This window comes from Sphingobacterium sp. 40-24 (assembly GCF_001899705.1).
In the GTDB taxonomy this organism is placed as follows: Bacteria; Bacteroidota; Bacteroidia; order Sphingobacteriales; family Sphingobacteriaceae; genus Sphingobacterium; species Sphingobacterium multivorum.
This window is the reverse complement of record NZ_MKWH01000060.1, coordinates 115,343-316,787: the sequence shown is the minus strand read 5'-3', so window position 1 is coordinate 316,787 and position 201,445 is coordinate 115,343. Positions and strand designations below refer to the sequence as shown.

Here is a 201,445-nt window from a genome sequence, read left to right as displayed (position 1 = left end):
TGCGTACGCTTTACATAATTTGTGCCTTCTTTCATAACGATTCTTTTTATGTATCGCTATTTCAGGACGAGACATTAACATATTTTAAGAAGCGGATGAAAAGCAAATTATACTTTTCATCCGCTTTTTTTTATATATTGTGCAGATACTGGCACCTGTTATATCAATCAAGAAGATGATACGCAGCTGATCTGGTTAATTAAATTACAAAATAAGGTACTGAAAGTCACGCTAGTAAAAAATAAACAATGAAGAAAATATACAACCTACTTTGGATAGCATGCGCTCTGATGAGCTGTGCAAATGCACAGGACATAAACAGTAAATATGCCGATGAAATCACGGTAGAATCTACACAGAAGCATCTGCGCACTTTAGCTTCCGTCGATTTTGAAGGCCGGGGAACGGGTCAAAAAGGCGGACGTCTGGCAGCAGAATATATTGCCAATGAATTTAAAAAATATGGACTTAGTGCGCCTGTCAATGGATCCTATTTCCAACCCCTGCAACTAATTCGCAACAGCTTTAAAGTAAAACAGTTTAGTATTAACGATAGACCCTTTCAGCATGGTAAGGACATTTTCGTCATTGGCAACAACGAGAACAAATTCTTCGAAAGCAATGAAATCGTGTTTATTGGTTATGGCATAGATGATCCCAAGTATTCGGATATCTCGGGCTTGGATCTCCACAATAAGATCGTTATGTTGATCAACGAGAATGAGCCAACAGATGAGAAAGGAAATTCATGGATTAGCAGCAAGAAGACTGCTTCGGACTGGGCAACAACCCGAAATAAAAAAGTCAAAGAGATCCTTAAACACAATCCCAAAATGGTGTTAGCGATCAATAGTCAGCTGTCCCAACTTTTGGAGGATGCGGGAGACCGCGCCATTGAGGGCCGTTATAATTTGGCGGTGGACCAACCAGCGCCGGAAAAGTCGCCAATGATCCCTGTAGTCAACATTACAGACCATGCCGCAAATTATATACTAAACCTGGCGAGAACTAACCTTGCTACTGTTGTTGCAAAGATTAATCGTACGGGAAAACCTAATTCCTTCGTTATTTCAACAAATTTTAAAGCTGAGTTTGGCACCAATGCGGCTGCTTTAGCTGATCCAAACATTCTTGGCTATCTGGAAGGAACAGATAAAAAAGACGAAATCGTTGTGATCGGAGGCCACTACGACCACGATGGAATGGATTCCAAAGGCAATATCTTCTTTGGGGCCGATGACAATGCCTCGGGCACAACAGCCGTCCTTGAGTTGGCACGCGCTTTTTCGAAAGCTAAATCAACAGGAAATGGCCCACGTCGCAGCATTTTGTTCATCACCTATGCTGCAGAAGAAAAAGGTTTACTAGGTTCCAAATTCTATACAGAAAATCCGATATTTCCATTGAAAAACACCGTTGCATGCATCAATATCGATATGATCGGCCGTGTCGACGACAAGCATCTCAAAGGCAATCATGATTATATCCACGCTATCGGTTCAGATAAATTGAGCTCCGAGTTATATGAGATCAATAAAAATGAGAATGAAAAACATACGAAACTGGAGATTGACTATATGTATGACAATCCAAAGGATCCTATGCGTTTGTACTATAGATCCGATCATTATAACTTTGCCAAGAAAGGTATTCCTTCTGTCTTTTATTTTTCGGGCCTGCATCCGGACTACCACACGCCTGCAGATACCTATGACAAGATCGACTTTCCATTAATGGTAAAACGCGAAAAGCTCGCATTTTACACGGCATGGCAAATAGCCAATAGGGAAAATCGCCTGGTCATCGACAGTAATAAAGAGTAAGGTCAAATTATCGGCTTTATCAAGGATTATTTTGTACAATACAAAAAGCAAGTAAATGATTGTTTACTTGCTTTTTTTATGTACTAAAATGACCTTTAGCATAAACCTTTTATTCACAATTATTGTTATCTTTAATACAAAACAAGTATAATTTATGGCTTTTGTAGATTACTATAAAGTGCTTGGCATTGATAAAACAGCTTCTGCTGATGACATCAAAAAAGCATATCGAAAACTAGCCCGTAAATACCACCCTGATGTCAACCCCAATGACAATGAGGCCAAACAACGATTTCAGGAGATTAATGAGGCAAATGAAGTATTATCCGATCCCGAAAAGCGCAAAAAATATGACCAATACGGTGAACATTGGCAACATGGAGAGGGGTATGAAAAAGCGCAACAACAATACCGTCAGTCACAATCTAACGGAGGAAATCCATTCGGCGCTGGAGGAAATCCATTTGGTGGTGGCGGTTCCCATGAGTACACTGGAAACTTTGATGATGGGCAATTCTCTGATTTCTTCGAACAGATGTTTGGTAGCAGACGCGGAGGAGGCCGCCAAAGTACATTCCGCGGCCAGGACCTTAATGCGGAGCTCAGCTTAACCTTACAAGAAGCTTACACGACACATCAACAGACCTTCAATATCAATGGAAAAAGTATCCGCATCACGATTCATGCTGGCGTGGAGGATGGTCAGAAGATCAAACTGAAAGGTTATGGCGGAGAGGGCATCAACGGTGGTCCAAAAGGAGATCTCTATATCACCATCAACATCACACCTGATGCCCGTTTTAAACGTCAGGGGAATGACTTATACACAACACTTGATATAGACCTCTATACAGCTATTTTAGGCGGTGAAGCAACCTTAGATACATTCGGCGGCAAAGTTAAACTGAAGATTAAAGCCGAAAGTCAAAATGGTGCAAAAATGCGACTTAAAGGAAAAGGATTCCCCTTGTATCGCAAAGAAGGTGAATTTGGCGATCTGTATGTCACATTGAATATTCAAATGCCCAATAATCTGTCTGCCGAAGAAAAGGCCTTGTTCCAACAATTGAAGGATTTAAAACACTAATCTTATGGAAACGACACTCATTAAAGTCATCGACTTCTGCCAGTCCAGAAAGGTTGAAACAACATTCCTGCAAACCATGGAGGAATACGGACTCATACATATTGTCATTCAACAAGAAGAACAATATATTGATGAAGAAGAGCTCCAAAAATTGGAACGCTTTTCAAATCTCTACTATGATCTTGAAGTAAATCCTGCCGGAATTCAGGTTGCCAGTCACCTATTGGAGAAAGTTGAACAGCTCCAAAATGAAATTTCACATTTAAAGAATAAATTGAAAGCCCTGGATTATTGATCCAAGGCTTTCAATTTATTTCGTTAGAATTCGACATCCCGCTCTGTATTCACCTTGGTCTGCCAAACAATCTTGTCCTGCAATGTGGTATATAGAATTTCATAATCCCCTTTACAAGTCACAAAGGAACCATAAAAATCACCAGGCTTCATCACGCGGTAAACAACCAGTTTTCGTTCTCCGCCAACTTCACCATAAGCTTTCATTAACATGTAACCTGTTTTATTCACCTTTTCTTCCGGAATTTTATAATCTAAATGCGAACGGCTACTACCATCATCAGGACATAAAATCTCTGTGCGGCTCGGGGTAAATTTATAACGATCGCGATACATAGCAACATTAGACATCACTACATCCTTCGCCCACGCGATATCGGTAAAATCCTCCGGGAAAAGAAAGATCAGCGACACCATTTTCTCTTGCCAAAGGCGCCCGTTAAACGGAATTACAAAATGAAGCAGCTTTTGTCCCTTAAAAGTTGTAGTCGTATAAAAATATCGTCCCTCCTTATTTTGCTCCCGTTGAAAAGAACTTAAATCAAGTAGGTGATTTTTTTTCCCTTTTACATTTGGCGAGTTGTTGACTACAGCAAGCATGTCATACTGATATTTTCCTTCCAGATGTCCAGAAAACAAAACCTGATACGCGGTATCTGAATAGCGTAAATGGCGTAATACACGACGAAATCGATTGTCAACCTGCTTTGCATTAATCGGATTAGTCTTACCTTGCCAATTTTTATCCTCCATAATATCATCCCCGAGGAATACGGTAAGCTCTTTGTTAATATTAACAAAATACTCATCACCTTGTACAGCAAAACCGTTGGGAACCACTTTATAGGACTTACAGGAAGAAAGCATGGCCAAAACCACAATAAAATAGAAAATTTGAATGAATCTGCTCTGCATATTTATGATCTAATCTTTACTTCTTTAAATTTAAACGAATAGGCAATGTGTAAGCCACGCGTACCGGTTTACCGTTAACTAATCCCGGTTTCCATTTTTTCGCACCTTTTAGGAGCTCCAATGCCGCCTCTTTGGTTCCATAACCAAGATCTTTTTTCACATCAACATGGGATAAACTGCCATCCTTTTCGACAATAAAAGCCACTTCAACAATGCCTTTAACCTCCCGTTTAATTGCTGCTTCCGGAAAAACAAAATTATCGCCTACCCAGATCATAAAAGATCGCATTCCTCCAATAGGTGTTGGTTGCACCTCAACTTTATCAAAAGTTACTAAATCGGACTGAAAATCCAATGAAAGATTCCAGCGGTCGCTCTCATCTTCCGTCCTTATCGATTTTACTTCCTTGAGTTGTTTTTCCGTCTCTTCACCAGATTCAGCGCCCGGGAATGAATGAGATGACATCCGGACCTTTCTGCCCAATGTGTCAGTTTCCTCCCAATAGTACGTCGTTTTTCCGCCAACGGTAACGGGTAAGGAAAGCAGCGATCGAACGACTTTCCCATTGACGATTGCAGGTTTCCATTTCCCACTTGCTTTTACAGCATTTTCCACAGCGGATGCCAGGCCATAGCCCAAATCATTCTTAGCCTTTATATGGCTCAACTCACCATTTTTCTCCACGATGGCTGAGATGACAATTACCCCGATCACATTATTTTTGATTGCTTCATCACTCACGTGGATTCTACTGCCCAATCCCATGACATACTTTTTCATTCCTCCAACTGGAATAGCCATGATCTCAGGATCTTTGTAGACCTTACTGTCTTCATTTACCTGTCCATTTTTTAGCTCCTCAGACTGGCTCGGCAATGTCTGCTCATCAGTCACAGTTAAGCCATTAACGCTTTCTTCTACATCCGCTACCATAGCCTTGGCCCTACTCGTATTAAAGACCAACGTAGACCCCGCTACCACCAATAACATGGGCAGCACAATCACATATAACAAGCGTTGTCTTTGTACAGATTTATCTTTAAATAACATCGTGATGCGCTGCTTTAAAAAAGAATGATTGGAAAACTCATGTGAAAAAGCCAATTGATCTGTACGTAATGCATGAGCAACCAGCATTTCTGCATAAGCCACTTTATCGGTCGAGCAAATTTCATCTACAATATATTCGTGTTGAAACCTTATTTCCTTTTGAAAGAAATACACAACAGGATTGAACCAATTGAAAATTTTAAGTAGCTCAATCAACAGTAAATCATAGGAATGTCCCTGCTCAGCATGAACCTGCTCATGCCATGCAATATTCTTCTTGTTTTTAATCGATTTTCCAATCACAACCCGATTAAAAAAAGAAAAACTCAGGTACTCAGGAGAAGAACGCAATACCCGAACAAGTTGCCTGATCCGTATCGCCAGGAAAAAAAAGGCGATTCCCACTCCTATCCAATAGATCTTGGCAAGAATATCCAACAGAAAAAGAGTTTTTTTTTCGATCGGGCTCCCGATTTCGACATCCATATATGTTCCTAAGTCGACCTGTGGAATATGATTGGAAATCATTTCCGTCTTGGGTAATTCAATAAAAATACCCACAGGAGCTAATAAGGAAAATACAACCATTCCAATCAGATAGATCCGGTTCCATTGAAAAAAAGTAAGTTTTCTAAAAATCAGTTTGTAGAGCACAAAACTGATAATCAATGAAATATTGACAATCAATAAGTAAATCATAATCAAAAAGTTTATAAAAGGGTATTGGTTGTTATTTATTACGTTCGATGATCGATAAGATGTCATCAAGTTCTTTGATGTCCAGCCTATTCTCTTCCAAAAAATAAGAGAGCATACGCTTGGGCGAATTATCAAAATAATTCGTTAATAACTTTCCTGTGATACCTTTCTTATATTCCTCTTTTGAAATCTTTGGTAAATATTGATGACTTTTACCAAAAGATTCATGCCTTACAAAGCCCTTTGTTTCGAGAATACGAACGATGGTCGAGACCGTGTTATAGGCCGGTTTCGGCTCCGGAAGTCGATCAATAATTTCTTTGACAAAGCCACGGCCCATCTCCCAGAGCTCTTGCATAATCTGCTCCTCAGCTTTCGTTAACTCTTTAAAATCCTCCATAACTCCTCAGGAATAAAATAAATACCAAAATAATAAATCAATACACAAGTTATAACTAAAATCATAGTTTTACAACTAATAAATTAGTTTAAAATACAAAATACTGATAATTAAACAATTAATTTACAACAATACGTGATATTGTCATCTTTATTCGTCGAAATTCTTTTTCCTTGAGGCTTTCAATTGAGACTGCTGTTTCTTTCGATCCAGTCTTTTCAGCACACTCGAATACGGAGTTTTGGTTTTTTTACGGGGTTTTGCTGGCACAAGTGCGCCTTCCACTATACGCTTAAAGCGATCGATTGCGATTTCTTTATTACGGATCTGCGACCGATCGATATCGCACTCCAATTGCAGTATTCCTTCTTTATTGATACGGTTTGCCAACGCGCTGAAAATCATTGCTTTTTCTTCAACAGAAGCAGCTGTGGATAGCGCAACATCCCACTGCAACAATACTTTCGATGACACCTTGTTTACATGTTGTCCACCTGCTCCACCCGATCTGGAAAACTTAAACGTAAGTTCTCCTATTACTCCTTCTAAATTCATTTATTTTTAAATGCTTCTTCTATTTTTTCCATCTTTTTTAATAGAAAGCTCAATTTTTCCACTTGATCCCGTTGTACTTCGACAAGTTCTTGTTCTTTGCGGATAATGAGATGATCTATTTTCTCATGCAATTCCCTGATTTCGAGTTCAGCCTTTAAGTTGACCATATAGTCATTTCTTGCACGTTCACGATCCTTATCTTCTTGTCTGTTTTGACTCATCATAATAACTGGAGCTTGCAAAGCAGCTACGCAGGACAAAATCAGGTTCAGTAAAATAAAGGGATAAGGATCAAAGCCTTTATTATTTAACCAAAAGATATTGGCCGCAATCCAGACAATCAAAAATAAGACAAAGGAAATAATAAAGGTCCAGCTTCCGCCAAACTCAGCCACTTTATCGGCAACCCGGTCTCCTACGCTGACTGGCTCCATATTATCTCCATCCAAACTTGCGCTGATCACTTTATTTTCCTTAAAACTGTTGATGACCTGCTGATCCAATTGACTTAACTGTCCAGACTCATCTTTCAGAAATTCGGCGATATAAGTTTCTTTAAATCGTGTCAACTCACTTGCGGCGATATACTTGTCCTTACTAAAACCTGGATATTCCTTTTTTATCAGCTTAAAAATGGGTTGTCGGATTGAAGCCCCCAAAATACGTTGTTCCGAAGGAAATTGCTGTCCTGAAATATCACTTATAAAGTTATCCATATACCGATTTAATATCTATTTAAAGATAGTGCTTTTTAACCAATCAAAAAATTCACAAAACTATGGCAATTGGTTTTTGTTATTTTACGCATAAATAGACGAAATTTGCAACACAAAATTCAGGAATAAGCATCTTCAATTTACCTTGTTATCATAAAGTAAAATAAGAGGGCAATTGTCAAGCTAAAGAACTTCGTCGGTGCCACATGAATGAATAGCGTTTGTATGTAATGGACATTGCGAGTCTTGAACAACGACAATCAAAGTACTAACACGAGGTTCCCGGGAGCCTTTTAACAAAAAATAAACAGCGTTTATAACGGGATGCCGTTAAAATATGCGCTCAGACATAATTACGCAGATGAAAATAGGAATTGTTTGTTATCCCACCTTTGGTGGAAGTGGTGTAGTTGCAACCGAACTAGGAAAGGCCTTGGCCGCAAATGGACATGAGATTCATTTTATAACCTATCGACAACCTGCACGTCTGGATTTCTTTTCTGAAAACCTATACTATCATGAGGTAGCTGTTTCGCAGTATCCTCTTTTTGATTTTCTACCCTATGAATCTGCGTTAGCCAGCAAACTGGTTGATGTTGTTCGCTTCGAAAAGTTGGATTTGATCCACGTCCACTATGCCATTCCACATGCATCAGCGGCATTTATGGCCAAACAGATCTTACTCACTACCTACGGCATTAATATTCCTGTCGTGACGACTTTACACGGGACGGATATTACATTGGTTGGCAAAGACAAGAGTTTTAGTCCGGTCGTAACATTCTCCATCAATCAGTCCGATGGCGTAACCGCTGTATCACAGAATCTGAAAGATCAGACGCTTCAATATTTTGATATTACGCGCGATATCAAAGTGATTCCCAACTTTATTGACCTCGACAGATTTAGCAATAAAGATCGGTCACATTTCAAAAAAGCCATTGCCCCCGGCAATGAGCGTATATTGGTCCATACGTCCAACTTTAGAAAAGTCAAAAATACAGAAGATGTCATCCGTATTTTTAAGAAAGTACATGATGTTATCCCTTCCAAATTATTGATGGTAGGTGACGGCCCTGAGCGTCGAAATGCAGAAGAGCTATCCAGAGAACTTGATGTATGCAAGGACGTCCGTTTCTTGGGGAAACAGGATGCAGTGGAAGAAATACTGTCTGTATCAGATCTATTTCTGATGCCTTCAAGTTCGGAAAGTTTCGGTCTTGCGGCTTTAGAAGCCATGGCTTGTCAAGTTCCAGTTATCTCTTCCAATACTGGAGGGTTACCTGAGCTGAATGAAAACGGCGTCACTGGATTTCTCAGTGCTGTTGGTGATGTTGAAGATATGGCAAAGAATGCGATTTATATCTTGGAAGATGGAGAGCGCTTAGAAAAATTTAAGGAAGCGGCATTAAATCATGCGAAAAAATTCCAATTGTCCAATATTATGCCTTTATATGAACAGTATTACGGAGAAGTCATTAATCAAACAATAAAAGCACAATAAATATTATTTTAGGCTTAAGGGATAAAAAAAATATTTTATCTTTGACCTTTGGAAAATTTCCAAAAAAACAATTATGAAATACAAACGTATCTTATTAAAACTTAGCGGTGAATCCTTAATGGGTGACCAAAGCTACGGTATCGATATTAACCGTGTATCACAATACGCTAATGATATCAAAGAACTTCACGATCAAGGTCTAGAAATTGCAATTGTTATCGGTGGCGGTAATATATATCGTGGTCTAAGCGCCGAAAAATCAGGCATGGACCGTGTTCAAGCAGACTATATGGGCATGCTTGCCACAGTCATCAACAGCATGGCACTTCAAGATGCGCTTGAGAAAGTTGGGAAAAAGACACGTTTGCTTACTGCGATCAAAATGGAGCAAATCTGCGAACCATTTATTCGCAGAAGAGCTGTACGCCATTTGGAAAAAGGCCGTATTGTTATTTTCGGAGCTGGTACAGGAAACCCTTATTTCACAACGGATACCGCTGCATCTTTGCGTGCAATCGAAATCAATGCGGATGCCGTATTGAAAGGAACCCGTGTGGATGGTATTTACACCGCAGATCCTGAAAAAGATCCTACTGCAACAAAATTTGAAGAAATATCATTCACAGAGGTTTATGAGAAAGGATTAAATGTTATGGATATGACAGCCTTTACCCTTTGTCAAGAAAACAAATTACCGATCATCGTATTTGATATGAACAAACCAGGCAACTTATTGAAACTTGCTAATGGTGAACATGTCGGAACTGTGGTTAAATAATTTAAATCTGTAAAAAACGTAATCTTATATGAACGAACTAATTTCAATTGAATTGGACGATTGTAAAGACAAGATGTCCAAAGCAGTTGCTCACACCGAATCCGAATTAACTAAAATTCGTGCGGGTAAAGCTTCTCCATCGATGTTAGATGGAATTTCAGTAGACTATTATGGTAGCGCCACTCCACTTTCACAAGTGGCCAACATCAATACAACTGATGCACGGACTATTGTTATCCAACCTTGGGAAAAATCGCTCATCAACGCAATTGAAAAAGCTATCACTGACGCTAACCTAGGAATCAACCCACAGAATGACGGTATCGTTATTCGTCTGAATATTCCTCCTTTAACAGAAGAAAGAAGACGTGATTTGGTTAAGAAAGTAAAAGAAGAAACTGAAAGAGGCCGTATTGGTGTACGTAATATCCGTAAAGATGTCAACGAATCCATCAAAAAATTAAAAAATGACGGCGCTTCTGAAGATGAAATCAAAACTGCAGAAGGTGAAGTTCAAAAATTAACAGATGCATTCATTGTAAAAGTTGATAAATTGGCTGAACTGAAAGAAAAAGATATCATGACTGTTTAAGTTTTCCTACTTGAATAGAAAAAAGGTCTGAAAAATATTCAGACCTTTTTTATTGGTGTGAAGAACTCCGCACTCCTCCCCTAAAAAGAACTCTTCCCAACCTACAAGACATTGACCTTCCAAAAATTTTATGGGTTAAGATTCAGCATACACTTCAAAAATATTCCCTGTTGTACCATTGATTTCTGAACAAATAATTGTACATTGTACACTAACAAGTAATCAATTATATGATGAACAATTCTCGTCGTCAATTTTTAAAGCAAGCTGGAATAGGTCTTTCGGCAGCTTATCTGGTGCCCAACTTTATATCTTGTCAAAATAAAGCCGGTGCAATCAGCGACAATCCATTACAGAATATAGGCGTACAGCTGTATTCCATTCGCGATTTAATGGATAAAGATCCGAAAGGATCTTTGGAACAAATTGCCAAAATTGGGTATAAACATGTTGAGCTCTATGGGATAGACGCCACAGCCAAGCAGTTCTGGAAATTGCCTTACAAAGAGTTGAAGAAAATATTGGATGATAACGGTCTAAAAACACATTCAGGCCATTACGATATGTCCAAATACCTCAGTAAAGCGCATACCGACAAAGAAGATCTTGCGGCTTATTTTGATGCAGCAAAAGAACTTGGCCAAGAATATGTAATTGCTCCTGTGACACCGATGTTTGATCTGAATGCATTGAAAAAAGATGATTATCTCTATGCTGCCGAGCAATTGAATAAAGCTGGTGAACAGGCTAAAAAATTGGGTCTAAAAGTTGCCTACCACAACCATTTCTGGGAATTTAGGGATCTGGGCAATAATACGACCGGTGAAGAGGTGATGTTAGCATTCACTGAACCTGATTTGGTCGATTTTGAATTAGACCTTTTCTGGGCAGAAAAAGCGGGTAAAAACCCGATAGCCTTGTTTGAAAAATTCCCCAACCGTTTTAAACTATGGCATGTCAAAGATATGGATAAAACAAAATCCAATCCCATTGAATGGCCCAAAGATGGAAAATTGCCGATTGAGCAAATCTTCAATGACATCAAGTATACCGAAGTGGGGACCGGAAGCATCAACTTCCCTGAAATCGTCAAAGAAAAGAATAAAGCCGGACTTAAATATGCATTTGTCGAGCAAGACAATATCTATATGCCAGATAAGATCGAAAGTCTCAAAAAAAGTTACGATTATGTTCAGGCAAATCTTACAAAATAAAAAAAGGGAGCAATGCTCCCTTTTTTTATTTTGTAAGATTGTCAGCTTAGAATTCGGTATCTTCGACCTCTACTGCGGTCTCGATTACTTTTCTCGCCAACTCTTCTTTAAATTCGATAATATTCTTGCTGATTGTTTCATCATGTGTACCCAGAATCTGAGCTGCCAATATACCTGCATTCTTCGCCGCATTTAAAGCGACAGTTGCTACAGGAATACCATTGGGCATCTGAAGGATAGAAAGTACCGAGTCCCATCCATCAATGGAATTTGATGATTTTACAGGTACGCCTATTACAGGTAAATGTGTAATTGAAGCGACCATTCCGGGCAAATGCGCAGCACCACCCGCTCCAGCAATAATAACTTTCAAACCACGAAATGCTGCATTTTTGGCATAATCAAACATACGTTGTGGTGTACGATGTGCTGATACGATCGTTACCTCAAATTCCACCCCAAGGGTTTTGAGCACATCTATCGCATCCTGCATAACAGGAAGATCTGATTTGCTTCCCATGATAATGCCTACCTGGGCCTTATTATTGACTGACATAGTATTGTTTAAGCTTTAACTTTTAATATTTCTTGTACTTTTCTTGCATTGGAGATCGCTTTCTCCCGGTCATCATTGATAATACAAACATGGCCCATCTTACGGAATGGCTTCGTATATTTCTTTCCATATAAATGGATATATACGCCTTCCATTGCCAACACCTCTTCTACACCCTCGTATTTGGCCAATCCTTCATAGCCAGGTTCACCTAACAGGTTAATCATAACGGCGTTCGTTCTGCATCTGGTATCACCTAACGGTAGATTGAAGATAGCTCTTAAATGCTGTGCAAATTGCGACACATAATTACCCTCTATGGTCTGGTGACCACTATTATGCGGACGCGGAGCCAATTCATTGACCAGAATATCACCATTTTTCGTTAGGAACATCTCTACAGCCAATATACCCACGATCTGCAGATCATCGGCAATCTTTTTTGCTATAGCCTCTGCGCGTTGTTGGATCTCTACACCATACAAAGACGGCGAAATCAAAAATTCCACCAAGTTAGCCTGAGGATTAAATTCCATCTCTACCATTGGAAATGTAGACACCTCACCTTTATCATTCCGGGCAACAATGACCGCAATTTCTTTTTCAAAATCTACCCATTCTTCAATTAAGCTGGGTTCTTCGAAAGCATCTTGTATATCTTGTTGGTTAACAATCTTCTTTACCCCTTTCCCATCGTATCCATCCTTACGCAATTTCTGGATATAGGGTAAGTTTAACGAGGCATTCACTAAATTATCTTTATTGGATATCAATTGAAATGCCGAAGTGGGGATATCATTTTGTTTAAAAAATTGCTTTTGCAGACCTTTATCTTGAATCAGACGAATGATACGTGATTGTGGGTACACGATAACGCCCTCGCCTTCCAGTTTCTCTAAAGCATCTACATTCACCTTCTCAATCTCGATCGTGATCATGTCCAAATCCTTACCGAAATTATAGACCGTTTCAAAATCGCCCAATGAACCACATTCAAATTTATTGCACAACTTGCGACAAGGAGCATTCTTATCCGGGTCCAATACATGAACATTTACATTGTAATTAATGGCTTCCTGGATGAGCATTCTTCCCAGTTGACCACCGCCAAGAATACCCAATTGCAATTCACCATAAAAATCTTTTGCCATAATTGATTTAAAATCTTATAAAATTTATCTTTTAAGCTTTTGCGCTGAACAATTGCTCACCCAACAAGCTTTCTTTGTCTATCTTTTTTTGCAACTCAATAAAAGCACCAATTAATGCCTCGGGACGTGGCGGACAGCCCTGGACATAAACATCCACAGGGATCACTCGATCTACCCCTTTGACCACATGATAACCATGCTGCCAATATGGACCGCCACAGTTGGAGCAAGAGCCCATCGAGATAACATATTTAGGATCGGGCATCTGTTCATATAGTTTCTTGATACGATCGGCCATCTTAAAAGTAACCGTTCCAGCAATAATGATCACGTCGGATTGCCGTGGAGAAGGCCTTGGGAATACGCCCATCCGGTCTAAATCATACGTTGAAGCCATTGCCCCCATCATTTCAATGGCACAGCAAGCAATACCAAAGCTCATGGGCCACATTGAAGACAACCTTGCCCAATTCAGCAAATCATCTAATTTGGCAACAATAATACCATTATTCTGCAATTGACTATCTAAACTCATGCTTACTCAGGTTTTTTAAATCGAGGTTTAAAGGCTGGTTTCGGCGTCGACACGTGTTCATCTGTCGTCGTTTTGTGCGCGACAGCATCTTCTACAATCCGTGCATAATCACGCACCTGATACGTCCTACTATTCAGGCTTGCATAGGCACTATCCGGGATAGCCACAGGAACTTTAGGTAAGGACACATTCGGTTTAACCCATTCCAAATCGCCCTTTTTCCAGACAAAAACCAATCCTAAAATTAAAATGCCAATGAACATAGCCATTTCAATCATGGTAAACCACCCCCATCTTCCATCTGCCGCAATATATTCGGACTGTCCAAATACAGTGGCCCATGGAAAAATAAAAATAAGCTCTACATCAAAAAGTAAAAATACAAGGGCAATAACATAGAACCGTGGATTAAACTGAACCCAAGAAGAACCAATGGGATCCTCTCCACATTCGTAAGTACCAGATTTGATGGGATTATTCTTTTTCGGAGAGATTAAACGTGCTAGAAAAATGGTCGCACAGACTAACAGCGCCCCTATCAGCAGAATGATAAGGATTTTGCCGTATTCCGATAATTGCGCGGGGTCATCCATAATAATTACAAATTTAACAAATATTTCGTTTACTCGGGTGAGGAACTTGAAATTACGAATTATTTCTTTAAAAACAGTTCGAATTTTAAGGCACTAATGCCCCGTATCCGGTCTGCAAGCAGTCCCCAATTCATCTGGTGCAGCACTTAGCAGCAACCGAAACTTAATCGAAAGAGCAATGCCATGTTCAAAACCTTCATGACTTTGCAGACACCAACAGCAATGAAAGCGGACTGAAGGTTCTTTCTGGCCAATAAGATCAGACATTTTCAGAAAAAAAAGAGGGCATCGTATAAAACGATGCCCTTCTTATGATGTAACTATTCTCCAAAAATTACATTTTTCCTGGCATTTTGGGCATATTACGCATCAATTTAGCCGCCATCGCCGGATTAGACATCTGCTTCATGACTTTACGCATATCACCAAATTGTTTCAATAACTTATTCACTTCATTAATATCAGTACCTGATCCCTTCGCAATACGTAAACGACGTTTTTGATCAATGACATCTGGGTTTTCGCGTTCAAAAGGTGTCATGGAATCGATAATCGCTTCAATGGGTTTGAAAGCATTGTCATCGACTTCAATATCTTTCATTGCTTTCCCAACGCCAGGGATCATTCCCATGAGGTCTTTCATATTACCCATTTTCTTGATTTGTTGAATCTGGGATTTAAAATCGTTGAAATCGAATTTATTCTTACGGATTTTCTTTTGGAGCTCTGCGGCTTGCTTCTCGTCAAACTGTTGCTGTGCACGTTCCACTAAGGATACCACGTCACCCATACCCAAAATCCGAGAGGCCATACGATCAGGGTGGAATACATCCAATGCATCCATCTTTTCACCTGTACCAATAAACTTGATAGGCTTATTAACGACAGATTTAATCGATAAAGCTGCACCACCGCGTGTATCACCATCCAACTTAGTCAATACTACACCTGTAAAGTCCAGACGGTCGTTGAACGTCTTAGCTGTATTCACGGCATCCTGACCAGTCATTGAATCCACAACAAATAGGATTTCGTCTGGCTTTGTCGCCTCTTTAACTGCTGTAATCTCCACCATTAAAGGCTCATCGATGGCCAAACGACCGGCTGTATCGATGATTACGACATTATTTCCATTGCGTTTTGCTTCTTCCACACCGGCTTTGGCAATCGCAATAGGATCGTTAGATTCACGATTCACATACACTGGTACGCCCACTTGTTCGGCAAGCACTTCCAATTGATCGATCGCTGCAGGGCGGTAAACGTCACCAGCCACCAACAATGGTTTTTTATTCTTTTTATCTTTAAGGTACAAGGCCAACTTACCGGAGAAAGTTGTTTTACCAGCACCATTCAAACCCGCAATTAGAATGACTGTTGGATTTTTTCCAGTCTCAAGCTCCGTAACAGATCCGCCCATCAAAGCTGTCAACTCATCGTTCATGATCTTCGTCAACAATTGGCCTGGGGAAATACTTGTCAGTACATTTTCGCCTAAAGCTTTTTGTTTAACATCGTCGGTAAAAGTTTTGGCAGTTTTATAATTCACATCGGCATCCAACAACGCTTTGCGAATTTCTTTCATCGTTTCTGCAACGTTGATCTCGGTAATACTACCCTGTCCTTTTAATACTTTAAAGGCCCTATCTAACTTATCTTGAAGATTTGAAAACATAAAATCTGAATCTTATTCTATATAAACAGCAAAGTTAAAAAAATTGTCTATAGTAACCTCATTAACACCCCATAAAAAATGCGACTATGAAAAATAATCGCATTTTTGTAGGATAAAGTTACAATATCCGTATTTAATCACTTCTACGGCCACCGAATAAAATAGACGCATAATACAAAAGTGTTACCAACGCACTTAACGCCGCTACGACATAAGTCATCGCTGCCCATTTCAAAGCATCTTTCGCACCGTCATGTTCTTCGCCATTATAGGTTACACCAGCATGGTTTAACCATTCCAGTGCGCGGTTCGACGCATCAAACTCTACGGGCAAGGTGATAAAAGAAAACAGGGTCGTAATAGCCAAAGCCCCCACTCCAACAGCTAAAAGCCAGGGGTTACCCCCTTTGGAAAAAGCAAATAGCATAACACCCAGCATCAATACCCATGATGTCATTTTAGAGGCCACATTTACCATCGGAACCATTGCCGAACGGAATCCCAACCATTTATAGGCTTTGGCGTGCTGTACAGCATGACCACATTCGTGCGCCGCTACTGCTGCAGCTGCAACACTGCGGCCACTGTAAACTTCAGGACTTAAATTTACGGTTTTATCTGACGGATTATAGTGATCTCCCAAGCGATCTGGAATAGACACTACCTTTACATCATATATACCGTTATCATTTAACATTTTTTGCGCAATCTCAGCTCCAGACATCCCATTGCTCAAAGGCATTTCGGCGTATTTCTTAAATTTGTTTTTGAATCTTGTTTGGACAATCAGGCTTACCACCATTATTCCAATAAATAAAATCAAGTACATAGCTATTCAATCGTTTTATTTTATTATATGACTATCAAACCTTATTCCAATCGTCGAAAAAAGGCATATGCATGAATTTCTAAGATAAAAAAAGTCTTTGACCTGACAAAAAGAACAGGTTCTTCTGATCTCCACATGACATAATTGCCAGATCATTTGGGCAGATAACTCCATTTTCAGCTTCGTACAGTGAAACACCTGCGCTATTTAACAAGAATCCAAGATGTAGTCTCATCGGTGAGTATTGGAGATGCGTTTTATTTCAAGTTCGATCAGGGAGCTTATTATTGAAGCAAATGGCTTTTGAAAACACGATGCCCAACGGATTGTAGCCTTGCTATACTATTAAGACAAAGATGAGAAACTAAGACAAAAGACGAGAAACTACAAAAGCGTCGAGACTTCCTATGGCTCCAATTAGCAATGCAAATAAAAAGGGGCATTAAAAATGCCCCCTTTATTATAAATAGCCCATTTGCAGGGTAAGATCAGTACCTTCAATCATTTTACGTAAATTGCTCAATGCGTAGCGCATCCTCCCTAAAGCAGTATTGATACTTACTTCGGTTATCTCCGCAATATCTTTAAAACTCATATCACAAAAGTGACGCATAATAAGCACTTCTTTTTGATCGTCCGGAAGCTTTTGAATCATTTTTTTAAGGTCGACATCAACCTGCTGTTTGAGCATTTTTGACTCTGCGCTTTCATCACTAAATTCGAGCACCTCAAAAATATCAAACCCGTCGGCATTCACAATATTCGGAGCACGTTTTGCTTTTCTAAAAAAGTCAACGATCATATTGTGCGCTATACGTATAGCCCAAGGTAAAAATTTACCTTCTTCATTATATTTACCGGATTTTAAGGTGTTGATGATTTTTATGAAAGTCTCCTGGAAAATATCTTCAGCAAGATATTCATCTTTTACTTTCATATATATGGAAGTATATATTTTCGATTTATATCGATTCAACAATGCCTCTAGACCGGACTCTTGGCCACCGACATACATTTGGATCAACTCTTGATCGCTTTTACTTTTTAAAAGTCTCATACGTCACTTACTTTTTTAGCAGTTCGCAAATAAATTATCAGTTCTGTGTTAAAATGTAAATGTTTGCCGTATAAACTATCCTTTCTTATTGTAAAACAATCAATTAATCTAAAACCAAATTACCGTAAAATAAATGAGTAATCAAATTATTACAATTTATTTTAAGATTTTTTAACATTTAAAAATAAGTTATCTACCTCATAATTCCAAAATAAAGGTTCTTCGACCACAGTACGCCCCTTCAGACAAGATGGAATAACAACCTCGAACAGCTCCAAAATAACAAGTTTTAAAGTTATTACTTCATACGGACTTTATAGGGAGCTAATAGGGACCTTATAGGGACCTCATTCGGATGAATACCTATAAAATCCGTTTAAAGTCCGTATAAGATTGTTGTTAAGTTCGTCTAAAAAGTTAAGTTGATACGAGACTGTAACGGAACTATTCTTTCTAAAATAGCAGTAGAAAAAAAGACGGGATAAAAAAAGCGGAACCACCGCATCGGTAATTCCGCTTTTTCTATTCCTATGGAAAAAGTCTTATTTATACAATGGGAACTCAGCCATCATTGCTTTTACTTTACCATGGATCAAATCCAGTTGCGCATCATTAGATGCATTTTTCAATGCCTCATCGATCAATTCACCGATTTGAATAATTTCATTCTCTTTAATACCACGTGTAGTGATTGCAGCAGTACCAAAACGTACACCTGAAGTCACAAAAGGAGAACGTGTATCGAAAGGAACCATATTTTTATTTGTTGTGATACCCGCTTTACCCAATACAGCTTCGGCTTCTTTACCAGAAATATCTTTATTGCGTAGATCCACCAACATCAAGTGATTGTCTGTACCACCAGAGATGATCTTATAATCTCTTTCTACAAAGAATTGCGCCAATGCAGCTGCATTTTTCTTTACCTGAACGATATATTCCATATACTCATCGGATAAAGCCTCACCATAAGCGATTGCTTTAGCAGCGATTGTATGTTCTAAAGGACCACCTTGTGTACCTGGGAATACAGCTAAATCCAATAATTGTGTGATTGTACGGATTTCACCTTTAGGTGTTTTGATACCCCATGGATTTTCAAAATCTTTACCGACCATGATCATACCACCACGAGGGCCACGAAGCGTTTTGTGCGTCGTTGTTGTAACAATATGGCAATGTGGAAGTGGATCATTCAATAAACCACGCGCGATTAAACCTGCAGGGTGAGAAATATCTGCCATCACAATAGCACCAATTTCGTCTGCAACTTTACGGATGCGTGCGTAATCCCAATCACGAGAATAAGCAGAAGCACCACAGATAATCATCTTTGGTTTTTCACGAAGCGCTGTTTCTTCCAATTGCTCATAGTCAATTAAACCAGTGTCTTCTTTTACACCATAAAATAATGGTTGATAGATCTTACCCGATAAGTTCGCTGGCGAACCGTGTGTCAAGTGACCACCGTGAGATAAATCAAGACCTAAAATTTTGTCGCCAGGTTTGATTGTCGCCAAAAAAACAGCCGCATTTGCTTGAGCACCAGAGTGAGGCTGAACATTTACCCATTCTGCGCCAAATAATTGTTTTGCACGGTCAATTGCGATGGTTTCGATCTCATCCACAACTTCACAACCTCCATAGTAACGTTTTCCTGGGAGGCCTTCTGCATATTTATTTGTCAACACTGAACCAGCAGCTTCCATCACTTGTTTTGAAACAAAGTTCTCTGAAGCAATTAATTCAATACCTTCTTCTTGGCGTTTAAGCTCATCAGCTATTAAATTAAAAATGGCTTGATCTCTTTCCATTGTTTTTAAATGTTGTAAAGTAAATTTTGTAGTTTATTTTAATGCCTCAAAGATAGCATATTCCATAAAGAATATCGACAAAAAGCCATATTTTATTAAATGTTCTTAGAAAAACAGCCTTATTAATGCGAATTACCTAATTAGGTCGGGATCATTTTATGGTACTATCGGACAAAATAAGCGGACAAAGAATTGAATGTTTCGAAAATGTCAAAAAATCCAGGTCAAGCAATTTGCCGTTAAAAAAATGTATTTTTGTATTGGATTGGCTAAAACACTATTAAAATGAGTACAGAACATACAGCAGTTGCTCCTGTTTCTTTAACAGAGGGGGCAATCAAGGAACTAAATAAATTAAAGGATCAACAAGAAATCTCTGATGATTTTGGTTTACGTGTCGGTGTTGAAGGCGGCGGTTGTTCCGGTATGAGTTATATCTTGGGCTTTGACCAGAAAAAGGACGGCGATAACGAATACGAAATTCAAGGAATCCGCATCTTTATGAACAAAGCACATGGCCTATATCTTGCCGGAATGGAAATCGACTTCAAATCGGGACTCGATGCAAGGGGCTTCACATTTAATAACCCCAATGCAACAAGTACCTGCGGATGTGGAAGCAGTTTTTCAGCATAACTGAATTTCAGTACAAATGAAATAAGAAAGGGACTGCCATAGGTAGTCCCTTTGTCGTAGTAGACACCACACTCATTTTTTGTCGGTTGATCGAGGAAAGATTTCAAAAAGTTCGACCTCGATTTAATGAGATTAGTACAACAAAGCCCTCTTTCATTTTCCATCATAAATCACTAAATTAGCGACCTTTATAAAAGAAGCATACAACAGTCTGATGTACAAAGAATATAAGCAGTTAAATTTACCCGAGATAGGTAAAGAGATTTTGACCCGTTGGGAACAGGAAAAAATATTCGAAAAAAGTATCAATAATCGTCCTGAAAGCAAGACCTATACATTTTTTGAAGGTCCGCCTTCTGCAAATGGCATGCCGGGGATTCACCACGTGATGGCACGTACGATTAAGGATATTTTCTGTCGTTACAAGACTTTGAAAGGTTACCAAGTGAAAAGAAAAGGCGGCTGGGATACCCATGGCCTGCCCATTGAACTTGCTGTCGAAAAAGCTCTTGGAATCACAAAAGAGGATATCGGCAAAAAGATTACCGTAGAACAATATAATGACGCTTGTCGCAAGGAGGTAATGAAATATACCGATGTATGGAATGACCTAACCACCAAAATGGGGTATTGGGTTGACCTTGAACATCCTTATATTACTTACAAGAATGAATACATCGAAACTTTATGGTATTTATTGAAAGAACTTTACAAAAAAGGTCTTTTGTACAAGGGTTATACGATACAGCCTTACTCTCCGGCAGCAGGTACGGGATTGAGTTCACATGAACTTAACCAGCCCGGCACCTATAAAGATGTGAAAGATACCACTATCGTTGCAGAATTTAGACTGATCAAAAGTCAGCTTCATCCAGCTATAGAAAAATTAGTTGACGACGATGCGGAGGATGTTGCATTCATTGCCTGGACCACCACACCATGGACTTTACCATCCAACACAGCTCTGGTTGTAGGCAAGAAAATAAATTATGTGAAGATCCGAACGTTCAATAAATATACCGGTGCGCCTGTATCCGTCGTATTAGCGAAAGATCTGATCAGCAAACATTTTAAAGCAGAAGGCGAAAATGCATCCTTCCAAGACTATAAATTGGGCGACAAAGTAATTCCTTGGGAGCTTGCAGCAGAATTTGTGGGCGAAGAGCTTGTTGGCTTGCGTTATGAGCAATTGTTGCCTTATATCACCAGCGAGGATTTACAAGAAAATGCTTTCCGCGTTATTCCAGGCGACTTTGTTACGACCGAGGATGGTACGGGTATCGTCCATGCGGCCCCTACTTATGGTGCGGATGACTTTCGTGTCGCAAAAGAACATGGTGTACCGGGCATCTTGGTGAAAGATGAAAACGGAAAAGAGGTTCCTACTGTTGACCGTACGGGACGTTTTGTAAGTGAAATCACCGATTTTGCCGGAAGATTTGTCAAAGAGGAATATTACAGTGCAGAGGAACGTTCAAAAGAAGATTTCAAACCTACGGATGTATTGATCTCTATCAAACTAAAAGAGGACAACAAAGCTTTCGATGTCAAAAAATATGAGCACACCTATCCACACTGTTGGCGGACAGACAAACCTGTTCTTTACTATCCGCTAGACAGCTGGTTTATCCGCACCACAGCAGTGAAAGAAGATTTGGTTGCCTTAAATAAAACCATCAACTGGAAACCTGAAGCAACCGGTACTGGACGCTTTGGAAACTGGTTGGAAAACTTGGTAGACTGGAACCTTTCACGTTCACGTTATTGGGGAACTCCACTTCCTATCTGGCGCTCAGAAGACGAAAATGAAGAGGTTTGTATCGGTTCCTTACCTGAATTAAAGTCTTTATTGGAAGCTTCTTTGACCTCCGACATTCTGTCTGAGGATGAAAAAGCGAAAAATAAAGCTTACTTGGATAAATTCGATACCGAACAATTGGACCTTCACCGTCCCTATGTAGACGATATCGTCTTGGTTTCTGATGCCGGACAAAAGTTATTCCGCGAACCTGACTTGATCGACGTTTGGTTTGATTCGGGTGCCATGCCCTATGCACAATGGGGACTGGATCACGAAAAATTAGCCAAAGGGGAACAATTTCCTTTTAAAGCTGGATTCGATCATGCATACCCGGCAGACTTTATTGCTGAAGGGGTTGATCAAACACGGGGCTGGTTTTTCACCTTACATGCGATTTCTACGATGATGTACAAATCGGTTTCCTTCAAAAACGTCGTTTCCAATGGCCTGGTATTGGATAAAAATGGAAATAAGATGTCCAAACGCCTGGGCAACGGTGTGGATCCATTCTCGACGATCGATCAATACAGTGCCGATGCAACACGCTGGTACATGATCAGCAATGCCGCTCCATGGGACAACCTTAAATTCAATATGGAAGGGTTGGATGAAGTCCGTCGTAAATTCTTTGGTACTTTATATAATACCTATGCTTTTTTTGCATTGTATGCCAATATCGATAAGTTCTCCTATGCAGAATCCGATATTGCGTTGGAGAAACGTCCTGAAATTGATCGTTGGATTATCTCCTTGTTAAATTCGTTGACCAAGGAAGTAGACGAATACTTGGCGGATTACGAGCCTACAAAAGCAGCGCGTGCTATTCAAAACTTTGTTGATGAACATCTCAGCAACTGGTATGTCCGTCTTTGCCGTCGTCGCTTCTGGAAAGGAGATTATACAGAAGACAAAATTTCGGCCTATCAGACACTTTATACATGTCTTGATACGATTGCGAAATTGATGTCGCCAATATCACCTTTCTTCTCGGACAGGTTATTCCTGGATTTGAATGCAGCAACGAATAAGGAACAAGTTGAATCCGTTCACTTAGCGAATTTCCCGGTTTACAATGAAAGTTTAGTCGATAAAGATCTGGAAGAACGTATGGCGTTAGCGCAGGACATCTCGTCTTTGACACTTTCCTTGCGTAAGAAAACCTCCATCAACGTACGTCAACCATTAAACAAAATTTTGGTTCCGGTACTTGATAGTGCCTTCCAGGAAAAGGTAGAAAAAGTAAAAGATCTGATACTTTCGGAGACGAATATCAAAGATATCGAGTTTATTACGGACACCACCGGTATCATTAAGAAAAAAATAAAACCAAATTTTAAAGCTCTTGGCGCGAAAGTTGGTAAGGATATGAAGTTAGTTTCTTCGTCTATCCAATCGTTGACTATAGATCAAATAAATTCATTGGAATCAACAGGCGAATTGGCCCTAGCAGGCACGCCATATACGATTCTATTGAGCGATGTAGAAATTATAGCAGAAGACGTCGAGGGATGGCAGGTAGCGAACCTAGGTAAATTGACCGTAGCATTAGATGTACATATCACCGAAGAATTGAAAAAAGAAGGTTTGTCAAGAGAATTGATCAACCGCCTACAAAATCTAAGGAAGGATAAAGGATTTGAAGTAACTGATAGAATTAACGTAAAGTTAACAGCTGCTTCAGAAGTGGTCAATGCTGCCAACGAAAATTTATCGTATATTTGCACCGAAATTCTGGCCGATTCATTGGTATTTGAAGATTCACTAACTGAAGGAGAGACCATCGAGATCGATGGCAAAGAACTTAAGGCATTAATCCAAAAAAATTAAATTATGGCAAACAACAACGAGAAAACACGCTATAGCGATTCAGAATTACAAGAATTCAAAGATATTATCTTGGACAAGCTTAGAATAGCAAAAGAAGAGCTTTCCTCGTTGACCGCAACGCTAAATAACAGTAATGCAAATGGTACCGACGATACTGCTGGAACGTACAAGACATTGGAAGACGGTTCAGCTACTTTGGAAAAAGAGCAAACAAACCAATTGGCTGCTCGTCAAAAGAAATTTATCGACAACCTAGAAGCAGCGTTGGTGCGCATCGAGAACAAAACGTATGGTATCTGTAGAGAAACAGGGAAACTGATTCAAAAAGAACGTTTGAAAGCTGTTCCACATACAACGTTGAGCATCGAAGCGAAAAACAAACAATATTAATTTTAGGCATTAAATATATGGTCTTTGTTTAGGCAAAGACCATTTTTATAACACAATGAAGGGTTATACGAAACCGATCGCGCTTATTGTCGCGATACTTTTAATAGACCAATTGTCGAAGATCTGGGTTAAGTTATCCATGACAATCGGACAAAGCCACCATGTATTGGGCAAATTTTTCCAGATTCATTTTATTGAAAACAATGGAATGGCCTATGGGATGGAATTTGGCGGTGATTATGGAAAATTATTTTTGACGGTATTTCGTATTTTAGCCGTAGCGGGTATTGGATACGGCCTGCATTACATGATCAAAAATAAGTACAACCGGGGTTTCATCTTAAATGTTGCCTTAATTCTTGCCGGTGCACTTGGAAATATCATCGATTCTGCTTTTTACGGTGTCATCTTTAGTGAAAGCACCTGGTATGATAAAGCGAGTTTGTTTCCAGCAGGTGGTGGTTATTCTTCCTTCCTACACGGGAAAGTAGTCGATATGCTTTATTTCCCATTGATTCAAGGTAACTTCCCTTCTTGGGTGCCCTTTTGGGGCGGTGAAGAGTTTCTCTTTTTCCGACCTGTATTTAACATTGCAGACTCGGCGATTTCTGTTGGGGTGGTTTTAATCCTGTTATTTCAAAAACGGTATTTCAAAACCGAAAAAGAAGAAAAATCCAGCATACACAGCGAAATCGTTGAAGATTAACGAAATATTCCTTAAAAGCCTTGTTAATCGCAAGGCTTTTATTTTTTTTCATATAACCCAATACAACTTCTAAACTCTACTATTCGCATGAAAAACATTAGTCTACTTCTGACACTTTGCTGCCTACTAGGAATCCAAATAGCACAGGCGCAGCAGATCGAAGTTTCCAACTTAAAGAAACATATTTATTACCTCGCTGACGACAAAATGCAAGGACGAGGAACGGGCAGTAAGGAAGTCTTTAAAGCTGCAGATTATATTGAAAAGGAATTCAAAAAATACAAACTTGAGCCTAAAGGTGAAAAAGGCTACCGCCAATCCTTCAAAGCCAAAGTCTGGAAGGTAAAAGTTGCAGACAGCATTCGAAATGCAGATAATATCATTGGATTTCTTGACAATGGTGCCGACTTAACAGTTGTTATAGGCGCACATTACGATCATCTGGGAACAGGTCGTCAAGGAAGCTCAAAGGATTCTTTAGGAGTAGGCAAAATCCATAACGGAGCCGACGATAATGCCTCTGGTACTGCTGGTTTATTGGAGCTCGCACGTTACTTTAGCAGCAACAAGGAAAAAGAACCTTACAACCTATTATTTATCGCTTTCGGGGCAGAAGAATTGGGATTAATAGGTTCCAAATATTTTACGGAACACCCTACGCTCCCATTGGAGAAAATCACAGCCATGCTGAATATGGATATGATTGGCCGTTATAATCCCAGCAATGGCCTTGCTGTAATCGGCTATGGAACAAGTAGTCAATGGCCGGCTATATTCAAAGATGTTCAGGCCCCTATAAAATTTAATCTTAGTAAGGATGGTAATGGCGGATCTGACCAAACTTCATTCTACAAAAAGAATATACCGGTGTTGTTTTTCCATACTGGTGGACACCCAGACTACCATATGCCGACCGATGATGCCGATAAAATTGATTACAATGCTTTAAAATCCATTTTAGATCTAGAAAAAACAGTGGTTGAAAATATCATGAAACAATCCAGTAAAATGGACTTTATATGGACCAACTAAAACAAAAAAAGCGGATTTGTCTTTAACAGCAAGTGATAATCTAGCTTTTTATATGCTCAGATGCTATAACAGAGATTAGTCAACGAGTTTGTAGACATACACGAATAAACTAAACAGCGCACTTAAGTCCCTGCAAACGAGTCTTTATAAACGGGTGCTTGGATATCATTTAATTATTATTGATGAAAAAAATACTAGTGACAGGATCCAATGGATTCCTCGGCCAAAAAGTCGTTGATTTACTTGCAAAAAATGACCAATATGATGTTGTTGCCATTTCAAAGGGTCCAAATCGCAACCCGAATCAAGTGAATTATACTTTCTATCAAGTAGACCTATCGGATCGGGAAAAACTGACAGATTTTTTAGCTGCAAAAACTTTTGATGCAATTGTACATACAGCAGCCATGACAAGTGTGGAAGCTTGTGAAGCAGATCAAGCCGCATGTCAATCGCTTAACGTCGATCTTGTGGCCTATCTTGCCTCCTATTGTACTACACATCAGACCCAATTGGTCCACTTATCTACGGACTTTGTATTTGATGGCAAAAAAAATGCCCCTTATAATGAAACAGATCTTCCCAATCCACAAAGTGAATATGGGAAAAGTAAATATGCTTCCGAACAAGTGCTTGCACAATCGGGCTGTCATTATGCTATCCTTCGCACAATATTAGTCTATGGAATCAATGCTGACCCCAATCGTTCGAATCTCGTATTATGGGCCAAAAGTAAGTTGTCACAAAATGAACCTATAAAAGTAGTCAATGACCAATGGAGAATGCCTACCTTTGTGGATGATTTAGCTTATGCTTGCCAACTCGCTATTGACCGAGAAGCACAGGGAATATTTCATATTTCAGGAGCAGAGCTTATGTCAATCAATGAGGCTGTCTACAAAATTGCAGACTTCTGGCAACTAGACAAAGGATTGATTTCGGAGATCAGCGCTGCCAGCATTGGACAGGCAGAAAACAGGCCACGGCAGACAGGCTTTGATCTGACTAGATCTAACGCGGAATTGGGTTATGTGCCGACGTCATTTACGGATGCTTTGGCAATCATAGATCATCAATTCAAAACGTTTGGACGATAATGACAAAAAATGATATGATAGAGAAATTTGCGCGAGAGTCATACACAGAGATGAACGAATTGGTATTACCCAACGATACCAATACATTTGGAAATTTGATGGGTGGCCGTTTATTGTATTGGATGGATATCTGTTCGGCTATTGCTGCTCAAAAACACTGTAGCAATGTCGTCGTCACAGTATCTGTTGATAATGTATCTTTTAAGCGCTCCATTAAACTGGGTGAGGTCGTCACGATACAAGCTCAAGTAACACGTGCGTTTAATAGTTCTTTGGAAGTACGCATGGAAATTTTCGCTTCTAATTTACCGGAAGGCACCCGTGTAAAAACCAACGAAGCGTATTATACCTTTGTTGCTGTTGATGCGGATAACAACCCTAAAGCTGTGCCTGTATTAATTCCGGAAACAGAGTCAGAACACAAAGCATACGAAGATGCACTACAACGAAGAGAACTGCGTCTTATTCTCGCAGGGAAATTAAAGCCTGAAAATGCAAAAAAATTAAAAGCGCTGGTCAGTCTTTTTAGCCAAAAGAACTAATACTTGATGTTCATGACTTGCATACCGTGTAAATAATCAAAAAGGGAAAACGATCGTTTTCCCTTTTTGATTTATATCCCCATATACTGGGTTGATTTAGTTAAGATAGCTTACGCGTTGCCAAGCGCTAAAATCCGATCAAATTCTTCTGGCTTCAGCGGCATGACAGACAAACGTCCTTGTCTGACCAAAGCAATATCCTGCAACTGCTCATCAGCCTTAATGGCTTCCAACGTAACGGATTTCTTCAGCGTCTCAACAGGTGCCAGATCCACAACGACCCAACGCTCATCATCTGTTGTCGGATCTTGATAAAATTCCTTGACGACTTTCGCCACCCCCACAACTTCTTTTCCTTCATTGCTATGGTAGAACAGGACCAGATCCCCTTCTTTCATAGCTTTGATATTATTCCTAGCTTGATAATTACGAACGCCATCCCAAAATGTACGGCCATCTTTATTAAATTGTTCCCAGCTATATTTAAATGGTTCAGATTTTACTAAGAAGTATTGCATGGTCAAATTTCTGTTAAGCGTTAAAACTATTGTTGTGGCATTAAAACTTCCATTTTATCTGCAAAATGCGCACAGTAATCACGCAAGTCGCCAATAACTTTTTCCGCCATCGGATCACCGCCTGAAGAACGGATAAAAGAGTCGCCCAATGTTTGTAGCGTTTCATAGAAAAAACGTTTCATCTCATCGTAGGGCATATCTTTAGTCCAAAGGTCGATACGCATTGAATTTTTATAATGTGAATCCCATAGGGCTAAAAACATCGCTTTTGCAGGTAATTCCTCCGCATTATTTCCATCTGTAGAAGACCACATGATATTTTCAGGTACGTTGTTTTCATCTAACTCTACCTGTAATTTTATTTCAGCTTTTTTCATTTTAATATTATTGAGCTATTTATATTGAGCTATGTTTTTTGAAACAGGAACTATATTTGCCATCGATTCACAACCTAACTCTTCTTTATTTTTAATTTTACCTCTTACCCAAAGGTTACTTTGACAATTAAACTGGTGACACAAACGACGACCAAAAATGCCAACTGTAATAACCACATTTTTTTATTTGGCTTTACAAAGACCCTAAATACAATATCAATGACGGTCAATATCAACAACAATAGGATAAATGCGCCCCAAGTAAATAAGGCCTTTTCGTCATTGGGGTTTTCCATAACAAACCAGGCAACAAGGCATGCACTAGCGATATTTAGTGGTGTAAAGCGCACAATAAATTAACGTTTTTTAAAATTACGATTTGTTCCTCCCGATTTTCCGCCTGCAGACTTACTTTTACTTTTTGCTTTTGGTTTAAATCCGGAAGCTCGTTGTGCCTCCCGCACTTCTTTCTGTTTGATAACGTATTTTTTCTCGTGAAAAGCACCTTGAAAATCAGGATCATCTTTTCGCTTTTGATTATCAATCTCGCGCGCAATATCCTGTTTTTCATGAAAGGGTGTTTTCTCTATAAAGACATCCTCTGGGAGTGCATGGACAGGGATACTTTGTTTGATCAATTTTTCGATTTTGCGAACATAATATTTCTCGGCCTCATTACAGAACGTGATAGCATCCCCTTCATTGAAAGCTCGCCCAGTACGTCCAATGCGATGTACATAATCTTCTATCACAATAGGTACTTCAAAGTTGATCACATGGCTTACATTAGAAACGTCTAGTCCACGCGCCGCCACATCCGTTGCGACCAAAATACGAATATTCCCTTCCTTAAACGCATTGATGGAGTTGATACGTGTATTCTGACCTTTATTGGCATGAATAACACGAACCTCATCTTTACCATATTTACGTTCTAAAAAGTGAAAGACATTATCTGCTACCTGCTTTGTTTTACAGAAAACAATCAATCGACTAAACGCTTCATCATCTTTCAAGAGGTGTTGAAGTAAATTCAATTTTGTCTTTTGGTTTGGAACGACATATAGCGCCTGACTTACCGTCTTGGCTGGTGTAGCTTGTTCAGATACCTCAATAATGGTTGGAAACGCCAAGAAATCACCTGCAATTTTGCGAACAAGCTCACTCATTGTTGCTGAGAACAATAAGTTCTGACGTTTGCGTGGCACAATTTCAAGTACACGATGGATCTTACTAATAAAACCCATATCCATCATCTTATCGGCCTCATCCAAGACCAAAAATTTGAGTGATTTGACGACAATGTGCCCTTCCAGGTACAAGTCCAAAAATCGACCTGGTGTTGCAACGATAATATCCACTCCTTTTTCGAGTGCTTCTATTTGAGTTTTTGGTCCTAATCCACCATAAAGTACCACTGAACGCAAATCAAGATAAGTAGAAAACAGTTTAATATTTTCTTCGATCTGCATGGCCAATTCTCTCGTTGGTGTCAAAATCAACGCACGCGCATCATTTCCCTGAGCATATTTTAGCTTCATCAGCATCGGCAAAACGAATGCCGCTGTTTTTCCTGTTCCAGTCTGAGCGATTCCCATCACATCCTGCCCGGCCAATATTGGAGTAATTGCCTTTTCTTGGATCTCTGTCGGTTGTTGATACCCCGCCTCCGCTATCGCATTTAAGATCTGTTTATTGAATTTAAAATTTTCAAATGATTGCTGCATCTTGCAAAGATAAGGAAAAGAGTCCATTTGACTTTCCTTGACAACCAATACGGTACACATTTACTTTCAATTGACATAAAAATTGGTAAAAAGCATATTATAAAGTCTAATATTTTGGTTTTTAAGAGAATTAAAGCATTTTTGTACTGTATAAACAAACTTTTTATCAGGTTGATATGAAAAAATTATGGATGTGTTTGTTGTTCATCACAACAAGCTTTGCTGCATTTGCCGATGAGGGAATGTGGTTTTTAATGTATCTAAAGCGTCTGAATGAGTCAGATATGCAGAAAAAAGGACTTCGCTTAAGTGCCGAAGAAATCTACAGCATTAACCACTCGAGCTTAAAGGATGCAATCGTACAATTCAATGGTGGCTGTACCGCTGAGATCGTTTCTGATCAAGGATTGGTATTCACCAACCATCACTGTGGCTATGGTGCTATTGCAGAACTTTCTACACCAGAAAATGATCATTTAACAAATGGTTTTTGGGCCAAATCCAAAAATGAAGAGTTAAAACCTAAGTCTCTATCGGTTCGCTTTTTTGTGCGTATGGATGATGTTTCAAAACGAATCTTAGGTTTGGTCAACAACAAAATGTCTGAAGATGAACGTAAAAAGATCATTGCTGCTGAGACTGCTAAAATCCAAAAGGAAAATAGCGAAAATGGCAAGTATGTGGTTGAAGTAAAATCGTTCTATCAAGGCAATGAGTACTATTACTTTGTATACCAAGATTACAATGACGTTCGGTTGGTGGGCACGCCTCCAAATAGCATCGGTAAATTTGGTGGTGATACCGATAACTGGGAATGGCCCCGTCATACCGGAGATTTCTCGATTTTCCGCGTATATGCTGATAAAAATGGGAATCCCGCAGAGTATGCACAAGATAATGTTCCTTTGAAACCAAAACATTTCCTACCTGTCAGCTTAAAAGGTGTTCAAGAAGGAGATTTTGCAATGATCTTAGGATATCCAGGTCGCACCAATCGTTGGATGCCTTCTGGTGGCATCAACCAAAATGTTAAATTCGCTTATCCAGCTTGGGTAGAAGCTTCTAAAACAGGTATGGATGCCATGAAAAAATTCATGGACCAAGACCAGGCAGTCAAATTGAACTACGCTTCGAAATACTCTCAAGTAGCGAATTACTGGAAAAACCGTCAAGGAATGATTGACGCTTTGACATTACATAAAACGGCGGAAGCGAAAGCAAAAGACGAAGCTAAATTTGACAAATGGGCAAATAAAGCTGCTAACAAAGCAGAGTACGGTGATGTCATCAAAACAATCAACGAATTTTATGCTTCGACAAACGAGAAAGCTAGACATGACAATTATTTAATGGGCATGCTGCGTTCTAGCGCAATGGCAGCGTTACCGTATACAATCGGATCCGGTTTAGAAGTTTATGCTGCTGGAGATGAAGCAAGAAGAAATGCTATTCTTCCTCGTTTAAAGTCGGCCATCGATGCAGGTTATGAAAAAATGTATATGCCGCTTGAAGAGCAGGTATTGATTGACGAATTGAATCTTTACGCTAAAAAAGCAGGAAATATTGCACCATATATTGCAGAATTGGCGGCTAAAAACAATGGCGATTTTACGGCGTATGTCAAAGAATCTGTGAAGAACAGCATCTTCGCTTCAGCGGAACGTTTGAACAATTATCTGGCTACCCCTAACGCTGAAATCTTAGCCAATGATCCATTGTATAAACTTTCTTCGGCCCTACTTAACAGATACCGTCAAGTAGATCCTAGCTGGAAAGCACAAGACGACAAATTTGAAGGTGCTTATCGCAAATATGTTGCTGGTGTATTGGCTTCTAATCCAAAAGGTAAATTCTATCCGGATGCGAACAGTACTTTACGTTTAACTTACGGCTCGATCAAAGGCTTACCACAAGACCCGCGTAACGATGCTGACAAGAACTTTTACACGACGTTAAAAGGTACTATTGCAAAATACAAAAAGGGCGACGAGGAGTTTGATTTGCCACAGCGTTTGATGGATCTGTACAATAATAAGGACTATGGCCGCTATGCGGACAAAAAAGGACATTTACCAGTAAACTTCCTAAGTGACAATGACATAACAGGCGGAAACTCAGGTTCACCAGTGATAAATGGCAACGGTGAATTAATTGGCCTAGCTTTTGATGGTAACATTGAAGCAATGGCTGGTGATGTGATCTTCGACCATAAGCTACAACGTACAATTTCAGTTGATATCCGTTATGTATTATTTATCATCGATAAATTTGCAGGTGCAACTAACATTATTGACGAACTTAAGATTGTTGAATAGTTTTTTTTAAGCTTTTTCGATAAAAAAAAACGAAATTTATTTTCTATTTGATTCGTTTTTGTATATTTAAGGAGTGTTTAGGAAAAACCATAAAAACTAAAATTATAATTATAAAAAAATGGAAAACTACGTAAAATTAAAAGAGTTAGTAGCTTCTATCGAAGCTGATGCAGACAAGTTCTTCAACAATGGTAATTCTGCAGCTGGTACACGTGTACGTAAAGGATTACAAGAAATCAAAACCTTAGCACAAGAACTTCGTAACGAAGTTACTGCTAAGAAAAACGACGGAAAATAGTCTTTTTCGAAGTTAGACATAAAAAGGGCCTTTCACATGAAAGGCCTTTTTTGTTGGCTTTTACAGAAATGTACAGGCCATCACCAAATTGTAAATCTTAATACCCAGGTAATCACCGAAAGAGGCCTTCAGTTTGTCATAAACCTGCTGCCTGGTCAAGGGTTTATCTTTCTTTTTCAACAATGTTGCCGATGAAGGATTTACAGCGCCCAATTCCACCTTTGTCGCAAACATATTGTAATGTAGTTCTGGAACGGCCAAACCAAGGATCATCCCCGGTAATCCATTAAAGGCCGAAGGACCTCCTGAAACAGGGATTTGATCCGTATAAAAAGCAACGGCATAGATGGAATCCAGTACAAGTCCATTGGCCCTGCGGCAGGGATAACCTGCAATTTCACGGTACTCATTCGTAATTTTCCACTTGATCTTCAATGTCGAATCCGCCACGACAACCCTTTCCCCACCTAACTCAAAGACAGAATTAAAGGCTTTACTTTTCAGATTCTGATAGCCACTTATCCCCGACTCAAAAATTCCAGAGCGCATCAAGCCACTAACAACGTCCGAATACTCTTCAGCAATATGCTCATAGAGCACCTCATCATTGGAGAAGGTCAGTTTCTTTTTCAACACCTGATTTTCGGGAATCTGCCCCATCATTTCTTTGATGGAGTTTCGTGTATCCTCGTCTTTTGCATAAGTTGCATAGCGTTTGAGGAGGTTTTTAAGAAACACAGTCTTGTCATACGTAATTGTTCCTTGTGTAGGAAAATAAGCATATTGTCCAACAGCTGTAGCTCCCCAGAAAAAGAACAGCAATAGGACGAGTAAATTTTTGATATCTTTCATTTTATTTCGATTTTACGAGCATTTTATTTATTTCCCAAGTGAGCTTAACCATATAATATCTACTGATTGTATTGTATCGGCGTTCCGTCAGTAGTGTTCCATTTTGACTTCTGTCAAAACCCACATTCTGTTTGAAGAGGTCATTAACCATAAAGGTCAATTCGAGCTTTTCATCTTTTCGGAATTTTTTTGACAATGCAGGGCTCAGCACAAATCGTTCAAATTTTTTACTGTACACCGCCGTGGGTGCCTGATACGTATAGCTAAAATCTGCCCGCACAATAAATTTAGCCGGAAGAAAATACTTTAGGTTTCCTTCAGATGAAAACGTAAATCCCTTACTATCTTCCATTGCACCGATGGAATTGTCTTGTATAAGATATCCTGGAGACAATTCAATACCAAAGTCCAAGCCTTTGGTGGTCGATCGCTGTAGACTATAATTGATCGCATAACGCTGCACTTTGGCATTCGTCAAAACAGTATTGACATAGTTATAATTGTTGCTGAAAGATACCGATGGACCGCCACCATGTCTCAATTGAATTTTTTTCCATAATTTGCCGTAATACATTGGCCTGATGCTAATTTGATTATTGCTGTTATGATTCAAATTTCCCCAGACAAATGTCGTCTTGCCCAATGAATCAATCGTTGTATTTTGCACCAAAGCATTGTTGGTACGTGATGCACTCAAAAATATACCTATAAACTTATCTTCCAACACGGAATACGTTCTAAAGCTTAGATTCAAATTATTGGTGTAGGAGGGTTTCAAATTTTCATTACCTAGATATTCATTCAAAGGGTCCAAATTCGACCGGAGTGGCTGGATCTGATTCAAAGAAGGCAAACCATTGGTACCCTGATATTCCAGATTGATCGATTTATTTTTTTGTATTTCATAATTAACATTAGCCACCGGATTATAGACAAAAAAAGATCGTGAGAGTCTCGAATTTTCCATCCGGTTTAACTGTGACAGATTACTGTTTTCGAACTTATTCGAGACATTGATCACTAGCTTTTCCAGGGGTTTATAATTAATTGCGAAATTATAGGTGTTTTTTATCGTTTTATATAAGAAATCATTGCTATACAAACTATCTAGCCTATCAAAAGTACCGGTATGCTGATTTTTATCGAAAGATCTAACTGCGTTGTTATTTCTGTTGAGATTCAATCCATATTCAAAAGAAAGGATCATCTTTTTTGAAATCGGTTCGGAATAAGCGAATTCACCGCCCGTGGAAAAAGAGCTGTTTTTCACAAATTTCTTCTGGTCGAGAGTCGAATCTCTTTCAGCATTCCCTTCTTTGTAAAATTTGAGTTTAGAAAACAAATCTTGCTCACCATCCTGTTTATTACCTGATGTAAAATAGTTGAATGATAACGAACGGCCTTTCTTTTTAAAACGTCTTACATAGAGTGCTGAGGCATTATACTGTTCTGACTTAGAATCGTTCGTAAACTTCCGCATGTTATTGTTGATCTTTTGATCAAATTGATTTACAGTAGTTGATTGTGTCTCTGAAGAACTATTATCATGTCTTTTGTTTGCACCTGCCCAGACCGTTAAATCCGACATGGAATCGACCTTAAATTCATATTTCAAACCAATATTATGCTTTCTGTTCTCATTTGACGCCAATGTGCTGCTATTGCTAGTCAATATCGTGTCGCGTGCCGCATTGCGCGTAAACACACTGCGATCCAGATCAACATCAGATCGGATATGCTTATAGTCGATCCGCCAAGCATGTTTTTTGTTAGCGGTTTTATCCGAATATAAAAATCCTGTATTCAAGGATTTGGGAATACCTTCGCCATTAAAATTATCACCGCCATCGTAATCTCCCCCCATACTATTCACTTCATCATAGCTGAGACCGGTCTTCCCGGTATTGCTTGCAATCAAATAAGCCGAAGCTTTAAACGATTGATTAAAATAGTTCAAAAAGCCCTGTCCAGCGTAGAATTTATCGCTACCTCCACCGACATCAACTTTTCCGAATATTCCGCGTCTAGCTTCCTCTTTTAGTTTCACGTTGATTGTCTGTGTACGTTCACCGTCATCAATTCCTGTTTTCTCAGCCTTATCAGACTTCTTTTCATAAACCTGAATTTTATCAACCATATCAGAACGAATATTCCGGCTTACTAAAATGGGATCGTCACCAAAGAACTCTTCCCCGTCAACAAGCATTTTCTTCACTGTTTTTCCTTGGGCAGTAATTTTTCCAGAGGCATCGACGGTGATCCCAGGTAAGACTTTCAACAAATCTTCAACTTTGGCGTTCTTTTCCACTTTAAAACTTCCAGCATCATATTCCGTTGTGTCCCCCTTGATACTAATGGGCACCCGTCCCATTACAATGACTTCCTCCAGCAAGGTTGCGCTGCTGGTCATTCCAATAGATAGGTTATTGTAATGCTGCCCTGGCAAGATCTCCGCGTAATATTCACCATACTTCGGATAGGTTACAATGATAAAATATTGTCCCGTATCTGGTCGCTCAAGAGAGAACTTACCTTGTTCATCTGAACGGGTAAAATTGGTCAAAATAGAATCTTTGGCAGTTAACAACATAATGGTTGCATTATGCAGCTTAAGCTGATCCTTTACATCACTGATTTTTCCTTCAATTCGCGATTGAGCATGAACTATTCCGCAGAAACAGAATAAAATAAGTAAAAGTAGTTGCCCCACTCTTTTCATAATATGGTTTTGGATAGTATATAATTATATAAATAATAAAATTCGTGCACAAAACTAATATTTTGTTTCAGTTAATTTCAGTTTATCCCAAAAAAAATACAAGCAATAAAAAGGTATTAAAAAATAAAACAAACAATTGACTAACAATACAATACAAACTAAAAACCATAAAAAAAGCTCTTCTTTTGAAGAGCTTTTTTATCTAAACAGTTAGAAATATGCAACATATTGTATAAACAGCATGCTGTGATCTTTATAAATTGCCAAGTTCCATAATAAATTGAACAGTTTCTTTATTCATGTGTTGAGACAGCACACTTGTAATCTGATCTGTCATGGCCTTTCTTGTCATTCGTTTGACTTTGGTATTCTCGAATTTCTTTTTGTCCATCACTACGGTGTTGCTGAGTTCAACTTTTGTTGCAAAATAGGAAACGTGCTGACTAGGTACAACCAAGCCTAAAATCATTCCGGGGAGACCATTGATGGACTCTGGGCCACCACTGATCGGAATTTCATTGCAGTAATATCCAATGACATAAATGGAATCCGGTGTAATACCATTGGCTCTCCTGCAATTGTACCCAGCGATCTCACGGTATTCATCGGTGATTTTCCATTTGATACGCTTCATGGAATCCTGAACAATAATTTTTTCACCTACAATATCATTGTATCTCAAAAAAGATCGGTTGGACATATTTGAAAGTGTGGATGCATCAAAGTCTAGCGCAAGCATCATAATATACTGCTTAATCTCCGCATCCAGGCTCTCGTCTTTTACCGACTCAAACAAAGTCTCCGTGGTATTAAATTTCATAGACTTCTTTAACACGGCACTTTCTGGTAATCTCGGTATTATACGCTCAAAAAATTGTTTTGAGTTATCATCGGCTTTAGCGATGAATTTTTTACTTACGATATTCTTCATATACATCGTCTTATCGTAGGAAATAGTTCCCGATCGACCAAACAACGTATACTGTGCTTTAAGACCAAAGGCTGAACAACAGAAGAAGAGAAAAAAGATATATTTTAACATTGTATTTCGCTTAATATTTTATAAAAACATTTTTGTAAAATCCCATGATAGTTTAAGCATATAATATCTGCGTATCGTATCATATCGACGTTGCGTAAAGACAGAAGTCGATGCCGAACGACTAAAGCCCTTGTTTTGGTTAAGAACATCATTGATCATAAAATCCAACACCAACGATTCATTTTTCAAGAATTTCTTGCTTACACCCGGATGCAACAAAAACTGCTCAAACTTCTCATCAAAAGCTTTGGTGGCCGCCTCGTAGGAGTAGGTATAATTCGTGTAAACCTTAAATGTTTTGTTGAAGAAATACTCCACACTTCCGTTGGACGCGAATACGAAACCATTGCTATTGGTATTGCGTTCCAAACTTGATTTCATCAAACGATATTGTGGACTAAAGTTCAGGTCAAAATTTAAACCTGTCTTGGTATCTCTTTTAAAATTATACGTAAAATTAAAGTTCGTCGTATTTACTTTATTCAATTGGTGATTGAACATGTTATAGTTGTCACTCATATTCACATAAAACTGTGGCGAGTTGGACAAGCCAAGTTTTTTGCTCAACTTGAAATAAACTCCAGACCATACGTTCAGCGAAGTATTTGTCTTACCCTCAACGTTATTCCAAGTATATGTATTGATTCCTTTTAGTGTATCAATATTCTGTGTAATCGGGTTCTTTTCCGTAGAAATATTACCACCGACATAAACATAGTTTCCGGTCAATACACGGAACGAATTATAATTCAGATTCAATGAATTTCTAAACGAAGGTTTTAGGTTTTCATTTCCTAAATAACGATTAATCTGATCTGAATTATCCAAAACTGGCTGGATCTGGCTCATGGAAGGTAATTGATTTTTACCTGTATAGTTCATCCATAAACCTTTTGTCTTCGTAAAAGAATAACCAGCACTCACATTTGGATTATAGGTAAAATAACTTCTTGTAATCCCCTGACTTGTATAATTATTAAACTGCTTTAGTTTGTCATTATTAAAATTATTGGCTACAGTAAACTTAAACTTTTCAGTTGTGTGAACAATAGCGAGTTTATATCTACTGCTATTTCTATCAAAATCATAATTATTACTAAACTTTCGATCCAATTGATTATAATTTCCTTGCCCATCATCATTGAACGATTCCACGAGTGATGTATTGGTACTTCGTTCTATTCCAGTTCCCACAACAAGATTCCAAATTTTGGATAGGGGTTCGGTATAGGAAATTGAAGCGCTTAGCACATCACTTGTATTGTTACGTACCTTACTTTGATCTGTAGTTGAATCGGTTTTTAAGCTATAATTTCTCAGGTCGGAATTTAAATGTCCTGTACCTTTCATCTCATTTCTTTTCCACTGACCATCGAATGTAAAAGAACGTCCTTTTTTCTTGAATTTATGCGTAAAATAGGTACTCAAGTTGAACTCATTGATGTTATTTTTGACCGATTCGCGAGTACTCTCAGCAATCGTTGTATCCATGTTTTGGGCAAACTGATAGGCATCACGTTTGGTATATGACCAAAGATTCTTTCTTGACGCACCACCTCGTATGGTTAGTAGATTTAACGAATCTAATTTCAGGTCATATTTCAGGTTAGCACGATGTTGGTCATTTTCAGAATCTACATTTTTCAATGACCGGTTGTTAATTAAACCACTAGTAATCGTTTCATCATTTCCATCACTGTTCAATCTTCCATATTTATAGTTTATGTTGACCGTATGTTTATCCTTATCAAATTTGTCCGAGAAGTTAACCCCTGAATTTATGGCCCGAGGTACACCGACTACCCCTTCCCCTGAAAAAGGATCTGTAAAATTAGACCAGCTCATCGATCCGTCATCACCATAGGATACGCCTGAATCACCACCATACTTTTGTGCATCCTGCCAATTCATACTGGTTGTACCATTGTTACCAAAAAGCCCATAAACTGATATTTTTTGCGAACCCTTAAATTTGTTCAACATCAATTGACCCATATAGTAGTCGTCGGTTCCCCCTCCAAGAAGTGCTTTCCCGAACATACCGTTTTTGGAACCATCCTTCAGTTTGACATTGATGGTTTGCTCACGCTGACCATCATCCACTCCTGTTCGCTCGGCCTGTTCTGATTTTTTCTCGTAAACCTGAACTTTATCGACCATATCCGATCGGATATTTCGGGTCACCAGCGTCGGATCATCACCAAAAAACTCTTCTCCATCTACCAACACTTTTTTCACTGTTTTACCTTGCGCGGTAATCTTGCCAGATGCATCAACAGTGATTCCGGGTAAGGCTTTCAACAGGTCTTCAACCTTGGCATTTTTCTCAACTTTAAAACTGCCAGCGTCATATTCCGTGGTATCACCTTTAATTGTAATGGGAATACGTCCCGTAACAATGACTTCTTGTAATAATGTAGCTGTATTTGTTAGACCAATAGCCAATTTGGAGTAATCTACACCGGATTGAATCTCCGTATAAAAATCACCATACTTGGGGTAACTCACAATCAGTACGTAATTTCCTGTATCGGGCTTGGCTAAGGAAAATAGACCATTTTCATCAGATCGGGTGAAGCCCGTCAATATGGAATCTTTAGCGGTCAACAGCATCACTGTTGCATCTGATAACTTTAGTTGGTCCTTTACATCACTTATTTTCCCAGCAATCTTGGATTGACCTGAAACCAAACCAGGGATAGCAAAAATGAAAAATAAGAGCATTTGTAAAACTCTTTTCATAAAATTGTTGGATAGTAAATTAATATCAATATAACATTAGTAGATAAAACCAATGTTTTGTTACAGTAAATTTAATTTTATTTCTAAAAAAACTAATTTTGGCCCACGCCCCCACTATTTGAACGAAATAGGAAGTCCTTTGTACAAAAACTCAGGCCCTATACCTTTACTCAAAAAAAGATTTTTTGCTAGACTTGATAATGTCTTTTCTGTTGCATATTGATCAACCGCCACAACTGCAGACAAAAGAAGCATATCAATAGGGCAAAAGATATTTGACAAGCTATCGCACTATAATTTTTAAGATCCGTGGTTATATCTGCAACTTCAATTTTGGCCATCAGATAATTATTTAACAGGATTCCGCAAACAGTCCCAAGGAGAAAAAATGTAATCGCATACTTTTTATTTGACAGGGCTTTTTCTTTATCTTTCTCAAGCGCTACGATGCTGTCCATGATCCTTTGTTCAAAATCGTCGAATGGCATTTCTATTTTGCTCATTTGCATAACCTTTCTGAATTTTTCCTGCTGCTTATCCATAATACTCTGCTTTTTTAATTAACTGACTCAAGATGATCTGCATATTTTTACGGGCCCGGTGTAAGATCACTTTTGTATTTGCCAATGTCCAGCCCATAATTTCCTGGATTTCATCCATAGACTGTTCTTCTAAATAAAATAAACGTAATGCAACAGACTCCCGGGCGGGCAGGATAGTGAGTGCATCGTTGATCATTTCTTTTCTTTCATGCGCGATTATTTCATCCAATACAGAATCCTCATGCGATGTGTCATGGTGGGAAAGATCAAAATTGACCAGGTCCAGTTTCTTATGTCGAACGGCATTAAAAGCCACATGCACCACAATCCGGTAAAACCAGGTACTAAATTTAGATTTCCCTTTAAAGGAAGACAGCGATTGATAGCATTTTATAAATGCATCCTGAACGGCATCTTCTGCCAAATGCTCTTCCTTCACAATAGAAAGAGCGACAGAAAATGCCATATCCTTATACGTTTTTATAAAATAACGATAAGATTCCACATCACCTGACAGAACTTTTCGAATATAGATTTCATCCATTGGCGGGTTAAATATCGCGTTTTTTATCCAATCGGTTAGCAATTATCATCGCAACTCCTGCAGAAATAATCAAAATTGCTACGGCAAGTGAATCTGGCAAGTCTGTATTGATATAGTTATCCAAAATCCCGACAATGAACAGACCTACTCCGATACCAAGGACCAAAATTCCGGGTTTTTGCCAATCCAAAGACTCCTTTTTCCTACTTTCGCTAGGTAGGTGTACTGTGGCACTTCGATAACGCATAATAAAATAAACACACAAGGTAATACACGTAAATAATCCGACGCCCAAAACGGCTGCTACTGATTGCTTTTCCATAATTATTTGAATTAGTTTTTACATTAGTCACGGCTATTCCCGAAAAGGTTACAACAAATTGAGTTAAATGTGTCGATTTGTGTAAATTTGTTTCAAACACAAACAATATGCAAAACATTAAAGAATATGTAGAAGCAAACAAGCAACGTTTTTTAGATGAGTTGTTTGATTTATTGCGTTTACCATCAGTAAGTGCCGATCCTAAATTTAAAGGAGATGTGGAAAAAACTGCTGACTTTGTTGCTCAGAAATTGCGTGAAGCCGGAGCGGACAATGTAGAAGTCTGTCCTACCGCTGGTAATCCAATCGTTTATGGAGAAAAAATTATCGATCCGGCACTTCCTACAGTGTTGACATATGGTCACTACGATGTACAACCTGCTGATCCTTACGAGCTGTGGGATACCCCTCCTTTCGAACCGACGGTCCGTGATGGCAAAATTTATGCACGTGGTTCTGCCGACGATAAAGGTCAGTTTTATATGCATGTAAAAGCCTTCGAATACATGATTAAAAATGATGCTTTAGCATGTAACATCAAATTTATGATTGAGGGTGAAGAGGAAGTAGGCTCAGTCAATTTGGGCACGTTTGTTAAAGAAAATACAGAGAGACTGAAAGCAGATGTTATCGTTATTTCTGATACCTCGATGATCAGCATGGAGCAACCTTCTTTAGAAACTGGCTTACGCGGCCTTTCTTATGTTGAAGTTGAAGTTACGGGGCCTAATAGAGATTTACATTCCGGCGTATATGGTGGAGCAGTAGCCAATCCGGCGACGATATTAGCAAAACTGATTGCATCATTACATGACGAAAACAATCATATCGCTATCCCTGGATTTTATGATGATGTTGTCGAATTGACCGCCGAAGAACGCAAAGCATTAAATGAAGCACCTTTTGACATTGAAGAATACAAAACAGACCTGGGTATCCAAAATATCTGGGGAGAAAAAGGTTTCACAACATTAGAACGCACCGGTATTCGACCAACCTTGGAGGTAAATGGTATCTGGGGTGGTTATATCGGTGAAGGCGCCAAAACAGTACTTCCATCAAAAGCGAATGCGAAAATCTCCATGCGTCTTGTACCAAACCAAAACTCTCACCGTATTACGGAGCTTTTCAAAAAACATTTTGAATCTATTGCACCAGATTATGTGAAAGTTGAAGTAAAGCCCCATCATGGTGGTGAGCCTGTCGTGACACCGACCGACAGCATTGCTTACAAAGCAGCAGAGAGAGCGCTACATGAAACATTTGGTGTTCAACCGATCCCAACTCGGGGTGGCGGATCTATTCCAATCGTTGCTCTTTTTGAGGAAGTATTGGGTTTAAAAACAGTACTTCTAGGCTTCGGTTTGGATAGTGACAACCTGCACTCGCCAAATGAAAAATATGGTATTGAGAATTACCTAATGGGAATTTCAACAATACCTTTATTTCATAAATATTACGCGGAACTAAGCAAATAATTTAGTTTTTCATTAGATAAAGGGTTATTTTTAAATTTTAGAAATAACCCTTTATCGTTTTATGGATTTTGATTTTCGTTTAATTGTATTTTACACTGCTGCTCAGCACCTTAACTTCACCAAAACGGCCGCTGCCCTTTTCATCTCGCAACCAGCAGTAAGCAAAAACATCCAAGAACTAGAAAAGAAACTTGGCGTACCACTCTTCGAAAGAAAGGGTAACAATCTTAATTTAACCGATTCAGGTCAAATTCTCTATAAATATGCCCAACAGATTATTAATCTATACAATCAGGCGGGCCAAGAAATACAGGAATTGCAAGAAGGACGAAAAGGAAATCTGATGTTAGGAGCCAGCACAACCATATCCCAATATGTTTTACCCGCTCTACTTGCTGATTTTCTATCCCAATACCCCAACAACCGTATTCAGTCTTTTCAATCCAATAGCCGCAGTATTGAGGAACAGCTTATTGATAAAACATTGGATTTAGGTATCACGGAGGGGTCTACCGACAACCGGGCCCTGAAATACATTCCTTTTATGAAGGATGAACTGGTTCTTGTCACAAATAGCCAAAACCCACTATTAGATCAATTAAAAAATCCAGTATTATCCGATATCACACGCTTACCCTTGGTACTACGCGAGCAGGGATCGGGTACACGAACAATTATTGAGAACGCACTAAAAGATAACCGCATCAATCTATCCGAAGTACAGATAGAAATGATCTTACCTTCAACAGAGAGTATCAAAGGCTACCTTGCCCGTCGCAATAGCTTTGCTTTTTTGTCAATTCATACGGTGCAAAAAGAAGTGTTAAATAATTTATTGACCATTGTCGATATTCCACCACTGACAATAGAACGTTACTTCTATTTTACCCATTTATATGGAGGACTTGCCGGTACGCCCAACCAGTTTCTGCAATTCTGTCTACGGCAAAACTTCAAGTTATAACCAAATGTTATGTCTCATAAACAAACTTCGTTTTAATTCCAGGTTGGAGCCGCATAGATTTGTACAAATGAATTAGCGGAATGGATTATAAAAAACTTACAAATTACTTAAAGGCACTCAGCTGGATCATCGTCGCATTGGTCATTACTTGTACAACTTTATGTGTGTTTCCACTCAAACATGAGAATCGGAAAAACCGAGCAGATGCTATTGATATACACAACGACTCCCTTATTACACACGTTTCCCAATTTAAGGAAATCTCCTTCAAAGATAGCCCCGAAGGTGAAATGGCCAGTTATGGTGAAAAGCTAATTAAAAACACATACGATTATTTTTATGATGGTGAAGTCAAGATTGGAAACAAGCTGGCCTGTAGCAGCTGCCATCTTAATGGCGGCACAAAGGCTTTTGCTGCTCCTTACGTCGGGCTCACCAATGTCTTTCCAACCTATATTGGACGAGAAAATAAGATTGAATCACTTGAAGAGCGCATCAATGGTTGTTTTGAGCGGAGTATGAATGGTCGAGCTATTCCCGAAAACAGCAAGGAAATGAGGGCTATTGTCACCTATATCAAGAACATCAGCGTGAATACAGTTAATAAAGGTCGGTTGGCAGGCCAAGGATTTATAAAAATGGATATTCCCAACCGTGCGGCGGACCTGAAACATGGTCAAGTGGTCTTTGAGAACAAATGTGCCAGTTGTCATGGACGAGATGGACAGGGGCTGCCTCAAACAGCTGGCAAAGGATATCAATATCCACCCTTATGGGGTAAAGACAGCTACAATGATGGCGCGGGGATGGCACGATTGCTTACCGCGGCCCGTTTTATCAAAGCGAATATGCCTTTAGGCGCAACTTATGATGCACCTCAGTTGAAAGACGACGAAGCCTATGATGTGGCGGCGTATATCAATTCTTTCGATAGACCTCAAAAAACAGATAAGCAATTGGACTATCCTAATCTAAGCAAAAAGCCCAAAGATAGCCCCTATCCACCTTATGCCGATAACATTAGTATAGAACAACATAAACTCGGACCTTTTAATTTTTAAACATACATATCCCTATAAATCAATAATAAATATGAAAAAACAATTTACAATCGCTTGTATTTTATTAGCGATAATGACTATTCAAGCGAAAGCACAGGACAATAAATTGTTGCTCGATAACCATCAATACAGCGGTGCCGTTGCGAAGAAAAAAGCGTATAAAGCTATCTATCAACTGGACAGCAATGATCCAAAAACAATTGAAAAAGCAATTCGCAATATTAACAATGTCTTGAAGGACCCGCGATTAAAAGGACGTTTACAAATTGAACTGGTTGCATTTTCTGGCGGTACCGAAGCCTACCTAAAAAAGAACAGCCAATACGAGAAACCCTTGAAAGATCTCGTCGAGAAAGGCGTTATCGTAGCGCAATGCCTGAATACGTTGGAAGAGAAACATATTGCCAAAGAAGAGCTATTTGATTTTATAGGTTATGTTCCTAGCGGAAATGGTGAATTAATCTTACGCGCAAATGAAGGTTGGGTTATCGTTAAACCATAGTATAATGAGAAATTTTCTACTGCTTGGTCTAACAATAGCATTATTGGGTGTCCAGGAAATTAAGGCACAAGAACATCGTTTTGATCCGCCCTGGAATACTCCACCAGAATCGGCGCTAAATTTTACGGTACCTGGGATAGACAATATTCCAGATTTATATGGTGATATCGAGAATCCGCAGCTTACCGTTTTTTTCGCTGGCAATCAATTTATGGTCGTCGATGATCTACTCGCATCATTCAAACAAGAATACCCACAATACGAACGTATTTTTGTTGAAACACTGCCACCAGGCATTTTAGCCAAGCAGATTAAAGGCGGTTCAATTACGATAGGCAATCTACGCATTACGCATAAACCCGATATTTACACGGCGAGTAAACGGGCGATCAACGAAATGGCAGATTATTTTAGCCATACGCAGGTGTATTGCTATAACAATATCTGTTTGATGGTTCCAAAAGGAAATCCCGCTAATATCAGCACATTGAATGATCTAGGGAATGACAAAGTTCGTATCAGCATGCCTAATCCCCAATGGGAAGGAATTGGGGAGCAGATCAAAGCATCTTATAGAAAAGCCGGGGGCGAACAACTCGTCAAAAAAATCATGGAAGATAAGGTCAACGACGGCAGCACTTATCTGACTAAGATCCACCATCGCGAAAGCCCCATGCGTGTATTGTATGGACAGGCTGATGCGGCTCCAGTTTGGGCTTCTGAAGTCGTTTATCAAAAACTAATTGGCCATCCTGTCGAAGGGATTACCATTCCTGATGCGCAAAATACAACCGCAACTTACGTTGCTGCAAAATTGAAAAACGCACCGCATATGCAGGCTGCAGATGACTTTTTAAAATTCATGGACTCGCCAACAGCCAAGCGTATTTACAAGAAGTATGGTTTTACAGTAGACTAAAAAAGAAAATGGATAATTAATTATCCATTTTCTTTTTTTACTTTAGGTCAAAATTAGTTGACTTGTATGATCCTATTGCTCAAAAAACTCCATCGGTATTGGTATTTTATCAGCGTTCTACTTGTTTTTCTTCTGTTTTTCCCTTACATCTATTTTTTAGCACGACGTCCCGAAAAAAATTATGCTCGGATTGCCCGTATGCGACGCTGGGTATCAGTTGGTGGTTCGGCCTTAGCTGGTGTATTTTTTAAGGTGAGCTATGAATCAAAAATAGATTGGAACCGTTCCATGGTATTGTGTCCCAATCATACTTCGGTCTTGGATATAACAGCCCTCACCTACTTGTGCCCCGCTCCTTTTTCATTTATTGGAAAAGCTTCCCTGCTTAAAAACCCCGTTACACGCATTTTTTTCAAAACAATAGATATCCCGGTCACAAGAAGAAGTAAAGTATCTTCTTTCAAGGCTTTTCAACGTGCCAATGAACTCGTCCGAAGCGGAAGAAGTGTGGTTATCTTCCCAGAAGGAAAAATCGACGATGGTTTCCCCCCACAGATTCATGCATTTAAATCCGGAGCCTTTCGAATTGCTATTCAGAATGACGTTCCCACAGTACCAATTATTATTGAAAATGCCTGGGATATCTTTTTCGATGACGGCTCGAAAAGAGGATCTCGGCCGGGAATAGTTAAAATACATGTATTCAAGCCGATAGAGACTAAAGATTTTAACGATGATAATGCATCGGAACTAGAAAAAGTTGTATATGACAAAATGCATTCCTATTGGATTATGAAGAATAAATCGTATTTTCATAACCTAGAGAACCTCCAAAAAATATGTCAGGAAAGATCTTAATCGAAATCAAGGATATTGCCAGAGAGTACCAAATTGGTGCAGAAACAATTCATGCCTTAAGCTCCGTTACACTCAACATCAATAAAGGAGAATTTGTTGCCTTAATGGGGCCTTCAGGATCAGGCAAGTCCACATTAATGAACATTCTCGGTTGCTTGGATACCCCTAGCCGGGGAGAATATATCCTCAACGGGATTAATGTGAGTGACATGACTGACGATGAACTCGCCGAAGTAAGAAACAAAGAAATTGGTTTTGTCTTTCAAACGTTTAACCTATTACCAAAGAATACAGCACTTGAAAATGTTGCACTTCCCCTAATTTATGCGGGCTATAATAAAGTTAAACGTGAGGAAAAAGCTACTGCAGCATTGGAAAGTGTCGGCTTAGGACATCGTATGGATCATAGGCCGAACGAGCTCTCAGGAGGACAACGACAACGTGTGGCTGTTGCAAGAGCGTTGATCAACGATCCATCCATTATACTTGCCGATGAGCCAACAGGAAACCTTGATACCAAAACGTCTATTGAAATTATGGGTCTACTGGAAGAAATTCACTCCAAGGGCAATACCATTATCCTAGTGACTCATGAAGAGGATATCGCATTACATGCACACCGTATTGTACGCATGCGAGATGGCTTGATCGAAAATGATTATCCAAATCCTGATATTAAATCCGTGTCCCCAAGACTTAATGCGTTAAACGAAAAGGGAAGTGATTTTGAGAATATCTAAAAATATTATAACGTTAAAAATCAACTACTTACATTAAAACCACAAAAATAACACGTGATTTACTTGCTTAAGTTAAATTAAATCATAGTTTTGCGAAAATAGAGAACTTAAATTGTTTTTATATGTATTGGACATTAGAATTAGCTTCGCATCTAGAAGATGCACCATGGCCAGCAACAAAAGATGAATTAATCGATTACGCTATTCGTTCGGGTGCACCTGTTGAGGTGATTGAAAACTTACAATCTCTTGAGGACGATGGTGAGCCATATGAAAATATCGAAGAAATTTGGCCCGACTATCCAACAAAAGACGATTTCTTCTTCAATGAAGATGAATACTAAAAAATAAAAAACGCCTTTTTAATAAAGGCGTTTTTTATTGAAAACATCCCCCTCTTTTCGGAGACACCTCAGTATGGTGTATACCGATTAGCTCCCGAGTTTTTTTATTCCCTGGTTTTAATCCATTTAGATGAAGCTAAGTCTTACAGATATGAAGATAAAATTAAAGCTGTTGTTGTTTCTATTGATTAGCTGTATGGTCAGCCAAAGCTTATTTGCTCAGGAACAACAAACATCCAATGAATATATTGTTGTTTTAAAAAGGTTTGTCCAACGTTTACATGATCCTAGTCTAGCTACTGATATTATACTAAGTCAAGATCTAATCACATCAAAAAAACTAAACGAAGACCTGCAAGAATACTTATTGGCAAGCATCGATGAAATCAGGATAAATGTACAGAGCAAAAATATCAACCAACTGGAGTATCTTAGCTTTGCTCAAGCGGGAAGAAAAGAAACAAGTGATATCGATCTCGAAGGTATTGATCCACAACAAGTCTACTTTGTCAAATACCTCAAGCGTTTTGTATTTGCTGCCGTTATTCGTGATAGAAAAATAGCTTCTTTTACATTAGTCTCTAAAGGTAACAATAAGGCTCGTTTTGTATTCTATTAATTTTCATCTTGTTTTCATCGCCCCCATTTTATCAGATACCTGCTCTTATAACCCTTAAATATCACGCTCAGGCTTACATAAATGCGCGCTTATCAGGTTTTATTTTACAGTATATTTGTGAGCAATATTAAGCCAATGATGCTTTCTTAAAAATTTTTCAATAAAAACACTTGCATTTTATAATTCTATCAACCATATTTGTATTAATAAAAACAACAATGATAACAACTGTCTCAAATAAAGCTTGGTGGTGGCACAACGAATAACGTTGTGGCAAATTCCTATTGCATTATTTGATTAATACGTCAAGATATGATGGGCTTGCCTAAATAAGGTAAGCCCTTTTTTTATTTAAATTACCATGAAAGAAATTTTAGCGCATTTATTTGAATACAAGACATTTTCTCGGCAAGAGGCCTACGAGATTCTAACCAACATTGCCATGGGCAAATATGACAGCCACCAAATTGCGGCATTTATGACCGCTTATGGTATGCGCAGCATTCGCGTTGAAGAGCTTGGAGGGTTTAGGGATGCTATGTATGATTTATGTCTCAAACTGGATTTTGATGGTTATGATTTAATTGACCTTTGCGGTACAGGTGGGGATGGTAAAAATACCTTTAATATCTCGACAATAGCATCTTTTATCACAGCTGGGGCTGGTTACCATGTCGCAAAACACGGTAATATCGGGGTATCTTCGAGCTGTGGTTCTTCCAATGTCATGGAATATTTAGGCTATCAATTCAGCAACGATAAGGCTGAACTACAACGCCAGCTTGATGAAGCCAACATCTGTTTTCTCCATGCACCATTGTTTCACCCTGCAATGAAAACTGTTGCCCCGATACGTCGTGCATTGGGTGTTAAGACTTTCTTTAACATGTTAGGGCCATTGACAAATCCTTCCAATCCTAGATTTCAGTCTGTTGGTGTATTTAGTTTAGAATTGGCAAGACTGTATGGTTATTTATACCAAAACACCAACAAACAATATTCCATTATTCATGCTTTGGACGGTTATGACGAGATATCCATGACCGGTGATTTTAAGTTAATCAACAACCAAGGGGAAAATTACTACAACATGGAAGAGCTTGGTTTCACCCCAGTCTCAGCCCAGGAGCTGACAGGAGGTGAAACGATAGCGGATGCCGCCCACACATTCTTATCGATATTGAACAATCAGGGTACAGATGTGCAGAACAATGTTGTTTTGACCAATGCCGCATTTGCGATCAAGACCTTTAACCCCGAAAAATCTTTTGGCGACTGTTTTTATGAAGCAGAAGGTTCATTGATGGGAGGTAAAGCTTTACGAAGTTTCCAAAAACTAATCAAAAAATAAAATGGCGGTCAAAGTAAAAGTTTGTGGTATGAAATATCCCGACAATATAACCGCTGTAGCTTCCTTGGGCATCGATTATATGGGATTTATATTTTATGATCAATCCAAACGTTATGTTGGTCAAAGCTCCTCCGCATACATTAAGGAGCTTGACGGCCTAAGCAAAGTCGGCGTTTTCGTCAATGCTAGCCTCTCAGCAATTCTAGATAAAATAACTGAATTCCAACTAAATGTAATTCAATTGCATGGCGATGAATCTGTCGAATTCTGTCTTGAATTGAAAGAAAAATCAGGGGTTATCATCTTGAAAGCCTTCGGAGTTGATCAAAACTTTGACTGGATACAGCTTGATCCTTACGCTAAAGTTGTGGACTACTTTTTATTTGATACCAAAAGTAGTTCCTATGGTGGTACAGGAGTACAATTTGACTGGTCCCTATTGGACCAATACAAACTTACTACCCCCTATTTTCTCAGCGGTGGTTTAGATCCCGAAAATATCAAAACAGCGCTAGAAAGAAATGATCCACGACTATATGCCCTGGATTTAAATTCAAAATTTGAAGTAGAACCCGGCTTAAAAGATATTGCGCTATTAAGCCACAGTATAAATACAATTAAAAAATGAGTATATATCAAGTCAATGAAAAAGGATATTATGGTCCCTTTGGAGGAGCCTATATCCCTGAGATGCTCTATCCAAATGTGAAAGAGCTACGTGAAGAATATCTCAAAATTATCGAAGAAGAGAGCTTTCAGGAGGAATTTAACCAACTGCTCAGCGATTATGTCGGACGTCCTTCTCCATTATATCATGCCAAGCGTCTATCTGAAAAATATGGAACTACGATTTACTTAAAACGGGAGGATCTTAACCATACCGGAGCGCATAAAATCAACAATACCATTGGCCAAATTCTATTAGCGGAACGCCTGGGCAAAAAGCGCATCATTGCGGAGACAGGCGCAGGACAGCATGGCGTAGCCACAGCGACCGTCTGTGCACTCAAAGGTATACAATGTGCAGTGTACATGGGAGAAGTTGATATTCAACGTCAGGCTCCAAATGTAGCACGGATGAAAATGATGGGTGCCGAAGTTATTCCGGCAACATCAGGGTCCAAAACGCTAAAGGATGCTACCAATGAAGCTTTGCGAGATTGGATCAACAATCCTGTCGACACCCATTATATCATTGGGTCTGTTGTGGGACCACATCCTTATCCCGATATGGTTGCTCGCTTTCAGTCTATTATTTCTGCCGAAACGAAAAAACAGCTCTTGACAAAAACAGGAAGAGAAAATCCAGATATTGTATTGGCCTGTGTCGGTGGAGGCTCCAATGCGGCAGGTATGTTCTATCATTACCTCGATGAAGAATCGGTTCAATTGTATGCCGTAGAGGCCGCTGGACACGGTGTTGATTCAGGCGAATCCGCTGCTACAACAGCATTAGGAAAAGAGGGAGTTTTACATGGAAGCCGATCTATACTTATGCAAACAGCGGATGGCCAGGTCATCGAACCTTACTCCATATCGGCGGGACTCGATTATCCTGGTATTGGCCCCCAACACGCTTGGTTATTCAAATCCGGTAGAGGTAACTATGTCAGCGTAACTGACGACGAAGCGATGCGTGCAGGTCTTGAGCTTACGCGATTAGAAGGTATCATACCGGCTATTGAGAGTTCTCATGCGCTGGCTTATCTGGAAAAAATACCTTTTAAAGGCGATGAGACTGTCGTTGTCTGTCTTTCTGGACGTGGTGACAAGGATCTAGATAATTATATGAAATACTTTGATTTTTAAGGCATGAATACAATTGAGAAAAAAGAAGGTACCCCCCTTTTATCGATATATTTTACAGCTGGGTATCCAACATTGGACAGCACAATCCATATTGCAAAGAAATTGGAAGATGCCGGCGCGGACTTTCTGGAAATCGGTTTCCCTTATTCCGATCCAGTGGCAGATGGACCTGTCATTCAGCACAGTTCTGAAATTGCCTTGGCAAATGGTATGACTGTAGAAAAGTTATTTAATCAGTTGAATGACCTGCGTAAGCATGTCAGTATCCCCGTATTTTTGATGGGCTACTTTAATCCTGTACTTCAATTTGGTGTGGAAAGATTCTGTGAAGCATGTAAAAATGTAGGCGTTAATGGTGTCATTATACCCGACCTACCAATGGATGAATACGAAGAACTTTACAAAGAGACGTTCGAGAAAAATGGGATCGCCAATATATTCATCGTAACACCGCAGACTTCTGAAGAACGCGTCAGAAAAATAGACAGCCTTTCTAGGAGCTTTATTTATTTACTTTCTTCCAATGCAACGACGGGTAAAACACTTGATGTTGGAGACGATACAGCAGCTTACTTTAAGCGGATACATGATCTCCAATTAAAAAATCCATTGATCGTTGGCTTCGGTATCTCCGATAAACCGACCTTTCAAAAAGCAAGCAAGCATACGGCGGGTGCCATTATAGGTACTGCATTTGTAAAACGGTTAAAGGAACCGGATTATCTCGACCAAATCCCAGCATTTATCTCGTCTATCAAAGCTTAACCTACAGGCTAAAAATTAGCAAAGCATTATTTTTTTAATAAGAGTTCGATCTAAAGTCTTTTTTCTTGGATCGAACTCTTATTTTTAAGACGGTTTTTGAAAATGTATTTTTTCAAAGAGAATATCTTTGCTGCCTTAATTAACCAAGCGATAGGCGGCCCGTCAAATCTATACTGATATAACCATGGATACACGAAGAGATTTTTTAAAGAAAGCGGCTATGCTTGCCGGGGGAGCATCTCTCTCCCATGTTATTCCATCCGCTATTGCGAAGGCGATGGCTATTAATCCAGCATTGGGCAGCACCTTTTATGATGCCGAGCACGTCGTTTTATTAATGCAGGAAAACCGTTCATTTGATCATGCCTTTGGAACACTACGTGGTGTAAGAGGCTTCAATGACCCAAGAGCTATCCGTCAACCCAATCGAAATAAAGTATGGTTTCAGACGCAAAAATCCGGAGAAACATTTGCCCCCTTCCGATTGGATATCAAAGATTCAAAAGTTACCTGGATGGGCTGTCTTCCGCACAACTGGACCGATCAAACCGACGCAAGGAATAAGGGTAAAATGAACAGATGGTTGGATGTAAAACATTCTGGATTTAAAGAATTTGCCGATCTACCGTTGACTATGGGACATTATACCCGTGAAGACATTCCTTTTTACTACTCTCTGGCAGACTCTTTCACAATCTGTGACCAACACTTTTGTTCGAGCATCACCGGCACGAATCCAAACCGGCTTTATTTCTGGACGGCCAATATCCGGGAAAATCTGACAGGAAAAGCCTTAGTTTGGAATGGAGACTCCGAGTTTAGCGGGAAAGCAACATGGACCACTTTTCCTGAACGCCTTTCGGAATTAGGCGTAGACTGGAAAATCTATCAAAATGAAATTTCTTCAAGCAGTGCTGGTTATAGTGGAGAGGCAAACAGCTGGCTCGCCAATTTTGGTTGTAATCCGATGGAGTACTTCCCCCAATATCAGGTCAAATATCATCCCCGCTATCGCCAGCTCCTGACTCTAAAAAAAGAAGATCTCGAGCGCAAAATTAGCGAAACACCAGCTGCCGAAGCACTTGAAGATTTAAAGAAAAATCTCAAGCATATTCAAGAAGAATTACAGCGATATACAGCCGATAACTTTGAAAAGCTCGACGAGCGGACAAAAGATATTCATCGCCGTGCCTTTGTTAACAACAGTGCGCAGCAAGATTATATGGAATTGGAAACAATGCATTATCAAGAAGGGGGGCAACAGCGCGAGTTACAGATCCCTAAAGGAGATGTCCTGTATCAATTCCGAAAAGATGTTGAGGAGGGTAAACTTCCAACCGTATCTTGGTTAGCTCCGCCCCAGCTTTTTTCTGACCACCCCGATTCTCCTTGGTTCGGCGCATGGTATGTCAGCGAAATTATGGACATTCTCACCCAAAATCCAGAAGTTTGGAAAAAGACAATTTTTATACTTACTTATGATGAGAATGATGGGTATTTCGATCACTTTGCACCCTTTACAGCACCAAACCCTGATGATACAGAAAGTGGAAAAGTATCCGAGGGAATAAACCCTGCGTTGGAATTTGTACGCCGCGATGAGCAATATTATCCTGAAAGCGGAAGGGAAAGCAATATCGGTCTTGGCTATCGTGTACCGATGATTATTGCTTCTCCGTGGACCAGAGGCGGTTGGGTCAATTCACAAGTGTTTGACCATACCTCCAGTTTACAATTCCTGGAGAAGTTTATTAATCACAAAATCAATAAAAATATAAAAGAAACCAACATCAGCACTTGGCGGCGTACCGTATGTGGAGACTTAACTTCGGCATTTAGACCCTATCATGGCGAAACCATGAACAAACCTATTGTGCTGGAGTGGGAACCTTTTATCCAAGAGATTCACCAAGCCAAGTTCAAAAGTCTTCCCATGGGGTTCAAAGCGCTTAGCGCAATGGAGATCAAACAAATAGAGCAAGACCCCGGCAGTTCACCCTATTTCCCAAAACAAGAAAAAGGGCTTCGGGATTCATGTATCCTTCCTTATGAACTTTATGTGCATGGCGAATACCAATCCAAAGGGGATTACCTGGTCACATTTGAGGCTTCAGATAAAATTTTTGGCAAACAGGCCGCAGGCGCACCATTTACAGTTTACCATGCTGCTAGCTACAAAGGAGAAGTTGGAACCTCCAGAAATTATGCGGTTGCTCCAGGAGATCATGTAACAGACCATTGGCCGCTAGATGCCTTCGACAAAAGAATGTACCACCTCGAAATCCATGGTCCAAACGGATTTTATCGGGAATTTAAAGGCGACGCGGATAATCCACATGTAAAGATCCGCTGTACGTATGAAAAAAGTAAAAATGAAGCAGCATTTACTGGCCGTTTGTCTTTCTCCTGTACAAACAATGGAAAAACAACCGAGCAACTTATTTTTGAGGATCTCAGCTATGGAAAGGAAAAAAGAAGTTTGCAACTTAAAGGTGGACAATCCATCACGATACATTTTGAATTGGCTAAACAAAACTTTTGGTACGACTTCAGCCTTACTTGCAGTGGTTTTCTAAACTTCGAAGAACGATATGCAGGTCGTGTAGAGATTGGAAATGCCGGAAAAAGTGACCCTTTATTAAGCCGATAAACAACACGAATGGGAGCATCTAGAAAATGTTCCCATTCTTATAAAATCTTCCTTGAGTAGTCAAATTTAAGGGACTAAACTACATAGGCTGTTTCCCTGTAAAGTGCTCCTAAAAAACACCGAACATACTGTACTATTCCTGTATACGACGAGCCAGATGGTAAAATCCCTTGTACAATAGAATTGCCCCAACAATCAAAAAGATAGCTAGCAAATACGAGCTGACCGGATTGATAAATAATAAATTCATAACTTTGGTAAATTTTAGTTTTTCATTTGTTACTACAAGTTATAACATTTATCCAAAATATTACAAAAAAAAATTACATATTTTCTTTATTTTTGCTTCTATGAAGAAAATTGCACTATTAATCGGCCTATTTTTCTATTTGCTCGCAGCAAGTGGTGCCTCAGTGCATCTTCATTTTTGCCAAGGGGAAACACAAAGTGTATCGTTATCGGAAAGCCATAATATGGCCTGCCCTCTGTGTGCCAAGTCTGCAAAAAAACAGCAGAAACACTGTCATGAAACAGGAAGCTGTAAAGATGTTAAGATCGAAGCACAAAAGGTCGATAAATTCAGCAGAGTAACACAAAATCTTGATTTTAACCATTTTTCTCCTGCAATAATTACGCTTCATTGGATACTTAATTATTATCATTTAGCTGGGGAGGAAGACGATTTTTCTAAACTAACGTATACCGATTTTGCGAGCTACAATAGACAGAGCCCTCCTGTTTTTATTCTCAATCAAAATTTTAGAATTTAATATCACCTCTTTTCACTGAACGCAGTTCATTTTCTTGAATTGATCGAAGTCCACTATAGTTTTTATATCTCGCGAGAATAGCAGACTGTTATTCCCAACATTCATCTTTTCGTAGCTTATCACGGAACAAAAAAGTGGATTTTAAATCATTCAGCAAAAAAATTGTAGAACTAAAAAAAATAAATCCGTACCCCTTGCATGTGGTTGCGCGATATCATGAAGGTAAAATTAAATGCTAGTTGAAGCGAATAATCTTAATTAAAATGATGAATCAAATTTTCAAAAAAATATATACAACAACCATTCTATCCTTATTTTTTCTGGCATTTGTACAGGCACAGACCGACAGTACGCGCACACTTACAGTGGCTGGAAATTGCGCAATGTGTAAAAAACGTATTGAAACGGCCGCAAAAATGCATGGCGTAGAAACGGCCGTTTGGAATGCAGGAGACAACCTATTGCAAATCAAATATAACCCCCAAAAAGTTCAGTTGGAGGCAATCAAGAAAAATATTGCTCAGGTTGGTCATGATGTTGACAACCTGGTGGCCACTGATGAAGCCTATGCTAAACTCCATGAATGCTGTATGTATCCGCGACTGGAAAACGGCAAAGTACCCGAAAAGAAAGCGGTGACAACCGATAACCATGATCATCCACATACCGTTACCGGTGTTGTTGTTGAAGAAAATGAAAAGGGGGATCTTAAACCCATCATTGGCGCCAATTTACACTGGGCCAACCTCCCAACCAAAAACACAAGGACAAACGAAAATGGTGTTTTTAAATTGGACCACAAAGAAGGGTTCAACAAATTGGTTGTAAGTTATGTTGGGATGAAATCTGACACCATCACCATCAAAGATCTGCATGAAGTCATTATGATTACAGCGAAGGGTAATGTGTTGATGGAAGTCGAGGTTAAAGGAACACGACGCTCAAATTATATTGACCGTATGACACCTGCACGACTAGAAGTTCTTACCGGAAAAGAGTTATTCAAAGCCGCTTGCTGTGATTTAAGCGAAAGCTTTGAAACCAACGCCTCCGTCGATGTCGTCAGTGCTGATGCAGTAACAGGCAGTAAACAGATTCAAATGCTAGGCCTTAGCGGTATTTATACCCAATTAACCGTTGAAAATTTACCTGGGCCACGTGGGCTCGCTTCTCCTTTAGGTTTAAATTCTATTGCAGGGACATGGATTGAATCAATTCAAATTGCGAAAGGTATCGGTTCCGTAGCCAACGGTTTCGAAAACATGGCCGGACAGATCAATGTCGAATTGAAGAAACCTCAAAATTCAGAAAAATTGTTTTTTAATGCCTATGCAAACAACATGGGACGTACAGATGTCAACTTAAATCTTTCACAAAAAATTGGTCAGCATTGGTCCACTGCAGTGCTCCTGCATGACAATTTCATGTACAATAAATCCATGAACTTTAGTCACAACGGTTTTAGAGATATACCCGTTGGCAATCTATTCTCTGGTGTCAACCGCTGGTTTTATGAAAATGGAAAAGGGCTTATGGTACAATTTGGGGTTAAATATCTCAATGACGACCGTACAGGCGGACAGATTGATTTTAACAAAAAGACAGATAAGGGTACGACAAATCGCTATGGTTTGGGATTTGATATCGAACGCGTAGAAGGTTTTGCTAAAATTGGTTATGTGTTCCCCGAAAATAAGCACCGCAGCATAGGTCTCCAGCTTGCAGGATCAAACTACAATCAAAAAAGCTATTTTGGGCTCAATAACTACGATTCGGAGCAACAAAATGGATATGCTAATCTCTTATTTCAAGATATTATCGGGACAGTCGCCCACAAGTATCGCGTTGGTGCCTCCATTAATTATGACAATTACAATGAGTGGTATTTAAAAGATCAAAACTTCAAAAGGAAAGAAGTGGTTTCGGGAGCATTTGCAGAATATACCTATAGTCCATCAGAAAAATTTGATGCCATTATTGGTCTTCGCCAAGACTACAACTCCCTGTATGGATGGTTTACAACACCACGCATCCATTTACGTTATGCCCCGCTTTCGGGAACAACAGTTCGAGCTAGCTCAGGAAGAGGTCAACGTACTGCAAATATATTTGCGGAGAACACGGCAGTATTGGCTAGTAGCAGAAAATTGGTTATCCAATCGCCTAATATATACGATAAGGCTTATGGCCTACAACCTGAAGTCTCCTGGAATAGCGGAATAGCGATAGACCAAAGTATGCGGATCTTCGGACGTGAGGCTTCGGCATCAGTTGAATTTTTCCATAACAGCTTCTCTAATCAGGTCGTGGTCGATTACGAAAATCCCCGAGAGATCAATTTTTATAATTTGAATGGAAAATCTTTCTCCAATAGTTTGCAAACAGAATTTCGCTTGATGCCAGCACCACATTTTGAAACGAGGTTGGCCTATCGCTTACTTGATGTTCAAACTGATTTTGAAAGTGGCAGAAAGACCAAACCGCTATTGGCCAAACACCGTGGTTTTGTCAACCTGGCATATAATCACCATTCTGGCTGGAGTGTAGATTATACATTGAATGTCGTTGGACAAAAACGCATTCCATCAACAGCAGAGAACCCCGTTGAATATCAAATGCCTACAGCATCAAAGGCTTATGCGACAATGAATGCGCAGATTAGCAAAACTTTTGGGAAAGAGAAAAACTTCACCGTGTATGTGGGCGGAGAAAATCTGTCTAATTATTTCCAAAATATGCCAATCCTCGCCGCGGATCAACCCTTTGGAAACTATTTTGATACGTCAATGCTTTGGGGTCCTTTAACAGGACGCATGTTCTACACCGGCGTTCGTTATTTCATCAAATAACAGGTAAGCTAAAAAAATCAAAGAGTAATAAAAAAGCGGCTTTTGCCGCTTTTTTTACATTAACTTTTTCAATTCTTGATAAAGCTTTGCGGTGGGTAATCCGACCACATTATTGTATTCCCCTTCTATCTTTTTTATGGCGATTAAGCCGATCCATTCCTGTATTCCATAAGAACCTGCTTTATCTAGTGGCGAAAATTGAGTAACATAATGATCGATTTCATCCAGCTCTAGTTCGTAAAAATAAACAGTTGTCGTCTCGACAAAAGTGCTCATCTTACCCTCCCATGAGATCGCTACAGCAGTCAGCACCACATGTTTCTGACCAGACAAGTTTGTTAGCGTTTCTCTGGCTTCCTGTTCATCTTTGGGCTTACCTAAGATTTCGCCCTTATCCGATACCACAATAGTATCGGCACAGATAACCAAACAATCTTTTTTATCCGCAAATGCTTCCGCTTTACAAATAGCAATTTGACGAACGACCTCAGCTGCAGACAAATTCGGATCCACATATTCTGCCGTTTCCCGTACGTCGACTTCAAATGTCAGTCCAAGCCCTGCTAACAGCTGCTTTCTCCGTGGAGACTGAGACCCTAATATAATTGTTCTATTTTTTAGATTTTTCAACATCCCTATATGCTTTTTACCGTTTCATCCTCATACCAGTTGCCTTGTACTTTCATTACCTTTTCGATCAATTCACGTACAACTCCCTTTCCGCCACAAAAACCAGACACATAATGTGAAATTTTCTTGATCTCTTCTACTGCATCTGCCGGAGAAACAGCTATCCCAACGGACTTCATGCAGCTAAGATCAGGGATATCGTCGCCGATGTACATCAATTGATTTAATTCAAGCTTGTAATCACAAGCAAGTTCTTTCATTTTAGAAAGCTTGTCCGTAACTTTTGAATAGACTTCTTTGATCCCCAAACCTTTCATCCGCTGCTCGACACCCTTCGAACCTCCACCTGTGATAATAAAAATCGGATAACCTTTCTTGATCGCCAACTGCATGGCATAGCCATCTTTTATATGAAATGTACGTAACTGATGCCCTTCTTCATTAACTTGCACAGTACCATCAGTCAGCACACCATCTACATCCAATACAAATGCTTTTATCGATTTAAATTCAGTCAATACCATAAATATATTTTTTGTAAAAGTAAGGCATTTCGAGTAATAATTCGCGAAGCGATACTGATCTAATTGACAACACTGTCAGATAATTATTCAGATAAGCCAAAATATCATTTGTGTGTCACAACATAGTTGTATTAGCAACTTATTCTTAAAAATATTTGGATGCTACGGTATATTTACCGTATCTTTGTAGAAGATAATTAAAGGTTATCTCGCTATGAAACACTAACAGCAAGCAGTCAGAAGAGTTATTGACTTAAAGTTTGCATAAGATTTAAAAAACAATCATTTTTAGTTTTCACGGCACAACACGGCAACTAATTTAGTTTAGAAGCCCTTAAAAAGTCTTTTCATAATTTAGGTTTATAATTGGTTAGTAACGAACCCTGGTGCCCATCATCAGGGTTTTGTTTTTATAAGTATTTTTTCTTCTTCTATTTTATAGATTCTACTATTTGATGATTATCATAATATCTTATTATCAATAATCGAAATAACAATCGGTTTGACAGACCTTCATATCACTTTAAAGCTTACTACAGTTTTCCATCTATTATTATACAGTGATCAGTCACTCAATATTCAGTTCATACTGAGTAATCACTGAACAAGCACTGAACAATCACTGAACGAGCACTGAACAAATACTGTTGAAAGATCAAACCTGATCACTAATTGCCCTCAATGTGCTGCGACTAAGAATGAAAAGACAAAAAAAATGGTCAAAGTTACGCTTACGCAATAAAAAGTCGATGTTGTGCGCAAATAGATTATATTGGTGGGGATCCTTGACTGCTGTATAGGTTTGTTTCTATGCTGACTTTTGATTATTTTAGGAATAGCAAGTTTTTTTGTTATTTTACATATATCTTTTTCCCCAGGTACCATCGAAACACAATACCTACAGAAAAGTAAAACGATAAACTCATTCTCACATGGATCGAAAAAATTATAGAAAGCAAATTACCATTGGAGTGATCATTTCTTTTTCACTTATCTTCCTTTCAGCCCTATATTTTTTCATATCGCTGCATCATAACTTAAATAACGAGCGAAGTATTGTTCGTGTCGCCGAAAATAGATTCAATATCATTAATGAAATCAAATCAAGTGTAGACGAGGTAAATGACATCAAACTTGATTACCTGAATAAGAAAGACGCTTCACTATTTATTCCTTATAAAATGGAATTAAAAAAAATGGATGAACTGTTACGATCTTTAAGTCTAAAAGATGATTTCTATCATGTTCAGCCAAACAGCACTGAAAACATCCGAAAGGATATTGTTGCATTTTACGACTTTGAGCAGGATATTGATAACACGAAGGAAACACAATCCATATCCCATAATATTCACGAGCGAAAAGCCTCGATATTAAATCAGATCGATCTCATGTCGAGAGACTTATTGGATCAAAGGGCAAGACTCTTAGAAAGATCTAGAAATGAACTACAACTGGCCCAGTACATTACTTACCTTTTCATCGCCATTGGCTTAAGTGGATTTTTCTATATTCTCGCCAAAATTTCCTCGATCTCTAGATTTCTGAGGTCTACAGTGAAAAGTCAGCAAGAATCCAACAACCGCCTCCAACTATTGCAAGACCAGACCAACAGTGATAACTGGATTTTGAATGCTATTAATGGCATCGACGAACAATTACGCGGTGACTATACAGACAAGAAAATTGCCGAAATAAGCCTACATGCTATTGCTTCCACGACAAAAGCTTTAGGTGGGACTATTTATATTTTCGATGATAACTATCAGGAGTATCAGCTTTGCCACAAAATTGGCATTTCCTCCACACAGTTTATCAAACGAACGTTTAAGGAAAACGATGGTATTTTGGGCGAAGTCGCAAACAATCATGAAGTCGTTAAAATAAAGGACGTCGACCACAAGCATCTTATCTTAGAAACCTCATTATCCGACCGCTTAGAAACTGAGATTTATATTGTACCCTTCTCTTATGAAAACCAGTGTGTCGGTATCATGGAAATTTGTTGCCCAATTATTAATGCGAAGGACGAGCAACTGCGATTTAACTTCTTGGATAAAGCAAAAGATAACATTGCCGTTATCATAAAAGTAGCCCAAACGCATGGAAAGCTTGCTGATCTTTATGAGGAACTTCAACAACAAACAGAGGAATTAGAGACTCAACAGGAGGAATTGAGAACAACCAATGAGGAGTTAATCCATAAGACACATTTGTTGGAGGCTTCTGAGGAAGAGCTTAGAGTACAGCAGGAAGAGCTTATCCAAACCAATAATGAGCTGGACGAGAAGGCCAAATTGCTCTTTGCACAAAATGAAGATCTGGAAAAAGCCCGTCAGGCCATAGCTCAAAAAATAGAGGAAGTAGAGCTGTCGAGCAAATATAAATCTGAATTTATGGCCAATATGAGCCATGAATTGCGGACACCACTCAATAGTATTCTCATTCTTGCCAAATTACTTCAGGATAACAAAAAGAAAAACCTCAGTGAAGACCAAATAAAGTATGCTTCTGTTATTCATAGTGCCGGCTCAGATCTCCTACATTTAATTAACGAATTGTTGGATCTGGCAAAAATTGAATCGGGGAAGGTTGAAGTCCAAAAAGAACGTATCAACACGTACGACCTTGTCAATTATATTAAAGATTTTTTCAGCGATACCGCAGCGTCGAAAGATATTCACTTCTTACTCGATGTCAATGTAAATGCACCGCAGGAATTCATTGGTGATGAACATCGTATACAACAAGTCCTCAAGAATTTATTATCGAATGCGTTCAAGTTTACAAGTGAAAAAGGCGAAGTTTCTTTAGGAATAATAGCTGAAGCAGAAAATCTTCTTTTTACGGTCAAAGATAACGGGATCGGGATCGCCCCTGAAAAACAAGAGCTTATCTTTGATGCTTTTAAACAGGAAGATGGCTCAACGAGCCGTAAATATGGTGGCACAGGTTTAGGCTTATCGATATGCCGCGAAATTGCTAGCTTATTAAAAGGGAAAATAATCTTATCTAGTAAGGTTGGTGAAGGTAGTATCTTCACCTTCAGTATCCCGCTAGAACAAGAAATTCAAGTTCCGAAAGTACCATCTATCGAAAAAGAAAGTAATCCGCCAACACAAATTCCGAAGGAAAATCCTATAGTCGAAAAAACAAAGTCAATCGACAACGATGGAAAACATAATAAACTGCTGATTATTGAAGACGATTTCATTTTTGCAGATATTCTAAAAGACTACGCCGAACAAAACGGCTACGATGTATACATCAGCTATGATGGGCAGGATGGGTTACAAAAAGCACAGAATTTACGCCCTGCCGCGATTATCCTAGATATTATGTTGCCTAAAATGGATGGCTGGGAAGTTCTTCGTAACCTCAAAAAAATCGACAGCACCAAGGAGATTCCTGTGCACATGATGTCGGCAGGAACATTTTTACATGACGAACCTATTTCTGCCGGAGCCATCGGGTTTATGGCTAAACCTGTGTCAGAAGAATCTTTGGCTGAAACATTCTTAAAAATAAAAGCATCGACTAGTCATCCACTGAAAAAAATTCTGCTGGTGGAAGATCAGGAAATCCAAAGCGATTTTATCAAACAATCTTTGGAAGAACAGCACATTCAGATATTTCAGGCCTTCAATGCGAGACAGGCTCTTGATTTATTAGATCAAGAGAAATTGTTTGACTGCATCATTATGGACCTAAACCTTCCTGACAAATCGGGCATTGAACTCCTGAATGAAATCAAATCGAACGATCAATTTAGGGATTTACCTATTATCATCAATACGGCAATGGAACTCACGACAGAGCAGACTTCCGAAATTTTGCATCACAGCCAAGCGATGGTCCTTAAGTCAGCGAAATCAAATAATCGCCTGATCGATGAAGTTAATTTATTCTTAAATAAAATCCGCAGCAATAAGCGCGAATACAATATGTTCAATCACGCCGGAGCTTCTGTCATTGCTGAAAACAATTTAGCTTCCAAAACAGTACTACTAGCAGATGACGATATGCGAAATATATTTGCCCTTAGCACGGCGTTTGAAAGCTATGATATGAACATTGAAATTGCCAATAATGGTCAGGAGGCATTAGATATTCTTGAACGAAATGAACAGATTGACCTTGTCTTAATGGATATCATGATGCCCGTGATGGATGGTTATGAAGCTATTGAAAAAATAAGGGCAAACAAGAAATTTGCAAACCTTCCAATTATTGCTGTGACAGCGAAAGCCATGAAAGGTGATCGGGAAAAAACAATTGCTGTTGGTGCAAACGATTATATTAGTAAACCGGTTGATGTTGACAAATTAATATCCCTAATGCGCGTATGGCTGAGTTAACTGATAAAATAGTAGCAATGATCAATTTTGAAGAGTTAGAAGAAGTTATTGATATAGTCAAAAATCTCCACGGATATGATGTGTCCGGCTATACAAGAGCTTCTTTAAAAAGACGTGTGACTAGAATAATGGAACTTAACAAGCTCAATCTACAGGAGCTAAAGTCCAATTTGATCAATCAGCCTGGATTCAGCACCTATTTCCTACAGGAAATTACAGTCAATGTGACTGAAATGTTTAGGGATCCCGATTTTTATAAAGCTGTAAAAACGGATGTATTTCCCTATCTCGCAACTTATCCACATATCAAACTCTGGAGTGCAGGTTGTTCGACTGGCGAAGAAGTATATTCGCTAGCCATCTTATTAGAAGAAGCAAATCTTTACCAACGGGCGTTTATCTATGGCACCGATATCAATGGCAAAGTGTTAGAAAAGGCAAAACGCGGTATTTATTCGCTTACGAAAGTTAAGGAATACTCGGAAAATTTTATTAAGACGGAACCGAAAAACTCATTGTCAGATTATTATACAGCGATGTACAACGCCGCTACCATTAATAATAGTCTTAAAAAAAATGTCCTTTTCTCCATACATAGTTTGGTATCCGATGGCGTTTTTAATGAATTTCAACTGATTACCTGCCGTAATGTATTGATCTATTTTGATACTGAATTGCAAAATAAAGTCCTGGATTTATTCTATCATTCACTTTGCCATCTGGGCTTCTTATGTTTGGGAGCAAAAGAATCTTTAATCAACTATAAAGATGCTGCTAAATTTAAGATCGTAAACAAAAAACAGAATATTTACCAAAAAATTGGGTAGTAGGTAATGGAAAGAAAAATTCTTTTATTAGCGGGGTCTGCAGGTGGGTTTAGTGTGATTCTAAATATTTTAAAGTCATTGGAACGGCCAATTCGCATACCCGTTATTGTCATCGTACACAGAAACCCTAAGTATGCTTCTAGTATTGAGGACACGCTATCTAAAGCACTTGTTCAAAAAATAAAAACTGCAGATGATAAGGAAGCGATAGAAAATGGAACGATCTATTTTGCCCCTGCAGGCTATCATCTTTTAGTTGAACCAGACTATAGCTTTTCTTTGGATATCTCAGAACCTGTTCAATATTCCAGACCATCAATTGATGTGACTTTTGAATCCGTAGCCGAAATATATAAAGAAAATTGTACAGCTATTTTATTCTCTGGGGCGAATCAGGATGGTGCACAAGGATTATTAATGATAAAACGATACGGCGGGAAGACATTTGTACAAGACCCTGTGACTGCTGAAGTTCCCATCATGCCCGAAGCAGCTATTCAACTCGATGCGCAGGAACGCATTTTGAGCATTCAAGAAATAAAGGACTACGTCAAACAGTTGACTTAAAATTGTATTTAGATTTGCTAAAATGAAGAAGGTAAATATATTGATTGTCGATGATAAAATTGAAAATATTATCAGTCTAACAGCATTACTGGAGGATATCGAAAATATAAATATAGTGACGAGCACAGATCCCAACGAAGCTTTAAAAATCTGTTGGAAAGAGGATATTGATTTAGCACTTGTTGACGTACAGATGCCCGAGATCAATGGTTTTGAATTTGTTTCCTTCCTAAAGAAGAATCCGAAAACAAACCATATTATCCCTATTATGGTAACAGCAATCTCAAAAGAAGACAAATACCTTATTCAGGGACTAAATAGTGGAGCTGTGGATTATTTATATAAACCGCTTAACCCGGAAGCAACGATCGCGAAAGTAAAATCTTTTGTCCAGCAATTACTGATACAGCAAGAAATTAAAGAGAAAAACATAGCCTTAGAAGAATCAAAACAGGCGATTCTCAAAGCTAAAGAAGAGGCCGATCTTGCTCGAAAATCCAAGGAAACCTTTTTGGCCAATATGAGCCATGAGATCCGTACCCCGATTAACGGTATTATGGGCATTACACAGATGCTAAAAAACTCGCAGCTCACGCTAGAGCAAGAAAATTGGATCAATAAATTGGATTCTGCCTCTCAAAATCTGTTGACTATTATCAACGACATACTCGACCTATCGAAAGTTGACTCGGGTATGATGAAACTTAATATGGAATCTACCTCTGTACATGATATTACGGATGATCTAAACAATCTCTTCATTGATAAAGCGGTCTACAAAGGCCTGGATTTTTCAATTGATGTGGACGATCGGATCACAAGTTATTTTCTAACCGATCCACTTCGATTAAAACAAATACTGACCAACTTTATCTCCAATAGTTTTAAATTCACCTCGGAAGGTTCTGTTGTATTAAAGATTCAACTCCTAGCAGAAGATAACCATAGCATTTGTTTAGGGTTTCAGGTAATAGACACAGGGATCGGCATTGTAGAAGATGCCCTGGAGAAAATATTTATTGCGTTTGAACAGGGAGAGGATAGTATCACCAAAAAGTTTGGCGGTACAGGACTAGGTCTTGCAATTGTAAAACGTATTGCTGCGCTGCTCAACGGTCGGGTTTTTGCTTCAAGTGAATACGGTAAAGGAAGTATATTTTCTTTTGAATGTACCTTTGATAAAATCAAAGACAAACCGGTAGAGAAAGAAACGCAGGTACTCTATACAGAATTACCCAAGTTCAACTTTCCGATGATTTTGATTGCTGAAGACAATGAATTAAACAGTTTTATGCTGGCGAATATCCTGAAGAGCTGGAATTGCGATATCACTTTGGCGACAAATGGCCTCATTGCATTAGAAGAAATCAATAAGAAAAAAATTGATCTGGTGTTTATGGACGCCCATATGCCACTCATGAGTGGTTTTGAAGCGATCAAGGAAATACGTCGAAACACGAATCCGATAATCGCAAACATGCCGATTATTTCCATTTCAGCCTCTGTGCTTCAAGCCGAACAACAGGAAGCGCTCGATGCTGGAGCCAATGAAGTTGTCGGAAAGCCATTCGATCCTATCAAATTATATAAAACAATTGATACTTTATTGTCAAAATTGAAATGATAGTTTCAATTTATCAATGAAATCATTAATTTTAGAACATAAACAATATGTTTTGATGTTATTTCTCATGAACGCACATTCAGAAAGGAATCAAGTTCGTCATAACTTCATCACTAAACCGCTAGAGGCTGCGGAAATGCCTACAATAAATAAAAGATAAACAAACAATCATTCAAATGAAAAAACTTTTTATGATACCAGCAGTTGCAGTTGCTTTATCAATTGCATCTTGTGGTGGAAACAGTGACAAGTCTGAAAAATCAACTGGTACAGAAGCGACAACTTCAACCGAAAGCCAAGCAACAGAAACAGTGCCTGGTATTGAAAACGTAGCTATTTCCAACAGCTTATCTTTAGAAGGTAACGATCAAATGAAATATAATAAGGATCTTTTCCGTGTAAAAGCGGGTGAACCAGTAGAATTATCTTTCAAAAATGCAGGTACTATGCCGAAAGAGTCCATGGGACATAACGTCGTTATCCTAAAACCAGGTGTTGATCTTCCAACTTTTGGTGCTGAGGCTGCTGCAGCTGCTGCAGACGAATATATTCCAAAATCAGCTTTATCTTCAATTGTTTCCCACACCAAATTATTGGGACCTGGAGAAACTGATAAAATCACATTTACACTTGAAAAAGGAGTTTATACGTTTATTTGTAGCTTCCCTGGTCACTATGGTGTCATGCAAGGAAAAATTGTTGCAGAATAACAAATAAGTAAAAAAAGGATATTCATATTTTGAATATCCTTTTTTAGATTTATCCCCTTTATAAGCACCGCCCCGTTCCTCCCCAAGGTGCATAATTTCCATTCTTTTATCAAAAAAATGTAAAGTAAGGGTCTTTGGTCACAAATCGTAAGTTTTGATTTCCTATCCCATTAATAATCATTAAATTTGTGCTACAAAAAAATAAAACGTAATCAATGCAATACGACGTAATTGTAATCGGAAGTGGTCCAGGCGGATATGTAGGAGCTATCCGTTGTGCCCAATTAGGATTAAAAACAGCTGTTATTGAAAAATATAGCACATTTGGTGGTACTTGTCTTAACGTTGGATGTATTCCTTCAAAAGCGCTTTTAGATTCTTCGGAGCATTACCACAATGCTGCGCACAATTTTGATGCATTTGGCATCAGTTTGAAAGATCTGAAAGTAGACATGGCAAAGATGATTGCTCGTAAAGACGATGTCATTGCCCAAAATACTGCCGGTATCACCTTCTTATTTAAGAAGAATAAAATTGACAGTTTTCAGGGTGTCGGTTCGTTTGTGGACAAAAACACCATCAAAATAACGAAAGCAGATGGTTCTACAGAGCAGATCACTGCTAAAAATGTAATTATCGCAACGGGATCGAAACCGACTTCATTGCCTTTCTTACCTGTTGATAAAAAAAGAATCATTACCTCAACCGAAGCACTTAACCTAAAAGAAATACCAAAACACCTTATTGTCATTGGTGGTGGTGTTATCGGTTTGGAACTCGGTTCAGTTTATGCGCGTTTGGGTTCAAAAGTATCTGTTGTTGAATTTGCAAAATCTATCATCGGTACAATGGATGGTGGCTTAGGAAAAGAACTACAACGTGTTTTGAAAAAATCATTGGGCATGGAGTTCTATTTAGGTCATAAAGTGACTGGAGCTTCCGCGAAAGGTAAAGTTGTAAAAGTAACTGCTGAAGATCCAAAAGGACAAGAAGTAACTTTAGAAGGCGACTACTGTATCGTAGCCGTTGGTCGTACCGCGTATTCTGAAGGTTTAGGATTAGAAAATATCGGCATCACAGTAGAAGAAAGAGGTAAGAAAATCCCAGTTAATGCCCATCTGGAAACAGCAGTGCAAGGTGTATTTGCAATTGGTGATGTGATCACTGGAGCAATGTTGGCACACAAAGCTGAGGACGAAGGTGTATATGTTGCAGAATATATCGCAGGTCAAAAACCACATATTGATTATAATTTGATTCCAGGTGTTGTTTATACTTGGCCTGAAGTTGCTTCTGTTGGCAAGACGGAAGAACAACTTAAAGAGGCTGGTGTAAAATACAAAGCTGGATCATTCTCTTTCAAAGCTTCTGGTCGTGCAAAAGCATCGGGTGACACCGACGGTTTTGTAAAAGTACTGGCAGACGCGACAACTGACGAAGTATTAGGTGTACATATGATCGGTCCTCGTGCAGCAGATATGATTGGTGAGGCAACTGTAGCTATGGAATACCGTGCATCTGCAGAAGATATCGCACGTATTTGCCACGCACACCCAACCTACACGGAAGCAATCAAAGAGGCGGCGCTAGCAGCTACAGCAAATAGAGCAATACACGCTTAGGCGATAAATATCGAAACGTAAGGGGAAAAGGAAACTTTTCCCCTTTCTCTTAACTACCTAAACACGATGAATTTTTACACAAGAAAGTGGGTCAAACCCGAAGACCTAAATCCCAATGGAACATTATTTGGCGGAACACTCCTGCGATGGATTGATGAAGAAGCGGTCATTTATGCTATCGTTCAATTAGGAAACCCCAAAGTGGTTACGAAATTTATTTCAGAAATTAACTTTGTAAGCTCAGCCAAACAAGGCGATATACTTGAACTGGGTATTGAAGCGATCAATTTTGGAACAACATCGTTAACGATGCGCTGCGAGGTCCGCAATAAAATATCCAGAAAAACAATTCTATCAATCGATAAATTGGTCTTTGTAAACCTGGATGAAGAAGGTAATCCTGCTCCCCACGGAAGGGATAGCATTACCTATGCGTATATGGGTATTGAGAAGACAGGTAGAGAGGATTAAACATCTCTCTCCTGTTCTTATTAATTGATATCTCCCGCAAAGGAGAGGGACACAAGTATTCGTCCATTGAATACAGGCGATTCCTCTGGTCTATTCGCAATCCAATTCCTTCTCTTACCTCTTCCTGAACCTTTATAAAAATCATGCATTTGAATTTTTATACAAACACTATGACTTCTGTCTTTTTCCTTCTATTTCTTTTTTAAGGTCCAATTCCACCCAAAAGCCAAAAATAGGGATCAAGGATGCTAAGAAATATTTTACCGCTTTTAATATAGGCCACTTGTATTCTACTGTTGACATAATCAGCATAACCACAAAAATAACAACAAAGAAGCCATGAATGGAACCGGCTATTTTGACAGCTTCGGGGATTCCCGCAAAATACTTCAAGGGCATAGCAATAAAAAACAAGCAAATGGTGGAGATAGCTTCCCACAAGGCGATCTGTCTGAATATTCTTAACATAATGATAAACTGTGTATTGTGAACTTCAAAAATAAGACACTAAAAACGCTTTAACTATTATTTTTCCCCCTTTGACCAGGATGTGACATTCAGCTAGAAACAGCGACAGTGTTTTATCAGAAACCGCCAATTTTACAATAAATAGTTCATATTCATCAGAAAAAATGCGTACTTTTGAATGAATATATGCTTCACATATTTTGTCATTTGAAGCTATAACACTCAACTACAGAATATTTATTTATATGAATTACGACATCATTGTAATCGGTAGTGGTCCAGGCGGGTATGTTGCTGCCATTAGAGCCGCTCAGTTAGGGTTCAAAACAGCGATTATTGAACGCGAATCATTAGGCGGAATCTGTCTAAACTGGGGCTGTATCCCTACAAAAGCATTATTGAAAAGTGCTCAGGTATTTGAATATTTAAACCATGCCGCTGATTACGGCATCAATGTTCAAGGTGGTGAGGCTGATTTTGACGCTATTGTCAAAAGAAGTCGCGGGGTTGCTGAAGGAATGAGTAAAGGTATTCAGTTCTTGATGAAAAAGAATAAAATAGACGTCATCAATGGAACTGCAAAAATTAAAAAAGGTGGTAAAATCGATGTGAAAGGAGCAGACGGTTCTACTAAAGAATATTCGGCAAAACATACCATCCTAGCGACTGGTGCACGTTCACGTGAATTGCCTAATTTACCGCAAGATGGTAAAAAAATCATCGGTTACCGTCAGGCAATGACACTTCCTAAGCAACCAAAGTCTTTAGTTGTTGTTGGCTCCGGTGCAATCGGTGTTGAATTCGCTTATTTCTATAATGCAATCGGAACAAAGGTAACGATCGTAGAGTTTATGGATAGAATCGTTCCTGTTGAAGATGAAGAAATTTCAAAACAATTAGAGAAAAGCTTAAAGAAACAAGGTATCACCATCTTAACGAAATCTGAAGTTCAATCCGTTGACACAACAGGTGAGTTGAGCAAAGTTTCAATCAAAACAGAAAAAGGTATTGAAGTTATCGAAGCAGAGATTGTATTATCGGCTGTTGGTATCGCTCCAAATATCGAAAATATCGGCTTGGAAGAGGTTGGTGTAAAAACTGATCGCGGCCGTGTTGTTGTAGATGATTTCTACAAAACAAACATCGAAGGTGTATATGCTATCGGTGACATCGTTAAAGGCCAAGCCCTGGCTCACGTTGCCTCAGCAGAAGGGATCACATGTGTTGAAAAAATCAAAGGGCTACATGTTGAACCTATTGACTACAATAATATCCCAGGCTGTACCTATTGCTCCCCAGAAATTGCTTCTGTAGGTTATACCGAAAAAGCGGCAAAAGAAGCCGGCTATGAAATTAAAGTTGGTAAATTCCCATTCTCAGCTTCAGGAAAAGCTTCAGCTGCTGGTGCGAAAGATGGCTTTGTTAAAGTTATCTTTGACGCTAAATATGGTGAGTTTCTAGGCGCACACCTTATCGGAGCCAATGTGACCGAGATGATTGCAGAAGTTGTTGTTGCCCGCAAATTGGAAACAACAGGTCATGAAATGATTAAAACGATCCATCCTCACCCAACAATGAGTGAAGCGATTATGGAAGCTTGTGCTGATGCTTACGGTGAAGTGATCCACTTGTAGTATTAAAAAAAATAAAACTAAAAAGGGGAAAATCATTAGATTTTCCCCTTTTTAGTTTTATTGCCGAATGGATAATAGCGATTACATAACCAATCGTGACTTAAAGACGATCTGTTGATCGACAATTTCGGTATTGTCAATGCGTTCAAATAAGATTTCAGCGGCTTTACGCGCTTGCATGCCTGGAAATTGCTCTATGCGTCCCATTGGCGGATTTTCCATATATTGCCATAACGGATAGTTGGCATAACTAATAAAGAAAATATCTTGATTTAAGACAAGCCCCTTTTGTCTGGCTGCTTTCATCAAATCAAGTGTAACAAAGTCATTAAAAGATATAATGGCTGAAGGCCGCTCAGACATCGCGAATATATGATCCATCGCTTTCTCGTTTCCTTCCGTACTCAAATCCGTTTCGATGATATTCTTCTCCAGAATATCCATCCCATTCCTTTTCATTGCCGATAGGTAAGCTACTTTTCTGTCTTCACTAGCGGGCAGTGTTTTCGGCCCATTTACAAGCGCGATAACTTTGTGTCCACGGGCTACGAAGGCGTCCACAGCTTCGTTCATACCCGTAGAAAGATCACTTTGTACTTTATTGATATTGGGTAAACTAGGCACACAGTCAAAGAAAACAATCGGGATACCGGACGATTCCAATTTCTCAATAAATTCCAAATTGGTCGTCTTTTTACCTATAGACATTAAAATCCCGTCAACACGATGGTTTTTAAATGTTTTTAAAATTTGCTCTTCACGATCAGGATCATCCAAGGATTGCCCCATCAGAACTGTATATCGGTGTTCTGATGCAACATTTTCAATTTCACTAATGGCGAAAGAAAAAAACGGTTCAGACAAACTCGGTAAGATTACAGCAATCGTAAAAGTTTTACGCTGCTTGAAGAATATAGCCGTCTGATTGGGTTCATAATTCAATTCTTCGGCCATTTTTTTAACCCGCATTGTTGTTACCAGTCCAATACTTGGGTGATCATTCAATGCTCTAGAAACTGTCGAAGGACTGATTTTGAGCTTCTTGGCAATTTCTTTAATCGTGGCAGGCTTGTTCACTTTATTCATAAATCCAAGGGCTTTATATAAAAATAGGGCTTTTATATCCCTAATCATAATTTTTTCTCAACAATATCGACAACGACTTTAATGGCAATTATTGTTGGTAGATTCAACAAAGATACTGACTGTAAACTTAGTCTACAAATTGAATTGCAGCCGTTTCAACGGTAAACTCCTTGGCGAGGAACTCCAATGGATCAATTTCCCTAAAAACAAGTTCATCTTTAAAATAAACCTTTATATCATCCCCATATTCACCCCAATCCACAAATTTAACTTTATTGAGTTGTTCTAGCGGATTTCCTTTCGTCAAAATACATACATGTTTATCTGCCGCTTTTAATTGCTTAAACAGCGTATTAATATGATCAAACAAATGTAACCGTAGCGGCAAAATTGCATTGACATGAAGCCGCTCAAAATTCTCTTTATATTTTGGATCAAATCCAAAAGTTTGCTGCGCATGTTCGAACAATAAATACTCACCTTGATGCTCAAGGTGATTTTTCATAAATTGAACCAAATCTGCTTGCGCAGGAACAGTCTCTGTAAATTCTATAAAACTAGCAAAAAGATAATATACTTGAAGTAAGTAATCCTTTTTAGGAAAAACAACATCATCCAATTCAAAAACATATACCTTTTTATCTTCTGGAAACATCATGATAAGTAAAAGCTTAAAATTAAGGGTTGTGTCGACATCGTTAAAACCTTAATGACACTGGCCACAACAACAAGATTCTATTTGGACACACAGATTAGCGCTAAGTCCTCGCCTGAATCCGAAATGACAAACAATCCATCCAATGGCCTGTCAAATCTCGTCGAATCCAATAAATTGTTCCCCTTCGAAAGGAGTTTATAAGGCAATTCAGCAGGTGGATTTTCCATAACAGGAATAGTTTCAAGCTGTTGTTTATCGGGGAGAAGAACGGAGATCTGATATTCCTCAAATAAAACCTTGGCAGTGGACAATGGCTCCAGCTCAAAACCACCCAGAGGCAACACATAATCAACCTCTTGGTCTAAACTTAATTTGAGTATCTCATGCGCAAAAGTAGGAAGAAGACCTTTTGGAATTTTAGCATATTTCCCTGAGGCTAAAAGCAATTCGGGAATATCTTCTGAACTTGCATATAATATTTCGAAATCAGTCCCAAGTCTTTTAGCGATACGCATCGCCAAAGGTCTGGTCCCGAAAGTTATGAGTATTTTCTTCATTAAAAATATAATTATAATCCCGATTACTGTTACACGACTAACCCATCGCGCATATGAATCGTTCGATCCGAAATTCGGGCAAGCTCCTCATTATGAGTAACGATAATAAATGTCTGTTGAAATTTATGTCTAAGATCAAAAAACAATTGATGTAAAGCTGCCGCGTTCTCTGAGTCAAGATTACCCGAAGGTTCATCGGCCAAAATAATGGAAGGATCATTGATCAAAGCGCGGGCCACAGAAACGCGTTGTTGTTCGCCGCCAGACATTTCAGCGGGCTTGTGGTCAATACGATGAGAAACCCCCAATAATTCCAGCAATTCTCTTGCTTTAGCTTCCGCCTCGGATCTCCCTTTTCCCTGAATAAAAGCTGGAATACATACGTTTTCCAAGGCCGTAAATTCAGGCAGCAAATGGTGAAATTGAAAAACAAAACCAATATGTTCATTACGGAAAGCACTGAGCTTTTTAGCATTCAATTTTTGAACATCAACACCATTGATGAAAACTGTCCCCTGATCAGGCTTATCCAAGGTACCAATAATATGCAACAGTGTACTTTTTCCAGCTCCTGAGGCACCAACAATACTGACGATTTCCCCTTTTTCAACAGCGATATCAACACCTTTCAAAATTGGTAATGATCCATAAGCTTTGTGAATTCCTTTGGCATGTAACATCATAGGACAAAGATAAATAAATTTACGATACCACGAGTTTGAATAAATAAGCTGTTATTTCTCTATTCCAGCCATTTTATTTTGTCTAAATGTCAAAAAATAGATAAAAGAGCAACTTATCCCTTGTCTTATCCCCCAAAAAATTATATTTTTACGCCAAATATTTTTGCAAATGAACATTCACGAATATCAAGGAAAGCAAATACTAAAGAGCTTTGGTGTGCGCGTACAGGAAGGTATCGTAGCAGATACTCCAGAGCAAGCTGTGGAAGCGGCCAAAAAAATGAAAGAAGACTACAATTCTGATTGGGTTGTTGTTAAAGCTCAAATTCACGCTGGTGGCCGTGGTAAAGGTGGTGGTGTCAAGTTGGCTAAGAACTTAGATGAAGTCAAACAAAGAGCAACTGACATCATTGGCATGCAATTAGTAACGCCTCAAACTGGACCTGAAGGTAAAAAAGTAAACAAAGTTTTGGTAGCTCAAGACGTTTATTATCCAGGCGAGAGCGAAACAAAAGAATTCTACATGTCTGTATTATTAGACCGTGCTAAAGGACGTAACATCGTTATGTACTCTACAGAAGGTGGTATGGATATCGAAGAAGTTGCAGAAAAAACACCACACTTGATTTTCAAAGAAGAAATCGATCCAAAAGTAGGCTTACAAGGATTCCAAGCACGTAAAATTGCTTTCAATCTTGGTCTTTCTGGTGCTGCACACAAAGAAATGGTAAAATTTGTTGCTGCTCTTTACAAAGCATACGATTCTACAGACTCTTCTATGTTTGAGATCAATCCGGTATTAAAAACTTCAGACGACAAGATCTTAGCAGTTGATGCGAAGGTAAATCTTGATGAGAACGCTTTGTACCGTCACCCAGATTACGCTGCTATGCGTGATGTAACTGAAGAAGATCCGACGGAAGTTGAAGCTGGTGAATCAAACCTTAACTACGTTAAATTAGATGGTAACGTAGGTTGTATGGTAAATGGTGCTGGTTTAGCAATGGCTACAATGGACATCATCAAATTAGCTGGTGGTGAACCTGCAAATTTCTTGGACGTAGGTGGTACTGCTAACGCTGAAACTGTAAAGGCTGGTTTCAATATCATCTTAAAGGACCCTAACGTAAAAGCGATCTTAATTAATATCTTCGGTGGTATTGTTCGTTGTGACCGTGTTGCTCAAGGTGTAATTGATGCTTACAGCGAAATCGGTAACATCCCTGTTCCAATCATCGTTCGCCTTCAAGGTACGAATGCTGAAGAGGCTAAAAAATTAATTGATGAGTCCGGTTTACAAGTTTATTCCGCAATCTTATTGAAAGAAGCTGCTGAATTGGTAACAAAAGTATTAAAAGGTTAGTTCCTTTAATCATCATAACAAAAAGCGCGGATTAGTTATAATCCGCGCTTTTTTGTTTCTATCGGCTATTTCTGTACGCCACAACGAAAAAAAAGCACTTCCTACCGATCCGATATTTCATAGCAAAGTGAGCTATGTGTCGTTTCCCCTGCTTTGCGTTTTCACCCATCTTTATTTCAGAAAATATTTTTCCTTTGCACATTAACGAACCATCTTCAAGTGAATTAAATCAACATTTATAACCAATAAACCAACAGAATAGCTTATTTTTGTATTGCTTTTCTAACAAAGCATCTTTTACAAGTCAATCTCCAAAAATTAAGATGGAACACACAAGAATAAAGGAACTATTGAATGCCACAGAATTTGGCAAAGAGGTCGTTGTTAAAGGTTGGGTAAGAACTTTCCGTAACAATCAGTTTATAGCAATCAATGACGGTTCGTCAATCAATAATATTCAAGCAGTAGTCGATTTTGAAAATACACCTGAAGATATCTTAAAACGGATCACCACTGGAGCAGCAGTTCGCGTAAAAGGTCAATTGGTAGAATCACTGGGTAAAGGGCAAAAAGTTGAGGTTAAAGCGACAGAAGTTAGTATTATTGGCGACTCTGATCCCGAAAAATATCCATTACAGCCCAAAAAGCATAGCTTAGAATTTTTACGTGAAATTGCGCATTTGCGTTTCCGTACCGGAACATTCAATGCGGTTTTCAAAGTGCGTAATGCTTTAGCATTTGCAGTACACAAGTTTTTTCAGGAAAATGACTTTGTCTATATGCATACACCGATCATCACAGGTTCGGATGCGGAAGGTGCTGGAGAAATGTTTCAGGTTACAACCTTGGATTTAAAAAACCCGCCACGTAAAGAAAATGGAGATATCGATTTCAAAGAAGACTTCTTTGGGAAATCGACGAACCTTACTGTATCAGGCCAATTAGAAGGGGAGCTTGGCGCTATGGCCTTTGGAAACATCTATACGTTCGGCCCTACATTTAGAGCGGAAAACTCAAATACAACACGTCACTTAGCCGAATTTTGGATGATCGAACCAGAAATGGCTTTCTATGAATTGGAAGACAATATGGATCTGGCCGAAGCTTTGCTGAAATATGTCATCAAATACGCTTTGGAAACTTGTCCAGAAGAAATTGAGTTCTTAACAAATCGCTTATTGGAAGAAGAGAAATCGAAACCAGCTGCGGAACGGTCAGAATTAAACCTGGTAGAGAAATTGAACTTTGTTTTAACAAACGATTTTGAACGCGTAACCTATACAGATGCCGTTGAAATATTAAAGCGTAGCAAACCAAACCAGAAGAAACAATTCAAATATTTAATTGATGACTGGGGAGCTGATTTACAATCGGAACACGAACGTTATTTGGTGGAAAAACACTTCAAAAAACCTGTTATCTTAACAGACTATCCACGCGAAATCAAGTCCTTTTATATGAAGCAAAATGAGCCGGATGCACAAGGAAGAAACACAGTCCGTGCCATGGACATTCTTTTTCCAGGTATTGGTGAAATGGTCGGTGGTTCGCAACGTGAAGAAAATCTTGATCGCTTACTCGATCGCATGGCTGAAGTTGGTATTCCTGCAGAAGAAATGGAGTGGTTCTTGGATACACGACGCTTTGGTTCAGTCCCACATTCAGGATTTGGTGTAGGCTTTGAGCGCTTGGTATTATTCACAACCGGAATGACAAATATCCGCGATGTAATACCATTTCCGCGCACACCGAAAAACGCAGAATTTTAATCTAAAGAACAACAGCCAAAACAAAATATTTTGGCTGTTGTTCTTTTATATATAGTGTATCTGAATGCAGATAATAACCATTGCCCTATTGACATCCTACAATAGGGCCTGAGATTAGACCTAATTCAGGTGCTTAACAAAAATAAAAATGCTCATTAAGATATATAACGATAACCCCAATCCCAGGGCAATAGAACAGGCGGTTGATATTCTTCGCCGTGGTGGTGTAATTATCTACCCTACCGATACCGTATACGGTATTGGCTGTGATATCACGCAACAAAAAGCCATAGAACGCTTATGTGAAATTAGGGGGCTAAAACCAGAAAAGGCGAACCTATCATTTATCTGCTATGATTTAACAGATATTTCGCAGTACACAAAATCCTTCGATACCTCCGTATTCCGTGTATTGAAAAAAGCATTGCCAGGACCCTTTACTTTTATTTTTAACGCAACAACTAAAGTCCCTAAGCTCCTAAGTTCCAAAAAGAAGACCGTGGGTATCCGTGTTCCAGACAATAATATTGTTCGTGAAATTGTCAGACAATTAGGCAACCCTATTGTGACAGCCTCCATTCACGATGAAGATGAAATTATTGAATATTCTACCGATCCAGAATTAATTCACGAAAAATACGAAGATCTAGTTGATGCTGTTATAGATGGCGGTTATGGCGATAATGTCGCATCTACCGTGGTTGATCTTACAGAAGGAACTTTTGAAGTAATTCGTGAAGGAAAAGGTGACTTGGAGCAATTCCTATAAAAACCAACTTTCAATAGAAATTCTACATACTGACCTATTTGCAAAATTTTCCCCAGCGTCATTGTTGGTAATTTGTGCATAAACTACTCCCGTTAACATACTTATTAACAAAACAAGCTACTTATTAACATAGAGAATGTTAATAAGTAGCTTAATGACCTATGCGTATCAACATAAAATGTGCACAAGTAACCACTTATCAACACGAAATTGTTAACAACACAAAGTATAAGGTTTCCAAAAAATGACAAAATGTGCAAAACTAAGTAGTTATACACATAAAAATGTGTATAAGTTAGCGGTCATCGACAAATTTGTTAAATAGCGTGTTTATAAAAAAGCTATACTAACAGATCCCTGTGGAAAGTTAAGAACTATATGCTATCCGTCTTTTTATCGCTATGTTGAAAAGGTCAATTCTGCGCTTTGTTTCTATAAGTAGTTTTCCAGGAAAAAACAATCCAAAACAATTCACCTTGGACAAATCTAACCTGTGCATTTCCGACCGGTTGCTTTTCAAACTGTTTGATAGTTGGGCTCCATTCCTCTTCTGCTGTCGCGTCAATGAGAATACTCGTTTTAATTCAATACGCTCGAAGTTTGAGAAAAGTTTTAAGGCACTAGCCTCAGATATAGGAAAAAAATATTAAAAGAGTTGCTCTAACATGAAAGGAGGTTTTATAAAATCACGACTTCTTCAATAATGACGTGACCTACATATTCATTTACTCTTCCTAGAATTTGTCTTCGCATAAGCGCCAATTCATTCTTAATAACAGCAGACTCTACCCGTACGAAAAGTTTTTTATCACGAACATATAGCTGCTGTGTGCGATTAGCAATAGCCTTACCAATTAATTGAGGCCAAACAGATGCGATCGAAGTTTCATCAAATTTCCTTCGTAGCTTATAAGCCTCCAAAAGACGCTCAACCCCCTCTTTAATCGTCATATCGTCGCTTGACCGAATGAATTCTAGGCTTTTTTTAGTTTGCTTCTTATACATTGACTTGTCCTCCTTCAATATCAAAGATACGAACAGGGCGGCTGATTTCGTCAAAGATTCGCTGAATTCTCATGGAATCTGTATCCGTCAGGAAAATCTGTCCAAAATCATCTTCTGAAACCATCTGCATCAATTTATGTGTACGGCGATCATCAAGTTTATCAAAGATGTCATCCAAAAGAAGTAAAGGCTTAAAACCTTTTTTCTGTTGTAGATAAGAATATTGCGCAAGCTTCAGTGCAATTAGAAAAGATTTTTGTTGGCCCTGGGAGCCAAACTTTTTTAAGGGCATTCCGCCGTGAATGGTAAAGATCAGATCATCTTTATGTATTCCCTGAGTTGTACGTTCCAGAATACGGTCACGTTCCAAATTCTTCTCCAAAATATTTAGAAAAGAATCAGCCATTAAAGGCGATTCATAGTGTAAGTGAACAGACTCTGCATCCTCGGTAAGGAACTGATAGTGTCGATCAAACTCTGGCTGAAATTCCTCCATAAAAGACCTTCTTTTCTGGAAAATAATATTTCCTACTTCTTCAAGTTGAAAATTGAGAATTTCGATTAGGCCTAGATCCAATACACTGGTTTGACGCGCTTGTTTAAGGAGACTATTACGTTGGGCTAAAAACTTATTATAAATAATTAGGGTATCTAAATACTTATTATCTGTCTGGGAAATCACATTATCGACAAACTTTCTGCGCTCTTCACTCCCATCTGTTACGATGATGCTATCATTGGGGGATATCATGACCAAAGGAAATAAGCCGATATGGTCAGCGAGTCGGGGATAATCCTTTTTATTTTTTTTAAACTGCTTTTTCTGATTTTTCTTAAGGCTACAAGAAATGAAGTCACTGATTGATTCTTTATCAAACTCACCCTGTACCATAAACCAGTCATTACCTGATTTGATATGCTGCGAATCAATTGGATTGAAATAACTTTTACAGAGTGATAAATAGTGAATCGCATCCAAAAGATTGGTTTTACCAACACCATTATTCCCTGTAAACGCATTTACCTCGGGAAGAAATTCCAAAGATGATTCCGAGTAATTCTTGAAATTCAGAACAGAAAGTTGCTTCAGCCACATAGCACAAAGATACGCTATTTGGGTTGCTAAAAATTATTTTATTTCCTCAAAATCCACAAACTCACCGGCTGTTTCAGTCCCTTTACGTTCAGGGCCATCCTTCGGTGGAATGTAATCAACATGTACCTTCCCTTCGGGCTGAGACCTTTTACTTTCCTGTTGTCCTTGACCATTAAATTCATAATAAAATGTACCGCCTGATCCTTGGCTACCGTATGCTCCACCCTGCTGCTGCGCTTTTTTCATCAACTTTTCAGCTGCCTTACGCATTGCAAATGGTAAAAATAATCTAAATAAGAATCTTACTACAAAGTAAACAGCGAATGCAATAAGTATAAATTTTAAAAATGCCATAGTTAATTCGTTGCTATTTTCTCAAATTTAACCAATAACTCGATAAACTGTTGTCTTTAAAATGTCAGATAAGAATTTATTAACAAATTTTAAGACTTTCCTAATCGCCCTTTTGTTTCCATAATTATTCGATAGAGCTCTTCCTGGCGCTGTGTTCCCAATACGTAAGTAAGACCATCTTTATCTGTTAAAAAAACAGCATTTTTGCCACCAGCAAAGAATTTAATCTTTCCTTTTGTATGCAGGTTATAAACCGGATTATTGAAAAAGAATGTGCTATAAGGCGCCTTTTCTATTTTTGTAATAGAGGCAAGATCGATTTTGACGACACGAGTAGACCATAGTCCACTAATCAGTATATGGTCTTGAAATACTTCCGTACGGAATAATACCATATACATCATGACAATGGACGTGATGATAATACCTACTCCTACGATAAAGAACAATTGACTCGATATCAAATGGTCTAAATTCAAATAAAATGCTGTGAAACAAAAAAGTACGAGCACTAGACGCACGCTTATCCAAACACGGTCACGACCTAAATATTGATTTTCCGAATAAAGTACACCTTCTTTCATTTACTTAAGATTTAGCTATTAATTTGGAGACTTCACACCATTGTTTTCTAATAGCAGAGCTTCTCAATAACTTCGTTTTTACTTCTATAGATTTTGTCACCTCCAGGGCCCATTGTTTGGACTATCAAGCATATGGCATTAATTCTCAAAACAGAGACCCTTGGCGCTGATTAACATCAGCAATTTTTGCTGCTAATCAGTTTTGCAAACTAAAGTAAGGACTTTTTTTGTATTGGCGGTAATTTTATAACGATTGTCCATGCGATAATTGGCTACCCATAGGATATCTCCATTTCCATTCACTACGATCGGAATATTTTCTTTTTCAAATAAGCTGATCTTCTTATTGATAAAAAAATCGCTCAACTTCTTTCGCCCTTCCATACCTAAAGGATAAAAGCTGTCGCCAACTTTCCATGATCGAATCGTGAGCGGGAAAACTAATACATCATAATCCAGCTTTGCAACCTCACTCGCTTTGACGATAGCTAGATCCGCAGAAACATTGGCATGAAAACAATAGTGTTTCCACTCCACAGTTGAAGTTTCGGAGGTGATTAAAGCCTCGTCGGGAGAAATAAATTCCTTTTCACGAATAAAAAGTTCATTTCTATCCAAGAGCATATGGTAGGCATCGGATTGAAAAATACGACCAGACTCTCTTGTCCAAGCCTGTTGAAGATCACTTAGTACCGCCTTTGAGAAATTAAAAGCCGAAAACAACTCATAGAGTAAAGGCAAATTATCCATATAGGGCTCCAGGTCTTCTTTCCGAACTCCCCAGCCCTCATCTATAGGATAAAACAGCTTTCTCCGGATAGGCTCCACAAATTGCTGTAACAGCTGATAAGATTCCTTAAAATGATTGATATTCTGCTCGAAGACTATCTCAAAATCTGGCTGAAGTTTTTTAAAATGTGGGATGATATCAATTCTTATTTTATTACGCGCATATTTTGTTGAAAAGTTGGATTGATCGTCTCGATAAGCAATCCCATACATATCAACAAAATGTTCAATCTCGCTTGCTTTCAGAAAAAGGAGTGGCCGAATGATGCGTTCCCGGATAGGGAAAATACCCTGGAGTCCTTGGAGACCCGTTCCACGTGAAAGGTTCAGGAGTACCGTTTCGATATGATCGTTCAGATGCTGGGCTACTGCAATTCGATCGAACTGCAGTTCATGTCGCAATTTCTCAAACCAAGTATAGCGAAGTTCCCGGGCCGCCATTTGAATCGAAATCTGATGGTCCTTTGCGTAAGCTTTTGTATCAAAGTGCTTCACGTATATTGGAACATTATTTTCCGTTGCAAATTTCCGAACTAAAGCTTCATCCTCATCAGATTCTGTTCCTCTTAATTGAAAATTGCAATGTGCAATCGCAATAGTATACCCTGCTTTTGCAAATAAATGTGCCATTAACATCGAGTCCTTTCCCCCACTCACCGTAAGCAATATTTTATCATGAGGCATCAACAAATGCTCCTTTTCAATATAGCCCATTAGTCTTTCCAGCACATTCATAGAACAAAGTTACGGTATATTTTGTCCGAATGATAAATTCAACTCTTAAAATTTGTGAAATCCAGTGAAGTAGCAATTAAAATCCATATTTTTGCCCTTGTGAAACAATACATTTATACACTTATTGTATTTATTTTAACTGGCTTGTCGGTCCAAGCACAGAAACAGGATGAACTAAAGCTTCTTTCGTCATCCCATATTATTACTGGGAAAGACGGCAATATTTTGTTTTACCGTCCAGTCTATGAACATGTAGGTTCAACGCTATCATCAGATAGTGGCTATTTACATAAAGACAACATTGGCCGACAATTTTTTGAAGCCTTTGGAAACGTAATTATTACTCAACCCGACGGTACACAGATATTTTCCAATAAATTACATTATGAAGCAGCAATGCAGCTCGCTACGCTTACAGGCGCTGTTCGAATGGTCAGCACTAGTGGATCGGTATTAACGACCGATCATCTTGTCTACAATATGCGAAGTAAAATCGGCAATTATTACAGCGGCGGGCGTATTCTATCAGGAAGCGATACAATTACAAGCCAGCGAGCTACTTATTTCGAAAATACAGGGGAATCTTATTTCAATCAAAAAGTTGTGGTTCGATCGACCAATGTAAAAGTCTACACAGACTCCATGAAATATAATGGTAATACACGCATTACTGATTTCTATGGTCCCACGAATATCAAGGGAAATAAAGGGGAAAACCTGTATACTGAAAAAGGCCGATACCATATGGCAACGGGCCAGGCTTATTTCTCTAAAAACAACCTCTACACAGAAGGGACAAAGTTTCTTAAAGGAGACAGCCTATTCTACGATAGACAAGTGGGAATCGGTAAAGCCGTAAAAAATGTGGTCTTTGTTGATACCTTAGACAAATTTTACGCCTATGGTGGATTTGGTTTGTACAACGGGAGGAACGAATCCATTACAATGACAGACAAACCCCTGATTATTTCGGTGGTCAAAAAAGATTCAACACAAAAAGATTCTGTATCTTCTTTGTCTCCTGCCCAACAAAAATCGGAGAAAGAGCGAAAAAATGAAGCCAAGGAATTGAAGAAGATTGAAAAAGAACAAAACAAAGATGAACTCAAATCAAATAAAGCCACATCGCAAGTTGTTCTAGAAGAAAAGGAACATCCAGGTAAGAATATCAAAAGCGATAATAGTAAAACCCTTAAGGCTGATTCACAAGTCGATTCTGTTTTTATGACAGCCGACACCCTCTTCTCACAGATGATATTTCGCCGAGATTATATTGCAAAAGATTTTAAATTGAATCGTGAAGGTGGGGCTATTGAAGATGACAATGAAGTCGATTATGGTGACCAGGATTCCAGCTCAACAACAGTTGATTCTACTGGTACATCAGATAACACAAGAGTTAACCTTCACAAGGGAATAGACAGTTTGTCTAAAAAAGACAGTGACAAACCGGTTCTTGAAAAGAGCATTAAAAAAGTACAAGATACACTTATAAATAAAAAACCGATTGCACCAAAGAAAACACCAGTTATTGTCGGCGATCAAAACAAGATAGAAATTGAAAAAAACCTCAAGGCTGATAGTGTTTTGCGTAAAAAAGCGATCATCCCCAAAGGCGGTGAATCCGATAAATTGATGGGAGCAGCTTTAAAAAATGCCCAAGAGAATAGAAGAGATTCTCTCGCACAGGATACTGCTAAAACACGGATTATAAAAGCCTACTATAATGCACGATTATTTAAATCAGACTTGCAGGCTGTAGCAGATTCTATGTATTATGGTATGCAAGATTCGATGTTCAGGCTGATGGGAAAACCAATGATGTGGGCCGAAAACTCACAAATCTCCGGAGATACCATATTTTTACAGGTAAAGAATCAGAAATTGGACAATTCCTTACTCGTCGGTAATGCTTTCATGGTGAACGCAACAAGCGACTCATTAAAGTTCAATCAGATTAAGGGTCGTAAGATTACCAGCTTTTTCACCAATAACCGTATGGAACGTTTGTTTGTTGATGGCAATGCAGAAAATATCTTTTACAATATTGATGAAAAGACCAATGTAACCACTGAGCTTGTACATGATCGAAGCAGTCGTTTCAAGATCTTGATGGAAGATAATAAGTTGAAGGAATATGTATCTATTCGAAAAGTGGATGGCAAAGTCTATCCCATTGCTGAAGTCACGGCCGACAAAGAATTTCTTCCGAATTTCACCTGGCGTCCCGAAGATCGACCTAAATCAAAAGATGATTTATTAAATCGAAAAAGGGATCTTTCAAAAGCGTCATTTACGGTTCCGACTGCACCAGAAGGTGAAGAATCCGGGACAATGAAGTCTATTAAAAAAGGCGATAAAACAACGACCCCTCAAAAAGGTGCCGCTAAGAAAGCTGGTGCTACCGAAACGCTCGAGGAAGAAAAAGAGGTGGGTGCTGCAAACAATAAAACAAACGCTGTAACCAAAACAGCTAAGCCATCTGAAACAACGGATAAAGTTAGCGCTACAAAAACAAATGTAAAGACCGCAACCGACAAAGCAGCTGCGAAGTCTGACTCAACAACCAATAAATCGGCGATAATACCTGCTCAAGATAGTATTCAAACAAAAGTAAAAGCTAAATAACCGTCAATACTGAGTCGCACAAAAAAGCAGCGCAAAACAAATTGTTTTGCGCTGCTTTTTTAATTTAAGGCTATCTCCTGATCGTATCAGACGCACTCATTCCTTAGCTCAGAGAAATGAAAATTTCTATTTATAACTCAAATGAGGTAGTTATTAACCTATTTCGTTTTTAAATATGTAGCAAGTTTACCAACAGCAATCGCTCGATGGCTAATGCTATTTTTTTCTGCCGCTGTCATTTCGGCAAACGTCCTATCATAGCCATTCGGAATAAAAATGGGATCATAACCAAAGCCATCAATACCTCTACGTTCTTCAATAATTTTCCCCTCGATACTTCCTTCAAAAAAGTGCTGCTGCTCATTCAAATATAATGAAATAACTGTTTTGAATCTCGCTGTACGATTGGTGTTATCGCCTAATTTTTGTAGGACAAGATCAATATTCTTTTCCATATCCCTTGATCCCGAATAACGTGCTGAATAAACTCCCGGTTCGCCATTTAATGCATCAATTTCCAAACCTGAGTCATCTCCAAAACAGTAAAGTCCATATTTATTAACCAAATAATCTGTTTTCTGCTTGGCATTTTCCTCAAAGGTCTCTCCTGTCTCTGGAATATCATCGCTACAGTCAATATCATTTAAACTCTTAATGATAAAAGCACTTCCCACGATCGCTTGGACTTCCTCCAATTTATGGGCATTATTGGTTGCAAATACAAGTTCTAGCATCTTCTTCAAATTTAGCTTTTTGTTTGTTCTTTCTCTTTGTTGACAGTGCTCCTCACGTTGTAGTATGTTACTATCTTTCCATGAATTCACGCCCCCAAAAATAAGCATTAAACCCCAATTTTTATTCAGAACAAGTATCTGATAAAATCAGGAAACAATAAAGGTCTTAAATTCGTTCCAGAACAGCTTCTTTTTATTCACATCGACAAACATCTCTTCAAAACTGAACGTATTAAAAACCGTTGCAATACGGCCTTTCATGTAGGAATTATGTTCAATAAATGGAAGTTTCAAAGACGCGGGTTCCACACCCAACAATATAATCTTAGTCGGTTGAAAAAACTGCATAATGCGCTTAAAATCATTCGGATTATGGGGATTTGCCAAATTGAGTACCGCAACGGTCTCTTTAGTCAATTTCAAGGCACCAATTGTTTTTTCAAAAGCGTCCAATGCTGCGGGAGAAAAGTAGGGATATTGCTCGTAGCGCAATATAAATAGTATGCCCTGATCCTTATTTCCTTGATAAATAAATTCACCTCCCAATACCTCCAGATTGTCAACAGTATCGCCAACCCTGCCGGACTCAATAGCCATAGCGGCCTGCTCCGCACCTAATCCCACTGCCAAATACGAGGTATCTTTCGTTGTCGAGGATGAGGGGTCAGCATATTGCACATGAGTACTGTTCTCCTCCTGTAAAGGATGTACAGACAGATCGGCTTGAAAATTAAAACCATTTCCAAAGATGGTTTCATCCATTAAGGCCTGAAGTGCAACGGGATTATCTGTTGTAAGATTGCTCATCGGGAAAAGAAATATTAAACCGTAAAGATAAAGAAGAAAAAGGGAAAAGAAAAAGGAGCGAAGAATCGCTCCTTTCTATATGTCAAAAAGATTAATGACCTAAGATATACGAGAAAATTAATGGCGCAACGATCGTCGCGTCAGATTCCACGATAAATTTAGGTGTATCAATATCTAATTTGCCCCAAGTGATTTTCTCGTTTGGAACAGCACCAGAATAAGAACCATACGAAGTAGTTGAATCCGAAATCTGACAGAAATAAGCCCAAAAAGGTACTTCTTCCCATTCAAGATCCTGATACATCATCGGAACTACACAGATTGGGAAGTCACCAGAAATACCGCCTGCGATTTGGAAAAATCCAACACCTTTACCTGCGGAGTTGTTACGGTACCACTCGGTCAAGTAAATCATGTATTCGATACCCGATTTTACTGTACTTGCTTTCAATTTACCTTTTATCACATTGGAAGCGAAGATATTACCTGTCGTTGAATCTTCCCATCCCGGACATACGATCGGTAAATTTTTCTCAGCGGCTGCAACAATCCAAGAATCTTTTGGGTCGATCTCATAATATTGTTCCAACACACCCGAGTTAACAACTTGATAAAGAAACTCATGTGGTAAGTAACGCTCACCTTTAGCTTCAGCAGCATGCCAAACATCCTCGAGATGTTTTTGCAGACGACGAAAAGCTTCCTCTTCTGGAATACAAGTATCTGTAACACGATTATAGTGATTATCCAATAGCTCTCTTTCTTGCTCAGCTGTCAAATCTCTATAATTCGGAATTCTTTTGTAGTGTGAGTGTGCGACAAGGTTCATCACATCCTCTTCCAAATTGGCACCAGTACAAGAAATAAAGTGTACTTTATCTTGACGGATCATTTCTGCTAAAGAAACACCCAATTCGGCAGTAGACATTGCACCTCCCAAAGAGATCAACATTTTTCCACCATCCAACAGATGCTCCTCGTAACCTTTTGCAGCGTCTACTAATGCAGCTGCGTTAAAGTGACGGTAATTATGCTCAATAAATTGAGAAATAGGTCCTTTTTGAGTACTCATGATATTTTCTAACTTTTATAAAATAATAAGTACCGCAAAGGTACTGAATATAATCTATTTTCGTCCCAATAGAGATTTAAAACACGTATAGACCACATTTTTTTAACAAATGTAAAAGGAATCGTACTCCTAGGCTGCACTTATAAATGTTCCATCGGCTGAAAAATCATTTTGATAGACGCCTATCTCCTCATAATTATTGCGAAGATAATTCCAGTTCAATTCAATAGACGACTGCTTGTCGATTCGATAATTCATGCCCAAACGCCCATTAAATTCCTGCGTGCTATTCGTTTCCTTATTCAGCTGAGAGATCACATCATTAACATTCTCCCCAAACGCAAGTTCGCGTGTGCGGTCGACATCAAAATAATTCGAAGAGCGTGCAACGGAAAAACTGGAGTTTAAGGTCCATTTTTTCGTTCCATACTGCAGGCTCAGTCCATTATTATACTTCCACAGCCTACCTTTTGATGCTCCTAAAAAAACATTTCCTTTTAGACCTTTCAGAATATCCTTTTTTAAACGAATATCAATTACGCCACCAGCTCCTTCCGCACTCCATTTTGCAGGCGGTATAGTCATGAGATCAATACTCTCTAAAGAGCTTACCGGTATCGATTTTAAATAGCCGATCAAGGAAGTTCCGGTTAGATAGGTCTGCTTGCCATTGATGGTAACCAGCACGCCTGTTTTTCCTTGTAACGACAAATTGCCCAATTCATCTACCTGTATACTCGGAATGGCATTTAAGATAGCCAACGTATTTCCATTCAATAAAACAGGATTGCTGCCCGGTCGAATACGGACCCGATCCAAAAGTTGCTGTTCGAGAGGCCTTGATCCCTCTACAAGCACTGTATCTATCCTCCTTGAATCGGATCCAGCATTTTTCAGCATTGTACTGTCAGTTAAATGCTGTTTAGTTTTGGGTACCATTTGCGCCGATAACAGGCACGGCAATGCCATGGATAACCATAAGAGTATCCTAAACTTCATGATATATACGACAATTAACGCTTAGTATTCGAAACTCCGGTCTATCGCACGAGCTAGCTTATTGACAAAGTCAGGTTTCACGTTTTTATCAATTGCATTGATGTTATCCAGCTCAAGGAGAAGTGCCGGTATTTTAGCACCACGTAAAATCGCTAGCTTTGTATTTATCGCTGGAGCACTCACTGCCAGTCCATTCTGTTGCAGCCTTTGGCCCAGACTAACCGCAAATTTGTGGTTAAGCTCTTCGAGCGGATTATGATTAATCCCCGACTGATATAATATTCGAATAGGAAGAGATTGTTTGTCTTTTACATTGTCGAAATGGATTGATAGCAATAAATCCCCTTCAAAGTTAGACCGGTCTCTGAGTAATTTATATTCATCAGCCGCTCTTGACAATACGACTTTGTGCCCCTTGCGCTCCAGCTCCTGTTTCAAAAGCAAACAGGTTTCCCAGGTCAATGATTTTTCTTCCAATCCGAAAGATGAAATACCACCCGTGTCTTTTCCTCCATGTCCGGGGTCAAGAATGATCGTTTTAGACCGATTACTTCCTTCTTTTAAAGAAGTAGAAAACCAAGTGCTCTTCGGTGGATTAATAAAAGAGTAAAATAACAGTGAAAGACCTAGTAATGGAATGGTCAATACGTACTGCCATCTTGCCTTTTTGGAGGAAGGTTTTGACATCATAACCTGTACCCGCTCCACCAACTCATGTCTATTCTTAAATAAACTACTCTGCAACCCAGTGGGACATGGCTGCTGTGTTTGAGTCAGTAGAAAACGGGCATAGCCGCTGTTACCATATCGATTGGCCAACACCTCATCAACCTGATATTCATGCAGCAAATACAGCTGTCTACGCAACCAATAAACAAATGGATTTAGCCAATAAAGGCAACGAAAAATTTCTATCAACCATTTATCCCGGCAATGGTTAAAAACAATATGCTGACGCTCATGCTCAAAAATCAATTTACCTTCTGGCGTATCGAGCTGATCCTCTTCCATAACAATGACATGCTGCACAGAACAATTCGCATAATGTCCAAAAGGAGCAACCATTGTAAATCCGTCAAATTTATACTGACTTAACTGTCCAATTCGACGGTACAAGCGGATATAGCGAAACGCAAAGCGGCACAACAATACAAAAGATACAAGCAGATAACCATAAGCAATGCCATATCCGATCGAAAAAGAATGCCAGAAAGAATCGGCCATTTCTACTTCTGACACGAGACCACTCGCAGTTCCGATGGAATGAGTTAGTGTATTGGATTGTCCAAAAGCGAGAGCCGGACTTGCCGACGGAAGAAATAATTCGCCCAAACGTACAGTTCCAAATGGCAGAAGCAGACTCAACAAACATAAACCTAGGATAAAATAACGGTTCCATTGAAAAAATGAAAGCTGTCTGAATACCAGAAAATAAAGAACTGCCCCGATTACCAGACTGCAGTTAACTTCAAATAAATAATAAAGTAAGCTATTCATGATCTTCTTGTTTTTTGATGAGTTGTTCTATTTTCTGAATATCCTCCGCCGAAAGCTTCTTTTCTTTTACCATAAAAGAGAGTAAATTCTCTACCGAATCATCAAAATAATGATCGAGCACTCTCGAGAATGATAATTTCCGGTATTGCATCTTCGAAATCAAAGGATAATATTGGTAAGTTTTTCCGAAGGCCTTATAACCTACATACCCTTTCTTTTCCAATATTCTTACAATCGAGGAGATTGTATTATAAGGAATTGAACTGCTTGGATCCAGATACTCAATAATATCTTTGACAAAGACCTCGTTGAGTTTCCAGATCACCTGCATGACTTCCTCTTCTTTTTTTGTTAATTCTTCCATAATTTGATGCGTTGTTTATACTAATATAAAGCTATAACTTATTTTTCAGTTTTACAACTTAAAAATAAGTTCATCGAAGGAATTCAATCAAAAAAAGGCAATTAAAACCTACTTTTTCAACAACTTAGAGAAAAACAAATAGGCCGCTATCAAGAAGATAATGATAATAATCAGGACAATAATCTCTTGTGTCCCTATTCCCCAGTTCATACTATTCATATTTCTTCAATTTAAATGATCCATTTCTCGCATTGATCTAAAAATGTCTGTTCCATATCTGCTCCGATTCCAATTTGGTCTGAGATATGTATTTTGTATCCGTCATATTGAATACCACCTATAACAGGGTCCTTCAGATGGCCAACCATACAGGTGTCCAGATCAAAAAACTTGACATTCGGTGCTGCATAAGCGAAATGTACTTTAGCAGCTAAAGCCAAGCGAGATTCCAACATCCCTCCGATCATACAAGTAATACCGTATTCCGCCGCAATATGATTAATTTTTAAGGCTTCCTGTATGCCTCCTGATTTCGAAAATTTAATATTGATATAATCGCAAGCATCCGCTTTGCAGAGACGCTCTGCGTCATGGTGAGAATAAATGGATTCATCCGCCATCAGGGGAACAATTGTTTCTGCACGCAATTGCGGTAAATATTCGTCGTCCCATGTACGCATCGGTTGCTCGCAAAATTGTATCTTAAAAGGTTCCAACCCCTGTAATGCTTCTAATGCCTCCTCATAAGACCAGCCTTGGTTTGCATCAACACGAATAGGCATTTCGAATCCAACAGCCTTACGTATTTCACGTATACGCGCAATATCTGTTTTTGGATCCTTTCCCAACTTAACTTTCAACATGACCGCACCTTCGCTCTGTAAACGTTTTGCTTTCAACGCCATCTCTTCTGGAGACGCAATTCCCAAGGTGATATCTGTCGTAATCTCTCGCTTCGCTCCCTTTAGAAATTGATAAAGTGGCAGACCAGCATGTTTGGCCGCCAGATCATGCAAGGCCATATCAAAAGCTGATTTGATCGTCTTGTTACCGGCGATATATAGGTCCAATTCTGATAAACGCTCTTCTATAGCCAAAGGATCGCGCCCCTTCCAAATCTTTGCAAAATCCCGTGCCAGAACTAAACAAGTATCTTGTGTTTCTCCTACGATCATCGGAAAGGCAGAACATTCGCCCACACCATATATATTAGCATCTGTATATATACGTATAAAAGTATTTTGCGCATAATCCATCGTCCCTGTTGCGATAACAAAAGGTTCCATAGGAATGCTTAGTCGATAAATTTCAATTTCAGTTATTTTCATCTCACTCTTTAGTTAAGCCATGTCGATACAGCATAAAGGATATGCAATACTTTGCCTAATTTATATATATTCTTGCAATCTTGGGATGATTTTTCCATATCCCACAAAAAATATTGCCAAATGTTGCATTATTCAGCGATGCATCAAACTGAATTGATTGCGGCGAATATCAAATACAATATCGGCAACAAAACATATCAAAAGAAATGATAAAATCAAACTAAATACATTTTCATTATAATATTTATAATATTTCCGTTTTTTATTCCTATATTAGCAATGTATAATATTTGAAAAGGAAAGATGATTCAACAAAGACCGAAAACGGAGGGCCTCTACGACCCTAATTTTGAGCATGACGCCTGTGGGGTAGGCTTTGTCGCCCATATCAAAGGGAATAAATCACACGCACAAGTAAAAGATGCATTAACCATGTTGGAGAATATGGAGCACCGTGGTGCTTGTGGCTGTGACCCAGAAAGCGGTGATGGAGCGGGTATCATGATCCAGCTTCCCCATGAATTTTTATGGGAAGAATGTATCAACTTGGGTATACAATTGGAAGAGCCAGGTTATTATGGCACAGGTATGGTCTTTCTTCCAAAAGAAGAAGACATGAACAAAATATGTCGGGATTTGATTGAGGAAGCGGCAGCAGAAAGGGGTATGAAATTCCTTGGCTACCGTCCAGTACCAGTCAATCGTGAAGGTATTGGACCAACAGCGCTCAGTGCAGAACCTGAAATAGTCCAATTTTTTGTTAGCAGACCGGACGGCGTTTCAAACACTGAAGAATTTGAACGCAAACTTTTTGTACTACGTCGCCTGATCATTCAAAAAGTTAAACAACAACAAGAATACCCTCTCCCCCTTTACTTTGCATCGCTTTCTTGCAAAACAATTATTTACAAAGGTCAATTAACAACATACCAGGTCGGAACTTATTATCTTGATTTACGCGATCCTCGTGTGGTATCTGCTTTTGGCTTAGTTCACTCGCGCTTTTCCACCAATACTTTTCCTTCATGGTCCCTCGCTCAGCCATTCCGTATGCTGGCACACAATGGCGAGATCAATACATTGACAGGTAACCTGAATTGGTTTTACGCAGGTATGCGCGCTTTATCATCGCCGTATTTTACGGAAGAAGAGATGGAAATCTTACTTCCTATTGTTGACCGTGGTCAATCAGATTCTGCCTGCCTTGACAATGTAGCCGAACTTCTTTTACATAGCGGACGTAGTCTCACCCATGTGATGTTGATGTTGGTCCCTGAGGCTTGGGATGGCAATACGCAAATGGATCCTTTAAAACGTGCTTTCTACGAATATCACGCAACCTTGATGGAGCCTTGGGATGGTCCTGCAGCACTCTGCTTCACCGATGGCAAGCATATTGGTGCTACATTAGACCGCAACGGCTTACGCCCGCTACGTTATGCCGTAACCTCAGACGACCGCGTCGTTGTTGCTTCTGAAGCAGGGGCACTTCCGATCGAGGAGTCTACCATCATCAAAAAAGGCCGTCAACAAGCAGGCAAGATTTTCCTTGTCGACATGGAACAAGGCCGTATCCTCACCGATAACGAAGTAAAAGATCAATTGATCAACCAACAGCCTTATAGTGATTGGTTGGACAACTATAAAATTAAGCTAGAAGAACTGGAAGAACCTCGTGTAACCTACACCTATCTTTCCAAAGATTCTGTTTTCAAATATCAAAAGACATTTGGTTTCTCCCGCGAGGATCTAGAAACCATCCTGACCCCAATGGCATTGACAGGATACGAACCAACAGGCTCCATGGGGTCCGATGTTCCGCTAGCCATTCTTTCCGATCAACCACAGCATATTTCAAGTTATTTTAAGCAATTTTTTGCCCAAGTAACCAACCCACCGATCGATCCGATTCGCGAACGCTTGGTCATGAGTTTAGCAACATTTATCGGTAACGCAGGCAATATCCTAATCGAAGACAAGAAATTCTGTCACTGTGTAACCTTACCGCATCCGATCCTGACCTCTAAAGAACTGGAGAAATTGCGTTCGATCGATACAGGATTGTTCCAAGCAAAAACCATCCAGTCTTACTTCCGCTCAGATGGTAAACCTGGATCATTGGAAGCCGGTCTGGAACGCTTGTGCCGCTATGCGGATGATGCTGTACGTGATGGTTTTGAAGTACTCATTCTTTCGGATCGTGCGATTGACTCCAAACATGCAGCTATACCTTCATTACTTGCTGTTTCGGCAGTACATCACCACTTGATCAAAACAGGTAATCGTGGTGCTGTAGGCCTAGTGGTCGAAGCCGGTGATGCTTGGGAAGTACACCATTTTGCCTGCCTATTGGCATTCGGTGCCACTGCGATCAATCCTTATATGGCCTTGGCAAGTATCCGTACCATGAAGGAGCAAAACACCTTGGATACCGAACTGACTTGGCCTGAACTATCCAAAAATTACGTCAAAGCCGTTAACAATGGTTTGTTGAAAATTTTCTCCAAAATGGGGATCTCCACGTTGCAATCCTACCATGGTGCACAGATCTTTGAGGTACTTGGTATTGACAAGTCTGTTGTCGATAAATTCTTTTGCGGAGCTGTCTCACGTATCGGCGGTATGACTTTGGATGATCTGGCTAAAGAAGCTCTTTCAAAACATTGGCGCGGATTTGAAAAAAGCCGTACTCCACAAAATCTATTGCCAGAAGGCGGTATTTATCAATGGAAGCGTCGTGGTGAAGGCCACCTTTGGAATCCAGACACGATTCACCTATTGCAACAGGCCTGTCGCACTGGAGATTATGCGACCTATAAAAAATACGCGCAGAAAATCAATGAGCAAAAAGAACACATGTTTACCCTTCGCGGATTGTTGGACTTTGCAAAACATCGCAATTCTATTCCATTGGAGCAAGTAGAACCTGCTAGTGAAATTCTAAAACGTTTCGCAACCGGCGCGATGTCTTTTGGATCAATTTCCCACGAAGCGCATAGCACCCTTGCCATCGCCATGAACCGCATCGGCGCAAAATCGAACACCGGTGAAGGCGGCGAAGATGAATTGCGTTATCAACCGCTTCCAAATGGAGATTCTATGCGCTCGGCAATAAAACAGGTAGCCTCGGCTCGTTTTGGTGTTACTTCCAACTATCTGACACAAGCAGACGAACTACAAATCAAAATGGCGCAAGGTGCCAAACCGGGAGAAGGAGGTCAATTACCTGGCCCCAAAGTGGATGCCTGGATAGCAAAAACCAGACACTCTACACCGGGTGTCGGTCTAATTTCACCACCACCCCATCACGATATTTACTCCATCGAAGATTTAGCGCAGCTGATCTTTGACCTAAAGAATGCTAACCGTCAAGCAAGAATCAACGTAAAGTTGGTCTCTAAAGCGGGTGTTGGTACCATTGCTGCCGGAGTGGCGAAGGCCCATGCCGACGTGATTCTTATCGCAGGTTTTGATGGTGGTACAGGTGCATCCCCGATCAGTTCAATCAAACACGCTGGATTGCCTTGGGAATTAGGGCTTGCAGAAGCGCATCAGACACTTGTTAAAAACAAATTGCGCAGTCGCGTTGTGTTGCAGGCGGACGGTCAGGTAAAAACAGGTCGTGACATCATCATCGCCACACTATTGGGCGCTGAGGAATGGGGCGTATCTACAGCAGCATTGGTTGCCGGTGGCTGTATCATGATGCGTAAATGCCACTTGAATACATGCCCTGTAGGTGTTGCAACGCAAGATCCAGAACTGCGTAAATTATTCTCTGGAAAACCAGAAGATATTGTCAACTTATTTACCTTCCTAGCAGAGGAAGTCCGTGAAACGATGGCTTATCTTGGCTTCCGCACCATCAACGAGATGGTCGGGCGGGCTCAGTTCTTAAAGAAACGGGAAAATATAGACCATTGGAAAGCTAAGAAAATTGATTTCACAGACATTCTACATGTGGAACGCAACGAGCCTGGACAATCGTTATACAATACCGAAGAGCAGGATCACGGTATGGCCATGATTTTGGATTGGGGCTTATTAAAACAATCCAAGTTGGCTTTAGAAAGCAAAACGCCTGTATTTGGCACATTTAAAGTAAAAAACACAGACCGTACCATCGGAACCATGCTGTCCAATGAAATTTCAAAACTTTATGGTTCAGAAGGTCTTCCAGACAATACCATCAATTTCAAATTTGAAGGTTCTGCCGGACAGAGTTTTGGTGCATTTTCAACGAAAGGTCTTTCATTTGAATTACAAGGTGAAGCCAATGACTATGTTGGAAAAGGACTATCAGGAGCTCAGTTAGCCATCTATCCAGTTGCAGAAAGTGCTCTAGTACCGGAAGATAATATCATTATTGGCAACGTTGCACTATTTGGAGCAACATCTGGGCATCTATTCGTCAACGGACAGGCCGGTGAACGCTTCGCCGTCCGTAACTCTGGTGCAACAGCTGTAGTTGAAGGTGTTGGTGACCATGGCTGTGAGTACATGACAGGGGGGCGTGCGCTGATCTTGGGTGCTACAGGTCGTAACTTTGCTGCCGGAATGAGCGGTGGTATTGCGTGGATCTACGACATTAATGAAGATTTCCGCGAAAACTGTAATCAGGAAATGGTCGATCTGGATCCATTGGAAAGTGAAGACGAAACCGCAATTATCGCCTTACTGAAACGTCATATCTTGCTCACCAATAGCCGTAGAGCAGATTTCATACTACAAAATTGGTCAAGAGAAAAAAATAAATTCATTAAGGTATTCCCGAGAGAATACAAAAATGTCATTCGTCAAAAATTAGTTGAAGCATAATATAGGAAGCACAGATCATGGGAAAAATTACAGGTTTTAAAGAATTTGAGCGCGTGCTTCCAACAAAAGAAGCTGTGGAAGGTCGCGTACAGCACTATAAAGAATTCAATAAAGGGTATTCTGAGAACGAGCTCAATAAGCAGGCCGCGCGCTGCATGGACTGCGGTATTCCATTTTGTCATTCAGGTTGTCCACTGGGCAATGTCATCCCTGAATTTAACGATGCCGTATACGATGGAAAATGGGAAGAGGCCTATCAGATTTTGTCCTCCACCAATAACTTCCCTGAATTTACAGGTAGAATATGTCCGGCACCATGCGAATCAGCCTGTGTACTTGGTATACATAGTACTCCGATCACTATCGAGGAGATCGAAAAACATATTATCGAGATTGCTTTTAAAAAGGGTTATGTCAAAGCACATAAAAGTTATTTAAAAACAGGCAAACGCGTCGCCGTCGTGGGCTCCGGTCCAGCCGGACTAGCGGCTGCTGCTCAGCTCAATAAAGCAGGACACGATGTTGTTGTTTTCGAACGTGATGATCAGGTTGGAGGATTACTCCGCTACGGTATTCCGGATTTTAAATTAGAAAAATCGGTGATCGATCGCCGTGTCAATCTCCTGAAAGAATCGGGAATAGAATTCAAGGTGAATACAGAAGTTGGCAAAGACATCAGCTTTTATGAATTAAAAGCTTATGATGCTGTTATATTGGCAACAGGCTCTACCGTTCCATGGCACATGCAATTACCAGGGCATGAAGCTAAAGGCATACATTTTGCCATGGACTTTCTGACCCAGCAAAATAAAGAAGTAAGTGGAATTGCTATCGAACAAGACCGCATCCTGGCAACAGACAAACATGTTGTTGTCATCGGTGATGGTGATACCGGATCAGACTGTATTGGTACATCCAATCGTCATCGTGCAAAAAGTATCACACAGATTGCCCGCAAACCTACACCTTCTAAACAACGTCTAAAGAACAATCCTTGGCCAATGGACAAGCTCACATTCGGAACCTCCTCTTCTCAGGAAGAAGGCTGTGAAAGACTTTGGGCTACAGAAACGCAAGAATTTGTTAAAGATGAAGATGGCCATATCAAAGCTATAAAAATCAAAGAGGTTCAATACGAAGTTGATGAATTTGGAAAAAGAACCCGCTTAGGAGAATCCGAGATCCGTGAAATACCAGCAGACCTCGTCTTATTGGCTATTGGTTATCAACACACTGAACATACGCTCCTAGAACAATTGGGTGTACGTGTCGATGAAAAAGGAAATATCCTTGCAAATGATAAAGACTACCAAACGACAATTGATAATATCTTCACTGCTGGAGATTGCCGTAAAGGCCAGTCGCTTGTTGTTTGGGCCATCTCTGAAGGACGCGAATGTGCTCGAAAAGTAGACGAATACTTAATGGGGTATTCAGAGCTTGAAAGCAAGGACTTCCTGGCAACAATAAATGCTTAAAAGAAGGAAGTTCTCAATAGAGAGATCATACCAGTGATATGCTAAGCTACGTTTAGACTTCGTAACAAGGATAAAAGCTTGGACAGCACAAAACATAAAAAGGTCCGTTGAGAATTCAACGGACCTTTTTATAATTAATAGTTAGTCACTATTTCAATGGATCCTTAAGTTTAACAAAATAAATACTGTTTTTGTCTACGGTCTTTATATAAGGTAATATTTTCGTCGCATAAAAACCTTTTCCCGTTACCCCAAAATCATCATCATTACATACCGCGATCAGAGATGGATTAATGACAGCCAGGCCCTCAGCTTTATCATGCGGATACAATTCCTTGATATCCGTCATTAAATCGGCGACCAATGTCTTATTGACTGGTTTAATATTATATTTTGCCAATGTAGCCGCGTCTTTGAGTTCCTCCACAGTTTTACCATCAAATAATTTCCCCGTTGCCGTATTATTCGCATCTGAGATATCTGTTGCGCCAGAAAGATCTATTTTATAAATCTTCTTAAATACAGTAGAACGAGTTGTTTCTGTCGCGTATTCCCCGTCACGTTCCAATACAATAAATGTTGAATTGCTCACGGCAGCGATTTCACTTACTGCCTGCAAATCGGTACGCTCCATCATATAGACATATTGTTTCGTGACGCCGCTCGCAATATCCAGCGTAACAATACGGATTGCCAATGAATTTTTAATCGCATCTTTAGATGGATTATAAAGTGGAAATTGCATAATTCCGACCAGTGTTTTACCATCTCGTGTAAGCGTCAATCCTTCCATTCCACGATTAGGACGACGTTTGGCAAATACCAAAGGCAACTTTTTACCCGTAGACCACGGATTGATCCGCTCTATTTCCTTTCCCGAAGCGTCAAAATGAACGATATGTGGTCCGTATTCGTCACTGACCCACCAAGAACCATCCGCCGCTCTCGCTAGTCCCTCTGAATCGATTCCATCCTCACTTTTCCCTAGATCATTACCATCAACCCCCAATGCTTTTTCCCCAGAACCACCTTTCCCTTCTGGATTTGGTAGACCATTCAATTTCACACCATCTTTATTTTTCAATTCGATAAAAGATTCCAATGTTAGCGTATTGTCTTTTAATCTGAATTTACCGATCTGCGGTGTAAATGTTGGCGAAGCAAATACTTTACTATCATTTTCCGTCCCATCAATATTTGGTCCCCTATCCGTTAAAAGATAAAATATAGATTTATCAGTAGGATCTTGAGCCATCGATGATCCATAACCCCCATTATACACTTTTACCCCATTAACATCAATCAATACTTTGGGATCTGTTGCTATGGCCTTTTCGGGATAGGTCAGTTCAATCGGATCAGTAATCTGCGATACGTCATCTTTACTACATGAAGCACATAATAGGGCCAACGCCAATACACTGTATATTTTTTTCATCTGTCTAAATTTTTCAAATAATGCTTACTGTTATCCATATTTCGGACACGTTCAACTAGTTAAATTTCATTCTTATCGTCTTGCTTAGGCTATAACACAGCAGGTTTTGTCTACACAATCCATGCGCAGTGGGCAACCCAACGGTATTGCAAACATAAAAGCCAAATATTAGCCAATGATTAACATAAGTTTAAATAAACTGCATCAACCGTAAAAAACACGGTATAAAAATTAATTATCCTCGATTATGGAATTTTGAATTTCCCGGCATCACTACAAGAATAAATAGCTAATTGTGCAGCGAATTAACAGTATATTCTCTGCCCTCACCTACTAAAAATAGAAAGATGAAAAAGATCATAGTTGCCCTTTGCATAATTTTGGTATTTTCCAATGTGGACACGAAATCTCAGATCAGAACTACACGCGAAATACCAAGCTTAAAAATTAAAGATGGCGATGGCCAGCAAAACAAGGTGATATTGGCAGACCTAAAAATAGCTGTCGTCATATTCGGAGATATAGCCAAAACGACGATGACAATGGTCTTTGATAACAAGACCAACCGCGATCTCGAGGGCGAACTGACATTCCCTATGCCCGAAGGTGTCTCCGTGAGCGGCTACGCCTTAGATATCAACGGCAAATTACGACAAGCAGTTCCAGTCGATAAGAATAAAGGAACCGAAGTATTTGAAAGTATAGAAACACGCCGCATTGATCCGGGTTTATTGGAAAAAGTCGAAGGAAATAATTTCCGAACTCGAATTTACCCTTTACCAGCGAATGGGAAGCGTACCGTTCAGATTAGCTATTCAGAAAATCTGACCACAACATCGGATCAGGCTCGGTACTACCATCTACCCTTAAACTATAGTTCCCCCATTGAAAACTTCGCATTGGATATTCATGTCTTTCAAAATACCGATAAGCCAGATTTCACCGAGAAACCAGACGGTTCTTTGGCTTTCTCACAGCATAACAGCAATTACACAGCTTCTTTACATAAACAACAGTTTAAATCCCAGCGAAATTTAGTTCTTCAACTGCCGACAGGCAACAAGGAAGCATCTGGCCTATTTCAGGAAAATGGGGATAAAAGCTTCTACTTTCTTGCCAATGTAACGGCAAACGCGACAAAATCTACTCAAAAAAAATGGGGGCACAGTATTGGAATTATATGGGACCGCTCGCTCAGCAGTAAAAATAGAGATATAGAAAAGGAACTCGCCCTATTAGATCTCTTTTTTAAAGAAAACCCCAATATGACTGTCGATCTCGGCTTATTGGATATCCGCTTTGTAAAAGGTCATACGTTTCAGGTACGACAAGGTAATTGGAATGATCTCAAAAACTACATCAAAGGAATTGACTACGATGGCGGCACAGACTATAGTCAAATAAAAACCGGTGTAATACAGGCCAACAATTACCTGCTGTTTAGCGATGGCCTTTCTACATTTGGTCAAAGTAAAATCAACCTTGACAATCCAGTTTATTGCATTACTTCGTCCAATGGATCGGACTACGGTGTCCTAAAACAAATTTCCCAGAAACATCTTGGAAAGATGATCAATTTAGCCAATACCTCAACAACTGAAGCGTACCATAAGCTAAATACGATAGACCTTATTTACCTGGGGATAAAAGAAAAAAATGATTTTGAGGAAGTTTATCCTCAAAAAGGCACGCCAGTACAAGCCAATTTTTCTCTCGCAGGCGTAGGGAAACGCCCGGGATTAAAGCAGATCACCGTACTTGTAGGAGATGGGCAACAAGCACCGAAAGAGATTAGTATAGCGCTACAGCCTGACCATGGTGAAATTGACCTACAGCAGATCTGGGCACAAAAGAAAATTGAAGCGTTGGATCTTCAATACGAAGACAATCGTGAAGAAATTGAAACTCTTGGCAAACAGTTCGGTATTGTTACCCGAAATACCAGCCTGATTGTACTGGAAACCACAGAAGATTACGTACGTTATGCAATAACTCCGCCCGCCGAATTGCTTTCCGAATTCAAGCGGCTCATCAAAGAAGAACATATAGAAAAGGAAGAACGTGTAGCAGACTTGTTGGATCAGGCTCAAGACATTACCAAACAGCTTCAGTCCTGGTGGAATACCGATTTTCAGCAAAAAAAGAAATACCCAACGCGTAAAAGATTGATCTCCATCCCTGACCTTGCTGTTGCCGAAGAGACGGCTACCGGAGTTGTTCCTGCTACACCTATACCGTCGCGTCCTTCAGCTAGCCCTGCCGCGACAGCACGAGCCGAAGAACTCAGGTCATCAGCTGCCGCTAGTGAAAAAAGAGTGGTCGCCGAAGGCAATTCAAATACCGCCAAAGCTGTTACCAGTGAATTGGCGATGGCGGCATCTGATGATGTTCTTCAGGATTTCGCTGTTGTTCAATCCTTAGAAGAACGCCTAGCTGGCATACAAACGACAAGCAGCATCAACAGCATACATGGAAAAATAAGCATCCCTGAAATTAAAGAAGACCAAGCCTATTTACAGGACCTTAATCAATCCAAAGATCCTTACAAAAGCTATCTCCAACTTCGGAATCAGTATATGGGAACGCCAACTTTTTATTTCGATGTCGCAAACTTCTTTTTCAAAAGAGGAGATCACAACAAAGCCTTACTCATCTTAAGCGCACTTGCAGACTTACAAATTGAAAATGCAGATCTCTACAAAACCATTTCCTATAAGTTACGGGAATGGGGAGATTACGACAATGCACTGTTCATTACTGCAAAGGTATTAAAATGGCGTCCCATGGATCCACAAAGCCACCGCGATTATGCCCTCGTTTTACAAGACAAAGGTATGTTTAAGGAGGCGCTAGAACAATTATATGGGATTTTGACCCAGAGCTACTCCCCAGAAGCAGCCGATCGCGATGATGGTATTGAAGAAACATTGGTCATGGAAATCAATAATCTCATTAAAGTAAACAAAGCTGCTAGCTCCAAAGTTGCCGTGAACAAAAAATTGATTGCTGACCTACCCGTCGACATGCGTGTTGTCATCAATTGGAATTCACGAAACACAGATATCGACCTTTGGGTAACTGATCCAAATCAAGAAAAATGCTTCTATAGTAATCCAGCCACAGCCATTGGGGGCCGACTCAGCAATGACTTTACTGGTGGTTATGGCCCTGAGCAATTTTTATTAAAAAAAGCTTTAAAAGGAAAATACAAAATTGAAGTTGACTTCTATAACGATGATTCCCTTACTTTAGCAGGACCTGCAGCGGTAATGGCCGAAATTTACACCTACTATAGCAGTGGCAAGCAAGAACGAAAAATCGTTACGATCTATCTTGACCGCAATAAAGAGCGCAATATTGGGATTGGCGAATTTTCATTCCAGTAGATGAGCAGAGACAGAAGGTGTCCAAAAAGACAAATCAAACCCTTTAAAAATTGCATCTATGAAATGATGCTTTAGGGGAAAGGTATATAACCACATGAAATCGGGGCTATCCAAAAAGATTGGATAGCCCCGATTTCAATTAATGCAATTTACGAATAACAAGATCTTTTTGTCTATTCTCTAATTTCGTTTTGACATAAGGGTAAGTGAATACTGCTCCCAAAACGATACAAGCACCAAGATAAAACCCACCGCTCATGGTCTCCTTTTGTCCAAATATCAACATCGCCAACAGAATACCATAAACAGGTTCCAGATTTGTTGTCAGCGCAACAGTAAAAGCAGATAATTCCTTCATGACAGCAACCCCCATAACATAGGCCACCGCCGTACAAACCACACCTAACAACAGCAGATAAATTAAATCTTGCTGTCCCAATTTCATTTCAGCATTGAAATCTCCTGTAAACAACATCAATATGCTGATCCAGAAGCATGCCCCCATCATCTCATAGAACGTAATCAAGGTCGGGCTCGATTTTTTAACCATGCGCGCATTGGCGATAGAAAATATACTCGCGCAAAACGCACAGCCGAGCCCCGCCAATAGACCAACGAGGTAATGTGTTTCAAAAGAAAAGATTGTATAAATACCGATGATAATGACCAAACCAACAACAATATCCAACAGCGCAATACGCTTTTTATTCACAATAGGCTCCAATATTGCTGTAAATAAGGTCACAGAGGATAGCGTAACCAATGTCACCGATACGGTAGATACTTTGATCGAATAAAAAAATAATACCCAATGCAGCCCAACAACGGCCCCCACCATAAAAAACTGGAGAAATTGTTTCCTCGAAACTACAATAGACTGTTTGGTTACCAAGAAATAGATCAACAGCGCGATAGACGCTATTGCAACACGATACCACACTAAATGAAGGGCAGATACGGAAATCAGACTACCCAAAATTCCGGTAAATCCCCAAATGAGTATTGTTAAATGCAGAATTAGAATATTCCGATTTAATTGAATTTTAGTCATATTCTCTAGAATACATTTGTATAGAAATGATGAGCAATACCTATTATTTCCCTTTATAAGGCAGGCTCACTGAAGTTATTGAAAACTAACAAAAAATTACTTTGGCGCTTTTATCGCCAGGTATAGTGCTACCAAAAAGAAGGTAACATTCGGAATTAATACGGCTATCAACGGTGGCAGTCCCCCTTTCAAAGAAAACATAGTTGCAAACTGTATAAATACGATATACGTAAAACTTAGCGCGATACCAATACCAAGACTCAATCCTATCCCCCCACGCACTTTCTTGGATGACAGTGCCACACCCATCAAGGTCAATACAAAAGCTGAAAATGGATATACGTAACGCTTGTATTTCTCCAGTAATAAATCGTTCATGACTCCGGTTCCCCTGATCTCCTCCTTATGGATACGAATATTTAATTCGCGTGTATCCATGGCGGTAAACATATTATCACGTACCTCAAAATCAGAAGGTTTCATATCCAAGGTTGTGTCTTTAACAGCTCCTTTGTCCATGCGTTCATGTAGTCCATTGATAATACGATTGGTATACCCTTCGATCTTCCATTTTGTCGCCACCGAGTCCCACGTAATACGATCAGCCATCATTTTCTCCTTAAGGGTATCCCCTTTGAAAATTTCAAGTACAAATCCGTAGCCTGTTTTGGTAGAATTATCAAAGTTGTCTATATAAACATAGCTGTTTTTGTCCAGTTGCATATGGGTAGAAACCCTCGAGTTATCCTTAGGTGGCTTTACATAGATATTTTCAAAATCAACCTTCATCTTATTGGTCTTCGGAATAATAAAGATGTTAAATACCAAAGAAATGGCAAAGATTAGGGTTGCAGCGATCATGTAGGGACGAAGCAAACGGTTAAAGCTATATCCGGCACTGAGAATCGGGACAATTTCGGTTTGGTCTGCCATCTTTGAGGTAAAGAAAATAACCGCAATAAAGTTGATCAGCGGACAAAGAAAATTTAGGTAAAAGGGAATAAACCCTGCATAATACTCAAAAATAATCTTATCGAGGGGAGCATGATATTTTAAAAAATCATCCAATCGTTCGGACACGTCAAAAACCACCATGACAACAGTAAATATTGCCATAGTGAATAAAAAAGTACTTAGATACTTTTTGATGATGTAACGATCGATTAACGACAGCATTTTTTTAACTTGAGCTATTTAGTTTTACAAACGTTGATCCAATATTTTCACCATTTTGTTTTTCCAATCGTAGAAAGTTCCATCAATGATTCGCTCCCTAGCCTGATTCACCAACCAAAGGTAAAAATGTAAATTATGTAAAGAAGCAATTTGTGCTCCAAGAATTTCCTGCGATTTAATCAAATGTCTTAGATAAGCTTTCGAATAAAATTGATCTGCCTGCAGATCACTCTCCGCTTCTATTGGTGAAAAATCATCTTTCCACTTTTCATTTTTGATATTGATAATACCATTTTGCGTGAAAAGCATACCATTTCTAGCATTACGGGTTGGCATAACGCAATCGAACATATCCACCCCTAAAGCAATATTTTCAAGGATATTTACCGGTGTACCTACCCCCATGAGATAACGTGGCTTGTCATGTGGTAAGATATCACAGACAACTTCGGTCATCGCATACATTTCTTCCGCCGGTTCGCCTACCGACAATCCACCAATCGCATTTCCTTCGCGGTTAAACGAAGCGATAGTCTCCGCAGATTTTATCCTTAAATCTTTGTAAACAGATCCTTGAACGATTGGAAACAAAGTCTGGTCATATCCATAAAGCGGATCTGTACTATCAAAACGATCCACACAGCGTTTCAGCCAACGATGGGTCATATCCAAAGAACGACGTGCATACCCATAATCACATGGATAAGGCGTACACTCGTCAAATGCCATAATGATATCCGCACCGATAATACGTTGTGTATCCATGACATTCTCTGGTGTAAATAGATGTTTTGATCCATCAATATGGGAACGAAAGGTAACCCCCTCTTCTTTGATTTTACGTACTTCGGTCAACGAATACACCTGATAACCACCGGAATCCGTTAAAATAGGTCGATCCCAACCATTAAATTTATGCAGCCCGCCCGCCTTATTCAACACATTCAATCCGGGACGTAAATAGAGATGGTACGTATTACCCAGAATAATCTGTGCTTCAATATCGTTCTTCAATTCATGTTGATGAATTGCTTTCACTGTACCTGCCGTACCAACAGGCATAAAAATAGGTGTTTGAATGGGACCGTGTGCAGTTTCGACAACACCTGCACGTGCTTTTGACAATTTATCTTGTGCTTGTAGCGTAAATTTCATTAATATTTTTCCTCTGAGACTATTTCTATTTTAAAGGATGATTTGCCATGGACATGGCGATATCGGCATTTGGTGTAAAAAATTAAAAACTCATTTTCAGTCAGTTGTAACTTAAAAAGTCGTTATAGCTTTTCTAATTTTCACCCAAGCTCGGATTCATCCCTAGAATACGTTGCAAAAATACTATAAAAAGATTTGCAAACAGGATGTTTCAAAAATAAATTATCATTTTTCCCCTATAAAAAAGTTGCGGAAAGCACTTATCTTTGTGAGCTATGCTTGACCTTCACGTATTTTTGGCCAATCTTCCATATATTGCTTTCGGAGTATTGGGTCTTTTCCTCTTGATACAATTGTACTACATCTTATTTGTATATAGCAAATTGAGTGGTTATCAAATTGAAACTGTACAAGAAGGAACTGAATTCCCACCGCTGTCCGTTATTATTTGTGCACACAATGAACAGGATAATATTCGGGAATTCCTCCCGAGTATACTGAATCAAGACTATCCCAATTTTGAAGTCATTGTGGTCAATGACTTTTCGACTGACAATACGCCCTGGATATTGCATGAGTTCGAAGCAAAATACCCCCATTTAAAGATTGTGGATATCAAAGAGCATATTCGCTTGAAACATGGTAAAAAGTTTGCCGTTAGTATGGGTATCAAAGCGTCAAAGCACCAGACACTGGTGTTTACTGACGCAGATTGTGCACCACAATCCGATCAATGGCTCAAAGAAATTGCAGCAGCCTTCAGACCAGAAACAGAAATTGTACTTGGCTATTCTCCTTATTTTAAGCAAAAAAGCTTGCTAAATCTATTGATTCGATTTGAAACCAGCCATACGGCCATGAGTTACTTTGCCTATGCACTAAAGGGAGATGCCTATATGGGAGTAGGACGCAATATGGCTTACAAAAAAGACCTTTTCTTTCGTAACAAAGGTTTTGCAGCCCATATGCATATTAAGTCTGGCGATGATGATCTTTTTGTCAACCAAAATGCAAATCCTACCAACGTTAACATTGCACTGGCAGCCGAATCCATTGTCTATTCGGAACCCAAAGCGACCTGGAGGAGCTATTACAAGCAAAAAGCAAGACACTCAGGAGCCTCTACCATTTACAAAAAGCGACATCAGCGCATGCTGGGCACGCAGCTGGTATCAGCCGTCCTTTTTTATGTCGCCCTTATCGCAACAGCAATTGCCTTTCCAATGTACTGGTATGTTCCTGTTACAGCCTACCTCCTAAGGCTGATTGCACAATGGATAATATTTGCCAACATCTATAAAAAACTAGAAGTAAAGGAACTCATTTGGTGGCTACCTTTGGTAGACTTCATCTACTATTTCTATATTTGCATCAATGGCATGTTCAGCAGAAAAAAGAAAAAAATAAGCTGGAAATAATTCACTTTTAAAACATTAAGCTTTGAATCCAACAGTTGATATCATCTATAAGTATTTTCCAAAATTAACGGATATTCAAAAAGAACAGTTTGCAAAACTTGCCGACCTCTATACATTTTGGAATAGCCAAATCAATGTCATTTCACGTAAGGACATAGATAGCCTCTACCTGCACCATGTGTTACACTCGCTAGGTATCGCTAAATTTGTTCAAGAGCTCACGCCAGGAACACAAATTTTGGACGTAGGAACCGGCGGGGGCTTTCCAGGTATCCCAATGGCCATTATGTTTCCTGAAGTCAAATTCCATTTGGTCGATTCTATCGGCAAAAAAATAAAAGTCGTACGCGAAGTTGCTGCTGGACTGGGTCTCCAAAATGTTGAAGCAGATCATATCCGCGCAGAACAACTCGACGACAAGTACGATTTTGTGATATCACGAGCTGTGACAAGACTTGGAGAATTTACGCCTTGGATACAGAATAAATTCGCAAAAAAAGATAAAAACGGTATTCCTAATGGAATTCTTTACTTGAAAGGCGGAGATCTCACCGAAGAGATCAAAGAATCTAAGCTCAAAGCAGAATTACACCCGCTTTCCGGTTACTTTAAAGAAGATTTCTTTGATACAAAATACCTGGTATATGTACCTATGTAGTTAAAGTTTGGCATTACCCATAGGAAATTGAAGTCGCCTATGGATAATGTCTACAGAATCCAGGTAGTTCGTTAAACACAGATGGATATAAGCAATCTTCTCATACCGATCATTTTCACGAAGCCACTTTAAGGAAGGCTCATAGTATATTCTAAATTTACGCAGAGAATCTCCCGACAACTTACTGTATTCCTGAGTCAGCGGATACCATTCCTCGCGAATCAGATCCTGTTGGTATTCTTTTTCAAACTGACGTTGAAGCTTCCGCGAATTTCGTCCCTTTCGACTGAATTTATTGTAAAGCTTGTTCAGATTGACCGCAATTCCTCCCTGGTGAGGCAAGGTCACCATATTTTTCGTATCACCCCAGAAAAAGATCGACTTATACTCCTCCTTTTTTTCTTCCCATTTATCCGCTGCTGATTTACGCTTGATCGAAACAGTATCCAAACGTAAAGTATCTTTTTGACTGCCTTTTTTCGCAATGGTATCCTGATGATAAAATTCCGTTGGATAGGCAAAAAGCCCCTGCCTATTCAATGAGAAATAGACACAGAAAAATAATAAAGATAGAAACCCAATACGAACCATATTTATAATTGACAAACTAAAATAACCAACTATAAATAAAATTAAAAGTATTTAACTATCTTTAACTTAGAGAACTAAAGACCTAATTCTTTTTTAATTTCTAGGCCAATCAGATTGATCTCTTCATCCATACCGAACATAGGAAGCTCCGTTTCTGGGTTCAGTTTCAGCCAGTTTGTATCATTGTCTTTAATAATTTTTACGTATTCTACACCATCTTTAAAAATAACATACGTATCTTCTTCCTCAGGGAAAACAGAATAAACTATATCCCCCAATTCAATATCAAAAGGTTCTTTCATTTCCATAGTTAAAATATCATTAATCGCTCAAAGGTACCAATTCCTCATCTTCTTTCCATAATCGACCAATATTTCATTCCTTGAGATTTCAAATAAGCTTAGGAAAAGCGCAATCATGTCATAGCAATCCAGAGATTTTATAGTAGGCACGCGATCGCCTCCGACTAAGAACTTTGTCATTGCTTTAAAAACATAATATGCCTAAGCAATTCTAACAAAAAGTATGACAGCTACTTATAATTTTCCTATATTTAAATAAACCCAATTATGAAACTAATTTATCCCATAGCTTTGACGAAAATCAAGGGCATTGGCCCTAGGACAGCGCGTAACATCATTGACCAAGGTCACGAGTTGGCAGACTTATTTGCTTACTCAAAAAAAGATTTGATGCAAATTCTTGGGATACGGGAATCGATCGCAGAAGCCATACACAATAAAAGCTATATGTCTGCCTGTGAAAAAGAACTTGCTTTTATCGAAAAACATCAGATACAAGCGTTATGGCTGGAAGACCAAAATTATCCAAATAGGCTACGACAATGTGAAGACGCTCCGCTTGTTGTCTATTATAAAGGGAATCAGCCACTCAACAGCACAAAAATTATAAGTATCGTCGGTACTAGACATGCAACCTACTATGGACAGAAAATATGCGAAGATCTGCTAGAGGCTATGAACGGTACCAAAGACACCTTAATCGTTAGTGGTCTTGCTTATGGTATTGATGCTTTAGCACATCGCAACGCACTAAAAAATAATATTCCCACCGTTGCTGTATTAGGGCATGGTCTCGATCGCATTTACCCGGCATCCCATCGTGAACTTGCCACAAAAATGCTAGACCAAGGAGGTTTATTGACAGAATTTACATCCAACACATTACCTGAACGCAGTAACTTCCCTATGCGCAATCGCATCATAGCCGGTATGGCGGATGTCACCATTGTTGTAGAAGCTGCAATTAAAGGAGGTGCTTTGATTACCGCCGAAATAGCCAACAGCTACAATCGCGATGTATGTGCCTTTCCAGGAGCCGTTTACGAAAAAAGTTCTGAAGGCACCAATTACCTCATCAAAACCAACCGTGCGCATATGATTAGAGGTCTTCAGGATCTGGAATACCTCATGAATTGGGAAATCAGTACAAAAGCTGTTGGTCAACAGCTTAGCCTTCCTTTGACATTGACAAAAGATCAACAACTCCTTTTTACGCTCATTCAGCAAAAGGGACAATTAGAAATAGACCATATGATTGACCTCACAAAATGGCCACAAAGTAAATTGGCCTTAATCCTATTGGAACTTGAAATGCAGTCACTCATTCACAGCCTACCCGGAAAACGCTATAAAATAGTCGGACAGACCGAAATTCAAAAGAATTAGCTCTTTTCCGATCATGCAACAGCGCCGAAATGCCGTTTGGAGCGCAATTAAAATGTACATTTATATCCAACCAAAAACCAAAAATTAATGAACGAAAACAATACAAAAAGCATCTGGAAAGTCATCGGAGCCTCCTCCATGGGAACGCTTATTGAATGGTATGATTTTTTCATTTTTGGCAGCCTATCCATTGTAATTTCCACCAAATTCTTTCCGGCAGAAAATCCAACTGCTGCTTTTCTTTCCACCCTAGCCACATTTGCTGCAGGATTTGTCGTCCGGCCATTTGGCGCTCTATTTTTTGGCCGACTAGGCGATATTATCGGTCGAAAATATACGTTTATGGTAACTTTAATGCTCATGGGCGGCGCAACATTTCTCATCGGTTGCATCCCCAGTTATGAAAGTATCGGTTTTTGGGCACCGCTGCTCGTGTTGATCCTTCGTCTCTTGCAAGGTCTTGCCCTAGGCGGAGAATATGGCGGTGCGGCAACTTACGTCGCCGAACATGCTCCATTGGGCCAGCGGGGCTATTGGACATCCTGGATACAAACAACAGCTACTTTTGGCCTTTTCATATCTCTGGTCGTCATCCTCCTTACCAAAGGCTTTCTCAGCGAATCACAATTTGATTCCTGGGGATGGCGGCTTCCTTTCCTCCTCTCTTTAGTCATGGTATACGTTTCCTATCTTATTCGTAAGAAGATGAAGGAATCACCCGAATTTAGCAAGGCCAAAGCGGAAGGGAAAACAAGTACAAATCCGCTAAAAGAAAGTTTTGGCAACCGCTACAACCTCAAATTTGTGCTGCTCGCGCTATTTGGTGCAGCCATGGGGCAGGGCGTTGTTTGGTACACCGGACAGTTTTACTCGATGAGTTTCATGAAAACGGTCATGCACCTACAATCTGACCAGGCCGATACCATCCTCGGTATCGCCTTACTCTTGGGAACGCCATTTTTTGTCGTATTTGGGTGGCTTAGTGACAAAATTGGGCGAAAATGGATCATGCTCGGTGGGATGTTACTTGCCGTATTGACTTATCGTCCGATTTACGAATCCATGTACCAACTTTCCAATACCGAACAGAAAGTCAAGGTGAACGAAACAACGGAGACTCCTCATGGATCACAAACAACAGAAACCATTTCCATCATCAAGACACAATATGAGGACCAGACGGAAGTTACTCGAGCCAGCATGATTCATCAATCCGGTAAACTGAAAGGACAGCAAACAACCAAAACCACGGTCCATATTGCAGGCAAAAACTATATGCTGCTCGTCCTGCTGATCTTTATACAAGTGATTTATATTACGATGGTGTACGGGCCCATTGCAGCATTCCTTGTTGAACTGTTCCCCGTAAAAATCCGCTACACATCCATGTCCTTACCCTATCATGTTGGCAATGGAATATTCGGCGGACTCCTTCCGGCTGTATCGACATATTTAACGACAAATGCCGAAGCTTCCAATACCCCGCAATTCTATCTTGCAGGTTTATGGTACCCTATTATCATTGCCATTGTATGTTTTATCATAGGCAGTATTTATATCAACAACAAATCAACTTCAGCACCCCATGAATAACCTCAAAAAATTCCTCGGCATCTTATGGATCATTTTAGCTCTATTTACAGCCTACTTCTCCATTTTTGAACTGGCGCTGCCAAAGATTTCAACGGGACATCAAGAAGATCTGGTATTTGGAATCATTATCCTGTGCATCTTGACCCCCATAATCTCCATTGGACTTGGCTTATTTGGCTATTATTCCCTATTGGGTGAATACAGCCAAGAGAAAATGTAGTTCCAAAAATGAGATCGACTTTGAATAGGCAAAATTAGCCGATTATGCTTATTCAAAGTCGATCTTCCATACGCCAGATTATGCAACTTTCCGACATTTTGAAAAGAACATTTACGGCAAATGGACTTCGTCAAGCGCTTTTTTCACGCCATTTTTAGCTGTTTTACACAAATACCAAATCTACTCCGCCATAAATTGGTACTATGAAAAGATATCAAATGCAATTTATCGCCATGATAATCAACCAAATAAGATAAAAAGGTGTTTTTTCTTTCCTAAAACTGTTTTTTTTTCTACTTTTGTGGCGGGTAAGTCTTCTACGACCAGCTCCCATTGACTCCCCCAGGTTGGGAACAAAGCAAGGGTATTTGGTTGAGCGGTGCGATAGGAGTAGCTTACCCTTTTTTTATGCCCATTTTTTTGACTAATCCGCTGGTCTGAAATTCAATTCTAACCTAAAAATCAACCAAATATCTTATATATCCCAATTGTTACCCCCAATTTCCCTATTTATAGAAGCCCTGTTACACAAGGCGTTTTAATCGCTTGGCATGTACATTCAACACAATTATAATTGTATATAAAAGCAAATTTATATAAGTTTGTAATCGAATAAGAACTATCGTATGAGTTGGTTTAAAAGAGAAAAAGCTGGTATTAGCACAGCTACCGCTAATAAAAAAGAAGCACCTGATGGCATGTGGAACAAATGTCCGACGTGTAAAAAACCATTGTTGCATCTTGAACAAGTAGAAAACGACTATGTTTGTCAATATTGTGGCCACCACTTAAGAATTGGCTCCAAAGAATATTTTTCAATTTTATTTGATAATAACGAATTCACAGAACTATTTCCTAATCTAAATTCTGGTGATCCATTAGAATTTTTCGATTCAAAGCCATACCCTGAACGTTTAAAGGAAAGTCAAGCCAAAACAGGTCTTAAAGATGCTTTACGTTCTGGCCATGGAAAAATGAATGGTCAAGACATTGTTATTGCTTGTATGGACTTTAGTTTCATCGGCGGATCCATGGGATCTGTCGTTGGTGAAAAAATCGCGCGTTCGATAGATTATTGTATTGAGCATAAAATTCCATTTATGTTAATCTCTAAATCCGGTGGTGCACGGATGATGGAAGCCGCATTTTCATTGATGCAAATGGCTAAAACTTCGGCTAAATTAGCGTTATTGGCAAAAGCAGAACTTCCTTACGTTTGTTTATTGACCGACCCTACTACAGGGGGAGTTACAGCATCTTACGCGATGTTGGGTGATATAAATATCGCAGAACCTGGTGCGTTAATCGGATTTGCCGGACCCCGTGTCATTAAAGAAACAATTAAAAAGGATCTTCCAAAAGGATTCCAGACATCGGAATTCGTGCTCGAGCATGGATTTTTGGATTTCATTGTCGACCGTAGACAGTTAAAAAACCAAGTGGCTACCTACCTTAAATTAGTGGGATAATCATTGTCAGGATATAAAAGAAAGCGGTGCCAAGAATATTCTTGGTACCGCTTTCTTTTTTCGCCCCATAACTGTTGTGCCTGCGACCTCTTGTCGGATATATAGAACGTATAAATCAACCGTCTTTTTAAAGATATCGCCAAAAAGCCCATATTTTTCTTTTGGACAGATAATCCGTTTCACCCTCCTTCTCATAAGCTTCCCGCTCAAACGAAATACGCCGGTACGCTTTATCAAAATCCCGAAATTGAATAAAATGAACGGCAAATTCAAGAAGATACCAAACATAGAAAAAGAGAATACCTAATTCAAGCGCTTGTCGCAAATGTATACGCTCATGACGAATCAAGTCGTCCTTCTGTTTAAAAAAAGTACTTTTCAGAAAGATAAAAGGATAAATAGTAATTGCATTAGCTTTTCCAAAAGAGAAGAAATTTGTCCAAAATTTGCTAACTATGATCATATAGGATGTCTAGACCGTTTTCAAACGACTCAAACTTAGAAAAATTTACCTTTATACACAATTATTATTGGCGTCTTATGAATTGTACTATATACCTATCGTTCAGTCCTTGATCAGATAAGAGATCGCAAAAATTTCTTTTTGAATAGGAATTTTTATTAAGTTTGCTATAGATTAATTGTGAAGATATGCCGTACAAAGAGCGTGAAATAAATAAATTGTATTATACAATGGGAGAAGTTACAGAAATGTTTGATGTAAATGCATCCCAGATACGTTTTTATGAGCGTGAATTTGATATTCTACAGCCTAAGAAAAATAAAAAGGGTAATCGCTTATTTACGCAAGAAGATATTGCCAATTTAAAGATCATCTTCAATTTGGTTAAAGATAAAGGTTATACACTACAGGGGGCACGTGATTACCTGCGTGACAACAAATCTGAGGCAAAAGAAAATCAACGTGTTGTAGATTCATTGGAGCGTTTGAAGAACTTTCTTCTTGAAGTTCGTGATTCACTATAGCATTGAGAAAACTCTTATAAAATTCCCGAAACGTAACCATTACATCATATTCGCAGTGTTCATGGGATCCATTTCAGTAACGAAATCCATTCGACTATACAGAAGTAGCGCAAATTTCTGGACCCATTACATGAGAACCAAATGTATCCACGATCGCTTTGCCATCACACCATATATCATCCAGCTTTCAAAGCTCAAAAAAGATTAAAGAAAACCCCATCTAACGCTCGTTCAGTTCTATAACCTCAAGATTTTCAATTTTATCTTTATTGATATCAAACCGCATCAATGTCCTCACTTTATGCCAGCCGTGCTTACCCGCTGCACCTGGATTGAGGTGAAGGCATTGAATCTTAGGATCGAAGATAACCTTTAGAATATGGGAATGTCCAGTAATAAATAATTTCGGCGGATTTTTCATCAATTCTCCTTTAATACGTGGAGCATATTTCCCGGGATAACCACCAATATGTGTCATAAAGACGTCCACTTCCTCACACCTAAACCTCAAATCTTCTGGAAATTGTAAACGAATTTCTTGACCATCAATATTACCATAAACTCCGCGCAGCGGTTTAAAAGCCGCCAACCGATCTGCAACATCCACATCACCAAAATCGCCTACATGCCAAATCTCGTCGCAGGCTGCAAAATGAGTAAATACCGCTTCATCTAAAAAAGAATGTGTATCTGAGAGTAATCCGATCTTTGTCATCATTTAAAAAGCTAAAAAATAAGGTGCCAGGGCCGTGCGATATGCTTCTGAATAAATACCTTTAGCAGCATAAATAACAAACTCACGTACTGCAACCGACTCAACAGGCCTCCGTTCAAAGGTTACGATCTTACGTAGCACCGATTCTCCTTCAAAGGAACTTATCCGAACTTCAGTAGAACAATGTAAACCTCTTTCTGTAGAAATACTGACTAAGGTATCCGCTAATGCCGCTGGAAGGATAAGGATTAATTTCCCCCGATTCGATAAGCGTATAGAGGCGAAATCCAACAGTTCAAAGAAAAAATCCAGATCCGTATGTCTAGCCAGTTTCCTCCGTTCATCCGGATTATGCAACGAATCCGTATAAAAAGGTGGATTTGATACAATCAAATCATAATTTCCTGTTGTATCCAGTTGCTGAAAGGAACTAGCATGTAGCGTTAGGCGTTCACGGAAAATGGAATTGCGAAAATTTTTATCCGCCATCAACGCAGCCAAAGCGTCGACTTCAACAGCTTCTATCTGGCTATTCCCAAGACGCTGAGCCAACATCAAGGCAATGACTCCAGTGCCTGTGCCCACATCTAAGACACGTTCTACAGGTTCTATCTCCGACAATGAAGCCAACAAAACACCATCTGTATTGATCTTCATCGCACAGTCAGACTGATCAACCTCAAATTGTTTAAACCGAAATATCGACGCCATACGCCAAAGATAAAACTTTTAGGACCTTTGGCACAAACAAACCCATGTAACCTGCGATTTATTTGCTAATTTAGTCAGCAACAAATCTATATAAGCCATGAATATCCGTCAGCTAGCTCTTATGATATTGATTATGAGCTGTGTCATCCCAACAAAACTATTGCATGGGCAGGAAAATTGTGAACGATATACCGTTGAGACACTTCCCCTTTTGACGCAAGCCTTAAACAACAATGACTTTGACAAAATTGACCCTTTACTTAATAGTATACAGGCAAGCTGTGGTATCAATGAATTTGTACAACGGTTACGCATTCTTATGCAAATCATTGAAAAGAAAAATAGTACTGCAGCGATTGACCTCTATTGGAACAGTCAATTTGATAAAAGCTTTCTACAAAGACTGGATGCGGCAGACCAGGACGATTTCTCAACGCAATACGAACAGCATAAGGAAAAATACAATTTTTACCCATTGCGGCATCCACTGGATGGCCTCATCAAAGTAAGGGCACAAGCACTCCTTGTTTCTGACAGTTACACGTTAACGGATCAGGAAAAAGATATTTTACAGCTTTTTTCAGATACTGACGTTTCCAGTGCTGTACAAGACGGACGATCTAATGAACAAGATAATCAACAGCCATTTCCAGCACCCAAAGTGTACAGAGATAGACAAAAAGCCAAACTTGGCTATGTTCCTTCAATCGGCGTAGTCACCCCACTTGGTGGAGCCAACAAAATTTTCGGAACCAACGTAAGCTTTGGATTTATGCTGATGAGCTCGCTAGAAAGAAAATTTATTTTTGAAGGTGGCTTCAAGGTGCGCATCAACTCAAACGACCGCAATATTGATTACAATTACGATGGCTCCAATGTTTCGGTCAATTCTTCAGCGACCGCATTTATGGGCGGTGCTGTAGGTTACAAAGTTTTTGACAACGACAAATTTATACTGATTCCAAAAGGTATCCTTGGCATAGATATTACAGATACCGGCATTACAGAAAGCGCTTATTCCTCTGGTTATTATGATCCGGATGGTTATTATTATGATGGTGGATACACCGATCGTATGGTAACCATCAATAATGTGCACTTAGGACTTGGTCTCGCATCCCTATTTCGCATGAAAAACCAAAAGTACATTGGTTTCGAACTCGGCTATCATTACGCGCCTTATGATGCCAGCAGTAAGGTATTGATCCCAATACAGGCGAATTACGGAAGCTTGGAACTATTTTTCAGGTTTTAAGCAATAGCCCTTCAAAAACTTTCATGACTTCGCAGACATCAACAACAATGAAAGCGAACTGAAGGTTCTTTCTGGCCAATAAGATCAGGCACTTTCAGAAAAAATACGCCAGATGATGTTCTGTTTTAAAAAACATGATCTGGCGTGTTCAAATCGAAGAAAACAAGTCCCACTTGAGATCGGGTGTCCAAGTCCAAAAGAAAATTTAATTCTTTAGCAGGCGTTGTATCTCATCCAGCTTCATTAATGCTTCAACTGGAGTAAGCGAATTAACATCCAGATTATTCAGCATATCCCTGATCTTATTCAAGACAGGATCATCAATGGAAAACATTTGCAATTGGTAGGCCTGTTTCTGAATCTTACGCATACTATCCTTAATCTGCTCCCCACCAGTTCGCTCCTGCTCCAATCTTTTCAGGATCTGGTTGGCACGATTCAGCAACTTTTGTGGCATCCCCGCGAGCTTTGCCACATGAATACCAAAACTATGTTCTGAGCCTCCTGGAACGAGCTTCCGCAAGAAAATAACTTTATTATTGACTTCCTTCACCGTCACATTATAATTTTTAATACGATCCAATGAAGTTGTCAGCTCATTTAATTCATGGTAATGCGTTGCAAACAATGTTTTTGCTTTGGCTGCGGGATGATTGTGTAAAAACTCAGCAATAGCCCAAGCAATAGAAATACCGTCATAGGTACTGGTACCACGACCGATTTCATCTAAAAGAATGAGACTACGGTCTGATAAATTATTCATGATGCTCGCTGTCTCATTCATCTCTACCATAAACGTAGATTCTCCAGAAGAAAGATTATCTGAAGCACCCACACGGGTGAAAATTTTGTCAACCAGACCGATCTTTGCTTCTTTTGCCGGTACGAAACAACCAATTTGCGCCATCAACACGATCAATCCAGTCTGACGGAGTAACGCCGATTTACCGGCCATATTAGGCCCCGTAATAATAATAATCTGTTGTGTCTTTGGATCCAAGAAGGTATCATTGGTAATATAGTCCTCGCCTATTGGCAGGTTTCTTTCAATGACAGGGTGTCTTCCGCCTTTAATATCCAAGATCTTGCTCTCGCTGATTTCAGGCTTTACATAATAATTTTTCTCTGCTACAACCGCAAAGTTAAGCAGCACATCCAGCTTAGCGATCAGCTGTGCATCGAGCTGAATAGGTTTGATATATTCAGCAATGGAAAGCAATAGCTCTGCATATAATCTATTCTCCAGTGCTTGGATCTTCTCCTCAGCACCTAGAATCTGTTCTTCATATTCTTTCAGTTCCTCCGTAATGTAACGTTCAGCATTCACCAGCGTCTGTTTACGTATCCACGTCGTAGGAACCTTATCCCTATGGGTATTGGTAACCTCCAGGTAATAACCAAAGACATTATTGAATGCAATTTTCAAGGATGGAATTCCAGTGAGTTCTGCTTCCCTTTTTTGAATCTCAAGCAAATAATCCTTACCGCCAAAGGCAATTTTACGCAATCGATCCAATTCCGGATCAACGCCATCAGCAATTACGCTACCCTTATTGATTGCCACTGGGGGCTCGGCCTGAACCTGCAGCTCTATTCTTTCCCGGATAACTGTACAAGCATCCAATTGCTCCGATATGGTCTGTAGCGCGTTGGCATCTTTACGATCTGTAAGTTCCTTCAACTTTTCTATCGCATATAAAGCCCGTTTTAATTGCACGATTTCCCGCGGATTCGCTTTTTGTAGTCCTATCTTGGAAATTAGGCGTTCAAGATCCCCCACCTGCTTGATCTGACCAATCAACTCATCCCTTAAATTGCGATCAGCAACAAAGAAATCCACCACATTCAATCGTTCCTGAATACTTTTCTTGTCTTTTAACGGCATCACAATCCAGCGCTTGAGCAAGCGCGCTCCCATTGGACTGGATGTATGATCCAATACATCGGACAGCGTGACAGCATTTTCATTCAACGAACCAATTAATTCCAAATTGCGGATCGTAAAACGATCTAACCACATAAAACGATCTTCTTCGATACGCGAAAGCGTAGAAATGTGTTGTAAGTTACGATGCTCGGTCTCGTTTAAGTAATGTAAAGCTACACCGGCAGCAACAATCCCCGTAGGCATACGATCAACACCAAATCCTTTCATCGACGAAACCTCAAAATGCTTCAATAATGTTTCTGTAGCATAGTCTCCCGTATACGGCCATTCGTCAAGAAAATAAGTATAATAATGCGACCCAAACTGTTCTACAAAATCCTTGCTCTGTTTTTTGGAAAGAATGACTTCCGTTGGCTTAAAACCTTGAAGCAATTTATCGATATAGGTAACACTTCCCTGAGCAACCAAAAATTCACCTGTTGAAATATCAAGAAAAGAAATACCGATCCGCTCTTTTTCGATAAAGATTGACGCTAAATAATTATTCGATTTCTGCTGAACAATATTGTCATTGTAGGAAACGCCAGGGGTAACCAACTCTGTCACACCACGCTTAACGATTGTTTTTGTCGTCTTAGGATCCTCCAACTGATCACAGATCGCCACCCGTTGGCCGGCACGCACCAATTTTGGAAGATAGGTCTCCAACGAATGATGAGGAAAACCAGCCAATGCGGTTTCCGATTCCGAGCCATTACCACGCTTCGTCAAAACAATGCCCAAAATCTGGGCAGCTTTGATTGCATCCTCACCAAATGTCTCGTAAAAATCGCCAACACGGAACAACAATAACGCTCCAGGATATTTAATCTTGATCGCATTATACTGTTGCATCAATGGGGTCACTTTCTTTTCTTTTGCCAACTTGTAAATCAATTTTTATGAAGCGTAAAAATAGGATAATATCGTCGCTTTGGCAAATTACAATATCGAACAAATTTTAACACTAATTAAGAATCTTTGATCTGTCAAATTAATATATTTGATTTCCATATAAACTATTTATTATGAAAGTCTTTTTCGCCACATTATTGCTTTCGCTAATGCTCCTCAACATTGCTTACGCACAAATGAAATCAGATCCCATTTCGTTAACCGATGAATCATATGATAAGTCTGGCAAAACACAGCTTGCTAAAGTGACAGGCCGTGTGCTAAACGCAAGTCCAGAGGAACTCTCAAATCTCAAAATTCAATACACCTTTGTTAACCTAATCGGACCTAGTCAAAGCAGCAATGAGATAAAGGCAAATGCCGATGGTACCTTTGAATTTACCCAAATACATATACTACCTTACCAACAGATATGGTTTAGCTTAGGTGTCTATGCTTATACCTGTCTTTACCTTCAAGATGGATTGGAAATCACCTTGGATCTAAGCAAGCTCAAGAAAAAAGAGATTTATATGATCGGTGATGGTATTTCGTTTGCAGGAAAAGATGCCGAAGTAAATCGGCAAATGAACGAATATATTTTATTTGACAAGAAGCATAATCCCGATTTTTACAAGCCACTCCGCCAGCTCAATCCAAGCGACCCTAATTTTCAATATAAATTAGATTCCCTATTTAAGATTCAGCGGAATACAGATCAGGCTTTCTATCATACATACGGCACAACATGTAAAACGCTGATTGACGCCGCCACTGATGCCCAGTATACGTACAGACAATTGGATTACTACCTAACAAATAAAATTAAAGTAGCTAATGATAGTATACTAGTTTCTATTTATTCGATATCTAATCATGTCAGCGATTATTTTAGATTTTTGCATTATTACGTGAAATATGTCCTTTACCCGGTCAATGAAACTCTTGGAGACTACGTGAAAGTAGCAGACTATGCCAATCAAACCTTCCCTAAAAATTACGCCGATATTATCAACCTCAGATTTGAAGACGACGATATTGCAGCGCAAAATAAGATTTATAAGACAATACTGAACAAATTAAACAGCAAATGGGCGAAAGAGAATATTAGAATAGAAATAGATGGGCTAAATGTTAAACAAACAAAATTGGAAAAGCTACTGGCGTCAGCAAAGTCAGCACCAAAACAGACCTCACTAGGAAAAATTATCAAAGAATTTTCATTTGATGCCGAGCTCCTCTCAAACCAAAGCAAAGACGGATCCGAACTTCTTAAAACCATCAAAGCAAAATACCCTAATAAACTTATCGTATTAGATATATGGGCTACCTGGTGTGCGCCTTGTATTGGTCAGATGCCTTACAGCAAAAAACTACATCATGAGGCTAAGGGAGCAAAATCACCAATAGAATTCGTGTATCTATGTACTGATCAAGGATCAAATCAAGAGAAATGGATCAATAAGGTAGCCGAACTTGAACAACCTGGCACACATATTTTTGTCGAAAATAATGTAATTAGCGAGCTATTGTCTTTATTTAACGGTGCCGGTTTTCCAACTTATGCTGTGATTAAACCCAATGGTGAAATTGATACCAAGGCAATATCCTGGATGAAAGACGTGACATTAGAAAAATTAGAAGAAATGACAAAATAGTATGTGGAATCTTTGCTTTATGATGCTTATGTTTGCACAAATTTTGTAATGATATGGCCATCAAAAGATCTGGTAAACAAAATACGTCCAGCAAACAACAAAATACCTTCAAAAAAAAATCCTTCAACCCATTGAAGTCCATAAAATCTCCGATCCTGCGCATTGTGACACGGGTAGTCCTCTATTTTATTGGTATTTCACTCTTTTGGGTCATTAGCTTAAGGTTCGTCAATCCTCCCATCACCTGGTTGATGATTCAGCGCGGATTTGAACTGAAAGAACAGGGAAAGGGATTTAAACTGGAAAAAAACTGGTTGGATTACGATGAACTTTCGGACAACTTAAAATTAGCAGCCATCGCAGGAGAAGATGCCCATTTTATGACACACTGGGGATTCGACATGCAAGGAATTCAGAATGCCATCAAAAAAAATGCACAAGGAAAAAAATTACGTGGTGGAAGTACAATCAGTCAGCAGGTCGCCAAAAATGTCTTTCTATGGCCAGGGCGCTCCTGGTTAAGAAAAGGTTTCGAGACCTACTTTACCATTCTTATAGAAACATTCTGGAGCAAGAAACGCATCCTCGAAGTTTATCTCAACGTGATTGAAATGGGACAGGGTGTTTATGGTGCCGATGCGGCAGCGTCGTATTATTTTAGTAAAACAGGCAGCAATCTTTCCAAAAAACAAGCCGCATTGATTATAGCTATATTGCCTAACCCAAGAGAATGGGATGCCCGTAACCCTTCGGCTTATGTCAACAGACGCGCAAACGCGATTGCAAAATACATGCACCATTATACTATTCCCGAATAAGCGAAGCTATCGCCATCCGGCGGATCAATCAGAAAGAGAAGCAATACAGATCTATAGATCAAAAAGAAAGGCCATAATTACATATGGCCTTTCTTTTATACTTGTTTACAACTTATTTAAAAAGTCGTTTATGCCAGCTTTGATGGAAGGGCACTGCCCAAGCACTCTCCATTTGATGTTCATGGGTAATGGTATTATCAAATACTAAGGTATTATCATTGATGGTACCGTCTGCCAGTAGTTTCTCAAATCCGTCACGGTTAACCACGCCTATTCCTTGATCCCCTTTATATGCAAATTGCATGCGATCAAATAGTTGAATACCATACTTCGATTCAACTCCTTTTAAAAATCGAACCGAACTATCAATAGAACAACCTGATGCAGCCGCCACTTCCTCGTCCACCTTAAGGATAATAAAAAGATTATCCCGCAATTCTGCGGATGCAGAAAGTGGTTTTCCATGTACTTTCCACTGTTCGGCAAAAGCTTTCAGGTCAGTAACAATCTCCTGTCCCTCTGTCGCCGTTAACAGGCGATCTGCCTGATAAATCCAGATACGCTTCATATGCGAATGATTTTTACAGATCCATCTAGCCGATATGAATCAACTGATTAATCCGATACTGTTTATACTCCCGGATACATGGAATATAGTCTCCATCGCATCCGATTTCATTTAATTATTAAACCAGATTAAACAACTCGAATCCGGCGTGCCATTGTATTTCATCACAATACCTTGACCCTCAACTCTTACCACTAACCAATATAATACGGAGAGATCATCAAATAAACGATCACCCCAGTAACAGCTACATAAAGCCACATGGGATAAGTAATACGGGCAAGCTTTTTATGACGTTCATAAGAACCCGATATGCCTCTAACAAATGTAAAGAGTACAAAAGGGATGATGATAATGGAAAGCAAAATATGCGTGATCAGGATAAAGAAATAGATCGGTCTCAAAATTCCCTCACCGCCATATTTTGTTTCGATTGAAGTCATGTGATAAGCAACATACATCGCCAGAAAAGCTAAAGAACAAGCAATGCACAATTTTATTAAACGTTCGTGCAATGACTTATTCCCTTTCTTTATCGCTGCTACCGCCCAAAACAGCAATACAGCGGTGATCCCATTGATAGCTGCGTAGATCGGGGGCAAAAATGTTAGTGGCTTCACATCATAACCCAGCTTTTGTAAATTCACCGTAAAGAGGATAGCAACCACTATCGGTATAACGATAGATAACAACCAAATCCATTTACTGTACTTTTTCTCTTTATTCAGACTCTCTTCCATGATATAACTATCTTTTTTGTTCTATTGTTGCTGGATGGTTTCGGATTTCCTCGACCAATAATAATTTAATTTCATCTTCCAGGCGGTCGACATCTGTCTTTACGTTGATGTCATATATCCCTCTTATACGTCCTTTTGTATCGAGTAAAAGATAATTAGAGCCAATAATGAATGGTTTATTGCCATCATTGTTGACAAGCGCGTCCTGCAATAGACTTTCTTTAGCAAATTTAAAGATATCAACAGAAGGATCTGTCACAAAAAACCAAGATTTGGTCCAGGGTTTGTAAACTTTCGCGTATTTCGCTAATACATCAGGTGTATCATAGGCTGTATCAACCGTGATAGAATACAACTTAACTTTCTGATTCTGAATAAACCGATTAGCAATTTGATCTAATCGCTTAATCATTGTCCTTGATAAGGAAGCGTCCCTAGAATACATCAGGTGGACTACAGAGAGTGTTGTATCATTGTCCAACAAATGCACTTTCTTACCATCGTAATTCACAAAATCAACAGGCGTCACCGTATGGTAGATGGTATCGGGAATATCACGTCCCCATTTTCGATGTGTTGTTCCCGGCACTTCCTTTTTCCCAAAAATTGGTAAGGAGGTGTAGCTATTCGAACCGCTTTTATTTAGTATAAAATATAAAAATCCCGGCAGTAAAAGAATTACTGCCAGGATCAATATAGTTTTAATACCTTTCTTTTGTCCAGTATTATTATCCATTCACCTTATCTATTTATTTGGAAACAATTGATGTTCTTGAAAAGCAGATGCCAAGTGCCCTCCTTCAACAAGCATCAAAACAATAAAATAAATAATAAAAATAAAGACAATTGCAACGGTAACAATGAAGCTCGACTTCTCGAATTTCAAGTGCATAAAGAATGCAACGATATAATAAGCTTTAACCAAAGTAAGCACGATATAAATAGTATTTACTAACGCTCCTTTAGTTAGAATTTGCCAATGGTGCACAAAGCCCAATGCAATTAAGAACTCCAGACAAGTAAGCGCTAAAAGCACTCCAAATACTCTCCAGATGGCTTTTTTATCCATCCCACCTTCGTGAGCATGCTCTCCATGAGCGATATTATCTTGATATTGTGACATAGCTATCTAAAATTATTTATTGCGTAATTAGATTAAGTAGAAGAATGTAAATACAAATACCCATACTAAATCCACAAAGTGCCAATATAAACCTACTTTTTCGATCATTAAGTAAGAACCACGGTTTTCAAATGTATTATTTAAAGTCATGCATAGGATGATGATATTTAAAATAATACCCACAGTAACGTGGAATCCGTGAAAACCAGTAATTGTAAAGAACAGGTTAGCAAATTGCAACGCTGAAGTATAAGAAATATCATGCGTAAAGTACGGCATCAATGCTGTTTTAATGGCATCACCTTCCAAACCTGTTGCAGGGTTTTTACCAAACCAGAAACCCATGTGGTGTAAGTGAGTCCACTCGATAGCCTGACAACCAACGAAACAGATACCGCCTAAAATAGTCCAAAGCATCCATTTAACAACTTCATTCTTTTGATTACGGTGACCAGCTTCCACAGCCAAAACCATAGTTACTGAAGACATAATCAAAATAAAGGTCATTAAACCGACAAATACCAACGGTTGACCATGCTCTGCAATTCCAGGGATTGATTGGAAGATCTTATCAGGATCTGGCCAAGTTGGATGGGAAAAGCGTTGTGCGCCATAATAAACCAAAAATGCAGAAAATGTGAAGGCATCCCCTACCAAGAAAAACCACATCATGATTTTTCCATACTCTAAGTTCCAAGGTGATTTTCCACCATTCCATGGACCAGTTTTTACCTTATCCAATTGCGATACTGTTGTACTCATTGTTTACTATTATTGATTCAAAAGTAAGAAAACATATATATAAATCCATAAAAGATCGAGAAAATGCCAAAAAATACTGGCAAGATCCATGCGGAAAAGATTGCCGTCCTTAGGAAGTTTGTTACTTCCTATAATCGCGCCAATCAAAACGATCAAACCCGCAATAATATGCGCCAAGTGCATCCAGATAAAAACGTAAATAAACGATTGTGATGCATTGTTATTCACAAAATAAACACCCCTATCGATCAATACATTCCAAGCATGAACTTGCAAGGCAAAAAATACAACTCCCAAAATAAAAGTTGCTATCAAAAACAACCGCTGTTTGGAAGACTCCCCATTTTTAGCCGCTCTATGTGCTAAAAACATCGTCAGACTACTCACCACAATCACCAAGGTACTATATAAAAGTGCATTTGGCAAAAGAGTCTTAATCCCTTTGTCCACGCCGCTCGCTGTATATACAATGAAACCACTGGATAACGCTGCAAACATCATAAACATACCCAACATACCCAACCACAGGTTGAACTTTTGGGCTTTTCTCTGTACTAACTTCTCGTCAGTTTGTGCTTGTATATCTAACATTATTTCAACGGAATAAAGTTAAGCAATAATACGAGTTGTGTCACAGGCAAATAGATAAATGAGGTAAACATTACTTTCTTCGCCGAAGGAATATCACAATTCTTAAACAGCAAATAACCGTAATAACCAAACATTATTCCACCGACCACAGATACAATCGTAAACCAAATCCCACCAAAGCCAAAATGATACGGTATAAAACCTGCAGGTATCATAAACAAACCTGAAATGAATACCATAAAAGCCGATATCTTATCACGTTTTGTCGTCGGCAATAAGCGAAAACCCGCTAATTTATAGTCGTCGTCCACAACCCAGGCAATTGCCCAGAAATGCGGAAACTGCCATAAAAACTGAATAGCAAACAACACAAAGGGAATAATAATAATTGCCGCTTCGTTATGTCCACTATAGTAGGCTAGATCATCTTGCGAAAAAGCTGCATAATAACCAATTAATGGCGGAAATGCACCCGGAAACGCTCCGACAAACACTGCTATTGGTGATTTTCTTTTTAATGGCGTATAGATAAATGCATAAAGAAGAATACAAAAAACCGACAGCAGACCAGCGACAAAATTCAATCGAACAAGCACCAAGGTTCCTAAGATGCCCATAAAGACACTCAATACCAAAGCTTGTCCTGTGGTCATCCGGCCTGATGGCAACGGTCTGTCTTCCGTACGTTTCATCAGTTTATCCAAATCCTTTTCAATGATCTCATTGAATCCGTTTGCGGAGCCTGTAACCAGAAACCCACCGACAGTCAACAATAACCAGTTAAACCAGAATATATCACCCTGTTGTTTTGATCCTATCAGAAAAGCAATTGACGCCGAAAATACGACCGTCAATGTAAGTCTCAACTTAACAAGCTTTTTGAAATCTGAAATAAATTCTTTCATAACTAAAAGAGACCTCCTACTATCAGTGTAATTAAACACGAACTTTTAAACATAAACATCCCGAATTCCAAGATTAGTGCCTTTGCTTATTTAACAATAACATCAGGTAGAACTGTGCACCAAATAAGAGCGTAGCCACCACCAAATGCGTCGTCTGTGCAAATGCAGGTATTGCAAATCGAGCTAAGATAATTCCTGATAGCATTTGGATACCCACGAGAATCAATGCGATTAAAGCAAATTTATATTGCTTAGAAACCGTATTAAAACTTGTGCGGACCAAAAAGAATAATACAATAACTAAAATCAAAGAACAATATGCCAACCAGCGATGTAATTCAAACTGTTGGCCAATAGTTGTTATAAAATCAGTACGAGCTACCGATGAACCGGTTAATAAATCAACCTCTTCCCGAACCCCCGTTCCGACTATTACTTGTGTTAGCATTAGCAAAATAGATACTATAGCAAGTCCTTTTAATATACTCGAAGAACGATTGACCAATAAGGTCTTATTTCGTAAAGTAACTGCTTTGAAATAAGTATAAATACTAATACAAACAATTACAAGTGCTAAGAGCATATGTACTGTAATAATCCAGGGCATCAAATTTGTCGATACAACAATCGATCCTAACCAAGCCTGAAGTACAACAACAAAAAGATTAATCACTGACCAAACAACGATCGAACTTTTCGACTTCAAATAGGTGAAAGAATAAATAGCCGTAAACAACAAACAAAATCCAGAAACAACGCCCACCAACCGATTGATATATTCCGTCCAAGTCTTTGCAACATTAAATTCTTCATGCTGTAAAATACTTTTATCGGTACGGAGCTTATAGGCCATCTCTTTATCGCCGAAAAATTCTACTATCCGTGCGAAACGTTCGTTCTTTTTTGCTCTTCCTTCACTATAATGTTGTTCATATCCTTGAGGTAACTGAGAAATATCAGTAGGAGGAATAATGCGGTTAAAACATCTTGGCCAATCTGGGCATCCCATTCCTGACCCTGTACTCCGAACAACCCCTCCAGCAATAATGACCAAAAACAATACGATGATCGTTATAAAATTGGTCTTTACAAATCGCTTTTCAGCTGCTGGAAACATAATACTACCCCTACCTCTTAAAATATAAACTTATATAAAGTAGCGTCGATTTTCCCGACGCTACTTTATAAGATTTTATTAGTCTTTTCTACCATTTTGAGCATTCCATTCTGCTTGGATACGCTCTGCTTCCTCATCTCCTTCAAAATCGTGAGGCAAGTTAGAGCTCATCGTTTCAGAGAAAGGAACACTTTGAGGAATAAAATCCTCACCATGACCTGGCTTACTGTAATCGTAAGGCCAACGGTGTACAGTCGGGATCTCTCCTGGCCAGTTACCGTGGATATGCTCTACCGGAGTAGTCCATTCCAATGTGTTTGACTGCCAAGGGTTTTGTGGTGCTTTTTTACCGAAGAAAATCGAAGTAAAGAAGTTCCACAAGAAAGCTACCTGACCTAAAGCCGCAATGATCGCAGCCCAAGTCACCAATTTGTTTACAGAAACCCATTTCGCCATGAAAGCAAATTCTGTAAATGCATAGTAACGGCGAGGTACACCATCAATACCCATAAAGTGCATTGGGAAGAATACCATGTAAGCACCAATAAAAGTCAACCAGAAGTGTAAATAACCTAATTTCGTGTTCATCATACGACCGAACATCTTAGGATACCAGTGGTAAACACCACAAAGCATACCGAAGATTGACGCTGATCCCATAACCAAGTGGAAGTGGGCAACAACAAAATACGTATCGTGTAAGTTGATATCTAAAGCCGCATTACCTAAGAACAATCCTGTCAAACCACCAGAGATAAAGAATGATACCAAACCGATAGCAAACATCATCGCCGGAGTGAAACGGATATTACCTTTCCACAACGTAGCCAGATAGTTAAACGCTTTTACAGCCGAAGGAACCGCGATAATCAATGTAGTAATCATAAATACACCACCCAAGAATGGGTTCATACCCGTTACAAACATGTGGTGGCCCCATACGATAAACGATAATACGGTGATACCGATCAACGAGTAAACCATCGCATGGTAACCAAAGATTGGTTTACGTGAGTTGGTTGCAATAACCTCAGAAGTTAAACCTAAAGCAGGCATAACAACGATATATACCTCAGGGTGACCTAAGAACCAGAACAAGTGTTGGAACAAAATTGGTGAACCACCTTCGTTCGGTAATATTTGTCCTTGAACAACAAGATCCGACAAATAGAATGACGTACCAGCTGCACGGTCAAAAATCAGAAGAACAACCGCAGAAACCAATACTGGGAATGACAACATACCGACGATAGCCGTTAAGAAGAACGCCCAGATTGTCAAAGGCATTTTCCATAAGTCCATTCCTTTTGTACGCATGTTCAAAATTGTACTTACATAGTTAATACCGCCGATCAACTGTGAAGCTACAAATAGAACCATACTCACCAACCACAAAGTCATACCAGTTGCAGATCCTGCGATTGCAGTAGGAACAGCCGATAGTGGTGGGTAGATTGTCCAACCAGCAGAAGCAGGTCCACTTTCTACGAAGAACGATGCAACCATAATAACTGATGCTACAAAAAACAACCAGTAAGATAACATGTTCATAAAAGGAGATGCCATATCGCGTGCTCCGATTTGATATGGAATCAATAAGTTACTAAAAGTACCTGATAGACCAGCCGTTAACACGAAGAATACCATAACGGTACCGTGAATGGTCACCAAGGAAAGGAAAAACTCCGGTTTTATACGACCGCCTTCAGCCCATTTACCCAAGAATACTTCTAATATAGGGAACTCTTTATCCGGCCATGCTAATTGGATACGGAATAATACTGATAAAAGCATCGCAAAAACTGCCATGATGATACCAGTGATCAAGAATTGCTTAGCAATCATCTTGTGGTCACCCGAAAAGATATACTTTCTGATGAACGACTCCTCGTGATGATGGCCGTGCGAATCGTGATGTTCAGCGCTATGCGATATTACTGTACTTGACATATTCGATTTTATATTCAAAAATTCTTAATTAGTTCAAAGATGCTGTAACTTGTACGCTATCCTTTTTCACGTTAGCTGTTTTACCGCTGAACTCTTTTTGCAAATCCTCAGTAAAATACTTATTTTGTTTAGCTAACCACTCTTTATATTTCTCTTCAGTTACGACAACCACTTTCTTTTGCATGTTGTAGTGACCAGATCCACAGATCTTATTACACAACATCACGAAGTCATAGTTATAGTCTCCCAAACGATCACGCATCTCTTCTGTGGTTACAGTAGGTGTGAATTGGAAGTAGTTAGTCATTCCCGGTACCGCATTGATCTGAACACGGAAATCAGGAATGTAGAAAGAGTGAATAATATCTTTTGAAACGATATGGAAACGTACAGGTTTGTTTACAGGCAACCAGATCTCAGATCCTTGAATATCATCCCAAGAATTTTTATCATTAAAGTCAATACCGTACGGGTTCGTTGGCGTAGTCATTTTATAATTACGTTTACCAATAATCCCGTCCGAGCCAGCATAACGAACATTCCATTGGAATTGCTCTCCAAGTACTTCAACCTGTAAAGCTGATTTTTGAAGATCCTCAGGAATATTTGTGATTGATCTCCATGTAAAGAAACCGAACAATACCAATACTGTCAAAACAACAGCAGGAACGATTGTCCACAACTTCTCGATTGCATTATTATGAGGATAATAATAAGCCTGACGTTTTGCACGCATGCGGTACAAGAATGTAAATGTCATCAACAAGATGTGTGTGATAACCAATACAAACGTTGTAATTGCTGTCGTAATGATAAACATCGTATCAATACGCTCACCGTGCTCAGTTACTGCCGATCTCCAATAAGCGGCTCCCCAGTGTACATACGACCAATATACACCGTAAAGGAATACAACCAAGAAAATGAATAACAATGCCGATTGAAATGTGTTATTCGCAAACGGATTGTATTTACCGTTCATCTTTCTTGTCAATTCATAGATCGAAAGTACTTTACCGATAACGGCAACAACTGTACATATAACCAAGAATAACAAGACATAATATGTGAAGTTTTTATAAACCTGAGGGTCTATTTGCTTCACTTCTTCAACAGCAGGAGCAGCAGCGCTAGCTTCTGTAGAAGAACTAGCAGATGCAACAGCAGCAGTACCTGCTGCCGCTGTTGTATCTTTTGCAACCGAATCCGTTGCTGCAGGGGCAGCTACTGCTGTAGTCGCCGCTTTAGCAGAATCAGATGCTACTGTATCTTGTTGACTTGCTAGGATAGGAGTCGCAAAAAGCAATCCTAGTGCAAGCACAAAACCCGAGATGGATTTGAATCTATTATTTAATTTAAAGCTCATTTCTTTTATAACGTTTTTACGTAACCTTCCTTTAAAAGTGAAACTATATCTGGTGATGCAAACTCTCATCCAAGAAAGGATGATTTTTAGGCACCAATGCTTGTTTACTCAATTTACTCATCACTAAGAAGATGAACAAACCTAAGAAACCAAGTGCAGTTCCGATTTCAATGATACCAAATCCTCTATGTTCAGCAACAGTACCAGGCATGATCATGATATAATAATCTAGCCAGTGACCAGCCAATAATAGAATCGCTACGAATAACATCACGTTTTGTTTACGTTTAGCATCGCGATCCACTAATAGTAACAATGGTGCCACAAAGTTAATGATAATACTCAACCAAAACCAAGGTTTGTATTCAGGTTCCCAACGTTTGTAGAAATAAACTGTTTCCTCTGGGATGTTTGAATACCAAATCAACATGAATTGTGCAAACCAAACATAAGTCCAGAAGATAGAGAAACCGAACATCAATTTACCCAAATCGTGTAAATGATTTTCGTTTACCCAGTTCATATAACCAGCTTTCTTCAATACAACAACAATGATCGTGATACATGAAATACCACTTACCCACATTGCTGCAAAGTTATACCAACCGAACATTGTCGAAAACCAGTGTGCCTCTAAAGACATTACTGTATCGAAAGACCAGATTGGTGTAGTAAAACCAAAGATAACCAAGAAGATTGCTGACAATTTGAATGACTTTTTATAAGAAGTCAATCCGCCTTCCAAATCCTCTTTATAAGAAAGTTTCGCAAAAATAACAGCAAAAATGCTATATGTACCCAAAAATACCACCTGACGGATCAAGAAGAATGGAACATTTAAATAAGCAGATTTACCTGCGATAATAGGGTCAAAATTTGTACTATGCGGATCAGTAATACCATCTGCATTCCAGTGGTGATATAAGTTATGTGTGGTTAAACCTAAACCTACGATAACTAATAAGACTAATGATGCAATTGGTAAAACACTCGCCATAGCTTGAGGTATACGTACCAAACCTGCAGACCATGCAGATTGTGTTACATATTGCAAGGCAACAAAGAATGTTCCAGCTGCGCATACACATGTAAAGTAATAACCCATCAATAACAAGTTGGCATAAGTACGCTCTACAGTAACGTGATCGCCCGAAAGCAACCCGAAAGCTACAGCAGCTACGCCTAGTACAACAGCGACAATACTGAACATTTTAGCTTTGCCAGCAAACTCGTATCGCTCGTTGAAATTATAATCGTGATGATGACTGTGAGTTCCCATTTATATATCTGATGTTAGATTATTTCTTTTGTAATTCGTGAACATACATAACAACTTTCCATCTCTCCTCTGGAGACAATTGAGATGCATGTGATCCCATCGAGTTGTGTCCGTAATAAATTGTATGGTAAATTTTACCATCAGTCAAGTCAGCCATCAAACCACCCCGTGAAGAGCTCGCCGCATCTGTTCTATGATAAGATGGTGGCGGAGGAAAGTTCTCTAATTGACGAGTACCTCTTGAATCAGTCACGCTACGATCTTTTGTGATAGGACCATCACCTTTACCTTCTACTCCATGACATATAGAGCAATAAGTTGTGAACAAAGCTTTACCTTTTTCAAGATTTTCGGCATTTACGACCAAAGGACTTTTTACTTCTCTTCCTGCACGTTCATAATCCTCTAATGTATTGGCGTATTCAAAACGAGTGAAACCAATTGGATCTGTACCTTTAGGAGGTGTTTGTGCTGTTTTTCCATCAGCAAAATTCGCATTAGGTTGATCCGGATTGAAAGCAAGCGGATCGTACATGTTACGAGAAAACTCTAAACCTGTACTACGAGTTGTTTTGTCACCACAAGAAGAAACAAGTGCTGTCAATGCCACAGCTGCGCATAGCGTTCCAAGTAAATTCTTCTTATTCATAGCTAACATATTTTCTATCATTGTACTTAACTTCAACAGCACCAGCTTCTTTCAATAAGCTATCGATCAAAGCGTGATCTGTATTTTCATTGGCATCTACTGCAAGGATGAAACGATCATCTGTTGCTCTCAAGTCCATTACACGAGGTGTACGTCCCGGAAATAAGTGGTTACGGAAGAAAAACGTGGCAACCATACCCAAGGCACACAATAAGATCGTAACCTCAAATGTAACTGGAACAAAGTTTGGCATACCAAAAGATGGTTTACCACCGATATTCATCGGCCAATCATATGCCATTGTATAATACAACAAACTAAAACCCAATGTCGTTCCTAATGCTCCAAAGCAAAATGCTGCGATAGGCAAGCGAGAAGGTTTCACACCCAGCTTTGCTTCGATGCCGTGAATAGGCATCGGAGTAAAGCAGTCGTAAATACTTATTTTGTTTGCTTGCAATTTGTCGATCCCATGCATCATTTCATCGGGATCCGCAAAACTACCTAATATATATTTTGTATTGCTCATTGCTGATTATTTTCTAACTGATAATTCTTTAATCTCTTCTTCTGTCACTGAATCATATTTCTCTAATGACTCTTGGAAGTACTTCACTTGTTCCTCAGGGAATGCGCCTTCTTGAGCCAATTTAGTTTTATGTTGTAATGAAGATGATTTCAACAACAATTTCACTTCGGCGATAGCGATACCTGGTAAGAAACGTAAGAACAACAAGAATAATGTAAAGAATAATCCGATTGAACCTACAAAGATACCTACGTCTGTCCAAGTTGGGTAGAACATTGCCCAAGATGAAGGCAAGTAATCACGGTGCAATGAAGTCACGATAATTACAAAACGCTCAAACCACATACCGATGTTTACAACAATCGATAAGATCCAGGAGATTGGAATACTTGTACGGATTTTTTTGAACCAGAATAACTGTGGAGAAATTACGTTACAAGTCATCATTGACCAGTAAGCCCAAGCGTATGGACCCAACATACGGTTCTCGAAAGCATACATTTCGTATTCTGAACGAGAGTACATGGCGATAAACAACTCTGTCAAATAAGCCACACCTACGATTGAACCCGTTGTCATGATAATGATATTCATGGACTCAATGTGGAACATCGTGATGTAGTTCTCAAAGTTCATTACTTTACGTAAGATCAACAATAAAGTCTGTACCATCGCGAAACCCGAGAAGATCGCACCAGCCACGAAATACGGCGGGAAGATCGTTGTATGCCATCCAGGGATAACCGAAGTTGCAAAGTCCATGGATACGATCGTGTGTACAGAAAGTACCAGCGGAGTAGAAATACCGGCCAAGATCAATGACACGATTTCAAAACGTTGCCAAGTCTTAACAGAACCATTCCATCCGAATGATAATACAGAATAGATTTTTTGCTTTAATCCAGTAGCACGGTCACGAATTGTCGCGATATCCGGCAACAAACCACAGTACCAGAATACCAAAGATACTGTAAAGTAAGTCGAGATCGCAAACGCATCCCACACCAAAGGAGAGTTGAAGTTTACCCAAAGTGATCCAAATTGATTTGGAAGTGGGAAAATCCAATAAGCCAACCAAGGACGCCCCATGTGAGCTACAACGTATGTCGCCGCACAGATTACCGCAAAGATCGTCATCGCCTCTGCAGAACGGTTGATTGAATTACGCCAGTTCTGGCGGAAGATTAATAATACAGCTGAAATCAACGTACCCGCGTGACCGATACCTACCCACCATACGAAGTCGGTGATATCCCAAGCCCAGCCTACAGTTTTATTCAGACCCCAAGCGCCGATACCTGTCCAAAAGGTATAACTAACGCTAACTACCCATAATAAAGCACCTAATACAGCAACGGTAAAACCAATCCACCATGCTTTATTCGGTTTATTTTCAACCGGTAGTAAGATATCATCCGTAATTTTTGCATACGTAATGTCCTTACCGGTCATTAATGGTTCTCTTAATATTGATTCGTTATGCGATGACATAGTATTTTTATTTCAAATATTGTACAAGATTACGCCTCAAAAGTGTTTCTAACTTTTGTCATATAACCGATACCCGGTTGAACATTGATTTCCTCAAGTACGTAATAAACACGCTCGTTGCGTAATGCTTTTGATACTTCTGATTCTGGATCATTTGCATCTCCAAAGATGATCGCATTTGCCGAACATGCTTGTTGACAAGCCATTTGGATATCGCCATCTTTAACTTTGCGATTTTGAATCTTAGCTTGCAATTTACCTGCTTGAATACGTTGGATACACATTGAACATTTCTCCATTACCCCACGTGAACGAGTAACAACATCTGGATTCAATACCAATTGTGTGAACTCATTGTTCAAGTAGTTGTCAAAACGTGAATCATTCCAGTATGCAAACCAGTTGAAACGACGAACTTTGAACGGACAGTTATTCGCACAGTAACGTGTACCAAAACAACGGTTATATGCCATGTGGTTCAAACCTTCTGAAGAGTGTACTGTTGCCAATACTGGACAAACCGTTTCACAAGGTGCGTGACCACAGTGTTGACACAACATCGGTTGGTGAACAACAGTGATATCTTCGAAATCTAAATCAGCCGAAGCTCTCGCAATTTCTTTCTCTTTTGTAAGATCTTGATCTTTTCCTTCGATTGTATAGTAACGGTCAATACGTAACCAGTGCATTTCACGACGACGACGAACCTCATCACGACCTACAACAGGAATATTATTTTCAACGTTACAAGCAACGATACAAGCACCACAACCCGTACATGCGTTCAAGTCGATTGCCATCACCCATTTGTGACCAGGTTGCTCATATTTGTTCCACAAATCGTATGTTTTGTGATTATCTGTAAAGCGTCCTGCCTCAGAGTTAGGATCTTTCAGATATTTCGCAAATGTCGTCTCACGGATCACGTTACGACCTTCGATCGTGTGGTGTGTTTGTGTTTGTGCCAATTGGTAAGTTCCAGACGCTTTCGCTACAGTTGCTTTAGCAACACCTTGTACTGTACCATTGATGATAGAAGCAAAAGGGAACGCGTTTTTACCAACTTCATTACCTGCTTTACCAACTTTTGTACGGCCGTAACCTACAGCAATTGAAACTGTTCCTTGTGCTTGACCAGGTTGTTGTACAACTGGCAATTCCAATTCAACACCATTTGCTTTTACAGTCACTTTACCGTCTTCACCCAATCCTAATTTCTCAGCATCTTTCGGGTTAAGAGCAGCGTAATTATCCCAAGTTACTTTAGAAACAGGGTCAGGCAATTCTTGTAAATAAGCGTTGTTCGCGTAACGACCGTCACGAAGACCAGCAGGCTCATAAAGTTTCAATTCAAACTCACCTGTAATCGCTTTGCTTGATGCCTCAATTGCTGAAGCTGCTGCTGCAGCATTTCCTGTAAATGCAGGAGCTGTTGCCGCTTTAGCACCTTTATATTCAAAACCAGTTTGCAATACAGCATCCCAGTTTTTCGTAGAACCTGCTAAGATTTGTGTAGACCACAAGTTCTTAACGAAGTTGTACATATCGGTATCATTTCCTGCCCAAGTCAACAAGCTTTGTTCAACTTGACGTGTTTTGAAAACAGGATTAATTGTTGGTTGAACGATCGAGAACAAACCTTCTTTTGGATTCGCATCACCCCAAGACTCCAAGAATGTACTTGCTGGAGCGATCGCTGTCAATTCAGAAGCTGTTTCATCCGCACGTTGCGAAAACGATAAGGTGAAAGGAACTTGTTTCAACGCTGCTTTTACATCTTCTGCTTTGAAGTAATCATACACCGGGTTGCTATTCAAGAAGAACGCAACACCAACTTGACCTGATTTCGCAGCTGCTAAGAAAGCTTGGAACGAAGAATCTGAACCTTGGTATTGTTTAGAATAGTTATCCAAATCGATGATTGTACCGTACGCGCCTAATGCAACGTTAATTGCATTGACCAATACCTGTACATTGACATCGTTAGAACCAGCAACAACAACTGCTGCGCCTTTGCTGTTCACCAATTCTTTCGCTGCTAGAGCGACACCTTTTTGTGCTTTTTTGTTTGCAGTGGCACCAGCCAAAGACTGACCAGTGATTGCATTATATAAAGCAACCAATGTAGCTCCTTCTTCCGAAGGTTTGATGGCGATACGAGCATCCGCATTTGTACCAGTCATCGAAAGACCAGACTCAAATTGCACGTGACGTGACATTTTTCCGTTTTTCAACGATTTATAATCACGGTTTTTAGCGTATTGTTGTGTATGCTCCTCACCTGCTAACCAAGTTCCTAAGAAATCAGCTGCAACGGAAACAATCACATTTGCCTTTTCAAAATTGTATGAAGGGACAACAGCTTTCCCAAATGAAGCTTTATTCGCCTCAATAATACCGCTGTAAGATACAGCATCGTATTGTACATGGTTAACTGTTGGGAATTTCGTTGCGAAAGCAGCGATAGCCGCCAACGTTGAAGGACTGTTTACGGTGTTAGAAACGATCGTAATTTGTTTACCAGAAGATGCTGCTGCATTCAAAGCTTTAACAACTTCCCCATCCAATTTAGACCACTCTACATCTTGACCTTTCAATTGTGCCTGTTTCAATTTGGACTCATCGTATAAATCCAATACAGAAGCAGCAGTCGTTGAATCCAAACCTTGGTTCAAACCAATTGCATTCGGGTTAGGCTCAACATTGATCGGACGACCTTCGCGCGTTTTAACCAAGATACTTTGACCGTTGAACGTCGAAGCATAATAGTTAGGGATACCTGGAGTTACCTCTTCAGGTTTAATCAAATAAGGAACTGCCTTATGCACAGGAGTACGGTTACAAGCCGCTAAAGAAACAGCACCCAAACCAAATCCTAATGCTTTCAAGAAGTCACGGCGAGGAGTTTTAGTACTCAAGCCAGCTTCGTTTAATACATCTTCTACAGGAATAGATTCGGCAAACTCACCCTTGCTTCCTTCAACGAAAGCAGGAGTTTGATTTAACTCTTCCAAACCTTTCCAATATTTTTTATTGCTATCCATTTAAGCTGTATATAAGATTGCGTATTTCAAATAATTATTAATAGTGACACTTACCACACTCAAGACCACCGATCATGGCTGCAGTCATTTTCTCACCTTTCTTAATTCTTTCGTGTGCTTTGATCAAATCTTCATAGTATTTGTTATCCGATTTGATATCTGTCTTTTTGTGACAATCAACACACCATTTCATCGTCAATGGAGAGTATTGGTATACTTCTTCCATATTTTGGATTGGACCGTGACAAGTTTGACACTCAACACCAGCTACCACAACGTGTTGTGAGTGGTTGAAGTAAGCAAAGTCAGGTAAGTTGTGGATACGAACCCATTGAATTGGCTTCGGATTGTTACCGTAAGTACGCGTATCAGGATTCCAATCCAATGCACGATAGATTTTAGCAATTTCCGGAGAAATCTCACCATCATAATGCTCTGATGCAGTGATTGTATTGTGACAGTTCATACATACGTTGGCCGATGGAATAGACGCATTTTTAGATTTAAATGCTCCACCGTGACAGTATTGACACTCAATTTTGTTAACACCAGCGTGGATTTGGTGCGAGAACTTAATTGGTTGAACCGGCTGATAGCCTTGGTGAACACCAACGTTCCACATGGTCTTCCAACCACCTACAGCTAATAATGCAACTAACATCAAGACTGTAAAGCCAACCAACTTTTTGTTTTTAACGAATGCTTTCGCAAACTTCACAAAACGTTGGCTATCTTCTGGCTCTTGTTGCGCAGCAATAGCTTCTTGGTTTTTAGCAATTACATTTTCTAAGGTACGGATCACACGATTCAACACCACGATAACCACTACAGCCAAAACAACAACTGCGATCAAGCCCAAAATCATGAACATAGACGCGTTATCATCTTTAGCGCCAGCACCACCAGCAGCAGCCTCTTTCGGTTTCTCCTTAGAAGCATCGGTGATATACGCTAATACCGACTTGATCTGATCGTCAGATAAATCAGTAAAAGAAGTCATCACAAGCTTGTTGTTCTCTTCGAAGATTTTAACTGCATCAGCATCACCAGACGCAATTAAAGCCTGAGAGTTCTTGATCCACTTGATTAACCAAGCTTCGTCTTTCGTCTCTGGAATCCCCTTTAAAGCAGGACCAACCACTTTTCTGTCAATGGCGTGACAGGATGTACACTTAGATTTGAAGATTTTTTCACCTTCCTTGACATCTTGCGCATGCAACGTCGTAACGGCAAATAATAGCATCAAACTCGTTGACACCACCCTCGCAAGGCTTCCCAAAACGGATGAGATAGTTCTCATATTTAGCACTTTATACTATTTATTTGTGAATGTAAAAAATTAACTCCCATGGTTAAAGGAGCCACTCCCCCCCTAACAATGCCACAAAAGTATGATTTATTAACAAATCGCTGACAATTTTGTGACCTTTAATATCAATTTATAATCATTCTAAACAAATGCGTTTAAACAAGGATAAAAACAGCATTAAGCTATTAAAGTAGTTCCATCGCTACAACTTTTCATTTGGATAGCCATTCAAATATAAGACAATTCCATGACAATTTAAAATACCCAAAATTGACGATCACGAGGAACACAAAAAGTTTTTTTTCGTCTTTATTTCCGTAACTTTATCAAGATGAATGGAGACCGGGCCAGGATCAATTCCCAGACTGAAAATGAAAGAATCTGGATGATACTACTTTTATAGAGATGCTCTTTTATATAAAGGAATAGATTGATCCCAGTCGACCGCTCCTGTCAAAATCAACGACTAACATACGACAGACATGGAAACAAACAAAAAATACAACCCGCTAAGTAAAGAAGAGGAATACATTATTATACACAAGGGAACTGAGCGGCCTTTTACGGGTGAACTTTTAGACAATAAGCTCAAAGGAACGTATATCTGCCGCCGTTGTGACAGCCCGCTATACCGTTCGGAGTCGAAATTTGAATCTGGCTGTGGCTGGCCAAGTTTTGATGATGAGATTCCTGGAGCAATTACAAGGATCACCGATGCCGATGGTCGCCGCACTGAAATCCTTTGTAGCACATGTGGCGCGCATTTAGGCCATGTATTCCTCGGAGAAGGCTTTACGACAAAAAACACGCGTCACTGCGTTAATTCTATTTCAATGAAATTTGTAGCCGATACTACGAAGTAACTTTCACTTTAGTCGACTCACGAACTTTCAGTTCACAAGGCAACACCATTCTACGTGTTGCTTTTATTTTACCCTGAAGACGAAGCAACAAAATATTAATCAGGTTCTCAGCAATGTCCTTGATCGGCTGCGAAACAACTGTGATAGCAGGTTCTACCAACTTAAAAACTGTATGGTCGTCAAAAGCAATGACTGCTGGCATCGTAAAGTTGAACTTTTTAGCGGCCTTCAAGCCCGAAATCGCCAAATAGTTAGTGGAGAACAAAACAGCATCCAGCCTGTTTTCACAGATGAACTCCCGCAAAGATTCCATCGCCTCCTCATCCGAAGCATCCATTTGGATCTTCTGGATAAAACTTTGCTGCTTATTATTATCCATAGCTTTCATATAGCCATCTGAACGCTCTTTCATTTGAGTTTGATCCGAGTAGAGCGATACAAATCCGATACGTCTATAACCTTGTTGACACAAATGGTTACTTGCATCAAAGGCCCCCTGAAAATTGTCGGCCCCAACATAGTCTGTTTCAAGCCCCGGAAAATATCGGTCGAAGAGCACAACCGGGATATTATTCTGCTGTAACTGCTTTACGGTATCTTCCAAACCATCGGAAGGTGTAATAATAAAACCATCCACCTGCCGATCGTAAAACATCTGGATCAACTCCTTCGCTTTTTCTACATCATTGTTGGTACTACAATAAATAATACGATAGCCCTGCTCATAGACCTTACTTTCGATCAGGCGTGCTATATTCCCAAAAAAAGGATTGGAAATATCTTCGATAATCAAACCTAGAATCTTCGTCTTCCCTGTGCGGAGACTTTTTGCCAATTCATTGGGCTTATAGCCGACCTTTTTGACATAGTCCAAAACCCGCTTAGTCAAAGCCTCACTAATACGCTTTTCTTTTGCCTTATCATTTAAAATAAAGGACACAGTAGTTACAGAAATCCCCAAGGCCTTTGCGATATCACTGATCAGAATACGTTTCTTCATGTAGTAGTAGTAGGTTTGTTAAGTTTTTTATTACGAAGATTACTAAAGTAAAAAATTTAACGACAATTTACTAAAATAATAATAAAATTGCGCTAAAAGGTTTTATTTACTAATTTTAAGCAGTTTTCAAATACCCGAACAAAACCTATGACAGGAAATAAACTACTCAAAACAGTGTTGGGCACACTAATTTTGCCATTTTGTGCGCAAGCCCAGCAAAATCTTACACAATATGTCAACCCCTTTATTGGGTCCGCGGATCATGGCCACGTCTTTGTTGGTGCGAATGTACCTTTAGGTGCGGTACAATTGGGGCCTACTCAAATCCCACAGATTTGGGACAAGTTCAATGGATGGGATTGGTGCAGTGGATACAATTACAAAAGCCAGGAAATTTTAGGTTTTACCCATACCCACCTGAGCGGAACAGGTATCGGTGACCTCAACGACCTTATGATCGTTCCTGCTAACGGAAAATTACAATTAACGCCCGCAGAATTCAACAAAATGAATACAGGTTATGGCTCTTCCTTCAAAAAAGAAAATGAGGTAGCAAAACCGGGATTCTATAGCGCTTATTTAGATGACTATCAGGTGCAGGCCAACCTGACAGCCACCGAACGTGTTGGTTATCATCAATATCGCTATGAAAAAACAGACAATGCACATATTTTGGTCGATTTAGGTTACCATATCAATTGGGATAAACCGACAGACACCTACATCAAACAGGTGAACGATTCGACCTTTGTTGGTTACCGCTTTTCAACAGGATGGGCGACTGACCAAAAATTGTATTTTGCCATCAGAACTTCCCAACCGATAAAAAAAGTAAGATTTTTCAACGGTAAAGAAGAAAAATTAGGCCAAACAACATTCAAAGGACAGGCAATCAAAGCGGCTTTATTCTTTGATGCTGTTAAAAATAAAACCATCGAACTCAAAGTCGGTATTTCTCCGGTAAGCTCGACCAATGCGCTGAACAACATCAACGCCGAGATTCCAGGCTGGAATTTTGAAAAAGTAAAGCAAGACGCCGATCAACGTTGGAACAAAACCTTAAATAAGATTCAATTTGAAGCCGACAAAGATACGAAGACAATCTTCTATACGGCATTATACCATACCTACTTCGCTCCTACCATCTTCAACGATGCAAATGGCGATTATTTAGGAACTGACAAACAAGTATATGAGAAACAGGATTTTGTCAACCATACGGTATTTTCGCTTTGGGATACTTACCGTGGTCTTCATCCTTTGATGACGATCTTGGAGGACCGTAAAATCAACCAGGATTTTATCAAAACCATGTTGGCGATCTATCAACAACAAGGTAAATTACCCATGTGGCACTTACAAGGCAATGAAACCAATACAATGGTTGGATTACCTGCGATTCCAGTCATTGCGGATGCCTTCTTAAAAGGAATTATTGACGAGAAAGATTATACTTTGATGTGGGAAGCTGTTAAGACCACGGCTATGGGTAATGATCACGGTCTAAAATATGCGCGTGAACTGACTTACATTCCGATCGACAGCATGCCTAATGAGTCTGTAGCATGGGCATTAGAGTATGCGATTGCTGACTTTGGTGCGTATAAAATTGCCGAAAAACTGGGTAAAACAGAAGACGCTGCTTATTTCAAAAAACGCTATAAACTATACGAGCAATATTTTGACAAAGAGGTAGGTCATTTCGTCGGTAAAAAAGCCAATGGCGAGTTCCGCAGACCTTTCGACCCCCTCATGGCCAAACACCGCGAGAATGACTATTGCGAAGGTAATGCTTGGCAATACACCTGGTTAGTACCCCAAGATGTCAAAGGTCTGATCAATCTTTTCGGTGGCGAGGAGAAATTTTTGAAAAAACTGGATTATTTTACGACCATGTCATCGGATCTTGGTGGTGAAGCTTCACCGGATATTTCAGGACTAATCGGCCAATATGCGCAAGGTAACGAACCAAATCACCACATCCCTTACTTGTATGCTTACGCGGGACAACCTTGGAAAGGTGCAGCCTTAGTCCGTAAAGCGATGACTGAGTTTTACACAAACAGTCCAGCTGGTCTATGTGGAAATGATGACGTCGGACAAATGAGCGCATGGTATGTATTCTCGGCAATGGGCTTCTATCCACTGAATGCAATGAGTGGTGTTTATGTCTTCGGCTCGCCGATGATGCAGCATGCGAATATCAATCTACCGAATGGCAAAACGTTAGCGATCGATGTTAAAAACCAAGGCAAAGCCAATCAATATATCAAATCGATCAAGTTAAATGGCAAGCCTTACGCCAAAACGTTCATTACACATGCGCAACTTTTAGCAGGTGGACAGATGGAAATCGAGATGAGTGCTACGCCAAACAAAAACTTTGGTAAAAACAAAGCCGATTGGCCTTCAAACATTGACAATAATTAACTGAAAAATTGTCAGTAAAACATTACTGGATTAATATTTGTTAATACCTTAATAACATATTTAAGGAGAAACAAAACATGGCAGATTACAAAAACATCAATATACAAGATATCTCTGACGGAGGTGATAATCCAAAAGACTTCTATGAAACTTTTAAAGAGCGTTTGGAAGACTTAGAAACATTTCCAAAGGACTATACGTATAAATTTATCTTACCAAAAGATCAGGACCACTTCAATCAGATCCAGAGCGTATTTGATGACACAGGTGCACAGTTTGATTTTAAGGATTCCAAAACAGGTAAGTATACTTCAATTACGGTAAACTTGAACGTTAAAGACGCCGATCAGGTGATCTACTTCTACAAAGAAGTAGCGAAGATAAAAGGTGTTATCATGTTATAAAAAACAAATCAGGCTGTCGAATTGACAGCCTGATTTGTTTCTATTTACTTCTTAAAATACCGCCCCCCTATTTCAACACCGCAACATCCAGCCAATAATCGCCACTAAATCTTTTACTATCATGATGTAGTTTCAATAGATTAACAGCAGTCTCCTCCTTTAAAAAATCCAAAATTCGTTTGACATCCCGCCGGGCAGCAAACTGTTTCCAGCTATTCTTACGATCATAAAAAAAAGACATTTGTCCCTTCATGCTATCCCATGTCCCGCCCAGCGCATATAACTTCGTTTCACTAAACAGTATATTAAAATAGTCATTATATGCCGAGCAATCGAGTGTAATCTCTTTATTTTTATTAGCCACCCAGTCAAATCGATACGAACAGTACATCGGGTTCCCATAGTAAATACCGGGTTTATGGGGAATCTTGGCCTCCTCAAAAAATTGCTTGAGCAATTTCACCACTTCTGGCTCACCATCGTATGCTAAGGGCACATCACTAAGCTCCCGATCCATATATAAGGTAAAAGAAGACAGATTGAGGCCCCAGCGTCCTTGATGATCCAATAAAAACTTGGACAAACGTTCCACAAGCGATGACATCCCACCTCTGAATGAACCCTGCACGGAAAGTGCCTCAAATGGTCTTGCCTCGTTAAATTTATAAGGGCTTTCATACATATCCATCACAAAGCGGTTATATTCCCGATCAAAATTAATGTAAAGCTCGTCTGTCATTGAATCCCTGATAGCTTTATCCTTTAAGATTAACCTATTAAGAGGCCAAAATAAATCCTGTTTATAGGACCACAAAATGGCACGATCCAGTTTATAAAACTCATAATGCCCCTTGGGCAAAATCATATTATTTTTATGTGCATAATGCTGTACAGTGGCAGACAGCTTCTGAAATTTATCCCCAAAAGACCGCTGACCATAAACTGACACATGAATGAGGACAAACACCAGAATCGGACTGGATTTCAAAAGAAGCAAACGAAGTATACTTTTCATAGGATAAAGATGCAGCTAAGTTTTATTTTCCATAAAAAAAGCCCGCGTAAAGCGAGCTTTTCATGTCATTTAAAGAATAAACTTATTCTTGACCAGCACCAGCTACAGGAGCTTCGCCAGCAGGTTTATCCTGCTTTGGTTTGTCTTCTTTCGGCGGACGAGGCAATAAAGCTTTACGGGAAAGCTTCATTTTACCTTGTTTGTCGATATCCAACAATTTAACCGTTACTTTATCACCTTCTTTGAAGATACCGTCCATTGTTTCAAGACGTTTCCAGTCGATTTCAGAGATGTGCAATAAACCGTCTTTACCAGGCATGATTTCAACGAAAGCACCGAATGGCATAATTGATTTCACTTTACCTTCGTAAGTTTCACCAATCTCTGGTTTAGAAGCAATCGCTTTGATACGACCTACTGCATCATCAATAGCCGCTTTATTATCTGCGAATACTTGAACAACACCTTTATTATCAACTTCTTCGATCGAAATTGTAGCACCGGTCTCACGTTGCATTTCTTGGATAATTTTACCACCTGGTCCGATTACAGCGCCAATAAATTCTTTATCGATCAATAATTGAACGATACGTGGTGCATGTGGTTTGTAATCTTCGCGAGGAGCAGAAATTGTTTTCTTCATCTCACCCAAGATGTGTAAACGCGCTTCTTTTGCTTGATCCAAAGCTTGCGTCAACACTTCCCATTTCAAACCATTGATTTTTAAGTCCATTTGACAAGCAACGATACCTTTTTCTGTACCCGTTACTTTAAAGTCCATATCACCTAAATGATCTTCATCACCTAAGATATCCGATAAGATCGCATATTTACCTGTTTTCTCATCAGAAATCAATCCCATGGCAATACCTGAAACTGGCGCTTTCAATTTCACACCGGCATCCAAAAGTGCTAATGTACCAGCACATACAGTTGCCATAGAAGAAGAACCATTTGACTCCAGAATATCAGAAACGACACGGATCGTATATGGATTTTCACTGTCTGCAGGAAGTACCTGTTTCAATGAACGCATTGCTAAGTTACCGTGACCAACTTCACGACGGCCTGGACCTCTGTTAGGTCTTACCTCACCTGTAGAGAATGCAGGAAAGTTGTAGTGAAGAATAAACTTGTTATAACCGTTGATAAAAGCACCATCGATCATTTGCTCATCGTCTTTAGCACCTAAAGTAACCGAAGTCAATGATTGTGTTTCACCACGTGTGAATACAGCTGAACCGTGTGCAGCAGGCAAGTAATCCACTTCTGACCAGATTGGGCGAACTGTACGTACGTTACGGCCATCTAGACGAATTCCCTCATCCAAGACAAGATTACGAACAGCATCATACTGAACATCGTGGAAATATTTTTTAAACAAGAAAGCTGTATCATCATCCAATTCCTCTGGCATTGTTGCTCTGTACTCTTCCGCGATTTTTGCGAAGTTTTCAGAACGGTCATGTTTTGCAGAAGCAGATTTTGCAATAGCGTAAACCTTATCGTAAGTAGCTGCAAAAATAGCATCTCTCAATTCAAGGTTTTCAGGCTCATGGTTATACTCACGTTTAACCGTTTTACCAACTAAGTTAGCCAGTTCTACTTGAGCAGCAACTTGTTTTTTGATCGCTTCATGAGCAAAAGCAATTGCTTCTACCATTTCAGCTTCAGAAATTTCTTTCGCTTCACCTTCAACCATACCAATATCTTGTGCAGAACCAGCAACGATAAATTCTAGCGTTGCTTTTTCAAGTTCAGATAATTTTGGATTGATCACCAATTGACCGTCAATCTTCGCAACGCGAACTTCAGAAATTGGTCCATTAAAAGGAATATCAGAAACAGCAATAGCTGCAGAAGCAGCCAAACCTGCTAAAGCGTCAGGCATAATATCTTTATCTGCAGAGATCAAGCTAATTGCCACTTGTGTATCTGCGTGATAGTTTTCAGGGAACAAAGGACGTAATGCACGGTCTACCAAACGTGAGATCAGTACCTCATAATCCGATAGTCTAGCTTCACGACGTAAGAAACCTCCTGGAATACGGCCTGTTGCCGCATATTTTTCTTGGTAATCTACCGAAAGAGGTAAAAAATCAACCCCAGATTTAGCTTCTTTAGCTGAAACGACCGTTGCAAGCAACATCGTATCACCTTGTTTTAATACTACAGCACCATCGGCTTGTTTTGCCAATTTACCTGTAGACAATTCGATCTGGGTGCCATTACCCATATCGATGGTTGTTTTAATTTCGTTGTAATTCATTTAATCTTGTTTGCGACATGCTTTTCATCTTGTTGGCAGCATGCCAATATTTTAAATACATTAGATTTCAGCACAAAGGTAAATTAAAATATTAAGATTAATGCAATTAACATTCGGCTAAATAAGCAAATACTAACGCGTCGCAGCATTTGCCTACAAAGCCTTTCAATTTCTATCTTCTTCAAGCAGCCGATTCTGCCTTGTGATTGATTACCGAAGAAATTATCCAAAACATAAATCCTCTTAAGATAAATTTCAGGTCTTGCAGTTTTCAAGGTACTTCCTTGTAAATTAATTATAGAAAAGTTATGGCTAAGTTCGACTTGCTACCGACTTGTAAAAAACATGGCTGCACAATGAAAGCACCTTAAAAGGTAGACTCACCGTGGACTCACTGTGGACTCAAGCTGCTTACGGGACGAACCTGGCAAGAACATGGTTTTAACTTGTTTCCATTACTTCCTACACCATGGTTTTCGATCAAGAAAGTCGAGCGTTTTATAAAACAAAAAAGCCACCCAAAATTTGGATGGCTTTCTTAACACCTTTGTATTAAAGCTTATTTGATGATATCACGTAAACCTAGACCTTTAATGATCGCACGGTAACGGTTGATATCTTTTTTGTAAAGATAAGCTAATAATGAACGACGTTTACCTACTAACATTTGTAGGGCACGTTGTGTACCGAAATCTTTTCTGTTTTTTTTCAAGTGCTCAGTTAAGTGAGCAATTCTCTTAGTGAATAAAGCAACTTGACCTTCAGTAGATCCTGTGTTTGTAGCTGATCCAGCAAATTCTGCGAAGATATCAGCTTTGTACTCTTTACTTAAATACATTTCCTGAATAATATTAAAGCGTTAAAAATTTTATTAATTGGCTGCAAAGATAACAAAAATCTTTGAGTGCCAAAATAATTTAACAAGCAAACATCGCGCTGATGCTACACCTTTACATAAATTTTCTTTTTATCCAGCCAATAGCAGATTACCCACATCAACGCCAGGAAACATAGCGAATACACAAAAGAACCAACTTCCGGTATTCCAGGAACTTTTGCGCAAACGTATTTATAAAACCAGGCAAAAGCGTCGAGGTATTTTTGTGTACCATCCTCTTTTACACCATCAGGAATACGGAATAATCCCAAAAAGCGCGGTAGAATACCACTCAAGACAAAGATGAATAAAGGATTTTTACCAAAAACATCAAAAAACTGTGTCAATTTATTTTTTACACCCTGCACTTCAATAAACCAGATCATACCCCCCAGTGTCATGGTTGCCAAACCTGTGGTATAAAGTACGTAGGAACTTGTCCATATTTTTTTGTTGATCGGAAAACCCAAAGCCCATATCCAAGCCAGGACGACTAAAATAAATCCGGTCACAAACATGCCCGCCAGCAATTTAAAATGAGGCTCATTAGAGGGCGGTACTTTAGACCACAACCAATCCACCTGACCTTGTTTTTTTATAAATACACCAACTAAATACCCAAAGACGACCTGAACAATCGTCGGTAATGTGCTCATCAGTCCTTCGGGATCGAAGGGTACCCCCTCCCCTTTGTAAACATGCGGTAAACCTAAAATGGCAATATCATATTGTGTACCGAACCAACCTTCTAAGCTATAGGGATCTGCTCCTCCGGCTATTGCACAAATTGCCCAATATAACAACAGAATAATCGTCGAGATCCAGATTATCGTTTTTTCCTTAAAATAATAGGCGAGAATTGACGCAAAGCAGTAGGCTACGGCAATGCGCTGCAGTACTCCGAAAATCCGAATTCCACGGCTCGGGTCCGCTCCGTCTACCCATTGCTTCAACACAAGGGCTGCGCCATCCCATTTCACGAAAGGCCACCAGTTTATAAAAAGTCCGATCGCAAAAATTAAGACCGTCCGTTTAATTACTTTTTGCCAAAATATCGCCGGACCAGCTTCCTGTAATCGTGGGATAACAAAAGACATGGCATTACCCACTGCGAAAAGAAAAAAAGGAAAAACCAGGTCTGTAGGCGAGCAACCATGCCATTCTGCATGTTTTAGCGGCGCAAACATATGAGCCCATGTCCCCGGATTATTCACCATAATCATCAGTGCCACAGTAGCCCCACGAAAGACATCCAAGGAGTAATAGCGTTGTTTCATAATCAGATACTATAATTAGATGGTAAATATAAGCTATTTAACATTCATTTTTATGCCTAATCTATGATTTAATGGCACAAACAGGAATACAAATTGTTACACAAAAACAAAAAAAACAAAGCATAGCCGCAACTTTTTAAATTTTTTTAAAAAGTATTTTGATCTTACATGCGATTTAACATATCTTTAACAAAAGTTTAATCAACTTTTAGAAACCACACGAACTAATGGAAAAAGAAATATTGAAAAACCTTTATTTTGATTCTGCGCTTTCTATTGCAGAGTTGGTCAAAAAACTCGCTAAGAGTACACCTTCCATTACAAAAATAATCAATCGTTTACTTGAAGAAAAAATAATTGTTGAATGTGGTTTTGCAGAATCTACCGGCGGAAGACGTCCTTTGCAGTTCGCAATTAATCCAGCACTGAATTTTTATATCTTGACGATTTCAACCGATCAGCATTTTTCCACATTTACATTAACAGATCTTAATCAACAGACGATTATCGAACACCGTGATGTTCCCCTAGAATTGAAGTCCAGCAACTCTGCTGATTTACTATTGGACGAAATTGAATCGATTTTGGAACTATCGGGAATCCAAAGGGACAAAATAATTGGTATTGGTCTAAGTATACCAGGATTTGTCAATTCTGAATTGGGTGTCAATGAATCTTATCCCCATAATCATCCTTTATACCGTATCAAAAGTAGCATAGAAGCAAAATACCAAATATCAACTGTGATAGAGAATGACTCCAGATGTATTGCTATCGCAGAAAAAGAGTTTGGATCAGCAAAAGATATTGATCATTCACTCATCATCAATTTAAATTGGGGTGTCGGATTGGGCATTATTATCAATGGCTCTGTTTTTAAAGGCGAATCAGGTTTTGCTGGAGAATTTAGTCATATCCCACTTTCGGATGACAACACGTTATGTTCTTGCGGAAAAAGGGGATGCCTGGAGGTAGAAGCCTCCTTAGACGCAACCATTCGAAGTACGGAAACTGATATCCAAAACAACGAATATTCGATTTATAGCACCTTTGTAAAAAGTAAACTCAACAAAATAGACGCCTTAATTGAAGCTTCGAATGTGGGCGATCAAATCGCTATCAATAATTTAGGAAAAATAGGTTATATGCTAGGTAAAGGCATATCAACACTTATCCATATTCTGAATCCAAAACAGATCATCGTTAGCGGAAGAGGTGCAGAACTGGGACGAATTTTGAATCCACAAATACAAATTGCCATCAATGAATTTTGCATTCCTGAAATTGCAAAAACAACGAATGTTCAAATGTCATCTTTAAACAAACATGCACAAATCAAAGGTACTGCAGCGATTGTAGTCGAAAATCACATTAATAAAATTTTAACAAAATAATAACCACACTAATCATTTACTTATTGTAATTCATACTAATCATTAAAAAATGAGTCTATTTTACAAAAAAGCAGCGGGTATAGCATTGTGTACGCTATTTAGCGCCACTTCGCTTTACGCACAACAAACCATTACTGGTACAGTAACTGACGCCAAAGGTCCAGTTTCAGGAGCGACAGTTTCTGTTAAGGGCACTGCCAAAGGAACCCAAACAAATGCAAGCGGAGCTTTTACCATTCAAGCATCCCCAGGAGAAGTATTACGTATTTCTATTGTGGGTTACCAAACCCAAGAAGTTACGGTTACTTCCGCTAAATCGATTAAAGTATCCTTAAATCAGGACGCTTCGGCTTTAGATGAAGTTGTTGTCACAGCGATGGGCATCAAGCGCGAATCTAAGGCGCTAGGATATGCAGTTAGCAATATCAAAGCAGAGGAAATCACTAAAGCGGGTAACACCAACTTTGGATCAGCACTATACGGTAAAGCCCCAGGTGTGAAAATCACCACTGCTCCGGGTGGTTCTGCCAGTGCGGTTAACGTTCAAATCCGTGGTATCAATTCATTAAACTATCAACGTCAACCCCTCTATGTTGTTGATGGTATCATCATCCGTAACGATCAACAAGGTGGTGCGACTGGTGCAAACAATAATAATTATTGGGACGATCAACGTATTAGGGGTAATGGTATGCTGGACATCAACCCCGCTGATATCGACAATATTTCCATCTTAAAAGGTGCTGCAGCCAGTGCACTATACGGCTCGGACGCTGCAAGTGGGGTAATTGTTATTACAACAAAGAAAGGCACAAAAGGAAGAGGTCTAGGAATTGACTTCAACTATAATGGATCAATCGAAAGAGCAGCCTTTTTACCGAAGTTCCAAAATATTTATGGACCCGGTTACGACGCAGCGACAAACATCGCTAACGGCGCGTCTGCCGAAGGTTGGTTTACAGATGCTAATTCTCCTTCGGGAAGAAGGCCATACTATAGATCCTACGGAAGTTTTGGTCCAAAATTCACTGGCGAAGATGTTATGTGGTGGGACGGACAGGTACGTCAATACAAAGCACGTGAAAATAACTACTACGACGTATTTGACAAAGGCTACAATTCCAATATTAACGTTGGTATCTCAAACCAAACAGAGAAAATTAACTACCGTTTGAGTGCGACCAGAATGGACTATAAAAGTACGAGCCCTGGTAGTAAACAAAACAGAAATACCTTCAACCTTAATAGCACGCTAAAACTTAGCGACAAATTGTCGACCGATATCGTCGCTAACTTTATCAATACCAATACCCACAACAGAACCTATCTGTTGGGTCAGGTACTTGGAAGTTTCGACGGATTTTTCAGCAGAACAGAAGATATGTCTGCCATGAAAAATGCGTATCAAACCACTGACGGCTACAAATATTCCAAATTTGGAACAGGACGTCCTGAAGACTTCAAATACACGATGAGGGCTTCCAACCTCTTAGATTATTTTTGGAATCAATACAAAAACAGTTATGATGAGACCGAAAATAGGATTTTAACAAGTGCCACATTAAACTGGGATGTTGTAAATCACTTGAAACTCCGCGGAAGAATTGGTAATGACTTAACTTCTGCAACGAGCATCAACAAGCAATACAACGAATATGCAACGGCTTACAATTCAACTACCAGCAGTTCTGGAGGCTTCGCAACTTCAAAAGGAGTCTATTCGATCCTGTATGGTGATGTAATGGCAACCTATAGCAACAAAATCAATGCAGATTTCGACTATTCAGCGAGCGTGGGTTTCCAATCGAGATCAGAGCGTTATGATGATCAATCGTCAAGTACAGCAGGTGGTCTTGTCACAGAAAACTGGTTTAGCTTAAGCAACAGTTACGCGCAGGCAACAACTTCAAATAGCAGAAAGGAAATGCTAAAATATGCCTACTTCGGTTCCTTGAATATTGGCTATAAAGGATTTGCTTACTTAGACGGTACTTATCGTTCTGAATATTCTTCTACACTACCTTCATCAAACAATAATTATCGCTATGGTTCGGTTAGTGGTAGCTTTATTTTCAGCGATGCTTTCGATATCAAGTCTGATAAGTTCTCCTACGGTAAACTTCGCGCTTCCTACGGTATTGTTGGTAATGATGCCGCAATCTACGAAGCAAATATCGCTTACAACCAAAATCCATTATTGACCATCAATGGAGCTGTTCCATCATTGACCTATAGAAATAACTATGGAAATCTTAATCTACGTCCTGAGCGTAAATATGAGGTTGAGGTCGGTATGGAATTGAAGTTTCTAAAAAATAGATTAGGATTGGATGTTAGTTACTACAACAACTATATCGACGACCAGATCTTAGGACTTACAACACCAGCCTCTACAGGGGCTACTTCCCAAATTTTGAATATAGGAAAAATTGCCAATAACGGTTTGGAGCTTTCTATCAACGGTACCCCAATTCAAAATGAAAACTTTACCTGGAATTCTAGACTAAACTATTCATTTAATAAGTCGACAGTTAAAACCCTAGCACCGGGCGTTGAAGAATTGGTATTCTACTCTGCCGATGAAAACTCTTTGAAGATTACGGCAAAAGAAGGTGAGAAATTAGGAAATATTTACGTTTATGACATTGCCAAAGATCAAAACGGCAATAATTTGATCTCTGACGATGGACTCTATGTGATCGACAAAACCAAGTACAAATATGCTGGCAACATTATGCCAAAAGCGATAGGCGGTTGGACCAATACATTTACCTATAAAAACTTTATGTTAGACTTTACTGCTGATTATCGTTTTGGAGGTAAAATGGTATCCGAAAACCTCAAATACGGCATGAGTGCTGGTCTATATGAAAACACCTTACCATATCGCGAAAATGGAGTGACTTTGCAAGGTGTTAACGCCAATACAGGAAAAGCAAACGATGTACATTTGAGTGCTGCAGAATATTACATGAACACATTCGGATGGGGTGCAGATTCTTGGACTGAAAAAGGTGCCGTTTACGACAACAACTTTATCAAATTAAGAGAATTGTCTATTGGTTACCGTATTCCAGACAGTTTCACCAAAAGACTTAAAATTAACAACTTAAAGGTTTCTTTATTGGGCAGAAATCTATTCTACTTCTACCGTACATTGAAAAATCTTGACCCTGAAGCTCCAGTAGGTAACAAATGGTGGGCACAAGGTGTAGACGTTGGTTCATCTGCTGCTACCCGAAGTTTCGGTTTTTCATTGAATGCTAATTTTTAATTTTTTACCCACGAGAATCATGAAAAAAACTTTTCTTTCTATATTAACTTTGGTTTCGGCCCTATCGACGATGGTCGGCTGTAAATCACAACTTGACGACAAGTTTCAAAACCCAGATGCATCGACAAAAGCAAATATTCCGGCGTTCTTTGCCGAAATGCTAAATAATGATCGTGTAAGACCAGCTTATTACCACTACCGTACATTTATTCTGTCCAATCAGGCAGTATATACGCAGACAGCGTCTTTTTATCCGTCAAATACCATGTATCAGCCGAACGATAGCTACTCTTATGCATATTGGACGGATTTTTATGCTCCTGGTGTACTGGGTATCACAAGAAGCATGGAAAAAGCATACGCTGAACTTCCTGAAGCGGAGAAAGCAAGTAAAGAGATCTTTATCCAAACGGGCAAAATTGTATTGTTTGACGAAGCATCTAAACTTGTTGACAACTTTGGAGATATCCCTTTCAGTGAAGCCGGTAGTCTACCAACAACAAGTACGATTATTAAGCCAAAGTTTGATGCGCAAAAAGAATTATACAATCAGTTCATCAGCGAATTGAAAAATATCAACACGTATTTATCAACAGCAACGACCAATCCCGATTTTTCAAAATACGATATCTTGAATAGCGGGAATGTTGCGAAATGGCGTAAGTATGCCAATTCACTTCGCCTGCGTCTATTGATGCGCATTTCTTTTGTTGATGAGGCAAAAGCAAGAACTGAAGTACTTGAAATGCTGAATAACCCAACACAATATCCATTGGCAGATGGTGGCGCAACGGCAAACTATAACCCCAGAAATGAAGACATCTTATTGCAGCCGCTAACCAACTATACCGGAACATTGAGACAGGCTTTGATTGAAGGTCCTAACCAATTCGCAACAGATCATATGTTGAACAAAGTGATGTTACCAGCGAATGATCCACGTATTCCGGTACTTTATGATAAATTCGGAAAAACAGTAGACGGTAAGTTTGTTCAGAACAAAGAGTATAGAGCAATGCCAATTTCCTTTACTTCAGCGGATATGGAGAAGAATTATCAAGACTACGCTGTGTTGGATTCGGCAACTATCTTCGACAACAATGCTTTGCCGGGAATTGTCATTACCGCTTCTGAAACCAATTTCAATAAAGCTGAAGCGTTATTAAGATGGGGAGCAAGTAATGCAGCCAAAGATGCTTACGATGTCGCTGTTAAACAATCCGTTTCTTTCTATTATTATTTAAATAATTTAAATACTTCAGGACTGAAAACAGAGAAAAAACCTACCGATGACGTCATCAATGACTTTGTAGACAAATCGACTATCAGCTTTTCAACAACTCAAGCAAAGAACCTAGAATTAATATGGACTCAAAAATGGTTACATTATGGTTTTTTACAGGCACAACAAGCTTGGGCTGAATTGAGACGTACAGGATATCCAATATTGACATATCCTGTGGCTGGATTGGCTAATTACGCAAATCCTCCTAAACGTTTATTATATCCTACCCAAGAGATTTCAAATAATAGTTCTAATTACGATGCTGTTAAAGCAAATGATACAAGAACAACTAAAATCTTCTGGGACGTCAAATAGATGATCACACATTAAACGAATGAAATCTCGCGAGCAATTGTCCTGAGATTTTGAGAGAGCCTGGTAATACCAGGCTCTTTTTGTTTTGCTATATCATAAATAATCGAAGATAGAGTCGGTTATAATATTACAATCTCCCCTAAAAAAACGGATAATTCCGAGATACCATTCGGAGCTTCTCCTCAAAAAACCTTTTAATATTATAGCAATTTCGTTACAATACTCACCCAACCTTTCTTTAATCGATAAAAAAAAGAGCCTTCTTTTGAGCAAAAACACATTATCATCAAATTCTTTTTAAAAATTTTAAAAAGAATTTTGAACTTAACACAAAGTGTGTTTATCTTTAACATACAATGCTTATGAGAATCTAAACATATTGATGATCTATAAGCAAGTTACTATGAAAAACCAAGGCGCGATGAAATGATTTTTATCAGCCATTATGAAACTTAGAGAAAACCAATAGTTATACTAATACAATTGAACTAAATTATGGGCGGCGAAATTTTGAGAATTTTGTATTACAGGCCGATGCAACCGATTGCAGACATTGCAAACTCTTTATCGAAAAGCATCCCCTCTGTCACCAAGCAGATCAATGATCTTTTGACACGAAATGTTGTTGTCGAAAAAGGTTATGCAGCATCCACAGGTGGAAGAAAAGCTATACAATACATGCTTAATGAAAATTTACAGCAAAGTATTATTAGCGTGTCTATTGATCAATTCTATACATCCATATCTTCCTCAAATCTCAAGGCTGAAACAATTTCGTCGCAAAATAATATTCCAATCGACCTTAGAGATAAGAAGGCAACGGAGTCCATTCTGGAAGCATTGAACAATTTCATCATTTCCAACCAGATCAACATTACACAAGTAATCGGTATTGGAATTAGTATGCCTGGTTTTGTTGATTCGGAAACAGGTCTCAATGAATCGTACAATGAAGATTCGCCCTTATATAACATTCGAAAACTATTTGAACAAAAATTTAAGGTTCCGGCCATCATTGACAATGACTCACGTTGTATCGCCCTAGCGGAACGGAAATTTGGTGAAGCAAAAGATTCATCCCACTCGCTCGTGATCAATCTAAACTGGGGTGTAGGCTTAGGAATACTCATCAATGATGATATCTTCAAGGGAACATCAGGTTATGCCGGCGAATTCAGCCATATTCCACTTTCCGATACATTAACCTTATGCTCATGTGGCAAACGCGGCTGTCTTGAAGTCGAAGCTTCCATTAGTGCAGCCATTCGAAATACCGAGCGGGATATAAAGAATGGAGAATATTCCATTTATGATAAACTAGCCCATGAACACATCAATAAAATCGACGCATTAATTGAAGCTGTCCAAATCGGAGATCAGGTAGCAATCAACAACATTGGGAAAGTTGGCTATTTACTTGGCAAGGGAATTTCGACGTTAATACACATCCTCAATCCGGATAAAATAATCATCAGTGGCCGGGGAGCCGAAATCGGGGACATTTTGGCGCCTCATATTCAAGTGGCCATTAATGAATATAGCATTCCGAAGATTTCAAGGAAGACAACATTGGCAATTTCCACACTGCATAAAAGGGCGCAACAAAAGGGGACAACTGCCTTAGTCATCGAAAAATATATTACTAACATAATTAACTAACGTTTTACACAAACACCTAAAACATGAGTCTATTTTACAAAAAAACTGCAGGATTGGCGCTATGTACACTTTTCAGTGCTACAGCGCTCTATGCGCAGCAAAGCATTTCTGGAATAGTTTCAGATGCTAATGGACCAATTTCTGGCGCCACTGTCTCCGTAAAAGGAACCACCAGAGGAACTCAAACTGGCGGCAATGGATCTTTCACAATCCAAGCTTCAACAGGTGAAACTTTGCGCATCTCCATGGTGGGCTACAAATCCCAAGAAGTTGTGGTTGGTTCCAACAAAACAATTAATGTAAGCTTAACCAGCGATCAATCCAACCTGGAAGAAGTTGTTGTTACAGCCATGGGTATCAAAAAAGCCCCGAGAGAGCTTGGTTATGCCATGAGTACAATTGATTCCAAAGAACTAACAAAAACCGGTTCACCAAACTTTGCGGGGGCATTGTATGGTAAAGCACCGGGCGTACGCATCACAACTGCTCCAGGGGGAGCAACCTCAGGGGTAAATATCAATATTCGTGGTATTAACTCTATCACAGGAGGCTCACAACCGTTAGTCATTATTGATGGGGTACCTATGCGCCAAAATAAATTTGATAACTCCAATTATTGGGGCGACCAACGTGCTCGCGGTAATGGCCTTGAGGATTTAAACCCTGAGGATATCGAAACAGTATCCATTTTAAAAGGAGCTTCAGCTGCTGCATTATATGGATCTGAAGCGATGAATGGTGTTGTCCTTATCACAACAAAATCAAATAAGGGGGGGACAGGCTTTTCAATTGATTTTAATGCAAACTATACGCATGATCAAATTGCATACCTACCCAAATTCCAAAATGTACGGGGGCCAGGCTATAGCTTAGCTTATGCAAATGGAGGACAGGCTGAAGATAAATTTTTCTATTATGGCGCTGATAGGGCTGTTGATGGAGTTACAAGAGGTGTTCTACCCGCAACGGTAAACTTCGGGCCTAAATTTGATGGACTACCAACGGTAACATGGGATGGTAAGGTGCGTCCTTATGAAGCTCAGAATGCTTACGGAAAGTTTTTCAACAATCCCAACAATACATCCCTTAATCTCGCGTTAGGCCACGCAACAGAAACGTCAAATGTTCGTTTCTCCCTTACTCGTCAAGATAATCAGATGACGTCGTTCGATTCATATAACAAAAAGAACATTGTCAATTTTAACTCAACATTTAAATTGTGGAATAAACTAACAACCGATGTTGTCGTTAATTATATCAATCAGCATACGCATAACAGACCATTTATGACGGATCGCTTGATTAACAATTTTACGGGGATGATTTCCACGTTTGATAACCCAGACTGGTATGCAGATCGCTATCAAACGAGCCTAGGGTATAAATATGTAACTGGAACGAATCAAAGTCTTACCCCAGGTGAAAATCTAATACACAACGGATATAAAGTCGATGTATTAGATTACTATTGGAATACTCGAGCTAAAACAAGTGATGAATATTCAAACCGTCTAATTGGTTCATTTACGAATACTTATCAAATAACAGACGATTTATCTGTTCGCGCTAGATTCTCTGCTGACGTTACATCAGCACGATTTGAAGATCGCAGCCCTAATCGCTTCCCATTACTTTACGGTTTTGACACCGAATCAGGATTTACGACAAAAAATCAAAATCAAAACATTTATTACACCGACCTTCTTGCCTCCTATAAAAAACAAATTAATAAGGACATTAAGTTAGGAGCTGCAGTAGGCTATACTGCGACAAAAAATCAGGACTTTTCGGTTAGTGGCTGGACTAACGGTGGATTATCTCAACGCAATTGGTATGATCTATCAGCCTCCGTTAATGATTCCAGAAGCTCACAAGCTAGGGTTTGGTCATTAAGAGATGCAACTTTTGGAACTTTAAATTTTAGTTTTAAAGACTATTGGTATGTAGAAGGGACATTACGTCGTGAGCTTATTTCACAGATGCACCCAGATAACAATGTTTTGTATTATCCATCGGTCAACTCAAGTTTAATCTTATCTGATGCGTTTAAACTTCCGGAAATCTTCGATTATGCGAAATTAAGAGGCTCATGGGGAATTGTGGGAAATTATCCTAATATTTTCCAAAGCGCCTTGAGCTTCTCTCAAAAAACACTGGGCGATCAAGGAACAGGATCTGTGATTTATACACAGGTTCCAACCTCCGGCTTCGGAAATGAGCGCATTAAACCTGAGACCAAGCATGAGATCGAATTTGGTTTAGAAACTAGATTGTTAAAAGGCCGATTAGGATTTGACATTACTTATTACAATGGCCAGATCAAAGATCAGATCCTAGATTTCTCTTTACCAATGACGACAGGTGCTAGCTCTATTGTTGCAAACGTAGGTACATTACGTAACAAAGGATGGGAATTTGTTGTTAACGGTACACCAGTTCAAAGTGAAAACTTCAAGTGGAATACAACCGTTAACCTTGCGTTCAACAGAAACAAGGTCGAGCAATTAGCAGGCGGTGCGACCGAATTAGAGCACCGATTTATTGATGGTGATGCAGCTAAGATTATTTCGAGAGTTGGAGAACCATTGGGTGATATCTACGCTCGGCCGGTAAAAACAGATGATCAAGGACGAATGATTGTTGACGCAAATGGTTTATATCAATTGGACAACACAACGTACAAAAAAGTTGGTAATGCCATGCCTAAAGCAATTGGTGGGTTCATCAACTCCTTTAGTTACAAAAATTTCACTTTGGACGCTCTAATTGACTTCCGCTGGGGAGGACATATTATGCCTACCGGTATCAACTGGATGAAAAGTAGAGGTTTGCTAGAAGAAACCTTAGAGGGTATGGACGCCGAACATGGTGGATTGAGTTACTACTTGTCTGGAGGAAAAGGAATTGCTACTACTGGTTCCACTGGACCTAATGGAGAAACGGTTTATCATGATGGTATGTTATTGGACGGGGTTTTATTAGATGGTACTAAAAACGCGAATATCATCTCCCAAGCGACCTACTTCAATTCAACCTATAACTGGGGTGGCCCACAATATGGCGGAAACTCTCGTTATGAACTTTATGTAGAGAAAAACAACTATATCAAGATGCGTGAACTTTCGCTCGCTTATAGACTTCCGAAAGATTTCGCTCGCAAGTTAAAAGCGAAAAACATCAGTTTATCGGCCTTTGGAAGAAACTTGTTCTTCATCTACAGAACCGCCAAACACCTCGATCCTGAACAAATGACAGGTGGTTCACACTGGTCACAACAAATTACCAATGCTGGTTCAGGTCCAGCAACAAGAACTTATGGTTTAATGTTACGCGCAAGTTTCTAAAATTATGAAAATCAAAAAACACATCTTACTTGCTGGTCTATGTGCCGCGGGTATTACAGCAATAACCTCTTGTAGTAAATCATCTTTTGATGAGTTATATAGAGATCCAGGAAAAATAAGTGAAGTGTCAGCCGACAAACAGTTCGCAGGAATTACCTATTCCTACAGAGAACTGGTTGTCCCAAGTTACTGGAATTACTTTGTTATCCTCCGATCGACTGCTAATCGCTATGTTCAAGCTACGGGATGGGCAAACGAGAATAATCAATTGATACCTGGAGGTGCTTCTATCCAGGATCGTTGGAATACTTATTATGCAGGTCTTGCACAATATCGAGAATTTGAAAAAGTATACACAGCTTTGCCAGAAGCAGAGCGAACTCAGCTACGCATATTTTACCTTGCAGCGAAAATTTTCTTTTATGATCAAACGCAACAGGTTGTTGATTTACATGGAGACATCCCTTGGTCGCAAGCAGGCATGTTGAGTACCAATGGCGGAAATTATCCGAGCTCGTATGCTAAATATGATACTGCAGAAGAAATATATAAAGCTATGCTGGATGACCTAAAATCCATCAGTACCGAGCTTAATACGTTGCCAGCACTAACTTCAGGTGTTTCCACGTCTTTTAAAACCCAGGATTTAATAAACAAAGGTGATATTACACTATGGAAAAAATATTGTAATTCCCTTCGCCTACGTATGTTGACTCGCGTCAGTGCTGCCTCTACTTTTACAGCAAGAGCAAACCAAGAGCTGGCCGACATTGTTGGAAATCAATCAACTTATCCTTTAACTCTCACCAATGCAGATAATATCGACATCAGTGTCTTCAATTCAGGATCTGATATCAATGCGAGAGGATTTAGAGATGGTTTAGAAAGCTGGAACGCCAATATTGCCGGGAAAGTAATGATCGACAACATGGTGTCAAAGGCAGACCCGAGATTACCATTTATTTTTGAACCTGGACAAGGTGCAAATGGGGCTTATATTGGGCTAGATCAGTCTCTAACGAGTGCAGAACAAACTGCTTTGATTTCCGGAACACCAGCTAATCCAAGTAAGATTGCCATCTATAATCGTTCTACTTACTCGAGAAATGAATATTTCCCAGGGTTACTGATCACGGCATCGGAAGTCAATTATTTACTTGCTGAGTATTACAACAGGACTGGAAATAATGCTGCTGCAAAATCAGCCTTCGAACAGGGTATAAAACAATCCATCGCACTATTCCCTGCAATCAGAGCATTGAGCAAAGATAATACGACTACTGCCGCAACTCAACCAACAGAAGATCAGATTAATACCTATATTTCAAATATTGGTTGGGGAACAAATAACATTCAATTAATCGCTACTCAAAAATGGCTACATTTCAATGTTATTCAACCTTTACAATCCTGGGCGGAAGTAAGAAGATTAAATTACCCTGTATTTACTTTTAGAACAGAAGTATCTGATATTCAAAAAACTGTCCCTGCGAGATGGAATATCCCCGCAACAGAAGTGAATTTAAATGGCGCAAATTATGACGCTGTAAAAAGCAAAGATAAGCTTGACACCAAACTCTTCTGGGACGTAAATTAACGCAAAAGCTACATCTATCTTCAAGAAGGCCACCTAAGGTGGCCTTCTTTTTATCATTTTCACTATCTTTATCCATGCAAAAACTAAAAACCATTATATCCACCGCGCTGATTGCTTCAAGCGCAACATTAGCGTTTGGCCAAGCACATAACGTATCTAATGGCTATCAAAAACCGACAGATCCTCTAGTGATTGAAAATCTCGAACAATGGCAAGATATGAAGTTTGGTCTTTTCATGCACTGGGGTACCTATAGTCAATGGGGAATCGTCGAAAGCTGGAGTATCTGTCCCGAAGATGAAGGCTGGACGCAACGCAAACCCGAACATGGTAAAACTTATTTTGAATACCTCAAGAACTACGAAAATCTACAGACTACCTTTAATCCTACAGATTTCAATCCACAGAAATGGGCCGATGCCGCTAAAGCTGCCGGCATGAAATATGTCGTCTTTACAACCAAACATCACGATGGATTTGCCATGTTCGATACCAAAGAATCGGATTATAAAATCACCTCCGCTAAAACGCCATTTTCGACAAATCCAAAGGCCAATGTAACCAAAGAAATCTTCAATACATTCCGCACTGATGGTTTTAAAATTGGCGCTTATTTCTCCAAACCGGACTGGCACTCCGATTACTACTGGTGGTCCTACTTTCCGCCAAAAGACCGAAATGTAAATTACGACCCTAAAAAATATCCGGATCGCTGGCAAAAATTCAAAGACTTTACCTACAATCAAATCAACGAGCTGACTTCCGAATATGGCAAAGTCGATATCCTTTGGTTGGATGGTGGCCAGGTACGTCCCTTAGAAACGGTTGACAAATCTGTTGACTGGCAACAGACGATCAAAATGGATCAAAATATTGACATGGACCGCATCGGTGGCATGGCAAGAAAAAATCAACCGGGTATTATCGTCGTTGACCGTACGGTACCTGGAAACTGGGAAAATTATGTCACACCTGAACAAGCGATTCCTGACCATCCGTTGGATATTCCATGGGAAAGCTGCATCACCATGGGTAATTCATTCAGCTATGTGCCCAACGATCAATACAAGCCGACAAAAAAAATCGTAGAAACATTGGTGAAAATCATTTCTCGCGGCGGAAACTACTTATTGAACATAGCCCCTGGCCCTACAGGAGATTACGATCAGGCTGCATACGATCGCTTGAACGAACTGGCAGCCTGGATGAAAATCAATCAAACAGCTGTATTTGCAACTCGTACCATTGCTCCATATCACCAGGGTGACTATTACTACACCAGAAGCAAAGACAGTAAAGTAGTCAATGTATTCCATCTTTCTGAAGGCGATACTTACCAACAACCCAATGAATACGTGTTTGAAGTACCTGATAACTTTAGCGTAAAACAGATCGCTATTTTAGGTCATAAAGGTAAATTGGACTGGTCGCAACGTGGTAACCAAATTACCTTGAGAAGTCCTAGTACACGATTTAACTATGCTACGGCAATTCAATTGCAAAGCAAATAACATAAAATTCCGTTGGATATAATCCAACGGAATTTTATCATTTAACGAGGTCATTGTTTAACGATAATCGCCTGAACATCGCAGCATCCCCAAAGTTTCTGCTCAGAAAAAAGAAAATAAGACGCAAACCAACGAGTGGGTTTTAAAACCCTTGAATTCCAATGAAAAAAATCAACCTGCTTTCCATAGTTATAATCCTGTTCCTATCTTCATGTGCAACCTATAAACCTCAGATCCTGGTATCGGAGCAAATCTTTAAAACAGGTCAGGTTCCATTCCAACAATGCCATGCTTCCACAATTCAAGTCGTGGGAAAAGACAGCTTATTAGTTGCCTGGTTTGGCGGTACGCATGAATCTAATCCCGATGTTGTCATATGGAGTTCCCTGTACAGCAAGGGCCAATGGCAATCGCCTATACAGATTGCCGATGGTATTCTTGGCGATACACGTTTTCCAACATGGAATCCGGTCTTCTATCAATATCCACACAGTGACACCCTCTCTTTATATTATAAAATAGGTCCTAATCCACGGGAGTGGAAAGGCTACGTCAAACATTCCCTAGATAAAGGAATGAGCTGGTCAGCACCGCAGCAATTGCGTGAAGGTATATTGGGGCCTATCAAGAATAAACCGCTCACCTTGGCCAACGGGCTGCTGCTATCTCCTTCCAGTACGGAATCCAAAGAAGAAATCTGGAAAGCACACCTGGAAATCAGCCGAGACCATGGCCATTCATGGTCCATCAGCGCAATACGTCCCGATACCAGCATACAGGTTATTCAGCCAAGTGTGATCCAACACAGGGATGGACGCATTCAGGTACTTTGTCGAAGTAAAGAAAATAAGGTGATGGCCGCTTTTTCAACAGATCAAGGCTTTACCTGGGGCTCCTGGCAAGCGACAAACCTACTCAATCCCAATTCAGCCACCGACGCTATCCGTCTACGCAATGGTTTATTGATGATTGTCTTCAATCCAGCCATAGCAGGCAACGATTGGTGGGAAGGACGTACAAAACTTCATGTCGCCATATCGAAGGACGGCTTACAGTGGAAAGATGTCCTAACGCTGGAAGACGGGGTAAAGAACGATGAGTATTCGTATCCTACAATCATTCAGGATCCGAAAGGCCTCATTCATATCACCTATACCTGGAATAGGAAAAGTATCAAACATATCGTGCTCAAATAAAAAAAATAGGGCTGTCCAAAATTGGGCAGCCCTATGCTATAGTTTGTGGTTTAGGATTAATAATCCCTCGTTAATTCCATTTCGCCTTTAAGTCGGATATCATCAGAAGATGCTCCAACCAAGAATTTAAATTTTCCCTTTTCTGTCTTCCATGCTTTGCTTGCATTCCAAAGTTTGAGATCTTCCTTAGTCAATTGAAACGAATAGCGCGCCGTCGTCCCGGCTGCAATGTTTTTGCGTTCAAATCGCTTCAATTGCATTACCGGTGTTACGACCGAACTTACTTCATCCACAATATACAACTGGGCGACTTCATCTCCCGCCAATTTACCGTTGTTTGCCACGTCGAACGACACCGTACAAGCAAAATCATTGCCATTCTCCTTCAAAGAGACCTGTAAATTCGAGTAATCAAAACTACTGTAGCTCAACCCATAACCAAATGCATATAATGGCTTAGCCGACATCTCTACATAGTCGTGATGTTTGGGTTTTATATGGTTGTAATGGACCGGAAGCTGGCCGACCGAACGAGGTACCGAAATCGGTAATCTTCCAGCGGGATTGTAGTCGCCAAACAAGACATCGGCAACTGCCAAGCCTCCCTCCTGTCCAGGGTACCATGCATTCACAATTGCAGGCACATGTTCAGATGCCCAATTTAAGTTCAATGGTCTCCCCATAACCGTAACAAGTACAACTGGTTTTCCGGTCGCCTGTATCGCTTTGAGCAACTTGATCTGATCGCCCATCATATCCAGTGAAACGCGATCAAATCCTTCTCCGCTCTCCATATCACTTACCGTATTGGGATCAACATTGGCTGCTCCAGTTGCTTGATACGACGTTTTAAAATCACGTGCACTCGAACCACCCAGGACTAAAACCACCGCATCGGCCTGCTTTGCAGCTGCGACAGCGGCAGCAATATCGGAATTGCTTGTATCACGGATTGCACAACCTTTCACATAATCAACCTTCGTACTGTTACCAATTGCCGCCCTTATTCCAGTCAAGAGGGTCTGAACTTTCCCTTCAGCCTGTGGAGCAGTATAATCGCCCAGCTGATTATAGGCATTGTCGGCATTCGGTCCTATAACGGCTATTCGTTTCAACGATTTACTTAAGGGTAAAATATGCTGATCGTTTTTAAGCAAAACAATCGACTCGCGGGCCACCTGTCTTGCCACCGTTTTATTTTGTGCCGTAGCGACTTTTTGGGCTACCAACTTTTCATCCACATAGGGATGATCAAAAAGCCCCAAATTGAACTTCATTCGTAGTACACGGGCCACTGCTGTATCAAGAACAGCAGGTTCAACGAGCCCCTGTTGGACAGCCTTAAGCAGATTTGAACCATAACCAGTCCCGCTTAGATCGACATCCAATCCGGCATGTATACTTTGTGAAGCCGCTTCCTCGGCAGTCGCTGCTGTTGCATGACCTCCATTGAGCCCTGATATACTCAATAGATCCGATACGACAAAGCCCGTAAATCCCCAGTCTTTCCGTAGGATGTCATTCAACAACCAGGAATTGGCTGAACAAGGAATACCATCAATGCTATTATATGCCGTCATAACCGACCCAGCTCCCGATTTTACAGCACGCTCAAAAGGCGGCAGAAAATACTGTCTCAAGCTTCGCTCGCCAAACGATACAGACTCACCATTGTGGCCGCCATCAGGAGCCGCATAAGCAACAAAATGCTTTAAAGTACCTATTATTTTATCCCGCTCACCTAACTTTTCCCCTTGAAAACCACGGATCATAGCACTTCCCATTTGTCCAATAAGGTAGGGATCCTCCCCATAGGTCTCTTCAGTACGCGACCAACGCGGATCTCGTGCTAAATCTAATACAGGACCGTAACCGTTTTTACCACCCACGGCATAAGTCTCCATCGCGATCGTTGAAGCCATATCCTGAATCAACTGTGGGTTCCATGTACTCGCCTGCCCAATTGCCGTAGGAAACACCGTTGCTCCAATAGCCATATGTCCATGTGGCGCCTCCTCAGATAACAGCAATGGAATACCCAGTCGTGTACTATCCACCATATAACGTTGGATCGCATTGGTAGCACGCGCAGCTTCTACTGGGCTCAACCCATTCAGCAAGGTTTTTTGTGTCCAAGGATCGGCACGTAAAGTCGCCCATAATAATCCGATATGCTGTTCTTTTACCGCCTTTCGTAATTTATTGCTGATTGTAACCTTTTTTCCGCTCTTGCTATACATGTCCCAGCCCAGCAATTTGCTCAGTTGCCCGACTTTCTCTTCCACAGTCATTCTTCCCAATAGATCACTTACCCGTTTTTCAATAGGTAAGGTACTATTCTTATAAGGCAATTGCTGGGCTTGAAGTTGTGGGCAGAGCAATGTCGTCATTGCGGCCATCAGTAATATACGGACTTTCATAAGTGGATTATTATTTTTCTAGTTTTATTCATTAATTGGATCCGGTTTTATTAATTCACTACATCTATGCAACCGGTTTCCAAAACACTAAATTAACGATTTAGCCTAAATAATCAAGTTAAATTTTGATTCCTAATTCTTTTAACCATCTATATTTCGCAGCATCGGTTTAAATTACATGTACGTAAAACAGTAAGATCAACGGTCTGATTTAGATTAACTACTCAACTGAAGGAAAACAAATTGCAAAAAACACAAGGTTCGCTCTAGCACATTGCGAGATCGGCATGACATCAGGGAGCAGGGAAAATTGATCCAATCAGTAGAATGGGATTTTATCCATATATAACTAAAAAAAGAAAGACGGCAAGCCGTCTTTCTTTTGAGTGTTAAAGGAAATATACTACTTATTTTTTTGCAGCCACCCGCTTACCTTGAAAATAGTATTCAATTGGAGCTGCGTATGCTAGCGGATTATCATTGCGCGAAATTAATATGAGCTGATCAGCATCAATCTGTACCTCATAACTTTGGTAAGGGCTACTGTCGGCAAACTTGATACTTTTCTTCTCTTTATCATAGCTAAATGCGCGATGCTGTTGTTCAGCAAAAATCAAACTTTCAAATGTTAGCTTATCATCCCCGCATAGTTCCTTACCACGATTGACAGTGAATTTATTCGCTGATTCAGCAACTGTGAACGTATACACATTATCCTTTTCACAATCTTTCAGTTTATACTTATGCTGCTCATTTGTCGTACCTTTCGCAGACACGATAGGGCTCCATTCAAAACTTTCCAGCTGTTTTTGAACATCCATAGGTACAGTCACTTCATTTTCCTTACTGCAGCTCGTCAGTAAAAAGAGGATAGCAAAACTTCCCGTAAATAATTTATTCATTGCGGTTTCCATTAGTTATAGCTGTATGACGATCATCCTACCAATATCGCTACAATAAATTAATTATTTTTAACTAAACAGATAAAAATAGACTAAGAGCCGGAAAGCACCTCGCGCCACAAGCTCGGATGATCTGTTTGAATAAGACGTACAAAAGGATATTTCTCCAAAAAAGATCGATAAGCTTCCTTTCCTTCCTGTTCTGCTTTGTCGTCATATTCCCCCAAACTATTCATCCAAAAATAAATACCCTGTTTGCGCAATGCATTAAGTTTTTCGGTATCAGTAAATGATTCATCAAGATGAACAATTGAGGTTAATTTCATCTTTAGTATGGCCTCTAGATCCTTCATACTACGTGCCCTCGGAAAAAGTGTTATCGTTGGATTGAATTTGTAAATCTTGGGCATGTCTTTGTAATCGTAAAGAAAAAACAGCACTTGGTCTTCCATTCCCTCCTGTTCAACAAGTTCATAGGTTTTCTTAATAAACTCTTTGCGATCTTCTTTAAAATCGAGGTCAACAATAATTTTTCCCTTTGCAACGCGCAAAGCTTCCGATAGGGTTGGTATAACATGATCCGAGGCTTCACCATTTGCCTTTTTGCGTAAGTGGAGCTGTTGAAGCTCGGCATAAGTCTGTTTGGCGAGCTCTCCTTGCCCGGTTGTCGTGCGATTGACTGTTTTATCGTGCATCAGCACAAGTACACCATCTTTGGTTGCCCTTACATCCACCTCTACCACGGAAGCCCCCTGCCGAATAGCCTCTTCGATAGCGGCAATCGAGTTTTCCGGTTGCTCCAGATGAGCTCCCCGGTGGGCAGCTATGTGTAAACTCTGTTGATCTAACTTGGTTATTAAATCTTTCGACTGAGCATATAAATGGCTTGTAGAACTTACTATCATACTCAACAAGATAGTAGAAAATATAATATTTTTCATTGTTGTATAGCTATTATTTTAAGCAATCTCTTTTTGTTATGCGTTAGAAACCGGCGATCTCGCAGCAGTTACATCTTAATCGCGTCATGGATTGAATCCTGCACCTATATTGACGGAAAGTAATCCGGTTTGAATGGATCACCTTCCGTCTATGTCGTTCTACTTTTTCGACAACTCGAATGAATCAAACAACTGCCCATTCAACTTGTAGCTTGAAAAATACAGTTTATCAGCGGTCAGTTTGATCACCTGATACAATTGCGTCTGTGAGGTTGCAACTTCCATCCAGCGCTCAGAATCTGATTCATACATCTTAGGCCCCGCTACAGACAGGAGATAGACAGGTCGCTTTTTACCCAGCCCGCCACGAGCATAGGTATGATCGTGCCCCTGAAGGACCAAATCGACACCATATTTCTCGAAAATAGGTTTGAAACGTTCTCTCAAGATGGTATTGTCACGATTTTTTGCCGTGGAGTATACGGGATGGTGCATGACAACAATGTTCCATTTTTTTGTTGACGATGCCAGTACTTTTTCAAGCCATATTTCCTGCGTTGCTGCTGCAGTCGAATCCAGCATAATCAATTGCGAATTTAGAGAGATCATACGAAGGTCCTGATAATCGAGGTAATAAACAGCATCCTGCATTCCCTCAGGTCCATTCTTCGGCAAGTTGAATTGTACTTTCCAATGCGGATCCAAGACAAGTTTCCCCAACGAATCGCGACGGTACTCGTGATTCCCGGGTGTTGGAACAGCAGGGATCATCTGATGAATAAATCCTGCGGCCTCATGCCATTCTGCCCATTCCTCATCCGCATTTGAACGATTGATCAGATCGCCCGCGTGAACAATAAAACGAGCATTTGCTTCCTGCTGGAAAGCACGACGAATGGCACGTGCCCAACGTGAACGTAGGTCGTTCTGCGCATCGCCCAAATAGATAAATGAAAACGCGCCTGAACGCTCCGCAGTTCTGAATTGGTTCCAGGCACTCCAATTGCTGCCATCTCCAACGCGATAGGCATAAACTGTACCGGGTTTCAGGTCACGGAAGGTTACCTGTCCATAAGCATCCTCTTGCTGTCCTCGCTCGAGAGATAGCGCTGTTCCATTTATTGTAGTTGCATTTTTCTCAAGTTCCGGATTGCTCTGTTCTTCGGTAATCTGACCAATGATTTTAGTCCTATCCGCATTGATCCGCCAAGAAACAGACTGTGTATTGCTGGGATTATCGGACCAGGTCAACGTAATCCGATCAGGTTGTTTGGCGTTATTATCCGTCTGGCTTTTCCCTTCCAATAAAGTGCAGCATAGTACTACAGCTAGAAGAATATGTTTGATTTTCATGGTGATATTGTTTTATGAATCGATTTGATTGTTATGTTTAATAACTTTTAATTGATGATTACGAATTACCAGGGCTTGTTTGTCCCTTGCAATAACCAAGGTTTTGACCAAGCACTATTTTCATTATCCGCTTGTGAATAAGCGGTCTTTTCAATACGTTTCAAGGCCTCTTCAGCATTTTTCTGATTCACACTCATTTCGGTTTGCATATAAGGTACGCGAACAGGAAGCTGTGTTCGAATGGCTGCGGGGCCGGCCTTTAAAGCGGGGTACCCTGTGCGACGGTAATCAAACCAGGACTGTGCGGCAGTTGTCCAACTGGCGATCCATTTTTGTTCGATAATCTGCACTTGGGTATTTTCAAACGTCACACCTTTCTGACGGATATAATTGGAATAGTCTGCAGCCTTTCCCCAGCTTGCCAGCGACTCCTGTATAGCACGCTCATAATAGGTCTTCGCTGACTCAGGCATCCCCCATCCTTTCCAAGCCGCTTCAGCCAAAATAAAATTAACTTCGGCAGCAGAAAGCAATCGTGCTTTTAATAAACTTCCCTTCGCCGAACGATAGCTATCATTCAGGTAAGAAACATGCGGGTTGATTGAGGTCTGCCCTGGTGTTGGGTTGAGATTGTAGGCTGAAGGATTTTTAGAAACACTTGGCGGCAGTCCAACATACTCCTTATCGGTATCCACCGGAATACCTTTGACAACATCCGGTGATACAATCCGGACACCATTGACGATCTTATCTGTACCTGCAGGTTCAGTATTACGGATTTCAATAGGGATCTCTATCTTTTTCGCCCAAACCGCTAGACGAGGGTCGCCCAGTTCTTGCAGCCGTTCAACTAATGTTGCACACATTTTCATGCGTCTAAAATTACTTCCACTGGCATCATAAACGGTATTTGACGGCCAGGAGTCATTTGCATTATTACCAACAAAATCCATCAACACATCATCGTTTGCACTTGTAATAAGTGGAAATTTATCGGGGTTGGCAACAATACTTTCAATCCCCTGTTTGGCAAAGTCCGCAGACTTTGCTGAAATTCGCATATAATACCGTAATGCCAACGAATTAGCAAAACGGCGCCATTTTGAAGCTTTTCCGCCAAAGTAAACATCCGCATTAGCCAGTACCTCATAGGAACCATCGGGACGGGATAGAAGGTCGTTAGCTTGTTTCAACTCGTCGATAATTCCCTTATAGATTATTTCCTGGCTATCGTATTTCGGAAAATTATATACAGCATCTCCCAGTTCCGCTTTTAAGGCATCGGTATAAGGTGCGTCCCCCCAGAGATCAGTCACCAAACCAAATAAGTAAGCGCGCATCACCAGCGAAACTCCTTTATGGAAATCTAGCCCCAATTTCTCCGCGCGTTTACGCATAAGTTCATTGTCACGTAAAAAGCCATAATAAGCATCCCAGCTCAAAATTCCTCCAGTCCACTCGTAATCATTATGTGAATTGAACCAAGCATCAAACTGCGTGTGCTGCATGACTCCGCCAAGATCTGAGAAACTCAACTCATTGTATTTTTTTGCTGCTCCTGTCAATATTGTCGGTAACAACAGATTGGGATTGGCATCTTCCTCACTTACACCGTTTGGATTGATATTAAGTTCAGTCAGATCTTTACAAGCTGAAATATTCCATACTATACCAAGACCTACTACAGCCATGGTGAATCTCTTCAACTGATTTTTCATTTATGTTGTATATTTAAAATGTCACATTTACTTTAAATCCAATAGGCATTGACCAAGGGGTAACGTTATAGCGCTCAATCCCCTGTTTAAATCCAACACCAGTTTCTGGCTGGAAGGCCATTTCCGGATCTATACCTACTTTTGCTTTGGTCCATAAGATCAGGTTACGGGTATAAACACCCACGCTACCATTTTCTATCCCAAGACGCTTCAGCCATTTTCCTGTTAAATCATAGCTAAAGGAAAGTTCCCGAAGCTTGATAAAAGATGCATCAAATGTCGCTGCATTCATAAAATCCCAGGGGTAATTGTCTGAATAAGCGATATATTTTGTTCCTTCACCACCCAGATTCTCCGTATAACCTGTGATATTACCTTTATCATCATATTGTGCGATAACACCAGGATTAAACACGCCAAAATTGCCAACAAGACCACCCACACTGATCGGATAACCACCATACTCTTCGCCTGGTCCTCCAACAATGGGATAACGATTGCCCTGTACACGAACAAGATTGTTATCGACCAAATAATTGCGCAGCGTTTCACCTGTCATCCCATTGGGATTGATCATTTGGTCAAGAAAACGTTGCGTGGTTAGGTTCGATTCGAAATAGCGATAAGTCTGCGACATAAATTTCCCGCCAAAACGCATATCTGCGGCAATATTCATCGTCCATTTTTTATAGCGAAGGCTTGACTGTAGGCCCATCGTGAAATCGGGATTAAAATTTCCGATTTTGTTGCGACTATTATTGATCCGTACAGCCTGCCAAGAACCATTTTTATTGAGAATGGGAAAACCATAATACGGCGACGACTGATCCTCCACGGTCACTAACTTGGAATCGTACAGATCCCCGATCTCTTCCCCGACATAGGTACGTGCCCCACCCCGACCGTCGGTCCAAAAGGTATAGAATTCTACACCATCAGAAAGCTCATCGATACGTGTACGATTGCGATGCCAATTGACACCAACGTCCCAGGACCAATTTTCCCTGGCAATAGGTCGCCCGGAAACAGCAAGTTCAATACCTCGGCTGCTTAGCAGTCCGGCATTGATATTTTTCGAATTGAAACCGCTTGATCCCGGTAAGGTTGTTGAAATAATTTGATTTTTGTTCTCCAGCTTATAGTATGTTCCTTCAAACTTCAATCGATTATTCCACATACCCAGATCCAAGCCAAATTCGTAAGATGTGGCAATTTCGGGCTTCAGGTTAGGAACCAAGAGTGATCCTGAACGTGTTAGCCGCAATACATCACCCCAGCTACCTGGATTACTCAGTACATTGGAAAGATTATAAGGATAAGTATCATTTCCCACGCGCGCAATACCCGCTCTCAGCTTAGCCAAATTGATCGTTTTAGGCAAAGAAAATACCTGGTTGGCCAACACACTTAGAGATGCCGAAGGATAAAAATAGGATCGATTGTTTACAGGTAAGGTGCTGGACCAGTCATTACGACCAGTCACATCCAAATAAACCATATCCCGGTAACTTAGATTGATCAGTCCGTAAACACTGTTTATCGCTCTTTCAGAAATTGTGCTGTAGAAATCCAGGTTCAGTGGACTGATATTGGCCAATGTATAGAGCCCCGGTGTGATGAGTCCAGCGCCATTCTTTGTGGTATTTTGCACGGTTTTACCACGATTATACCGCAAATTCCCACCCAATGATCCTGTGATCTGAAAGTCGGTGATCTTCTTTGTATATGCCGTCAGAAAGTCGATATTCTGTTCCATGTTCATCAGATTAACAATTCCATAAGCACCTCTAGGTTCGTTCGTATAACTATAAGGGATTTTTGTTTCCCTGTTTTCCCAATAGATATCCGTTGCGTACCGAATCATGGCCGTCCAATCTTTTTTGATGGTCCAATCTAACCGTAGATTTCCAAAGACACGGTCTCTTGTAAAAGCATTGTTCACCCCATAGGCAAGGAAGTACGGGTTATTGTGGTTGCCAATAGACTGTGAACGCTGTTGAATCTGCTCCTGCCCCGGCAGCCAATAATCCTGCAAATCCAGAATATTGATGTGAGGCGCAACTTCATAGGCCGCTTGCATCGGATTGGTTCCGCGATTTCCAGCAGGTCTATTGTTGGAGTTATTTCTACTGGCATCTAATGAGAGGCCCAATGTCAGGCTATTGCGCAGGCGCATGGTCGAATTGATATTCAAGGTGTTTCTAAACAGATCCGAATTGGGGATAATACCTTTATTGGCCATATTGGAATAAGAGAAACGATAGTCCAGTTTTTCGCTTCTGTTGCTCAGGGAAATCCCATTGGTGCTTGTCACTCCAGTCTGAACAAAGTTTTTGATATTATTGGGGTACGCTTTTAGTTCCGTAGGAATGGATTTACCGTTCTCGTCAAGTGGACTATTCCATTGGACAGCTTTATAGCCCTTATCTAGCGCAGGGCCTACCATAACACTCGACTCCTCCTCAATAACTAAATTGCCGGGTAGGTCGCCTGGCCGCCATGGCAAGGTGCCACTGGCAAATTTGTTATGCAACTCAATAAATTTATAAGGAATATCAAATACTGTATTACTAGTCACAGCAATAGTCATCTTCTCCGCATTCTTACCACTTTTGGTTGTGATCAGCACCACACCATTACCAGCACGTGAGCCGTAAAGCGCCGCTGCACTTGGTCCCTTCAAGATGGAAATATTGTCAATATCTTCGGGGTTGATATTGGCAATTGCATTACCATAATCCACTTTGTTGTCGTCACCGATCTGACCAACATTATTTAAACTATTCATCAAGGGCACTCCATCCACGACAAATAGCGGCTGGTTGTCTGTACTTAACGATGATGCCCCACGAATCACCATATTCACGCTGGAACCAGTGGGTCCAGTAGAACTAATCGAAACCCCGGGTACTCTTCCGGCCATACCAACCAGAAAATTATCATTGTTGACCCGATTGATATCCTCACCCTTAATTTTACCGACAGCATAACCCAGTGAACGGTCTTGGCGTTTGATACCCAATGCGGTTACCACCACTTCATCCAATTCGTTCGCATCTTCATTTAAAATCACCTGACGTATACCTGTCGTGTTGGCATCGAGCTTGAGATCGTTCAACTCTTTTTTTTCATAGCCAACATGGCTTATCAGTACATCGTATACGCCGGCAGCTAATCGAATGGTCACTTCACCTTTGGCATTCGACAAGGCGCTCTGTCCAGTCAATGAAATATGCACAGAAGCTCCCCCAATAGGCTGTTTTGTGTGATCGACAAGCTGCAATTTCAAATCATAAGATTCTTGTCTACCCGTATTTTTCACAAGAACAATACCGCCTGAGACTCTTTTTGACTTGATGTTGGTTCCGTTCAGAATATAGGCAAGGACTTCTTCGAAGCTCGCATTCTGGAATTTTTTTTCGGCAATTAACACCCGATCTAATTGGAGCATACTCCGATCGTAGCCGATGGCTTGACCTGTTTGTTTTGACAACTGCAGTACCGCCTGCGCGGCGTTGCCACCAGACAAATGAATATTGATATTATCCCAATAAGCGCGATTGATCTTTTCCAATCCTCCAGCATGACTATTGGTTACAGCACAAGAGACCATGGAGCAGAGCGCAAGCTTTGTCGCAAGGCCGGTAAGCTTAATTATTTTATACATATATTTGTATGAATGTTTTAAACATGAATATTCGGGTGCTCACTGGTCGATTTAGCGGTTTGCCAGATGAGCACTTTTCTTGAGCAGATAAATTATGCTGTTCTACCCCTACAGCTTTATTTGTATAAGATTATTCCATTTTTCTCCCTCCTAAATTTGATTTGATGAATATTGCAAACGATATTCAGCACCTGATCCAATGATTGTACATGCGGTATCATCAGCGAATAATTAAATGTATCAGTATTCAGATTGTCGGTATGCAGCATAACGCCGAAGCGGTTATAGATTACTTCTTTTAGTTCCTTGAAGCCGATGTTATTCAATTGCAAACCGCCTTGTGTCCAAAGATTGATATAAGCTGGATCCCTATCGAAAGTTTCAAAGTCATTATGAGCTACGCTATACCGTACGGCCTTACCTGCTGTAAGCATATGGTTCGCTCCATTTTTTGCATTTGCAACACGCACACGCCCCGTTTTAACTTCGACCGTCACCTGTTTAGTAGACATCGAATTGTTAACGTTGAAGGATGTTCCTAGGACTGCGACAGAGACGCTGCCTGTTTCTATCTTAAATGGATGTAAGGTATCCCGTTTGACCCGAAAGAATGCCTCCCCTCGATCTAAAAAGAATCTTCTATTTGACGCAAAATTTTTGCGATCGTAGCGAATACGCGTATTTCCATTTAAAAAAATGGATGTCCCATCAGGCAACTGAATTTCTTTCAGTTCGCCCGCATCCGTGACCGTTTCTGTCAATAATGCGATCGTTTCTGTCTGCTTTTGGGAAAGCGACATCGGGTTATGCTGAAAAAATAGCAGACTGATACCTCCTATAACCAGAATAGCCGCTGCAGCTGAAAGCCAAGAGAATTTTCTGACCGCTATGGCTTGCATCTTCTTTTCCTTGACAGGTGCTTCAGCTATTCCTACACGAATAAATAATTCTTGTTTGATTTTTTCCCGATGATTTGCATCGATAAAGGGATTAATATCATCGTTTGAAATCGACTCGTACCAATTGTCAACATGACCTCTTTCCTCCTCGGTCGATTTTCCTCCGAGATAATCTGTTATGATAAGTTTAAAACGTTCTAAATTCACCTGCATTAATTTTTATACTAATACAGGTCAAAGCGGGCAAAGTACTTTAATTAAATATGTTCTTTATATTAAATAATCATAAAGGAGAGCGCTGCCCGCAAGCAATAGAAATATAGAATCATGGTCGGCAAATCGTCTTGTCAATTCGTACCGCATGATCTTTTTGGCCTCTGACAGGTAGTTTTTAACGGTCTGTTCCGCCAGATTGAGTTCCTTGGCAATTTGTGTGATCGAATAATTGTCGGAACGCATGAGGTAGACTGCTTTCATCAATTTAGGTAATTTGTCGATCGAATCATCTACAATAGTCTCCAGCGCCTTATACTTAGCAAAAGCCTGACTATCCAAATTGGAAAAAGCCTCCATGCGTTCCATTGAATTCTCCAAGACCTGTTTTCGTACCCGCTCTGAGGCGTAGTAATTCAGTATTTTGTTTTTGAGGGCTTTGTGGAAATAGAATTTTATATCGGAGTATTCAGTACTCACGAGCGATCGTTTTTCCCAGATATGGATAAATACTTCCTGCACAAGATCCTTTGCCTGATCCTCTTCCCGAAGATGACGAAAAGCGACGATGTATAGATCCTCCCAATACCGCTCAAAGAAATAGGCAAAAGCGGTGGGGTCACCTTCTTTAAAACGCAACACATGGTGGTTATCTACATTGGCTTCGGTAGTTTTCACCTCACAAAGATAGGTTCGTCAGATTATCAAAATGTTAATTTTTCGGGAAGCTTTTATTTGAATGTACTCTACTATATGAATAAACTGCGCCATTTGAATGCAATCCGCTTCCTATTTGTAAAAAACCATCCCAGGAATTGTTAATAAACATGTTAACTTTCTAGTATAGAGCAGATATTTTGTTAAAAACATAGCGGATTTCCTATTTTTTCACGATTAAGCATTTAGGCCAAAACAGCCCAGCCAAAATGTTAATAACAATGTTAATAAACTTATAATCAACACACTTTATGTTAATAACTACACCTGATAAAAATACCTAAAATTTCCTGCAATGACAGGTAAATTGAAATTGAATCATGCACATAAGTAGCGTGAAAAACAAAAAAATCAGGGAAAAGCTAAGGGTAAATTGAAAGCCAGCTGTCATAAAGATAAAAACTAATCTTTTATGAAACTATCGCCAATCTTACTCATTGGATTATCGCTTCAAGCAGGGATTACATTAGCCCAGCAACCAGCATCACCAAAGCAAAAAAATCAGGTTGTGACCGAAACTGTCAAAGGAACCGTGATAGATAAAAATACCAGATTACCGCTTACAGGTGCCACAATTGTTATTTCATCCAGCGATGGGACAAAGTCTGTAAGTACTGATGCACAGGGCATATTTCGGCTGCAGCAAGTTCCGGTTGGGCGTCAACAGCTTCAAGTTCGCATGGCCGGATACAAACCAGAAGAATTTACGGAATTACTTATCACCAGTGGCCGGGAGAATATGGTTAATGTGGAAATGGAGACACAAACTAATGCATTAGCTGAGGCAATCGTCTACGCCAATGCAGGGAAACAACCGCTCAATCAGATGGCAATGACGAGTGGACGTTCCTTTTCTCCTGAGGAAACGAATCGTTATGCAGGAGCTTTTTTTGATCCCGCCCGTATGGCACAGAGTTTTCCAGGGGTCGCTGCCGGCGGCGATGACAATGAAATTATTGTTCGCGGAAATTCCCCCAAAAGCTTGCAATGGCGACTTGAAGGAATCGAAATTGTAAATCCCAATCATTTTGGAGCTGAAGGCGCTGCAGGCGGGGGAATCAGCATGCTCAATACCATGGTATTGGGGAAGTCTGATTTCTATACCGGTGGACTAGCCGCGGAATACAGCAATGCAACAGCTGGTGTTTTTGACCTTAGGTTTCGTAAAGGAAATACCGACAAACGCGAATACACATTCAACGTCGGAGTCCTGGGCGTAGGAGCAACGTTAGAAGGGCCTTTCAAAAAAGGAAGTGACGCTTCCTATTTAATTAGTTACCGCTATTCTTCATTGAGCCTCCTGGAAAAAGTAGGTGTAAAAGTATCAGACACAGGTGTCCCAAAATATCAGGACCTTTCTTTTAATTTTGTATTTCCCACAAAAAAAGCTGGAACCTTTTCCTTATTCGGTATAGGCGGTTTGGGGAAACTCCAACAAACTGCTGAACGTAATTACGAAAAATGGGAGGAACGGACAGATGCCCAGGATCTGGATGTAAAATTTAATGCCGGAAGTGCCGGAGTAAAACATCAGTACATTGCGAACGACAGATTATATTTTACAAACATTGTTTCCATGTCCCTTAGCCGTAATTCCAATAGCACCGATACATTAACACGGGACTATACTTCCAGCCTATATCACAAAGACAAATTTACGAATACGGCTCTTCGTTATGCAGGTACATTAAACTATCGTGCCAACAATAAAAACACAATTAGAGCGGGCTTAAATGCAAGTTTATTACATTATGACCTCTATGCGCTGTCTTACGACACCGAGCTAGCGGCATTGACAGAGCGGATTAATGAGACTGGAAATACAAGTACTTATGATGCTTTTGCACAGTTAAAAACAGTATTAAACGAAAAATTGACGCTCAACACCGGCGTACATACAAATTTCTTTGCGCTGAGCAAGAGCTGGTCTATCGAGCCAAGATTTGGCCTTAACTGGCATGTTGCCACAGACCAAACGATTTCCTTTGGAACCGGCTTATATAACCGACTGGAGCCCTTGGCTTATTATTTTGCCAAGAGTAGCGATCAAACAAGCCTTGAACCAAACAAGGCTCTCTCGCCAACCAAATCTGCCCAGGCTGTTATTGGCTATGAAAAGAACCTCAGCAGAACACTCCGATTTAAGACAGAAATGTATTATCAACATCTTTATGATGTCCCAGTATCGACCGATTCCGACATCAACTTCTCCTTACTCAATGTATCGGATATTGCAGCCATTGGTACATCAAGCTACCGTCAGCTTATCAATAAAGGTACCGGTAAAAACTACGGCATTGAGCTCACGCTTGAGAAGTCTTTGAGCAAGGGCTATTATTTCATGGCAACAACCTCCCTTTTTGATTCGAAGTTCAAGGCGCTTAATGGTAAAGAGTACAATACCACATTCAACACACGTTATGTAGGAAATTTGCTGATGGGGAAAGAATGGACCGTGGGAAAGAATAAAAATAATCTGTTCGGTCTGAATGCCAAATTTATTTATGCCGGCGGAAGAAAATATTCCCCTGTTCTAGAAGAAGAATCGCTTCGTTTAGACGAAGAAGTTATTGACCAAGATCGCATCAATACCCTGACTGCCGATCCCTACGTACGTGTTGATTTCTCATCGAGCTATCGGGTTAACCGCAAAAAAGTAAGCCATCTGTTTATTTTGGATATTCAGAATCTACTTAATAGAGAGAACACGGTAGGCATGCACTATAATTTCAGCAAACGCATCATTGAACCCCAAAAATGGACTGGTATTATTCCAACCATTAACTACCGGATTGAATTCTAATTCGCAAGAGTAGCAAGTACAACGGAAAGATTTATTTCCAGTCGTTTGTCTTCAGACAGCCGGCGCTGAAGGCAAACGACTGGATTGATGAGACAAACTCATACTTCCAACAACGTCAACTAATTATTCGCCGTTTTCAAGTCACTAAAACCGATAGCCAAGCGAAATACCCAAGGAGCGGTTACGTATAGCATCTCCAGATTTATAATTCCCCCACTTGGATTCCAAATTGGCAATTCCTTTCTGAAATTCTATGCCGACAAGATAATGTTCCCTAAAAAGATAATTCACTTTTGCACGAGCGCCGTAATCAAAAGGTCTCCCAAGATTATAGCTTCCATATCCACCTTCACTTGCATCGTTCGTAAATTTAATATCGCCCTCCTCACCAATGGCAATATCACCTAAGTGGACAGGGCCTGAGGTTTTCCATTTCCCACCTAATCCATAACCGATATAAGGGCCTATACCGACCTCCAGTTTACCTGCACCAATCGTAGCATTAAAAACAACATCGATAGGCATTTCGATATAAGACGTGTGTGCTTTAAAATCCTTACCCCAGCCTATAACATTTCCCTCATTTCGTTCAAATCCCCGTTTGGCGAATACAAGGGCCGGTTCTAAAAAGAAATACTCACTGAGGCGTAATGTCGGGCCGAGTCCCAAATACAGGCCTGCAACCGCGGCCGTGCTGGCCTTATCGCCCGCTTTATTTTTAGCATCCACATTTGAAAAGGCAACTCCAGCTTTTACATTCCATTTTGTCTGCGCATAGCCTGTATATGCTCCAAGTGACAGACACAACAATAACGCGGTTTTTTTGATATTCATCATACGAAAGAAATAGGTTTACATAATTTCCTTATTTAACGATAATTACTTTTAAACGCTACACCGACTTTTGAACTAATGATCCAAAATACTCCCGGCAGTCATACATTTTTAAACAAATATTAACCAAAAATCTTTCGGTTTTTCGGCGCGCTGTTACGAAAACGATTGCGAGAAAACGTGCTTATTGTTTTCTGCCAATACTGTAAATTCACTTCATAGAAAATTTATTTTTCAGACCAATTAAATCTAAAAGCCTATGATCAAGATCAAAAACGCATCCGTTTCGAAGAATCGTTGGATGTATCCGGCAATACCATTATCCTGCTTGTTGGTCGTATCTAGCCTGACAACACAAGCGACTCCATTTGCACCTGTTAAAACAAACAGCAAGCTTTCACTGGCCATGCAGCAGACAACCATTCGGGGTAAGGTTGTAGACAAAGACGGCAAAGGCATTGCCAATGTCACCGTTCAGATTAAAGGAACGAATCTAGCAACATCGACCAATGCAAGTGGTTCATTCGAACTCAAAAGTCAACAGAACGATGCAATATTAATTTTCACCAGCGTCGGTTATAAAAGTATCGAGACTAAGGCGCAAGCCGGCAGCCCCCTTACAATCACCTTGGAAAATGAATCCAAGGGACTTGACGAGGTTGTTGTTGTCGGTTTTGGTACACAGAAAAAAGAGAATGTAACCGGTTCGGTCTCTTCCATCCAGATGTCTGAGGTGGTAGAAAGCAGACCTGTAACCTCCTTGTCAGCTGGCCTAGCTGGGCAGGCGCCGGGATTATATGTTAATCAGGGCTCAGGTAGACCGGGAAGTGATGGGGGAACACTGCGTGTTCGTGGACAGGGAACACTCAATAATGCCAACCCACTTGTCGTGATCGACGGCGTTATTGGCGACATGAACCTAATCAACCCACAAGATGTAGAAAGCATATCGGTGTTGAAAGATGCTGCCTCAGCGTCAATTTATGGTTCAAGAGCCGCAAATGGCGTTATCCTCATTACTACGAAAAAAGGTAAATCAGAGCAATTTAAAGTTATTTACAACAATTATTTCTCAAGCCAAAAACCATCCAACACCATTGGAATGGTTTCCAACTATGCTAACTATATGGAGCTGATCAATGAAGGCTATCGCAATGGCGATCCAAATGCTAAGCCCATATTTTCGCAGGAAAAAATTGACCTCTGGCGCCAGAACGCTGGACAGGATCCGTTGAAATATCCCAACACGGACTGGGTTTCGGAGCTTTTCCAGAACAAAATCAGCCAAAACCATAACCTTTCCTTTACAGGTGGTAGTGACAAAATCAAGTTCTTTGGCTCCTATGGTCTTCTCGATAACCCTGGAATCATTGAACAGGCAACGTACAAACGTCATACCGGCCGTATCAATCTAGAAGCGGATGTGAAACCCTGGTTAACCTTGGGAGCCAACATCAATGGGGTCGTTTCCAAAACCGATATCGGCACCAATATCATCAATGATGTATTTACCTTTGCTGCAGCAAGTACTCCGGGCATGGTATTGCGTGCGCCAGATGGCAGATTTGGTTCACCAAATAATCCGGAAGACGACCCACAGTCCAACAACGTACTCCACCGTTTGTATGCGCAGAAAGGTAACATCAACAAAAACCGCTTTGTATCACGATTCTACGGAAAACTGAAACCGATAGAAGGCCTTTCCATTGAGGGTTCTTACACGTATACCTATGATGATGATTTCGTCTATTCCCAACCCGTGTTTAATGACCGCTGGAACTTTCTAACCAATACAGTTGCAACAGCGGGTACAGGACGTTCTTCGGTAACCAACGAATCGATCAAATCGTACCGCTATTACATGGACGGAATTGCTAAATATAAGAACAAACTGTTTGAGAAACTGAACTATGAAGTCATGGTCGGTGCCAGCCAGGAGTATTTTAAGGACGGTTGGTTTGCAGCATCCAAACTCGATCTTGTAGATCCATCCCTGACTGTTCTCAACGCGGCGACAATGGATGCCTCAGCTTCTGGCAATATGACCGACTGGGCTATGCGGTCGTTTTTTGGCCGGATCAACCTGTCCTGGGATGACAAATATCTCTTGGAAGCCAATCTGCGTACAGACGGTTCATCGCGTTTCATGAGCGGAAAAAGCAGATGGGGAACGTTCCCTTCGGCTTCCTTTGGCTGGAAGGTTTCCTCAGAAGACTTCTATGACATCAAATGGATGCCCAACCTGAAATTCCGCGCATCGTATGGTGCCTTGGGTAATAATGGAACCACTGATGACTCTTTCCGCAGAAACGCCGACATTAACAATTATGAATATTTGGCGCTTTATAATCCCACAAACTATGTATTAAATAACCAGCTCTATGTGGGCTTTGCGCAAACAGTGCTGAGTAATCCTTTCTTGACCTGGGAAAATACCTATATCCTGAATGCTGGTTTGGATTTTGACCTCTTCAATTACAAACTGGGCGGCTCGATCGATGTCTTTAACAAAGTAACGGACAATATCTTAATCAATCTCCCCGCTCCCTTGGTTGTCGGAAATGCAACAATACCACGCACCAATGCAGCCAAAGTACGTAATAATGGTGTCGAACTGAATTTGACTTACCGCGATAAAATTGGCGATAACTTTAAATTCAACATTGGCGGTAACTTTACCTTTATTGACAATAAAGTAGTCAAGTTTAAAGGAAATGACAAGTCTATCAGTGGCTCCAATTTGCTTCAAGAGGGTTATGCCATCAATACCCAATATATCCTATTAACCGATCGCATATTACAGACGGATGCTGATATGCAGCTCGTACAGCAGATGATCGATAATGCGCCAATCGACCCGAATACCAATCAAAAAGTCAATCCATTCGCATCTTATGGCACACCTAAAAAAGGAGATCTTTTATATAAAGACACCAATGGTGATGGCGTCATCAACGACAATGACAGGGTTCCGGTAGGTCATGGTACAGCGCCTCGCATGACCTATGGTTTTAACATGGGATTCGATTATAAAGGATTTGATTTCTCGGTCTTCTTGCAAGGTAACGCGGGCAACAAAGTGGTCTGGACGGATGGCTATTACACACCTACTGTTCGCTGGGGCTACCAGATCAATCAGGAAATTGTTGATGGCCGATGGACTGAAGGTGCTACAGATGCTAAATTCCCACGATTGCTGCCTTATACAGATACAAGAAATACCAAAAACAGCGATTTCTGGTTACAGAATAAGGCATTCGTCCGTGTAAAAAATATCCAGCTGGGCTATACAGTTCCAAACGATATTACGAAGCGGATACAGGTGCAAAATCTACGTGTTTTTGCATCGCTTGAAAATTTCTGGACCATAACCAAATATAAGGGTTTCGATCCGGAGGTTAGCGGCACCAACTATCCAACCATGAAACAGGCTGTTTTTGGTGTGAGTTTATCCTTTTAAGGAGAAAGGTGTGCGACAGAGGATATGTTCCCGACCTGTAACAGATAAATTATGAACAAAAGTTGAAAAGAGCTTTTAATTAATTAAACCTCATGAAAAAGATTTCACTACTCATAGCCGGATGCATTGCTTTATCATCTTGTTATAAGCTTGACACGACACCATATAGTCAGGTAAGTGCTAGCACATTCTGGCAAAATGAAGACCAGGCCTTAGCTGGCGTACTGGGCTGTTATAATGACTTAAAAAAAGAAGCCACCTTCGGCTTACAATTTTCTTACGATGGACTTACCGATATTGGCCTGGGCTATGATCCTCCGGGCTTGGGCGAGGTGATCAGCGGAACGTTCACCGACCGCTCATCTATTATTGTGGATAGATGGCAAGCAGGCTACGATCTGATCCAACGCTGTAATCATGCAATCGCGCATATCCAGCCCATGACCATAGACAAGGCCAAACAGGAGGGCTTTATTGCGGAAGCGAAGTTCTTACGTGCGCTGATGTACTTCCAGCTCACCAATCTCTATGGCGCCTTACCAATATACGATGAAACTGTCGATTTGAACAAAGATTTCGCTGATCTTAAAAATAGTCGCTCTTCTGTAGAAGATGTCAATAAGTTTATCCTCAATGACCTGAACTATGCAATTGAGAAATTGCCGGTAAGCTACGATGCCAAGTATTATGGGCGGGTCACCAAAGGTGCAGCGTATGCGTTAAGAGGGAAAGTAGCCCTTTACAATAAAGATTGGGCTGGAGCAATCCGGGATTTTGAAGAGATTGTTTACAACAAGACCAACACCTATGGTTACAGTTTAAATACAAGCTATTCCGCGTTATTCACCATGGATGGCGATCAATCGCCGGAGATGATTTTTGCCATTCAGAATATGGGCGGCACCGGTTTCCCGTATGGCATGCCAATGGCCTTCTATATGGGAACGCGTTCAACCTTTGGTAGTGACTGGAACAACTGTATGCCGAGCACACGCCTTGCAGACCGTTACGAAAACCGCGATGGAAGCCCCTTTAACTGGAATGATTATTTCCCCAACTATACAACGGATAATGCGGTTAAAAAACAGGCGATGGAGTCTACGCAATCTGGAGGCACGCTTACCAAAGTACCAGATACAGCAAAACTGCGTCAGATCTATGCCAATCGCGATCCTCGGATGAATCAAACCTTGATCGTACCTTATTCACATTACTTAGGATGGAATGCAAACAAAGAAAGAGATATGCAGCTGATATTGGCAACCGGTGTAAACGAAAACTTTGGTCAGATCCGCAACAATCGGGGTTGGTACACCTATCTATGGCGGAAATTTGTTCCTGAAGGGAACCTAAAAGGAGCCATTACCGATCGCGCACATACACCGATCAATTTCCCGATCATCCGTTTGGGCGATGTACTTTTGATGCTTTCCGAAGCGTACAACGAGTCCAATCAATTGGACAAAGCGATTACTGAGCTTAACAAAGTACGTACACGCGCTAAAATGCCAGCACTAAATAGTGGCAGCTCATTTTTGGTTGTCGGTAGTAAAGCAGATATGAGTAAACGTATCCAGCACGAACGGGCCGTAGAACTAGCAGGTGAAGGATGGCGTTATTTTGATCTTAAGCGCTGGAACCTCTTAGAAAGCGTTTCCAAAGACTACATCGAAAAAAGTATTACCGGAGACAATCTCGTCACCCGGGGTTACCAAAGCCGTCATAAGCTTTGGCCAATACCAGGACAAGAGATTGAAATGAACCCGGCATTACTACCACAAAATCAAGATTGGTAATCATGAGAATGTATGTAATTCTATTTCTTTTCCTGAGCAGTTTTTCTTCTCAAAGACTGCTTGGGAAAGATCTGAACCTCCTGACGGGCGCCTTTAAGCAGGATAACCTGAAAGCGAGTCTAGGAAATGACAAATCGTGGGTCCCCTATCCGGCTTATTCGGATCGGGCGGCCTGGGATAAGCTGATGGCTCCTTTTAAAGACCGTATAATCAAAAAGGGAAATGAGGCCCTTAGCTACCAATGGCAAGTCGTTAAAGCAACAGATTATCTCGAATATGAGCGTTCAGGCAACCGCAGCATCATGGAAAAACCCATGAATGAAAATTGTACTGCACTGACCAACCTACTGTTGGCGGAGCTTGCAGAAGGACAAGGGCGCTTTGTTGACCAAATCCTAAACGGTAGTTGGCAATTGACAGAAATGGCAACATGGTCGCTCTCGGCACACCTTGGGGCCTTTCAGTCCAGTAAGCGATCATTGCCGCAAGAACGAACACAAGTGGTCGATCTGATGGCCGGTGATGTAGGCTCCCTCCTCTCCTGGGTTCATTATTTCTTTCGCGATACATTCAATACAATAAACCCCGAAATCAGTATCCGTCTTAAACAACAGATTCAACAACGCATTATACAGCCCTACCTAGACCGCAACGATATGTGGTGGCAGGCATTTGAACTCAAGGAAACACAGCTGGTCAACAACTGGAATCCATGGTGTAACTTTAATGTCCTTACGGCCTTGCTTTTGATTGAAGACAATCCCGATATTCAACTGGCGGGGATTTATAAGACGATGTCTTCTGTGGATCGCTTTATCAACTATGTCAAGACAGACGGTGCCTGCGAAGAGGGCCCCTCCTATTGGGGACATGCTGCGGGTAAGCTGTACGATTATCTGAAAATACTTTCGCTGGCCACCAAGGGTAAGATCAATATTTTTGATAAACCTGTAATTCGCGATATGGGCGAGTACATCGCACAATCTTATATTGGCGGCGATAAATGGGTCGTTAATTTTGCCGATGCTTCGGCCAAAGGGGGTGGCGATCCGCTATTGATCTACCGTTATGGACAGGATGTCAATAGTAGTGAGATGATGCAATTTGCCCGATATATGGAAAATACCGGCGACAAAACTGCAAATTTCAAACCTTCAAGGGATATTTTCCGTGCCTTCGAGGACCTGAGATGCTATCCGGAATTAGAGAACGTTACCGCTGCGCTCCCTCAAAATAATGCGAAGTGGTATCCGGAAACACAATTTATATATCTAAAAAAGGGTCCGTTTTTCTTTGCCGCCAAAGGTGGTTTCAATAATGAAAGTCACAACCATAACGATGTCGGGAGTTTTATCTTATACCAGGACCAACAACCACTGTTTATTGATGCCGGTGTTGGCACCTATACAAAGAAAACATTTAGCGATGACAGATACAGTATCTGGACGATGCAGAGTGCTTACCATAATGTTCCGATGATCAATGGAGCCGACCAATCTTTTGGAAAGGAATATAAAGCTGAACATGTGGCATTTCTGCCTGCACAAAATAGATTCCAGCTTGATATTGGAAAAGCATATCCGAAGTCGGCCAATGTTGAGCACTGGAATAGAAGTTATACCCTCGTACAAAATGGGCTGGACATTCAGGATGAGTTTAAAATCACAGGTCCTAAGCAGGCCAATATCATTCATTTTCTGGTTGCTCAGGAACCAAAAATTGGCAAAGGGGAAATCCTCCTCAATAATGGGCACGCCACCTTGCACTTTGATGCGGGTCAGTTCACAGCGAGCTACGATGTCATTCCTCAGGATGACCCGCGTTTGAGTCAAGTCTGGGGTAAGGAACTTTATCGCATCAAGCTCACAGCTAAAAGCATCAAATCTACTGGAAAATATACCTTTACGATTCGCCAAGAGGCTATAAAATAAAAGGAATCGAAATTATTATGTAACTTACTAAGAATATAAGCCGTTATGAAAAAAAGAAAACCTGGTCTAAAAGCGCTTTTTGTTATCGCTTCTAGTCTGATCGCATTGAGCTTTACGGATCAAAAACCAAGCTTTATTGACACAAGTTTTAAAGCAGCAGAAAAGCAATATCAGTTCTTGGAACAAGCAGCAGAAAAGCAGCACAAGTTCCCGCGTACATTGAGCCCTTCGGGACAATTGGTAGGCACAGACGAATGGGATTGGACCGGCGGTTTCTTCTCAGGATCACTGTGGTATATCTACAACCACACCCATAACAAAGACACCGAAGCTGCTGCGATCAAATGGACGGAGGCGCTTGAAAAAGCCAAAGACCTTGATCAACATCATGATATTGGTTTTGTGATGTATTGTTCCTATGGCAATGCCATCAAATACCTCAACGATCCCAAAAAGGTTGCCGCTTACAAGGATATCCTCATCCATTCCGCCAATACTGCGCTCAAGCGTTATAATCCGCAGGTGGGCGTCATCAAATCATGGAACGAAAAAAAATCTTGGGACGGCAAGACCCTATGGAAATATCCAGTCATTATCGACAACATGATGAACCTGGAAATGCTGTGTTATGTGTCCGACTTGACGGGAGATGCCAAGTACAAGGATGTGGCCATCAGTCATGCCACCCAAACCATGAAAAACCATTTTCGTAAAGACTACAGTACTTACCATGTTGTCGATTACGATGGCAATGGCCATGCTATCCATCAACAGACCAACCAAGGCTATGCCGACAATTCAACCTGGGCACGCGGTCAAGCTTGGGCTATTTATGGATTTACCATGATGTACCGGGAGACCAAAAAACCAGAATTTCTTAAAACGGCAAAAGCGGCGGCAAAGTTTTACATGACCCATCCGAATCTGCCAAAAGATAAAATTCCGTATTGGGACTTTAATGCCGGAAAGCCAGGCTATAAATCGGATGCCGATTTTTCCTCCTTGAAATTGAATTTTGTGCCGCGTGACGCCTCAGCTGCAGCCATTGTTGCGTCTGCACTGATTGAACTCTCAACGTTGACCACGGGTACCGAAAGCAAATCCTATTTGACATTTGCTCAGGAAAGCCTTCAAACATTATCAGGAAGCACCTATTTTGCCAAATATACGACCAATGGTGGTTTCTTACTGCAACATAGCGTCGGAAGCTTACCCCATCATTCGGAAATCGATGTTCCGCTGACCTATGCAGATTATTATTATCTGGAAGGTTTGACACGGTTGGAACAACTCAAAAAATAAAAAATACCAAGGGGAGATATTTAACATCTTCCCTTGGTATTTTTATAAGCTTTCCAATTGTATTCGGATTATTTCTTCCCGATAGTGATTCGGTTGCTTACAGTACTTCCAGCGTACTCGCCCTGTGGAAGCGAAAGCTCCAACGATTGATTTACTCGAAGCTGTTTATTGACAAGCTGAACCTTCACTATTTTGGCTTTTTGCAGTGGGTCTGCTATATCAAGCTGAATCTTTTTAGGTTCCAGCAGGTTCAGTTGCATGATAGCAGGTTGATCGAGCTTAATAGACCAATCGCCAACTTGGTACGTTCCCGCATGATAACAAACCAGCTGTAGAATCCCGCTCCCTTTATGCTCCACGGCCTGTATATCCGGAGTATTCTGCCAAATTTTTATGCGCTGCATTACTTTTTTATCAACAGTTTTGGTGCCAGGCAAAACAATATAGGCATAGCTCGCATTGTTCGGAGCAACAGCATGATCAAACCAGAGCTTGAAGACCTTTCCATGTACAGCATCTTTGGAACGGGAACGGTTGATACGATACCAGGAGCCGACCTGATCCTTTGTTGTCAATCCAACGTTCATCGCTGTTGGAAAATAATACAGGACATTGTTATGGGTTATAAATTCGCCTTCTTTGACAATTCGCTGTACCGAATCAAGCGTCGACGTTTCCTTTCCATTCCAGACAACCGGGCCATTCAGCCAGGTTTGGTTTAAGGTTGTTACCACAGCTTCTGGCGCTGCACAATGAATTCCAGCTCCCAAACAAACAATTTCCCGATCGAAAAAGAACCAGGCTTTTTGAGCGGTAACCCCATCGTACTGTACCGACATGGCTGAGGCTCCCGTCTTATCGTTGTTTACCCCGCCTGCAAAGCTATTTGCGGCACGCGCGCCCCATTGTTCTTTCAGCTCTAAATCTCCCGGATAATCTCGTGTTGTCGTTCCCGGAATTTTATCCCATTCCCATACAGGCATAATATTATAATATTCCGGTCCAAACACCTGAATATTGGTCACGCCATCTGACATATTACGACCAAGAACATTTTCTCCATTTCCAGACTCCGATTTATTGGTGCGGCTACTGGCCAATCTAACATTAAAATGAAATTGCTTACGCAGATGAGTTGTGTAGTCACCTTTCCAGTAATGGCGGTGGGCCTCGATATTTTCGGCGTCAAAAGGCTGGACGCTATCTAGCTTTTCGAGCCCTGTATTCCAAACGGCATTTTTAGCTGGATCGATCAGCTTCATTTGCTGTAATATGGCTGTCTCCTGTGTCTTTTCCAAGATATTAGGGCGAGAGATCCCACGGCCATGTACATTAAAATCAATGTAGCGCGAACGTATAATTGGCAGATATGTTTCTGTGAGAAAACGCTCAAAAAGATCCAGTCTCTTTTGGTCAACAGCATAAGGCGTCTCACGCACATAAGCCATAACTTTTGAAATTCCTTTCAGGAACTCTTCCCCATAGCCTGCAATGTATAATTGAGGGCCATGTTGTAAGTAAGAGAAATCATATTGCAGTCCTTCCTTGCCATTCACAAGCTGTATCGGAAAAAGCAGCTGCTCCATAGCAGCAGCTAAAAGATTTTCATCTTCCAAGATCAATGCACGATAAAAATAGTGCATGGCAATATCACTTTTATTCGCTCCTGTTTTTGTGTAAGGATCACCACGCTTCATCAGCTCAACAAGTGGAGTCTCTAGTGTAGTAGGAATTTTTTCCTTTCCAAATTTCATCAGGATCAGACAAACACCGATGGCCTTTGGAGAAGCGATTTCGTTATGCCACCAATTCGAAGATTCAAAACGATTATTCGCCCAATATTGTGCCGCAAGCAGGATTTTATCGTAAAGTAATTTTTGCTGATAAGATGCACTTTGCGGAGACACATAGGCAACAATAAGTGTCCTTAATCGATCCAAATGTTCTCCCGGAGGCCAAAGCGATATTGACTTACTGCTGTAATCGATATCTGCCCAGGTACCGTCCGCACGCAGTTGATTACATAGGCTTCGTGTTTTATCTGCACCGGGCAATGGGCCACTTAATTCATCATCGTATATATGCTTTTTAATACGCACAAACGTATCGCTGTTCTGCGCCTTTGCCATAACCAAGGCAAAGGACAATAAAAATATAATTAGTCCTTTCATCTGTTTTTTAGTATGCATTATTTAGGGGTATTGGCGTTCAGCAGCACGTCCCACAACATCCAAACGGTGTTTCATCAGTTGATTTTGATCATTATCCAATACGGAGCTCAGCCATTTTGGATTCTCCATTCCCTTTTCCCATTCGGTCAGTTTTTGCAGCATCTTTTTCACACGCTCAGGATACTTCGTGGCCAGATTATACTGCTCACGAAGATCATTCTTGAGATTGAACAACAATATCGGATCATCTTTGACAACAATCAATTTCCACTCCTGGTGTCGTACAGCCCGTGCAATCCCCCGGCGCCAAAATAAATAATCATGCCCTTTTTTTTCTGCCGTATACGAAGTGAGCAAACTGATGCCATCGATTTGCTGCCCAGGGATTTTCTTACCTTTTATTGCGTCGATACTGGTGGGTAAAATATCCATACCCGATACCATGGCATCGGATGTTATCCCTTTCGGTAGCTTAGCCGGCCACTGCATGATAAGCGGAACCCGAATTCCACCTTCCCATTTTGACCCTTTTAAACCACGCAATTGTCCATTGTCTGCGCCATTATTTGTTGCCGCACCATTATCATTCATAAAAATGATTAAGGTGTTTTCATAAAGTCCTTCTTGCTTTAAATGGCTGACCAAACGCCCAATATTTTCATCCATATTGTCCAGCATCGCCAGATAAGCCCTTCGCAATGGATCGGTTACATTTTTATACTTTTCAATGGTCTTCAGTGGTGCTTCGACGGGTGTATGCACAGCATTGAATGCTAAATACATAAAAAAAGGCTGGCTTCTATACTGCTGAACATACGCAATTGCTTTATCAGTCAATGTTTCTGTCAAATAATGAATCGTATCTTCAGGGACTACACGTCGATCATCATAAAGAAGCTGCGTTGGCTTCACAGCACCATGGATTGGGAAGTAAGGCCGATCGCCACCAATAAAACCATAGAAGTGATCAAATCCACGTTTAAGCGGATTAAATTGTGGACCATCCCCCTGATGCCATTTGCCGATCGCCACTGTTTTATAGCCATTGTACTTCATGAAATCAGCAATGGTGGCTACCCGTGTATCCATTCCGATATCTTCCAGTGCAACACCTGCAGTTGGACGTTTTGAAATATTATGTTCAAAACCAAAGCGCTGCTGATAGCGACCAGAAAGTAAGCCCGCGCGAGAAGGAGCGCATACCGAAGCCGACGCATAAGCCGACTGAAAACGCACACCATTTTGTGCAAGTGCATCAATATTTGGGGTGTAGACCTCCTTACCGCCGTAACAACCAAAATCATCATAACCACCATCGTCGCTCAAAATGACAATAACGTTAGGATGTTGCTGCCCGAATACAGGAATCCCAAACCGAAAGAGTATATTCACAAGAGTTAATATACTATAGCAAATAAATCGGTAGAACATAACATTAGATTTATCCTTAAATGTATCGTTAAATGTATAGGATTTTTTGTTAAAAAACCGCAAACGATTTCGTTAGACTATTATCAGAAGATTAAAAATAAAGGTCAGTGATGAAAACAGATGAAAAAAAATTGGTCGGTACACTTGCGCATTTTTTGGTCAGTGATTCGGATAGCACTGCGTTAAGGTCATTTTTGTCTTCATTGACCTATCATCCCAGTACCATTAGAACCGAACTCGTTCAATTGTTAAACAAATGGCAAGATAAAGAGGATGACTTAATATTTCCTGCGAAGGATCTATGGACGGATTTTAAGCAACTTGTGGGGAGCAATCCCGATCTCGGCGTGGCTGTGGTTGATGGCTGTAACATTAACGATATTGCAAGTTTTTACGATGAAATTAATGCCGTCTACATGTCCAGCGAAAGCTGGAAGATAGGAAGCCTAGACGGTTTTGATGACCTGCTTTACGGTGGATTTGGGACCTTCAAAGACGCAGCTTCACATTGCATTGTTTGGAAGGATATTGCACATAGCAGGGCATCATTGGGTATCGAAACAACTTTGGCCTATTATCAGGGAAAGCTTGGCGCGCAATCACCATTCAATCAAACGCATTTTCAAAAGAAACTAGAGGAGCTAAAAGCTGGTCGTGGAGAAACCTATTTTGACATTGTTGCCGATATCATCCGATCGCACCGCAAAGTAACCTGGATTTACAAGGGGTATCCTCAGAACAAATCGGTATATTTATAATGACTAAACTTAACATATGAAGCATCTTATCCGCATCGTTTTCCTACTCCTATTCGTCCAGCAAATTGCACAGGCCAGTGAACGACTTGAAGTGGCTGTTGCGGGGCTCAACCATGACCACGTATTCTTGCTTTTAAATTTATATAAGGATAAAAAAGTCGATATTATCGGTATTGCTGAACCGAATGAAGCTTTATCAAATAAAATACGAACGCAGTATAATTTACCAGACGCAATCTTCTATCATGACTTGCCCAGTTTATTGAAACATGTTAAACCGGATGCAGTTCTTGCCTACAATCCAACCGATGAGCATATTCGCGTCGCAGAAACCTGTCTCCCGCTTAAGATCCCTGTCATGGTAGAGAAACCTCTTGCTACAACTCTTTCTGACGCAAAACGTATTGCATTTTTGTCCAAACAGTTCGAAACTCCATTTTTGGTCAATTACGAAACGACCTGGTATAAAAGCAATCAACAACTGAAACAACTGGTCGACAAGGATGAAATTGGAAAAATCACACGCATACTTGTAAAAGACGGGCATGAAGGACCAAAAGAAATCGGCTGTAGCAATTATTTCCTGGATTGGCTTACCGATCCGAAAAAAAACGGTGGTGGTGCAATCATGGACTTTGGCTGTTATGGCGCCAATTTAATGACCTGGCTCAAAAATGGTGAAAGACCAATTTCGGTAACGGCCTTTACACAACAGCTCAAGCCAGAGGTTTATCCCAAGGTAGACGACAACGCCACCATCATACTGAGCTACCGTGACGGCAGCACAGGCATTATTCAAGCTTCTTGGGCTTGGCCATACAGTGTTAAAGATCTGCAGGTATTTGGCACAAAAGCTCAGCTCTATGCCAAAAATGATAAAGAGCTTTTAAAATATAAACAACAGAATGATCCACCTACAAATGTACCAACTACGGTCCCCTATTTTGAGAACCATATTGCCTATCTGGAACAGGTCCTGAAAGATGCCATGGTGCCGGAAAATGATCTTGGATCGATCCACAATAATGTCACGGTAGTCGAAATCCTGGAAGCGGCAAAACGCTCGGCTAAAGAAGGGAAGTCCATTTTATTAAAATAAAAAAGGTCCGTAGCTTATACCGCTACGGACCTTTTTTATGCACTGCCATTAGGCAATAGACAAAGTCGATCTGCTCAGTGAATAGAGCAGCAGCTAGCCCAATTAGTCGGCTAAGGATCCAAGGGTTCATCTGGATCGATCGTATAGGCTTCTTCTTTTGCCTTAAACTCGATGATCACATCTGAAATTCGTTTACCCAATGTATAGGGAATATACCCCAATTCACGCATGCAACGATCGCCCATTTTTTCAACCGCATCGATATGCATTTTACTACTGTTAACAATAGCATACTTATCTTTCGGAAAACCGTAATTTAACAAGATACGCGCCGTATTACGCAAATTTGTGGTTGTATGTCTGGCATGTGGATCAATCAATATCGCCGCTTCAGGTACTCCCATGACCTCGATAAGATACTTTTTCATTTCTATTGCCTCAATGAAACGCGTCTTATAAGGATGTACTTTACCACCAGACAACACAATAAAAGGGGCCAATTTTTCAAAGTAACTTCGGGCTGCCATCCGCGCGCGCAACATGCCTCCCGGGCTAATTGGCTGTCCATACAGCTCGGGGCCCGCACCTAAGGTCAGCAATAGACTATAGGGAAAGCTTGCGAAGTCGGTCTTTTTGACCGCTTCGTAAGCTTTCTTGTTTTCGAGTTCAATCAGTGGCTCTAGTTGTGCCGCGTCCCATCGCTCATTAATTTCCAACAAGCGTACCGCAGTCATCATGGTCATAAAAAATGCCGTTTTAGGCGTCGGAATATCTTTGCGGATGTCTTGGCGTACATCGTCCAAAAGATGAAGGTAGGCCGCACGTTTTACATCGAAAGAGATCGAATCTATTTTGGGGTAATTGGGACTTTTACCACCCGCATAGACGTCCACGACATAATTCATTGCCTTTAAATCCTGTTTCAAGGCTTTCGTAAAATAGGCCTTTGCTGTTTCATGATGCAGCACACCATAGGTCATTGATGGAATAAGACTCGCCTGAACGAGCTGGTCCAATTTTTTGTTATGACCAAGTTGCTCCGCCAACTGCTCTGCCAACAGGTCGATTTCGTTATCCTGCCATTTGAAGGCATTCAAATAGCATGTGAGATCGGGACAACTGGCACTGTTGTTAAAACGTTCAAACCTTTTTTCCAATACTTGTGCAATCGGTTTGAAGCTGACGAACTCCTGTATAAGGGCAGGATCTTTTAAGAGCAAATAGGATGCATAATAATTCTTCTTGATCAGCCAATCCTGTGGACCATTAGGCATATTGTTTACCTGGCCTTTGGAAATATGCATACAGCATATTCCCAAGACAAGTAACAAGATTTTTCTGATATTCTTTAACATATCTATTCAATTGCAGATTAATATCCGGGGTTTTGATACATACGTGTCGGATCCAGCTTATATTCATCAAAAGGAATTGGGTAGTATCGATCTTTTGTCGAGATATTGGAGATTTTAGCATTTCCATAATCAGCCTGGCTCTTCGTTTTGAAATAAGTCACCAATTCTTGTGCATTGTAATTACGGATCAAATCAAACCAGCGTTGGTTTTCAAATGCCAGTTCCACACGGCGTTCATGCAATATAGCCTCTTTTAAAGTTGGATATTTACTGCGATAAGCCGTATTCAACATGGAAGTAGCATAGGAAGGTAATCCGGCACGTTCACGTACTTGATCCAAAAGCGCGATAGCTTCGGCATCCTTACCCAGGTGATACTTCGCCTCGGCCAACAACAGCATCACATCTGCGTAACGGATCAAGATCCAGTCATTTCCGCCCCAACCATTGGTACCTGCAGCGTCACTATTATCCCTAAACTTGGTTACAAACCAATCGTTAACCTGTGTATTTGCTGCAAACTTCACCGAGAAATCTTTTCGGATATCGCTTTGTTCGTAATCTTTGACCAGATCTAGTTTTGCCACTTCACCAGCACCTGTCGAGTTGTAGCGGGAGTTGATGGTTTCTCCCCGTGCTTGATAATTACGGGCAATACTTGAGCTATAGTTTTGGTCTCCCTGTTTATACTGAATCTGAAAAACTAGTTCTTTACAGCTATTCTTCTTGGTCACATCGAAAACATCCGCGTAGGGAATTTCGTTTAGCTTGCCAAAAGTTCGCATTTGGTAGGCCGCATTGAGGTACTGTTCTGCTTTCGCAAAATTCTCCGCATTACCTGATGTCTGCGTTGCACCTAACGTTAAGTATACTTGCCCCAAAATTGCATTGATGGCCGATTTAGATGCTCTGCCGATAACATAATCTTTCTGTGTATTGGGAAGATTGCTGGACAATGCCTCCGTCAGATCTTTAATGATCTGTTCGTACACAATCGACTCTTTCTGACGAAAAGCCAATTCATTTGCTTGCTCTTTACTGGTCACCTGTACGGTAGATAATGGAATATCTCCGAATTTACGTACCATATGGAAATATAATAATGCACGAACGAATTTCGCTTCCGCAATATAACGTCCTTTTAATTCTGTACTTGTAAAGGTCACATCGTCGACATGTGAAAGAACCACATTACAACGACTGATTGCCGCGTACATAGCCGACCAATGTGTCTTTAGATAGGTATTGCTGGGCAGCAACGAAAAGTCATTGAATTGGAAAGGTTCCCCGGCATTGGATTGGTTATCATTACGTCCTGAATTATCCGAACGTTCTTCGTTATATAATGTACTCGATTCCCCGATCGTGCTTCCCGAACGAAGTGATTGATAGAGGCCGTTGACAGCCAAAAGCACATCATTTTCCGACTTGAAGTAATCATCGATCGTGACGGCATTGGGGTTTTTCTGATTTAAAAAATCTTTGGTACATGAAGACAATGCCAACAAAACAAAGGGTAATATATATCTTTTTTTCATCCTGTTATTTTTTTATTTTTCATCAGCCTACGTAACTGCAAA

162 protein-coding genes and 1 other RNA gene are annotated in these 201,445 nt (G+C 40.0%); 76 read left to right on the top strand and 87 right to left on the bottom strand.

Annotation, left to right across the window (positions count from 1 at the left end; translation table 11 throughout):
* Positions 1-248: 248 nt before the first annotated feature.
* The 3 genes from BGP15_RS23000 to BGP15_RS22990 all read left to right on the top strand — a co-directional run bounded on the left by BGP15_RS23000 (position 249) and on the right by BGP15_RS22990 (position 3,205).
* Complete coding sequence (locus BGP15_RS23000) at positions 249-1,823, top strand: M28 family peptidase (protein WP_159332736.1); 1,575 nt, start codon at positions 249-251, stop codon at positions 1,821-1,823.
* Positions 1,824-1,977: 154 nt separating this feature from the next.
* Positions 1,978-2,910: a DnaJ C-terminal domain-containing protein gene (locus BGP15_RS22995; protein WP_286770821.1), complete on the top strand. Its 933-nt coding sequence runs from the start codon at positions 1,978-1,980 to the stop codon at positions 2,908-2,910.
* Between the two features lie 4 nt (positions 2,911-2,914).
* Positions 2,915-3,205, top strand: a complete 291-nt coding sequence (locus BGP15_RS22990) for a chaperone modulator CbpM (RefSeq protein ID WP_046672278.1) — start codon at positions 2,915-2,917, stop codon at positions 3,203-3,205.
* Between the two features lie 23 nt (positions 3,206-3,228).
* Here BGP15_RS22990 and BGP15_RS22985 read toward each other — a convergent pair whose 3' ends face one another.
* The 5 genes from BGP15_RS22985 to BGP15_RS22965 all read right to left on the bottom strand — a co-directional run bounded on the left by BGP15_RS22985 (position 3,229) and on the right by BGP15_RS22965 (position 7,540).
* A complete protein-coding gene (locus BGP15_RS22985; protein WP_112373758.1) occupies positions 3,229-4,119 on the bottom strand; it encodes a hypothetical protein in 891 nt (296 codons plus the stop codon).
* A 16-nt stretch (positions 4,120-4,135) separates the two neighbouring features.
* Positions 4,136-5,869 (bottom strand): energy transducer TonB, encoded by a 1,734-nt coding sequence (locus BGP15_RS22980; RefSeq protein ID WP_286770820.1) that lies wholly within the window; start codon positions 5,867-5,869, stop codon positions 4,136-4,138.
* Positions 5,870-5,900: 31 nt separating this feature from the next.
* Positions 5,901-6,269 (bottom strand): BlaI/MecI/CopY family transcriptional regulator, encoded by a 369-nt coding sequence (locus tag BGP15_RS22975; protein WP_046672281.1) that lies wholly within the window; start codon positions 6,267-6,269, stop codon positions 5,901-5,903.
* A gap of 150 nt (positions 6,270-6,419) precedes the next feature.
* Positions 6,420-6,824, bottom strand: coding sequence for an alternative ribosome rescue aminoacyl-tRNA hydrolase ArfB (gene arfB, locus BGP15_RS22970; protein ID WP_286770819.1), 405 nt, complete (start codon positions 6,822-6,824; stop codon positions 6,420-6,422).
* On the bottom strand, positions 6,821-7,540 hold the full coding sequence (locus BGP15_RS22965; RefSeq protein ID WP_070566208.1) for a DUF1003 domain-containing protein: 720 nt from the start codon (positions 7,538-7,540) through the stop codon (positions 6,821-6,823). Before BGP15_RS22965 ends, arfB begins: the two co-directional genes overlap by 4 nt.
* A 361-nt stretch (positions 7,541-7,901) precedes the next feature.
* On the opposite strand from BGP15_RS22965, the gene bshA reads away from it, so the two are divergent.
* The 4 genes from bshA to BGP15_RS22945 all read left to right on the top strand — a co-directional run bounded on the left by bshA (position 7,902) and on the right by BGP15_RS22945 (position 11,628).
* The gene (gene bshA / locus BGP15_RS22960; protein WP_046672291.1) at positions 7,902-9,044 is read left to right on the top strand and encodes an N-acetyl-alpha-D-glucosaminyl L-malate synthase BshA; all 1,143 of its coding nucleotides are present in this window, start codon (positions 7,902-7,904) and stop codon (positions 9,042-9,044) included.
* Positions 9,045-9,117: 73 nt separating this feature from the next.
* A complete protein-coding gene (gene pyrH / locus BGP15_RS22955) occupies positions 9,118-9,822 on the top strand; it encodes a UMP kinase (RefSeq protein WP_046672284.1) in 705 nt (234 codons plus the stop codon).
* A 28-nt stretch (positions 9,823-9,850) separates the two neighbouring features.
* Positions 9,851-10,414, top strand: coding sequence for a ribosome recycling factor (gene frr, locus BGP15_RS22950; RefSeq protein ID WP_070566206.1), 564 nt, complete (start codon positions 9,851-9,853; stop codon positions 10,412-10,414).
* Positions 10,415-10,644: 230 nt separating this feature from the next.
* A complete protein-coding gene (locus tag BGP15_RS22945) occupies positions 10,645-11,628 on the top strand; it encodes a sugar phosphate isomerase/epimerase family protein (RefSeq protein ID WP_236586123.1) in 984 nt (327 codons plus the stop codon).
* Between the two features lie 46 nt (positions 11,629-11,674).
* On the opposite strand, the gene purE is transcribed toward BGP15_RS22945, so the two are convergent.
* From purE to glyA, 8 genes are all read right to left on the bottom strand, one after another.
* Positions 11,675-12,184 (bottom strand): 5-(carboxyamino)imidazole ribonucleotide mutase, encoded by a 510-nt coding sequence (purE, locus tag BGP15_RS22940; RefSeq protein WP_046674039.1) that lies wholly within the window; start codon positions 12,182-12,184, stop codon positions 11,675-11,677.
* A gap of 8 nt (positions 12,185-12,192) precedes the next feature.
* On the bottom strand, positions 12,193-13,335 hold the full coding sequence (locus tag BGP15_RS22935; RefSeq protein ID WP_070562338.1) for a 5-(carboxyamino)imidazole ribonucleotide synthase: 1,143 nt from the start codon (positions 13,333-13,335) through the stop codon (positions 12,193-12,195).
* A 31-nt stretch (positions 13,336-13,366) separates the two neighbouring features.
* Positions 13,367-13,870, bottom strand: a complete 504-nt coding sequence (locus tag BGP15_RS22930) for an NADH-quinone oxidoreductase subunit B (RefSeq protein WP_353681996.1) — start codon at positions 13,868-13,870, stop codon at positions 13,367-13,369.
* A 2-nt stretch (positions 13,871-13,872) separates the two neighbouring features.
* On the bottom strand, positions 13,873-14,463 hold the full coding sequence (locus tag BGP15_RS22925; protein ID WP_070562335.1) for an NADH-quinone oxidoreductase subunit A: 591 nt from the start codon (positions 14,461-14,463) through the stop codon (positions 13,873-13,875).
* 334 nt (positions 14,464-14,797) lie between these two features.
* Positions 14,798-16,138 carry a signal recognition particle protein gene (gene ffh, locus BGP15_RS22920; protein WP_046674043.1) on the bottom strand — a complete coding sequence of 447 codons (1,341 nt, stop codon included), beginning with the start codon at positions 16,136-16,138 and terminating at the stop codon, positions 14,798-14,800.
* A 133-nt stretch (positions 16,139-16,271) separates the two neighbouring features.
* Positions 16,272-16,967, bottom strand: coding sequence for a zinc metallopeptidase (locus tag BGP15_RS22915; RefSeq protein ID WP_070562330.1), 696 nt, complete (start codon positions 16,965-16,967; stop codon positions 16,272-16,274).
* A 460-nt stretch (positions 16,968-17,427) separates the two neighbouring features.
* A complete protein-coding gene (locus tag BGP15_RS22910; protein WP_046674045.1) occupies positions 17,428-18,024 on the bottom strand; it encodes an RNA polymerase sigma factor in 597 nt (198 codons plus the stop codon).
* Between the two features lie 542 nt (positions 18,025-18,566).
* Entirely contained in the window at positions 18,567-19,838 is a 1,272-nt protein-coding gene (gene glyA, locus BGP15_RS22905; RefSeq protein ID WP_046674046.1) for a serine hydroxymethyltransferase, read from the bottom strand.
* A gap of 285 nt (positions 19,839-20,123) precedes the next feature.
* On the opposite strand from glyA, the gene BGP15_RS22900 reads away from it, so the two are divergent.
* The 7 genes from BGP15_RS22900 to BGP15_RS22870 all read left to right on the top strand — a co-directional run bounded on the left by BGP15_RS22900 (position 20,124) and on the right by BGP15_RS22870 (position 27,869).
* Complete coding sequence (locus tag BGP15_RS22900) at positions 20,124-20,474, top strand: HesB/IscA family protein (protein ID WP_046674047.1); 351 nt, start codon at positions 20,124-20,126, stop codon at positions 20,472-20,474.
* 214 nt (positions 20,475-20,688) lie between these two features.
* A complete protein-coding gene (gene ileS / locus BGP15_RS22895) occupies positions 20,689-24,102 on the top strand; it encodes an isoleucine--tRNA ligase (RefSeq protein WP_286770818.1) in 3,414 nt (1,137 codons plus the stop codon).
* Between the two features lie 3 nt (positions 24,103-24,105).
* Positions 24,106-24,492, top strand: a complete 387-nt coding sequence (locus BGP15_RS22890) for a TraR/DksA family transcriptional regulator (RefSeq protein ID WP_046674049.1) — start codon at positions 24,106-24,108, stop codon at positions 24,490-24,492.
* 55 nt (positions 24,493-24,547) lie between these two features.
* Positions 24,548-25,198: a lipoprotein signal peptidase gene (locus BGP15_RS22885; RefSeq protein ID WP_070562322.1), complete on the top strand. Its 651-nt coding sequence runs from the start codon at positions 24,548-24,550 to the stop codon at positions 25,196-25,198.
* 87 nt (positions 25,199-25,285) lie between these two features.
* Positions 25,286-26,230, top strand: coding sequence for a M20/M25/M40 family metallo-hydrolase (locus tag BGP15_RS22880; RefSeq protein ID WP_286770817.1), 945 nt, complete (start codon positions 25,286-25,288; stop codon positions 26,228-26,230).
* A 182-nt stretch (positions 26,231-26,412) separates the two neighbouring features.
* A complete protein-coding gene (locus tag BGP15_RS22875) occupies positions 26,413-27,327 on the top strand; it encodes an SDR family oxidoreductase (protein ID WP_286770816.1) in 915 nt (304 codons plus the stop codon).
* Between the two features lie 14 nt (positions 27,328-27,341).
* Entirely contained in the window at positions 27,342-27,869 is a 528-nt protein-coding gene (locus tag BGP15_RS22870) for an acyl-CoA thioesterase (protein ID WP_120261652.1), read from the top strand.
* 110 nt (positions 27,870-27,979) lie between these two features.
* Here the strand turns inward: BGP15_RS22870 and BGP15_RS22865 are convergent, their stop codons facing one another.
* The 4 genes from BGP15_RS22865 to BGP15_RS22850 form a co-directional block, all read right to left on the bottom strand.
* On the bottom strand, positions 27,980-28,387 hold the full coding sequence (locus BGP15_RS22865) for an EVE domain-containing protein (protein WP_286770815.1): 408 nt from the start codon (positions 28,385-28,387) through the stop codon (positions 27,980-27,982).
* A gap of 26 nt (positions 28,388-28,413) precedes the next feature.
* A complete protein-coding gene (gene gldC / locus BGP15_RS22860; RefSeq protein WP_088160288.1) occupies positions 28,414-28,764 on the bottom strand; it encodes a gliding motility protein GldC in 351 nt (116 codons plus the stop codon).
* Positions 28,765-28,868: 104 nt separating this feature from the next.
* Positions 28,869-29,114 carry a hypothetical protein gene (locus BGP15_RS22855; protein ID WP_075991115.1) on the bottom strand — a complete coding sequence of 82 codons (246 nt, stop codon included), beginning with the start codon at positions 29,112-29,114 and terminating at the stop codon, positions 28,869-28,871.
* Positions 29,115-29,120: 6 nt separating this feature from the next.
* Positions 29,121-30,491 (bottom strand): DEAD/DEAH box helicase, encoded by a 1,371-nt coding sequence (locus tag BGP15_RS22850; protein ID WP_286770814.1) that lies wholly within the window; start codon positions 30,489-30,491, stop codon positions 29,121-29,123.
* 176 nt (positions 30,492-30,667) lie between these two features.
* Between BGP15_RS22850 and BGP15_RS22845 the strand changes: the two genes are divergently transcribed.
* Together BGP15_RS22845 and BGP15_RS22840 are read left to right on the top strand one after the other, a co-directional pair.
* Complete coding sequence (locus tag BGP15_RS22845; protein ID WP_046674056.1) at positions 30,668-32,806, top strand: S46 family peptidase; 2,139 nt, start codon at positions 30,668-30,670, stop codon at positions 32,804-32,806.
* A gap of 118 nt (positions 32,807-32,924) precedes the next feature.
* Complete coding sequence (locus BGP15_RS22840; protein ID WP_070562307.1) at positions 32,925-33,104, top strand: BF3379 family histone-like protein; 180 nt, start codon at positions 32,925-32,927, stop codon at positions 33,102-33,104.
* Between the two features lie 60 nt (positions 33,105-33,164).
* Here BGP15_RS22840 and BGP15_RS22835 read toward each other — a convergent pair whose 3' ends face one another.
* The 7 genes from BGP15_RS22835 to BGP15_RS22805 all read right to left on the bottom strand — a co-directional run bounded on the left by BGP15_RS22835 (position 33,165) and on the right by BGP15_RS22805 (position 41,867).
* Entirely contained in the window at positions 33,165-33,956 is a 792-nt protein-coding gene (locus tag BGP15_RS22835) for a GLPGLI family protein (protein WP_286770813.1), read from the bottom strand.
* Position 33,957: 1 nt separating this feature from the next.
* Positions 33,958-36,675, bottom strand: a complete 2,718-nt coding sequence (locus tag BGP15_RS22830) for an outer membrane beta-barrel protein (RefSeq protein ID WP_286770812.1) — start codon at positions 36,673-36,675, stop codon at positions 33,958-33,960.
* A 253-nt stretch (positions 36,676-36,928) separates the two neighbouring features.
* A complete protein-coding gene (locus BGP15_RS22825) occupies positions 36,929-37,717 on the bottom strand; it encodes a GLPGLI family protein (RefSeq protein ID WP_070562299.1) in 789 nt (262 codons plus the stop codon).
* A gap of 18 nt (positions 37,718-37,735) precedes the next feature.
* A complete protein-coding gene (locus BGP15_RS22820; protein ID WP_286770811.1) occupies positions 37,736-40,459 on the bottom strand; it encodes an outer membrane beta-barrel protein in 2,724 nt (907 codons plus the stop codon).
* Between the two features lie 188 nt (positions 40,460-40,647).
* Positions 40,648-41,001 carry a hypothetical protein gene (locus BGP15_RS22815; RefSeq protein WP_286770810.1) on the bottom strand — a complete coding sequence of 118 codons (354 nt, stop codon included), beginning with the start codon at positions 40,999-41,001 and terminating at the stop codon, positions 40,648-40,650.
* Positions 40,994-41,545, bottom strand: coding sequence for an RNA polymerase sigma factor (locus tag BGP15_RS22810; protein ID WP_070562291.1), 552 nt, complete (start codon positions 41,543-41,545; stop codon positions 40,994-40,996). Before BGP15_RS22810 ends, BGP15_RS22815 begins: the two co-directional genes overlap by 8 nt.
* Positions 41,546-41,552: 7 nt before the next feature.
* Complete coding sequence (locus tag BGP15_RS22805) at positions 41,553-41,867, bottom strand: hypothetical protein (RefSeq protein WP_139144912.1); 315 nt, start codon at positions 41,865-41,867, stop codon at positions 41,553-41,555.
* A gap of 107 nt (positions 41,868-41,974) precedes the next feature.
* On the opposite strand from BGP15_RS22805, the gene BGP15_RS22800 reads away from it, so the two are divergent.
* From BGP15_RS22800 to BGP15_RS22725, 16 genes are all read left to right on the top strand, one after another.
* Positions 41,975-43,345 carry a dipeptidase gene (locus tag BGP15_RS22800; RefSeq protein WP_112373775.1) on the top strand — a complete coding sequence of 457 codons (1,371 nt, stop codon included), beginning with the start codon at positions 41,975-41,977 and terminating at the stop codon, positions 43,343-43,345.
* A 61-nt stretch (positions 43,346-43,406) separates the two neighbouring features.
* Complete coding sequence (locus BGP15_RS22795) at positions 43,407-44,309, top strand: LysR substrate-binding domain-containing protein (protein WP_286770809.1); 903 nt, start codon at positions 43,407-43,409, stop codon at positions 44,307-44,309.
* An 80-nt stretch (positions 44,310-44,389) separates the two neighbouring features.
* Complete coding sequence (locus BGP15_RS22790; protein WP_070562279.1) at positions 44,390-45,370, top strand: c-type cytochrome; 981 nt, start codon at positions 44,390-44,392, stop codon at positions 45,368-45,370.
* 31 nt (positions 45,371-45,401) lie between these two features.
* Complete coding sequence (locus BGP15_RS22785; protein ID WP_070562276.1) at positions 45,402-45,872, top strand: DsrE family protein; 471 nt, start codon at positions 45,402-45,404, stop codon at positions 45,870-45,872.
* Between the two features lie 4 nt (positions 45,873-45,876).
* Positions 45,877-46,791: a substrate-binding domain-containing protein gene (locus BGP15_RS22780; RefSeq protein WP_286770808.1), complete on the top strand. Its 915-nt coding sequence runs from the start codon at positions 45,877-45,879 to the stop codon at positions 46,789-46,791.
* Positions 46,792-46,857: 66 nt separating this feature from the next.
* Positions 46,858-47,649: a lysophospholipid acyltransferase family protein gene (locus tag BGP15_RS22775; RefSeq protein ID WP_286710145.1), complete on the top strand. Its 792-nt coding sequence runs from the start codon at positions 46,858-46,860 to the stop codon at positions 47,647-47,649.
* Positions 47,631-48,389 carry an ABC transporter ATP-binding protein gene (locus tag BGP15_RS22770; protein ID WP_112373780.1) on the top strand — a complete coding sequence of 253 codons (759 nt, stop codon included), beginning with the start codon at positions 47,631-47,633 and terminating at the stop codon, positions 48,387-48,389. The genes BGP15_RS22775 and BGP15_RS22770 overlap by 19 nt, the downstream gene beginning before the upstream one ends.
* A gap of 122 nt (positions 48,390-48,511) precedes the next feature.
* Positions 48,512-48,733: a DUF2795 domain-containing protein gene (locus tag BGP15_RS22765; RefSeq protein ID WP_028072584.1), complete on the top strand. Its 222-nt coding sequence runs from the start codon at positions 48,512-48,514 to the stop codon at positions 48,731-48,733.
* 151 nt (positions 48,734-48,884) lie between these two features.
* Positions 48,885-49,352, top strand: coding sequence for a hypothetical protein (locus tag BGP15_RS22760; RefSeq protein ID WP_286770807.1), 468 nt, complete (start codon positions 48,885-48,887; stop codon positions 49,350-49,352).
* Between the two features lie 361 nt (positions 49,353-49,713).
* Positions 49,714-50,703, top strand: a complete 990-nt coding sequence (trpD, locus tag BGP15_RS22755) for an anthranilate phosphoribosyltransferase (protein ID WP_070562080.1) — start codon at positions 49,714-49,716, stop codon at positions 50,701-50,703.
* Between the two features lies 1 nt (position 50,704).
* On the top strand, positions 50,705-51,331 hold the full coding sequence (locus BGP15_RS22750) for a phosphoribosylanthranilate isomerase (protein WP_112373782.1): 627 nt from the start codon (positions 50,705-50,707) through the stop codon (positions 51,329-51,331).
* Positions 51,328-52,512 carry a tryptophan synthase subunit beta gene (trpB, locus tag BGP15_RS22745; RefSeq protein ID WP_070562076.1) on the top strand — a complete coding sequence of 395 codons (1,185 nt, stop codon included), beginning with the start codon at positions 51,328-51,330 and terminating at the stop codon, positions 52,510-52,512. Before BGP15_RS22750 ends, trpB begins: the two co-directional genes overlap by 4 nt.
* Before the next feature lie 3 nt (positions 52,513-52,515).
* Positions 52,516-53,277 carry a tryptophan synthase subunit alpha gene (trpA, locus tag BGP15_RS22740; protein WP_112373783.1) on the top strand — a complete coding sequence of 254 codons (762 nt, stop codon included), beginning with the start codon at positions 52,516-52,518 and terminating at the stop codon, positions 53,275-53,277.
* A 184-nt stretch (positions 53,278-53,461) separates the two neighbouring features.
* Entirely contained in the window at positions 53,462-55,927 is a 2,466-nt protein-coding gene (locus BGP15_RS22735) for a phosphocholine-specific phospholipase C (protein WP_286770806.1), read from the top strand.
* Between the two features lie 170 nt (positions 55,928-56,097).
* Positions 56,098-56,697 (top strand): HYC_CC_PP family protein, encoded by a 600-nt coding sequence (locus BGP15_RS22730; RefSeq protein WP_286770805.1) that lies wholly within the window; start codon positions 56,098-56,100, stop codon positions 56,695-56,697.
* 263 nt (positions 56,698-56,960) lie between these two features.
* Entirely contained in the window at positions 56,961-59,546 is a 2,586-nt protein-coding gene (locus tag BGP15_RS22725; RefSeq protein ID WP_286770804.1) for a TonB-dependent receptor domain-containing protein, read from the top strand.
* 54 nt (positions 59,547-59,600) lie between these two features.
* Here BGP15_RS22725 and BGP15_RS22720 read toward each other — a convergent pair whose 3' ends face one another.
* Positions 59,601-60,179 (bottom strand): Maf family protein, encoded by a 579-nt coding sequence (locus BGP15_RS22720; RefSeq protein ID WP_112373787.1) that lies wholly within the window; start codon positions 60,177-60,179, stop codon positions 59,601-59,603.
* 2 nt (positions 60,180-60,181) lie between these two features.
* Complete coding sequence (locus BGP15_RS22715) at positions 60,182-60,700, bottom strand: KdsC family phosphatase (RefSeq protein WP_070562067.1); 519 nt, start codon at positions 60,698-60,700, stop codon at positions 60,182-60,184.
* Positions 60,701-61,632: 932 nt separating this feature from the next.
* Between BGP15_RS22715 and BGP15_RS22710 the strand changes: the two genes are divergently transcribed.
* The 7 genes from BGP15_RS22710 (at position 61,633) to BGP15_RS22680 (ending at position 70,879) form a co-directional block, all read left to right on the top strand.
* Positions 61,633-65,058 (top strand): hybrid sensor histidine kinase/response regulator, encoded by a 3,426-nt coding sequence (locus BGP15_RS22710; RefSeq protein WP_286770803.1) that lies wholly within the window; start codon positions 61,633-61,635, stop codon positions 65,056-65,058.
* Positions 65,046-65,885 (top strand): CheR family methyltransferase, encoded by an 840-nt coding sequence (locus tag BGP15_RS22705; RefSeq protein WP_236560115.1) that lies wholly within the window; start codon positions 65,046-65,048, stop codon positions 65,883-65,885. The genes BGP15_RS22710 and BGP15_RS22705 overlap by 13 nt, the downstream gene beginning before the upstream one ends.
* 6 nt (positions 65,886-65,891) lie before the next feature.
* A complete protein-coding gene (locus BGP15_RS22700) occupies positions 65,892-66,452 on the top strand; it encodes a chemotaxis protein CheB (RefSeq protein ID WP_070562064.1) in 561 nt (186 codons plus the stop codon).
* Positions 66,453-66,474: 22 nt separating this feature from the next.
* Entirely contained in the window at positions 66,475-68,076 is a 1,602-nt protein-coding gene (locus BGP15_RS22695; protein ID WP_115047260.1) for a hybrid sensor histidine kinase/response regulator, read from the top strand.
* Positions 68,077-68,252: 176 nt separating this feature from the next.
* On the top strand, positions 68,253-68,786 hold the full coding sequence (locus tag BGP15_RS22690) for a plastocyanin/azurin family copper-binding protein (protein WP_070562060.1): 534 nt from the start codon (positions 68,253-68,255) through the stop codon (positions 68,784-68,786).
* A 215-nt stretch (positions 68,787-69,001) separates the two neighbouring features.
* Positions 69,002-70,408, top strand: coding sequence for a dihydrolipoyl dehydrogenase (lpdA, locus tag BGP15_RS22685; protein ID WP_070560648.1), 1,407 nt, complete (start codon positions 69,002-69,004; stop codon positions 70,406-70,408).
* 66 nt (positions 70,409-70,474) lie between these two features.
* Complete coding sequence (locus BGP15_RS22680; protein WP_046674085.1) at positions 70,475-70,879, top strand: acyl-CoA thioesterase; 405 nt, start codon at positions 70,475-70,477, stop codon at positions 70,877-70,879.
* A gap of 168 nt (positions 70,880-71,047) precedes the next feature.
* On the opposite strand, the gene BGP15_RS22675 is transcribed toward BGP15_RS22680, so the two are convergent.
* Positions 71,048-71,347 (bottom strand): DUF3817 domain-containing protein, encoded by a 300-nt coding sequence (locus tag BGP15_RS22675; RefSeq protein WP_046674086.1) that lies wholly within the window; start codon positions 71,345-71,347, stop codon positions 71,048-71,050.
* 245 nt (positions 71,348-71,592) lie between these two features.
* Between BGP15_RS22675 and lpdA (BGP15_RS22670) the strand changes: the two genes are divergently transcribed.
* Positions 71,593-72,981, top strand: a complete 1,389-nt coding sequence (gene lpdA, locus BGP15_RS22670) for a dihydrolipoyl dehydrogenase (protein WP_070560650.1) — start codon at positions 71,593-71,595, stop codon at positions 72,979-72,981.
* Between the two features lie 81 nt (positions 72,982-73,062).
* Here lpdA (BGP15_RS22670) and BGP15_RS22665 read toward each other — a convergent pair whose 3' ends face one another.
* From BGP15_RS22665 to BGP15_RS22650, 4 genes are all read right to left on the bottom strand, one after another.
* Positions 73,063-74,067 (bottom strand): LacI family DNA-binding transcriptional regulator, encoded by a 1,005-nt coding sequence (locus BGP15_RS22665; RefSeq protein ID WP_070560710.1) that lies wholly within the window; start codon positions 74,065-74,067, stop codon positions 73,063-73,065.
* 127 nt (positions 74,068-74,194) lie between these two features.
* Entirely contained in the window at positions 74,195-74,725 is a 531-nt protein-coding gene (locus BGP15_RS22660; protein ID WP_070560652.1) for a hypothetical protein, read from the bottom strand.
* Between the two features lie 77 nt (positions 74,726-74,802).
* Positions 74,803-75,282: a hypothetical protein gene (locus BGP15_RS22655; protein ID WP_286770802.1), complete on the bottom strand. Its 480-nt coding sequence runs from the start codon at positions 75,280-75,282 to the stop codon at positions 74,803-74,805.
* A 29-nt stretch (positions 75,283-75,311) separates the two neighbouring features.
* On the bottom strand, positions 75,312-75,962 hold the full coding sequence (locus BGP15_RS22650) for an ABC transporter ATP-binding protein (protein ID WP_172462322.1): 651 nt from the start codon (positions 75,960-75,962) through the stop codon (positions 75,312-75,314).
* Positions 75,963-76,134: 172 nt separating this feature from the next.
* Between BGP15_RS22650 and sucC the strand changes: the two genes are divergently transcribed.
* The 3 genes from sucC to BGP15_RS22635 all read left to right on the top strand — a co-directional run bounded on the left by sucC (position 76,135) and on the right by BGP15_RS22635 (position 79,866).
* Positions 76,135-77,328 carry an ADP-forming succinate--CoA ligase subunit beta gene (gene sucC, locus BGP15_RS22645; RefSeq protein ID WP_046674091.1) on the top strand — a complete coding sequence of 398 codons (1,194 nt, stop codon included), beginning with the start codon at positions 76,135-76,137 and terminating at the stop codon, positions 77,326-77,328.
* Between the two features lie 323 nt (positions 77,329-77,651).
* Complete coding sequence (gene asnS, locus BGP15_RS22640; RefSeq protein ID WP_070560657.1) at positions 77,652-79,097, top strand: asparagine--tRNA ligase; 1,446 nt, start codon at positions 77,652-77,654, stop codon at positions 79,095-79,097.
* A gap of 148 nt (positions 79,098-79,245) precedes the next feature.
* Complete coding sequence (locus BGP15_RS22635) at positions 79,246-79,866, top strand: L-threonylcarbamoyladenylate synthase (RefSeq protein ID WP_070560659.1); 621 nt, start codon at positions 79,246-79,248, stop codon at positions 79,864-79,866.
* A 678-nt stretch (positions 79,867-80,544) separates the two neighbouring features.
* Here BGP15_RS22635 and BGP15_RS22630 read toward each other — a convergent pair.
* The 5 genes from BGP15_RS22630 to tilS all read right to left on the bottom strand — a co-directional run bounded on the left by BGP15_RS22630 (position 80,545) and on the right by tilS (position 84,429).
* Complete coding sequence (locus BGP15_RS22630) at positions 80,545-80,871, bottom strand: DciA family protein (protein ID WP_070560660.1); 327 nt, start codon at positions 80,869-80,871, stop codon at positions 80,545-80,547.
* Positions 80,864-81,967, bottom strand: coding sequence for a DNA replication/repair protein RecF (recF, locus tag BGP15_RS22625; protein WP_070560661.1), 1,104 nt, complete (start codon positions 81,965-81,967; stop codon positions 80,864-80,866). Before recF ends, BGP15_RS22630 begins: the two co-directional genes overlap by 8 nt.
* Positions 81,968-82,000: 33 nt before the next feature.
* Positions 82,001-82,321 (bottom strand): DUF4834 family protein, encoded by a 321-nt coding sequence (locus BGP15_RS22620; RefSeq protein WP_070560663.1) that lies wholly within the window; start codon positions 82,319-82,321, stop codon positions 82,001-82,003.
* Positions 82,322-82,410: 89 nt separating this feature from the next.
* A complete protein-coding gene (locus BGP15_RS22615; RefSeq protein WP_070560665.1) occupies positions 82,411-82,905 on the bottom strand; it encodes a hypothetical protein in 495 nt (164 codons plus the stop codon).
* A 192-nt stretch (positions 82,906-83,097) separates the two neighbouring features.
* Positions 83,098-84,429: a tRNA lysidine(34) synthetase TilS gene (gene tilS, locus BGP15_RS22610; protein WP_112373792.1), complete on the bottom strand. Its 1,332-nt coding sequence runs from the start codon at positions 84,427-84,429 to the stop codon at positions 83,098-83,100.
* Positions 84,430-84,528: 99 nt separating this feature from the next.
* Between tilS and BGP15_RS22605 the strand changes: the two genes are divergently transcribed.
* A complete protein-coding gene (locus tag BGP15_RS22605) occupies positions 84,529-87,057 on the top strand; it encodes an OstA-like protein (RefSeq protein ID WP_286770801.1) in 2,529 nt (842 codons plus the stop codon).
* 158 nt (positions 87,058-87,215) lie between these two features.
* On the opposite strand, the gene BGP15_RS22600 is transcribed toward BGP15_RS22605, so the two are convergent.
* The 7 genes from BGP15_RS22600 to BGP15_RS22570 form a co-directional block, all read right to left on the bottom strand.
* Entirely contained in the window at positions 87,216-87,791 is a 576-nt protein-coding gene (locus tag BGP15_RS22600) for a non-canonical purine NTP diphosphatase (protein ID WP_112374049.1), read from the bottom strand.
* Between the two features lie 147 nt (positions 87,792-87,938).
* Positions 87,939-88,598 carry a hypothetical protein gene (locus BGP15_RS22595; RefSeq protein WP_286770800.1) on the bottom strand — a complete coding sequence of 220 codons (660 nt, stop codon included), beginning with the start codon at positions 88,596-88,598 and terminating at the stop codon, positions 87,939-87,941.
* Positions 88,599-88,689: 91 nt separating this feature from the next.
* On the bottom strand, positions 88,690-89,670 hold the full coding sequence (locus BGP15_RS22590) for a deoxyhypusine synthase family protein (protein ID WP_046674101.1): 981 nt from the start codon (positions 89,668-89,670) through the stop codon (positions 88,690-88,692).
* Positions 89,671-89,799: 129 nt separating this feature from the next.
* On the bottom strand, positions 89,800-90,669 hold the full coding sequence (locus BGP15_RS22585; RefSeq protein WP_286770799.1) for a TonB-dependent receptor: 870 nt from the start codon (positions 90,667-90,669) through the stop codon (positions 89,800-89,802).
* A gap of 21 nt (positions 90,670-90,690) precedes the next feature.
* The gene (locus tag BGP15_RS22580) at positions 90,691-92,166 is read right to left on the bottom strand and encodes an N-acetylmuramoyl-L-alanine amidase (protein WP_286770798.1); all 1,476 of its coding nucleotides are present in this window, start codon (positions 92,164-92,166) and stop codon (positions 90,691-90,693) included.
* The gene (locus BGP15_RS22575) at positions 92,159-92,530 is read right to left on the bottom strand and encodes a BlaI/MecI/CopY family transcriptional regulator (protein ID WP_070560671.1); all 372 of its coding nucleotides are present in this window, start codon (positions 92,528-92,530) and stop codon (positions 92,159-92,161) included. Before BGP15_RS22575 ends, BGP15_RS22580 begins: the two co-directional genes overlap by 8 nt.
* A gap of 230 nt (positions 92,531-92,760) precedes the next feature.
* Positions 92,761-93,858, bottom strand: a complete 1,098-nt coding sequence (locus tag BGP15_RS22570; protein WP_286770797.1) for a mandelate racemase/muconate lactonizing enzyme family protein — start codon at positions 93,856-93,858, stop codon at positions 92,761-92,763.
* Between the two features lie 303 nt (positions 93,859-94,161).
* Between BGP15_RS22570 and gltB the strand changes: the two genes are divergently transcribed.
* Both gltB and BGP15_RS22560 read left to right on the top strand, forming a co-directional pair.
* A complete protein-coding gene (gene gltB / locus BGP15_RS22565) occupies positions 94,162-98,676 on the top strand; it encodes a glutamate synthase large subunit (RefSeq protein WP_046674106.1) in 4,515 nt (1,504 codons plus the stop codon).
* Between the two features lie 17 nt (positions 98,677-98,693).
* Positions 98,694-100,154, top strand: a complete 1,461-nt coding sequence (locus BGP15_RS22560; RefSeq protein WP_070560674.1) for a glutamate synthase subunit beta — start codon at positions 98,694-98,696, stop codon at positions 100,152-100,154.
* 148 nt (positions 100,155-100,302) lie between these two features.
* On the opposite strand, the gene BGP15_RS22555 is transcribed toward BGP15_RS22560, so the two are convergent.
* Positions 100,303-101,592 (bottom strand): esterase-like activity of phytase family protein, encoded by a 1,290-nt coding sequence (locus tag BGP15_RS22555; RefSeq protein ID WP_286770796.1) that lies wholly within the window; start codon positions 101,590-101,592, stop codon positions 100,303-100,305.
* 347 nt (positions 101,593-101,939) lie between these two features.
* Here BGP15_RS22555 and BGP15_RS22550 point away from each other — a divergent pair, with 347 nt between their 5' ends.
* Positions 101,940-104,978 carry a DUF2135 domain-containing protein gene (locus BGP15_RS22550; RefSeq protein WP_286770795.1) on the top strand — a complete coding sequence of 1,013 codons (3,039 nt, stop codon included), beginning with the start codon at positions 101,940-101,942 and terminating at the stop codon, positions 104,976-104,978.
* 139 nt (positions 104,979-105,117) lie between these two features.
* On the opposite strand, the gene BGP15_RS22545 is transcribed toward BGP15_RS22550, so the two are convergent.
* The 3 genes from BGP15_RS22545 to tgt all read right to left on the bottom strand — a co-directional run bounded on the left by BGP15_RS22545 (position 105,118) and on the right by tgt (position 108,360).
* Positions 105,118-106,029 carry a DMT family transporter gene (locus tag BGP15_RS22545; RefSeq protein ID WP_070560678.1) on the bottom strand — a complete coding sequence of 304 codons (912 nt, stop codon included), beginning with the start codon at positions 106,027-106,029 and terminating at the stop codon, positions 105,118-105,120.
* Positions 106,030-106,125: 96 nt separating this feature from the next.
* Positions 106,126-107,202 carry an LptF/LptG family permease gene (locus BGP15_RS22540; protein ID WP_046674188.1) on the bottom strand — a complete coding sequence of 359 codons (1,077 nt, stop codon included), beginning with the start codon at positions 107,200-107,202 and terminating at the stop codon, positions 106,126-106,128.
* Positions 107,203-107,229: 27 nt separating this feature from the next.
* Entirely contained in the window at positions 107,230-108,360 is a 1,131-nt protein-coding gene (gene tgt / locus BGP15_RS22535; RefSeq protein WP_070560679.1) for a tRNA guanosine(34) transglycosylase Tgt, read from the bottom strand.
* 275 nt (positions 108,361-108,635) lie between these two features.
* Between tgt and BGP15_RS22530 the strand changes: the two genes are divergently transcribed.
* Entirely contained in the window at positions 108,636-109,778 is a 1,143-nt protein-coding gene (locus BGP15_RS22530; RefSeq protein ID WP_286770794.1) for a glycosyltransferase, read from the top strand.
* A gap of 22 nt (positions 109,779-109,800) precedes the next feature.
* Positions 109,801-110,436 (top strand): 16S rRNA (guanine(527)-N(7))-methyltransferase RsmG, encoded by a 636-nt coding sequence (gene rsmG, locus BGP15_RS22525; RefSeq protein ID WP_070560683.1) that lies wholly within the window; start codon positions 109,801-109,803, stop codon positions 110,434-110,436.
* Here the strand turns inward: rsmG and BGP15_RS22520 are convergent, their stop codons facing one another.
* Together BGP15_RS22520 and BGP15_RS22515 are read right to left on the bottom strand one after the other, a co-directional pair.
* Positions 110,437-111,027 (bottom strand): hypothetical protein, encoded by a 591-nt coding sequence (locus tag BGP15_RS22520; protein WP_286770793.1) that lies wholly within the window; start codon positions 111,025-111,027, stop codon positions 110,437-110,439. It abuts the gene before it with no gap.
* A gap of 74 nt (positions 111,028-111,101) precedes the next feature.
* Positions 111,102-111,335 carry a hypothetical protein gene (locus BGP15_RS22515; protein ID WP_070560687.1) on the bottom strand — a complete coding sequence of 78 codons (234 nt, stop codon included), beginning with the start codon at positions 111,333-111,335 and terminating at the stop codon, positions 111,102-111,104.
* 261 nt (positions 111,336-111,596) lie between these two features.
* On the opposite strand from BGP15_RS22515, the gene dprA reads away from it, so the two are divergent.
* From dprA to accD, 5 genes are all read left to right on the top strand, one after another.
* A complete protein-coding gene (dprA, locus tag BGP15_RS22510) occupies positions 111,597-112,715 on the top strand; it encodes a DNA-processing protein DprA (RefSeq protein ID WP_286752319.1) in 1,119 nt (372 codons plus the stop codon).
* An 87-nt stretch (positions 112,716-112,802) separates the two neighbouring features.
* Positions 112,803-114,308 (top strand): MFS transporter, encoded by a 1,506-nt coding sequence (locus BGP15_RS22505; RefSeq protein WP_286770792.1) that lies wholly within the window; start codon positions 112,803-112,805, stop codon positions 114,306-114,308.
* Positions 114,301-114,528: a DUF6814 family protein gene (locus BGP15_RS22500; RefSeq protein ID WP_112373807.1), complete on the top strand. Its 228-nt coding sequence runs from the start codon at positions 114,301-114,303 to the stop codon at positions 114,526-114,528. The genes BGP15_RS22505 and BGP15_RS22500 overlap by 8 nt, the downstream gene beginning before the upstream one ends.
* Before the next feature lie 306 nt (positions 114,529-114,834).
* Positions 114,835-114,932, top strand: an RNA gene (gene ffs / locus BGP15_RS22495) — signal recognition particle sRNA small type.
* A 222-nt stretch (positions 114,933-115,154) separates the two neighbouring features.
* Positions 115,155-115,997 (top strand): acetyl-CoA carboxylase, carboxyltransferase subunit beta, encoded by an 843-nt coding sequence (gene accD, locus BGP15_RS22490; protein WP_070560696.1) that lies wholly within the window; start codon positions 115,155-115,157, stop codon positions 115,995-115,997.
* A gap of 127 nt (positions 115,998-116,124) precedes the next feature.
* On the opposite strand, the gene BGP15_RS22485 is transcribed toward accD, so the two are convergent.
* A complete protein-coding gene (locus BGP15_RS22485) occupies positions 116,125-116,460 on the bottom strand; it encodes a hypothetical protein (protein WP_070560697.1) in 336 nt (111 codons plus the stop codon).
* Between the two features lie 188 nt (positions 116,461-116,648).
* On the opposite strand from BGP15_RS22485, the gene BGP15_RS22480 reads away from it, so the two are divergent.
* Positions 116,649-116,984: a MerR family transcriptional regulator gene (locus BGP15_RS22480; RefSeq protein WP_046674120.1), complete on the top strand. Its 336-nt coding sequence runs from the start codon at positions 116,649-116,651 to the stop codon at positions 116,982-116,984.
* A gap of 220 nt (positions 116,985-117,204) precedes the next feature.
* On the opposite strand, the gene BGP15_RS22475 is transcribed toward BGP15_RS22480, so the two are convergent.
* On the bottom strand, positions 117,205-117,699 hold the full coding sequence (locus tag BGP15_RS22475; protein ID WP_070560715.1) for a metallophosphoesterase family protein: 495 nt from the start codon (positions 117,697-117,699) through the stop codon (positions 117,205-117,207).
* A 3-nt stretch (positions 117,700-117,702) separates the two neighbouring features.
* Positions 117,703-118,410, bottom strand: coding sequence for a tRNA1(Val) (adenine(37)-N6)-methyltransferase (locus tag BGP15_RS22470; RefSeq protein WP_112373809.1), 708 nt, complete (start codon positions 118,408-118,410; stop codon positions 117,703-117,705).
* Positions 118,411-118,507: 97 nt separating this feature from the next.
* Here BGP15_RS22470 and BGP15_RS22465 point away from each other — a divergent pair, with 97 nt between their 5' ends.
* Entirely contained in the window at positions 118,508-119,665 is a 1,158-nt protein-coding gene (locus BGP15_RS22465) for a hypothetical protein (protein WP_115047232.1), read from the top strand.
* Positions 119,666-119,870: 205 nt separating this feature from the next.
* Here the strand turns inward: BGP15_RS22465 and mutS are convergent, their stop codons facing one another.
* A complete protein-coding gene (gene mutS / locus BGP15_RS22460) occupies positions 119,871-122,477 on the bottom strand; it encodes a DNA mismatch repair protein MutS (RefSeq protein WP_286752314.1) in 2,607 nt (868 codons plus the stop codon).
* 143 nt (positions 122,478-122,620) lie between these two features.
* Here mutS and BGP15_RS22455 point away from each other — a divergent pair, with 143 nt between their 5' ends.
* Both BGP15_RS22455 and mtgA read left to right on the top strand, forming a co-directional pair.
* Complete coding sequence (locus BGP15_RS22455; RefSeq protein WP_286770791.1) at positions 122,621-124,144, top strand: TlpA family protein disulfide reductase; 1,524 nt, start codon at positions 122,621-122,623, stop codon at positions 124,142-124,144.
* A 53-nt stretch (positions 124,145-124,197) separates the two neighbouring features.
* Positions 124,198-124,962, top strand: a complete 765-nt coding sequence (gene mtgA / locus BGP15_RS22450) for a monofunctional biosynthetic peptidoglycan transglycosylase (protein ID WP_286752313.1) — start codon at positions 124,198-124,200, stop codon at positions 124,960-124,962.
* A 112-nt stretch (positions 124,963-125,074) separates the two neighbouring features.
* Here mtgA and BGP15_RS22445 read toward each other — a convergent pair whose 3' ends face one another.
* From BGP15_RS22445 to BGP15_RS22370, 16 genes are all read right to left on the bottom strand, one after another.
* A complete protein-coding gene (locus BGP15_RS22445) occupies positions 125,075-125,530 on the bottom strand; it encodes an ABC transporter ATPase (RefSeq protein ID WP_286770790.1) in 456 nt (151 codons plus the stop codon).
* 194 nt (positions 125,531-125,724) lie between these two features.
* Positions 125,725-126,270 (bottom strand): DUF420 domain-containing protein, encoded by a 546-nt coding sequence (locus tag BGP15_RS22440; RefSeq protein WP_286770789.1) that lies wholly within the window; start codon positions 126,268-126,270, stop codon positions 125,725-125,727.
* 7 nt (positions 126,271-126,277) lie between these two features.
* Positions 126,278-127,006, bottom strand: coding sequence for an SCO family protein (locus BGP15_RS22435; protein ID WP_286752310.1), 729 nt, complete (start codon positions 127,004-127,006; stop codon positions 126,278-126,280).
* 9 nt (positions 127,007-127,015) lie between these two features.
* Entirely contained in the window at positions 127,016-127,393 is a 378-nt protein-coding gene (locus BGP15_RS22430; RefSeq protein ID WP_286770788.1) for a cytochrome C oxidase subunit IV family protein, read from the bottom strand.
* Between the two features lie 27 nt (positions 127,394-127,420).
* Positions 127,421-128,155, bottom strand: a complete 735-nt coding sequence (locus BGP15_RS22425; protein WP_046674128.1) for a cytochrome c oxidase subunit 3 — start codon at positions 128,153-128,155, stop codon at positions 127,421-127,423.
* A gap of 9 nt (positions 128,156-128,164) precedes the next feature.
* Positions 128,165-128,746 carry a cytochrome c oxidase subunit 3 gene (locus BGP15_RS22420; protein WP_112373818.1) on the bottom strand — a complete coding sequence of 194 codons (582 nt, stop codon included), beginning with the start codon at positions 128,744-128,746 and terminating at the stop codon, positions 128,165-128,167.
* Positions 128,746-129,651, bottom strand: coding sequence for a heme o synthase (gene cyoE, locus BGP15_RS22415; protein ID WP_112373819.1), 906 nt, complete (start codon positions 129,649-129,651; stop codon positions 128,746-128,748). Before cyoE ends, BGP15_RS22420 begins: the two co-directional genes overlap by 1 nt.
* A gap of 73 nt (positions 129,652-129,724) precedes the next feature.
* Positions 129,725-130,768, bottom strand: coding sequence for a COX15/CtaA family protein (locus BGP15_RS22410; RefSeq protein ID WP_115047216.1), 1,044 nt, complete (start codon positions 130,766-130,768; stop codon positions 129,725-129,727).
* Positions 130,769-130,846: 78 nt separating this feature from the next.
* Positions 130,847-132,718, bottom strand: a complete 1,872-nt coding sequence (locus BGP15_RS22405; RefSeq protein WP_172462307.1) for a cytochrome c oxidase subunit I — start codon at positions 132,716-132,718, stop codon at positions 130,847-130,849.
* 28 nt (positions 132,719-132,746) lie between these two features.
* Positions 132,747-134,084, bottom strand: coding sequence for a cytochrome c oxidase subunit II (locus BGP15_RS22400; RefSeq protein ID WP_075991042.1), 1,338 nt, complete (start codon positions 134,082-134,084; stop codon positions 132,747-132,749).
* Positions 134,085-134,127: 43 nt separating this feature from the next.
* Entirely contained in the window at positions 134,128-135,363 is a 1,236-nt protein-coding gene (locus BGP15_RS22395) for a quinol:cytochrome C oxidoreductase (RefSeq protein ID WP_112373821.1), read from the bottom strand.
* A 19-nt stretch (positions 135,364-135,382) separates the two neighbouring features.
* Positions 135,383-136,021, bottom strand: coding sequence for a c-type cytochrome (locus BGP15_RS22390; RefSeq protein ID WP_286833372.1), 639 nt, complete (start codon positions 136,019-136,021; stop codon positions 135,383-135,385).
* Positions 136,005-136,541, bottom strand: a complete 537-nt coding sequence (locus tag BGP15_RS22385) for a DUF3341 domain-containing protein (RefSeq protein WP_286770787.1) — start codon at positions 136,539-136,541, stop codon at positions 136,005-136,007. The genes BGP15_RS22390 and BGP15_RS22385 overlap by 17 nt, the downstream gene beginning before the upstream one ends.
* A 6-nt stretch (positions 136,542-136,547) precedes the next feature.
* Complete coding sequence (gene nrfD / locus BGP15_RS22380; RefSeq protein ID WP_046674137.1) at positions 136,548-138,032, bottom strand: NrfD/PsrC family molybdoenzyme membrane anchor subunit; 1,485 nt, start codon at positions 138,030-138,032, stop codon at positions 136,548-136,550.
* 29 nt (positions 138,033-138,061) lie between these two features.
* The gene (locus BGP15_RS22375; RefSeq protein WP_115047212.1) at positions 138,062-141,076 is read right to left on the bottom strand and encodes a TAT-variant-translocated molybdopterin oxidoreductase; all 3,015 of its coding nucleotides are present in this window, start codon (positions 141,074-141,076) and stop codon (positions 138,062-138,064) included.
* A 37-nt stretch (positions 141,077-141,113) separates the two neighbouring features.
* A complete protein-coding gene (locus tag BGP15_RS22370) occupies positions 141,114-142,376 on the bottom strand; it encodes a cytochrome c3 family protein (protein WP_070563536.1) in 1,263 nt (420 codons plus the stop codon).
* A 491-nt stretch (positions 142,377-142,867) separates the two neighbouring features.
* Between BGP15_RS22370 and BGP15_RS22365 the strand changes: the two genes are divergently transcribed.
* Positions 142,868-143,248 (top strand): methionine-R-sulfoxide reductase, encoded by a 381-nt coding sequence (locus BGP15_RS22365; RefSeq protein WP_046674140.1) that lies wholly within the window; start codon positions 142,868-142,870, stop codon positions 143,246-143,248.
* Here BGP15_RS22365 and BGP15_RS22360 read toward each other — a convergent pair.
* Positions 143,238-144,248, bottom strand: coding sequence for a LacI family DNA-binding transcriptional regulator (locus BGP15_RS22360; RefSeq protein WP_112373823.1), 1,011 nt, complete (start codon positions 144,246-144,248; stop codon positions 143,238-143,240). The genes BGP15_RS22365 and BGP15_RS22360 overlap by 11 nt on opposite strands.
* Positions 144,249-144,395: 147 nt before the next feature.
* Between BGP15_RS22360 and BGP15_RS22355 the strand changes: the two genes are divergently transcribed.
* Both BGP15_RS22355 and BGP15_RS22350 read left to right on the top strand, forming a co-directional pair.
* Positions 144,396-146,678 carry a GH92 family glycosyl hydrolase gene (locus BGP15_RS22355; protein ID WP_286770786.1) on the top strand — a complete coding sequence of 761 codons (2,283 nt, stop codon included), beginning with the start codon at positions 144,396-144,398 and terminating at the stop codon, positions 146,676-146,678.
* A gap of 77 nt (positions 146,679-146,755) precedes the next feature.
* On the top strand, positions 146,756-147,082 hold the full coding sequence (locus tag BGP15_RS22350; protein WP_286770785.1) for a DUF493 domain-containing protein: 327 nt from the start codon (positions 146,756-146,758) through the stop codon (positions 147,080-147,082).
* 67 nt (positions 147,083-147,149) lie between these two features.
* Here BGP15_RS22350 and BGP15_RS22345 read toward each other — a convergent pair whose 3' ends face one another.
* The 4 genes from BGP15_RS22345 to BGP15_RS22330 all read right to left on the bottom strand — a co-directional run bounded on the left by BGP15_RS22345 (position 147,150) and on the right by BGP15_RS22330 (position 152,520).
* Positions 147,150-148,097 (bottom strand): hypothetical protein, encoded by a 948-nt coding sequence (locus BGP15_RS22345; RefSeq protein WP_201639741.1) that lies wholly within the window; start codon positions 148,095-148,097, stop codon positions 147,150-147,152.
* 82 nt (positions 148,098-148,179) lie between these two features.
* Positions 148,180-150,366 carry a polyribonucleotide nucleotidyltransferase gene (gene pnp / locus BGP15_RS22340; RefSeq protein ID WP_201639742.1) on the bottom strand — a complete coding sequence of 729 codons (2,187 nt, stop codon included), beginning with the start codon at positions 150,364-150,366 and terminating at the stop codon, positions 148,180-148,182.
* 559 nt (positions 150,367-150,925) lie between these two features.
* Positions 150,926-151,204, bottom strand: a complete 279-nt coding sequence (rpsO, locus tag BGP15_RS22335) for a 30S ribosomal protein S15 (protein WP_046674145.1) — start codon at positions 151,202-151,204, stop codon at positions 150,926-150,928.
* 104 nt (positions 151,205-151,308) lie between these two features.
* Positions 151,309-152,520, bottom strand: a complete 1,212-nt coding sequence (locus BGP15_RS22330; protein ID WP_115047207.1) for an acyltransferase family protein — start codon at positions 152,518-152,520, stop codon at positions 151,309-151,311.
* A 227-nt stretch (positions 152,521-152,747) separates the two neighbouring features.
* Here BGP15_RS22330 and BGP15_RS22325 point away from each other — a divergent pair, with 227 nt between their 5' ends.
* From BGP15_RS22325 to BGP15_RS22290, 8 genes are all read left to right on the top strand, one after another.
* Positions 152,748-153,914 (top strand): ROK family protein, encoded by a 1,167-nt coding sequence (locus BGP15_RS22325; protein WP_286770784.1) that lies wholly within the window; start codon positions 152,748-152,750, stop codon positions 153,912-153,914.
* A gap of 49 nt (positions 153,915-153,963) precedes the next feature.
* On the top strand, positions 153,964-157,188 hold the full coding sequence (locus BGP15_RS22320; protein WP_286752303.1) for a SusC/RagA family TonB-linked outer membrane protein: 3,225 nt from the start codon (positions 153,964-153,966) through the stop codon (positions 157,186-157,188).
* A 19-nt stretch (positions 157,189-157,207) separates the two neighbouring features.
* Entirely contained in the window at positions 157,208-158,788 is a 1,581-nt protein-coding gene (locus BGP15_RS22315) for a SusD/RagB family nutrient-binding outer membrane lipoprotein (protein WP_156167642.1), read from the top strand.
* A 534-nt stretch (positions 158,789-159,322) separates the two neighbouring features.
* On the top strand, positions 159,323-160,447 hold the full coding sequence (locus BGP15_RS22310) for an ROK family protein (protein WP_286752302.1): 1,125 nt from the start codon (positions 159,323-159,325) through the stop codon (positions 160,445-160,447).
* A gap of 23 nt (positions 160,448-160,470) precedes the next feature.
* Complete coding sequence (locus BGP15_RS22305; RefSeq protein WP_286752301.1) at positions 160,471-163,791, top strand: SusC/RagA family TonB-linked outer membrane protein; 3,321 nt, start codon at positions 160,471-160,473, stop codon at positions 163,789-163,791.
* Between the two features lie 4 nt (positions 163,792-163,795).
* Entirely contained in the window at positions 163,796-165,388 is a 1,593-nt protein-coding gene (locus BGP15_RS22300) for a SusD/RagB family nutrient-binding outer membrane lipoprotein (protein ID WP_286752300.1), read from the top strand.
* 74 nt (positions 165,389-165,462) lie between these two features.
* The gene (locus BGP15_RS22295) at positions 165,463-166,899 is read left to right on the top strand and encodes an alpha-L-fucosidase (RefSeq protein WP_286770783.1); all 1,437 of its coding nucleotides are present in this window, start codon (positions 165,463-165,465) and stop codon (positions 166,897-166,899) included.
* A gap of 161 nt (positions 166,900-167,060) precedes the next feature.
* On the top strand, positions 167,061-168,095 hold the full coding sequence (locus BGP15_RS22290) for a sialidase family protein (protein WP_286770782.1): 1,035 nt from the start codon (positions 167,061-167,063) through the stop codon (positions 168,093-168,095).
* A 56-nt stretch (positions 168,096-168,151) separates the two neighbouring features.
* Here BGP15_RS22290 and BGP15_RS22285 read toward each other — a convergent pair whose 3' ends face one another.
* The 8 genes from BGP15_RS22285 to BGP15_RS22250 form a co-directional block, all read right to left on the bottom strand.
* Positions 168,152-170,515, bottom strand: a complete 2,364-nt coding sequence (locus tag BGP15_RS22285; RefSeq protein WP_286770781.1) for a glycoside hydrolase family 3 N-terminal domain-containing protein — start codon at positions 170,513-170,515, stop codon at positions 168,152-168,154.
* Positions 170,516-170,922: 407 nt separating this feature from the next.
* On the bottom strand, positions 170,923-171,417 hold the full coding sequence (locus tag BGP15_RS22280; RefSeq protein ID WP_286770780.1) for a hypothetical protein: 495 nt from the start codon (positions 171,415-171,417) through the stop codon (positions 170,923-170,925).
* Between the two features lie 92 nt (positions 171,418-171,509).
* A complete protein-coding gene (locus tag BGP15_RS22275; RefSeq protein ID WP_286752295.1) occupies positions 171,510-172,358 on the bottom strand; it encodes a glycerophosphodiester phosphodiesterase family protein in 849 nt (282 codons plus the stop codon).
* 159 nt (positions 172,359-172,517) lie between these two features.
* Entirely contained in the window at positions 172,518-173,711 is a 1,194-nt protein-coding gene (locus BGP15_RS22270) for a purple acid phosphatase family protein (protein WP_286770779.1), read from the bottom strand.
* 65 nt (positions 173,712-173,776) lie between these two features.
* Positions 173,777-175,429, bottom strand: coding sequence for a SusD/RagB family nutrient-binding outer membrane lipoprotein (locus BGP15_RS22265; RefSeq protein ID WP_286752293.1), 1,653 nt, complete (start codon positions 175,427-175,429; stop codon positions 173,777-173,779).
* Positions 175,430-175,442: 13 nt separating this feature from the next.
* A complete protein-coding gene (locus BGP15_RS22260) occupies positions 175,443-179,096 on the bottom strand; it encodes a SusC/RagA family TonB-linked outer membrane protein (protein ID WP_286770778.1) in 3,654 nt (1,217 codons plus the stop codon).
* A gap of 116 nt (positions 179,097-179,212) precedes the next feature.
* Positions 179,213-180,202 (bottom strand): FecR family protein, encoded by a 990-nt coding sequence (locus BGP15_RS22255; RefSeq protein WP_286770777.1) that lies wholly within the window; start codon positions 180,200-180,202, stop codon positions 179,213-179,215.
* A gap of 63 nt (positions 180,203-180,265) precedes the next feature.
* On the bottom strand, positions 180,266-180,886 hold the full coding sequence (locus tag BGP15_RS22250; protein ID WP_286752290.1) for an RNA polymerase sigma factor: 621 nt from the start codon (positions 180,884-180,886) through the stop codon (positions 180,266-180,268).
* 451 nt (positions 180,887-181,337) lie between these two features.
* On the opposite strand from BGP15_RS22250, the gene BGP15_RS22245 reads away from it, so the two are divergent.
* Positions 181,338-183,728 carry a TonB-dependent receptor gene (locus tag BGP15_RS22245; RefSeq protein WP_286770776.1) on the top strand — a complete coding sequence of 797 codons (2,391 nt, stop codon included), beginning with the start codon at positions 181,338-181,340 and terminating at the stop codon, positions 183,726-183,728.
* A 144-nt stretch (positions 183,729-183,872) separates the two neighbouring features.
* Here the strand turns inward: BGP15_RS22245 and BGP15_RS22240 are convergent, their stop codons facing one another.
* The gene (locus BGP15_RS22240; RefSeq protein ID WP_286770775.1) at positions 183,873-184,565 is read right to left on the bottom strand and encodes an outer membrane beta-barrel protein; all 693 of its coding nucleotides are present in this window, start codon (positions 184,563-184,565) and stop codon (positions 183,873-183,875) included.
* Positions 184,566-184,821: 256 nt separating this feature from the next.
* On the opposite strand from BGP15_RS22240, the gene BGP15_RS22235 reads away from it, so the two are divergent.
* From BGP15_RS22235 to BGP15_RS22220, 4 genes are all read left to right on the top strand, one after another.
* Positions 184,822-188,022: a SusC/RagA family TonB-linked outer membrane protein gene (locus tag BGP15_RS22235; RefSeq protein ID WP_286752287.1), complete on the top strand. Its 3,201-nt coding sequence runs from the start codon at positions 184,822-184,824 to the stop codon at positions 188,020-188,022.
* Positions 188,023-188,114: 92 nt separating this feature from the next.
* A complete protein-coding gene (locus BGP15_RS22230; protein ID WP_286770774.1) occupies positions 188,115-189,818 on the top strand; it encodes a RagB/SusD family nutrient uptake outer membrane protein in 1,704 nt (567 codons plus the stop codon).
* A 2-nt stretch (positions 189,819-189,820) separates the two neighbouring features.
* Entirely contained in the window at positions 189,821-191,749 is a 1,929-nt protein-coding gene (locus BGP15_RS22225) for a heparinase II/III domain-containing protein (RefSeq protein WP_201639750.1), read from the top strand.
* A 45-nt stretch (positions 191,750-191,794) separates the two neighbouring features.
* A complete protein-coding gene (locus tag BGP15_RS22220; protein WP_286770773.1) occupies positions 191,795-193,051 on the top strand; it encodes a glycoside hydrolase family 88 protein in 1,257 nt (418 codons plus the stop codon).
* A 68-nt stretch (positions 193,052-193,119) separates the two neighbouring features.
* Here BGP15_RS22220 and BGP15_RS22215 read toward each other — a convergent pair whose 3' ends face one another.
* Positions 193,120-195,222, bottom strand: coding sequence for a polysaccharide lyase 8 family protein (locus tag BGP15_RS22215; protein WP_286770772.1), 2,103 nt, complete (start codon positions 195,220-195,222; stop codon positions 193,120-193,122).
* A 21-nt stretch (positions 195,223-195,243) separates the two neighbouring features.
* Complete coding sequence (locus BGP15_RS22210) at positions 195,244-196,614, bottom strand: sulfatase-like hydrolase/transferase (protein WP_286770771.1); 1,371 nt, start codon at positions 196,612-196,614, stop codon at positions 195,244-195,246.
* A gap of 149 nt (positions 196,615-196,763) precedes the next feature.
* On the opposite strand from BGP15_RS22210, the gene BGP15_RS22205 reads away from it, so the two are divergent.
* Together BGP15_RS22205 and BGP15_RS22200 are read left to right on the top strand one after the other, a co-directional pair.
* On the top strand, positions 196,764-197,411 hold the full coding sequence (locus BGP15_RS22205) for a barstar family protein (protein ID WP_286770770.1): 648 nt from the start codon (positions 196,764-196,766) through the stop codon (positions 197,409-197,411).
* A gap of 16 nt (positions 197,412-197,427) precedes the next feature.
* Positions 197,428-198,510, top strand: a complete 1,083-nt coding sequence (locus tag BGP15_RS22200; RefSeq protein ID WP_286770769.1) for a Gfo/Idh/MocA family protein — start codon at positions 197,428-197,430, stop codon at positions 198,508-198,510.
* A 110-nt stretch (positions 198,511-198,620) separates the two neighbouring features.
* On the opposite strand, the gene BGP15_RS22195 is transcribed toward BGP15_RS22200, so the two are convergent.
* Positions 198,621-199,865 carry a YdcF family protein gene (locus BGP15_RS22195; protein ID WP_286770768.1) on the bottom strand — a complete coding sequence of 415 codons (1,245 nt, stop codon included), beginning with the start codon at positions 199,863-199,865 and terminating at the stop codon, positions 198,621-198,623.
* Positions 199,866-199,882: 17 nt separating this feature from the next.
* Complete coding sequence (locus BGP15_RS22190) at positions 199,883-201,403, bottom strand: RagB/SusD family nutrient uptake outer membrane protein (protein WP_286770767.1); 1,521 nt, start codon at positions 201,401-201,403, stop codon at positions 199,883-199,885.
* Positions 201,404-201,445: the final 42 nt, after the last annotated feature.

Coding starts and splice junctions, on each gene's coding strand:
- BGP15_RS22780 (WP_286770808.1), top strand. CDS start 45,877: ATGAGAAATTTTCTACTGCTTGGTCTAACAATAGCATTATTGGGTGTC.
- BGP15_RS22890 (WP_046674049.1), top strand. CDS start 24,106: ATGGCAAACAACAACGAGAAAACACGCTATAGCGATTCAGAATTACAA.
- BGP15_RS22805 (WP_139144912.1), bottom strand. CDS start 41,867: ATGGAAAAGCAATCAGTAGCAGCCGTTTTGGGCGTCGGATTATTTACG.
- BGP15_RS22265 (WP_286752293.1), bottom strand. CDS start 175,429: ATGAAAAATCAGTTGAAGAGATTCACCATGGCTGTAGTAGGTCTTGGT.
- BGP15_RS22220 (WP_286770773.1), top strand. CDS start 191,795: ATGAAAAAAAGAAAACCTGGTCTAAAAGCGCTTTTTGTTATCGCTTCT.
- BGP15_RS22515 (WP_070560687.1), bottom strand. CDS start 111,335: ATGGAAATGAAAGAACCTTTTGATATTGAATTGGGGGATATAGTTTAT.
- BGP15_RS22465 (WP_115047232.1), top strand. CDS start 118,508: ATGAATATCCGTCAGCTAGCTCTTATGATATTGATTATGAGCTGTGTC.
- tilS (WP_112373792.1), bottom strand. CDS start 84,429: ATGAATGTGCTGGAAAGACTAATGGGCTATATTGAAAAGGAGCATTTG.
- BGP15_RS22285 (WP_286770781.1), bottom strand. CDS start 170,515: ATGAAAGTCCGTATATTACTGATGGCCGCAATGACGACATTGCTCTGC.
- BGP15_RS22795 (WP_286770809.1), top strand. CDS start 43,407: ATGGATTTTGATTTTCGTTTAATTGTATTTTACACTGCTGCTCAGCAC.
- BGP15_RS22820 (WP_286770811.1), bottom strand. CDS start 40,459: ATGAAAAGAGTTTTACAAATGCTCTTATTTTTCATTTTTGCTATCCCT.
- BGP15_RS22275 (WP_286752295.1), bottom strand. CDS start 172,358: ATGAAAAATATTATATTTTCTACTATCTTGTTGAGTATGATAGTAAGT.
- BGP15_RS22935 (WP_070562338.1), bottom strand. CDS start 13,335: ATGGCAAAAGATTTTTATGGTGAATTGCAATTGGGTATTCTTGGCGGT.
- BGP15_RS22875 (WP_286770816.1), top strand. CDS start 26,413: ATGAAAAAAATACTAGTGACAGGATCCAATGGATTCCTCGGCCAAAAA.
- BGP15_RS22595 (WP_286770800.1), bottom strand. CDS start 88,598: ATGAGCAATCTTACAACAGATAATCCCGTTGCACTTCAGGCCTTAATG.
- gltB (WP_046674106.1), top strand. CDS start 94,162: ATGATTCAACAAAGACCGAAAACGGAGGGCCTCTACGACCCTAATTTT.
- BGP15_RS22190 (WP_286770767.1), bottom strand. CDS start 201,403: ATGAAAAAAAGATATATATTACCCTTTGTTTTGTTGGCATTGTCTTCA.
- sucC (WP_046674091.1), top strand. CDS start 76,135: ATGAACATTCACGAATATCAAGGAAAGCAAATACTAAAGAGCTTTGGT.
- BGP15_RS22980 (WP_286770820.1), bottom strand. CDS start 5,869: ATGATTTACTTATTGATTGTCAATATTTCATTGATTATCAGTTTTGTG.
- BGP15_RS22200 (WP_286770769.1), top strand. CDS start 197,428: ATGAAGCATCTTATCCGCATCGTTTTCCTACTCCTATTCGTCCAGCAA.
- BGP15_RS22630 (WP_070560660.1), bottom strand. CDS start 80,871: ATGTATAAGAAGCAAACTAAAAAAAGCCTAGAATTCATTCGGTCAAGC.
- BGP15_RS22455 (WP_286770791.1), top strand. CDS start 122,621: ATGAAAGTCTTTTTCGCCACATTATTGCTTTCGCTAATGCTCCTCAAC.
- BGP15_RS22395 (WP_112373821.1), bottom strand. CDS start 135,363: ATGGGAACTCACAGTCATCATCACGATTATAATTTCAACGAGCGATAC.
- BGP15_RS22750 (WP_112373782.1), top strand. CDS start 50,705: ATGGCGGTCAAAGTAAAAGTTTGTGGTATGAAATATCCCGACAATATA.
- BGP15_RS22520 (WP_286770793.1), bottom strand. CDS start 111,027: ATGGTTCGTATTGGGTTTCTATCTTTATTATTTTTCTGTGTCTATTTC.
- tgt (WP_070560679.1), bottom strand. CDS start 108,360: ATGAAATTTACGCTACAAGCACAAGATAAATTGTCAAAAGCACGTGCA.
- arfB (WP_286770819.1), bottom strand. CDS start 6,824: ATGAATTTAGAAGGAGTAATAGGAGAACTTACGTTTAAGTTTTCCAGA.
- BGP15_RS22785 (WP_070562276.1), top strand. CDS start 45,402: ATGAAAAAACAATTTACAATCGCTTGTATTTTATTAGCGATAATGACT.
- pnp (WP_201639742.1), bottom strand. CDS start 150,366: ATGAATTACAACGAAATTAAAACAACCATCGATATGGGTAATGGCACC.
- lpdA (WP_070560650.1), top strand. CDS start 71,593: ATGAATTACGACATCATTGTAATCGGTAGTGGTCCAGGCGGGTATGTT.
- BGP15_RS22230 (WP_286770774.1), top strand. CDS start 188,115: ATGAAAAAGATTTCACTACTCATAGCCGGATGCATTGCTTTATCATCT.
- accD (WP_070560696.1), top strand. CDS start 115,155: ATGAGTTGGTTTAAAAGAGAAAAAGCTGGTATTAGCACAGCTACCGCT.
- BGP15_RS22195 (WP_286770768.1), bottom strand. CDS start 199,865: ATGTTAAAGAATATCAGAAAAATCTTGTTACTTGTCTTGGGAATATGC.
- BGP15_RS22710 (WP_286770803.1), top strand. CDS start 61,633: ATGGATCGAAAAAATTATAGAAAGCAAATTACCATTGGAGTGATCATT.
- BGP15_RS22300 (WP_286752300.1), top strand. CDS start 163,796: ATGAAAATCAAAAAACACATCTTACTTGCTGGTCTATGTGCCGCGGGT.
- bshA (WP_046672291.1), top strand. CDS start 7,902: ATGAAAATAGGAATTGTTTGTTATCCCACCTTTGGTGGAAGTGGTGTA.
- ffh (WP_046674043.1), bottom strand. CDS start 16,138: ATGTTTTCAAATCTTCAAGATAAGTTAGATAGGGCCTTTAAAGTATTA.
- BGP15_RS22385 (WP_286770787.1), bottom strand. CDS start 136,541: ATGAGCAATACAAAATATATATTAGGTAGTTTTGCGGATCCCGATGAA.
- BGP15_RS22800 (WP_112373775.1), top strand. CDS start 41,975: ATGCAAAACATTAAAGAATATGTAGAAGCAAACAAGCAACGTTTTTTA.
- BGP15_RS22900 (WP_046674047.1), top strand. CDS start 20,124: ATGAGTACAGAACATACAGCAGTTGCTCCTGTTTCTTTAACAGAGGGG.
- BGP15_RS22615 (WP_070560665.1), bottom strand. CDS start 82,905: ATGAAAGAAGGTGTACTTTATTCGGAAAATCAATATTTAGGTCGTGAC.
- BGP15_RS22370 (WP_070563536.1), bottom strand. CDS start 142,376: ATGAGAACTATCTCATCCGTTTTGGGAAGCCTTGCGAGGGTGGTGTCA.
- BGP15_RS22280 (WP_286770780.1), bottom strand. CDS start 171,417: ATGAATAAATTATTTACGGGAAGTTTTGCTATCCTCTTTTTACTGACG.
- BGP15_RS22240 (WP_286770775.1), bottom strand. CDS start 184,565: ATGATGAATATCAAAAAAACCGCGTTATTGTTGTGTCTGTCACTTGGA.
- BGP15_RS22350 (WP_286770785.1), top strand. CDS start 146,756: ATGGCAGATTACAAAAACATCAATATACAAGATATCTCTGACGGAGGT.
- trpD (WP_070562080.1), top strand. CDS start 49,714: ATGAAAGAAATTTTAGCGCATTTATTTGAATACAAGACATTTTCTCGG.
- BGP15_RS22485 (WP_070560697.1), bottom strand. CDS start 116,460: ATGATCATAGTTAGCAAATTTTGGACAAATTTCTTCTCTTTTGGAAAA.
- BGP15_RS22345 (WP_201639741.1), bottom strand. CDS start 148,097: ATGAAAAGTATACTTCGTTTGCTTCTTTTGAAATCCAGTCCGATTCTG.
- cyoE (WP_112373819.1), bottom strand. CDS start 129,651: ATGAAAGAATTTATTTCAGATTTCAAAAAGCTTGTTAAGTTGAGACTT.
- BGP15_RS22790 (WP_070562279.1), top strand. CDS start 44,390: ATGGATTATAAAAAACTTACAAATTACTTAAAGGCACTCAGCTGGATC.
- rpsO (WP_046674145.1), bottom strand. CDS start 151,204: ATGTATTTAAGTAAAGAGTACAAAGCTGATATCTTCGCAGAATTTGCT.
- BGP15_RS22295 (WP_286770783.1), top strand. CDS start 165,463: ATGCAAAAACTAAAAACCATTATATCCACCGCGCTGATTGCTTCAAGC.
- BGP15_RS22665 (WP_070560710.1), bottom strand. CDS start 74,067: ATGAATAAAGTGAACAAGCCTGCCACGATTAAAGAAATTGCCAAGAAG.
- BGP15_RS22435 (WP_286752310.1), bottom strand. CDS start 127,006: ATGGATAATAATACTGGACAAAAGAAAGGTATTAAAACTATATTGATC.
- BGP15_RS22590 (WP_046674101.1), bottom strand. CDS start 89,670: ATGAGTACTCAAAAAGGACCTATTTCTCAATTTATTGAGCATAATTAC.
- BGP15_RS22830 (WP_286770812.1), bottom strand. CDS start 36,675: ATGAAAAGAGTGGGGCAACTACTTTTACTTATTTTATTCTGTTTCTGC.
- glyA (WP_046674046.1), bottom strand. CDS start 19,838: ATGGAAAGAGATCAAGCCATTTTTAATTTAATAGCTGATGAGCTTAAA.
- BGP15_RS22635 (WP_070560659.1), top strand. CDS start 79,246: ATGCTCATTAAGATATATAACGATAACCCCAATCCCAGGGCAATAGAA.
- BGP15_RS22570 (WP_286770797.1), bottom strand. CDS start 93,858: ATGAAAATAACTGAAATTGAAATTTATCGACTAAGCATTCCTATGGAA.
- BGP15_RS22575 (WP_070560671.1), bottom strand. CDS start 92,530: ATGGAAGAATTAACAAAAAAAGAAGAGGAAGTCATGCAGGTGATCTGG.
- BGP15_RS22445 (WP_286770790.1), bottom strand. CDS start 125,530: ATGAAGCGTATCTGGATTTATCAGGCAGATCGCCTGTTAACGGCGACA.
- BGP15_RS22705 (WP_236560115.1), top strand. CDS start 65,046: ATGGCTGAGTTAACTGATAAAATAGTAGCAATGATCAATTTTGAAGAG.
- BGP15_RS22680 (WP_046674085.1), top strand. CDS start 70,475: ATGAATTTTTACACAAGAAAGTGGGTCAAACCCGAAGACCTAAATCCC.
- BGP15_RS22260 (WP_286770778.1), bottom strand. CDS start 179,096: ATGTATAAAATAATTAAGCTTACCGGCCTTGCGACAAAGCTTGCGCTC.
- BGP15_RS22700 (WP_070562064.1), top strand. CDS start 65,892: ATGGAAAGAAAAATTCTTTTATTAGCGGGGTCTGCAGGTGGGTTTAGT.
- BGP15_RS22945 (WP_236586123.1), top strand. CDS start 10,645: ATGATGAACAATTCTCGTCGTCAATTTTTAAAGCAAGCTGGAATAGGT.
- BGP15_RS22420 (WP_112373818.1), bottom strand. CDS start 128,746: ATGTTAGATATACAAGCACAAACTGACGAGAAGTTAGTACAGAGAAAA.
- BGP15_RS23000 (WP_159332736.1), top strand. CDS start 249: ATGAAGAAAATATACAACCTACTTTGGATAGCATGCGCTCTGATGAGC.
- BGP15_RS22695 (WP_115047260.1), top strand. CDS start 66,475: ATGAAGAAGGTAAATATATTGATTGTCGATGATAAAATTGAAAATATT.
- BGP15_RS22850 (WP_286770814.1), bottom strand. CDS start 30,491: ATGCAGCAATCATTTGAAAATTTTAAATTCAATAAACAGATCTTAAAT.
- BGP15_RS22320 (WP_286752303.1), top strand. CDS start 153,964: ATGAGTCTATTTTACAAAAAAGCAGCGGGTATAGCATTGTGTACGCTA.
- BGP15_RS22270 (WP_286770779.1), bottom strand. CDS start 173,711: ATGAAAATCAAACATATTCTTCTAGCTGTAGTACTATGCTGCACTTTA.
- BGP15_RS22390 (WP_286833372.1), bottom strand. CDS start 136,021: ATGTTAGCTATGAATAAGAAGAATTTACTTGGAACGCTATGCGCAGCT.
- BGP15_RS22225 (WP_201639750.1), top strand. CDS start 189,821: ATGAGAATGTATGTAATTCTATTTCTTTTCCTGAGCAGTTTTTCTTCT.
- BGP15_RS22660 (WP_070560652.1), bottom strand. CDS start 74,725: ATGATGTTTCCAGAAGATAAAAAGGTATATGTTTTTGAATTGGATGAT.
- BGP15_RS22405 (WP_172462307.1), bottom strand. CDS start 132,718: ATGTCAAGTACAGTAATATCGCATAGCGCTGAACATCACGATTCGCAC.
- BGP15_RS22845 (WP_046674056.1), top strand. CDS start 30,668: ATGAAAAAATTATGGATGTGTTTGTTGTTCATCACAACAAGCTTTGCT.
- BGP15_RS22360 (WP_112373823.1), bottom strand. CDS start 144,248: ATGAAGAAACGTATTCTGATCAGTGATATCGCAAAGGCCTTGGGGATT.
- BGP15_RS22425 (WP_046674128.1), bottom strand. CDS start 128,155: ATGAGTACAACAGTATCGCAATTGGATAAGGTAAAAACTGGTCCATGG.
- BGP15_RS22930 (WP_353681996.1), bottom strand. CDS start 13,870: ATGAGTTTAGATAGTCAATTGCAGAATAATGGTATTATTGTTGCCAAA.
- mtgA (WP_286752313.1), top strand. CDS start 124,198: ATGGCCATCAAAAGATCTGGTAAACAAAATACGTCCAGCAAACAACAA.
- BGP15_RS22410 (WP_115047216.1), bottom strand. CDS start 130,768: ATGTTTCCAGCAGCTGAAAAGCGATTTGTAAAGACCAATTTTATAACG.
- nrfD (WP_046674137.1), bottom strand. CDS start 138,032: ATGTCATCGCATAACGAATCAATATTAAGAGAACCATTAATGACCGGT.
- BGP15_RS22815 (WP_286770810.1), bottom strand. CDS start 41,001: ATGGATAAGCAGCAGGAAAAATTCAGAAAGGTTATGCAAATGAGCAAA.
- BGP15_RS22870 (WP_120261652.1), top strand. CDS start 27,342: ATGATAGAGAAATTTGCGCGAGAGTCATACACAGAGATGAACGAATTG.
- BGP15_RS22965 (WP_070566208.1), bottom strand. CDS start 7,540: ATGGATAACTTTATAAGTGATATTTCAGGACAGCAATTTCCTTCGGAA.
- BGP15_RS22865 (WP_286770815.1), bottom strand. CDS start 28,387: ATGCAATACTTCTTAGTAAAATCTGAACCATTTAAATATAGCTGGGAA.
- BGP15_RS22985 (WP_112373758.1), bottom strand. CDS start 4,119: ATGCAGAGCAGATTCATTCAAATTTTCTATTTTATTGTGGTTTTGGCC.
- BGP15_RS22310 (WP_286752302.1), top strand. CDS start 159,323: ATGCAACCGATTGCAGACATTGCAAACTCTTTATCGAAAAGCATCCCC.
- trpA (WP_112373783.1), top strand. CDS start 52,516: ATGAATACAATTGAGAAAAAAGAAGGTACCCCCCTTTTATCGATATAT.
- BGP15_RS22715 (WP_070562067.1), bottom strand. CDS start 60,700: ATGGTATTGACTGAATTTAAATCGATAAAAGCATTTGTATTGGATGTA.
- BGP15_RS22355 (WP_286770786.1), top strand. CDS start 144,396: ATGACAGGAAATAAACTACTCAAAACAGTGTTGGGCACACTAATTTTG.
- BGP15_RS22725 (WP_286770804.1), top strand. CDS start 56,961: ATGATGAATCAAATTTTCAAAAAAATATATACAACAACCATTCTATCC.
- BGP15_RS22440 (WP_286770789.1), bottom strand. CDS start 126,270: ATGGAAGAGAGTCTGAATAAAGAGAAAAAGTACAGTAAATGGATTTGG.
- BGP15_RS22925 (WP_070562335.1), bottom strand. CDS start 14,463: ATGGATGACCCCGCGCAATTATCGGAATACGGCAAAATCCTTATCATT.
- BGP15_RS22825 (WP_070562299.1), bottom strand. CDS start 37,717: ATGTTAAAATATATCTTTTTTCTCTTCTTCTGTTGTTCAGCCTTTGGT.
- BGP15_RS22655 (WP_286770802.1), bottom strand. CDS start 75,282: ATGAAGAAAATACTCATAACTTTCGGGACCAGACCTTTGGCGATGCGT.
- BGP15_RS22500 (WP_112373807.1), top strand. CDS start 114,301: ATGAATAACCTCAAAAAATTCCTCGGCATCTTATGGATCATTTTAGCT.
- BGP15_RS22560 (WP_070560674.1), top strand. CDS start 98,694: ATGGGAAAAATTACAGGTTTTAAAGAATTTGAGCGCGTGCTTCCAACA.
- frr (WP_070566206.1), top strand. CDS start 9,851: ATGAACGAACTAATTTCAATTGAATTGGACGATTGTAAAGACAAGATG.
- BGP15_RS22675 (WP_046674086.1), bottom strand. CDS start 71,347: ATGTTAAGAATATTCAGACAGATCGCCTTGTGGGAAGCTATCTCCACC.
- BGP15_RS22550 (WP_286770795.1), top strand. CDS start 101,940: ATGAAAAAGATCATAGTTGCCCTTTGCATAATTTTGGTATTTTCCAAT.
- recF (WP_070560661.1), bottom strand. CDS start 81,967: ATGTGGCTGAAGCAACTTTCTGTTCTGAATTTCAAGAATTACTCGGAA.
- BGP15_RS22585 (WP_286770799.1), bottom strand. CDS start 90,669: ATGAAGTTTAGGATACTCTTATGGTTATCCATGGCATTGCCGTGCCTG.
- BGP15_RS22775 (WP_286710145.1), top strand. CDS start 46,858: ATGATCCTATTGCTCAAAAAACTCCATCGGTATTGGTATTTTATCAGC.
- BGP15_RS22650 (WP_172462322.1), bottom strand. CDS start 75,962: ATGTTACATGCCAAAGGAATTCACAAAGCTTATGGATCATTACCAATT.
- BGP15_RS22475 (WP_070560715.1), bottom strand. CDS start 117,699: ATGACAAAGATCGGATTACTCTCAGATACACATTCTTTTTTAGATGAA.
- BGP15_RS22545 (WP_070560678.1), bottom strand. CDS start 106,029: ATGACTAAAATTCAATTAAATCGGAATATTCTAATTCTGCATTTAACA.
- BGP15_RS22810 (WP_070562291.1), bottom strand. CDS start 41,545: ATGGATGAAATCTATATTCGAAAAGTTCTGTCAGGTGATGTGGAATCT.
- BGP15_RS22885 (WP_070562322.1), top strand. CDS start 24,548: ATGAAGGGTTATACGAAACCGATCGCGCTTATTGTCGCGATACTTTTA.
- BGP15_RS22235 (WP_286752287.1), top strand. CDS start 184,822: ATGATCAAGATCAAAAACGCATCCGTTTCGAAGAATCGTTGGATGTAT.
- BGP15_RS22290 (WP_286770782.1), top strand. CDS start 167,061: ATGAAAAAAATCAACCTGCTTTCCATAGTTATAATCCTGTTCCTATCT.
- BGP15_RS22305 (WP_286752301.1), top strand. CDS start 160,471: ATGAGTCTATTTTACAAAAAAACTGCAGGATTGGCGCTATGTACACTT.
- BGP15_RS22205 (WP_286770770.1), top strand. CDS start 196,764: ATGAAAACAGATGAAAAAAAATTGGTCGGTACACTTGCGCATTTTTTG.
- pyrH (WP_046672284.1), top strand. CDS start 9,118: ATGAAATACAAACGTATCTTATTAAAACTTAGCGGTGAATCCTTAATG.
- BGP15_RS22720 (WP_112373787.1), bottom strand. CDS start 60,179: ATGTTGAAAAATCTAAAAAATAGAACAATTATATTAGGGTCTCAGTCT.
- BGP15_RS22600 (WP_112374049.1), bottom strand. CDS start 87,791: ATGCTAGAACTTGTATTTGCAACCAATAATGCCCATAAATTGGAGGAA.
- BGP15_RS22620 (WP_070560663.1), bottom strand. CDS start 82,321: ATGGCATTTTTAAAATTTATACTTATTGCATTCGCTGTTTACTTTGTA.
- BGP15_RS22400 (WP_075991042.1), bottom strand. CDS start 134,084: ATGAGCTTTAAATTAAATAATAGATTCAAATCCATCTCGGGTTTTGTG.
- BGP15_RS22690 (WP_070562060.1), top strand. CDS start 68,253: ATGAAAAAACTTTTTATGATACCAGCAGTTGCAGTTGCTTTATCAATT.
- BGP15_RS22580 (WP_286770798.1), bottom strand. CDS start 92,166: ATGAATAGCTTACTTTATTATTTATTTGAAGTTAACTGCAGTCTGGTA.
- BGP15_RS22915 (WP_070562330.1), bottom strand. CDS start 16,967: ATGTACTTGATTTTATTTATTGGAATAATGGTGGTAAGCCTGATTGTC.
- BGP15_RS22430 (WP_286770788.1), bottom strand. CDS start 127,393: ATGTCACAATATCAAGATAATATCGCTCATGGAGAGCATGCTCACGAA.
- BGP15_RS22880 (WP_286770817.1), top strand. CDS start 25,286: ATGAAAAACATTAGTCTACTTCTGACACTTTGCTGCCTACTAGGAATC.
- gldC (WP_088160288.1), bottom strand. CDS start 28,764: ATGAAAAAAGCTGAAATAAAATTACAGGTAGAGTTAGATGAAAACAAC.
- BGP15_RS22995 (WP_286770821.1), top strand. CDS start 1,978: ATGGCTTTTGTAGATTACTATAAAGTGCTTGGCATTGATAAAACAGCT.
- BGP15_RS22760 (WP_286770807.1), top strand. CDS start 48,885: ATGAAGATAAAATTAAAGCTGTTGTTGTTTCTATTGATTAGCTGTATG.
- lpdA (WP_070560648.1), top strand. CDS start 69,002: ATGCAATACGACGTAATTGTAATCGGAAGTGGTCCAGGCGGATATGTA.
- BGP15_RS22770 (WP_112373780.1), top strand. CDS start 47,631: ATGTCAGGAAAGATCTTAATCGAAATCAAGGATATTGCCAGAGAGTAC.
- BGP15_RS22325 (WP_286770784.1), top strand. CDS start 152,748: ATGGAAAAAGAAATATTGAAAAACCTTTATTTTGATTCTGCGCTTTCT.
- BGP15_RS22330 (WP_115047207.1), bottom strand. CDS start 152,520: ATGAAACAACGCTATTACTCCTTGGATGTCTTTCGTGGGGCTACTGTG.
- BGP15_RS22735 (WP_286770806.1), top strand. CDS start 53,462: ATGGATACACGAAGAGATTTTTTAAAGAAAGCGGCTATGCTTGCCGGG.
- BGP15_RS22470 (WP_112373809.1), bottom strand. CDS start 118,410: ATGGCGTCGATATTTCGGTTTAAACAATTTGAGGTTGATCAGTCTGAC.
- BGP15_RS22835 (WP_286770813.1), bottom strand. CDS start 33,956: ATGAAAGATATCAAAAATTTACTCGTCCTATTGCTGTTCTTTTTCTGG.
- purE (WP_046674039.1), bottom strand. CDS start 12,184: ATGTCAGTCAATAATAAGGCCCAGGTAGGCATTATCATGGGAAGCAAA.
- BGP15_RS22480 (WP_046674120.1), top strand. CDS start 116,649: ATGCCGTACAAAGAGCGTGAAATAAATAAATTGTATTATACAATGGGA.
- BGP15_RS22365 (WP_046674140.1), top strand. CDS start 142,868: ATGGAAACAAACAAAAAATACAACCCGCTAAGTAAAGAAGAGGAATAC.
- BGP15_RS22505 (WP_286770792.1), top strand. CDS start 112,803: ATGAACGAAAACAATACAAAAAGCATCTGGAAAGTCATCGGAGCCTCC.
- BGP15_RS22990 (WP_046672278.1), top strand. CDS start 2,915: ATGGAAACGACACTCATTAAAGTCATCGACTTCTGCCAGTCCAGAAAG.
- asnS (WP_070560657.1), top strand. CDS start 77,652: ATGGAACACACAAGAATAAAGGAACTATTGAATGCCACAGAATTTGGC.
- BGP15_RS22555 (WP_286770796.1), bottom strand. CDS start 101,592: ATGAAAAAAATATACAGTGTATTGGCGTTGGCCCTATTATGTGCTTCA.
- BGP15_RS22975 (WP_046672281.1), bottom strand. CDS start 6,269: ATGGAGGATTTTAAAGAGTTAACGAAAGCTGAGGAGCAGATTATGCAA.
- ileS (WP_286770818.1), top strand. CDS start 20,689: ATGTACAAAGAATATAAGCAGTTAAATTTACCCGAGATAGGTAAAGAG.
- dprA (WP_286752319.1), top strand. CDS start 111,597: ATGAAACTAATTTATCCCATAGCTTTGACGAAAATCAAGGGCATTGGC.
- BGP15_RS22840 (WP_070562307.1), top strand. CDS start 32,925: ATGGAAAACTACGTAAAATTAAAAGAGTTAGTAGCTTCTATCGAAGCT.
- BGP15_RS22765 (WP_028072584.1), top strand. CDS start 48,512: ATGTATTGGACATTAGAATTAGCTTCGCATCTAGAAGATGCACCATGG.
- BGP15_RS22910 (WP_046674045.1), bottom strand. CDS start 18,024: ATGAGACTTTTAAAAAGTAAAAGCGATCAAGAGTTGATCCAAATGTAT.
- BGP15_RS22315 (WP_156167642.1), top strand. CDS start 157,208: ATGAAAAAAACTTTTCTTTCTATATTAACTTTGGTTTCGGCCCTATCG.
- BGP15_RS22530 (WP_286770794.1), top strand. CDS start 108,636: ATGCTTGACCTTCACGTATTTTTGGCCAATCTTCCATATATTGCTTTC.
- BGP15_RS22245 (WP_286770776.1), top strand. CDS start 181,338: ATGAAACTATCGCCAATCTTACTCATTGGATTATCGCTTCAAGCAGGG.
- BGP15_RS22375 (WP_115047212.1), bottom strand. CDS start 141,076: ATGGATAGCAATAAAAAATATTGGAAAGGTTTGGAAGAGTTAAATCAA.
- BGP15_RS22215 (WP_286770772.1), bottom strand. CDS start 195,222: ATGAAAGGACTAATTATATTTTTATTGTCCTTTGCCTTGGTTATGGCA.
- trpB (WP_070562076.1), top strand. CDS start 51,328: ATGAGTATATATCAAGTCAATGAAAAAGGATATTATGGTCCCTTTGGA.